General features: G+C 36.8%; 242 protein-coding genes, 2 other RNA genes, 2 pseudogenes, 1 riboswitch and 3 other annotated features (2 of these 250 running past the window's edge). Of the genes and pseudogenes, 211 read left to right on the forward strand and 35 right to left on the reverse strand.

Annotated features, from left to right (window positions below; genetic code table 11):
• The 26 genes from LCM23_RS04270 to pheA form a co-directional block, all read left to right on the forward strand.
• Nucleotides 1-1,680, forward strand: the 3' portion of a protein-coding gene (locus LCM23_RS04270) for a GspE/PulE family protein (protein WP_224935840.1). It extends 9 nt beyond the left edge of the window; only the last 1,680 of its 1,689 coding nucleotides appear in the window; its start codon lies beyond the left edge, outside the window; it ends in the stop codon at nucleotides 1,678-1,680.
• Nucleotides 1,646-2,686, forward strand: coding sequence for a type IV pilus twitching motility protein PilT (locus tag LCM23_RS04275; protein WP_224935841.1), 1,041 nt, complete (start codon nucleotides 1,646-1,648; stop codon nucleotides 2,684-2,686). Before LCM23_RS04270 ends, LCM23_RS04275 begins: the two co-directional genes overlap by 35 nt.
• Complete coding sequence (locus tag LCM23_RS04280) at nucleotides 2,679-3,881, forward strand: type II secretion system F family protein (RefSeq protein ID WP_224935842.1); 1,203 nt, start codon at nucleotides 2,679-2,681, stop codon at nucleotides 3,879-3,881. Before LCM23_RS04275 ends, LCM23_RS04280 begins: the two co-directional genes overlap by 8 nt.
• Nucleotides 3,882-3,992: 111 nt before the next feature.
• Complete coding sequence (locus LCM23_RS04285; protein ID WP_404826576.1) at nucleotides 3,993-4,469, forward strand: type II secretion system protein; 477 nt, start codon at nucleotides 3,993-3,995, stop codon at nucleotides 4,467-4,469.
• 12 nt (nucleotides 4,470-4,481) lie between these two features.
• Nucleotides 4,482-5,225 carry a prepilin peptidase gene (locus LCM23_RS04290; RefSeq protein WP_281202394.1) on the forward strand — a complete coding sequence of 248 codons (744 nt, stop codon included), beginning with the start codon at nucleotides 4,482-4,484 and terminating at the stop codon, nucleotides 5,223-5,225.
• Between the two features lie 22 nt (nucleotides 5,226-5,247).
• The gene (pilM, locus tag LCM23_RS04295; RefSeq protein ID WP_224935844.1) at nucleotides 5,248-6,177 is read left to right on the forward strand and encodes a type IV pilus biogenesis protein PilM; all 930 of its coding nucleotides are present in this window, start codon (nucleotides 5,248-5,250) and stop codon (nucleotides 6,175-6,177) included.
• Nucleotides 6,178-6,741, forward strand: coding sequence for a hypothetical protein (locus LCM23_RS04300; protein WP_224935845.1), 564 nt, complete (start codon nucleotides 6,178-6,180; stop codon nucleotides 6,739-6,741).
• Entirely contained in the window at nucleotides 6,738-7,421 is a 684-nt protein-coding gene (locus LCM23_RS04305; protein WP_224935846.1) for a hypothetical protein, read from the forward strand. Before LCM23_RS04300 ends, LCM23_RS04305 begins: the two co-directional genes overlap by 4 nt.
• Before the next feature lie 149 nt (nucleotides 7,422-7,570).
• Nucleotides 7,571-8,509, forward strand: coding sequence for an SPOR domain-containing protein (locus LCM23_RS04310; protein WP_224935847.1), 939 nt, complete (start codon nucleotides 7,571-7,573; stop codon nucleotides 8,507-8,509).
• Between the two features lie 248 nt (nucleotides 8,510-8,757).
• Complete coding sequence (locus LCM23_RS04315; protein WP_224935848.1) at nucleotides 8,758-9,348, forward strand: Maf family protein; 591 nt, start codon at nucleotides 8,758-8,760, stop codon at nucleotides 9,346-9,348.
• An 18-nt stretch (nucleotides 9,349-9,366) separates the two neighbouring features.
• Complete coding sequence (radC, locus tag LCM23_RS04320) at nucleotides 9,367-10,056, forward strand: RadC family protein (protein ID WP_224935849.1); 690 nt, start codon at nucleotides 9,367-9,369, stop codon at nucleotides 10,054-10,056.
• Nucleotides 10,057-10,219: 163 nt separating this feature from the next.
• Nucleotides 10,220-11,242, forward strand: coding sequence for a rod shape-determining protein (locus LCM23_RS04325; protein WP_095372401.1), 1,023 nt, complete (start codon nucleotides 10,220-10,222; stop codon nucleotides 11,240-11,242).
• A 101-nt stretch (nucleotides 11,243-11,343) separates the two neighbouring features.
• Nucleotides 11,344-12,240 (forward strand): rod shape-determining protein MreC, encoded by an 897-nt coding sequence (gene mreC / locus LCM23_RS04330; protein WP_224935850.1) that lies wholly within the window; start codon nucleotides 11,344-11,346, stop codon nucleotides 12,238-12,240.
• Nucleotides 12,237-12,755, forward strand: a complete 519-nt coding sequence (mreD, locus tag LCM23_RS04335) for a rod shape-determining protein MreD (RefSeq protein ID WP_224935851.1) — start codon at nucleotides 12,237-12,239, stop codon at nucleotides 12,753-12,755. The genes mreC and mreD overlap by 4 nt, the downstream gene beginning before the upstream one ends.
• A gap of 262 nt (nucleotides 12,756-13,017) precedes the next feature.
• Nucleotides 13,018-13,695, forward strand: coding sequence for a septum site-determining protein MinC (minC, locus tag LCM23_RS04340; RefSeq protein ID WP_224935852.1), 678 nt, complete (start codon nucleotides 13,018-13,020; stop codon nucleotides 13,693-13,695).
• A 1-nt stretch (nucleotide 13,696) separates the two neighbouring features.
• Nucleotides 13,697-14,500 (forward strand): septum site-determining protein MinD, encoded by an 804-nt coding sequence (gene minD, locus LCM23_RS04345; RefSeq protein ID WP_224935853.1) that lies wholly within the window; start codon nucleotides 13,697-13,699, stop codon nucleotides 14,498-14,500.
• 443 nt (nucleotides 14,501-14,943) lie between these two features.
• Nucleotides 14,944-15,723, forward strand: coding sequence for a M23 family metallopeptidase (locus LCM23_RS04350; protein WP_224935854.1), 780 nt, complete (start codon nucleotides 14,944-14,946; stop codon nucleotides 15,721-15,723).
• On the forward strand, nucleotides 15,716-16,582 hold the full coding sequence (locus tag LCM23_RS04355; protein ID WP_224935855.1) for a M50 family metallopeptidase: 867 nt from the start codon (nucleotides 15,716-15,718) through the stop codon (nucleotides 16,580-16,582). The genes LCM23_RS04350 and LCM23_RS04355 overlap by 8 nt, the downstream gene beginning before the upstream one ends.
• Nucleotides 16,583-16,599: 17 nt before the next feature.
• Nucleotides 16,600-18,042, forward strand: a complete 1,443-nt coding sequence (locus LCM23_RS04360; protein WP_224935856.1) for an Rne/Rng family ribonuclease — start codon at nucleotides 16,600-16,602, stop codon at nucleotides 18,040-18,042.
• A gap of 55 nt (nucleotides 18,043-18,097) precedes the next feature.
• Nucleotides 18,098-18,177: a sequence feature (ribosomal protein L21 leader region), on the forward strand.
• Nucleotides 18,178-18,190: 13 nt separating this feature from the next.
• The gene (rplU, locus tag LCM23_RS04365) at nucleotides 18,191-18,499 is read left to right on the forward strand and encodes a 50S ribosomal protein L21 (RefSeq protein WP_095372409.1); all 309 of its coding nucleotides are present in this window, start codon (nucleotides 18,191-18,193) and stop codon (nucleotides 18,497-18,499) included.
• A gap of 12 nt (nucleotides 18,500-18,511) precedes the next feature.
• Complete coding sequence (locus tag LCM23_RS04370; protein WP_224935857.1) at nucleotides 18,512-18,841, forward strand: ribosomal-processing cysteine protease Prp; 330 nt, start codon at nucleotides 18,512-18,514, stop codon at nucleotides 18,839-18,841.
• 12 nt (nucleotides 18,842-18,853) lie between these two features.
• A complete protein-coding gene (gene rpmA, locus LCM23_RS04375; protein ID WP_009333115.1) occupies nucleotides 18,854-19,147 on the forward strand; it encodes a 50S ribosomal protein L27 in 294 nt (97 codons plus the stop codon).
• 267 nt (nucleotides 19,148-19,414) lie between these two features.
• Nucleotides 19,415-19,957 (forward strand): sporulation initiation phosphotransferase B, encoded by a 543-nt coding sequence (locus tag LCM23_RS04380; RefSeq protein WP_095372411.1) that lies wholly within the window; start codon nucleotides 19,415-19,417, stop codon nucleotides 19,955-19,957.
• 110 nt (nucleotides 19,958-20,067) lie between these two features.
• Entirely contained in the window at nucleotides 20,068-21,357 is a 1,290-nt protein-coding gene (gene obgE, locus LCM23_RS04385; RefSeq protein WP_224935858.1) for a GTPase ObgE, read from the forward strand.
• A 25-nt stretch (nucleotides 21,358-21,382) separates the two neighbouring features.
• The gene (locus LCM23_RS04390; protein ID WP_095372413.1) at nucleotides 21,383-21,838 is read left to right on the forward strand and encodes an ACT domain-containing protein; all 456 of its coding nucleotides are present in this window, start codon (nucleotides 21,383-21,385) and stop codon (nucleotides 21,836-21,838) included.
• 341 nt (nucleotides 21,839-22,179) lie between these two features.
• Complete coding sequence (pheA, locus tag LCM23_RS04395; RefSeq protein WP_224935859.1) at nucleotides 22,180-23,049, forward strand: prephenate dehydratase; 870 nt, start codon at nucleotides 22,180-22,182, stop codon at nucleotides 23,047-23,049.
• A gap of 63 nt (nucleotides 23,050-23,112) precedes the next feature.
• Here the strand turns inward: pheA and LCM23_RS04400 are convergent, their stop codons facing one another.
• Both LCM23_RS04400 and LCM23_RS04405 read right to left on the reverse strand, forming a co-directional pair.
• Nucleotides 23,113-23,658, reverse strand: coding sequence for a transcription repressor NadR (locus LCM23_RS04400; protein ID WP_224935860.1), 546 nt, complete (start codon nucleotides 23,656-23,658; stop codon nucleotides 23,113-23,115).
• 64 nt (nucleotides 23,659-23,722) lie between these two features.
• A complete protein-coding gene (locus tag LCM23_RS04405; RefSeq protein ID WP_224935861.1) occupies nucleotides 23,723-24,847 on the reverse strand; it encodes an IscS subfamily cysteine desulfurase in 1,125 nt (374 codons plus the stop codon).
• 142 nt (nucleotides 24,848-24,989) lie between these two features.
• On the opposite strand from LCM23_RS04405, the gene nadB reads away from it, so the two are divergent.
• From nadB to LCM23_RS04445, 8 genes are all read left to right on the forward strand, one after another.
• Nucleotides 24,990-26,561: an L-aspartate oxidase gene (gene nadB / locus LCM23_RS04410; RefSeq protein WP_224935862.1), complete on the forward strand. Its 1,572-nt coding sequence runs from the start codon at nucleotides 24,990-24,992 to the stop codon at nucleotides 26,559-26,561.
• Nucleotides 26,515-27,378 (forward strand): carboxylating nicotinate-nucleotide diphosphorylase, encoded by an 864-nt coding sequence (gene nadC, locus LCM23_RS04415; protein WP_224935863.1) that lies wholly within the window; start codon nucleotides 26,515-26,517, stop codon nucleotides 27,376-27,378. The genes nadB and nadC overlap by 47 nt, the downstream gene beginning before the upstream one ends.
• Nucleotides 27,365-28,468 (forward strand): quinolinate synthase NadA, encoded by a 1,104-nt coding sequence (gene nadA / locus LCM23_RS04420; RefSeq protein ID WP_224935864.1) that lies wholly within the window; start codon nucleotides 27,365-27,367, stop codon nucleotides 28,466-28,468. The genes nadC and nadA overlap by 14 nt, the downstream gene beginning before the upstream one ends.
• Before the next feature lie 359 nt (nucleotides 28,469-28,827).
• Nucleotides 28,828-30,525 carry a SafA/ExsA family spore coat assembly protein gene (safA, locus tag LCM23_RS04425; RefSeq protein WP_224935865.1) on the forward strand — a complete coding sequence of 566 codons (1,698 nt, stop codon included), beginning with the start codon at nucleotides 28,828-28,830 and terminating at the stop codon, nucleotides 30,523-30,525.
• Nucleotides 30,500-31,486, forward strand: coding sequence for a phosphotransferase (locus tag LCM23_RS04430; protein ID WP_224935866.1), 987 nt, complete (start codon nucleotides 30,500-30,502; stop codon nucleotides 31,484-31,486). Before safA ends, LCM23_RS04430 begins: the two co-directional genes overlap by 26 nt.
• Nucleotides 31,487-31,572: 86 nt before the next feature.
• Nucleotides 31,573-32,208 carry a YhcN/YlaJ family sporulation lipoprotein gene (locus LCM23_RS04435; protein WP_224935867.1) on the forward strand — a complete coding sequence of 212 codons (636 nt, stop codon included), beginning with the start codon at nucleotides 31,573-31,575 and terminating at the stop codon, nucleotides 32,206-32,208.
• A gap of 202 nt (nucleotides 32,209-32,410) precedes the next feature.
• Nucleotides 32,411-32,929 (forward strand): intercompartmental signaling factor BofC, encoded by a 519-nt coding sequence (locus LCM23_RS04440; RefSeq protein ID WP_224935868.1) that lies wholly within the window; start codon nucleotides 32,411-32,413, stop codon nucleotides 32,927-32,929.
• 199 nt (nucleotides 32,930-33,128) lie between these two features.
• The gene (locus tag LCM23_RS04445; protein WP_095372424.1) at nucleotides 33,129-33,692 is read left to right on the forward strand and encodes a tyrosine-type recombinase/integrase; all 564 of its coding nucleotides are present in this window, start codon (nucleotides 33,129-33,131) and stop codon (nucleotides 33,690-33,692) included.
• Between the two features lie 46 nt (nucleotides 33,693-33,738).
• Here LCM23_RS04445 and LCM23_RS04450 read toward each other — a convergent pair whose 3' ends face one another.
• The gene (locus tag LCM23_RS04450) at nucleotides 33,739-34,428 is read right to left on the reverse strand and encodes a universal stress protein (protein ID WP_095372425.1); all 690 of its coding nucleotides are present in this window, start codon (nucleotides 34,426-34,428) and stop codon (nucleotides 33,739-33,741) included.
• Between the two features lie 296 nt (nucleotides 34,429-34,724).
• Between LCM23_RS04450 and LCM23_RS04455 the strand changes: the two genes are divergently transcribed.
• From LCM23_RS04455 to yajC, 13 genes are all read left to right on the forward strand, one after another.
• Nucleotides 34,725-37,139, forward strand: a complete 2,415-nt coding sequence (locus LCM23_RS04455) for a Na+/H+ antiporter subunit A (RefSeq protein ID WP_224935869.1) — start codon at nucleotides 34,725-34,727, stop codon at nucleotides 37,137-37,139.
• The gene (locus LCM23_RS04460) at nucleotides 37,139-37,564 is read left to right on the forward strand and encodes a Na(+)/H(+) antiporter subunit B (RefSeq protein WP_224935870.1); all 426 of its coding nucleotides are present in this window, start codon (nucleotides 37,139-37,141) and stop codon (nucleotides 37,562-37,564) included. The genes LCM23_RS04455 and LCM23_RS04460 overlap by 1 nt, the downstream gene beginning before the upstream one ends.
• Nucleotide 37,565: 1 nt before the next feature.
• On the forward strand, nucleotides 37,566-37,904 hold the full coding sequence (locus tag LCM23_RS04465; RefSeq protein WP_095372427.1) for a Na(+)/H(+) antiporter subunit C: 339 nt from the start codon (nucleotides 37,566-37,568) through the stop codon (nucleotides 37,902-37,904).
• Entirely contained in the window at nucleotides 37,897-39,384 is a 1,488-nt protein-coding gene (locus tag LCM23_RS04470; protein ID WP_224935871.1) for a Na+/H+ antiporter subunit D, read from the forward strand. Before LCM23_RS04465 ends, LCM23_RS04470 begins: the two co-directional genes overlap by 8 nt.
• 33 nt (nucleotides 39,385-39,417) lie before the next feature.
• Nucleotides 39,418-39,897 (forward strand): Na+/H+ antiporter subunit E, encoded by a 480-nt coding sequence (locus LCM23_RS04475; protein ID WP_224935872.1) that lies wholly within the window; start codon nucleotides 39,418-39,420, stop codon nucleotides 39,895-39,897.
• On the forward strand, nucleotides 39,894-40,178 hold the full coding sequence (locus tag LCM23_RS04480) for a Na(+)/H(+) antiporter subunit F1 (RefSeq protein ID WP_095372430.1): 285 nt from the start codon (nucleotides 39,894-39,896) through the stop codon (nucleotides 40,176-40,178). Before LCM23_RS04475 ends, LCM23_RS04480 begins: the two co-directional genes overlap by 4 nt.
• A complete protein-coding gene (gene mnhG / locus LCM23_RS04485) occupies nucleotides 40,156-40,530 on the forward strand; it encodes a monovalent cation/H(+) antiporter subunit G (RefSeq protein WP_095372431.1) in 375 nt (124 codons plus the stop codon). Before LCM23_RS04480 ends, mnhG begins: the two co-directional genes overlap by 23 nt.
• A gap of 200 nt (nucleotides 40,531-40,730) precedes the next feature.
• A complete protein-coding gene (ruvA, locus tag LCM23_RS04490) occupies nucleotides 40,731-41,330 on the forward strand; it encodes a Holliday junction branch migration protein RuvA (protein ID WP_224935873.1) in 600 nt (199 codons plus the stop codon).
• Between the two features lie 34 nt (nucleotides 41,331-41,364).
• Nucleotides 41,365-42,381, forward strand: a complete 1,017-nt coding sequence (gene ruvB / locus LCM23_RS04495; protein ID WP_224935874.1) for a Holliday junction branch migration DNA helicase RuvB — start codon at nucleotides 41,365-41,367, stop codon at nucleotides 42,379-42,381.
• Nucleotides 42,378-42,560: a DUF2905 domain-containing protein gene (locus LCM23_RS04500; protein ID WP_095373638.1), complete on the forward strand. Its 183-nt coding sequence runs from the start codon at nucleotides 42,378-42,380 to the stop codon at nucleotides 42,558-42,560. Before ruvB ends, LCM23_RS04500 begins: the two co-directional genes overlap by 4 nt.
• Nucleotides 42,561-42,588: 28 nt before the next feature.
• The gene (gene queA, locus LCM23_RS04505; protein ID WP_224935875.1) at nucleotides 42,589-43,617 is read left to right on the forward strand and encodes a tRNA preQ1(34) S-adenosylmethionine ribosyltransferase-isomerase QueA; all 1,029 of its coding nucleotides are present in this window, start codon (nucleotides 42,589-42,591) and stop codon (nucleotides 43,615-43,617) included.
• A gap of 30 nt (nucleotides 43,618-43,647) precedes the next feature.
• Nucleotides 43,648-44,787 carry a tRNA guanosine(34) transglycosylase Tgt gene (tgt, locus tag LCM23_RS04510; protein WP_224935876.1) on the forward strand — a complete coding sequence of 380 codons (1,140 nt, stop codon included), beginning with the start codon at nucleotides 43,648-43,650 and terminating at the stop codon, nucleotides 44,785-44,787.
• Nucleotides 44,788-44,813: 26 nt separating this feature from the next.
• Nucleotides 44,814-45,089 carry a preprotein translocase subunit YajC gene (gene yajC, locus LCM23_RS04515; RefSeq protein WP_095372435.1) on the forward strand — a complete coding sequence of 92 codons (276 nt, stop codon included), beginning with the start codon at nucleotides 44,814-44,816 and terminating at the stop codon, nucleotides 45,087-45,089.
• A 65-nt stretch (nucleotides 45,090-45,154) separates the two neighbouring features.
• Here yajC and LCM23_RS04520 read toward each other — a convergent pair whose 3' ends face one another.
• Nucleotides 45,155-45,604, reverse strand: a complete 450-nt coding sequence (locus tag LCM23_RS04520) for a TIGR04086 family membrane protein (protein WP_263624128.1) — start codon at nucleotides 45,602-45,604, stop codon at nucleotides 45,155-45,157.
• An 89-nt stretch (nucleotides 45,605-45,693) separates the two neighbouring features.
• On the opposite strand from LCM23_RS04520, the gene LCM23_RS04525 reads away from it, so the two are divergent.
• A complete protein-coding gene (locus tag LCM23_RS04525; protein ID WP_224935877.1) occupies nucleotides 45,694-46,356 on the forward strand; it encodes a DUF421 domain-containing protein in 663 nt (220 codons plus the stop codon).
• A 66-nt stretch (nucleotides 46,357-46,422) separates the two neighbouring features.
• Here LCM23_RS04525 and spoVB read toward each other — a convergent pair whose 3' ends face one another.
• The gene (spoVB, locus tag LCM23_RS04530; RefSeq protein ID WP_224935878.1) at nucleotides 46,423-47,979 is read right to left on the reverse strand and encodes a stage V sporulation protein B; all 1,557 of its coding nucleotides are present in this window, start codon (nucleotides 47,977-47,979) and stop codon (nucleotides 46,423-46,425) included.
• Nucleotides 47,980-48,110: 131 nt separating this feature from the next.
• Between spoVB and LCM23_RS04535 the strand changes: the two genes are divergently transcribed.
• The 8 genes from LCM23_RS04535 to dtd all read left to right on the forward strand — a co-directional run bounded on the left by LCM23_RS04535 (nucleotide 48,111) and on the right by dtd (nucleotide 58,268).
• The gene (locus LCM23_RS04535) at nucleotides 48,111-48,398 is read left to right on the forward strand and encodes a post-transcriptional regulator (RefSeq protein ID WP_224936197.1); all 288 of its coding nucleotides are present in this window, start codon (nucleotides 48,111-48,113) and stop codon (nucleotides 48,396-48,398) included.
• Nucleotides 48,399-48,629: 231 nt separating this feature from the next.
• The gene (gene secDF, locus LCM23_RS04540; protein WP_224935879.1) at nucleotides 48,630-50,897 is read left to right on the forward strand and encodes a protein translocase subunit SecDF; all 2,268 of its coding nucleotides are present in this window, start codon (nucleotides 48,630-48,632) and stop codon (nucleotides 50,895-50,897) included.
• Between the two features lie 272 nt (nucleotides 50,898-51,169).
• Nucleotides 51,170-52,069: a cation diffusion facilitator family transporter gene (locus LCM23_RS04545; RefSeq protein WP_224935880.1), complete on the forward strand. Its 900-nt coding sequence runs from the start codon at nucleotides 51,170-51,172 to the stop codon at nucleotides 52,067-52,069.
• Nucleotides 52,070-52,080: 11 nt separating this feature from the next.
• On the forward strand, nucleotides 52,081-52,419 hold the full coding sequence (locus LCM23_RS04550) for a LapA family protein (protein WP_224935881.1): 339 nt from the start codon (nucleotides 52,081-52,083) through the stop codon (nucleotides 52,417-52,419).
• A 51-nt stretch (nucleotides 52,420-52,470) separates the two neighbouring features.
• Nucleotides 52,471-54,810, forward strand: coding sequence for a single-stranded-DNA-specific exonuclease RecJ (recJ, locus tag LCM23_RS04555; RefSeq protein ID WP_224935882.1), 2,340 nt, complete (start codon nucleotides 52,471-52,473; stop codon nucleotides 54,808-54,810).
• Between the two features lie 18 nt (nucleotides 54,811-54,828).
• Nucleotides 54,829-55,341, forward strand: coding sequence for an adenine phosphoribosyltransferase (locus tag LCM23_RS04560; RefSeq protein WP_095372443.1), 513 nt, complete (start codon nucleotides 54,829-54,831; stop codon nucleotides 55,339-55,341).
• A 273-nt stretch (nucleotides 55,342-55,614) separates the two neighbouring features.
• On the forward strand, nucleotides 55,615-57,810 hold the full coding sequence (locus LCM23_RS04565; RefSeq protein WP_224935883.1) for a RelA/SpoT family protein: 2,196 nt from the start codon (nucleotides 55,615-55,617) through the stop codon (nucleotides 57,808-57,810).
• 17 nt (nucleotides 57,811-57,827) lie between these two features.
• The gene (gene dtd, locus LCM23_RS04570; RefSeq protein WP_224935884.1) at nucleotides 57,828-58,268 is read left to right on the forward strand and encodes a D-aminoacyl-tRNA deacylase; all 441 of its coding nucleotides are present in this window, start codon (nucleotides 57,828-57,830) and stop codon (nucleotides 58,266-58,268) included.
• A gap of 334 nt (nucleotides 58,269-58,602) precedes the next feature.
• Here dtd and LCM23_RS04575 read toward each other — a convergent pair whose 3' ends face one another.
• Entirely contained in the window at nucleotides 58,603-60,369 is a 1,767-nt protein-coding gene (locus LCM23_RS04575; protein ID WP_224935885.1) for an SH3 domain-containing protein, read from the reverse strand.
• A gap of 282 nt (nucleotides 60,370-60,651) precedes the next feature.
• Here LCM23_RS04575 and LCM23_RS04580 point away from each other — a divergent pair, with 282 nt between their 5' ends.
• From LCM23_RS04580 to LCM23_RS04600, 5 genes are all read left to right on the forward strand, one after another.
• Nucleotides 60,652-60,828 carry a hypothetical protein gene (locus LCM23_RS04580; RefSeq protein WP_224935886.1) on the forward strand — a complete coding sequence of 59 codons (177 nt, stop codon included), beginning with the start codon at nucleotides 60,652-60,654 and terminating at the stop codon, nucleotides 60,826-60,828.
• 98 nt (nucleotides 60,829-60,926) lie between these two features.
• Nucleotides 60,927-61,163 (forward strand) — a binding site (T-box leader).
• 65 nt (nucleotides 61,164-61,228) lie between these two features.
• Entirely contained in the window at nucleotides 61,229-62,503 is a 1,275-nt protein-coding gene (hisS, locus tag LCM23_RS04585) for a histidine--tRNA ligase (protein WP_224935887.1), read from the forward strand.
• A 12-nt stretch (nucleotides 62,504-62,515) separates the two neighbouring features.
• The gene (gene aspS, locus LCM23_RS04590; protein ID WP_224935888.1) at nucleotides 62,516-64,291 is read left to right on the forward strand and encodes an aspartate--tRNA ligase; all 1,776 of its coding nucleotides are present in this window, start codon (nucleotides 62,516-62,518) and stop codon (nucleotides 64,289-64,291) included.
• An 81-nt stretch (nucleotides 64,292-64,372) separates the two neighbouring features.
• A non-coding RNA gene (gene ssrS, locus LCM23_RS04595) (6S RNA) lies at nucleotides 64,373-64,561 on the forward strand.
• A 1,107-nt stretch (nucleotides 64,562-65,668) separates the two neighbouring features.
• Nucleotides 65,669-66,439 (forward strand): tRNA threonylcarbamoyladenosine dehydratase, encoded by a 771-nt coding sequence (locus tag LCM23_RS04600; protein WP_095372451.1) that lies wholly within the window; start codon nucleotides 65,669-65,671, stop codon nucleotides 66,437-66,439.
• 45 nt (nucleotides 66,440-66,484) lie between these two features.
• Here the strand turns inward: LCM23_RS04600 and LCM23_RS04605 are convergent, their stop codons facing one another.
• The gene (locus tag LCM23_RS04605; protein ID WP_224935889.1) at nucleotides 66,485-66,880 is read right to left on the reverse strand and encodes a hypothetical protein; all 396 of its coding nucleotides are present in this window, start codon (nucleotides 66,878-66,880) and stop codon (nucleotides 66,485-66,487) included.
• Between the two features lie 130 nt (nucleotides 66,881-67,010).
• Here LCM23_RS04605 and LCM23_RS04610 point away from each other — a divergent pair, with 130 nt between their 5' ends.
• Genes LCM23_RS04610 through LCM23_RS04630 form a run of 5 tightly spaced genes read left to right on the forward strand, consistent with a single transcriptional unit; the run spans nucleotide 67,011 to nucleotide 70,741 of the window.
• The gene (locus LCM23_RS04610) at nucleotides 67,011-67,790 is read left to right on the forward strand and encodes a hypothetical protein (RefSeq protein ID WP_224935890.1); all 780 of its coding nucleotides are present in this window, start codon (nucleotides 67,011-67,013) and stop codon (nucleotides 67,788-67,790) included.
• Nucleotides 67,791-67,792: 2 nt separating this feature from the next.
• Nucleotides 67,793-68,167, forward strand: coding sequence for a GntR family transcriptional regulator (locus LCM23_RS04615; protein WP_224935891.1), 375 nt, complete (start codon nucleotides 67,793-67,795; stop codon nucleotides 68,165-68,167).
• The gene (locus tag LCM23_RS04620) at nucleotides 68,157-68,852 is read left to right on the forward strand and encodes an ABC transporter ATP-binding protein (protein ID WP_224935892.1); all 696 of its coding nucleotides are present in this window, start codon (nucleotides 68,157-68,159) and stop codon (nucleotides 68,850-68,852) included. Before LCM23_RS04615 ends, LCM23_RS04620 begins: the two co-directional genes overlap by 11 nt.
• A gap of 8 nt (nucleotides 68,853-68,860) precedes the next feature.
• Nucleotides 68,861-69,781: an ABC transporter ATP-binding protein gene (locus LCM23_RS04625; protein WP_224935893.1), complete on the forward strand. Its 921-nt coding sequence runs from the start codon at nucleotides 68,861-68,863 to the stop codon at nucleotides 69,779-69,781.
• 3 nt (nucleotides 69,782-69,784) lie between these two features.
• The gene (locus LCM23_RS04630) at nucleotides 69,785-70,741 is read left to right on the forward strand and encodes an ABC transporter permease (RefSeq protein WP_224935894.1); all 957 of its coding nucleotides are present in this window, start codon (nucleotides 69,785-69,787) and stop codon (nucleotides 70,739-70,741) included.
• Nucleotides 70,742-71,069: 328 nt separating this feature from the next.
• On the opposite strand, the gene LCM23_RS04635 is transcribed toward LCM23_RS04630, so the two are convergent.
• Nucleotides 71,070-72,335 carry a replication-associated recombination protein A gene (locus LCM23_RS04635; protein ID WP_224935895.1) on the reverse strand — a complete coding sequence of 422 codons (1,266 nt, stop codon included), beginning with the start codon at nucleotides 72,333-72,335 and terminating at the stop codon, nucleotides 71,070-71,072.
• A gap of 238 nt (nucleotides 72,336-72,573) precedes the next feature.
• On the opposite strand from LCM23_RS04635, the gene LCM23_RS04640 reads away from it, so the two are divergent.
• The 20 genes from LCM23_RS04640 (at nucleotide 72,574) to LCM23_RS04735 (ending at nucleotide 92,113) form a co-directional block, all read left to right on the forward strand.
• Nucleotides 72,574-73,233 (forward strand): YczE/YyaS/YitT family protein, encoded by a 660-nt coding sequence (locus tag LCM23_RS04640; RefSeq protein ID WP_224935896.1) that lies wholly within the window; start codon nucleotides 72,574-72,576, stop codon nucleotides 73,231-73,233.
• Nucleotides 73,234-73,285: 52 nt separating this feature from the next.
• The gene (gene cymR / locus LCM23_RS04645) at nucleotides 73,286-73,705 is read left to right on the forward strand and encodes a cysteine metabolism transcriptional regulator CymR (protein ID WP_224935897.1); all 420 of its coding nucleotides are present in this window, start codon (nucleotides 73,286-73,288) and stop codon (nucleotides 73,703-73,705) included.
• Nucleotides 73,706-73,729: 24 nt separating this feature from the next.
• Nucleotides 73,730-74,872, forward strand: coding sequence for a cysteine desulfurase family protein (locus tag LCM23_RS04650; protein WP_224935898.1), 1,143 nt, complete (start codon nucleotides 73,730-73,732; stop codon nucleotides 74,870-74,872).
• A 29-nt stretch (nucleotides 74,873-74,901) separates the two neighbouring features.
• A complete protein-coding gene (gene mnmA / locus LCM23_RS04655; protein ID WP_224935899.1) occupies nucleotides 74,902-76,017 on the forward strand; it encodes a tRNA 2-thiouridine(34) synthase MnmA in 1,116 nt (371 codons plus the stop codon).
• Between the two features lie 320 nt (nucleotides 76,018-76,337).
• A complete protein-coding gene (locus tag LCM23_RS04660; protein WP_095372464.1) occupies nucleotides 76,338-76,991 on the forward strand; it encodes a tetratricopeptide repeat protein in 654 nt (217 codons plus the stop codon).
• Nucleotides 76,992-77,033: 42 nt separating this feature from the next.
• Complete coding sequence (recD2, locus tag LCM23_RS04665) at nucleotides 77,034-79,433, forward strand: SF1B family DNA helicase RecD2 (protein WP_224935900.1); 2,400 nt, start codon at nucleotides 77,034-77,036, stop codon at nucleotides 79,431-79,433.
• A 131-nt stretch (nucleotides 79,434-79,564) separates the two neighbouring features.
• The gene (locus LCM23_RS04670) at nucleotides 79,565-80,035 is read left to right on the forward strand and encodes a PRC-barrel domain-containing protein (RefSeq protein ID WP_224935901.1); all 471 of its coding nucleotides are present in this window, start codon (nucleotides 79,565-79,567) and stop codon (nucleotides 80,033-80,035) included.
• A 19-nt stretch (nucleotides 80,036-80,054) separates the two neighbouring features.
• Complete coding sequence (locus LCM23_RS04675; RefSeq protein ID WP_191811331.1) at nucleotides 80,055-80,246, forward strand: hypothetical protein; 192 nt, start codon at nucleotides 80,055-80,057, stop codon at nucleotides 80,244-80,246.
• Between the two features lie 25 nt (nucleotides 80,247-80,271).
• Nucleotides 80,272-80,403: a DUF3918 family protein gene (locus tag LCM23_RS04680; RefSeq protein ID WP_095372467.1), complete on the forward strand. Its 132-nt coding sequence runs from the start codon at nucleotides 80,272-80,274 to the stop codon at nucleotides 80,401-80,403.
• A 152-nt stretch (nucleotides 80,404-80,555) separates the two neighbouring features.
• Entirely contained in the window at nucleotides 80,556-81,632 is a 1,077-nt protein-coding gene (locus tag LCM23_RS04685; protein ID WP_224935902.1) for an AI-2E family transporter, read from the forward strand.
• 89 nt (nucleotides 81,633-81,721) lie between these two features.
• Nucleotides 81,722-81,928 (forward strand) — a binding site (T-box leader).
• Between the two features lie 54 nt (nucleotides 81,929-81,982).
• Complete coding sequence (gene alaS, locus LCM23_RS04690; RefSeq protein WP_224935903.1) at nucleotides 81,983-84,616, forward strand: alanine--tRNA ligase; 2,634 nt, start codon at nucleotides 81,983-81,985, stop codon at nucleotides 84,614-84,616.
• A gap of 162 nt (nucleotides 84,617-84,778) precedes the next feature.
• Nucleotides 84,779-85,045 (forward strand): IreB family regulatory phosphoprotein, encoded by a 267-nt coding sequence (locus tag LCM23_RS04695; RefSeq protein ID WP_095372470.1) that lies wholly within the window; start codon nucleotides 84,779-84,781, stop codon nucleotides 85,043-85,045.
• A 1-nt stretch (nucleotide 85,046) separates the two neighbouring features.
• The gene (gene ruvX / locus LCM23_RS04700) at nucleotides 85,047-85,463 is read left to right on the forward strand and encodes a Holliday junction resolvase RuvX (protein WP_095372471.1); all 417 of its coding nucleotides are present in this window, start codon (nucleotides 85,047-85,049) and stop codon (nucleotides 85,461-85,463) included.
• Nucleotides 85,464-85,475: 12 nt separating this feature from the next.
• A complete protein-coding gene (locus LCM23_RS04705) occupies nucleotides 85,476-85,757 on the forward strand; it encodes a DUF1292 domain-containing protein (RefSeq protein ID WP_095372472.1) in 282 nt (93 codons plus the stop codon).
• Nucleotides 85,758-86,140: 383 nt separating this feature from the next.
• The gene (gene mltG, locus LCM23_RS04710; protein WP_224935904.1) at nucleotides 86,141-87,265 is read left to right on the forward strand and encodes an endolytic transglycosylase MltG; all 1,125 of its coding nucleotides are present in this window, start codon (nucleotides 86,141-86,143) and stop codon (nucleotides 87,263-87,265) included.
• A gap of 237 nt (nucleotides 87,266-87,502) precedes the next feature.
• The gene (locus LCM23_RS04715; protein ID WP_224935905.1) at nucleotides 87,503-88,144 is read left to right on the forward strand and encodes an O-methyltransferase; all 642 of its coding nucleotides are present in this window, start codon (nucleotides 87,503-87,505) and stop codon (nucleotides 88,142-88,144) included.
• A 120-nt stretch (nucleotides 88,145-88,264) separates the two neighbouring features.
• A complete protein-coding gene (gene udk, locus LCM23_RS04720; RefSeq protein ID WP_224935906.1) occupies nucleotides 88,265-88,900 on the forward strand; it encodes a uridine kinase in 636 nt (211 codons plus the stop codon).
• A gap of 148 nt (nucleotides 88,901-89,048) precedes the next feature.
• Entirely contained in the window at nucleotides 89,049-89,525 is a 477-nt protein-coding gene (gene greA / locus LCM23_RS04725; RefSeq protein WP_224935907.1) for a transcription elongation factor GreA, read from the forward strand.
• Between the two features lie 66 nt (nucleotides 89,526-89,591).
• Entirely contained in the window at nucleotides 89,592-91,352 is a 1,761-nt protein-coding gene (locus LCM23_RS04730; RefSeq protein WP_224935908.1) for a peptidoglycan D,D-transpeptidase FtsI family protein, read from the forward strand.
• 83 nt (nucleotides 91,353-91,435) lie between these two features.
• Nucleotides 91,436-92,113 (forward strand): DUF1510 family protein, encoded by a 678-nt coding sequence (locus LCM23_RS04735; protein WP_224935909.1) that lies wholly within the window; start codon nucleotides 91,436-91,438, stop codon nucleotides 92,111-92,113.
• A gap of 153 nt (nucleotides 92,114-92,266) precedes the next feature.
• On the opposite strand, the gene LCM23_RS04740 is transcribed toward LCM23_RS04735, so the two are convergent.
• The gene (locus tag LCM23_RS04740) at nucleotides 92,267-92,476 is read right to left on the reverse strand and encodes a YrzA family protein (protein ID WP_224935910.1); all 210 of its coding nucleotides are present in this window, start codon (nucleotides 92,474-92,476) and stop codon (nucleotides 92,267-92,269) included.
• A 192-nt stretch (nucleotides 92,477-92,668) separates the two neighbouring features.
• On the opposite strand from LCM23_RS04740, the gene LCM23_RS04745 reads away from it, so the two are divergent.
• The 5 genes from LCM23_RS04745 to LCM23_RS04765 all read left to right on the forward strand — a co-directional run bounded on the left by LCM23_RS04745 (nucleotide 92,669) and on the right by LCM23_RS04765 (nucleotide 96,672).
• Nucleotides 92,669-93,307 carry a class I SAM-dependent methyltransferase gene (locus tag LCM23_RS04745; RefSeq protein WP_224935911.1) on the forward strand — a complete coding sequence of 213 codons (639 nt, stop codon included), beginning with the start codon at nucleotides 92,669-92,671 and terminating at the stop codon, nucleotides 93,305-93,307.
• A 14-nt stretch (nucleotides 93,308-93,321) separates the two neighbouring features.
• Nucleotides 93,322-94,023, forward strand: coding sequence for a 5'-methylthioadenosine/S-adenosylhomocysteine nucleosidase (mtnN, locus tag LCM23_RS04750; RefSeq protein ID WP_224935912.1), 702 nt, complete (start codon nucleotides 93,322-93,324; stop codon nucleotides 94,021-94,023).
• A gap of 20 nt (nucleotides 94,024-94,043) precedes the next feature.
• Nucleotides 94,044-94,967 (forward strand): PLP-dependent cysteine synthase family protein, encoded by a 924-nt coding sequence (locus LCM23_RS04755; protein WP_224935913.1) that lies wholly within the window; start codon nucleotides 94,044-94,046, stop codon nucleotides 94,965-94,967.
• 1 nt (nucleotide 94,968) lies between these two features.
• Complete coding sequence (locus LCM23_RS04760; protein WP_224935914.1) at nucleotides 94,969-96,105, forward strand: bifunctional cystathionine gamma-lyase/homocysteine desulfhydrase; 1,137 nt, start codon at nucleotides 94,969-94,971, stop codon at nucleotides 96,103-96,105.
• A gap of 423 nt (nucleotides 96,106-96,528) precedes the next feature.
• Nucleotides 96,529-96,672 carry a YrzI family small protein gene (locus LCM23_RS04765; protein WP_224935915.1) on the forward strand — a complete coding sequence of 48 codons (144 nt, stop codon included), beginning with the start codon at nucleotides 96,529-96,531 and terminating at the stop codon, nucleotides 96,670-96,672.
• 236 nt (nucleotides 96,673-96,908) lie between these two features.
• Here the strand turns inward: LCM23_RS04765 and LCM23_RS04770 are convergent, their stop codons facing one another.
• Entirely contained in the window at nucleotides 96,909-97,136 is a 228-nt protein-coding gene (locus tag LCM23_RS04770; RefSeq protein ID WP_224935916.1) for a hypothetical protein, read from the reverse strand.
• Nucleotides 97,137-97,255: 119 nt separating this feature from the next.
• Between LCM23_RS04770 and sigK the strand changes: the two genes are divergently transcribed.
• The 4 genes from sigK (at nucleotide 97,256) to LCM23_RS04790 (ending at nucleotide 102,020) form a co-directional block, all read left to right on the forward strand.
• Nucleotides 97,256-97,969: an RNA polymerase sporulation sigma factor SigK gene (gene sigK, locus LCM23_RS04775; protein WP_095372484.1), complete on the forward strand. Its 714-nt coding sequence runs from the start codon at nucleotides 97,256-97,258 to the stop codon at nucleotides 97,967-97,969.
• Nucleotides 97,970-98,468: 499 nt separating this feature from the next.
• On the forward strand, nucleotides 98,469-98,798 hold the full coding sequence (locus LCM23_RS04780; protein WP_224935917.1) for an antibiotic biosynthesis monooxygenase: 330 nt from the start codon (nucleotides 98,469-98,471) through the stop codon (nucleotides 98,796-98,798).
• A gap of 188 nt (nucleotides 98,799-98,986) precedes the next feature.
• Nucleotides 98,987-100,789 carry a M3 family oligoendopeptidase gene (locus tag LCM23_RS04785; RefSeq protein WP_224935918.1) on the forward strand — a complete coding sequence of 601 codons (1,803 nt, stop codon included), beginning with the start codon at nucleotides 98,987-98,989 and terminating at the stop codon, nucleotides 100,787-100,789.
• 451 nt (nucleotides 100,790-101,240) lie between these two features.
• Complete coding sequence (locus LCM23_RS04790; protein WP_224935919.1) at nucleotides 101,241-102,020, forward strand: phosphatidylserine decarboxylase; 780 nt, start codon at nucleotides 101,241-101,243, stop codon at nucleotides 102,018-102,020.
• A 42-nt stretch (nucleotides 102,021-102,062) separates the two neighbouring features.
• On the opposite strand, the gene sda is transcribed toward LCM23_RS04790, so the two are convergent.
• A complete protein-coding gene (gene sda / locus LCM23_RS04795) occupies nucleotides 102,063-102,203 on the reverse strand; it encodes a sporulation histidine kinase inhibitor Sda (protein ID WP_095372487.1) in 141 nt (46 codons plus the stop codon).
• A 388-nt stretch (nucleotides 102,204-102,591) separates the two neighbouring features.
• On the opposite strand from sda, the gene LCM23_RS04800 reads away from it, so the two are divergent.
• Genes LCM23_RS04800 through LCM23_RS04835 form a run of 8 tightly spaced genes read left to right on the forward strand, consistent with a single transcriptional unit; the run spans nucleotide 102,592 to nucleotide 107,633 of the window.
• Nucleotides 102,592-103,107, forward strand: coding sequence for a YqeG family HAD IIIA-type phosphatase (locus LCM23_RS04800; protein ID WP_224935920.1), 516 nt, complete (start codon nucleotides 102,592-102,594; stop codon nucleotides 103,105-103,107).
• A 2-nt stretch (nucleotides 103,108-103,109) separates the two neighbouring features.
• Nucleotides 103,110-104,213, forward strand: coding sequence for a ribosome biogenesis GTPase YqeH (gene yqeH / locus LCM23_RS04805; RefSeq protein ID WP_224935921.1), 1,104 nt, complete (start codon nucleotides 103,110-103,112; stop codon nucleotides 104,211-104,213).
• Nucleotides 104,214-104,240: 27 nt separating this feature from the next.
• Nucleotides 104,241-105,086, forward strand: coding sequence for a shikimate dehydrogenase (gene aroE / locus LCM23_RS04810; RefSeq protein ID WP_224935922.1), 846 nt, complete (start codon nucleotides 104,241-104,243; stop codon nucleotides 105,084-105,086).
• Nucleotides 105,073-105,363 (forward strand): ribosome assembly RNA-binding protein YhbY, encoded by a 291-nt coding sequence (yhbY, locus tag LCM23_RS04815; protein WP_095372491.1) that lies wholly within the window; start codon nucleotides 105,073-105,075, stop codon nucleotides 105,361-105,363. Before aroE ends, yhbY begins: the two co-directional genes overlap by 14 nt.
• A 22-nt stretch (nucleotides 105,364-105,385) precedes the next feature.
• Nucleotides 105,386-105,955: a nicotinate-nucleotide adenylyltransferase gene (locus LCM23_RS04820; RefSeq protein WP_224935923.1), complete on the forward strand. Its 570-nt coding sequence runs from the start codon at nucleotides 105,386-105,388 to the stop codon at nucleotides 105,953-105,955.
• Nucleotides 105,945-106,511, forward strand: coding sequence for a bis(5'-nucleosyl)-tetraphosphatase (symmetrical) YqeK (yqeK, locus tag LCM23_RS04825; RefSeq protein WP_224935924.1), 567 nt, complete (start codon nucleotides 105,945-105,947; stop codon nucleotides 106,509-106,511). The genes LCM23_RS04820 and yqeK overlap by 11 nt, the downstream gene beginning before the upstream one ends.
• A gap of 4 nt (nucleotides 106,512-106,515) precedes the next feature.
• Nucleotides 106,516-106,872 carry a ribosome silencing factor gene (gene rsfS, locus LCM23_RS04830; RefSeq protein WP_224935925.1) on the forward strand — a complete coding sequence of 119 codons (357 nt, stop codon included), beginning with the start codon at nucleotides 106,516-106,518 and terminating at the stop codon, nucleotides 106,870-106,872.
• Nucleotides 106,872-107,633, forward strand: coding sequence for a class I SAM-dependent DNA methyltransferase (locus LCM23_RS04835; RefSeq protein WP_224935926.1), 762 nt, complete (start codon nucleotides 106,872-106,874; stop codon nucleotides 107,631-107,633). Before rsfS ends, LCM23_RS04835 begins: the two co-directional genes overlap by 1 nt.
• Nucleotides 107,634-107,707: 74 nt before the next feature.
• On the opposite strand, the gene comER is transcribed toward LCM23_RS04835, so the two are convergent.
• A complete protein-coding gene (gene comER / locus LCM23_RS04840; protein WP_095372496.1) occupies nucleotides 107,708-108,532 on the reverse strand; it encodes a late competence protein ComER in 825 nt (274 codons plus the stop codon).
• A 91-nt stretch (nucleotides 108,533-108,623) separates the two neighbouring features.
• On the opposite strand from comER, the gene LCM23_RS04845 reads away from it, so the two are divergent.
• The 3 genes from LCM23_RS04845 (at nucleotide 108,624) to LCM23_RS04855 (ending at nucleotide 112,296) form a co-directional block, all read left to right on the forward strand.
• Nucleotides 108,624-109,247: a helix-hairpin-helix domain-containing protein gene (locus LCM23_RS04845; RefSeq protein ID WP_224935927.1), complete on the forward strand. Its 624-nt coding sequence runs from the start codon at nucleotides 108,624-108,626 to the stop codon at nucleotides 109,245-109,247.
• Nucleotides 109,248-109,331: 84 nt separating this feature from the next.
• On the forward strand, nucleotides 109,332-109,892 hold the full coding sequence (locus LCM23_RS04850; RefSeq protein ID WP_095372498.1) for a ComE operon protein 2: 561 nt from the start codon (nucleotides 109,332-109,334) through the stop codon (nucleotides 109,890-109,892).
• 67 nt (nucleotides 109,893-109,959) lie between these two features.
• Entirely contained in the window at nucleotides 109,960-112,296 is a 2,337-nt protein-coding gene (locus LCM23_RS04855; protein WP_224935928.1) for a DNA internalization-related competence protein ComEC/Rec2, read from the forward strand.
• A 144-nt stretch (nucleotides 112,297-112,440) separates the two neighbouring features.
• On the opposite strand, the gene LCM23_RS04860 is transcribed toward LCM23_RS04855, so the two are convergent.
• Nucleotides 112,441-112,575 carry a YqzM family protein gene (locus LCM23_RS04860; RefSeq protein WP_095372500.1) on the reverse strand — a complete coding sequence of 45 codons (135 nt, stop codon included), beginning with the start codon at nucleotides 112,573-112,575 and terminating at the stop codon, nucleotides 112,441-112,443.
• A gap of 339 nt (nucleotides 112,576-112,914) precedes the next feature.
• Here LCM23_RS04860 and holA point away from each other — a divergent pair, with 339 nt between their 5' ends.
• Nucleotides 112,915-113,949 (forward strand): DNA polymerase III subunit delta, encoded by a 1,035-nt coding sequence (gene holA, locus LCM23_RS04865; RefSeq protein ID WP_095372501.1) that lies wholly within the window; start codon nucleotides 112,915-112,917, stop codon nucleotides 113,947-113,949.
• A 67-nt stretch (nucleotides 113,950-114,016) separates the two neighbouring features.
• Here holA and rpsT read toward each other — a convergent pair whose 3' ends face one another.
• A complete protein-coding gene (rpsT, locus tag LCM23_RS04870; protein WP_224935929.1) occupies nucleotides 114,017-114,280 on the reverse strand; it encodes a 30S ribosomal protein S20 in 264 nt (87 codons plus the stop codon).
• Nucleotides 114,281-114,525: 245 nt separating this feature from the next.
• Between rpsT and gpr the strand changes: the two genes are divergently transcribed.
• The 11 genes from gpr to mtaB all read left to right on the forward strand — a co-directional run bounded on the left by gpr (nucleotide 114,526) and on the right by mtaB (nucleotide 128,212).
• Complete coding sequence (gene gpr, locus LCM23_RS04875) at nucleotides 114,526-115,644, forward strand: GPR endopeptidase (RefSeq protein WP_224935930.1); 1,119 nt, start codon at nucleotides 114,526-114,528, stop codon at nucleotides 115,642-115,644.
• A gap of 64 nt (nucleotides 115,645-115,708) precedes the next feature.
• Nucleotides 115,709-116,002: a DUF3679 domain-containing protein gene (locus tag LCM23_RS04880; RefSeq protein WP_224935931.1), complete on the forward strand. Its 294-nt coding sequence runs from the start codon at nucleotides 115,709-115,711 to the stop codon at nucleotides 116,000-116,002.
• 419 nt (nucleotides 116,003-116,421) lie between these two features.
• Nucleotides 116,422-118,257, forward strand: a complete 1,836-nt coding sequence (lepA, locus tag LCM23_RS04885; protein ID WP_224935932.1) for a translation elongation factor 4 — start codon at nucleotides 116,422-116,424, stop codon at nucleotides 118,255-118,257.
• Between the two features lie 186 nt (nucleotides 118,258-118,443).
• Nucleotides 118,444-119,577: a radical SAM family heme chaperone HemW gene (hemW, locus tag LCM23_RS04890; RefSeq protein ID WP_224935933.1), complete on the forward strand. Its 1,134-nt coding sequence runs from the start codon at nucleotides 118,444-118,446 to the stop codon at nucleotides 119,575-119,577.
• Nucleotides 119,578-119,839: 262 nt separating this feature from the next.
• Nucleotides 119,840-120,871, forward strand: a complete 1,032-nt coding sequence (gene hrcA, locus LCM23_RS04895; RefSeq protein WP_095372507.1) for a heat-inducible transcriptional repressor HrcA — start codon at nucleotides 119,840-119,842, stop codon at nucleotides 120,869-120,871.
• An 82-nt stretch (nucleotides 120,872-120,953) separates the two neighbouring features.
• Nucleotides 120,954-121,547, forward strand: a complete 594-nt coding sequence (gene grpE / locus LCM23_RS04900; protein ID WP_224935934.1) for a nucleotide exchange factor GrpE — start codon at nucleotides 120,954-120,956, stop codon at nucleotides 121,545-121,547.
• A 29-nt stretch (nucleotides 121,548-121,576) separates the two neighbouring features.
• Nucleotides 121,577-123,412, forward strand: a complete 1,836-nt coding sequence (gene dnaK / locus LCM23_RS04905; protein ID WP_095372509.1) for a molecular chaperone DnaK — start codon at nucleotides 121,577-121,579, stop codon at nucleotides 123,410-123,412.
• Between the two features lie 562 nt (nucleotides 123,413-123,974).
• Entirely contained in the window at nucleotides 123,975-125,096 is a 1,122-nt protein-coding gene (gene dnaJ / locus LCM23_RS04910) for a molecular chaperone DnaJ (RefSeq protein ID WP_224935935.1), read from the forward strand.
• A gap of 22 nt (nucleotides 125,097-125,118) precedes the next feature.
• Nucleotides 125,119-126,057: a 50S ribosomal protein L11 methyltransferase gene (prmA, locus tag LCM23_RS04915; RefSeq protein WP_224935936.1), complete on the forward strand. Its 939-nt coding sequence runs from the start codon at nucleotides 125,119-125,121 to the stop codon at nucleotides 126,055-126,057.
• Nucleotides 126,058-126,115: 58 nt separating this feature from the next.
• Entirely contained in the window at nucleotides 126,116-126,862 is a 747-nt protein-coding gene (locus LCM23_RS04920) for a 16S rRNA (uracil(1498)-N(3))-methyltransferase (RefSeq protein WP_224935937.1), read from the forward strand.
• Between the two features lie 6 nt (nucleotides 126,863-126,868).
• Nucleotides 126,869-128,212 carry a tRNA (N(6)-L-threonylcarbamoyladenosine(37)-C(2))-methylthiotransferase MtaB gene (gene mtaB / locus LCM23_RS04925; protein WP_095372512.1) on the forward strand — a complete coding sequence of 448 codons (1,344 nt, stop codon included), beginning with the start codon at nucleotides 126,869-126,871 and terminating at the stop codon, nucleotides 128,210-128,212.
• Between the two features lie 135 nt (nucleotides 128,213-128,347).
• On the opposite strand, the gene LCM23_RS04930 is transcribed toward mtaB, so the two are convergent.
• Nucleotides 128,348-128,776, reverse strand: coding sequence for a hypothetical protein (locus LCM23_RS04930; protein WP_224935938.1), 429 nt, complete (start codon nucleotides 128,774-128,776; stop codon nucleotides 128,348-128,350).
• A gap of 6 nt (nucleotides 128,777-128,782) precedes the next feature.
• The gene (locus LCM23_RS04935; protein WP_455738024.1) at nucleotides 128,783-128,983 is read right to left on the reverse strand and encodes a helix-turn-helix transcriptional regulator; all 201 of its coding nucleotides are present in this window, start codon (nucleotides 128,981-128,983) and stop codon (nucleotides 128,783-128,785) included.
• Between the two features lie 298 nt (nucleotides 128,984-129,281).
• On the opposite strand from LCM23_RS04935, the gene deoC reads away from it, so the two are divergent.
• Nucleotides 129,282-129,953 (forward strand): deoxyribose-phosphate aldolase, encoded by a 672-nt coding sequence (gene deoC / locus LCM23_RS04940; RefSeq protein WP_224935939.1) that lies wholly within the window; start codon nucleotides 129,282-129,284, stop codon nucleotides 129,951-129,953.
• Between the two features lie 81 nt (nucleotides 129,954-130,034).
• Here deoC and LCM23_RS04945 read toward each other — a convergent pair whose 3' ends face one another.
• Nucleotides 130,035-130,961 carry a Na/Pi symporter gene (locus LCM23_RS04945; protein WP_095372516.1) on the reverse strand — a complete coding sequence of 309 codons (927 nt, stop codon included), beginning with the start codon at nucleotides 130,959-130,961 and terminating at the stop codon, nucleotides 130,035-130,037.
• 228 nt (nucleotides 130,962-131,189) lie between these two features.
• Between LCM23_RS04945 and rpsU the strand changes: the two genes are divergently transcribed.
• From rpsU to LCM23_RS05075, 26 genes are all read left to right on the forward strand, one after another.
• Nucleotides 131,190-131,363 (forward strand): 30S ribosomal protein S21, encoded by a 174-nt coding sequence (gene rpsU / locus LCM23_RS04950; RefSeq protein ID WP_066201342.1) that lies wholly within the window; start codon nucleotides 131,190-131,192, stop codon nucleotides 131,361-131,363.
• A gap of 16 nt (nucleotides 131,364-131,379) precedes the next feature.
• Entirely contained in the window at nucleotides 131,380-131,823 is a 444-nt protein-coding gene (locus LCM23_RS04955; RefSeq protein WP_095372517.1) for a GatB/YqeY domain-containing protein, read from the forward strand.
• Between the two features lie 221 nt (nucleotides 131,824-132,044).
• Nucleotides 132,045-133,361, forward strand: coding sequence for an NfeD family protein (locus LCM23_RS04960; protein ID WP_224935940.1), 1,317 nt, complete (start codon nucleotides 132,045-132,047; stop codon nucleotides 133,359-133,361).
• 24 nt (nucleotides 133,362-133,385) lie between these two features.
• Nucleotides 133,386-134,381, forward strand: coding sequence for a flotillin-like protein FloA (gene floA, locus LCM23_RS04965; protein ID WP_095372519.1), 996 nt, complete (start codon nucleotides 133,386-133,388; stop codon nucleotides 134,379-134,381).
• Nucleotides 134,382-134,424: 43 nt separating this feature from the next.
• Nucleotides 134,425-134,931, forward strand: coding sequence for a hypothetical protein (locus LCM23_RS04970; RefSeq protein ID WP_224935941.1), 507 nt, complete (start codon nucleotides 134,425-134,427; stop codon nucleotides 134,929-134,931).
• Nucleotides 134,932-135,004: 73 nt separating this feature from the next.
• Nucleotides 135,005-135,289 carry a sporulation protein YqfC gene (gene yqfC, locus LCM23_RS04975; RefSeq protein WP_095372521.1) on the forward strand — a complete coding sequence of 95 codons (285 nt, stop codon included), beginning with the start codon at nucleotides 135,005-135,007 and terminating at the stop codon, nucleotides 135,287-135,289.
• A 74-nt stretch (nucleotides 135,290-135,363) separates the two neighbouring features.
• Nucleotides 135,364-136,557 carry a sporulation protein YqfD gene (gene yqfD, locus LCM23_RS04980; protein WP_224935942.1) on the forward strand — a complete coding sequence of 398 codons (1,194 nt, stop codon included), beginning with the start codon at nucleotides 135,364-135,366 and terminating at the stop codon, nucleotides 136,555-136,557.
• The gene (locus LCM23_RS04985; RefSeq protein WP_224935943.1) at nucleotides 136,554-137,516 is read left to right on the forward strand and encodes a PhoH family protein; all 963 of its coding nucleotides are present in this window, start codon (nucleotides 136,554-136,556) and stop codon (nucleotides 137,514-137,516) included. Before yqfD ends, LCM23_RS04985 begins: the two co-directional genes overlap by 4 nt.
• Nucleotides 137,517-137,928: 412 nt before the next feature.
• Complete coding sequence (locus LCM23_RS04990) at nucleotides 137,929-140,109, forward strand: HD family phosphohydrolase (protein ID WP_224935944.1); 2,181 nt, start codon at nucleotides 137,929-137,931, stop codon at nucleotides 140,107-140,109.
• The gene (gene ybeY / locus LCM23_RS04995) at nucleotides 140,106-140,576 is read left to right on the forward strand and encodes an rRNA maturation RNase YbeY (protein ID WP_224935945.1); all 471 of its coding nucleotides are present in this window, start codon (nucleotides 140,106-140,108) and stop codon (nucleotides 140,574-140,576) included. The genes LCM23_RS04990 and ybeY overlap by 4 nt, the downstream gene beginning before the upstream one ends.
• Nucleotides 140,554-140,937 carry a diacylglycerol kinase family protein gene (locus tag LCM23_RS05000; protein ID WP_224935946.1) on the forward strand — a complete coding sequence of 128 codons (384 nt, stop codon included), beginning with the start codon at nucleotides 140,554-140,556 and terminating at the stop codon, nucleotides 140,935-140,937. The genes ybeY and LCM23_RS05000 overlap by 23 nt, the downstream gene beginning before the upstream one ends.
• A gap of 328 nt (nucleotides 140,938-141,265) precedes the next feature.
• Complete coding sequence (locus tag LCM23_RS05005; protein ID WP_224935947.1) at nucleotides 141,266-141,664, forward strand: cytidine deaminase; 399 nt, start codon at nucleotides 141,266-141,268, stop codon at nucleotides 141,662-141,664.
• Nucleotides 141,657-142,568, forward strand: a complete 912-nt coding sequence (gene era / locus LCM23_RS05010) for a GTPase Era (protein WP_095372528.1) — start codon at nucleotides 141,657-141,659, stop codon at nucleotides 142,566-142,568. The genes LCM23_RS05005 and era overlap by 8 nt, the downstream gene beginning before the upstream one ends.
• Nucleotides 142,569-142,715: 147 nt before the next feature.
• Nucleotides 142,716-142,859: a YqzL family protein gene (locus LCM23_RS05015; protein ID WP_095372529.1), complete on the forward strand. Its 144-nt coding sequence runs from the start codon at nucleotides 142,716-142,718 to the stop codon at nucleotides 142,857-142,859.
• Nucleotides 142,860-142,888: 29 nt separating this feature from the next.
• A complete protein-coding gene (recO, locus tag LCM23_RS05020; RefSeq protein WP_095372530.1) occupies nucleotides 142,889-143,644 on the forward strand; it encodes a DNA repair protein RecO in 756 nt (251 codons plus the stop codon).
• Nucleotides 143,645-144,016: 372 nt separating this feature from the next.
• Complete coding sequence (gene glyQ / locus LCM23_RS05025; RefSeq protein ID WP_224935948.1) at nucleotides 144,017-144,907, forward strand: glycine--tRNA ligase subunit alpha; 891 nt, start codon at nucleotides 144,017-144,019, stop codon at nucleotides 144,905-144,907.
• Nucleotides 144,900-146,972 carry a glycine--tRNA ligase subunit beta gene (gene glyS, locus LCM23_RS05030; RefSeq protein ID WP_224935949.1) on the forward strand — a complete coding sequence of 691 codons (2,073 nt, stop codon included), beginning with the start codon at nucleotides 144,900-144,902 and terminating at the stop codon, nucleotides 146,970-146,972. Before glyQ ends, glyS begins: the two co-directional genes overlap by 8 nt.
• A gap of 216 nt (nucleotides 146,973-147,188) precedes the next feature.
• Nucleotides 147,189-147,809, forward strand: a complete 621-nt coding sequence (locus LCM23_RS05035) for a helix-turn-helix transcriptional regulator (RefSeq protein WP_263624130.1) — start codon at nucleotides 147,189-147,191, stop codon at nucleotides 147,807-147,809.
• A 33-nt stretch (nucleotides 147,810-147,842) separates the two neighbouring features.
• The gene (locus LCM23_RS05040) at nucleotides 147,843-148,661 is read left to right on the forward strand and encodes a pyruvate, water dikinase regulatory protein (protein ID WP_095372534.1); all 819 of its coding nucleotides are present in this window, start codon (nucleotides 147,843-147,845) and stop codon (nucleotides 148,659-148,661) included.
• 314 nt (nucleotides 148,662-148,975) lie between these two features.
• Nucleotides 148,976-149,440: a YaiI/YqxD family protein gene (locus tag LCM23_RS05045; protein ID WP_224936200.1), complete on the forward strand. Its 465-nt coding sequence runs from the start codon at nucleotides 148,976-148,978 to the stop codon at nucleotides 149,438-149,440.
• A gap of 44 nt (nucleotides 149,441-149,484) precedes the next feature.
• Entirely contained in the window at nucleotides 149,485-151,305 is a 1,821-nt protein-coding gene (gene dnaG / locus LCM23_RS05050; RefSeq protein WP_224935950.1) for a DNA primase, read from the forward strand.
• 122 nt (nucleotides 151,306-151,427) lie between these two features.
• Nucleotides 151,428-152,555, forward strand: coding sequence for an RNA polymerase sigma factor RpoD (rpoD, locus tag LCM23_RS05055; protein ID WP_095372537.1), 1,128 nt, complete (start codon nucleotides 151,428-151,430; stop codon nucleotides 152,553-152,555).
• A gap of 419 nt (nucleotides 152,556-152,974) precedes the next feature.
• Nucleotides 152,975-154,114: an acyl-CoA dehydrogenase family protein gene (locus LCM23_RS05060; RefSeq protein ID WP_095372538.1), complete on the forward strand. Its 1,140-nt coding sequence runs from the start codon at nucleotides 152,975-152,977 to the stop codon at nucleotides 154,112-154,114.
• 364 nt (nucleotides 154,115-154,478) lie between these two features.
• Nucleotides 154,479-154,832, forward strand: coding sequence for a cytochrome c550 (gene cccA, locus LCM23_RS05065; RefSeq protein WP_095372539.1), 354 nt, complete (start codon nucleotides 154,479-154,481; stop codon nucleotides 154,830-154,832).
• A gap of 81 nt (nucleotides 154,833-154,913) precedes the next feature.
• Entirely contained in the window at nucleotides 154,914-155,618 is a 705-nt protein-coding gene (locus tag LCM23_RS05070) for a tRNA (adenine(22)-N(1))-methyltransferase (RefSeq protein WP_224935951.1), read from the forward strand.
• Nucleotides 155,615-156,730 (forward strand): Nif3-like dinuclear metal center hexameric protein, encoded by a 1,116-nt coding sequence (locus tag LCM23_RS05075; RefSeq protein ID WP_224935952.1) that lies wholly within the window; start codon nucleotides 155,615-155,617, stop codon nucleotides 156,728-156,730. The genes LCM23_RS05070 and LCM23_RS05075 overlap by 4 nt, the downstream gene beginning before the upstream one ends.
• Nucleotides 156,731-156,774: 44 nt before the next feature.
• On the opposite strand, the gene LCM23_RS05080 is transcribed toward LCM23_RS05075, so the two are convergent.
• Both LCM23_RS05080 and LCM23_RS05085 read right to left on the reverse strand, forming a co-directional pair.
• Nucleotides 156,775-157,731, reverse strand: a complete 957-nt coding sequence (locus tag LCM23_RS05080) for a 4-hydroxy-3-methylbut-2-enyl diphosphate reductase (RefSeq protein WP_224935953.1) — start codon at nucleotides 157,729-157,731, stop codon at nucleotides 156,775-156,777.
• 342 nt (nucleotides 157,732-158,073) lie between these two features.
• Nucleotides 158,074-158,724, reverse strand: a complete 651-nt coding sequence (locus tag LCM23_RS05085; protein ID WP_224935954.1) for a YqfQ family protein — start codon at nucleotides 158,722-158,724, stop codon at nucleotides 158,074-158,076.
• Nucleotides 158,725-158,943: 219 nt separating this feature from the next.
• On the opposite strand from LCM23_RS05085, the gene LCM23_RS05090 reads away from it, so the two are divergent.
• Together LCM23_RS05090 and LCM23_RS05095 are read left to right on the forward strand one after the other, a co-directional pair.
• The gene (locus tag LCM23_RS05090; protein ID WP_224935955.1) at nucleotides 158,944-160,248 is read left to right on the forward strand and encodes a DEAD/DEAH box helicase; all 1,305 of its coding nucleotides are present in this window, start codon (nucleotides 158,944-158,946) and stop codon (nucleotides 160,246-160,248) included.
• A gap of 16 nt (nucleotides 160,249-160,264) precedes the next feature.
• Entirely contained in the window at nucleotides 160,265-161,158 is an 894-nt protein-coding gene (locus LCM23_RS05095; RefSeq protein ID WP_224935956.1) for a deoxyribonuclease IV, read from the forward strand.
• Nucleotides 161,159-161,250: 92 nt separating this feature from the next.
• Here the strand turns inward: LCM23_RS05095 and LCM23_RS05100 are convergent, their stop codons facing one another.
• Nucleotides 161,251-161,508 carry a DUF2624 domain-containing protein gene (locus LCM23_RS05100; RefSeq protein ID WP_095372545.1) on the reverse strand — a complete coding sequence of 86 codons (258 nt, stop codon included), beginning with the start codon at nucleotides 161,506-161,508 and terminating at the stop codon, nucleotides 161,251-161,253.
• 168 nt (nucleotides 161,509-161,676) lie between these two features.
• Between LCM23_RS05100 and LCM23_RS05105 the strand changes: the two genes are divergently transcribed.
• Genes LCM23_RS05105 through LCM23_RS05115 form a run of 3 tightly spaced genes read left to right on the forward strand, consistent with a single transcriptional unit; the run spans nucleotide 161,677 to nucleotide 163,748 of the window.
• Nucleotides 161,677-162,465 carry a metal ABC transporter ATP-binding protein gene (locus LCM23_RS05105; protein WP_224935957.1) on the forward strand — a complete coding sequence of 263 codons (789 nt, stop codon included), beginning with the start codon at nucleotides 161,677-161,679 and terminating at the stop codon, nucleotides 162,463-162,465.
• Nucleotides 162,465-163,313 carry a metal ABC transporter permease gene (locus tag LCM23_RS05110; protein WP_095372547.1) on the forward strand — a complete coding sequence of 283 codons (849 nt, stop codon included), beginning with the start codon at nucleotides 162,465-162,467 and terminating at the stop codon, nucleotides 163,311-163,313. Before LCM23_RS05105 ends, LCM23_RS05110 begins: the two co-directional genes overlap by 1 nt.
• Before the next feature lie 24 nt (nucleotides 163,314-163,337).
• Nucleotides 163,338-163,748 carry a Fur family transcriptional regulator gene (locus LCM23_RS05115; protein WP_095372548.1) on the forward strand — a complete coding sequence of 137 codons (411 nt, stop codon included), beginning with the start codon at nucleotides 163,338-163,340 and terminating at the stop codon, nucleotides 163,746-163,748.
• A gap of 50 nt (nucleotides 163,749-163,798) precedes the next feature.
• On the opposite strand, the gene LCM23_RS05120 is transcribed toward LCM23_RS05115, so the two are convergent.
• The gene (locus LCM23_RS05120; protein WP_224935958.1) at nucleotides 163,799-164,371 is read right to left on the reverse strand and encodes a 5' nucleotidase, NT5C type; all 573 of its coding nucleotides are present in this window, start codon (nucleotides 164,369-164,371) and stop codon (nucleotides 163,799-163,801) included.
• A 208-nt stretch (nucleotides 164,372-164,579) separates the two neighbouring features.
• Between LCM23_RS05120 and LCM23_RS05125 the strand changes: the two genes are divergently transcribed.
• Nucleotides 164,580-164,954 carry a DUF4190 domain-containing protein gene (locus LCM23_RS05125; RefSeq protein ID WP_095372550.1) on the forward strand — a complete coding sequence of 125 codons (375 nt, stop codon included), beginning with the start codon at nucleotides 164,580-164,582 and terminating at the stop codon, nucleotides 164,952-164,954.
• Between the two features lie 46 nt (nucleotides 164,955-165,000).
• Here the strand turns inward: LCM23_RS05125 and ispG are convergent, their stop codons facing one another.
• The 3 genes from ispG to LCM23_RS05140 form a co-directional block, all read right to left on the reverse strand.
• Nucleotides 165,001-166,110, reverse strand: coding sequence for a flavodoxin-dependent (E)-4-hydroxy-3-methylbut-2-enyl-diphosphate synthase (gene ispG, locus LCM23_RS05130; protein WP_224936201.1), 1,110 nt, complete (start codon nucleotides 166,108-166,110; stop codon nucleotides 165,001-165,003).
• Between the two features lie 125 nt (nucleotides 166,111-166,235).
• The gene (locus tag LCM23_RS05135; protein ID WP_224935959.1) at nucleotides 166,236-166,574 is read right to left on the reverse strand and encodes a hypothetical protein; all 339 of its coding nucleotides are present in this window, start codon (nucleotides 166,572-166,574) and stop codon (nucleotides 166,236-166,238) included.
• A 121-nt stretch (nucleotides 166,575-166,695) separates the two neighbouring features.
• Nucleotides 166,696-167,478 carry a DUF1189 domain-containing protein gene (locus LCM23_RS05140; protein ID WP_224935960.1) on the reverse strand — a complete coding sequence of 261 codons (783 nt, stop codon included), beginning with the start codon at nucleotides 167,476-167,478 and terminating at the stop codon, nucleotides 166,696-166,698.
• A gap of 258 nt (nucleotides 167,479-167,736) precedes the next feature.
• Here LCM23_RS05140 and LCM23_RS05145 point away from each other — a divergent pair, with 258 nt between their 5' ends.
• The 10 genes from LCM23_RS05145 (at nucleotide 167,737) to phoU (ending at nucleotide 179,192) form a co-directional block, all read left to right on the forward strand.
• Nucleotides 167,737-169,344, forward strand: a complete 1,608-nt coding sequence (locus LCM23_RS05145; protein ID WP_373370922.1) for a Na/Pi cotransporter family protein — start codon at nucleotides 167,737-167,739, stop codon at nucleotides 169,342-169,344.
• A gap of 131 nt (nucleotides 169,345-169,475) precedes the next feature.
• A complete protein-coding gene (locus LCM23_RS05150) occupies nucleotides 169,476-169,958 on the forward strand; it encodes a DUF456 domain-containing protein (RefSeq protein ID WP_224935962.1) in 483 nt (160 codons plus the stop codon).
• Nucleotides 169,959-170,067: 109 nt separating this feature from the next.
• Nucleotides 170,068-170,676, forward strand: a complete 609-nt coding sequence (locus tag LCM23_RS05155; protein WP_224935963.1) for a superoxide dismutase — start codon at nucleotides 170,068-170,070, stop codon at nucleotides 170,674-170,676.
• A 242-nt stretch (nucleotides 170,677-170,918) separates the two neighbouring features.
• Nucleotides 170,919-172,124, forward strand: a complete 1,206-nt coding sequence (locus tag LCM23_RS05160) for an MFS transporter (protein WP_224935964.1) — start codon at nucleotides 170,919-170,921, stop codon at nucleotides 172,122-172,124.
• Between the two features lie 160 nt (nucleotides 172,125-172,284).
• Nucleotides 172,285-174,384: a peptidoglycan D,D-transpeptidase FtsI family protein gene (locus tag LCM23_RS05165; protein ID WP_224936202.1), complete on the forward strand. Its 2,100-nt coding sequence runs from the start codon at nucleotides 172,285-172,287 to the stop codon at nucleotides 174,382-174,384.
• A gap of 427 nt (nucleotides 174,385-174,811) precedes the next feature.
• Nucleotides 174,812-175,786 (forward strand): PstS family phosphate ABC transporter substrate-binding protein, encoded by a 975-nt coding sequence (locus LCM23_RS05170; RefSeq protein ID WP_224935965.1) that lies wholly within the window; start codon nucleotides 174,812-174,814, stop codon nucleotides 175,784-175,786.
• Between the two features lie 51 nt (nucleotides 175,787-175,837).
• Complete coding sequence (gene pstC, locus LCM23_RS05175; RefSeq protein ID WP_224935966.1) at nucleotides 175,838-176,788, forward strand: phosphate ABC transporter permease subunit PstC; 951 nt, start codon at nucleotides 175,838-175,840, stop codon at nucleotides 176,786-176,788.
• A gap of 1 nt (nucleotide 176,789) precedes the next feature.
• Nucleotides 176,790-177,668 (forward strand): phosphate ABC transporter permease PstA, encoded by an 879-nt coding sequence (gene pstA, locus LCM23_RS05180; protein ID WP_224935967.1) that lies wholly within the window; start codon nucleotides 176,790-176,792, stop codon nucleotides 177,666-177,668.
• 25 nt (nucleotides 177,669-177,693) lie between these two features.
• A complete protein-coding gene (gene pstB, locus LCM23_RS05185) occupies nucleotides 177,694-178,509 on the forward strand; it encodes a phosphate ABC transporter ATP-binding protein PstB (protein WP_370873266.1) in 816 nt (271 codons plus the stop codon).
• A 23-nt stretch (nucleotides 178,510-178,532) separates the two neighbouring features.
• Nucleotides 178,533-179,192 carry a phosphate signaling complex protein PhoU gene (phoU, locus tag LCM23_RS05190; protein ID WP_224935968.1) on the forward strand — a complete coding sequence of 220 codons (660 nt, stop codon included), beginning with the start codon at nucleotides 178,533-178,535 and terminating at the stop codon, nucleotides 179,190-179,192.
• A gap of 87 nt (nucleotides 179,193-179,279) precedes the next feature.
• Here phoU and LCM23_RS05195 read toward each other — a convergent pair whose 3' ends face one another.
• Entirely contained in the window at nucleotides 179,280-180,050 is a 771-nt protein-coding gene (locus LCM23_RS05195) for an SDR family NAD(P)-dependent oxidoreductase (RefSeq protein WP_224935969.1), read from the reverse strand.
• Nucleotides 180,051-180,198: 148 nt separating this feature from the next.
• Between LCM23_RS05195 and LCM23_RS05200 the strand changes: the two genes are divergently transcribed.
• Entirely contained in the window at nucleotides 180,199-180,789 is a 591-nt protein-coding gene (locus LCM23_RS05200; RefSeq protein ID WP_224935970.1) for a TetR/AcrR family transcriptional regulator, read from the forward strand.
• 215 nt (nucleotides 180,790-181,004) lie between these two features.
• Here the strand turns inward: LCM23_RS05200 and LCM23_RS05205 are convergent, their stop codons facing one another.
• The gene (locus tag LCM23_RS05205) at nucleotides 181,005-181,451 is read right to left on the reverse strand and encodes an endolytic transglycosylase MltG (RefSeq protein WP_224935971.1); all 447 of its coding nucleotides are present in this window, start codon (nucleotides 181,449-181,451) and stop codon (nucleotides 181,005-181,007) included.
• Entirely contained in the window at nucleotides 181,448-181,834 is a 387-nt protein-coding gene (locus LCM23_RS05210) for a hypothetical protein (protein ID WP_318247527.1), read from the reverse strand. Before LCM23_RS05210 ends, LCM23_RS05205 begins: the two co-directional genes overlap by 4 nt.
• 267 nt (nucleotides 181,835-182,101) lie before the next feature.
• Between LCM23_RS05210 and LCM23_RS05215 the strand changes: the two genes are divergently transcribed.
• The 14 genes from LCM23_RS05215 (at nucleotide 182,102) to LCM23_RS05280 (ending at nucleotide 193,869) form a co-directional block, all read left to right on the forward strand.
• Nucleotides 182,102-182,536 (forward strand): hypothetical protein, encoded by a 435-nt coding sequence (locus LCM23_RS05215; RefSeq protein ID WP_224935972.1) that lies wholly within the window; start codon nucleotides 182,102-182,104, stop codon nucleotides 182,534-182,536.
• Nucleotides 182,536-183,714, forward strand: coding sequence for a glycosyltransferase family 4 protein (locus tag LCM23_RS05220; protein WP_224935973.1), 1,179 nt, complete (start codon nucleotides 182,536-182,538; stop codon nucleotides 183,712-183,714). Before LCM23_RS05215 ends, LCM23_RS05220 begins: the two co-directional genes overlap by 1 nt.
• Nucleotide 183,715: 1 nt before the next feature.
• A complete protein-coding gene (locus LCM23_RS05225; protein ID WP_224935974.1) occupies nucleotides 183,716-184,360 on the forward strand; it encodes a hypothetical protein in 645 nt (214 codons plus the stop codon).
• A gap of 64 nt (nucleotides 184,361-184,424) precedes the next feature.
• Nucleotides 184,425-184,574: a 50S ribosomal protein L33 gene (rpmG, locus tag LCM23_RS05230; protein WP_057771568.1), complete on the forward strand. Its 150-nt coding sequence runs from the start codon at nucleotides 184,425-184,427 to the stop codon at nucleotides 184,572-184,574.
• Between the two features lie 187 nt (nucleotides 184,575-184,761).
• On the forward strand, nucleotides 184,762-185,310 hold the full coding sequence (locus LCM23_RS05235; RefSeq protein WP_224935975.1) for a 5-formyltetrahydrofolate cyclo-ligase: 549 nt from the start codon (nucleotides 184,762-184,764) through the stop codon (nucleotides 185,308-185,310).
• The gene (locus LCM23_RS05240; RefSeq protein ID WP_404826578.1) at nucleotides 185,307-186,098 is read left to right on the forward strand and encodes a DUF92 domain-containing protein; all 792 of its coding nucleotides are present in this window, start codon (nucleotides 185,307-185,309) and stop codon (nucleotides 186,096-186,098) included. The genes LCM23_RS05235 and LCM23_RS05240 overlap by 4 nt, the downstream gene beginning before the upstream one ends.
• Before the next feature lie 46 nt (nucleotides 186,099-186,144).
• On the forward strand, nucleotides 186,145-186,336 hold the full coding sequence (locus tag LCM23_RS05245; protein ID WP_224935977.1) for a hypothetical protein: 192 nt from the start codon (nucleotides 186,145-186,147) through the stop codon (nucleotides 186,334-186,336).
• 101 nt (nucleotides 186,337-186,437) lie between these two features.
• Nucleotides 186,438-187,976, forward strand: a complete 1,539-nt coding sequence (locus LCM23_RS05250; RefSeq protein WP_224935978.1) for a rhomboid family intramembrane serine protease — start codon at nucleotides 186,438-186,440, stop codon at nucleotides 187,974-187,976.
• 170 nt (nucleotides 187,977-188,146) lie between these two features.
• Nucleotides 188,147-189,607: a spore germination protein gene (locus tag LCM23_RS05255; protein ID WP_224935979.1), complete on the forward strand. Its 1,461-nt coding sequence runs from the start codon at nucleotides 188,147-188,149 to the stop codon at nucleotides 189,605-189,607.
• 117 nt (nucleotides 189,608-189,724) lie between these two features.
• Complete coding sequence (locus LCM23_RS05260; RefSeq protein ID WP_224935980.1) at nucleotides 189,725-189,931, forward strand: YqgQ family protein; 207 nt, start codon at nucleotides 189,725-189,727, stop codon at nucleotides 189,929-189,931.
• 30 nt (nucleotides 189,932-189,961) lie between these two features.
• A complete protein-coding gene (locus LCM23_RS05265; protein ID WP_224935981.1) occupies nucleotides 189,962-190,903 on the forward strand; it encodes an ROK family glucokinase in 942 nt (313 codons plus the stop codon).
• A gap of 77 nt (nucleotides 190,904-190,980) precedes the next feature.
• On the forward strand, nucleotides 190,981-192,165 hold the full coding sequence (locus tag LCM23_RS05270; RefSeq protein ID WP_224935982.1) for a M14 family metallopeptidase: 1,185 nt from the start codon (nucleotides 190,981-190,983) through the stop codon (nucleotides 192,163-192,165).
• Nucleotides 192,166-192,363: 198 nt separating this feature from the next.
• A complete protein-coding gene (locus LCM23_RS05275; RefSeq protein WP_224935983.1) occupies nucleotides 192,364-193,482 on the forward strand; it encodes a YqgU-like beta propeller domain-containing protein in 1,119 nt (372 codons plus the stop codon).
• A 66-nt stretch (nucleotides 193,483-193,548) separates the two neighbouring features.
• Entirely contained in the window at nucleotides 193,549-193,869 is a 321-nt protein-coding gene (locus LCM23_RS05280) for an MTH1187 family thiamine-binding protein (protein WP_095372577.1), read from the forward strand.
• 51 nt (nucleotides 193,870-193,920) lie between these two features.
• On the opposite strand, the gene LCM23_RS05285 is transcribed toward LCM23_RS05280, so the two are convergent.
• A complete protein-coding gene (locus LCM23_RS05285; RefSeq protein WP_095372578.1) occupies nucleotides 193,921-194,094 on the reverse strand; it encodes a DUF2759 domain-containing protein in 174 nt (57 codons plus the stop codon).
• Nucleotides 194,095-194,351: 257 nt separating this feature from the next.
• Between LCM23_RS05285 and LCM23_RS05290 the strand changes: the two genes are divergently transcribed.
• Both LCM23_RS05290 and LCM23_RS05295 read left to right on the forward strand, forming a co-directional pair.
• A complete protein-coding gene (locus tag LCM23_RS05290) occupies nucleotides 194,352-194,990 on the forward strand; it encodes an MBL fold metallo-hydrolase (protein WP_224935984.1) in 639 nt (212 codons plus the stop codon).
• Complete coding sequence (locus LCM23_RS05295) at nucleotides 194,990-196,051, forward strand: SAM-dependent methyltransferase (protein ID WP_224935985.1); 1,062 nt, start codon at nucleotides 194,990-194,992, stop codon at nucleotides 196,049-196,051. The genes LCM23_RS05290 and LCM23_RS05295 overlap by 1 nt, the downstream gene beginning before the upstream one ends.
• 61 nt (nucleotides 196,052-196,112) lie before the next feature.
• On the opposite strand, the gene LCM23_RS05300 is transcribed toward LCM23_RS05295, so the two are convergent.
• Together LCM23_RS05300 and LCM23_RS05305 are read right to left on the reverse strand one after the other, a co-directional pair.
• On the reverse strand, nucleotides 196,113-196,358 hold the full coding sequence (locus LCM23_RS05300; protein WP_095372581.1) for a DUF2626 domain-containing protein: 246 nt from the start codon (nucleotides 196,356-196,358) through the stop codon (nucleotides 196,113-196,115).
• Nucleotides 196,359-196,442: 84 nt separating this feature from the next.
• Nucleotides 196,443-197,132: a helix-turn-helix transcriptional regulator gene (locus LCM23_RS05305; protein ID WP_095372582.1), complete on the reverse strand. Its 690-nt coding sequence runs from the start codon at nucleotides 197,130-197,132 to the stop codon at nucleotides 196,443-196,445.
• Between the two features lie 264 nt (nucleotides 197,133-197,396).
• Here LCM23_RS05305 and comGA point away from each other — a divergent pair, with 264 nt between their 5' ends.
• Genes comGA through LCM23_RS05345 form a run of 8 tightly spaced genes read left to right on the forward strand, consistent with a single transcriptional unit; the run spans nucleotide 197,397 to nucleotide 201,584 of the window.
• On the forward strand, nucleotides 197,397-198,467 hold the full coding sequence (comGA, locus tag LCM23_RS05310) for a competence type IV pilus ATPase ComGA (RefSeq protein WP_224935986.1): 1,071 nt from the start codon (nucleotides 197,397-197,399) through the stop codon (nucleotides 198,465-198,467).
• A complete protein-coding gene (comGB, locus tag LCM23_RS05315; RefSeq protein ID WP_224935987.1) occupies nucleotides 198,454-199,485 on the forward strand; it encodes a competence type IV pilus assembly protein ComGB in 1,032 nt (343 codons plus the stop codon). Before comGA ends, comGB begins: the two co-directional genes overlap by 14 nt.
• Nucleotides 199,485-199,802, forward strand: coding sequence for a competence type IV pilus major pilin ComGC (gene comGC / locus LCM23_RS05320; protein ID WP_224935988.1), 318 nt, complete (start codon nucleotides 199,485-199,487; stop codon nucleotides 199,800-199,802). The genes comGB and comGC overlap by 1 nt, the downstream gene beginning before the upstream one ends.
• The gene (comGD, locus tag LCM23_RS05325) at nucleotides 199,739-200,230 is read left to right on the forward strand and encodes a competence type IV pilus minor pilin ComGD (RefSeq protein WP_224935989.1); all 492 of its coding nucleotides are present in this window, start codon (nucleotides 199,739-199,741) and stop codon (nucleotides 200,228-200,230) included. Before comGC ends, comGD begins: the two co-directional genes overlap by 64 nt.
• Nucleotides 200,214-200,513, forward strand: coding sequence for a hypothetical protein (locus tag LCM23_RS05330; protein ID WP_224935990.1), 300 nt, complete (start codon nucleotides 200,214-200,216; stop codon nucleotides 200,511-200,513). The genes comGD and LCM23_RS05330 overlap by 17 nt, the downstream gene beginning before the upstream one ends.
• Nucleotides 200,500-200,958, forward strand: coding sequence for a competence type IV pilus minor pilin ComGF (comGF, locus tag LCM23_RS05335; RefSeq protein WP_224935991.1), 459 nt, complete (start codon nucleotides 200,500-200,502; stop codon nucleotides 200,956-200,958). The genes LCM23_RS05330 and comGF overlap by 14 nt, the downstream gene beginning before the upstream one ends.
• A complete protein-coding gene (gene comGG / locus LCM23_RS05340) occupies nucleotides 200,939-201,334 on the forward strand; it encodes a competence type IV pilus minor pilin ComGG (protein WP_224935992.1) in 396 nt (131 codons plus the stop codon). Before comGF ends, comGG begins: the two co-directional genes overlap by 20 nt.
• Before the next feature lie 58 nt (nucleotides 201,335-201,392).
• Complete coding sequence (locus LCM23_RS05345) at nucleotides 201,393-201,584, forward strand: YqzE family protein (RefSeq protein ID WP_095372590.1); 192 nt, start codon at nucleotides 201,393-201,395, stop codon at nucleotides 201,582-201,584.
• A gap of 194 nt (nucleotides 201,585-201,778) precedes the next feature.
• On the opposite strand, the gene LCM23_RS05350 is transcribed toward LCM23_RS05345, so the two are convergent.
• Both LCM23_RS05350 and LCM23_RS05355 read right to left on the reverse strand, forming a co-directional pair.
• A complete protein-coding gene (locus LCM23_RS05350; RefSeq protein WP_224935993.1) occupies nucleotides 201,779-202,576 on the reverse strand; it encodes a YqhG family protein in 798 nt (265 codons plus the stop codon).
• Nucleotides 202,563-204,242 (reverse strand): DEAD/DEAH box helicase, encoded by a 1,680-nt coding sequence (locus LCM23_RS05355; protein ID WP_224935994.1) that lies wholly within the window; start codon nucleotides 204,240-204,242, stop codon nucleotides 202,563-202,565. Before LCM23_RS05355 ends, LCM23_RS05350 begins: the two co-directional genes overlap by 14 nt.
• Before the next feature lie 264 nt (nucleotides 204,243-204,506).
• Nucleotides 204,507-204,602: riboswitch (glycine riboswitch) on the forward strand.
• 286 nt (nucleotides 204,603-204,888) lie between these two features.
• On the opposite strand from LCM23_RS05355, the gene gcvT reads away from it, so the two are divergent.
• Genes gcvT through gcvPB form a run of 3 tightly spaced genes read left to right on the forward strand, consistent with a single transcriptional unit; the run spans nucleotide 204,889 to nucleotide 208,816 of the window.
• Entirely contained in the window at nucleotides 204,889-205,995 is a 1,107-nt protein-coding gene (gene gcvT / locus LCM23_RS05360; RefSeq protein ID WP_224935995.1) for a glycine cleavage system aminomethyltransferase GcvT, read from the forward strand.
• Between the two features lie 21 nt (nucleotides 205,996-206,016).
• Nucleotides 206,017-207,363, forward strand: a complete 1,347-nt coding sequence (gene gcvPA, locus LCM23_RS05365) for an aminomethyl-transferring glycine dehydrogenase subunit GcvPA (RefSeq protein ID WP_224935996.1) — start codon at nucleotides 206,017-206,019, stop codon at nucleotides 207,361-207,363.
• Nucleotides 207,356-208,816 carry an aminomethyl-transferring glycine dehydrogenase subunit GcvPB gene (gene gcvPB, locus LCM23_RS05370; RefSeq protein WP_224935997.1) on the forward strand — a complete coding sequence of 487 codons (1,461 nt, stop codon included), beginning with the start codon at nucleotides 207,356-207,358 and terminating at the stop codon, nucleotides 208,814-208,816. Before gcvPA ends, gcvPB begins: the two co-directional genes overlap by 8 nt.
• Before the next feature lie 290 nt (nucleotides 208,817-209,106).
• Here gcvPB and LCM23_RS05375 read toward each other — a convergent pair whose 3' ends face one another.
• Nucleotides 209,107-209,490: a rhodanese-like domain-containing protein gene (locus LCM23_RS05375; RefSeq protein WP_095372596.1), complete on the reverse strand. Its 384-nt coding sequence runs from the start codon at nucleotides 209,488-209,490 to the stop codon at nucleotides 209,107-209,109.
• A gap of 311 nt (nucleotides 209,491-209,801) precedes the next feature.
• On the opposite strand from LCM23_RS05375, the gene LCM23_RS05380 reads away from it, so the two are divergent.
• The 4 genes and pseudogenes from LCM23_RS05380 to LCM23_RS05395 all read left to right on the forward strand — a co-directional run bounded on the left by LCM23_RS05380 (nucleotide 209,802) and on the right by LCM23_RS05395 (nucleotide 215,429).
• A complete protein-coding gene (locus LCM23_RS05380) occupies nucleotides 209,802-210,638 on the forward strand; it encodes a lipoate--protein ligase family protein (RefSeq protein WP_224935998.1) in 837 nt (278 codons plus the stop codon).
• A gap of 355 nt (nucleotides 210,639-210,993) precedes the next feature.
• Nucleotides 210,994-211,812, forward strand: a pseudogene (locus LCM23_RS05385) (ribonucleotide reductase N-terminal alpha domain-containing protein); the annotation flags it as partial.
• Nucleotides 211,813-212,131: 319 nt separating this feature from the next.
• Nucleotides 212,132-213,874: pseudogene (locus LCM23_RS05390) on the forward strand (vitamin B12-dependent ribonucleotide reductase); the annotation flags it as partial.
• 667 nt (nucleotides 213,875-214,541) lie between these two features.
• Complete coding sequence (locus tag LCM23_RS05395) at nucleotides 214,542-215,429, forward strand: patatin-like phospholipase family protein (protein WP_224935999.1); 888 nt, start codon at nucleotides 214,542-214,544, stop codon at nucleotides 215,427-215,429.
• A 56-nt stretch (nucleotides 215,430-215,485) separates the two neighbouring features.
• On the opposite strand, the gene LCM23_RS05400 is transcribed toward LCM23_RS05395, so the two are convergent.
• Nucleotides 215,486-215,875 carry an SA1362 family protein gene (locus LCM23_RS05400; protein ID WP_224936000.1) on the reverse strand — a complete coding sequence of 130 codons (390 nt, stop codon included), beginning with the start codon at nucleotides 215,873-215,875 and terminating at the stop codon, nucleotides 215,486-215,488.
• 310 nt (nucleotides 215,876-216,185) lie between these two features.
• On the opposite strand from LCM23_RS05400, the gene LCM23_RS05405 reads away from it, so the two are divergent.
• The 5 genes from LCM23_RS05405 to ssrS (LCM23_RS05425) all read left to right on the forward strand — a co-directional run bounded on the left by LCM23_RS05405 (nucleotide 216,186) and on the right by ssrS (LCM23_RS05425) (nucleotide 219,133).
• Nucleotides 216,186-216,698 carry a YqhR family membrane protein gene (locus LCM23_RS05405; protein WP_224936001.1) on the forward strand — a complete coding sequence of 171 codons (513 nt, stop codon included), beginning with the start codon at nucleotides 216,186-216,188 and terminating at the stop codon, nucleotides 216,696-216,698.
• A gap of 106 nt (nucleotides 216,699-216,804) precedes the next feature.
• Nucleotides 216,805-217,233 (forward strand): type II 3-dehydroquinate dehydratase, encoded by a 429-nt coding sequence (aroQ, locus tag LCM23_RS05410; protein WP_224936002.1) that lies wholly within the window; start codon nucleotides 216,805-216,807, stop codon nucleotides 217,231-217,233.
• A 17-nt stretch (nucleotides 217,234-217,250) separates the two neighbouring features.
• Nucleotides 217,251-218,312 carry a M24 family metallopeptidase gene (locus LCM23_RS05415; protein WP_224936003.1) on the forward strand — a complete coding sequence of 354 codons (1,062 nt, stop codon included), beginning with the start codon at nucleotides 217,251-217,253 and terminating at the stop codon, nucleotides 218,310-218,312.
• 28 nt (nucleotides 218,313-218,340) lie between these two features.
• A complete protein-coding gene (gene efp, locus LCM23_RS05420; RefSeq protein WP_224936004.1) occupies nucleotides 218,341-218,898 on the forward strand; it encodes an elongation factor P in 558 nt (185 codons plus the stop codon).
• A gap of 53 nt (nucleotides 218,899-218,951) precedes the next feature.
• Nucleotides 218,952-219,133: non-coding RNA, 6S RNA (gene ssrS, locus LCM23_RS05425), on the forward strand.
• Nucleotides 219,134-219,360: 227 nt separating this feature from the next.
• Here the strand turns inward: ssrS (LCM23_RS05425) and LCM23_RS05430 are convergent.
• A complete protein-coding gene (locus LCM23_RS05430; RefSeq protein WP_224936005.1) occupies nucleotides 219,361-220,710 on the reverse strand; it encodes an alkaline phosphatase in 1,350 nt (449 codons plus the stop codon).
• A 158-nt stretch (nucleotides 220,711-220,868) separates the two neighbouring features.
• Between LCM23_RS05430 and spoIIIAA the strand changes: the two genes are divergently transcribed.
• The 13 genes from spoIIIAA to xseA form a co-directional block, all read left to right on the forward strand.
• Nucleotides 220,869-221,792 carry a stage III sporulation protein AA gene (gene spoIIIAA, locus LCM23_RS05435; RefSeq protein ID WP_224936006.1) on the forward strand — a complete coding sequence of 308 codons (924 nt, stop codon included), beginning with the start codon at nucleotides 220,869-220,871 and terminating at the stop codon, nucleotides 221,790-221,792.
• Nucleotides 221,789-222,304: a stage III sporulation protein SpoIIIAB gene (spoIIIAB, locus tag LCM23_RS05440; protein ID WP_224936007.1), complete on the forward strand. Its 516-nt coding sequence runs from the start codon at nucleotides 221,789-221,791 to the stop codon at nucleotides 222,302-222,304. The genes spoIIIAA and spoIIIAB overlap by 4 nt, the downstream gene beginning before the upstream one ends.
• A gap of 38 nt (nucleotides 222,305-222,342) precedes the next feature.
• A complete protein-coding gene (gene spoIIIAC / locus LCM23_RS05445) occupies nucleotides 222,343-222,546 on the forward strand; it encodes a stage III sporulation protein AC (protein WP_095372604.1) in 204 nt (67 codons plus the stop codon).
• Between the two features lie 17 nt (nucleotides 222,547-222,563).
• Nucleotides 222,564-222,953, forward strand: a complete 390-nt coding sequence (gene spoIIIAD / locus LCM23_RS05450) for a stage III sporulation protein AD (RefSeq protein WP_095372605.1) — start codon at nucleotides 222,564-222,566, stop codon at nucleotides 222,951-222,953.
• 101 nt (nucleotides 222,954-223,054) lie between these two features.
• A complete protein-coding gene (gene spoIIIAE / locus LCM23_RS05455) occupies nucleotides 223,055-224,281 on the forward strand; it encodes a stage III sporulation protein AE (protein ID WP_224936008.1) in 1,227 nt (408 codons plus the stop codon).
• Nucleotides 224,282-224,293: 12 nt separating this feature from the next.
• Nucleotides 224,294-224,932, forward strand: coding sequence for a stage III sporulation protein AF (gene spoIIIAF / locus LCM23_RS05460; protein WP_224936009.1), 639 nt, complete (start codon nucleotides 224,294-224,296; stop codon nucleotides 224,930-224,932).
• Complete coding sequence (gene spoIIIAG / locus LCM23_RS05465; RefSeq protein ID WP_224936010.1) at nucleotides 224,925-225,575, forward strand: stage III sporulation protein AG; 651 nt, start codon at nucleotides 224,925-224,927, stop codon at nucleotides 225,573-225,575. Before spoIIIAF ends, spoIIIAG begins: the two co-directional genes overlap by 8 nt.
• 20 nt (nucleotides 225,576-225,595) lie before the next feature.
• Nucleotides 225,596-226,117, forward strand: coding sequence for a SpoIIIAH-like family protein (locus tag LCM23_RS05470; RefSeq protein ID WP_095372609.1), 522 nt, complete (start codon nucleotides 225,596-225,598; stop codon nucleotides 226,115-226,117).
• A gap of 398 nt (nucleotides 226,118-226,515) precedes the next feature.
• Nucleotides 226,516-227,022: an acetyl-CoA carboxylase biotin carboxyl carrier protein gene (gene accB / locus LCM23_RS05475; RefSeq protein WP_224936011.1), complete on the forward strand. Its 507-nt coding sequence runs from the start codon at nucleotides 226,516-226,518 to the stop codon at nucleotides 227,020-227,022.
• Nucleotides 227,023-227,037: 15 nt separating this feature from the next.
• Nucleotides 227,038-228,393, forward strand: coding sequence for an acetyl-CoA carboxylase biotin carboxylase subunit (gene accC, locus LCM23_RS05480; RefSeq protein WP_224936012.1), 1,356 nt, complete (start codon nucleotides 227,038-227,040; stop codon nucleotides 228,391-228,393).
• A gap of 17 nt (nucleotides 228,394-228,410) precedes the next feature.
• Nucleotides 228,411-228,818 (forward strand): Asp23/Gls24 family envelope stress response protein, encoded by a 408-nt coding sequence (locus LCM23_RS05485; protein WP_224936013.1) that lies wholly within the window; start codon nucleotides 228,411-228,413, stop codon nucleotides 228,816-228,818.
• 305 nt (nucleotides 228,819-229,123) lie between these two features.
• Nucleotides 229,124-229,522 carry a transcription antitermination factor NusB gene (gene nusB, locus LCM23_RS05490; protein ID WP_224936014.1) on the forward strand — a complete coding sequence of 133 codons (399 nt, stop codon included), beginning with the start codon at nucleotides 229,124-229,126 and terminating at the stop codon, nucleotides 229,520-229,522.
• Nucleotides 229,523-229,613: 91 nt separating this feature from the next.
• Nucleotides 229,614-230,686 carry the 5' portion of an exodeoxyribonuclease VII large subunit gene (xseA, locus tag LCM23_RS05495; protein ID WP_224936015.1) on the forward strand. The gene runs 283 nt beyond the window's last position, so the window shows 1,073 of its 1,356 coding nt (coding positions 1-1,073); it begins with the start codon at nucleotides 229,614-229,616; its stop codon lies beyond the right edge, outside the window.

Consider the following 230,686-nt stretch of genomic DNA (forward strand, 5'->3'; position numbering starts at 1 on the left):
AAATTAGGCGAATTATTAATAGATGCTGGTGTCATCACCCATGAAGCATTAGAGAAGGTATTACGGGAAAAGAACAAGAGTCAAAAGCTTGGGGATGCCTTACTACAAAGCGAATTAATAACGGAGAAACAACTCATTCAAGCGCTCGAGTGGCAATTGGGCATTCCTCATGTGGACTTAACGGCTTATCCAATCAATCCCTCTATTTTGCAACTTATCTCAATGGAAGTGTCGAAGAGAAATCTTGTCATTCCTTTAAAGCTTGAGGGTGACCATCTCCTCGTGGCGATGGCGGACCCTCTAGATTACTATACAATTGATGATCTTCGTTTAACAACAGGGTATAAGATTCATCCGGCCATTGCTGCTAAAGATGATATTGTTCGTACGATCCATCGCTATTATCGAGATGAACCTAAAGAAGAAGTGGCAGCTGGGAGTGAAAGGAAAGGAAAGCAAAGAAGTAGAAGGAATGCACCGATTATCCAGTTAATAGATCAATTATTAAGTAGTGCCATTGCCATGAAGGCTAGTGATATTCATATAGATGCACAAGAAAACAGTGTTGTTATTCGCTTTCGCGTTGATGGGTTATTACATCGAGAGCGGGAATTACCGAAATCTATCCAAAATGAACTATTTTCAAGAATTAAAATTATGGCAGAGTTGGATACAACCGAGCAAAGGATAGCACAAGACGGACGTGTCAAAATACCAATTGATTATCGCACGGTCGATATAAGGGTGTCTCTTATTCCGACGGTTCATGGGGAAAAAGCGGTATTAAGAATATTAGATCGGCAGGAGCGGCTTATGCAGTTCGAACATCTTGGCTTTCAAAAAGAACATTTAATGCAAATAAGGCAGATGATTCAGCAACCAGCAGGTATCGTTCTAATTACAGGACCAACTGGTGCTGGAAAAACATCCACCTTATATGCCGCCTTACATGAAATGAATAAAGAAGAAGTCAATATCATTACGATCGAAGACCCTGTTGAACAAATTCTAAAAGGAATCAATCAGCTACAAGTTCATAAGCAAGTGGGGATGACCTTTGCTAGTGGATTGAGATCTATATTAAGGCAAGACCCAAATATCATCATGATCGGTGAAATAAGAGATCAAGAAACAGCCCAAGTCGCTATAAGGGCAGCTTTAACAGGGCATCTCGTTTTAAGTACTCTCCATACAAATGATAGTGTGTCAACGGTGATGAGGTTAATCGATATGGGAATTGAACCTTTTCTTGTGAGCTCAGCATTAAATGGTGTGGTTGCTCAAAGATTGGTACGCAAAGTCTGTCTTGAATGTAAGGAAACCGTTACACCGACTTCGTATGAACAAACGGTATTTGCTAACAAAGGAATTGAACTCGAAAACTTACAAAGAGGGAGAGGTTGCAGTCATTGCCAGATGACAGGGTATAAAGGGAGAATCGCTTTACATGAAGTTTTTACATTAAACGACGCTTTGCGAAAAATCATTACTACTGATCATGATACTACTACATTAAAAATCGCAGCGAAGAAAGCTGGGATGAGAAGCTTATTAGAAGACGGATTGCATAAAATCTCTCAAGGGCTGACCACTTTAGAGGAAGTGTTAAAGGTAACGATGTTAGAGGAAGGGGGGAGTTTAGGGAATGAAAATGATAGATTTGTTAACGAGCGCGTATAACAAACAGGCATCTGACTTACATATTAGTGTAGGGACTCAACCGATTATTCGTAACAATGGTGTGCTAGAAAGAATCACAGAGGAAGTATTAACACCACAGGCGACAGAGGAGATGGCTAAAGAAATCATTCCTGTTCATCTATGGAAAAAATTTAAAGAAAAAGGGGAATTAGATTTCTCATATGGCATTCCTGGTTTATCACGTTTTAGAGTGAATGCTTATCATCAAAGGTCATGTATAAGCCTCGCAATTCGTGTTGTTCCAGTCAGCATTCCAACATTGAATCAGCTTTCTTTACCGCCGGTGTTAGCTAAAATAGTTGAGCAACCACAAGGGCTTTTCTTGGTGACTGGACCAACAGGTAGCGGCAAATCAACAACATTAGCGGCTATTATTCAACAAATGAATGATACTTTATGTAAGCATATTATCACTTTAGAAGATCCGATTGAGTATTTACATAAACATCATCGGTCAATTATTAATCAGAGAGAAGTCGGTTTTGATACACAAAACTTTGCCAACGGGCTGCGGGCTGCATTAAGACAAGACCCTGACGTCATATTGGTGGGTGAAATGCGTGACCTTGAAACGATTCAAACAGCGATTACAGCTGCTGAAACGGGTCATCTCGTTCTAGGCACATTGCATACATCTAGTGCTCCTTCAACCATTAATCGCATGATTGATGTTTTTCCGGCTGACCAACAAACGCAAATTCGCTTTCAACTTGCATCTGTCTTAGTAGGGGTTTTTTCGCAGCGACTCTTGCCCTTAAAAACGGGTACAGGTCGAACGGTAGCTACTGAATTATTAGTGAATACAGCAGCAGTAGCTAACCTTATTCGTAACGAGAAAATCCATCAGCTCATCAATGTGATGCAAACATCAAGAGAGATTGGCATGCATACAATAGAGACTAGCGTAACGAAATTATTACAAAAACAGCTCATCTCTCCGGAGGTGGCTTCTCCCTTTATAAAAGAAAGGAGACGTCATGGCTAGATTCTCATATGTCGCTAAAAGCTTAAAAGGAAAGCGAACAGGAATCATCCATGGCTGGACAAAAAAAGAGGCGGTTACTAAATTAGAGCAAAAAGGATTTCGGGTTATCGAATTAAATGAAGTGAGAGAAACATTCTGGACGAAAGATATTGCTATAAAAAAGGGATTAAAGACAAGTGTGCTTGTAGTGTATTTGAGGCAATTCGCTGCCCTTTTACAAGCTGGAATTACAGTAATTGAGGCAACAGATATGTTAGCAGAGCAGACGGAAAATAAACGATTAAAGCAAGCATTATTAAGTATGAGAGACACTTTGGATGAAGGAAAGCCTCTATCGGAAGCAGTAAAAGAACACCCTGATTTGTTTCAGCCTTATATGATTCATATGATACATGCCGGAGAAGCCGGGGGGATGCTAGATGATGTCGTACGCCGTCTGGCTGATTATTATGAAAAACAGAATCAGCTAAAAAACAAGGTTTTATCTGCCCTAGCCTATCCTATTGTTGTTAGCATCATTGCTATTTTTGTTGTTCTATTTTTAATGTTACAAGTGGTACCGACATTTGTTCAAATGTTCGCAGGTTTCAATGCAGAACTTCCAGCCATTACGATATTTGTCCTTCGTATTAGTGACTACCTTACGATGAACTGGTATATGATTCTCTTTTTCTTATTCGTGCTTGTGCTCACGATTTTACTATTTCGTGATCATAAACTCCTTAAAGGTTGTAGAGACTGGTTATTGTTACGCACCCCTTTTATCGGAAGAATGCTTATTATTAAAGAGGTCGCTTTATTTACGAGAACATTATCGAGCTTGTTAATCAGTTCAGTATCGATTGTAGAAGCACTTAAAATAGTGGAAAGAATGGCTTCCTTAACGGTAATAAAAACGATTCTACAAGATGCAAACCTCAGTATTGAGACAGGAAAATCATTAGCGAAACCAATGAAGAATCGCCTACTACCTCCATTGCTTTCACATATGATTGCCGTTGGTGAAAGAAGTGGTTCCTTAGATGAGATGCTTGAAAAAGTAGCTGATTTATATGATAGTGAAATCGATCAGACAACCGAACGGATGAAAGCGCTGCTTGAACCGCTTATGATTATCATCTTAGCACTTATCGTCGGTACAATCGTTATGAGTATCGTTGTGCCGATGTTTGATATTTTCAATCATGTCGAATAAAATCTACCATTTAGAGGAAAAAATATCTATTTATTTCACAGAAAAATAGTATAATATACTTAGGTAATTATACCTATTTTAAATAAAATGATAGAAAGGTAGATGAACATGTTGAAAAAATGGAAAAAACAGTGTAAAAATGAGCGAGGGCTAACGCTTGTTGAATTATTAGCAGTTGTTGTCATCCTCGGCATACTAGCAGCCATTGCTGTGCCTAGTATCGGAGGATTGATTGATAATAGTAAAAAGGATGCTCACGTCGCCAATGCAAGGCAGATGATTAGTTCGGCTAAATTAATGGTAGCTTCAGAGGATGTTATTCCAGGAAGCACTGAAAATGAAAAGTTCTATTTAGTTGATTTAGAAGAATCTGGGTATTTGGAGAAGATGGATGATCCAGATAAAGTTAAAAATGGATATAAAAGAACTAAAAATAAGAATGGTTCTTATGTTGAGGTGGAAAAAAGAGAAAACAATATTACATACAAAGTTTTCTTAACAAACGGAGAAAGATCAGTTTCTGACGGTAATAATGAAGCCGTTCAAGAATCTGACTTATCTAGAGAAAGTGTTAAGGAACAAAGTTAGGAGGTCAATCACATTCTACTAATCTACTTATTTATCACAGGCCTCATCCTCGGCTCCTTTTACAATGTTGTCGGTTTGAGGGTACCTATGAAAAAATCGATTGTAAAACCGCGGTCAGCTTGTCCTGACTGCGGCCATAACTTACAAGCATTTGAATTGGTGCCAGTGTTATCTTATTTATTTCAGGGCGGGAAATGTCGTCACTGTGGTGTGAGGATCTCGCCATTATATCCTATCGTTGAACTGTTAACAGGGCTGTTATTCGTACTCGCGCTTGTCACGTTAGGTTGGACGCCAGAGCTTTTGTTTGCTCTAACGTTGATTTCTTTATTTATGATTATTTTTGTGTCGGATATTCAATATATGTTAATACCGGATCGTATTTTGCTAAGTTTTGCAGTCATTTTTATAATAGAACGATTGATTTGGCCACTTTCACCTTGGTGGGATAGTTTAGTAGGTTGCGCTATTGGCTTCTTTTTGCTTCTTGCCATTGCAGTTGTGAGTAATGGTGGGATGGGCGGCGGTGATATTAAACTGTTTGCGTTATTAGGGTTTGCACTTGGTGCAAAGCTTGTCTTGTTAACCTTTTTCCTTGCGACGATTTACGGCGCTGTATTCGGTTTACTAGCTATGCTACTAGGCAAAGTTAAACGAGGCAACCCCATCCCCTTTGGCCCTTTTATTGCAGCAGGGGCGCTATCTGCTTACTTTTTCGGTAAAGAAATATGGCTGTATTATTTACAAATCTTCTAGTTTAGACAAAGGAGTTTAAATGATGGCTTTATCTTTCTTAAGAAAAAGCTTTTGTAATTTAGTTATAGAGGATGATTGCATTCGCTATTGCCAAGTGAACAAGCGGCAGTTTCCTTATGGTACAAAGCTAGCAGTGAAACCTATTGCAAAAGGAATCATTGAAGAAGGAAAAATAATAGATGAAACGGGGTTATCCTTAATCCTCCAAAGCTGTGTGGAAGAATGGCAGCTTCATCGAAAAAAAGTTAGATTTATAGTCCCGGATGGACAAAGTGTTGTAAGGTCAGTAGTTATTCCTGATGAAGTGCCTGAAAAGCATATTCATGGATATTTGGATATGGAAATAGGGGCGAGCATTCATTTACCTTTTCAACAACCAGTATTTGATTATCACCTCATGCCTAGTAAAGAGGTGAATGAAGAGAAACGTGTGTTGTTAGTTGCTGCGGAGGAGACGCTCGTTCATCAGTTTGAACAAGTAATCGCTCAAGCTAATGTTTACCCAGTAGAAGCAGAGATCACAGCATTATCTATATGGAGGTTGAGCGCCTATTTAGGATTAGCTGAGGTTAATGAGAGTGTTGTTATCATTCATTTTGAAAAACAAGGTGTTCATATCTCTATCATTCATCATGGTATTCCTATGCTTGTTCATTATTTACCCTATGATGACAATATAGAATTAACCAATGATGATTATTTATTTACCGAAGTGTATCGTGAAGTGGATCGATTACAAGATTTTCATTTTTTCACCCTTCAACAAACCAATCATGCAACTACAACTGTTTTATTAAGTGGTGAAAATATTATACATAGTTTTCAGTTGTTTTTAAGTAGTAGAATGACAAGCCGTATAGCCATTGTTGACGCTAGGAAAATAATGGATGATAAAACGATTGTACCTTCAATGAATAAGGTGCTGGGGTTAGCGTTAAAGGATGTGCTTTAAATGACAGTCAATATAAATTTGTTGCAAAAGCAAAAGCCTTTAGTTAACCCAACTTTTATAGTTATCTTGTTGGTCATCCTGCTACTACTCTTAGCTTCGATTTTCGTAGGAGCCTACAAAATAAAAAGAAGTATCCAGTCAATTGAGGAAGAATTAGCGTATATACAAGTTGAAATATTAGAGCAAACAGAAATGTCGAATGAGAGAGAGCAATCACAATCGCTAGAAGAGTTAATAAATGCGACAACTTGGCTAGAACAAGAACGCGTGAATATCACCGGTTTTTTATCTGAATTAACAGCTCTTTTGCCAACAAGAGGCTATATTCTTTCGCTGCAGCTATCGAACAAAAATCAGGTTGAGATGATTGTTCAATTTGATACACAAAGAGAAGCCGCTTATTTGTTGCACAGTATTAAACAAGCTGATTGGTCTAAAGATGCTTCTTTAGCAACGATTAATGAGCAACAGGCATTTGAAATGGAACGGTCTCGTTTTGAAGCTAGTTACTCCTTCACGTTTGATCCCTCTTATTTTTCAATCGTAGAGGAGGAAAAACGTTGACTGTGTTCAAAGGAAGTAAATATTGGTTGTTGGTTATTGTTTTATCCATGCTTATTACAGTTGTATTAACCTACGTTCTTTACTTATACCCACTCAAGCTTGAGGAATCGGCCATACAAAAAAGGGTCATCACAGAAGAAGCACGGTTAAATGGCTTAAAGGAACAAGGCTCTTCCACAACGGTATCACACACAGAACAATGGGAAGATGCTCAACTGCATCTACCTGTCGAGCCATTAGAAGAACAATTTTTATTATTATTAGATGAAGCGGCAACGGTCAATAGAATTCAGCTTACACAAATGGCCATTAATGTTGAAAGCGTTCATTCGGATGAGGCGGCAAATAGTGAAACAATCAATGATATTTCGACAACATCAGAAGAAGATATGGTTGAAGTAAAGTTGCCCAATGGATTAGAAAAGACCGTGATTAGCATGCACTTGCAATCTCAAAGCTATGAGGATTGGCTTTCATTCACAGAGGAATTACAGCATCTAGAGCGGTATACAACCATTGAGTCAATCGAAATCACCCAGGTGAAAGATGGTATAAGAGATTACATTATGGTTGTATCAGTTTATCATTTTCCTACCGCTATGGATTTAAAGGAAAATGATCCTAAAATCGTCAATGGTCAAGCTGCTGGCAAGTCCTATCCTTTTGAAGATAGAGACTGACGCCTTTCTTTGACAAAGTTTTTATCCATGATGGAATTTGACGAAATCATTCTGTAACAAGACGACAAAAGTCTTGTTATTTTTTTTTTCTCCTATGATAAAGTGATGAAAATAATAGTAAAAGGCAAGAGGGAGGGAAGTGGACAAAGATGGACAAGCATAATGGAAAGGCGAGAACAATCACAATAAAATTAAATCAGGACGGTCAACCGAAGCATAAAGAAGAAGGTGTAAAGGAGCAAGCGGCCACAAAGGAAAATGAAGCGGAGGATCAATTTGATTGGATTTTACCAAGTGGAGAAGAAGAAGTAGATTGGGAGAAAGAACTTGCAGATAGAGAAAAAGTGACGAAAAAGAAAAACAAATACAGTAAAAGCACAACTAAGAAAAGTAGTTTTAAACAAATGAAATATCAATTAAACCCGTCGATGTTTTTTACCATTCTGTTTGCTGTTGTTATCGGAACGGGATTTGGGTTGGTAATGTTAAATGTTCTCGATAAAGGGGAAACGGCAGAGGGAGGCGCCGCAAATTCCCTAGTAGGTGCATCAGGAGCAGTAACTGCGGGTAGTGAGACGGCAGAATTACCTGCTTTAGATACGTTTATCGTCCAAGGAGGTGTTTTTACTACCAAGGATAGTGCAGAGGGTATCGCTGCTTCGTATAAGGAAAAAGGTATTCCGACATTTATCCACCAGAATCAAGAACAATATACACTTATCATCGGAGTAGCAGCTACAAGTGAAGCGGCTAAGACTATGAGTACCCAATTAGAAGGTCAAGGTGCAGAAGTGTTTGCTAAAGAGTATACGATTGATGGTGCTAAGGTAGAAGGTTTAACGGCAGAAGAAAAGAAAATCTTAGAGCTCTCACCCCAAGTGTATCAATTATTGACAGGTGAAGCGTCCCCTGAACAAATTAATGCATATTCAAGTACGTTAAATGAGATTAATCAAGGGCTGAACCATGAAGACTTAATAGCATTAAAGGAAAAAATGCTTACTGCTCTAAAAGCTAATAACGGTAAGGACGCTCAACAGGCAGTCTTAAATTTCCTACAATCATATACGGTCATCGTTCAAACTTAAAAGTTTCTTAGTATATTATTTTCTGGGGAATAATTTAATTTTATTTCTAATTGAATCTATGAAACACTGATTTCACTGTCTATATTTATTTTTAGCAGATTACCTCTGTTTAGCTCGATTTTCTTCGGGCTATTTTTTGTGTGTAAAATCATATTATTAGATGATTTAAAATTGTTAATAGATGGATTGTTTGATACGATAGAGAGGTATCTCCCAATTTGAAATACGATGAAAGTAAGGTGAACCACATGCAAACACAAACCCTCATACTCGCTTCCACTTCTCCTCGTAGAAAACAGCTACTTGAACAAATAAATTTATCTTTCAAAGTAAAAGGCAGTCATGTTGATGAGCAGTTTGAAGCCAATTTAAAGCCGGATGAAATTGTGCAACAATTGGCGGAACGAAAAGCGAGAGCAGTCTACAATAACGAAAGTGATACTTTTGTAATTGGCTCAGATACGGTTGTTGTCCAAAAAGGCGAGGTTTTAGGCAAACCGATTGATGAAGATGAAGCGTATCTTATGCTTAAGAACCTATCGAACGGTACACATGAAGTGTACACAGGTGTAGCGATACTAACAGCTAATAAAATAACTCGTTTTTCCGTTGTTACAAAAGTTGAATTTTGGCCGCTATCAGAAGAAGAAATCTATGCCTATATCCAAACGGGTGAGCCTTTTGACAAAGCGGGGGGCTATGGGATCCAAGGAATTGGTGCTACACTTGTTAAACAAATACACGGAGACTATTTTGCTGTGATGGGATTGCCTATTTCACAAACGATTAGAGAGTTGCGCAAAATGGGCTATTCACTTCCTCACCATTTGTTTGGATAATGAAAAAGGAGGAAAGGGATGCATACGGAAAGCTTAATGATTAAAGACTTCCCTCAAGATGAAAGGCCGAGGGAAAGGTTAATGCAAAGTGGACCAGAGAGCTTATCCAATCATGAACTAATAGCTATTTTATTGCGGACAGGGACAAAAAATGAATCCGTTTTGCAGCTGTCCAATCGCTTGCTAACAAAGTTTGATGGATTGCGTTTATTAAATGATGCTTCCCTTAGCGAAATTACCGAAGTGAAAGGTATTGGCCAGGCAAAAGCCATTCAAATCATGGCAGCTGTAGAAATCGGCAGAAGAATGGCTAATTTAACCTTCGATGAAAGATACAGCATTCGTTCACCAGAAGATGCTGCTAATTATGTGATGAACGAAATGCGTTTTCTATCTCAGGAACATTTTGTTTGTCTTTATTTAAACACTAAGAACCAAGTTTTAAGCAAACAAACCATTTTTATTGGTAGCTTAAATGCCTCTATTGTTCACCCACGAGAAGTGTATAAAGAAGCTTTCAGACAGTCTGCCGCCTCGATTATTTGTCTGCATAATCACCCCTCTGGCGATCCGACTCCAAGTAGAGAAGATATTGATGTGACGAAAAGGCTAACTGAATGTGGTAAAATAATTGGGATAGATATTCTCGATCATATTATCATTGGTGAAAAGAAATTTGTCAGTTTAAAGGAAAAAGGTTATATCTAGCACTATGTTTTTATTTGACGATACGATATAATATTGTTTATGATTTTTTAGGGGAAGTATAGTATTTTACCTATCATTTTTTTAAGAATGAGGGACTGTCAGATGCCCTATTAAATAAACCTTATTTTAAAAATCGTATAGTATCAGAAAGGGAGATACAGGAATGTTTGGATTTGGTACAAAAGACCTTGGGATAGATTTAGGAACAGCAAATACACTTGTGTATGTAAAAGGTAAAGGAATCGTTGTTAGAGAGCCATCGGTCGTGGCACTTCAAACTGATACGAAACATATTGTTGCCGTTGGGAATGACGCTAAAAATATGATTGGTCGTACACCGGGAAATATCGTGGCATTAAGACCAATGAAAGATGGCGTAATCGCTGATTATGATACGACAGCAACAATGATGAAATATTATATGAAACAAGCGAATAAAAATAAGGGCATTTTTTCAGGTAAACCGAATGTTATGGTCTGTGTACCTTCTGGCATTACTGCAGTAGAAGAAAGAGCTGTAGTAGATGCAACTAGACAAGCTGGTGCAAAGGATGCATTTACCATTGAAGAACCATTTGCAGCAGCAATTGGTGCGAATTTACCTGTATGGGAGCCGACAGGAAGTATGGTTGTGGATATTGGTGGCGGTACAACTGAAGTGGCTATTATTTCTTTAGGGGGAATTGTTACAAGCCAATCAATCCGCATTGCTGGGGATGAAATGGATGATGCAGTCATTAATTATATCCGTAAAACTTATAATTTAATGATTGGTGATCGAACTGCTGAAATGATTAAATTAGAGATTGGTTCTGCTAGTGAAGCGGAGGGTGTAGAAAACCTTGAAATCCGTGGGCGTGATCTTTTAACTGGATTACCAAAAACAATTGAGATTACAGGTGATGAAATTTCAAAAGCATTAAAAGATACGGTATACTCTATTGTTGATGCTGTAAAAGTAACATTAGAAAAAACACCACCGGAGTTAGCAGCTGATATTATGGATCGTGGCATTGTTTTAACAGGTGGAGGAGCGTTGTTACGCAATTTGGACAAAGTGATTAGTGAAGAAACAAAAATGCCTGTTCTTATTGCAGAAAACCCACTGGATTGTGTGGCGATTGGCACTGGCAAAGCATTAGATCATATTCATTTGTTTAAAAATAAATCTAAAGACTCTCGCTAAGAATAGTGACCTACAGAAAAATTAGGCATTAGTGGCCGTCATTAATGCCCTGTTTTTCAAGTTTTTTTATTGCATAAAATATAACAATCGAGGTGTTTAGCATGCCACAGTTCTTTCTGAATAAACGCCTGATTATTTTGCTTGTAAGTATCATTATTCTCGTATCGTTGATAGGCTTTTCTTTAAGAGAGAGAGATAGTGTTACATGGCCAGAACAGTTTTTAAAAGATATGACGGGATGGGTGCAGAACATTGTTGCCGGTCCAACACAGTACATTGCTGGTTTCTTTGAAAATGTTCAAGACTTGCAAAATACATATGAAGAAAATAAAGAACTGAAATCTAGATTAGATAAACTAGCATTTTTAGAGGCAGAGGTACAATTGTTAGAAAAGGATAATGCTGAGCTTCGTGAAATACTAGAAAAAGAAGATAGTTTAACCGACTATGAACCTATACAGGCTACAGTAATCGGTAGAAATCCTTTAAGGTGGGAAGAAAAGCTTACCATAAATAAAGGAACCAGAGACGGTATTGAGGCAAATATGGCGGTTATTACAGCTAATGGACTCATTGGTAAGGTGAAAAGTGCACAAACCTTCACGTCCACGATTCAGCTGGTGAGTTCTAAAGATCCAACGAACCGTATTTCAGCTGTTGTTCAAGATGGTGAGAAAAAAGAAGAAACTTTTGGATTAATTGAAGGCTACGATGAAAAAACAAAACGTTTGCTTATGACGAAGATACCTTATGATGCAAAAGTAGAAAAAGGGCAAATGGTAGTGACATCTGGTTATGGTGGAGTATTCCCTAAAGGCTTGCCAATTGGAAAAGTTGTTGAGGTTACACCTGCGGAATATGGCCTTACACAAACTGCATATATTGAGCCGAATGCGGACCTATATGACATTCAACATGTAATGGTAACGAAACTTAACAGCATTAATCCAGAGATTCAAGAAGAGCTTGAAGAATTAAATGAGGAGGAAGAAAGTTGAGAAAATACCTTCTCCCTCTCTTATTTATTTTCTTATTCGTCATTGAAAGTACATTTGCCCTTATGGTCGCTCCAACAGAGATGTTTGCAAATGAGAGATGGCTTATCCCTCATTTTTTACTTGGAGCGATTATGCTTTTAGTTATTTTTGGCTCGAGGAAGCTAGGTTTACTTTACGCTTTTATTTTTGGATTGCTGTTTGACATTGTTTATACTGAAATTATCGGTATTAACCTATTTTTATTTCCAGTTGTCACTTATATTGTGTATCAACTAATGAAGATCTTACAGAATAATCTTATTGTGACGACAATCATTACACTTTTTGGTGTAGCATTAATGGAGCTAGGATCTTATGGGGTCAACTATATTATTAGTATTACAACAATGGGATTCTCGGATTTTATCTTTATGAGATTCATTCCAACACTTATATTGAACCTCATTTTTATCGTCATAGTCATTTTTCCATTGAAGAAATATTTTGAAAGATATGTTGAACGACTATCGTTATAATGTTAAGTCTGTTCTAGTCAATAATGAAGAAAAACGAAGAAATAAAGTTGAATGACTGTTTCAGGCAACTTTAGAAACCGGTTATCCGGTTTCTTTTGCCATATAATTATTCTTTTCAACCAGAGTGAAGATTGAGTTTGCAAGAAAAAAGGATTTTGCAAACTGATGTCGAATTTATTCCTACAATATGTATTGAGAATCAGAATGAGGCGAGATAACAGAATGGATCTGTTCTTGTCTTTCTTGAGGTGAACATCTTGAAATGAATAAAAGACAAAATGTAACGATGAAGGGCACAAAGGATGGGATTACACTCCATCTTGATGATGCCTGTTCTTATGAGGAACTTAAAAAAGAATTAAATCATAAATTAATAGAGAGTAGTAAAAGTCAAGAAGATAAATTGATATCTGTCCTTGTACATACAGGTAATCGCTATTTAACCTCCTCTCAAGAGGAAGAGATAAAAGAGTTAATCAGGCAAAAGAAAAATCTTGTTGTGGAGTCTGTGCTTTCTAATGTACTGACAAAGGATGAGGCTGAAAAGCAAAAGCAAGCAAATGAAATCGTCTCTATAACAAAAATTGTTCGGTCAGGTCAAGTGATTGAAGTCCCGGGGGATTTATTGCTCATTGGAGATGTAAACCCCGGAGGAACAGTAAGAGCTGGTGGCAATATTTTTATTATGGGCGAGCTAAAAGGAATTGCACATGCGGGTTACTATGGTAACCAGGAGGCTGTGATATCAGCTTCTATTATGAAACCGACACAGCTTCGAATTTGTGATAGTATCACTCGTGCGCCTGATGAAAAACAAGATGAAAACAGTCGCGAAATGGAATGTGCTTATATGAATGAAGAGCAGCAAATCATTATCGACAGACTACAAGTATTGGTACATGTAAGACCAAATATATCGAATTTGCAAGGGGGATTCTAGAGTGGGAGAAGCGATAGTCATTACATCCGGAAAAGGCGGCGTTGGTAAAACAACAACATCTGCAAATATTGGTACAGCATTAGCCCTGCAAGGAAAAAGAGTGTGCCTTGTGGATACAGATATTGGACTAAGAAATCTTGATGTTGTTATGGGCCTTGAAAACCGTATTATTTATGATTTAGTGGATGTAGTTAAGGGGCGTTGTAAGATGCAGCAAGCCCTTGTGAAGGATAAACGCTTTGATGATCTTCTTTATCTCCTGCCTGCGGCACAAACAAGTGATAAGAATGCGGTTGACCCGGAAGAAATGAAAATATTAATAGACGATTTAAAGCAGGATTTTGATTATATTATTATTGATTGTCCTGCGGGGATTGAACAAGGCTATCGTAATGCCGTTTCAGGAGCAACAAAAGCGATTGTTGTAACTACACCAGAGGCAACAGCGGTACGCGATGCCGATCGCATTATCGGGTTGTTAGAGCAAGAAGATCATATCGAACGTCCAAGGTTAGTTATTAATCGTATCCGACCACAACTTATGAAAAACCGTGATACGATGGATATTGATGATATTACGAGACACCTCGATTTAGAATTATTAGGCATTGTAGCGGATGATGATCAAGTGATTCGGGCGACAAATCAAGGAGAACCCATCGCAATGGATCCAAATAATATCGCCTCTATTGCTTATCGAAATATTGCCCGCAGAATTCTTGGCGAGTCTGTACCACTTCAACAACTTCAAGAAGAGAATACCGGTGTTTTTACAAAGATAAAGAACTTCTTCAAAGTAAAATAACAAATGAAATCCTTAGTGATCTGTTGTCACTAAGGATTTCTTAATATTTGTCATGGGAAAAGGTATAGGACTATGGAATATTCTGCTAAGAATAATAAGAAGTACAGCAAACGGTCCAAATGCACCATCCATGAAGAAGCCATTCAATTGCAGAAATGTAAGCTTTTTATCAAAAAAGCGACGTATAGTCAATTACCCCTGTTAGTACCCCTATCTTCTTCTATAGAAAGCACTCTAAGAGTTAGATCGTTCATAATAAAAGGATTCACTATCAACAGTCTAAGAATAAACACAGATATAGTGATCATTTATAAGAGGGTAGCTTTCCAACTACAACTAGGTGTTTGACAACACAAAAAAACTTCTCCCTTATCTATCTGTCATACTTAAAAACCTCTCATCATAGACTTGTACAAATGCTGATGAATAGGTGGGAAGTTATAATGAGCTCAAGAGCTGATGATATAAGAAAACGGATGGCTAAAAGAAAAAAAGAGATGGAGAAGAATAAGCCTGTTCAAAAAAAATCGAAAAAAATGAATTGGTTGCAAGATGAGGAGAGGCATGGATTTGACCAACTTCCCTCATATGATAGTCCACCTCCTAAAGATTCAAATACGAATCACCCATTATTTAAAAAGGAAGTTTTTCTATTTAAAGTGCTCGTATCAGCCTGCTTATTCCTCATAGTGGCCATTATGTTTAAAAATGATGGAGCAATTTTTGAAAAGCCGAAAGCCTTTGTTGTAGAGGCAATGGATAAGAATTTTCAGTTTGCTACTGTTATTAATTGGTATGAAGAGCAATTCGGACAAACCTTTGCCCTTTTGCCAAAGCAGAAACAGACAGAAGAATCTGTTGAGGAAGCGCAACCAAGCTTACCAGCAACAGGCAAGGTATTACAAGCCTTTGAGCAAGATGGTCAAAAAATTTCGATTGAAACAAACATGGGTGAGAAAGTAGAGGCTGCAAATGGAGGAGTCGTTGAATTTATTGGCGAAAAACCTGGGTTTGGACAAACCGTTATCATTCAACATGCCGATCAAACTCAATCTTGGTATGGGAATTTAGCTGAAATTGAAGTAAAAGCATATGACTATGTTGAAAAAAGTGCAGAAGTAGGAGAAGCGGCTACTAAAGAGGATGGGAAAGGCCTGTTTTATTTTGCCATTAAAAAAGGGGATGACTTTGTTGATCCTTCACAGGTGATTCCTTTTGAATAAATGGATCTTACTTTTTAAGCAGATACGTATCCATCCTTTACTCTGGTTGGTAGTCGGATTAGCTATTATCACTTCTCATTTCAACGAGCTTTTTCTTTTACTATTGATTATTTTTGTTCATGAAATAGGACATGCTGTGGCCGCACAGTTTTTTTCTTGGAGAATAAAAAGCATTGTGTTACTTCCATTTGGCGGTGTGGCAGAGATGGACGAACATGGCAATCGTCCATTAAAAGAAGAGTTAATGGTAATTTTAGCAGGGCCTATACAGCATGTTTGGATGATTGCTGTTGCCTTCCTATGTTTTGAATGGCAGCTAGTCACACCTGAGTTCTTTTCTTTGTTTGTCCAGTATAACTTGATGATCTTACTTTTTAATTTGCTTCCGATTTGGCCATTGGATGGTGGAAAACTAGTCTTTTTGTATTTGTCTTATTTTTATGCATTTGGTGATGCACATAGGAAGGCGTTACAGCTGTCTATTTTTATGCTCATATTGTTTTTAATTGCTTCTCTTTGGATTCTCCCTTTTAATATTAATATTTGCATCATCCTTGCATTCTTACTTTTTTCCTTATACTATGAATGGAAACAGCGCAGATATATATTTATGCGGTTCTTATTGGAACGATACTATGGAAAGCATAGTGAACTACGTAAATTAAAACCGTTAGTCGTTCAAGAATCTGAACCAATCATGAAAGTGCTCGAGAAATTTCAACGTGGTTGTAAACACTCGATTATTGTTGAGACGGGGAATAAAGAAAAGAGTGTGCTAGATGAAAATGAGTTATTACATGCGTACTTTGCGGAAAAGAATGTGTCAGCTCAAATAAGTGACTTAGTGTATGTTTATTAGAAGCGAGGAAAGTAGATTTGAAAAGATTAGTGATCAATACAATAAATAGAGAAAAAAGGTATGCCCTGCTCGATCAAAATGAAGTTGAAGAATTGTATATTGAACCTTTACAACTCGAGACAAAAGTAGGGAATATCTATCTAGGCATAGTTGAAAAGGTAATGCCGGGGTTAAATGCACTCTTTGTCAATATTGGTGAAGAAAAGAGTGGCTTTTTGCATAAGGATAAATTACAAAGTTATGCACTTGAAGATGATGATAAGAAGGAAAAACGTAACCTTTCTTCTTTTGTCCATCAAGGGGAAAGGTTACTTGTACAAGTAGAAAAGGATCAAACGGGAACGAAAGGACCAAGGTTAACTGGGATCGTTGAATTGCAAGGCAATTATATGGTCTATTTGCCGTTTGGGAATTATCTTGCTGTATCCAAGAAAATTACTAATCAGAGTGTCAGAGAACAATTAAAGCAAAACTGTGCGAGGTTGCTCGAAGCAAAGGAAGGTCTAGTGATTAGGACTGCTGCGAAAGATGTTGATATGGCTGTACTGGAAAAAGAATTAACACAATTGCGTGTGAAATATCAGCAACTCCATGCCGCCTCTCTCTTAATAAAAAGACCCGGTGTAGTTCAAACAGAAAATCAATTTTTACATAAATTACGTCAAGTCATACAAAAAATGAAAAGTGGGGAAGTAATTGTGGATGATGCTACTGTCAAAAAGCAGTTACAACCTAAAGACAATGTCACATTTCAACTTCATACGAATCAAGAAGCTATCTTTACAGCCTATGGTCTCGAACGTGAAATTGAAAAAGCATTAAAAAGAATTGTGTGGTTAGATAATGGTGCTTATCTGATTTTTGATGAAACAGAAGCGTTAGCTATTATTGATGTGAACACAGGTAAATTTTCTGGAAAACACCAATTGCAAGATACGGTCTTAAAAACAAATGAATTAGCGGCAAGGGAGGTGGCGAGACAAATACGTATCAGGGACTTAGCAGGAATGATACTGATAGATTTTATTAGTATGGAAAAAGAGCAGGATAGAATACATATTTTATCTGTTATAAAAGAGGCCCTAGCTACCGATGAAAGACAAATAAAAGTAATTGGATTTACACCTCTTGGTATTTTACAATTGACGAGAAAGAAAACGAAGGTGTCTCTTTCTGAAGCTTTACAAGAGAATTGTACAGTTTGTCATGGGAAGGGTAAGGTATTGCGCGCAGAAACGGTTGCCTTTCGTTTAGAGAGAGAATTGTGGTCGTATCGGACCCGTGATGAGGAAGCGGTTCTTATAGAGGTGACAAGGGATGTCGTTGCTGTATACACTAAAGAGGAGTTACAGCAATTAGAAGAAAGCTGTGCGAAACACATTGTTTTCGATTTCATTGATCGCCCAAAACCAAGCTATCATATAAAAAGATTTGGTCCTTTGAAAGAAATGCAAGTGTAATCGTGTTGACAGTACAGTATGTGTATGATAACATTTTGATGTTATGTTTGTAGCGCCCATGCTACAACCGCGCAGAAAAGGTCATTAAGCTTCTGCTTTGGCAGGACACCTGGGATGGCGAGTCTTAGTCTTAAGAGGAGGTGCAGTTATGTACGCAATTATTGAAACTGGTGGTAAGCAAATCCGTGTAGAAGAAGGTCAAACAATCTACATCGAAAAGCTTAACGCAGAAGCAGGCGAAACAGTTACTTTTGAAAAGGTTCTTTTCGTAGGTGGAGACAGTGTGAAAGTTGGAAGCCCAGTTGTTGATGGTGCTTCAGTTACGGCTAAAGTTGAAAAACAAGGTCGTGCGAAGAAAATCACTGTATTCAAATACAAAGCAAAGAAAAACTATCATAAGAAACAAGGTCACCGTCAACCGTACACTAAAGTTGTGATTGATAAAATCAACGCATAAGGTTGATGATTGATGATTGATGTAAGCATTCATCGTAATCGTTCTGGACTCATACAATCATTTGAAATAAGTGGTCATGCCCTGTTTGCTAATAATGGTGAGGACATTGTCTGTGCAGGTGTATCAGCTGTTTCAGTTGGGTGCGTTAATAGCATCCATCAGTTAGCGGGAGTTACCCCGCATATTCAAATGGAATCTGGACTATTATCCTGTATTCTTCCGAGCGATCTTGCTCAAGATATAGAAGAAAAAGTCCAATTATTGCTTGAGGGAATGGTTGTCTCATTGCAAACGATCGTTGAGAACTATCCGGAAAATATAAAAATAACCTTCAAACAGTAGGAGGTGGATTTCATGCTATTAAAATTAGATCTTCAGTTGTTCGCATCTAAAAAAGGAGTAGGTTCTACAAAGAACGGACGTGACTCAATCTCTAAGCGCTTAGGTGCTAAGCGTGCAGATGGTCAATTCGTTACTGGTGGTTCTATTCTTTACCGTCAACGCGGTACGAAAATTTACCCAGGTGTAAACGTGGGTAAAGGTGGAGACGATACTCTTTTCGCGAAAGTGGACGGAGTTGTAAAATTTGAGCGTCTTGGACGTGACCGTAAGCAAGTTAGCGTATACCCTGCAGCTCAAGAAGCATAAGATTGAGTGGAGAACTCTAACCATTAATGGTTAGAGTTCTCTTCATGTCATTCATCCCACATATATTCTCCTCAAACTGTCCTCTTTTGATAAAAGTCCGCTACTTTTTATGCAATTCTATTGATGGAACCTTAAATATAGGGGCAGATTTAAAAATTCTTACCTTTCTTTTTGCTAAGGTACATACGGCTATGGGTTTTTTTTGTTATACTAACACCATATCAATGTAATGGCTGAGGACCATAAAAGAAGATGTAGGAGTCAATTATGGAAAAAGATTGGGATATTGTTGAAGTGCTACGTCATGCAAGGCATGATTGGTTAAATAAAATACAACTAATTAAAGGCAATTTAAGCTTAAATAAGGTGGAACGGGCAAAAGAAATTATTGATGAAATTGTTGTGGAAGCGCAACAAGAGGCAAAGTTATCAAACCTACAAATGCCTCAATTTGCTTCACTTTTATTTACGTACAATTGGCGAAATCCAAAATTTCAATTAGAGTATGACGTTTATGAAGTATTCAAATGTGATCAACTGGATGATAAAAGTTTAACTGATTGGACAAGATCTTTTTTCTCTTGCTTAAATGATGCTGTACAGCCATTTGCTGATAATCATTTATCTATATCAATTAATCCAGAAAAGCAGGGTGTCCGTTTCTTTTTTGATTTTAGTGGAACAATTACTTATATGCAGCAGATTCGCTTATTTTTACTAGAGCAATCAACAAGTATGGGGCTTACAGTGAGGCGCTTAACAGAAGATGAAATATCATTTGATTTCTTTGTTCTTTTTGAAGAGAAGTAAAGTGGATTTATTTAATAGTAAAAAGCTAGTCAGTAAAAGATATTATAAACAGCAAGAGTCATGGGTGTTCATATTCATGTGCATCTTTTGAATAGGAGGAAATAGATCTTATGTTTGTCGATCAGGTCAAGGTGTATGTAAAAGGTGGCGACGGTGGGAACGGAATGGTAGCCTTTCGTCGTGAAAAATATGTTCCTAAAGGCGGTCCAGCTGGTGGGGACGGTGGTAAGGGCGCGAATGTTGTCTTTATTGTTGAAGAAGGTTTAAGAACGCTAATGGATTTTAGATATAAACGACATTTCAAAGCGGAACGTGGTGAGCACGGAATGTCTAAAAATCAGCATGGCAGAAACTCGAAGGACATGATTATAAAAGTACCGCCGGGAACTGTGGTTACGGATGCTGAGACTGGTGAAGTAATTGCAGATTTAACTGAGCATGGCCAACAGGCAATCATAGCAAAAGGTGGCCGTGGAGGTCGTGGAAATTCAAGGTTCGCTACACCTGCCAATCCTGCACCGGAATTATCAGAACATGGAGAGCCAGGTCAAGATAGAGAAGTTATGCTTGAGTTGAAATTGCTTGCAGATGTTGGGCTAGTTGGATTCCCAAGTGTTGGTAAGTCGACTTTACTTTCTGTCGTTTCTGCTGCTAGGCCAAAAATTGGCGCGTATCATTTTACGACAATCGTTCCTAATTTGGGTATGGTAGAAACAGAAGATAATCGTAGTTTTGTCATGGCTGATTTACCTGGGTTAATTGAAGGTGCTCATTCTGGAGTTGGCCTTGGACATCAATTTTTAAGACATATTGAACGTACACGAGTAATTGTTCATGTGATTGATATGTCAGGAATGGAAGGCAGAGATCCTTACGAAGATTATGTGACAATCAATAATGAATTACAGGAATATAATTTACGTTTAACAGAACGTCCACAAATTATTGTAGCTAACAAGATGGACATGCCTGATGCAGAAGAACACTTAGCGGCATTTAAGGAGCAACTTGAAGAGGAGTATCCAATTTTCCCGATCTCTGCTGTTACAAGATCTGGTCTACGTGAGCTATTATTTGCGATTGCAGATAAGGTAGAAGAAACACCAGAATTCCCACTTGAACATGAAGAAGAGGATACAGGTGTTCACCGTGTACTTTATAAACATGAAGCAGATCAAGTAGAATTTACGATTACAAGAGATTCAGCTGGTGACTTTATTGTGTCAGGTGATGCAGTTGAGAAATTATTTAAGATGACTGATTTTAGCAGAGATGAATCGGTTAGACGTTTCGCCCGTCAATTAAGAGGGATGGGTGTAGATGAAGCATTACGCGAAAAAGGTGCAAAAGACGGGGATATCGTCAAGTTATTAGATTATGAATTTGAATTTATTGACTAACCTTAAAATTTCAATGAGGTGAAAGATGAAACAGGATAAATTAGATAAAAAATTCTTCCTTGTCCGAGAAGATGTATTGCCTGAGGCTATGAAAAAGACTTTGGATGCAAAAGAAATGATTGAAAGGGGAAAAGCAGAGTCTGTCTGGGACGCTGTCCATAAGGTAGATTTGAGTCGCAGCGCATTTTATAAATATCGCGATACTGTTTTTCCTTTCCATACAATCGTGAAGGAAAGAATTATTACATTGTTTTTTCATTTGGAGGATCGGTCGGGCACATTGTCACAATTATTAAGTATTGTGGCTGGATCAGGTTGTAATGTATTAACCATCCATCAAACCATTCCGATTTTAGGTCGTGCCAATGTCACCTTATCACTAAATGTTGCTGATATGGCGGTAGGAATCGATCATTTATTATCCGATTTAAGGAAACTAGAATTTGTAGATAAAGTAGAAGTATTAAGTTCAGGCGCATGAGTTAAAAACTCTTGCGTCTTATTCATTTTAATAAGGGGATTATTATACCTAAAATGAATTACTCGAACAGCTTAGTAAAATAAACTGGTGAAGTTTCAAACGTACATGTAGAAACGAGTCAGAGGCAATGAAATAATAGGCAAGTCAAAACGTATAGGTTTACGCATTGACAGTTCATATAAACGATCTCGATTTTAAAAAGAAAGATATCTTATAAAAAAGATAAAAAACCTCTTTTACATCCATAAACTAAAGTGTTAAAGTATAGTATAATGAGTTTTTTCATAATTCAAATTTGTTGTGGCTACATAGAATGAAGCTACTGATGAAAGGTGTTCACAATGAAAAAAATAGGCTTCTTAGGACCAGTTGCTACTTTTACAGATATAGCCGTTCGCGGGTTATTTCCAGAAGATAGAGCAATTCCACAAGCGACCATTCCTGCTTGTTTAGATTCTTTAGCAAATGATGAAATTGATTTAGCTGTTGTACCAATTGAAAATGCTTTAGAAGGATCAGTTAATATTACTTTAGATTATTTAGTTCATGAGGCACTTTACCCAATTGTGGGTGAAATGACCATCCCTATTAGACAACATTTACTTATTCACCCTAGCCAAAAACTAGAAGATATTCAAACGGTATATAGTCATTCTCATGCGATTGCACAATGCCATCGGTTCCTACATTCGACTTTAAAAGATGTTGAACTTGTTAATATGACATCAACGGCTGCAGCTGCAAAATATGTAAGTGAACATCCTGACGAAAAGGTTGCTGCAATAGCCAATGCTTTAGCAGCAGAAGAATATCAATTAACCATAGCTCACAAAGATATTCATGATTATTCACATAATCATACACGGTTTATTGTAGTGGCAAAGCAAGATTGTCACCTCAAGACAGCGCAGAAGTCAAAAGGATATAAGACAACTGTAATGGTCTCGTTACCTGATGATCGTGCTGGGGCCCTTCACCAAGTGCTATCTGCCTTTTCATGGAGAAATTTAAATTTATCAAAAATCGAGTCAAGACCAATGAAAACAGGATTAGGGAATTATTTCTTTATTATTGATATCGACCAGAAAATAGATGATGTGCTTATTCCAGGCGTGAAAGCGGAATTAGAGGCTTTAGGTTGCAAAGTGCAAATTTTAGGTAGTTATCCTTCATATCAACTCGGGAAGATAGAAGAATTGACTCATAAATAACAAAAAAGAAAGTAGAGTGCATGCTCTACTTTCTTTTTATCAAGTACTATTTCCTAGCAAGTATTATGTATCTATTTCGATAAGAAATCCTGATTTTTTCAATGCCTCTTCTGCTTCATCAAGCTTTGCTTCACTGCTGCTCGTAATCGTGTGTAAATGAATCCCACCTGTTAATTCTGATAAATAACTAGATTGAGTAGAATGAATTTTCTTCATAAACTGTTTTACTTCTTTGCGGTCAGAAACCATAATAGATGCTGTCAAATCACCATATACTGGATGCTCGATGGTGACATCTTTTACGGTGACGCCATGATCAACAAGTAAGTTTAACTCTTCTTCTGTTTGTTCAGGTGAATGGTTACTAGCTATTGTTCTTGTAGCTACCGGATGTGGTGAAGTATGATTTAACCTTAAGTATCCTTGACTTGTGGCAATAATTGGTTCATTTCTTGCTTTTAACAGTGTAATATCACCAACGATTACTTGTCTGCTAACATGGTATTTTGCTGCTAGTTCACTACCTGTAATAGGCTCTTCACTTTCCTTCAATAATTGGAGTAGTTTCATCCGTCTGTCTTCTCCAAGCACCTTTTTTTGTTCGCTCATTCTTAATCCCCTCTACTATAACCATAATCAATAATTTTACCATAGGAATCCAGTATAAATAAAGTTATCCCATGCTTTCCTTTAATGTTGCTAGAAATTCGGCAAGTGCGATTAATTGTTCTTTCGAGGTTTCTGTTCCAGTAGATATTCTGAAAAATTCTTTCGCTGCTTTTCCATTAACCCCGATGGCAGACATAGCTGTGGATGGCATTTGCGCATTGGTCGCACAAGCACTACCAGTAGCAATGCAAAAGCCTTTGCGGTTCGCTTCTAACATCACATACTGTCCTTCAATTCCAGGTATTCGCATTCCTATAGTAGATAGGATTTGTCTTTCTCTTGGTGCCTCATAAATAATAGAGTCAAAATGGGCACAATGAGTGATGAAAGCTTGGCGAAGGATTTGTGCGTGCGTTCTTGTTTGTTTCCATGTTTTCATGCTTTCATCTGCAGCTATTGTCATAGCGACTATAGCTGGTAGATTGACTGTACCTGGCCTCAATCCCTTTTCATGTGAAGTATTAGGTAGTAAGCCACGAATGGGATGTGCAGGATGTATATAGGCTAAACCTGCTCCTTTTGGTCCGTAAAATTTATGGGCAGATATAGCAAGACTATCAACGGCTTGGCTCACATGAGTGATATCTACTTTCGTAAAGGAATGGACACAGTCACAATGAAGGAAGATTTGATGAATTTTACATAATGCGCTTACTTCCTCGATTGGTTGGATTGAACCAAGTTCACTATTGGCATGTTGAATAATAGCAAGAATGGTATCTGGCCTAATAGCGGCCGCGAATTGCTTACAATCAATTTGACCATTATGATCAAATGGTAGATAAGTCACCTCATAACCATTATCTTCAAGTATAGATAAAAAGTTAGAAATAGAAGAATGCTCAGCTAAAGTGGTAATAATATGTCCTTTTGTATCCGTTAAGGTTAAAAGAGATCGGATACAAATAAGGTTACTTTCCGTCCCTCCACTTGTAAAATAAATTCCACTACTCGGTACATGTAGAAAAGAAGCTAGTGTCAAACGGCATTGTTCTAGTAAATCATGTGCCCGACTGCCTATATCATGAAAACTTTCTGTGTTTCCATAGCATTCAGTAGCAGTTCTTACATATGCATCTGCCGCTTCTTTTGATAAGGGGCAGGTGGCGGCATAGTCTAAGTAAATCATAAATGGCTTCATTCCTTTGTTTTTGATAGAAGGAGAAATAAATATTGTTAAAAACTCTTGTCATCAGTTTAAATCTGTGTAAATATAGGTGTCAAGACATATGTTAATTTTACCTGAATAGTTTACTGTCAGGAGGATCACAATGAAAAGTTTAGATGTGGTTATTATTGGGAGTGGTTTAGCTGCTCTTCAATTAGCACAAAAAATACGTAATGATTTGCATGTGATAATTATCACAAAGTCAGATATCAGAAGTAGTAATTCTTATTTAGCACAAGGAGGGGTTGCTGCTTCGCTCAGTAAAGAAGATGATTGGGCATTCCATCTACAAGATACTTTGAATGCTGGACGCTATCACAATGAGGAACAGGTTGTGGAAGCTTTAACAAAGGAGGCGCCTGATTTAATTCATGAGTTAAGTGCACAAGGCTTTCCATTTGATGAGAATACAAACGGGGAATTATCACTTGGGTTAGAAGGAGCGCATTGTAAAAAAAGAATTGTGCATAGTGGCGGCGATGCGACGGGGAAGCATCTTGTTGATTTTATGATCAGTCAATTACCTAGACATATTGAAGTAATAACAAATGCATTTGTTTATGAGCTCCTCGTTAAACAAAAAATTTGCTATGGCGTAAAAGTAAAAAAAGAAGACGAAACCCATATCATTTTCGCCAAACATGTGGTTTTAGCAACTGGTGGGTGTGGTCAGTTGTTTCAATATACATCTAATAGCCCTGTTGTTACCGGTGATGGTTTAGCTCTTGCATATCGGGCAGGGGCTATATTAACGGATCTTGAATTTATTCAATTCCATCCGACTTTATTATACGTGGATGGTGAAACGAAAGGTCTTATTTCTGAAGCTGTTCGTGGGGAAGGTGGCGTTTTAGTTGATGAACAAGGAATTCCGATAATGAAGGGTATTCACCCACTTGAGGATTTGGCTCCGAGGCATATTGTCGCTCAAGAAATTTATCAAGCTATGAAGCAAGGTAGAAAAGTTTATTTAAATATCCAGCAGGTGGCACGATTCACTACTCGATTTCCGACTATTAGTAAATTATGTGAAGCCAATGGCGTTATTGTTGAAAATCAATTAATACCAGTATCGCCTGGTGCCCACTTTCTTATGGGTGGGGTCAAGACGAATGGTAGTGGCGAAACAAGTATTGCTCATCTTTATGCAATTGGGGAAGTGGCAAGGACGGGCGTGCATGGAGCCAATCGTTTAGCTAGTAACTCTCTTTTAGAAGGATTGTATTTTGGTAAAAAAGTGGCTCAGCAAATAAATAAGAGTAAGGATTATGACGTAGGTAAAAGAAGCGATTATCGTTTTGAAATTAAGAAAGAGAATATCCAAGGAAGATTACCTGCAAAAGAAGATATTCAAAACCGAATGATGGAATATGTTGGCATAGTAAGGAATAAGGCCAACTTACAAGATCAGTTACGTTATCTCAATCATTTTCATCTCCCGCAATCATTAGATTATTTATCACAAGAGGAAATTGAAATCGTTTTTATGATGGAAATATCAAGATGCATTACGAAATCAGCCCTTAAACGGAAGGAAAGTAGAGGGGGACATTTTCGTGAGGACTTTCCTATTGAAATGGAAGAATGGTTGAAACAAGAAATTAAGCATGAAAAGAAAGGTGATCATGATGAATACATTGAAACTTCGCAAACAATTAGAGCATTACTTCATTGAAGATATTGGTGAAAGAGATTTAACGACAGAATTGATCTTTGGAGAACACGAAAGAGGTGCAATTACTTTTCTAGCGAAGGATAGAGGTGTGTTTTGCGGTAGAGAGGTCATAACAGTAGGCTTCCCCATGTTATCTAATGAATGCCATTTTGAATTCTTCAAACAGGAAGGTGAGTGGTTTAATCAAGGAGAAGTCTTGCTTAAAGTGTATGGACCAATCTCAGCACTTTTAAAGGGAGAACGTGTAATTTTAAATTTGGTGCAACGAATGTGTGCAGTCGCAACGAAAACAAAGAAAGCGGTTGATTTATTAAATAGCACACATACACGCATTGTCGATACAAGAAAAACAACACCTGGATTAAGGATGCTTGAGAAATATGCAGTTCGAACAGGTGGTGGTTATAATCACCGCTACGGGTTATATGATGCGGTTATGATTAAAGATAATCATATAAGCTTTGCAGGCTCGATAAGTAAAGCTGTAGAAAGTGTGAAGTCAAAGATTGGTCATATGGTTAAGATAGAGGTCGAAATTGAGAGTATAGCGCAATTGAATGAAGCGATTGCTGCTGGCGTAGATGTCATTATGTTTGATAATTGTACACCTAGAGAAATAGAAGATTGGATAACTTATGTGCCGAAAGGTGTTATAACCGAGGCTTCAGGAGGTATCGTTTTAGAGGAACTTCATAAGTATGGGCAAACAGGTGTTGACTATATTTCAATTGGTGCTTTAACACATTCTGTTGCCGCACTTGATATTAGTGTGAGAATGTCTGTGATCGAGAAGGAGAAACGAAATGAATCTATTTGACACGATTGAAAAACAAACGATTTTACCAGAAAAATACCGTTCTTTATCTAATGTGCAGTTAGAAAATATTGTGCGTCGCGTGAAGGATACATTTGGAGACAAGCTGTATATTCCAGGGCACCATTATCAAAAAGATGAAGTGATACAATTTGCTGATAGTACAGGTGATTCATTAAAATTAGCACAATTTTGTGTGCAGAATACCCGAGCTGAGTTTATCGTGTTTTGCGGTGTACATTTTATGGCAGAAACAGCCGATATCCTAACAACTAAAAATCAAAAAGTCTATTTACCGGATATGAGAGCGGGCTGTTCCATGGCTGATATGGCTAATATCCATCAAACAGAAAGAGGATGGCATCTATTAACTGAACGATTTGGGGAGACCATTTTACCGCTTACTTATGTAAATTCAACAGCTGCCATCAAATCATTTGTAGGTGAACATGGTGGGGCAACCGTTACTTCTTCTAATGCAGAAGAAGTGGTAAAATGGGCGCTCCAACAAAAGGAAAGGATTTTGTTCTTGCCGGATCAACATCTTGGCAGAAATACAGCCTATAAGTTAGGTATTTCTTTAGATGAAATGGCAGTCTGGGATCCGATTCAACATAGATTAGAATTTGAGGGAGGAAATGAGCAGGTCAAAGTGATTTTATGGAAAGGTCATTGCTCAGTTCACGAGAATTTTACAGTAAGGAACATCGAAGATATACGAAAAAACAAACCAGAAATGAAAATCATTGTTCATCCTGAGTGTAGAAGAGAAGTTGTTGAGCGGTCTGATATGGATGGTTCTACGAATGATATTATTCAGGCAATAGAAAAGAGTGAGCCAGGTTCTCAGTGGGCAATTGGCACTGAAATGAACTTAGTAAATCGTCTCATTCAATCACATCCAGATAAACAAATTGTTTCATTAAATCCACATATGTGTCCATGTATGACAATGAATCGCATTGATTTAATGCATTTGGCATGGAATTTAGAAATGTTGGAGAAAGGCGAACCCATAAATCAAATCAAGGTTGATGATCAAATCGCTGTAGGAGTAAAACAAGCTTTAGCACGCATGTTGGTGATAAAATAAATTGAAATAAGGCTACCTTTCATTAGGTAGTTTTTTTATGGGTAAATTAATTAATAAATGTTTCTGTGGACAAAAAATCATTTTCATAAGTGTATTCAGAATTTTTATTAAAAAAATCCTTTTTTTGTGCTTTCCTATAATGTTTATCATAATTTTCATGATTTCTGCATAAGTTTTTTTGAAGATTATTAGCAATTTGCCCATTCCTTCATAGAATATATGGACTCGTCGAGAAGTAGGTATGAGCCCGCACCTATTTATAGGTGTTAGGCAGCTACTTTTTATCCCGATTCGTTATAATCATTGATGGTATAAAGCTCTCATCAATGAAAGTTTGTTTTGTATAGGAGGGAACCAGCGTGAAAATCCATATCGTTCAAAAGGGTGATACCCTATGGAAGATTGCGAAGAAGTACGGCGTGAATTTCGAAGAGCTTAAAAAGATGAATACTCAGTTAAGTAACCCTGATATGATTATGCCGGGTATGAAAATTAAAGTACCAGGCGCAAGTGGGATGATTAAGAAGGAAGCACCCCTATCAGGAACAAAGATTAACGTAGGCTCTAAAAAAGAAATGCCAAAAGAGATGCCAAAAGAGATGCCAAAAGAGATGCCAAAAGAACAGGTAAAGAAGGAAGAAGTAAAGAAAGAAGCAGTAAAAAAAGAAGTGAAAAAACCGTATAAACCTAAAATGCCTAAACAAATCCTGCCGGATATCGATATAAACAACTACTATATGATGAATTTCGAAAAACAAAAACCTTTAAAACCTGTTCAAGAACAAAAGCCATTAAAACCTGTTCAAGAGCAAAAGCCATTAAAGCCTGTTCAAGAGCAAAAGCCGTTAAAGCCTGTTCAAGAACAAAAGCCATTAAAACCTGTTCAAGAGCAAAAGCCGTTAAAGCCTGTTCAAGAACAAAAGCCATTAAAACCTGTTCAAGAACAAAAGCCATTAAAACCTGTTCAAGAACAAAAGCCATTAAAACCTGTTCAAGAACAGAAACCGTTGAAACCTATGCCGCAACTACCACCAAAACCAACCAATATCTTACCTAAGTCGACTGAGTCATCACAATCTCCTTCTATTAAAGGGAAGGAGCAAATTCAAGGAGGTTATGATCAACTTATGTATCCTTACAACCCTAATATGTTCCAACCTGGCATGCAACAGCCTTATTATCCACAAAATCAAGGTGCTTATAACCCTTATCAGCAACAAGGTATGGTAGCGGGTGTAGAGAGTCCGAATTACCATGAAGAAAGTTCTTCATATATGTCACCATATCAAAATCAACAACAGGCACAACTGTCGCCACAAGTAGGAGGGATGTACGATCAGCAAGCACAACTCCCGCCGCAAGTAGGAGGTATGTACGATCAGCAAGCACAACTCCCACCGCAAGTAGGAGGTATGTACGATCAGCAAGCACAGCTCCCGCCACAAGTGGGCGGTGCCTACGATCAACAAGCACAGCTCCCACCGCAAGTGGGCGGTGCCTATGATCAACAAGCACAGCTCCCGCCGCAAGTAGGAGGTATGTACGATCAGCAAGCACAACTCCCGCCGCAAGTGAGTGGTGCCTATGATCAACAAGCACAGCTTCCACCACAAGTAGGAGGAGCGTATGATCAGCAATTACCGCTACAACCGACTTATATGATGCCGGCGATGCAGCAGCCTTGCTATCCATGCCCGCCACCATGTCCACCGCCATGCCCGCCACATCATATGATGCATCATCATGGTGTAATGCCGTTCTATCCACAGGTGCAAGGTATGAGTGAGTCAGGAGAACAATTACCGTTAAGTCCAAGTCAAAGCCAGATGCCGTTAAGTCCTAGCCAAAGTCAAATGCCAATGCCTCCAACTGTAGCAGGAACACAAGATTGTGGGTGTGGTGGTCCTCAATATCAAGCACCGATGAATCAAGGTTTTGGCTATCCTTATAGTCCGATGCCGCACCATGGTTCCCCTTATGGGTATGCCCCAATGGGTGGCGCACAACCGTTTGGAATGCCAAGAGGCTATGATGAAAGCAGTGACTTCGAAGGATAATGTTAAAGGAGACGATCATCATAGTCGTCTCCTCTCCTATTTACAAAAACAAATACCATGGACCATATTGGAAATCAATCAAATCAGGCAAAATGTATTTAAAGTAGAAACAAACCACACACCATTTATATTAAAAGGGTTTCATTCGTATCATAAGTTTAAGCTTCAAGAAACATTTACCTCTTCATTAATAAAGGAGGGATTTGTTCATACTTATTCCTTTCTTCCTTTAGCAAAGGATCCACCGTTATTTTTCGATGGAATTTATTTTGGATGTTTATTTTATATCCTCCCTTCTGAACAGCCTTTTACTTACCAAAACGAAACCAACCGTAAAGAAGGGTTAAATCTCATTGACAAATTTCATCATGTCTCAAAAAAATTGAAGGATCGTTATGTTACATTATTGCCTCCCCACCACCAGCAAGATAAATGGAGAATTCGGACTGTGCAATTCAAAAAAAATGAAAGTATTTTAAAGTATTTTATACCAAAAGAGATAATGGCTGAATATTTAGCATGGGCAGATTGGTCTTTATCTGGTATGGGGGAAAAAGAGCATACAAAAGAGGCGAATGAAGTGATACTTCACGGTGATGTGGCTCATCATAATTTTATTCGCGATGATAGTAACCAATTATTTTTAATTGATTTTGACTTAATATCCATTGGCCAAAAGGAATATGATTATTTACAGTATGCAAACAGAATTTTGCCAACGCTTGATTGGGAGATAAATGAAATGGAAAAGTTCCCTCAATTAAAGGAACTCACTACTAGTAACCAATCTTTGTACGCTCTTTCTTATCCAACTGATGTCTTTCGGGAATGGAACAGGTGTATTCGGGAGCGAACCTATATTTATCCAAAGAAAATGCGACCATTATTATCCTTAACCATTGATCAATTTCAGAAAAGGAAATTATTTGTGGAAGAGCTGAAAAAAAGAATAGATGGATAAATCTAATTTGTATGACTGCCCCTTGTTTTTTGCAAAATAGTAAAGAGATGAAAAATCTCTAATATTACCAGTGGGGGGTATGTTAAATGCGAAAGAAGATTCTATTTGTCCCTTTTGCTGTTGTGATGTCGATGAGCTTAGCTGCCTGTGGTACGAATAACGATGCGGGTGAGACGACAGATGAGAACCGGAACGGGACGGTACCTATGGGTTATTATACGAATGAACAGCATAATCAAAAATCAAAATTTAAGCTATTAAATGATGATGATGGTGCAGTAACAGAGTGGATGGATCATTCTCTAGGAGATGAAACGGATACAACAAGAGATGGGAAATTCAGCAAAACAGATGTCAATTATAATGGCCATATTGAGTATAATCATGTACCGAGGTCTAACTATTATCAATCTTATGAAGGAGAATTAATTGAAAAAGTTATCCATGGTGCAGAAGAAGTAGAGCAAGTAAAAGAAGCGAGAGCGGCAGAGCATGACGGGAAGGTAGTAATTGCTTTAAGATTAAATAAAGATGCCGATGAAAAGCAAGTTGAACAAGAGGTTTTTTCAAAGGTAAAATCCTTTGTTGGAGAGAGAAAAGTGAGAATTATTACGAACGAAAGTCAATTCTTTCGCCTAAATACAATTAATAATGATGTAAAAGCAGGTCTCCCAATGGAAAAAATAAATGAGAATATTGATGAAATCTTTTATTCAAAGTAATCAATATCAATGAAGCACGAACAAGTTTGGAGTATAAATTTGTTCGTGCATTTTTTTTTGAGTTAGATGATTTACATAATGTTTGTTATTTGATTTTAGACCTAGGAATATGCTCAATGGGGAGTATGCGTATAAGGAAGAAAAAAGTGGAGAAAATAAATAGTATTAAGAGGTGGATATACTTGGTGAAGGAGGGGCAATAATGAAGAAATTAAGTGCGATAACCTTAATTATCTTACTCATCACTTTTCCCTTTAGTATTCATAATAGCGTCCAAGCTGTAAGTCGTGGGAATGAAAACCAAACAAATAAAGAAATTAAACCAGAACAAATAGATATTATTTTAGAAAGAGAATATATTGATGGAGAAATTAGTCAGGAACGAGTGCGCGAAACGATATGGTCATTTGAAGATTTATGGGCAAAATATGATGAGTGGCAATTAATGGATATGAAAAAAGGAGAAATGGTTTTTCGTCAACAAGTAAATGATATTTCGCCATTATTAAAAGCAAATGGATATTTTGGCATTACTGAAGATGGTGTACTCACCATTTTTAATGGGAAACCTAGAAAGGCACAAATTATTCAATCATTTTTTTCTATTGATTTAGGAAAGCTTGAAAGTAAAAAATGCGAGCAGTTGAAACAAGGGATTCCAATTAAGTCAAAGAATGATTACATGGAAGTTTTAAAATCTTTTAGCGGCTATTCTTTATAAATGAACTGTAGCGACCTTTAAAGGTCGCTATTTTGAATGAGTAAAAGTTTATTTTGTCTTGGAGTGAGGAAAATCAAGAATGGTAGCAATTTTAAAAATATAAATAAATGGGCTAAACGGTATACTTACAAGTTGTAATGTAACTTAATTTTTGATAACATACAATTAAGTTACATTAAAATTTCTAGGAGGAAATCCTGTGGAGTTTGTGGATCCGATTAAGGATATAGAAGACATTAACAAAATTAAATCAGAATTAAGATTGCATTCACAAAGGGATGTACTCCTGTTTGTCTTAGGGATTAATACAGGGATAAGAGTGAGTGATTTATTATTTTTAAAGGTTAAAGATTTATGGGAGGAAGAGGGCTTAAAAGAATTTTTATATATTAAGGATGAAAAGAATGGTGACTCTCGTGCATTTTATTTAAATAACAGCATTTTGAAAGAACTAGCTTCTTATATGAAGTTATTTAAATTAAATGACAACGATTATTTATTTAAATCTAAAAAGAACAAACAACCTATTACGAGGCAACAAGCTTATCGTATCATTAACCAAGCGGCAAAAAAGGTTGGTGTACAAGGGAAAATCGGTACGCATACTTTAAGAAAAACTTTTGGTTATCATGCCTATCGGAAAGGGATTGCCATTTCCATTTTAATGAATATATACAATCACAATACGCCAGCTGAAACGTTAAGGTATATTGGGATTGATAAATTCGATAAAAAGCTAATAAAAGTAGATGTCAATTTATAAAAAAAACACCTCCATATAATGGGAGGCGTTAAGAGGAAAGAAAGTTTTATTTTTCATCTTCCTCGTCAAATTCAGGAGCCATATCAACGTTTTTGAAATCTTTTATGACATCATCTGTACATTCAACCTGCAGTGTTTTTTTATCTTTCATGAACTTAAACACACCATTATTAAAATCGGTACCGAGATCTTTGAAGAATATACCTTCATATTCTACATCATTAGAATATTTGAAAGTAAGTCGATAATGGTCCCCGTCCTTAATGAGATAAGCGCGAACACCTTTTTCAAAATGACCTTCTTCATCTTTTAATGATCGTGATACTGAGATAATATGCAGGTCGACAAAAGGTACTTCTCTTAGTAGAGAGTTAATAATAGACCCTTTTGCAATTTGCTCCCAGCGGCTTTGAGCCGTTTGCCCAAGAATGATTTGTGTTATATTTTTTTCGCGAGCGACATCAGCAATAACTTTGGAAACAGGTCTTCTTTCATTATCTTTTAAAATGAAAGCATCAGCACTGTGCATTTCAGCTAATTGCTGCCATTTCGTAATATAATGAGACTTCTCTGCATCCATATCATCAAAAGGCTTAGGGTCAATCGTTAAAATATATAAAGGGCAATCCATCATGTTTGCAATCTTGCATCCACGCTGAATAAGTCTTTCACCATTTGGTCCATAATAGACGCATACTAAAATGCTTTCGTCCATACGTCCTTTAATTTTTTTCATGTTTTGTCACCTCGAAATAGATGTGAAATTCATAAAAATTTACATTTAATATCAATAAACTATGTATGACTATATCCTATGCGAATGAAACAGTCAATTAAAAAATGAAATTTAATGAATTCTGCCATTTTTGAAATGTGGCAAGATAGTTAGAAACATTATTTTCCCCTAATTAAAACATTAATGTAATGGATAAATTAACATAAGACAGAATAAGTATGTCACCCCCATTTTTAAAAAGCTTTTTTTCATTAATATTCACCTATTCACAGTCATTTCAGGAGGAGGGACTACGGTTGACGATGTTGCACATCATGATTTTAATTCCATTTGTTTTTGCGATTTTTGTCCCGCTGTTATATAAATACTTCAATAAAAGATTGCATTCAGGTTGGTTTGTTATTCTCATTCCTATTATTATATTCGTTTATTTGCTTCAATTAATTCCTAAAATATCCTCAGGAGCAACAATATACGAAACGATACCATGGATCCCCTCGTTTGGTATTAATTTAGATATGTATGTAGATGGATTAAGTTTGATTTTTGGATTACTGATCACGGGTATTGGTGCTCTCGTTATCTTATATTCGATCTATTATTTATCAAAAGAAAAAGAAGCACTTCACAATTTTTATGTGTATCTCCTTCTTTTTATGGGAGCGATGCTAGGACTTGTATTCTCAGATAATATACTTGTTCTATATGTTTTCTGGGAATTAACGAGTATCTCCTCCTTTTTATTAATTGCCTATTGGTATGAGAGAGAAAAATCCAGATATGGTGCTCAAAAATCAATGTTAATTACGATTTTTGGTGGCTTAGCGATGTTATCTGGTTTTATTATGCTATCGATGATAACGGACACGTATAGCATTAGAGAAATGTTTGCTATGAGTGAGACAATCATTGCTCATGATTTATTCTTACCAGCTATGATATTAATTTTACTTGGTGCTTTTACAAAATCAGCACAGTTTCCTTTTAGTATTTGGTTACCTGATGCAATGGAGGCGCCTACACCAATTAGTGCTTATTTGCATTCAGCAACAATGGTAAAAGCAGGAATTTATTTAGTTGCAAGATTAACTCCCATATTTGGTGGCACAGCAGAATGGTTTTGGATTATATCAATTGTTGGATTAATTACGCTATTGTATGGTTCATTCAACGCTGTGAAACAAATTGATTTAAAAGGATTACTGGCATATTCCACGATCAGTCAATTGGGAATGATTATGAGCTTGCTTGGGATTGGATCAGCTGCCCTTTATTTCGGTTACGGAAATGAAGCTGCTGTTTATGCAGCGGCGATTACAGCAGCTATTTTTCATATGATTAATCACTCTACATTTAAAGGTGCCTTATTTATGGTAGTGGGTATCGTTGACCATGAAACTGGTACGCGTGATATTAGACGTCTAGGTGGTTTAATGACTGTTATGCCTATCACATTTACAGTTGCCTTAATTGGTTCATTTGCAATGGCAGGTCTACCACCGTTTAATGGGTTTTTAAGTAAGGAAATGTTTTTTGCATCTGTTGTTAAAGTAACGGAAATGGATGTATTTAATATGGAAACATTAGGTGTACTGTTTCCAATTATCGCTTGGGTTGCGAGTGTTTTTACCTTTATATACAGTATGATTCTTGTCTTTAAGACATTTAGAGGGAAATATAAACCAGATCGTTTAGAGAAGAAGGCGCATGAAGCACCAATAGGCATGCTTATTTCACCTATTATTCTTGCTTCATTGGTTATTGTTATTTTCTTCTTTCCTAATGTAATTGCTGATTTATTATTAGTTCCTGCCGTATCAGCGATTCTTCCTTCTTTAATAGAAGAAGGTGTACTGAATATTCATATTTCAGCTTGGCATGGATTTTCAGCCGAGTTATATATGACAATCGGCGTCGTTGTCGTAGGAACAATCATGTATCTATTGTTGAAAAAGTGGACCAAAGTTTATCGTCTTTATCCACAAAATTTAACCATTAATGCACTATACAATAATAGCTTGGAAACATCGCAAAGAATTGCAGCAAGTATGACAAATAAATATATGACAGGATACACGCGTGATTATCTTGCTTATATATTTACATTCTTCGTTTTATTAATTGGTGGTACCTTAATCATTACTAATTCTATTACGATTGATTTGACCAATGATGCCCCTGTGAACATTTTTGAGTTAGCCATTATGTTCTCCATGCTAGTAGCTGCATTTACAATTTTATTAGCGAAATCAAGGTTGACTGCTATTATTTCGCTAGGTGTTTTAGGTTATTTAGTATCCTTGTTTTTCGTCATTTTTAGAGCACCAGATTTAGCTTTAACTCAACTAGTAGTAGAAACGGTCACTACAGCCTTATTCTTGCTTTGCTTTTTTCATTTACCAAAATTCAAAGAGCAAACGCAAAAGCATAAAAAGGGTGTACCATTTAAGCCATTGAATTTAATTATCTCGATTGCGGTTGGTGCAGTGGTAACAGTATTCGCGTTTTCGGCAAATGGTACACAAATATTTGAACCGATAGCAAGTTATTATGAGGATTCATATGAATTAGCAGGAGCGAAGAATATCGTAAATGCAATATTAGTTGATTTCAGGGGTATTGATACGATGTTAGAAATCTTTGTGTTATGTATTACAGCGTTAAGTGTATATACACTGATTAAATTACGGTTTTCAAGGAGGGAGAAATAATGAAAAAGCCTAATGATATTATTTTAAGGGCAGTAACGAATGTTGCGGTGGTCATTATTCTTACCTTTGCGATTTATTTGTTTTTAGCTGGTCACCACAATCCAGGTGGCGGATTTATTGGAGGACTTGCCTTTGCTGCAGCCCTTACGCTTTTGTTTCTGACATATGATATCGATTCAATCCGAGCTAACTTTCCATTTGATTTTAAAGTATTGACGGCTGTTGGTGTCCTTATCGCTGTTTTTACTGGTTTGGGTGGAATTTTATTCGATAAACCATTTTTATTCCAAGCTTTCGACTATTTCAATTTGCCGATTTTTGGGAAGACTGAATTGGCTACAGCAGTACTATTTGATGTTGGTGTCGCATTAGCTGTTATTGGAACAGCAATGGTTATTATTATGACAATTAGTGAGGATCGATAATATGGAAACATTAATGTCGATCTTAATTGGTGTCTTATTTACAATTGGTACGTATTTAATATTAACGAAGAGCTTGATAAGAATTATTTTAGGAACTTCAATTATCAGTCATGGTGTTCATTTGCTTATTCTTACCATGGGGGGCTTAAAAAGTGGTGGTCCGCCTTTATTGGGGATAGATACAACTACATTTACGGATGCGCTTCCTCAAGCTCTTATTTTAACTGCTATAGTTATCAATTTCGCAACGACAGCCTTGTTTCTCGTGTTAAGTTACCGAGCTTATCAAGAGCTGGGAACGGATAACACTGCAGAAATGAGAGGTGACGAGAATGAATAACTTAGTCATTATGCCGATCATTGTACCTCTTATTATTGGTTTAGTGATGGTCATATTTAGACAGAAAATACTTTTCCATAAGATTTTAAGTGTGTTTACGCTAATAGCTACGGGAGTTATTTCAGGATTTTTGATTTACCAGGTGAAATATAATGGTATTCAAACATTACAATTAGGTGGTTGGGAAGCGCCTTTTGGTGTCAGTATGGTAGCGGATATGTTCTCGGGACTACTATTATTGACAACAAGTATTGTTGGTCTACTTTGTCTCGTCTTTGCTTTTGGTTCCATTGGTGAGGATCGAGAAAGGCATTACTTTTATCCACTGTTCCTATTCTTAATTACAGGAGTAAATGGATCTTTTCTTACAGGTGATGTTTTTAACTTATTCGTGTGTTTTGAAGTAATGTTAATCTCCTCCTATGCATTAATCACGTTAGGTGGAGAGAAGAAGCAATTAAGAGAGTCTATCAAATATGTGTTAATCAACCTTCTAGCATCTTTCCTATTTTTAGCAGCTGTTGCATATTTATATTCAGTAACAGGGACGATTAATATGGCTCATTTAGCAGAACGTGTAGGAGAAGTAGGGCAGAGTGGGATTATTACTGCAGTGGCAATGATGTTTTTATTTGTCTTTAGTTTAAAGGCGGGTTTATTCTTATTCTTCTGGTTACCGGGATCTTATAGTGCACCCCCGACAGCTGTAGCGGCAATCTTTGCAGCGCTACTTACGAAAGTAGGAATATACGCGATCTTTAGATTCTTTACTTTGATTTTTTATCATCAACCAGAGGTTACACATTTAATTATTGGTATTATGGCAGCTATTACTATGCTGCTCGGTGCAATTGGTGCCATTGCCTTTAATGATATTAAAAAGATTTTAACATATAATGTCATAGTTGGTGTTGGATTTATTTTAGCAGGCTTAGCTACGTATACACATGAAGGATTAACTGGTTCAATCTATTATTTAATTCACGATATGGTGATTAAAGCAGTTATTTTCCTTATCGGCGGTGTGATTATTGCTCTTGTAGGTACAAGTAAACTGAATGATATTAGTGGTCTAATTAAGACACACCCTTATCTAGGATGGATGTTCTTTATTGTTGCTCTTTCAATAGCGGGTATTCCTCCATTAAGCGGTTTTATCGGCAAAGTATATATAACAGAAGGAACCTTTGCGGTTGGCTATTACTGGCTAGGGGCAATTGGATTAATAACGAGTTTGATGGTGCTCTTTTCTGTCATGAAGATATTTATGAACAGCTTTTGGGGAGAAACGATTCTATCAGAAGATATGGAAAAGAGCAGTACGAAAGGTGTCATGTTTCCTATAGTAACACTCGTTTTGTTAACAATTGGACTTGGATTAGGCGCAGAGGGATTATATGATTACGTGAATATAGCTGTTGAATCTTTAATGAATCCTTCTTCTTATATTGAAGCCGTTTTACTAGGGTATAGCGATTAATGTCATTCTAATAGAAAAGGGCGGTGAGCGAGCATGGCTATGCAAGTACTAGTCAATTTATTCATTGCTGCGTTGTGGATGTTTCTGCAGGATGAATGGAGTTTTTTATCTTTTTTTAGTGGTTATATTGTAGGGATATTTATTCTATTTTTAATAAGAAGATTTTTTGATGATAATTTTTATATCGTTACTTTTATGAACATCCTTAGTCTTTTGTTAGTGTTTATTCATGAGCTATTTACATCTAGTATGGAGGTTGTGAAACAAGTAATTAAACCAAAACTAGATATTAGACCAGGCATTTTTACATTGGAGACAGAATTAGAAGGTGATATCGAATTAGCATTGCTTTCTTTTCTGCTTTGTATAACACCAGGTTCGGTAGTGGTTGAGGTAGGAAATGATAACAAAACGTTTTATGTTCATGGACTTGATATCCCAACTTCGAGTGAATCGCTATTAAAGTCCAAGGTTCGATTCGAAAAGTCTATTAAGAGGGTGACAGGAAGATGATTGAGAGTTTATTAGTAGTTGCATTATGTTTTCTTGTCCTATCTATTTTAGCAGCAGTATATCGTCTTATTAAGGGTCCGTCTATTCCGGATCGCGTGCAGGCGCTTGATAATATAGGAGTAAATATTATTGCGGCGATAGCGATTATTTCTATTTTCATGCGGACGAGTGCGTTCTTTTCAGTCATGTTATTACTGGGGATTTTATCGTTTATTGGTACGATAGCCTTTGCGCGTTTCCTAGAGAGGGGGAAAGTCATTGAATCTGACCGTAACAAGTGAGTTAGGAGCAGGAATTCTCATTATTATAGGGACATTGTTTAGTTTTCTTAGTGCAATCGGTATTTTGCGTTTACCAGATGTATATACAAGGTCTCATGCAGCTTCAAAGAGTTCGACGATTGGTGTGTTATTTACGCTTGTAGGTACTTTAATCTTTTTTCTTGTTCATGAAGGTGTCTTTAGTATTCGATTAATATTAGTCATTTTCTTTGTTTTTTTAACAGCACCTGTATCAGCGCATCTCATCTCACGCTCCGCTTATCGCTCAAAAGTTCCAATGGCTGATGTCACTGTTCAAGATGAGTTAAAGAAAGTATTGGTAGGGAAAGATCGGGAAGGAGACCAGTCTTAATGGCTGGTTTTTTCTTTTATACCCTAAGCGGCGATTTTCTTGCAAGCCTGTGCAGTTAATTTGCAATGGTTATTCCACTATTCTCAGTGGTCAACAGGTAAAAGTAATGATAGTCGTAGCGTAAATAGATATCCTTTTTTCTTCAAGACGATTTTGTAGTATAATGGTGGGAGGTATGCAAAAGAGGGAGAGAATAAATTTTGTTTGAATATATTATTGGTCGTGTTGACTTCATCGGGCCAGAATACATTGTAGTTGAAAATAATGGGATTGGGTACCAAGTGATTACACCAAACCCATTTAGATATACGACCGATCAAGAAGTGAAAATTTATACATATCATCATGTCAGAGAAGATATTGAATCACTATATGGTTTTACATCACGACAAGAAAAAGCTTTATTCATGAAATTGCTCAATGTAACTGGTATTGGTCCAAAAGGTGCACTGGCCGTTCTTGCTACAGGTCAGCCAGAAGCGGTTGTTCATGCAATCGAGCATGAAGATGAGGCCTTTCTTGTGAAGTTCCCAGGTGTAGGTAAAAAAACGGCTAGGCAGATGATTCTTGATTTGAAAGGGAAACTAGTTGATATTGTACCAGACTTGTTACCGAACTTGTTTACAGAAGAGAAACAATTAAAAAGTGATCGAAACCATGAATTAGATGAAGCTCTTCTGGCATTAAAGGCACTCGGTTATTCTGATAAAGAATTAAAGAAAATAACGAAAGATTTAAGTGCTGAAACATTAACTACCGATCAGTATATTAAATTGGCTTTGCAAAAGCTGCTTAAGTAAGAAAGAAGGCAAGGCATGGAAGGATGGTTAACAAATGGATGAGCGTATTATATCAGGAGAAGCGGATCATCAAGATACTTCATTTGAATATAGCTTACGTCCACAAACCTTAGCACAGTATATTGGCCAAGATCAGGTAAAGGAGAATTTGCGTATTTTCATCGAAGCAGCGAAAATGCGTAATGAAACATTGGATCATGTTCTTCTTTACGGACCACCAGGCCTAGGGAAAACGACTTTAGCAACGATTATTAGTAATGAGATGGGCGTTAATATACGGACAACAGCAGGGCCTGCCATTGAACGGCCTGGTGATTTAGCGGCTGTCTTGACTTCACTTGAGCCTGGTGATGTATTATTTATAGATGAGATTCATCGTTTGCCAAGGGCGATAGAAGAAGTATTATACCCGGCAATGGAGGATTTTTGTCTTGATATCGTGATTGGAAAAGGCCCAAGTGCTCGTTCCGTCAGACTGGATCTTCCCCCTTTTACTTTAGTTGGTGCTACAACGAGAGCAGGCTCTTTATCTGCACCTTTAAGGGATAGGTTCGGGGTTATGAGTAGACTGGAATATTATAATGAGGGACAACTAAAGGAAATCGTTGTACGAACAGCGGCGATTCTCGATACAGAAATAGACAGAGAAGCAGCAGATGAGATTGCTCGACGCTCAAGAGGAACCCCTCGTATTGCAAACCGATTGCTTCGTAGAGTAAGGGATTATGCTCAAGTGCGAGGGGATGGTGCAGTAAACCAACAGTTTGCAAATGAGGCATTAGAGATGTTACAGGTCGATAGGTTAGGATTAGATCATATTGATCATAAGTTACTAAGGGGCATGATTGAACGCTTTCGCGGTGGTCCAGTAGGGTTAGAGACGATTGCTGCAACCATTGGAGAAGAAGCACATACGATAGAAGATGTGTACGAACCCTATTTATTACAAATTGGTTTCTTACAAAGGACACCAAGGGGCAGAATTGCGACACAGCTTGTTTATCAACATTTTCAAATGGAGGTGCCATCCAATTGCCAAAATGGTTCATGATTATTGGTGGTCTTCTATTTGTTATTGGCTTTCTTATGCATTTTTTCAATTTAGGAAAGCTCCCTGGAGATATTGTATTTAGAAAAGGGAATACAACTGTTTATTTCCCAATTGTAACGTCAATTATTATTAGTGTGATACTTTCCTTAATTGTCTATTTTATTGGGAAGTCACGTTAAATTTTTCAAAAGTTGGAGACGAGACAAAATGAAAGTAGATTTATTTGATTTTAATTTACCAGAAGAGTTAATTGCGCAAACACCGCTTAAAGACAGAACAAGTAGCCGATTAATGGTATTAGATAAGGAGACGGGAGCGGTCCGTCATGACGTGTTTAAACATATTGTAGAATATTTACAGCCAGGTGATGCACTAGTATTGAATGATACAAGAGTATTGCCAGCACGACTTTTTGGAATGAAAGAAGAAACAGGAGCAAAATTAGAAGTGTTACTGTTGAAACAGCTTGAAAATGATCAATGGGAAACACTAGTAAAGCCAGCAAAACGGGTGAAAGTAGGGACAGAAATTATCTTTGGTAATGGTCAGCTGAAAGCGGTATGCCTTGAAGAGAGTGACCATGGCGGACGTGTTCTCAAGTTCAAATATGAAGGGATTTTCTACGAGGTATTAGAGCAATTAGGTGAAATGCCATTGCCACCCTATATTAAAGAACAACTAGAGGATCGAGATCGTTATCAAACGGTCTATGCAAAGGAGAATGGCTCTGCTGCAGCACCTACAGCTGGTTTACATTTTACTGAAGAACTATTAGAAGAAATTAAAGCTCGTGGAATTGAGGTTCTTTTCATTACCCTTCATGTGGGTTTAGGTACGTTCAGACCAGTAAATGTAGATGACATTGATCATCATGAAATGCACGCAGAGTTCTATCAAATGACAAAAGAAACAGCTCAAACGTTGAACCAAATACGGGAAAGTGGTCATAAAATCATCAGTGTTGGTACTACTTCAACAAGAACACTTGAAACAATTGCTACTGCTTTTAACGGACGTTTTGAAGAGTCAAGTGGTTGGACTGATATCTTCATCTTCCCTGGGTATGAATTTAAGGCGATTGATGGTATGATCACGAATTTTCACCTACCAAAATCAACGTTAATTATGCTTATTAGTGCATTGGCTGGTCGTGAGAATGTGCTTGAAGCATATAAGCAAGCAGTAGAAGAAAGGTATCGTTTCTTTAGTTTTGGAGATGCAATGTTTATTAAATAAAAGAGTTTGATATGGAAAAGGAGTTACGTCATGACAGCTATACGTTATGAATTGATAAAAACATGTAAACAAACAGGCGCGAGACTTGGACGTGTTCACACACCTCACGGCTCATTTGAAACACCTGTTTTTATGCCAGTAGGTACGCTAGCGACGGTGAAAACAATGTCTCCGGAAGATCTAGTGAATATGGGGGCAGGAATAATTTTAAGTAATACTTATCATCTATGGTTACGACCTGGACATGAGTTGATAAAGGAAGCGGGAGGCTTACATCAATTCATGAATTGGGATCGTGCTATTTTAACTGATTCCGGTGGATTCCAAGTATTTAGTCTCAGTGATTTTAGAAAGATTGAAGAAGAGGGTGTCCATTTTCGTAATCATTTGAATGGGGATAAACTATTTCTTTCACCTGAAAAGGCAATGCAAATACAAAACGCATTGGGCTCAGATATTATGATGGCATTTGATGAATGTCCACCTTTCCCAGCAACACATGAATATATGAAAAAATCTGTTGAGCGAACATCTAGGTGGGCCGAGAGATGTTTAGAAGCACATGAACGACCAAACGACCAAGGTTTATTTGGTATTGTTCAAGGTGGCGAATATAATGATTTACGTGCTCAAAGTGCGAAAGACCTTGTCTCACTTGATTTTCCTGGCTATGCAATAGGGGGGTTATCAGTTGGGGAACCAAAGGATATAATGAATAGAGTGTTGGAAGAAACAACACCACTTCTGCCCAATCATAAGCCCCGTTACTTAATGGGTGTCGGTTCACCGGATTCCTTAATTGATGGTGCGATTCGTGGGGTAGATATGTTTGATTGTGTATTACCAACAAGGATTGCAAGAAATGGCACATTAATGACTAGCGAAGGAAGATTAGTTGTTAAAAATGCGAAGTATGCACGTGACTTTGGTCCTCTAGATGAGAATTGCGATTGCTATACTTGTCGAAATTATAGTCGTGCCTATATAAGACACTTAATAAAATGTGACGAAACTTTCGGAATAAGGCTTACAACTTATCATAACCTTTATTTTCTGTTAAAATTAATGGAAAAGGTCAGAGAGGCAATCAGAGAGGATCGTCTAGGTGACTTTAGAGAAGAATTTTTCGAGAAATATGGTTTTAATAAGCCGAACGCGAAAAACTTCTAATACTTGAAAGGAGGGGAAAAGAGAATATGGATATTTTAGCTACTATTGGGCCGTTAGTCATTATGTTTGTGCTGTTTTATTTCCTTTTAATCAGACCACAACAAAAACGTCAAAAAGCGGTTAATCAAATGCAGAATAGTCTGAAAAAAGGCGATAAAGTAGTTACAATCGGTGGTTTACATGGTTTTGTAGATGCAATCGATGAGGACAAAGTCGTTATCAAGTGTGGCGATGGAAGCCGTCTTACATACGACCGTCAAGCGATTCGTGAAGTAACTGAATCAGCTCCCGGTACCGTTTAAGAATGAAAAAGCTGTTTGAAGTAGTTTTACTACTTCAAACAGCTTTTTTCATTTTTACATAATTTCTATTTTGTTGATTTTGAACTCATGTTTACACCTAAAATACCACCCATCATTGCAATGAGAATATAGCAAATAAAGTATACGATTTGTTGAGGATTAAATAGTTTATCAAAACCGAGATATTGGAATAAAAAAATAATGATTGTATAAATCGCACCAGTTATCCCGCCGAGCATCCATCCCCTTTGTTTTCCTTTCCCACCTGAAATGAAACCTCCAGTAAAGAGGGCAATAAAAGAAATGGCTGTCATTACATATTGAACAGAAGACTCTTGTAAGGAAGTAAACCTCAATATAAGAGCGAAAATAAAACTACTAACAATTGCCAATGTGAAAATGGCTATAAGGCCATGTAAAACGGAAGTCCCTAATGCCTTCGATTCTTCGATTGGAAACCTCCCCTTTCTCTTTTGATAAAATTCCTTTGTACAAGCATATTCTGCGGATGGCAAAATAGAAGCAAAATCATAAAATATTTCTTACTCTATTTGATTAAATTGAGAAGTCCTGTACAAGCTAATCTTATAAAGAGGTGGCAATGTTGGAAGAATATTTTATTGTTATATTTCGAACGATTTTACTATATGTTTTAATGACTATCATCTATCGCATCATGGGGAAAAGGGAAATTGGTGAGCTTAGTATACTTGATTTAGTCATTTCGATAATGATTGCTGAGTTGGCAGTTGTTGCGATTGAGAAGAGTGACGAGAAATTATTTAGGAATATTCTTCCTATGCTTATTCTGATGGTTGTACAGATTGTTTCCGCCTATTGGTCCCTAAAAAGTAAGAAAATAAGGGATCTTGTTGATGGAAAACCAGTCATTTTAATTAATAAAGGGAAGATTGATGAGAAAGCGATGAAAAAGCTACGTTACAATTTAGATGATCTCCTTATGCAACTACGTGAAAAGGATATTTCACTAATATCTGATGTTGAATATGCAATACTAGAGGTATCCGGGAGCTTGTCTGTGATTGAAAAGAGCAATCAGTCATCACAAGCGGACCTTACCCCATCATTTACGCTTCCTCTTGTCCTGGATGGGAGAATAAATAGTGAAAACTTAACACTAATCAATAAGGATGAAGAATGGTTGAAGAAAGAATTAAAGGAAAAAGGGGTTCATGATATTTCAAGGGTGTCGTTATGTAGTTTTGAAAATTCTACATTTTATATTGATTTAATTGATGAGAAATAGACAATATGTTCAGGGGTAGAAAAAACTGAGTGAGTAAATCTTGTCACTCAGTTCATTATATGAGGGCTATCTAAACATAAATTTCGCTAAAAACTGACCGACTCCTGGAAGGCCTTGTACATCACCTTTTCTAATGAGCTTTGTGAAAATCATGATGATTAGATAGATTAAACTCATAACCATTGCCCCACATAGGATAGTAGGTACGATGGTGAAGTTTAGGAACTTAATTGTAATATATCCGATATAACCTGTGAGGAGCATAGCACTCGATGTGATTAAGTATTCCCGCATATGAATGGTATAAGAAATGGCTTTTAACAAAGTGGCGAAATGCAGTAGAGTGACTAATACAAAGCCAACAATTAAGCCGAGCGCTACTCCTGTAATACCAAAGGCAGGCTGGCTTCCAAGAATAAAGATAACCGCAATTTTAGCAACCGCACCAATCAGGCTATTGATCATGGCAGCACGTGCTAAATCTAGAGCTTGTAGCGCAGACTGCAGTGGCTGTTGGAAATAGTAGAATAGGAAAAGAGGCGCCATTAATTTTAGGAAGTCGGTACCTGTTGTCGAACCATACATCACAGTCATTAATGGTTCAGCCAGGATATAAATAACCACAACTGAAAGACCACCTGTTGTTAAAGAAATCCTTAATGCTTGCTGCAGACGATATTCAATTAAATGGAAGTTATTAACTGCTTTCGCTTCACTAATGGCAGGTACGAGTGAGGTGGAGAGCGCCATATTAATGAATGATGGTAGCATTAACAAAGGAAGTGCAAATCCGGTTAAGGCACCATACCCTTCTGTAGCAGCAATTGTAGAAACACCGGCTATAGTAAGACTATAAGTCACAACAATTGGCTCTAAAAACCAAGCGACAGAACCAATCATTCTACTTCCGGTCGTAGGTAATGCCACTTCCATAAGTTGTTTAAACGTATCCTTGCCCTTGCGGATATGTTGGAAAAATTGTTTTCGTACCTTAAACTTCTTTTTCAATTTAAATGATGTTAGTAAATAAATGAGTGAGGCTAATTCGCCAATTACGGATGCAAGCATAGCTCCCGCTGCAGCATATTCAATACCGTATGGCAAAAATGCTTTAGTTAATGCAGCAATTAATGTAATTCTTACAACTTGTTCAATAAGTTGTGAATAAGCGGCCGGCTTCATATTTTGCTTACCTTGGAAGTATCCGCGTATGACAGAAGAGACGGCAATAATCGGCACAACAGGTGCGATAGCTAATAATGGATATAGCGTCCTGTTATCTGTTAATAAATGCTCTGATAGATAGGGAGTTAATAAAATTAAAGCTGGTGTAAATAAGAGCGATAATGATAATGTACTAGCTAATGAAACAATGAGGATTTTTTTTGTTTTTTCCGTATCTCCTCTTGCTTCCGATTCCGCCACATTTTTTGAAATTGCTACGGGTAAACCAAGCTGTGTAATTGTTACGACTAGAATAAATGTAGGAAAAGCCATCATATAAAGACCGACACCTTCAGCTCCAATGAACCTTGCGATGACAATCCGATTAATAAAACCGAGTACTCTAGTTACAAGTCCAGCAAATAAGAGAATAATCGTTCCTTGAATAAATTTCGACATTGTACACCCTGCCTTCTCAAATGAAAGGTATTCATATACAATTAATCTATATGCAAGAAGATGGACAAAGCATGACAAGCTTTCGTAATTAAAGTGAGTTATATTTAAAAAAGGGAGAGTTGAAGTTGAAAATGCATGCCTATGATATTTTTTTCGAAGAGGTAGAACCTGCACTTGATGTAAAAATCGATGAGTTTCGCTTTCTTGGATATGAACATGTGACAAGAGCGCAATTATGGGAATACTTAAAGAAGAAAAAGTGGAAAACGCCTAAATCAACGATACGATTATTTGAAATTGTGGAAGATGTTTTAGGGATAAAAGTTGGAGAATTTATTAACTATACAACTGTTGAAGCTTATATGGACACAGAATTTTCTCTTGAAAATGCTGAGGAAATGAAGGAATTACTAAAATAGAACGAGTAAGTTATCAATCACTTAGTACTCTAGTCATAAACGTTTATTTCTACATGTACGTTGATAAAATTGACAGTCCCTTCCTCTTGTTTCATAATAATAATATTGCGCTTGAGAAAGGTTTTCATTAAACGGTTATAATCATATTTACTTCGTTTATCCTGTTAGAAAAGTCACGTTAAAAAGCTCAACATTTGGGCTTGTTTGGAAAGTGAGGAGGAAATATACATAATGGTGAAGCGTAGCAGAATTCTATCATTTTTTCTAATCATTATTTTATTTGCAAGTTTGATGGGATTCACTTCGAAAGATATTTTAGGAGATGTAAAGCTTGGTCTTGATTTGCAAGGTGGGTTTGAAGTGCTTTATGAGGTGTCGCCTGCAAAAGAAGGCCAAGAAATTGACCAAGCTGCAATGTCGGCAACAGCACAGTCCCTAGATCGCCGAATTAATGTCCTTGGTGTAAGTGAACCCAATATTCAAATTGAAGGGGACAACCGCATTAGGGTGCAACTGGCTGGAGTAACAGACCAAGAGCAAGCTAGGGAAATGCTTTCAACGGAGGCCAATCTAACGTTTAGAGACGTGGATGATAATGTGTTGATGGATGGGAGTGACCTTGTTGAAGGAGGAGCATCACAAACATTCGATGAAAATGGTCGTCCGAGCGTGTCTATTAAGTTAAAGAGTGCGGATAAGTTTAGAGAAGTGACTCAAGAAATTGTAAACAAACCAGCAGGAGAGAATCTACTGGTCATTTGGTTAGATTTTGAAGAAGGAGATTCATTCGCCGAAGAAGCGACAAAAGAAGATCCTAAATACTTATCAGCCCCACAAGTGAGCCAAGTATTTAATCAAGATTCGGTTTCAATTGTAGGTAACTTTACTTTAGAAGAAGCAAAAACTTTATCTGATTTATTATCGGCAGGCTCATTACCAGTTAAGTTAGATGAAGTCTATTCTACTTCTGTTGGTGCACAATTTGGTGAGTCAGCATTAGATAAAACCATTATTGGCGGAATAATAGGTATTGCTGCGATTTTCATCTTTATGATTGCTTATTACCGACTTCCTGGAGTCATTGCAGTCATCACTTTATCTGTTTACTTATATTTGACATTAGTCGTATTTAATATGATGAATGCGGTACTAACATTACCTGGTGTGGCGGCATTAATTCTTGGAGTGGGTATGGCAGTAGATGCTAATATTATTACCTATGAAAGAATAAAAGATGAAATAAGAGTGGGCCGTTCGATTAAAGCTGCATTTAAGGCAGGTAGTAAAAACTCTTTATCAACTATTTTTGATGCCAATTTAACGACATTGTTAGCAGCTGGCGTATTGTTTATTTATGGGACAAGTTCTGTAAAAGGTTTTGCTACGACTTTAATTTTAAGTATTTTAATGAGTTTCATTACGGCAGTATACGGAGCAAGGTTACTCCTCTGGTTATGTGTAAATAGTAATCTGTTTAAAAACATGCCAGGCATGTTCGGAGTTCATAAGAAAGATATACACCAATTAAATGAAAACCTAGATACAGTAGATTTAACAACCAAATTTGACCGTTTTGACTTCGTTAAACATCGGAAAAAATACTATAGTTTTTCTGGCTTGATGATCGTCCTAGGAATTATTGTGCTCTTTATCTTCGGCTTAAACTTGAGCATTGACTTTTCACAAGGAACAAGAATTGAGCAAATGTCTAATGAGCCGTTAACGGAAGACGGTTATCAAGCATCTTTAGCAGAAATAGGTATAGAAACGGACGATATCGTTATTTCCGGTAATAATAATGAAATTGGTGTCGCTCGTATAAAAGACGAGGTATTCAATAAAGAACAAATTGCTGAATATCAATCACAACTAGAAGATGAATATGGAAGTATTCCTAACATTAGTACTGTTACCCCAACAGTAGGAAAAGAAATAGCGATGAATGCAATAAAAGCATTAGCCATAGCGGCCATAGGAATTATTCTGTATGTCACCATCCGTTTCGAATGGAGAATGGCTTTAGCCGCAGTACTAGCTTTATTGCATGACGCCTTCTTTATTGTTGTTATATTTAGTGTGACAAGGTTAGAAGCGGATCTTACATTTATAGCGGCTGTCTTAACCATTGTTGGTTATTCAATCAATGATACAATCGTTACATTTGACCGCATACGTGAAAATATGGTTAGGAAGAAGAAAATTAAAACCTTTGAGGAGCTTGCGCAAATAGCTAATCAAAGTTTACGGCAAACGCTGGGTCGATCAATTAATACCATTATTACAGTTGTACTAGCTGTACTCGGACTGTTGATATTTGGTAGTGAAGCGATACGTAACTTTAATATTGCTTTATTAATAGGGTTAATTGCTGGTACTTATTCATCTATCTTCCTTGCGACGCAAATGTGGCTATCATGGAAAGGTATGCAACTGAAAAAGCATGGCGTATTAATCACTTATAAAGAAAAGAAACAGAAAACAGACGAACCACAAGTTTAAAAGAAGATATCAAGCATCTGCATAAAATGGCAGATGCTTTTTTTTGCTTTCATAACATAGATGTCACTATATTCTTTACTAAATCGCAAGTATGGGTTTAGCGAGTTATCAAAGATGATATCGCTAGGTCTCTATTATTTGGACCCTTTTTTATCCCCACTCTATTTAGAATCAGTAATTAGTTAAAGTAGGAAGCCCGCTCTAGTTATGGTTATGATTTTGATCGTTATGGAAATAATAGGTAGATGAATGATCAAGAGGGGGATTTATAAATGCTTGTTGAGAAAGAAGTGAGGTTTAAACGGGCCGAGAATGCAGCAATTTTAGGAATGGGGGCAAATATTGCCCTAGCTATTTTCAAATGGGTAATTGGTGTTCATTCTGGTAGTAAAGCTTTAATAGCGGATGCCATCCATTCAGCTTCTGATGTAGCAGGTTCACTCGCTGTTTATATCGGCTTAATCGCAGCTAAAAGACCTCCAGATGAGGACCATCCATATGGACACGGTAAAGCTGAATTAATCGCTGCAATTATTGTTGCTGTATTTCTATTCTTTGTTGGTATTGAGATTTTCATATCATCATTTCAATCATTATTTCAACCTGTTGAAGCTCCGAAGGTATACGCGATTATTGCTGTGATTGTTTCCATTATAGTAAAAGAGGGAATGTTTAGATATAAGTTTAAACTGGGAAAAGAGTTAAATAGTGATGCACTTATTGTAAATGCCTATGAACACCGCTCAGATGTCTATTCCTCATTAGCTGCATTAATTGGTATAGGTAGTGCGGTAATTGGAGGAAAATTAGGGCTCAATTGGCTAGAATATGCGGATCCTGTCATTGGTTTAGTAGTAGCATTTATGATTCTCCATATGGCTTTTCAACTAGGGAAGGAAGCCATTCATAATACAATGGACCATGTGTTAAGCCCTGAGGCATCAAGTTATCTATTTTCTGCTGTAGATAAAGTAGAAGGAATTAAACGAATAGAAGAGTTGCATGCAAGAGAGCATGGGCATTACTTAATTATTGATTTAAAGATAGCCGTAGACCCATCTCTCACTGTTGAAGACGGTCATCTCATTGTAAAAAATGCAAAAGAAAAACTAATGGCTTTTCATCAAGTGCAAAACGTTTTTATTCAAATGATTCCTTATGATCATACATAGGAGGGGAATAAATGAAAAATCAATGGATTATATTACTCAGTATTGTTTTTACATTAATTGTCGCTATTTTTGCTGTTATTAACGTCGATCCAGTTACGGTTAATTATCTATTTGGCGAAAGTAGTTGGCCGCTGATTCTCGTTATTTTAAGTTCTGTATTAATGGGAGGGCTAATTGTTAGTTCAGTCGGTTTAATAAAAATTTTTAATTTACAAAGAGAAGTCAAATCGTTGAAAAAACAGTTAGTAGCGCTTAAAGGAAATGAGGGACAAAAAGAAGCAGATAAAACGCATCAAGTGAAAAGTGAATATCATGATGCTAAACAATTAAAGGTAAGCAACAAAGAATAATTGAAACGAATACGACGCTCTAGTATAATGTAAAAGTTGAGGGGTGAACGTATGTTACATTCTAAAACGCGTTGGAATGTTCGTCAATCAGATGAAGCCTCTGTAGAGGAACTCATAAACGGATTAAATATTTCATCTGCGTTGGCTACATTACTTGTTAATCGCGGCTTTAATACCGTCGAATCAGCACGGTATTTTTTATTTGATGAAAAAAAAGAATTTCACGATCCTTTCTTATTAAAAGATATGGATTTGGCTGTTTCGCGTATACAACGAGCGATTAAAAATAACGAATCGATTATGATTTTTGGTGACTATGATGCCGATGGTGTTACGAGTACGACTGTCATGATGAGAACATTAACATCACTAGGAGCAGATGTGCAATTTTACATACCTAACCGGTTTACGGAAGGTTATGGGCCAAATGTTCCGGCATTTCAATATGCTAGTGATATCGGTGTTTCGTTAATTATTACTGTTGATACAGGAATTGCTGCTATCGAACCTGCGCAAGCGGCTAAAGAAATGGGAATCGATTTAATTATTACGGATCATCATGAACCAGGCCCTATCTTACCAGAGTGTCTGGCAATCATTCATCCGAAACTTCCTGACAGTCGTTATCCTTTCAAAGAACTTGCTGGAGTTGGTGTAGCATTTAAGCTTGCTCATGCTCTATTAGGTAATGTGCCAAATGATTTATTAGAGTTTGTTGCAATTGGTACAGTGGCAGACCTTGTTTCATTGACGGATGAAAATCGCTTAATTGTGAAGAAAGGTCTTAAAAAGCTGCAATCAACACAAAATCTTGGTATCCGATCATTAATATCGTTAGCTAATGTCAAATTAGCAGAGATGACAGAAGAGACAATCGGCTTTACGATTGCACCAAGATTAAATGCTGTAGGTAGATTAGATTCTGCGGACCCTGCAGTAGAATTGTTATTAACTGAAGATGCGCTTGAGGCTGAAGCGTTAGCTGAAGAAATCGACCAAATGAATAAAGAGCGACAATCAATCGTTCATACGATGGCTGAAGAAGCGATTCAACAAGTTGAGGCGGAATATCCAATTGAGGACAATCAGGTCATCGTAGTAGGTAAAGAAGGTTGGAACCCTGGGGTTGTTGGAATTGTGGCTTCAAGGCTAGTAGAGAAATACTATCGTCCTGTTATATGTCTAAGTTTCGATTCACAACAAGGAATAGCTAAAGGATCTGCGAGGAGTATAACTGGCTTTGATCTGTTTCATAATCTTTCGCAATCTCGAGATATCCTTCCTCATTTTGGTGGTCACCCAATGGCTGCAGGAATGACCTTGAAACTTGATGATGTTGATATACTTCGTCAAAGGCTTATCCAGCTTGCAAAGGAACAGTTAAACGAAGATGACTTTATACCGATTACTGATTTAGATGCTGAATTAAGGGTAGCTGATGTTAATTTAGAAATGATCGCTGAAATACAACAATTGGCACCATTTGGTATTGATAATCCTAAGCCGAAAGTAATGTTAAAAGAGGCGAATGTCAGTCTGTTAAAGAGAATTGGGACAAATAAAACACATCTGAAGATCACATTAGAAGATAATGATGTGACATTGGATGGAATTGGATTTGGATTTGGAGAATACGCAGAACAAATTTCTATGGATGCTAGTCTTGCTATTGTAGGGGAACTTTCTATTAACGAATGGAATAATATAAAGAAGCCACAAGTCTTTATCCAAGATATACGTATACAAGAATGGCAATTATTTGATATTAGAGGCGCCAAACGTTTAGACACAATTGTCACACATGTCCATCATCAAACCTCTGAATGGATCGTATTTAATAAGGAAAATTATGATAAATTTTTACCTTATAATCCCAATGTATCATTGATTCTGTCTGATGAAGAGGCAGAAAATATTATATTAGATGGTAAGCATGTGGTTTTTTGTGATTTACCACCACAAAAGGAAAGAATAGAGGCTATTTTGCGTGGGAAAAGTCCAGAAAGAATTTATTGTCATTTCTATCAAACAAATGATATATTCTCTATGGCGACTCCAAACCGTGACCATTTTAAATGGTATTATGCGCTCATTGCTAAGAGAGGGCCTTTTAACCTTGAAGAAAGAAAAGCAGAGGTAGCTAAATTTAAAGGCTGGCAAGTTTCTTATATTGATTTTATGACTGAAGTGTTTTTTGAACTAGAATTTGTTAAAATAGATAATGGGATGATTTCTCTTAGTGATGCAAAACAAAAGAGAGATTTATCGGAATCACAGGCTTTTTGCATAAAGCAACAACAAGTAAAGTTAGAAAATGAATTGCTTTATTCAAAAGCAGGTCAATTAAAGGATTGGTTTGATGGGCTGCTTCAGAATGCCTATGTGAATTGAGGAGGCAAAGGAAAGAAGATGGATTTAAAACAATATATTACTATAGTAGAGGATTGGCCAAAACCAGGTATCACATTTAAAGATATTACTACATTAATGGATAATGGTGATGCTTATAGATATGCAACAGACCAAATTGTTACTTATGCGAAAGAAAAACAGATTGATCTTGTGGTTGGACCAGAAGCGCGTGGATTTATTATTGGATGTCCAGTAGCTTATTCTTTAGGAGTAGGATTTGCACCTGTTCGTAAAGAAGGTAAACTACCTAGAGAAACGGTAAAAGTAGATTATGGTCTGGAATATGGTAAAGATGTCTTAACTATCCATAAAGATGCGATTAAGCCTGGTCAACGCGTATTAATCACGGACGATCTTCTAGCTACAGGTGGAACCATTGAGGCAACAATAAAATTAGTAGAAGAACTAGGTGGAGTTGTTGCAGGTATTGCTTTCTTAATCGAGTTAAGCTATTTAGATGGAAAAGAGAAATTAAAGGATTATGATGTTTTAACTTTAATGACTTATTAATAGTTCTAGAGAGCACTATATGTGTTCTCTTTTTTTATTAATAGTTCTTTTTAGGATAATTAAGGATTAATTGGAATTAATTATTAGTAATTTCGACAAATTCTACGTTTTTTTGTAAAAATAAAACGCTAGCTCTTTACATCTATGTTATTTTTTTCGATAATAGTAACAATCGTTTCTTTTTTCTTAATGATATCTATTTATTTTTTATAAGGAAAAGAAGATATTACATGGTTAGGGTTATTAAAAATAATTTGGGATAAAGGTGATTCCATGGCGAACGATCAGGTGTTGACCGCCGAACAAGTCATCGATAGGACAAGAGAATATTTAAATGAAGAGCATGCCCAGTTCGTCAAAAGAGCTTACGAATTCGCTAAGTCTGCTCATAGTGAACAATACCGTAAATCAGGTGAACCGTACATTATTCACCCTATTCAGGTAGCGGGAATATTAGCGGATCTGGAAATGGACCCAGCTACAGTAGCAGCTGGTTTTCTTCATGATGTTGTTGAGGATACTGAATCCACTTTAGATGATATCGCAGAACATTTTAGTGAAGAAGTAGCTATGCTTGTAGATGGTGTAACAAAGCTGGGAAAGATTAAATATAAATCAAAAGAAGAACAGCAAGCTGAAAATCATCGTAAAATGTTTGTTGCCATGGCACAAGATATTAGAGTGATTTTAATTAAGCTTGCAGATAGACTTCATAATATGCGGACGTTAAAACACTTACCTGCTGAGAAGCAAAGAAGAATCTCGAATGAAACTTTAGAGATTTTTGCTCCGCTTGCTCATAGACTAGGAATTTCTAAAATTAAGTGGGAATTAGAAGATACAGCTTTAAGATACTTGAATCCGCAGCAATATTATCGAATTGTTAACTTGATGAAGAAGAAGAGAGCAGAGAGAGAACAATATTTAGTAGATGTTATTGCGATGATGAGGGATCGTCTGGACGACGTAACGATTGAACCTGAGATTTCTGGTAGAGCTAAACATATTTATAGCATCTATCGAAAAATGGCTCTACAAAACAAACAATTCAATGAAATTTATGATCTACTAGCCGTAAGGATTGTGGTAAATAGCATAAAGGATTGTTATGCTGTTCTCGGTATTATCCACACGCATTGGAAACCAATGCCAGGCAGATTTAAAGATTATATTGCGATGCCTAAGCAAAATATGTATCAATCATTGCATACAACAGTTATTGGTCCTAAAGGAGATCCATTAGAGGTGCAAATACGTACCTTTGATATGCATAGGATATCTGAATTTGGTATCGCTGCTCATTGGGCTTATAAAGAAGGAACAAAGGTCGATGAAAATTCTTCATTTGAAGATAAATTAAAATGGTTTAGAGAGATATTGGATTTCCAAGATGATTCGGTTGGTGCCGAGGAGTTTATGGAATCGCTTAAGATGGACCTGTTTTCTGATATGGTCTATGTTTTTACGCCTAAAGGAGATGTCATTGAACTACCATCAGGCTCTGTACCAATAGATTTTGCTTATAGAATTCATTCAGAAATAGGTAATAAAACGATTGGTGCGAAAGTAAACGGTAAAATGGTAACACTTGATTATAAGTTGCAAACAGGGGATATTGTTGAGATATTAACTTCTAAGCATTCTTATGGTCCAAGTCAAGACTGGCTTAAATTAGCTCAATCCTCACAAGCAAAAAATAAGATTAGACAATTCTTCAAAAAGCAAAGAAAAGAAGAAAATGTTGAAAAAGGGCGCGAATTAATCGAAAAAGAGATTCGTAATATGGATTTTGAAGTAAAAGAGATTATGACCGCAGAAAATCTAAATCGTGTATCGGAAAAATATAATTTCCCATCTGAAGAAGATTTGTACGCTTCTGTTGGATACAATGGCATTACGGCATTACAGGTAGCCAATCGCCTAACTGAAAAGTTAAGAAAGCAAAGAGACCTCGAAGGTAAAAAAGATATTTCCAATGCTGTGAGCGAATTGAAGCAGCTTCCTCAAGCGAAAAAACGTGAATCAGGTGTACGCGTATCAGGAATTGATAACTTACTTATTCGTTTATCGCGTTGTTGTAATCCGGTACCAGGTGATGAAATTGTCGGATTTATTACGAAGGGTAGAGGTGTCTCTGTCCATCGTGCCGACTGTACGAATATTAATACAGATGATGCGAAAGCAAGACTTATACCTGTTGAGTGGGAGACCGCTTTAAATGATCAGAAAGAGTATAATGTAGAAATAGAAATTACTGGCTATGATCGACGTGGATTATTGAATGAAGTGCTTCAGGCAGTAAATGAAGCGAAAACAAATATATCTGCAGTAACGGGTCGTTCGGACAAGAATAAAGCCGCTTCAATCAATATGTCGATTTCTATTCATAATGTAAACCATCTGCAAAAAGTGGTAGAGCGTATTAAGCAGATACCCGATGTATATGCGGTTCGTCGAATTATGAATTAAAAGGAGTGGCTAGAGTTTTGAAAATTGTTGTTCAGAGAAGTAAAGCAGCCAAAGTGACTGTTGGTGAAAAAATAACCGGTAGCATTACGCATGGCTTTGTTTTGCTTGTTGGAATTACGCATGAGGATGCGTTTGAAGATGCTGCTTATTTAGCTGATAAAATCGTTCATCTTCGTGTGTTCGATGATGAAGAAGGTAAAATGAATAGGTCATTACTTGATATACAAGGTGAAATTCTTTCTGTATCTCAATTCACCCTATATGGGGACTGCCGTAAAGGGAGACGCCCTAACTTCATGAATGCTGCGCGCCCTGAGAAAGCGTTAGATATCTATCTTCGCTTTAATGAAATGCTTAAGGAAAAAGGTGTCCACGTAGAAAAAGGTGAATTTGGTGCGATGATGAATGTATCCCTCACCAATGATGGTCCCGTTACACTCATTTTAGAAAGTAAATAAAAAATAAGATCCAACCTGAACAAATCTTGATTGAAGGCGATTTGTTCAGGTTGTTTTTTGTTCTAATAATTGGGCGTTGTTTATGAGAGTAGAATGTGTGTGCTCTTACATATCGCAAAAGATAGCATAGGAAAAAGGTTAAGCTCGTGCATCTAGAGTGGAATCGTCAAAGATAGCGTAGGAAAATGAATTAGCTCGTACATTTAGAGTGACAACATCAAACATAGACGAGCAAAACTACATTTTTTTATTAGGCTAAGTAACCCTTAATTTATACTAGTTCAAAAAATATAAATAACACCTGCCTAAAAGTAAAAAGGCAGGTGTGAGATTATTATTGGAAATGTGTACGTAATCCTTGGAAGATACCTGTCGAAACAGCTTCTTGGTATTGTTCAGATGTTACTTTTATTTCCTCTGTTGCGTTACTTAAATAACCTAGTTCAAGTAATATTGCTTTGCTGTTATTTTCACGTATAACATAATAATCACCATGTCTATATCCTCTATCATTTAAGTCGATCTTGGACATAATCCCTTGATGGACATCAGCAGCAAATTGCTGTTGATAATCGTGATAGTAATAAGTAGTCATGCCTCTTACACTTCGATCGTTTATGCTATCATAATGAATACTGATGAATGCATCAGCTTTATTCATATGAGACACACTTACCCGTGATTGGAGAGGAACATATGTATCTTGTTGTCTTGTGAATATTACAGTAGCTCCTGCTGCTTTTAATTTTGCAGCCAATTTTTCAGCAGTGCGAATCGTTACTGTTTTTTCAAGTGTACCTGATGCGCCAGTTGTACCATTATCTCTTCCTCCATGGCCAGGATCTAAGACAATCACTTTGTTTTTTAATCCTGGAGTAGAAGAAGATTGGTCGGTTGGTTGAGATTGTTTGCCATTAGAAACAATCCAGCCAGCAATAAAACCTGTTTGTCCATCACCTAATTTAATTTCATACCAATCTTTTTCTGTCCCCACAACTTCAAATGTATCTCCTTGATTGGCTCTTGCTACAATGGTGGCATTAGTCGTTGCGCTTTGACGAATATTAGAGCCATTGTGCAGAATCGTTACATTTTTGACAGATGAAGACGATTTTGATTCCGTTGAGGAACTTTGATCTTTGTTCACATACCAGCTAGCAACCCATCCGTTTGTCCCATTTGGAAGCTCAATATTTGTCCAGTTATTTTCTTCTTTTAAAATACGAAAATTGTCACCTTGAGCAACTGAACCGATAATGTTCCCGTTTAATGATGGTTTTTCCCTTACATTTAACGAACTAGCGGTGATGGTGCCATTATTATTAGTTTCTTGTTTTTTTTCTTGCTTATTGCCTGCTTGGATATATTGACTACTTATCCATGCATTTGTCCCATGAAATGAGATTTCAGTCCAATTATTTTCTTGTGATAAAATATCTACGGACGTACCTGAATTTAACTTACCAATTACTTTACTGTTTGTATCTGGACTAGTACGAACGTTGAGGGAATTACCAGTAATGACCCCTTGTTTAATCACCGTTTTCTTTTCTTCATTAGATGAAGAGCTTGCTTCTTGGGTTTGGCCATTCACTTGAACAAAGTCTTTGTGTACCCATACATTTCCGTACTCTGTCGTAATATTGAACCAATCTTGGTCGGTGGAGACGATTTTGTATTCTTTTCCTTTTGAGACAACGCCAACAACGCGATAATCAGTTGAAGGACCACCTCTAACTCTTAAACCATCAGCATTGATGGAAACGGTTTTTTCACTACCGCTATTTACTTGTTTTTCTTTTTCTTGCTTATTTTCTGTTTCCATTACAACAAGCCAATTGGCGACCCACCCTTTTTGGCCGGATTCAAAATCAATCTGATACCAATCACCTTCTTGATCAAGGATTGTGTAAGTCTCGTCTCTTGCCGCCATGCCTAGACTTGCATAACTTAATCCTGGACCTGTGCGAACATTAAGACTATCTGTTGCAATTCGAAGCTTTTGTCCTGCTGATTCAGCTTCTGCCTCTTTCATGGGTATTAGAAGAGCTATCACTAGAATCATACAAATGGTTATCCAAAGATGTTTTTTGCCTTGCAACCACGTTCCTCCTTCCTGTTTGCCATTTATCAAGATAAGCAAATATTTCCTCTCTCGTCAAGATAAATGAGGTTATATATACTTTCTTTTTTGTGTGGCCGTTTCCCTTCTAATATCGGTTTATCAACCTGTTTTGTAAACAAGTTGTAACGTAATTACCACTTCAAACCATTCGGGAGAATTGCATGGTTTTTGTCTATTTCTTTATTATTTTTATAAATATCATTCGATTTGCCCATACTAACATGAGTAAAAGACTATATGGTAAAAGGATGATTGTCTGTGAGATATGGTGAAAAAGGGATGAATGTGCAAAGTGGTGAGAACCAATTATTTGGTGTTGATTTTCATGATTTTATTCAGGCTGAGGGGGATGCCACGATGGTTGAACTTGCGAGTGAATTCGGAATTTCCTTACAAGATGTGAGAAAACTGAAAAAGAAAATTTCTAGAACGTAAATCGCCATCAATTCTATATGGAGACTTGACATCTTGTACAATGGTTATTATGATAAGAAGGATAAAATGATATTTTAATACAGTAAATGATAAAATAAATTGAACCAATGATGAAGAAGAGTAATCATTCTCCACATAAAAAGAGAGGAAATGCCATAGGCTGAAAGCATTTCTATATGATGATTTGATGAAAGAACACTTCTTAGGTTTCTCCCTGAAAAATATAAATTTATTAGGGGAAGAACGTATGCAGGCGTTATCTGTATAAAGAGACAGTATAATTATTATGCTGTAACTAGGGTGGCACCACGGGATATTCAACTCTCGTCCCTTGTATTGAAAAATACAAGGGACGAGAGTTTTTTTATTTAAGCTTTAGAAAGAGGAGGATTTGGTATATATGTCAATCCGTTTACCAAGGGGTACCCAGGATATTCTTCCTGGTCAAGTAGAGAAATGGCAATTAATAGAACAAAAAGCGAGAGAACTTTGTCATAAATTTCAATATCAGGAGATTCGCACACCGATATTTGAACATACAGATTTGTTTTTACGAAGTGTGGGAGATACAACCGATATCGTCCAGAAGGAAATGTACACATTTGAAGATCGTGGTGGAAGAAGCTTAACATTGAGACCAGAAGGAACAGCTTCCACAGTACGTTCATTTGTTGAACATAAAATGTTTGGCCAAGCAAATCAGCCTGTTAAATTATATTATATGGGGCCAATGTTTCGTTATGAAAGACCACAAGCTGGTCGTTTCCGTCAGTTTGTCCAATTTGGTGTAGAAGCGATAGGTAGCGATGATCCGGCCATTGACGCAGAAGTTATTGCTTTAGCGATGACGCTTTATAAAGAAATGGGGTTGAAAAAGTTAAAACTAGTCATCAACAGTTTAGGTGATAAGGAGAGCCGGGCAAAACATCGTGAGGCCCTCATTGCTCATTTCAGCCCGAGTATTAATGAATTTTGTTCAGATTGTCAAAGCAGATTAGAGAAAAACCCTATGCGCATTCTCGATTGTAAAAAAGATCGTGAGCATCCATTGATGAAAACTGCCCCATCAATTATTGATCACTTAAATGACGAATCCAAACAATACTTCAAAAAAGTGCAACAGTACTTAACAGACTTAGAAATTGAATTTGAAGTCGATGCGAATCTTGTCCGTGGTTTAGACTATTATACGCATACTGCCTTTGAGATTATGAGTGATGCGGAAGGGTTTGGCGCAATAACCACTCTTTGTGGTGGAGGCAGGTATAACGGTTTAACAGAAGAAGTCGGTGGACCGGAAGCACCTGGCATTGGTTTTGCTCTAAGTATTGAGAGATTTCTTGCTGCATTAGAAGCTGAGAATGTTGAACTCCCAATTGACCAATCCATTGATTGTTATATCGTCGCATTAGGTGAAGAGGCGAGAGATTATTCTGTCGGTTTGCTCCACAAATTACGCCATGCAGGATATTCTGCTGAAAGAGATTATTCTGATCGTAAAATTAAGGCACAATTTAAAGCAGCCGATCGAATGAACGCAAAATATGTAGCTGTTATCGGTGAAGATGAATTAAAAAACAATAAAATTAACTTAAAAATAATGGATAGTGGGGAACAAAAGGAAATGGAGCTTGCTTCATTTATCCAAGACTTTACTGCGCTATATAGAAACTAGGAGGAATCATAGATGTTTGGAAGAACGTACTACTGCGGAGAGATTACTGAAAAAGCGATAGGTGAGAAAGTAACATTAAAGGGTTGGGTGCAAAAACGTCGTGATTTAGGAGGTCTTATCTTTATTGACCTACGTGACAGAACAGGCATAGTCCAAGTTGTCTTTAATCCGGAAGTTTCACAAGAAGCTTTAGCATTAGCAGAAAAAATTCGTAACGAATATGTGTTAGATATTGAAGGCGTCGTTATTGAAAGGGAACAAGGGACGGTTAATGAGAGCTTAACAACTGGTAAAATTGAAATTCGAGTGGAAAAAGTAACGATTCTTAATGAGGCGAAAACACCTCCATTTACGATTGACGAAAAATCTGAAGTATCTGAGGATGTTCGCTTAAAATATCGTTATCTAGATTTAAGAAGACCAGTGATGGCCAATACATTAAAGCTACGCCATCAAGTAACAAAAGCTATTAGAGGATTCCTTGATGATGCTGATTTTATCGATGTAGAGACACCAATCTTAACGAAGAGTACACCAGAAGGAGCGCGCGATTATTTAGTGCCAAGTCGTGTGCATCCAGGAGAGTTTTACGCGCTGCCACAATCGCCACAAATATTTAAACAATTATTAATGGTCAGTGGAGTAGACCGCTATTATCAAATTGCTCGTTGCTTCCGAGATGAAGATTTACGCGCAGACCGTCAACCGGAATTTACGCAAATTGATATTGAAATGAGCTTTATGAGCCAAGAAGATATTATTGAGTTGATGGAAAGTATGATGGCTAAAATCATGAAGGATGTCAAAGGACAAGAAGTCCATATCCCATTCCCTCGTTTAACCTATCATGAAGCTATGTCAAGATACGGTTCTGATAAGCCAGATACACGTTTTGAAATGGAGCTAACGGATCTATCTGAAATCGTAAAGGATTCGAGCTTTAAAGTATTTGCTGGTGCTGTTTCATCAGGTGGACAAGTGAAAGCAATTAATGTAAAAGGTGCTGCTTCCACCTATTCCCGTAAAGATATTGATGCCTTGACGGAATTTGTTTCAGTATACGGGGCTAAAGGTCTTGCTTGGTTAAAAGCAGAAGATGAAGGTTTAAAAGGACCAATTGCTAAATTTGTATCTGAAGAAGATCAAGCAGCAATTCAGTCAGCGCTTGGTGTGGAAGCTGGCGACTTATTACTATTCGTTGCGGATAAGAAATCAGTAGTTGCCGATGCATTAGGTGCGCTTCGTCTAAAATTAGGTAAGCAATTAAAATTAATTGATGAAAGCAAATTTAACTTCTTATGGGTAACGGATTGGCCGCTACTTGAGTATGACGAAGAAGATGGTCGCTATTATGCAGCACATCATCCTTTTACAATGCCACAAAGACAAGACTTGGAAAAATTAGCTGATCAACCAGAAGAAGTAAAAGCTCAAGCGTATGACCTAGTTCTTAATGGCTATGAACTTGGCGGTGGTTCCCTACGTATATTCGAAAGAGATATTCAGGAGCGAATGTTTGAAATTCTTGGTTTTTCTAAAGAGGAAGCTGTCGAGCAATTTGGTTTCCTACTTGAAGCATTTGACTATGGTACTCCGCCACATGGAGGGATTGCACTAGGACTTGATCGTCTAGTAATGTTACTTGCTGGTAGAACGAACCTAAGAGATACAATTGCTTTCCCTAAAACAGCTAGTGCAAGTTGCGTTTTAACAGATGCACCTGGGGAAGTAAGTGAAGCACAATTAAATGATCTTCATCTCGCTTTGAATATAAAGAATCAAGATTAATTGGTAAAAAAAGTGATTTTTGAACTATATGTCACTTCTTGAATTCATATCTTAGCTATGATAAGATTACTTCAATCATAAAGAGTCCTGATGTGTACGTCGTCTACCCTAATTTTGACCGAACATATTACCTTCGGGAGTCCGGAGTTTTCTACGTAAGCGTAAATGCCTCATTTCTAGAGGACTTACAGATGCGAGGAGCAGGACACCCACCTGCTAAGTGCGGGTTCAAAATGAAGGACCAATAACGACGGCATAATTGGGACTCTTTCACTTTATAATTGTACGTAAAAACCTGATCATAGATATCAGGTTTTTTTATTTGTGGTCGAATAATAGTGCACTTATTAAGAGGTTTGCAAGTTAGAAACAAACCCGGTGTATGAGTGCTTGAGTGCTTCGAAAAATGGATTAGCAGGTCACTTAGAAGGAAGCTGGCGTCTGAGCGCTTCGAAAAATGGATTAGCAGGTCCCTCGTAAGGAACCCCGAGCGTGAGTGCTTCGCAAAATGGATTAGCAGGTCCCTCAGAAGGAACTCTGGGAGTGAGCGCTTCGCAAAATGGATTAGTAGGTCCCTCAGAATGAATCTGGCGTATGAGCGCTTCGCAAAATGGATTAGCAAGTCCCTCAGAAGGAACTCCCGTGTATGAGCGCTTCGCAAAGTGGATGAGCAAGTCCCTCAGAATGAATCTGGCGTATGAGCGCTTCGCAAAGTGGATTAGCAGGTCCCTCAGAAGGACCTCTGGGAGTGAGCGCTTCGCAAAGTGGATGAGCAGGTCCCTCAGAAGGACCTCTGGGAGTTGAGCGCTTCGCAAAGTGGATGAGCAGGTCCCTCAGAAGGACCCCCGGGCGTGAGTGCTTCGCAAAGTGGATGAGCAGGTCCCTCAGAAGGACCTCTGGGAGTGAGCGCTTCGCAAAGTGGATGAGCAGGTCCCTCAGAAGGACCCCCGGGCGTGAGCGCTTCGCAAAGTGGATGAGCAGGTCCCTCAGAAGGACCCCCGGGCGTGAGCGCTTCGCAAAGTGGATGAGCAGGTCCCTCAGAAGGACCCCCGGGCGTGAGCGCTTCGCAAAATGAATTAGCAAGTCCCTCAGAAAGAACCTAGCGTATGAGTGCTTTACAAACGCCTGTTCTAACCGGCAACGCCTGAAAGAAAAGCTCCCTCATTCTTCATTATTTTTTGGGTTTAAAAAACCCAACAAATATGTACCAAAACAGGAAGGTCAAAAGATATCATTTGACCATAAAAATCTGTTCACCTTTTTCAAAAGAAGGAACGAGAAATCCCAGTGATTTACTTGTATTTAACGGAAAGTATGATATATTTTTTTACGGGTATGATTATTTGTAGGATAGATATGGAATGGAGTTGAAATAGCATGTTACATCAGTTTTCGCGAAATGAGCTTGCCATTGGTAAAGATGGTTTAGAGACAATGAAAAATAGTACAGTGGCTGTATTAGGTATCGGGGGAGTGGGTACATTTGCAGCTGAGGCCCTTGCTCGTTCAGGCGTGGGCAGACTTGTGCTTGTTGATAAAGATGATGTGGATATTACCAATGTCAATAGACAAATTATTGCGTTGCTTTCTACTGTCGGTAGGCAAAAAGTAGAAGTAATGAAAGAGAGAATTATGGATATTAATCCAGAATGTGAAGTCATTGCTTTGAAAATGTTTTATACAGAAGAAACATATGAAGATTTCTTTAGTTATAACCCTGACTTTGTCATTGATGCTTCAGACACGATTTCTTATAAGATTCACTTAATGAAAGAGTGCTTGAAAAGAGATATACCGATTATTTCTAGTATGGGTGCAGCTAATAAGATGGATCCGACAAGATTCCAAATCGCTGATATTTCTAAAACGCATACCGATCCAATTGCTAAGGTAATTCGTACTCGTTTACGAAAGGAAGGCATTCGTAAAGGTATACCCGTCGTTTTCTCTGATGAAAGCCCGATCGTTATTCGTGAAGATGTGAGAAAAACCGTTGGGAAAGATGATGCAAAAATACGTAAGGCGAAAATGCCGCCGTCTTCTAATGCATTTGTGCCTTCTGTATCAGGACTTATTATGGCAAGTTATGTTGTCAAGGAATTATTAGCCGACATCCCTATTAGTCGTGTAAATGACGAAAGTAAATAAACGAAGAAAAGCTTGTAGTTATTGTTACTACAAGCTTTTCTTCATTTATTTGCGATATTCTTTCATAACAGACATTAGTCCTTCGTAAAGTGAAAGCTCGTTTTCTAATTGATGGCTAGTTTCTTCCCATTTTTGATTAAGTTCTTTATTTCTTTCCTCTAATTGCTCATTTTCCAATAAAAGTGCCTTGTTCTCAGATAATAATAAAAGGTCAGGGGTTGTTTTTAAGTATTCAATCACTTTCTGTATAGATAAACTCGCAGAGTCTTCTCTAGTCTTCTTCATATTGTGATACCTCGTTTGACAGGCTGATTCTGTTCTACCTAATTTTTTTGCTGCCATGCGAAAGGCATCTGCTTTAGAATCACCATTTTGGCTATACTCGTTAACCAATTCTTCTAATAGTCGATCGTCGGATTCTTGCCAAGATGCATGTGTCATCGAAAGCCTCCTTATCAAAACATTTATTATTATCCTCTACCTTAAAAAAAGAATCATACATTAGGCTTGACGGAAACAAAGTACCGGTGTACTATTTAACTAATACACTAGATGTAAAAAGGAGGAAAAAATGAATCCTTTTCGTGGCTTGCTCGTAAAAGAATTAAAGATAATGAAATCTCACTTTTATGGCGTAATTTTAACCTTGTTTTTTACCGTTTTAATAGGCTTCGCATTGACTCATTATTTTAAGGAAGGCAATATTTTACCTGCTTTTCTGTTTGCCTTATTTTTTGCGCATATTCTGTTTTATCCTATTTTTATTTTATATTCCTTAAATTTTGAGACTAAGACGCAAGGGTGGCTGCATAACCCAAATCGGGGTTCTTATTTATTGAGTAGTAAGCTAGTGGCCATTAGTATTTATTTTGTAATGTCGATAGTCATTACCATTTTCTTAGCAATAGGGAGCTATTATTATAATCCTGGTGTCTCATTCTATGACAATATACCAGTTGTTCTTCCACTTTACTTATTATTATTTATTACTTGTTTGTCTTTCTATTTTGGTTTATGGTTCTGTTTTTATTGGTTCGTTTACTATAGCTTAAAAAATGTACCGATCTTAGGAAGGGTGCGCTCAGTATCTTTATCTATCATAGTAGTTGTGCAAATGTTCATTTCTGGTTTAATAGGTGAAAGCGATTGGTACAAACAATTAGTTCATATGAGTGAGCTTGATTTAAATGTAGATTGGCTGCATTTTAACTTTTTTGTGCAATCAGACGGGTTCACATTCAATATGGCTGATAGTACAATCTCCATTGTAGAAATCCTTTTATACATCGTTACAGCTAGTCTGTTATTCATTACCTCGACTTGGTTGCTCGAAAAGAAGGTTGAGGTGTAAAAATGGCGGAAGAGTTTCATTCATCACAGCCGATATATCTCCAAATCATGGAACGGGTTTGTCAACAGATTGTGAGAAAAGAGTTAGCTCCAGGGGCAAAATTACCCTCTGTTCGTGAGATGGCACTTACATTTGGGGTGAATCCAAATACAATTCAAAGAACGTATCAAGAGCTAGAAAGGATGGAAGTCGCCTTGGCGAAGCGTGGGCAAGGAACATTTGTAACAGAGGATACTGCCAAGTTAATGAACTTAAAAAGAGATATGCAAAAACAGATCATCCAATCCTATGTAAATAATTTGCGAGAGTTAGGTTTTTCTAATGAGGAAATGAAACAAGGGCTATCTCAATTCCTGAAGGAGGATCATGATGATTGAGTTTCATAAGGTGAATAAGAAATATGGCTTTAATCACGTTTTGAAAGATATCAGCTTTACCATACGCCCTGGGAAAATCATTGGCCTAGTGGGACCGAATGGAAGTGGAAAATCGACCATCCTGAAACTCATCTCTGGTCTAACCTATCCTTCAAGTGGTGAAGTCAGTGTATTAGGGGAGCCTGCTAATAGAAGAATTGCGTCCAAAGTCATCTATTTAACAGAGGCAGACAGTTTTTATCCTTCTTTTACGGTTAAAGATATGCTGAATTTTTATGAGAGCCAATTTGCTGATTTTGAACAAGTTAAAGCAATGGAACTACTTCAATTCATGAACTTAAATGATTCAGTAAAAATTAGGTCATTATCGAAAGGAAACCGTGGACGGTTAAAGTTAGTATTGGCTCTTGCTAGAAGAGCACCTATTTTACTTTTAGATGAACCATTTTCTGGATTAGATCCAATGGTTCGGGATACGTTGGTTCAGGGATTATTAAGCTTTATTGATTTTGAGAAACAAACAGTGCTAATGGCTACACATGAAATAGAAGAAGTTGAAACAGTCCTTGATGAATTAATTATGATAGAAGATGGAAGATTTCTTGGTCAGTATCATGTAGAAACAATAAGAGAAGAAAAAGGGCTGTCTATCAAAGAATGGATGAAAGAAACATATAAGGGGTGAGGAAAGAGATGAAGGCAGTAGTTAAAATTGAAAATGTAACAAAGATCATTAAAAAGAGAAAAATTATTGATTCCTTAAGTTTTGAAGTAATGGAAGGAGAGGTTTTCGGGTTTCTAGGTCCTAATGGTGCGGGTAAAACAACCACTATTCGGATGATTGTTGGCTTAATTGGCATTAGTGAAGGTGATATTAAAATTCTTGGTAATAGTGTGCAAACAAACTTTGAGAAGGCAATTCAACATGTAGGAGCGATTGTTGAAAATCCAGAAATGTATAAATTTATGAGTGGTTATCAAAATCTCCTACATTACGCAAAAATGTCAGAAGGAATTACGAAAGAAAAAATTATGGAGACAGTAGAGTTTGTTGGTTTGACTGAGAGAATACATGATAAGGTGAAGACTTATTCTTTAGGTATGCGGCAACGACTAGGGTTAGCCCAATGTTTGTTACATGATCCTAAAGTGTTAATTCTGGATGAACCAACAAATGGATTAGACCCCGCTGGTATTCGTGAAATCCGTGACCATGTAAGGAAGTTAGCAAGAGAAAGAGGAATGGCAGTCATTGTGTCTAGTCATCTACTATCAGAAATGGAAATGATGTGTGATCGAGTCGGTATCATTCAAAAAGGTAAATTAATTACGATTCAGTCTGTTCATGAGCAAGTAGAAGGAGGGGCAAAGGAATATGAAATCGACGTCGATCATCCAACAGAAGCAATGTTTGCTGTCAATAGATTAATTCCACAACAGCAAGCAGAAGTGAAGGGAAATACGCTTATGCTGCGAGCACAAAAAGAGGATATCCCTTTATTGGTGAAAGAGTGGGTTCATGATGGAATTAATATATATCGTATTCAAGAAACGACGAAAACGTTGGAAGACCGCTTTCTTGAAGTGACAACACTACAGAAGGAGGCGGAATAAGGTATGTTCTCATTAATTAGAAACGAATGGGTGAAAATCTTTAAACGAAGTGGCACTTATGTCATGATTGGCATTCTCTTATTTATCGTCGCTGTAGCAGGTGCTTTTATGAAATACCAAGATGTACAAGGGTCAGTCCCTCCAAATGAGCAATGGCAAAAAGGGTTACAAATGGAGATTGACTCCTATCAGAAGGAGCTGGAGAATTCCGGAGATATGCTGCCAGAGGATGTAAAAGAAAGCTATGAAAAGATCATTGCCATTAATGAGTATCGCATCGAAAACAATATATCACCAAATGGAGATTACGAAGCACTTAGTTTTATTTCTGATATGTCTTCGCTAATAGATTTTGCCGGTTTATTTATGATTATTATTGCTGGAGGGATTGTGGCAAGTGAATTTAATTGGGGAACGATTAAGCTGCTGCTCATTCGGCCAATTACTAGAAGTAAAATTCTTCTCTCCAAATACATAACTGTGCTGTTATTTGGTTTCAGTTTGCTCTTTTTACTTTTCATATTCTCTGGGATATTAGGCCTCGTTCTATTTGGTTTAGGTGGTAGTGAACCGTATCTCTTATATCAAGATGGAGTGGTAAAAGAACAGTCAATGATTTTGCATTTAATCAATGTGTATAGCTTATCATCCATCCAAAACATTATGCTAGCGACGATGGCCTTTATGATTTCATCAGCATTCAGAAGTAGTTCATTAGCAATTGGATTATCTATTTTCCTTATGTTCGCTGGTGGGCAAATTACTCACCTCATTGCGATGAAGTATGATTGGGCGAAATATAGTTTATTTGCTAATACCGATTTGTTTCAGTACTTTGAAGGAACGCCGATGTTACCAGGAATGACGTTAACTTTTTCCGTAATCATGTTGATTGTTTATTTTCTGATATTCCAAATCATTGCATTCATCATATTTAAGAAAAGAGATATAGCTGGATAAAACCTAGAAGCTGCTGGAAATTTCCAGCAGCTTATTTTTATGGTTGAAATCTTGAAAACAATGAAAAGTAATGAATTTATATAGGTAACTGTGTCCGAGCTTAATTTACTTTCACAAGAGATTCCAACAACTATCTTCGAATAACTGGTTTACCATTTTTTGAGTGGACATAAGTGTAACAAAAAAGTAAGCGCTGCGATTTAAACGTACTAATCAAAGTGACAGAGATAGATGTAGGCCAGTGCCAAGTATTTGTTGTTAACAAATGAGGAAAATCCACTCAAACATTTAAGTCTGGGTGGATTTACTATCTCTTTTAGCAAGCATCTTACTGTTGTAGCCGTTTGTAAACAGTGGAAAGAGCTTGTTCAAATTTACCGTTCGTTTTTGGTTCATAATAAGTTTTCTGCTTAATGTTATTAGGCAAGTATTGTTGCTTTACCCATCCATTTTCATAATCATGCGGGTATTGATAGTCAATGCCTCTACCTAATTCTTTCGCCCCTTTATAATGAGCGTCTTTTAGGTGATCTGGAACCTCACCGCTAATGCCTGCACGTATATCTGATAATGCCTGGTCAATCGCCATAATAGCTGAATTAGATTTCGGTGAAAGGCATAGCTCGATCACTGCGTTAGCTAACGGAATTCTTGCTTCAGGGAAACCTAACCGCTCTGCTGATTCGATGGCTGATAATGTTCTTTGTCCAGCTTGGGGGGAGGCAAGTCCGATATCTTCATAAGCGATAACCAATAGTCTTCTTGTAATACTAACCAGATCTCCTGCCTCAATTAATCTGCCCAAATAATGAAGGGAGGCATTCACGTCACTTCCACGAATGGATTTTTGGAATCCAGATAAAACATCGTAATGTGCATCACCATCTTTGTCATGTGCCATACTCTTTTTTTGCATGCATTCTTCGGCAGCTGAAAGTGTGATGAGGATAGTGCCTGAGTCATCTGGTTCAGTTGAAAGCACTGCCAATTCAAGCGCATTTAGCGAACTACGAACATCGCCTCCAGATGCTGCTGCAAAATGAGTTAATGCCTCATCTTCTATGTCTACTGTCTTATTACCTAGCCCCCTATCTTCATCAGCAATAGCTACTTTTAATGCCGTCTTAATCTCTTCCACTTCTAATGGCTTTAGTTCGAAAATTTGACATCGACTTCTGATGGCGGGGTTAATTGCATGATAAGGATTGCTGGTAGTAGCACCTATTAAGGTAATCATGCCATTTTCTAAATAAGGTAAAAGAAAATCCTGTTTTGCTTTATCTAGGCGATGAACCTCATCTAATAATAAAATAACCTTACCTGACATCTTTGCTTCGGCTGCTACGACTTCCATATCCTTTTTATTATTTGTCACTGCATTTAAAGTGCGAAAAGCGAATTTAGTACTACCAGCTATTGCGCTAGCAATAGAGGTTTTTCCAATTCCTGGTGGTCCGTATAATATCATCGATGATAGTTGTTTCGCTTTTACCATTCTATGAATAATTTTACCTTCTCCCACGAGGTGTTGTTGACCAATAATTTCATTGATTGTTCTTGGTCTCATTCGAAAAGCTAACGGTTTGATACTCAACTATATCACTCCTAATTAGATAAGAGGCTTATTCTGTTCCTTTTGATAACATATCATAAAATTAAAATAGCTAAAATGATTAACGCTTGCAAATGTGCTATAATAGCAAGGTCTATTTATATGTTGTGAAGAAAAATGTTTTTAACCTATCCAACTACTTATTAAAGAGTATTCTACCATTTAATGGAGGGCGTAAGAAAAAAGATTAAAAATAATCTATCCTGTGAGGGCTTGTCAAATGATCAATAATAATAAAATAGGGCAAACAGGACCGAGGTTTATTATCTATTTACTCGGTTTATTAGTAATGAGTTTAGGAATTGTACTCCTTATTGTTGCAGATTTAGGCGCAACACCTTGGGACGTATTGCATGTAGGTTTGTATTATCAATTAGGGTTATCAATTGGCACTTGGTCTATTATTGTGGGTATTCTTGTACTTGCCATTGCGGCAATCATTGGTAAAGAGATGCCAAAAGCAGGTGCTTATCTTAATATGATTCTTATTGGAATCTTTATTGATTTGTATTTATTATTACCGTTTATGACCACTCCTGAAACGATTTGGGGAAAGTTCATTATGTTTGCTTGTGGTCTTTTCATTAATTGTTATGGTATGGGCTTGTATATATCAGCTCGTTTAGGTACTGGGCCACGGGATAGTTTAATGATGGCATTAATGAATCGAACAGGTTGGAAAGTTGCCTATATAAGGTCAAGTATGGAAATCATTGTGTTAGTTATCGGTTGGCAGCTTGGCGGTCCTGTTTTTTGGGGGACAATCGTTTTAAGCTTGGCTACTGGTCCAATAGTCGGTGCAGCATTACCACAATGTCAACGATTTACGAATAAGTTACTTGCACGAATGAAGGAAAGAAAAGTATCGATTGCCTCATAACAGGTAACGATGGAATTTATAGAGAGAATAAAGATGAATAGAGGTGTCGGGAATGAAAATATCGACAAAAGGTCGTTACGGATTAACGATTATGATAGAACTCGCTAAGAAATATGGGGAAGGTCCCGTTTCATTAAAAACAATTGCACAAGCAAATGATTTATCAGAACACTACTTAGAACAATTAATTGCTCCTTTAAGAAATGCTGGTTTTGTTAAAAGTATAAGAGGAGCTTATGGCGGATATATACTGGGAGATGAACCATCAAAGATCACTTCAGGCGATATTATTCGCGTATTAGAAGGTCCGATTAGTCCAGTTGAAGGGATAGAAAATGAAGAACCAGCCAAAAGAGAATTATGGATGCGTATACGTGACGCAGTGAAAGAGGTACTGGATAATACAACGATTGAGGATTTAGCAAACCATAAAGATACTGGTGAATCCGATGCTTATATGTTTTATATTTAACAGATTGGCAAGAAGGTGAAAAGAGTGGAAAGAATTTATTTGGATCATGCGGCAACAAGTCCGATGCATCCTCAAGTAATTGATGTAATGATGCGAATGATGCAAGAGGATTACGGAAATCCATCAAGCATTCATTCTTTTGGTAGGGAAGCAAGACAAGTACTTGATCGGGCAAGAGAAGTAATGGCATCAAGTATTGGAGCTCTTGCAAACGAGATTATTTTCACAAGTGGTGGAACCGAATCCGATAATCATGCTATTTTTGGAGTAGCTAGAGCGAATCAAAATAAAGGTAAGCATATCATCACTTCAGAAATTGAACATCATGCAGTACTACATGCGTGCGAAGAGCTTGAAAGAGAAGGATTTGAAGTAACATATTTACCAGTCAACAATGAAGGGGTCATTGAAGTAGACACTGTTAAGAAAGCGTTACGAGATGATACGATTTTAGTTACCATCATGTATGCGAATAATGAAGTTGGTACCATTCAGCCCATCGCTGAGATAGGCAAACTGCTCGTTAATCATCAAGCGGTCTTTCATACAGATGCGGTACAAGCTTATGGCTTATTGCCTATAGATGTAAATGAAACAAATATTGACTTACTTTCTGTTTCAGCTCATAAAATAAATGGTCCTAAAGGGATTGGATTTCTATATTGCCGGAAAGACATTTCCCTTCCTTCAAGATTGTTTGGCGGCGAGCAAGAAAGAAAGCGTAGAGCTGGAACGGAAAATGTACCTGCCATTGCTGGTTTTTTAGAAGCTGTGAAAATAAGTCAACAGAATAGAGTGGCTAAAAGTACGCACTTTCAACAATTAAGAGATATGTTCTTGCAAACATTGATAGAAAATGGAATAAAGTTCAAGCAAAACAGTTCGCTTGCTGAAACACTTCCTCATGTATTAAACTTAAGCTTTCCAGGAACAAATGTCGAAGCTATGCTTGTTAATTTAGATTTAGTAGGGATTGCCGCATCTAGTGGTTCTGCATGTACAGCAGGATCTATAGACCCATCGCATGTACTGGTCGCGATGTTTGGTAAAGGACATGAGCGGTTAGCTAACTCTATAAGGTTCAGCTTTGGCTATGGTAATACATTAGAACAAGCAAGTGTAGCTGGGAAAGAAGTAAGTAAAATCGTGCAACGATTTCAAGCATAAATAAAGTATAGCAAAGAGAGGTGAAGACAATGACAAAAGCGCCAAAAGATACGCGAGTCGTTGTTGGGATGTCCGGTGGCGTTGATTCATCGGTAGCTGCACTCCTTCTCAAAGAACAAGGCTATGATGTCATCGGCATTTTTATGAAAAACTGGGATGACACCGATGAAAACGGTGTATGTACAGCGACGGAAGACTATGAAGATGTAATCCGCGTATGTAATCAAATCGGTATTCCATACTATGCTGTCAACTTTGAGAAGCAATATTGGGATAAAGTGTTCACCTACTTTCTTGAAGAATATAAAGCAGGTAGAACACCGAACCCTGATGTTATGTGCAATAAGGAAATAAAATTTAAAGCGTTTCTAGAACATGCGATGCAGTTAGGTGCTGATTATTTAGCAACTGGCCATTATGCGCGTGTAGAAGAAAGAGATGGCGAAGTAAAAATGCTTCGTGGCCTTGATGAAAACAAAGATCAAACGTATTTCCTTAATCAGCTTTCGCAAGATCAATTAAAAAAAGTAATGTTCCCAATCGGCAATATTAAAAAGTCAGAGGTAAGGGAAATTGCGGCAAAAGCGAATTTAGCAACAGCTACTAAGAAGGACAGTACAGGTATTTGTTTTATTGGTGAAAGAAACTTTAAAGAATTCCTAGGTAACTACTTACCAGCTCAACCAGGTAATATGGAGACATTTGATGGTAAAATAGTCGGTAAGCATGATGGTTTAATGTATTACACAATTGGTCAAAGACATGGTCTAGGGATCGGTGGAGCAGGTGAACCTTGGTTTGCGATTGGTAAAGACTTGAAAAGGAATGTTCTTTATGTAGGACAAGGCTTTCACCATGAAAAATTATATTCCGATTCCCTTGTAGCTGTGAATGTAAGCTGGGTATCTGAAAAAGAAATGCCACAAACATTTGAATGTACAGCTAAATTTAGATATCGTCAGACAGACAATAGTGTAACGGTGGAACGCTTAGCAGACAATAAAGTTCGAGTAAAGTTTCATGAGCTAAGTAGAGCGATTACCCCTGGCCAATCAGTTGTCTTTTATAACGGTGACGAATGCTTAGGTGGAGCAACAATTGATGAAGTGTATATTAATAGTAATCAACTCACATATGTAGGATAAAAAATCAGGCAGATTGATTGCCTGGTTTTTTATTTTTTCCACGTTTTTTTGATAAATCTTCAACAGGTTACTGAGTCTAAAGTGATACGCACAAATGCCGGAAATCATCGAAGTTAACTTTTCTCCTCTCATTCTTTGGAGAAGCTGGGAAATCGCTGAGCTAACAGCATTAAATCAAGCTGTGTACTAATCATATTATGTCCAATTCTAAAAACCTCAACAAATTATGCCTGCACGGTTTAGCCTGTGAATGAAGTCTTATCGAAAAATATGCTATACTATTTCGAAGAGTAAAGAGATAGAAATGGAGTCGATAAATAATGGATAAAAACCAACAAGGTATTCAATATATGCAAGAAGGTAAATGGGAAGAAGCAGCTAAGATTTTTATGGAAGCCATTGATGAAAACCCTGAGGATGCGGTTTCTTATATCAATTTTGGTAATGTTTTATCAGCCGTTGGCGACGGAGAACGAGCACTGAAGTTCTTTCTAAAAGCAATCGAACTTGATGAAAACGCGGGTGTTGCATATTATAGTGTCGGAAATTTACTTTTTGAAAAAGAACAATTTGACGAAGCTAAAAATATGTTTGAACAAGCGATGCAAAAAGGAATCGACCATGGAGACAATTATTTTATGTTAGGTATTTCTCTTATGCAATTAGAGCAAGGGAAATTAGCATTACCATACTTGCAACGTGCAACTGAATTGAATCCACAGGATGCAGAAGCGGCTTTTCAATATGGTCTTTGCTTAGCACAATTAGAATTAATAGATGAAGCCATTAAGCAACTACAACAATGTATTGAATTAGATGAGGAACATGCAGATGCTCATTATAATCTCGGTGTAGCTTATGGTTTTAAAGAAGACGTGCAAAAGGCACTCGCTCATTTTAATCGTGCATTGGATATTCAACCGGATCATATGCTTGCCGGCTACGGTAAAAAAATGATTGAAAAACAAGCCTAATATAAAAAACAAGATGCGCTTAAAGAGGAAGGAGCATATGGGATGGATGAGCAGAATTCTTTAGATTTATTTGCTGAACAAAAAACGTATGTAAAAGGCAAGCATCTTGTGACTATTTTCCATAATGAGAGTAATCTTTATACGGTTTTACGTATTCGGGTGCTAGAGACAAATGCACAATATGAAGAGAAAGAAGCGGTCATTACTGGCTACATACCGAAAATCCATGAAGAGGAGACCTATACATTTATAGGGGAATGGAAGGAACATCCAAAGTTTGGGTTGCAATTTCATGTAGAGCAGTACAAGAAAGAAATGCCTCAAACAAAAGAAGGTGTCGTTAATTATTTATCAGGTGACCTCTTTAAAGGAATTGGTAAGAAAACGGCACAAAGTATTGTGGACGAGCTTGGGGAAAATGCGATCAATAGCATTTTAAATAATCCTTCATTATTAGATGGGATACCAAAATTAGCAAGTGAAAAAGCGAAAGTTTTATACGACACACTTGTGGAGAATCAAGGAATTGAACAAGTCATGATTCACCTCAATCAACTTGGTTTTGGTCCACAACTATCTATGAAGATTTTTCAAACATATAAAGATCAAGCAATAGATATTTTGCAAAAAAAACCCTATCAACTCGTAGAGGATATTGAAGGGATTGGCTTTCATCGGGCAGATGAGATTGGACAACAAGTGGGAATGTCCGGTAGTCATCCTGACCGTATTAAAGCAGCTTGTTTGTATGTGCTTGATAGTGAAAGTGCACAGGCAGGTCACGTATATGCTGAAGCAGAAGAATTACTCCCTGCTGTCAAAAAACTATTAGAGGAAAAAGCGACTGAGGTAATCCCTTACGAGGCGATTAGTGAAGCAATCATAAAGCTTGGAGAAGAGAGAAAAGTGATTGCAGAAGGACAGCAGTTATATTTACCTTCTCTTTTCTTTTCTGAAAAAGGAATCGTTACAAATATTAAACGTATACTCAATCAAACGGAATTTAATGAACAGTTTCCCGAATCGGAATTTCTCCTTGCTTTGGGACAATTAGAAGAGCGACTTTCTGTACAATATGCGCCATCTCAAAAAGATGCTATTCAAAAAGCGTTAATGTCACCAATGATGATATTAACAGGTGGTCCAGGTACGGGAAAAACAACGGTTATCCAAGGCATTGTTGAATTGTATGGTGAATTACATGGTTGTAGTTTAAATCCGAAAGACTATAAAAAAGAAGAGCCTTTTCCCTTTTTATTAGCTGCCCCTACTGGAAGAGCGGCGAAAAGAATGGCAGAATCTACAGGATTACCAGCTGTGACGATTCACAGATTGCTTGGTTGGAATGGAAGTGAGGGTTTTGACCATCATGAAGAAAATCCGCTTGAAGGGAAAATACTTATTGTTGATGAAACTTCCATGGTTGATATTTGGCTAGCCAATCAACTTTTTAAAGCGATACCTGAAGAAATGCAAGTCATTCTTGTTGGTGATGAAGATCAATTACCATCTGTGGGTCCAGGTCAAGTATTAAGAGACTTATTACTTTCTGAACGTATCCCTTCGGTTATGTTGACAGATATTTATAGGCAATCGGAAGGTTCCTCAATTATTGAGTTAGCACATGAAATGAAAAAGGGAAGATTACCACAAAATATTACTCAGCAACAAAAAGACCGTTCCTTTTTTCAATGCCAACCAGGTCAAATTGGAACGGTTATCGGCCAAGTAGTGCGAAATGCAAAGAAAAAGGGTTATTTAGCAAAGGATATTCAAGTACTTGCACCGATGTATCGTGGTCCGGCAGGTATTGATCGCCTTAATAAAATGATCCAAGAAATTTTCAACCCTAATGAAGATGGTAGTAGAAAGGAAATTGCTTTTGGTGATGTTGTCTATCGCATTGGGGACAAGGTGTTGCAATTAGTCAATCAACCTGAAAACCACGTTTATAACGGTGATATGGGTGAAATTATCTCCATATTTTATGCGAAAGAGAACACAGAGAAACAAGATATGGTTATTGTTTCTTTTGACGGAGTGGAAGCTACGTATACAAAACAGGATTTAAATCAAATCACTCATGCCTATTGTTGTTCCGTTCATAAGTCACAAGGCAGTGAGTTTCCCATTGTTATTCTTCCGGTCGTTAAAAGTTATTACCGGATGTTACGGAGGAATTTATTATATACTGCCATTACACGAAGCAAGCAGTTCCTTATATTATGCGGTGATGAAGAAGCGTTAAAAATGGGTATACAACGATTGGATGATCAATCGAGGCGATCTAATTTACGATTGAAGTTACAGGATGAAATCTTCGAAGGAGAGACCATTGAAGCTATAGATGAATCATTAACATATGAAGATTATTTGATGAAAGTCGACCCGTTGATAGGAATGGAAAATATCACACCTTATGATTTTTTAGAGGCTGATTAGACTAAGATGAGAGATTTTTCTCATCTTATTTTTTTACCTATATACATAAAACAAATTGCCAACCTGGAAAAAGAATGACCCGCACCATCTTTGAACAAAATAACAATGTTCAAAGAAGGTGGGAGTAACTTTTGCGAACATTTTCCTTATTAAGAGGCTTGTCGGTAATCGTGTTGAATAACGGTAGGGCAATAGGTGAAGTGAATGATCTCTTCATCTCACCCGAAGGATTAGTAAAGGGACTATGGGTGAAGAACCACTCATTTATTCGCAAATCCTTTTTTCTAGATATTAAAGATGTGTACTCATTTGGTTGGGATGGTGTGATGATTGAAAGTTGTGCTGTATTAACAGCTATACCAAAGCATAGTAATTTTACAATTGCTAATGAAAATCGTCTGGCTGGCCGAATGATGATGACAAGAGAGGGCGATCGCTTAGGACTTCTTCAAGATGTATATTTCAATGAAGAAATGGGCACAATCGTAGGGTATGAACTATCAGATGGCTTCTTTTCTGATGTACTTGAAGGAAAGAAAGTAGTTAAAGCTAGTTGCGCACCAGCGATTGGAAAGGATGCCATTATTGTAAATGTAGAATAAGGTAGGTGTCCTTTCCATGATGCTTCAATGTCCTAATTGTCAAAGCAAAGATGTCGGTAAGATTGGCATAAATCAATATTACTGTTGGAATTGCTTTATCGAACTCTCATTGTCTAAAGGAATGATCCACACTCACCAAGTGGAAGAAGATGGGTCTTTAAGTTCTTTAGATGACTTATTTGATGAAGAAGAGCGTCGTTTTTCTTCATAAAAATTCTTATGAGAGGTGTCATATGATGAATAAAATGTTAACCTCAGCAGCTGTCATAGGCGCAGGTGTAGCCGCATATAGCTATATGCAGAAAAATAACATCGTCTCAAAAAGGGATATGAAAAAGATACAAAGAAAAGTAATGAAAATGTTTTAAATGTATATGGCGTCCTCAATCAAACGATTGGGGACGTTTTTCGTACAGATAATTGAGCTATGTCAATAAATGTATCCACTCCGCCCCATGTTTTAACTTGTATGTATAATTCATATGCTCTCTTCTCAAGATAGTAAAGGGAGGCGTAGTGTATGGACGTTCGTATGAAATGGTTGTACCGTTTAGGCTTTGTTTTGCTTGTTCTCATTTTACTTTTTATCTTTTTCCAATTAAAAGAATTATGGCTCCCTCTTTTAAAATTACTGCTTGTTGTGCTGATCCCGTTTTTACTTGGGGCATTTTTTACTTATCTCTTACACCCTATTGTTGAAAAGTTACATCAAACGGGTATGCACAGAGGATTAGCAGCTTTAGGAATATATTTATTATTTTTTGGTGGTGTTGGCTACGGATTGTATAAAGGGATTCCTGCTTTTATTCATCAATTAAATGATTTAGTTGATCATGCGCCAGAGTTTGCCGAGCAATATCGCTCTTTTATTGCTTTGATTCAAGAACGCACATCTGAATGGCCGGAAACCTTACAATTACGTGTTGAGGATGGGATTAACGATATTGAAGCAGCATTAGATAAATTATTAACAAAGGCAATCAATATATTGCTCGAGATTCTTAATTATGCTTTGATCATCGCCATTATCCCATTTATCTCCTTTTACCTTTTAAAAGATTATACGGATGTAAAAAAAGCAGTCTGGTACTTAACACCAAGAAGATGGCGAAAAGAGGCTGTTTTGTTTATAAGAGATGTTGATAAGTCGCTCGGAGGTTATATTCGTGGGCAGCTCCTTGTATGTTTAGTAATCGGGGTGATTTCAGCTACTTTATTTTGGGTGTTCGGTATGAAGTATCCATTATTACTTGGTTTTATCATTGCAATAACCAATATTATTCCGTATTTTGGTCCAATTATTGGTGCAGTCCCAGCGGTGATTATTGCAGCGACCCTATCAGTCAAAATGGTGATTATCACATTAATTATTATTGTCGTATTACAATTTGTGGAAGGGAATATATTATCTCCTTTAATTGTAGGGAAAAGTCTACATATGCACCCCCTTATTATTATGCTTTCATTACTAGCTGGTGGAGAAGCTGGCGGTATCATTGGTTTAATTATGGCTGTTCCGATTTTGGCGATCCTAAAAATTAGTCTTATACATGCACGTAAACTGTTAATGAACCGACAGAGGACAGATAAGGTATAGTTTCAGCTGAATTTGTTGATACTGTTAGACATTGATATTGACAAAGGAGCAAAAAACTAGCTATAATTCGACTATATCTATTTATATAATGTAAGATGTTGATGGAAGAAGTATGTTATAGCCCATTCGAAAGAGAGGAAATTCCATGGCTGAGAGAATTTCTCGATGAAGGATAACAGAAAGCTAATCCGGAGTGCAGTTAACTACTGCCGTTCACCGCGTTAAGGTGCTTTGAGAGGTGAGAGTTTTCTTTCACAATCAGGGTGGTACCGCGAGCTTAAGTTCTCGTCCCTGTATTGGGGATGAGGGCTTTTTTTTATGGTTACATAAATTTTTTAGGAGGTTTTTTTATGAAACATTTAACTGGTGCAGAAATTAGACAAATGTTTTTAGATTTTTTTAAAGAAAAAGGTCACGCAGTGGAACCAAGTGCTTCTTTAGTACCGCATGAAGATCCATCACTATTATGGATTAATAGTGGTGTAGCTACATTGAAGAAATATTTTGATGGTCGAGTGATTCCCGAAAATCCAAGGATCGTTAATGCACAAAAATCAATACGTACAAATGATATCGAAAATGTTGGGAAGACAGCACGTCACCATACATTCTTTGAAATGCTTGGGAATTTTTCTATCGGTGACTATTTTAAAGAAGAAGCGATTCTATATGCTTGGGAATTCTTGACGAGTCCAAAATGGATTGGTTTTGAAGAAGACAAATTATCTGTGACAATCCACCCTGAGGACGATGAAGCGTACCAATTATGGAGAGAAAAAGTAGGTGTACCAGAAGAACGAATTATTCGTTTGGAAGGGAATTTCTGGGATATTGGTGAAGGGCCAAGTGGGCCGAACACAGAAATTTTCTATGATAGAGGAGAAGAGTATGGTAACGATTTAAATGATCCTGAGCTCTATCCTGGGGGAGAGAACGAACGTTATTTGGAAGTATGGAACCTTGTATTTTCTGAGTTTAACCATAATCCAGATGGAACATATACTCCACTACCAAAGAAAAATATTGATACGGGCATGGGCTTAGAGCGTATGGCTTCAGTTGTGCAAAATGTAAAGACGAACTTTGACACAGATCTATTTATGCCAATCATTAAAGGAACAGAAGATATTTCTGCTGAGAAATATGGGAAAACTGCGGAACAAGATGTCGCATTTAAAGTGATTGCTGACCATATTCGTACAGTAGCATTTGCGATTGGTGATGGCGCTCTTCCATCAAATGAAGGTAGAGGATATGTCCTTAGACGATTATTACGTCGCGCGGTTCGTTATGCGAAACAAATCAATATTCATCGTCCGTTCATGTTTGAGTTAGTACCTGTGGTTGCAGAAATAATGGTTGATTATTATCCACAAGTAAAAGAAAAAACAGCTTTTATTCAAAAAGTCATAAAAAACGAAGAAGAACGCTTCCATGAAACGTTACACGAGGGTTTAGCTATTCTTTCAGAAGTAATGAAAAAAGAAAAAGCTAATGGACATACTGTAATCGATGGAAAAGATGTTTTCCGTCTTTATGATACGTATGGTTTCCCTGTTGAATTAACAGAGGAGTACGCAGAAGAAGAAGGGATGAGCATCGACCATGATGGCTTTGAAAAAGAGATGGAAAACCAGCGTGATCGCGCTCGAGCTGCTCGTCAAGATATAGATAGTATGCAAGTCCAGGATAGTGTCCTAGGTGAAATTACGGTAGAAAGTCAGTTTGTTGGGTATGAACAGTTGACGATCGATACTGAAGTAGCTTCAATTGTAAGTGGTGGAGAGCTAGTAGACCAAGCTGGTCAAGGCGAAGAGGTTCAATTAATATTGACAGCTACTCCTTTCTATGCTGAAAGTGGTGGACAAATCGCTGATAAGGGAACGCTAACAGCGAGTGGCGTGAGGGTTGAAATAAAAGATGTTCAAAAAGCTCCAAATGGACAAAACCTCCATCGTGCAGTTATCACTGAAGGAGAATTAAAAGCTCATTCATCGGTTAAAGCAACTGTGGATTATTTTAATCGTAATAAAATCGTAAAAAATCATACTGCGACACATCTTCTTCACCAAGCATTGAAAGATGTATTAGGTACGCATGTAAATCAAGCTGGTTCTCTCGTTGAACCAGATCGACTAAGATTCGACTTTTCTCACTTTGGACAAGTAACAGGAGATGAGTTAGAGAAAATCGAAACCATTGTTAACGAGAAGATTTGGAATAGCTTAAATGTGCAAATTGACCTGAAAGATATTGAAGAAGCAAAAGCAATGGGAGCAATGGCTTTATTTGGTGAAAAGTATGGGAAAATTGTACGAGTTGTTCAAATCGGCGATTATTCATTAGAACTTTGTGGTGGTTGTCATGTGGCGAATACTGCAGTCATTGGTTTGTTCAAAATCCAATCTGAAAGCGGGATTGGTGCAGGCACGAGAAGAATTGAAGCGGTCACAGGTGAAGGTGCTTATAAGTTGATGACAGAGCAAATCTCTGTACTAAAAGAGGCTGGAGCTAAATTAAAATCAAATATAAAAGATGTACCAGTAAAAATTGACAGCTTACATGCAGAAATCAAGCAATTACAAAGAGAAAATGAATCATTAGCAACTAAATTGGGTAATATTGAAGCTGGAAGCTTGATTGACCAAGTGAAAGAAGTGAACGGTGTAAAAGTATTAGCTGCAAAAGTTCAGGCGACAGACATGAACCACTTGCGTAATATGGCAGATGAATTAAAACAAAAGCTTGCTTCAGCAGTGGTTGTACTTGGTAGTGCGAATGAAGGAAAAGTGAATTTAATTGCCGGTGTGACAGATGATTTGATTAAAAGTGGCTATCATGCGGGTAAATTAATTAAGGAAGTGGCTACTCGCTGTGGAGGCGGTGGCGGTGGACGTCCAGATATGGCACAAGCTGGTGGAAAAGACCCAGCAAAATTAGAGGGAGCGTTACAATTTGTAGAGGAATGGGTAAAATCCGTTTGATTCCCGAATAGTTTAGTGTAGAATGTAGGTAAACAAAAGCGAATCATAAAAAGAAGAGGTTACATAACACCTCTTCTTAATGAAACTTGGTGTAGCTATCCATCCTTCTCTTTTTGAATAGGTAGCTTAATCGCTTAAGAACAGAATAGTGAGGTGTAGCAATTGAGCTCATTTGACAAAACGATGAGATTTAATTTTCCTGAGGAACCATTTGAACAAGATGTCAATAAAGTATTGTTCCATGTTCACGATGCTCTGCAGGAAAAAGGGTATAATCCTATTAATCAAATTGTAGGTTACCTGCTTTCTGGAGACCCTGCCTACATACCCCGTCACAAAGATGCAAGGAATGTGATTCGCAAGTTAGAACGGGATGAAATTATTGAAGAACTTGTGAAGTCGTATTTAAAACAGCAACGAGAGGGATAATATGCGTACAATGGGATTAGATGTCGGCTCAAAAACTGTCGGCGTGGCTGTTAGTGATGGTCTTGGTTGGACAGCCCAAGGCATCGAAACAGTGAAAATAAATGAGGAACAGAATCAGTACGGATTTAAACGTATTGGTGAGCTGCTCAAAGAATATGAAGTAACAAAAGTTGTTGTTGGCATTCCTAAGAACATGAATGGTACAATAGGGCCTAGAGGTGAAGCGAGTCAGTTCTATGGCAATGAACTTAACAAACGTTTCGGTGTTGAGGTTATTTATTGGGACGAGCGTCTCACTACAATCGCTGCAGAGAGAGTCCTACTTGATGCAGATGTCAGTCGCAAAAAAAGGAAAAAAGTGATTGATAAAATGGCGGCAGTCATGATTTTACAAGGTTATTTAGATAGCCAGAATTAAGAGGTGAAAGAAATGGATCACGGAGAAAACAATATCACAGTAGTAGATGAGGAAGGTAACGAGCAGCTTTGCGAAGTGCTTTTTACTTTTGACTCTGAAGAATTTGGCAAATCTTATGTTCTTTATTATCCAATTGGTGCAGATGAGGATGAAGAAGAGGTTGAAATTCATGCATCTGCATTCGTTCCAAGTGAAGATAATACTGATGGTGAATTAATGCCAATTGAAACGGACGAAGAATGGGACCTTATCGAAGAGATGTTAAATACATTTTTAGAAAATGAAGAAGAGTAAGTTTGAAAAGACCCGCGTACTTAGTGGGTCTTTTTTTATGTTCTATATTCTTCGCAGGTGAACTTGCGACTAAGGAGAGGACTTAGCAAAATATAACTATCTCAAACAAAAAACCTCCACTTTCAGCATGGTCCTCATTTCTATTTCATTCTCTATAAACTTAACTTCTTTTTAAGGGAGAGGTATTATTGATTGATGCTTTCAGTATAACTGATTCGTTCTATAGTAGAAGAATTTTGTCTAAATATGCTATCCTATGACAGAAAGTATAGTATAATAATCCGAGATGTATGAGAGCTATTTTCCAGCTATTAATACAGTAGCAACATGAGGCGTAATGGAAGTATGAATAGTAAGGGGAAATAGTTGCAAGGAGGTTTACCATGACAGATGATAAAAAAGGTAAGATGAAAAAACAGTTGATAGAGAGGCAAACAGAGGCGAAAGTTGTGCGTAAAATCGTGTTAATTACAGCCATAATATTATTTGTAATCATAGGTGTTGGAGGGCTAGGTGGGTTCCTTTATGTGAATTCTGCTTTAAAACCTGTTAATCCAGATAACGACAAAGTCAAGAATGTCGAAATCCCCATTGGCTCATCCGTTTCAGGAATCGGACAAGTACTAGAGGAGAATGGGATAATAAAGGATGCTAGAGTATTCAAATACTATGTGAAGCTAAAGAATGAATCAGGATTTATGGCAGGAACTTATGAATTGGCACCGGCGATGACATTAGGTCAAGTAATATCAGAGCTAAAAACTGGAAATGTAGATCAAGAAGTCGTGTTTAAAGTCACACTTCCTGAAGGCAAGCAGTTGGAGCAAATTGCGGCAATTATAGCAGAAAAAGCAGACATGGATGCAGACGAAGTCTTTGCAGAATTAAATGATAAAGCATTTGTACAGAAAATGCAGGAGAAATTTCCAAGTGTCATTACTGATGATGTTTTTGCGGAGAATATTAAATACCCTTTAGAGGGTTATCTATTCCCTGCCACATATGATTACTACAAAGAAGATGCAACGATAGAAGAAATTATCACACCAATGATTAAGAAGACAAGTGAAGTGCTTACTCAGTACACAGAAGCAATGGAGAAAAAAGAGATGTCTGTCCATGAATTACTCACAATGGCTTCATTAATCGAAGAAGAGGCCACTGCACAAGTGGACCGCGATAAGATAGCCAGCGTTTTTTATAATCGTATGGATGAAGACATGCCTTTACAAACAGATCCCACCGTTTTATATGCACATGGTGAGCATAAGGAAAGGACATTGTATAAGCATTTAGAAATAGATGACCCATATAACACATATAAATACAATGGCCTAACACCTGGACCGATTGCTAATGCAGGTTCAACTTCTATTGAAGCTGCATTGAATCCTGAAGAAACTGATTATTTGTATTTCCTAGCTACACCAGAAGGAGAAGTTTTATTCTCTAAAACATTAGATGAACATAATGTGAAGAAAAATGAGCACATAACTAGTAATAATTAAAAAACAGAGGAAGCTAAAGGGGTGTGAATGATGTTAGATCATCATTTATGATAAAATCTCATAGCTTTCCTCTTTTTTTTGTGGTAAAATAGCACAAGTATTTTATATATTTTTTTTTAGGTGGCGTATCATGCAAAAAGCGTAGATGGTCCAAGCTCTTTGACAATCTACTAATGTGAGCGCTTTTTTTCTTGCATATGCAAAGGATGGAAGTTAAATTAATAGAGGTGAAAGTAATTGCTAAATGATGAGCTAATTACATATATGCAAAAATTAATACCGGATCGTACAAACCTCTTCATGGAAATGGAAGAATACGCTAGGGAAAATCGTGTGCCAATTATGGAACTAGAAGGTATTGAAGCCATGTTACAGATTGTACGAATTCAACAACCAACAAAAATATTAGAGATTGGGACAGCAATCGGATATTCCGCATTACGAATGGCTGAAGCTTGTCCATCTGCTCATATTATAACATTGGAAAGAGATCAGGAGCGCTATGAAAAGGCAGAGAACTACTTTGCAAGAAGCGGCATGGCGAATCAAATCACCTTACTTAAAGGCGACGCATTAGAGCAAGAAGATGAGGTTCGATTATTAGGTGACTATGATATGATATTTATTGATGCAGCAAAAGGACAGTATAAGAAGTTTTTCGAGATGTATAGTCAATATTTAAATAATTCTGGTGTAATTATTACTGATAACGTGTTATTTAAAGGCCTCGTTTATGAAAAGGCAGAGATAGAAAAAAAACGCATCCGCAACCTAGTGCAAAAAATTGACCAATTTAATGAATGGCTTATGAAAAATGATCGTTACCATACCGTGATTTTGCCTATCGGTGATGGTGTTGCGATTAGTAGAAAGAAATAAGTTTTGTTGTGATAAAGAATTATTACTAGTATAAGTACCATATGTTTGGCAATCATAGCAAAAAGGTGTATATTGTTAAACAGTAGCAAAAACGCTACGATGTTAGGGAGATTGATAAAGATGAAGAGAAAACCGATTGTCATCGGTGTAGCTGGTGGATCAGGCTCTGGAAAGACAAGTGTAACGAAGGCGATTTATAATCGATTTCAAGGTCATTCTATTCTTATGTTAGAACAAGACTATTACTATAAAGATCAAGCACATCTACCTTTTGAAGAACGTTTGAAAACTAATTATGATCATCCACTTGCGTTTGACACAGACTTATTAATTGAGCATATCATCTCTTTAACGAATCACGAGGTCATCGAAAAGCCTGTTTATGACTATTCTATTCATACGAGGTCAGATGATGTCATCGTTGTTGAACCAAAAGATGTGATTATCTTAGAGGGGATTCTTGTACTTGAAGATGAACGTTTACGTGATTTAATGGATATGAAGCTATTTGTCGATACTGATGCAGATCTTAGAATTATTAGAAGGCTTATGCGTGATATTAAGGAACGAGGGCGTTCCATTGACTCAGTAATTGAGCAATATGTTAGCGTCGTTCGTCCAATGCATAATCAATTTATCGAACCGACTAAGAGATATGCCGATATCATCATTCCTGAAGGTGGACAAAATAAAGTGGCAATTGATTTAATGGTCACAAAAATTCAAACAATTCTTGAAGAAAAGTCTTTTTTATGACACAATAGCATAGAAAAATAATAAGGCTACAAACGTTTGCATAGATAGGCGCGTTCGATAAGGACGCGCTGTAAATGCATTGTTTATAAAATTTATACATACTTTTGACCAATAATAATTGGTTATATATGGTAAAGGAGTGAGTGTTTTGAGTACAGAAAAAGTATTTCCAATGACACAAGAAGGTAAAACGAAATTAGAACAAGAACTAGAAAACCTAAAAACCGTTAAGCGAAAAGAAGTGGTTGAACGTATAAAAATAGCTCGTAGTTTTGGTGACTTATCTGAGAACTCAGAATATGATTCTGCTAAAGAAGAACAAGCTTTTGTAGAAGGTCGTATTACGACTCTTGAAAATATGATTCGTAATGCTAAAATCATTACTGAGGATGAGATGAAAGGCGACGCAGTTAGCTTAGGTTCAACGGTTACTTTCATAGAATTACCTGATGGTGAAGAAGAAACTTATTCTATCGTAGGTAGTGCAGAGGCAGATCCTTTTGAGGGCAAAATTTCCAATGATTCACCCATTGCTAAAAGTCTTATTGGCAAAAAAGTAGGCGAAGAAGTGTCTGTGCAAACACCAGGTGGAGAAATGAGTGTTAAGATAACAAGTATTAACTAATAAAATTATCGTGTTTTAGCGTTTGAAATAGAAACACCTCGTCAACACTTTTGACGAGGTGTTTTTATGCAAAGAAAACGAGTCATTCTGTTTGTTTCTGTCATGATGATTATTTTATCAATACTTATTGTTAGACTGGCTCAAATACAGTTGTTTGAAACAAAGCATTTTACAAATCGAGACATAAACTTGATCAGTCAAAGTGTCGCACAACGTTCTAAGGAAATAGCCATAGATGCCGAGAGAGGGAATTTTCTTGATAGGGATGGTAAACAATTAACTGTTGCCTATAAAACGGTTTTAATCCTTTTTCCGTTCCTAAAAGATATAGAATGGGATGTCTCGAGTGTAGCTGAAATTCTTAAAGTTGATAAAAATCAACTCCGTCAAAAAGTTCAAGCAATAAAGAATCCTATTGTGTTTGGTGACCGAGAGCCTTTCATTTTGTCTAATGAACAAATGGAGGAGATTAATCAGTTGGAAATACCAGGTGTGTTTGCAGTGAGAAAATCATACCCGATTTATGAGAGACCAGCAGAACAATTATTAGGGATTGCCAATAGAGATTTTTTACTAACCCAAAGATATCCTAATAAACACCTATCTAACATAACAAGACTAGGTGCAACTGGGATGGAAAAAAGCTTTGATGAACTTTTGTCTGGAGAAGGTGAAACAAAGCTCATTTATCATGTTGATGGAAAAGGAAGACCATTATTTGGCTCGAATGTAAAGTATGTTCACCCTGCGAATCCTTTTTATCCATTGAATATTAGAACGACGCTTGATTTTGAATGGCAGCAACGAATGGAAATGCTTGTCGATAAAAACGAGGTTACCAAAGGGGGGATGGTGTTAATAGATATTGAGGATAATTCAGTTGTCGCGATGGTTTCTCGTCCGAAAGTGAACCCAGTCAACCCTTTCGCTCATGGCGAAGAAGGTACGAATAATTTTATGGTGCAAAATCAAGTACTAGGGTCTATTTTTAAAACAGTTATCGCTGCAGCAGCGATAGATTATGGGCTAGATGCAAAAAGTCGTATGTTTGATTGTAATCAGTCAATCAATGGAGAAATAGATAAAAATTATCAATACGGCATGCTTAACTTTAAAGATAGTTTTGCGAGAAGTTGTAATTATACATTTGCAACGGTTGGCAAAGAACTGATGTCTATAGAACCATTGGTGATGGATAGCTATGCCAATAAATTAGGCCTTTCGATAAAAGTAGGATGGCAAGGAGATTTCTATCATTTAAAGGGCTTTCAGCAAATGGCAGATGAAGAACAAGGCCAGGTCTTTAGTGATCCGCAGAATAGAAAAGATACAAATCTAATTGCTCTAACATCCATTGGTCAATTAGATGTCCGCAGTACACCGTTAGCTGTGGCAAATATGATGGCAACAATCGCGAGAGGGGGAGAAAAGCAGATGGTACGTGTCGCCTCGCAACTAGAATATAAAAATGGTACGAAAGTAAAGAGCTTTCAGCCTAAAAGAGTAGTTGGTAAAAATATAAAGCCATATACAGCCATATCATTACAAAAGCTTCTTCTTGAAGTTGTCAATCATGATTTGGGGACAGGTAGGCAACTACAAAATGTACCGTATCAAGTAGCAGGCAAATCGGGAACAGGGGAAACAGGAAAAAAACTGAATGGGCAGGAACTAGAAAATAAATGGTTTGCTGGCTATTTCCCATACGATAACCCGAGATATGCACTAGTAACTGTCCGGTTAGATGCCAAAAGTACCGACCCATCACCACTTTCTTTATTTGCTGATATTGTGAAAGAAATACATAGATTAGATCATTCCACGTAATGGTTATCCCTTCAAGTTTTTTAAAAGACATGTTAAAATGTTTTCAGCTATGATATTTCTTTTTTAAATTAGGAGGTATTCCTTTGAATAATACTGATAATGGTTCATCCCGTTATGATAAAAGATCGAAAAGGAAAAAAACAAACATAATCTTAAATGGCTTAATTGGCGTCGTTATCCTGCTCATCATCGTTGTAGGTACGATTATTTTCTCCGGTGGAAAAGACGAGAATCAACCAGCGGATTCTGCTGCGAATGAAGAAGTAAATAAAGAAGAAACTTCTAAAGAAAATAACAGTGATGAAAAAGATGATGCAACAGATGAGGGAAGTCAAGAAGGTAACAGTGAAGAAAATAAAGATAATGAAGAGAATAAAGATGAAGAAACTAATGAAGAAGAAAACAATGAAGAAGAAGTAAAAGAGGAAGAGATTGTCACTGAAGGCGGCAGTAGTGCTGATGTAAAAAGAACAGTAGAAAATCCGGCTTGGCAACCTGTAGGTACAGTACAAGACGACCATCCTACAGCTGTGTATGATCAGAGTCATGTGGATTGGGATGAAATGCTTCGCGCAATCACTTATGCAACTGGATTAGATCGTTCAGCTATGACTGTTTATTTCCTTGGTAATGACGGTGTAAATCGTTCTGTTGGTACAGTAGCTTCACCAAATAAAGACGAAATGTATCGTGTATATATTGAATGGGTAGACGGAAAAGGATGGAAACCGACGAAGGTAGAAGAATTAAATAGTATATAAGAAAAACTGGTTTTCCTAGCCAGAATGAAACGCGAACATTCATTTGTTCGCGTTTTTTTTGCATAGTCAACATATGGTTGGATTTTAGAAAGTGGTGACTTCTAAGTGTCCTCCTGCAACAAAGGATAACCTGCATCGCATGGAATTTTCCCTCTACTTTTTCTTCAGTTTAAAATGAACAACAGCTGAATAAAACCTTTTGCCGTTTTCATCTAGATGCATTTGGTGAGCAACATGATGAACTTCTAGCATAATGGCTTTATTTGTTTCAATTTGCTCATTTATTTTCTTTTCTAAATCGTCTAGCTTTGTTGCTTCGAAAAATTCTACTTTATCCTCAATAAAATCTAATTGAAAGTTCAAGTTAATCATCCTTTCATACGCTATCACTCCTCATTTTAAGTAAATTTCATTTTCCGTGCAATGAGAAAAGTGGATATTGATTTTTCTTGAAACTTAAGAAGGGGTGTGGTAGATTGGGAACATGTTACAAATTAATTCATAGTATACTCATAGGAATTATTGCTATTGTAATTACGTGCAGGAGGTTGCGAAATGGGGAAAGAGTTTATTGAATTATTTGAAGAGTGGGCTAAAACATATGATGATACAGTAACAGGCCATGATGAAGAATATAAGGATGTTTTCTTATACTATGATCAATTGCTACAAGAGGTGGCGGATAGAGCTACAGGTAATGTATTAGAATTTGGCCCAGGTACAGGCAATTTAACCGTAAAATTATTAAAACGTGATTTAACTGTTATCGGAATTGAACCGTCGAAATCAATGAGAGAGATTGCTATCAACAAGTTACAAGACAAAGCAAAAGTGCTCGATGGTGATTTCTTAAACTTTCAAATAGATGAAAACGTAGATACCATAGTAAGTTCGTATGCCTTTCACCATTTAACAGATGAAGAAAAGTCTTTGGCGATTGAACAGTATGGAAAGATGTTACCTTCTGGTGGTAAAATAGTGTTTGCGGATACAATGTATGAATCTGTTGATGCTTATCAAAAGGCTATTACTGATGCCACTGAAAAGGGTTACCATAATCTAGCTGAAGATTTAAAGCGAGAATACTATACGACAATTCCCGTATTAAGAGAGATTATGCGGGTGAATGGTTTTTCAGTTTCATTTAATCGCTGCAATGATTTTGTTTGGATTATGGAAGGTGTCAAAGCTTAGAAAGAGGGAAAGTAATGAAAATAGCTATTATCGGAGCAATGGAAGAAGAAGTAACAATTTTAAGGGACCATATGGATGAGAAGAAACAGCAAGTGATTGCTGGCTGTGAATATACAGAAGGTAAAATGAACGGAGCAGACGTTGTTCTTCTTCGTTCTGGCATTGGTAAAGTGAGTGCAGCAATGTCCACTACCATTCTTTTGGAGAAGTTCAAGCCGGATTATGTCATCAATACAGGTTCTGCAGGAGGATTCAACCCTGAATTAAATGTAGGTGATGTCGTTATTTCATCTGAAGTTAGACATCATGATGTCGACGCAACTGTATTTGGTTATGAATATGGTCAAGTACCACAACAACCTCCTGCCTTTATTGCACATGAGGCGTTATTGGAAATTGCTGAAGAGAGTGGTAAAGAGTTAGAAGGTATAACAGTTATAAGAGGACTGATTGCGACTGGAGATTCATTTATCAGCAACCCAGCGCAAACCGCACTAATACAAGATAAATTCACGGCATTGCAAGCAGTAGAAATGGAAGCAGCAGCGATTGCGCAGGTTGCTCATGCCTTTGATACACCTTTTGTGATTATTCGCTCTTTATCTGATATTGCTGGTAAAGAATCTAATATTTCTTTTGATCAATTCCTAGAGAAAGCAGCATTACACTCTGCCAATCTTGTTATGAAAATAGTCGAAGGAATCAAAAGTAAATAATCAACAAAGGACGGGAAGTTATGAAGGTTTACCGAAGCATTCATGAATTAATTGGACAAACGCCAATGGTAGAAATTTCGCAGTTTGACTTACCAGAAGGTGTGCGTTTATTTGCTAAGTTAGAATACATGAACCCCGGTGGCAGTGTAAAAGACCGCCTAGGACAAGAATTATTAAGAAATGCTTTTGAAAGTGGTAAGTTAAAAAAAGGTGGAACAGTTATTGAGCCAACAGCAGGCAATACAGGTATAGGTCTAGCGCTAGCAGCATTAAAAGAAGATGTGAATGTGATTGTTTGTGTACCTGAGAAGTTTAGTATTGAAAAGCAAGATCTGATGAGAGCTTTAGGAGCTACAGTCGTTCAAACACCTACAGAAGAAGGAATGAAAGGTGCCATTGCCAAAGCAGAAGTGCTTTTAAAGGAAACCCCGAATGCATTTTGTCCACAGCAATTTGCAAATCCGGCTAACCCGGATACTTATTACCGAACTTTAGGCCCTGAAATATGGGATGATCTTGATGGGAATGTGGATATATTTGTAGCCGGTGCAGGTACAGGTGGCACATTTATGGGCACTGCTCGTTATTTAAAAGAAAAAAGAGAACAAATAAAAACCGTCATTGTTGAGCCAGAAGGTTCCATCTTAAATGGTGGCGAATCTGGTCCGCATAAAACAGAGGGAATCGGTATGGAATTTTTACCAGATTATATGGATACCACTTATTTTAATAGCATTCATACAATAAGTGATGAGAACGCTTTTAATAGAGTAAAGCAATTAGCCGAAAAAGAAGGAATGCTTGTCGGTAGTTCATCTGGTTCAGCTTTGCATGCAGCACTATTAGAAGCAGAACAAGCTCCAGCAGGTACGAATATTGTGGTGATTTTTCCAGATGGCAGTGAGCGTTATTTAAGTAAAAAGATTTATGAAGGAGGTATTTGATATGAAAAGAAAAACAAAATTAATTCATGGCGGAATTGCTGGTGATCCAACAACAGGTGCAGTATCTGTACCTATCTATCAAGTAAGTACTTATAAACAAGACGGCGTAGGTAACCATAAAGGCTTTGAATATTCACGTACAGGTAACCCAACAAGACATGCATTAGAAGAGCTTATTAAAGATTTAGAAGCTGGGCATGCAGGCTTTGCTTATGGCTCAGGGATGGCAGCAATCACTGCTACTGTGATGCTTTTTAATAGTGGGGATCATATCATTCTCACTGATGATGTATACGGGGGAACTTATCGTGTGATTACGAAAGTGCTTAATCGATTCGGTATTGAAGCGACATTTGTTGATACAAGTAACTTAAACAATATCACAGCTGCCATAAAGCCAAATACAAAGGCTGTATATATTGAAACACCAACAAACCCACTTCTGAAAATCACGGATATTGAAGCAGCAGCAAAATTAGCAAAAGAAAATAATCTATTAACAATTGTTGATAATACATTTTCAACACCCTATTGGCAAACGCCAATTGAGTTAGGTGCAGATATCGTGCTTCACAGCGCGACGAAGTACTTAGGTGGACATAGCGATGTTGTTGCAGGGTTAGTGGTTGTAAATAATGAGAAGCTCGCAGAAGAACTACATTTTGTTCAAAATTCAACCGGTGGAGTGTTAGGGCCTCAAGATTCATGGTTGCTAATGAGAGGAATTAAAACATTAGGAATCAGAATGGAAGAAACGGAAAGTAACACAAAGGCGATTGTCGAGTTTCTTATACAGCATCCTGCAGTATCAAAAGTGTATTATCCTGGGATTGAGTCTCATCCAAATCACGACATCGCCAAGAAACAGGCAGATGGTTTTGGAGGAATGGTTTCTTTTGATGTTGGCAGTGAAGCGAACGCTGATAAGCTACTTGAAAATGTGAGATACTTTACTCTTGCAGAAAGCCTCGGTGCTGTTGAAAGCTTAATCTCCGTTCCAGCAAGAATGACACATGCATCTATACCAAAAGAACGTCGTGATGAACTTGGTATCACAGACGGACTTGTAAGAATTTCTGTAGGTTTAGAGGATGTTGAGGATTTAATTGAAGATTTAAAGCTCGCTTTAGAAAAGTAAGTTTGAGGCTCACCTAAGGGGTGGGCTTTTTTCTGTTTTCAATGAAAGGTAGGGCGTTCTAAGGAGAAAAATAATTATTTTCGCCCTTTTTAAAATTTTTTGCAAAAAGCCGTTTACAAATGGTTGTTTCTTGGATATACTTACCAATGTAAGCGGAAATATTCTAAAGAAAAGGGAGGTCGGAAACAATGAAAAACTTATGCAATTTAACTACAGCAGTAAATGAAACTCAAATACAAATCAATTTCGACCTATTTGGAATGGATCGCTTCATTTAATTTTTGTCTATCCATGCCGCAGGGAGGAATTGTCATCTCCTGCGGCATTTTTATGTTTATTTCTTAATGCCGTACGGGGGTGAGTGCTCCTTTGCGGCATTTTTGTGTTCATTTTTGGATAGATAAAGAGAGGAGGTGCTGCAGGATGACATTAAATCTAATTTTTCTAACGGTGACAATTAAAGCTAGAAAACGCTCGACTGAAGAACGAATGCATGATGAATATGTGAACCGTCTTCTTGAAGACCATAAAGCACGACAAGAAGAAATCTATCGCAATTTTTACTAAGGATAAAGGAAAAAAAGAAAGGTGGAGGAGATCATGATGTTTTTATTACAAGGAAGAAAGGTTTATTTCTGGGTTGAGAAGGACTCAACCTAACGATGTTTTGTAGGGGGAGAGTATGTGGCGATAAAAATGACTCTATTCACGATTTATTTTACAAAAAGATATAGAAATCAAAAGAGAAAAATATAGAGACAGAATTGATGGGACCTCTAGCTTTTAGATGTCCCATCATGATTTTATTTATCAGGTCGTTTCCATAAAAACATAATTAAAAATAAACCAATGACAAAAATGACAACTGGTTTCCATGAAAAGCCTTCAAATATAATTTCAGCAATACTAACCATGGCGATGATAAGAAAAACAATCCCTAATACTAAACGATTCACTCCCAAACTAGCGTTCCCACTTTCTATCCATTTCTTATACCTCCATATTAACTGATTGGCATACACCGCGTCCAATTCCACTAAACCATAAACACTGTAATTGAAAATTAATACGCTAGGACAGACAATAAGAGCTTTTCCACTACATAGAAATGGTTAATAGGCGAAAAGTTCAAACTAGCGGGGGTGGCTCTATGTCTGGAATTATGACAGCACTTGGATTTTTAGTTAAAGAAATTGTCTTTCTTGTCTCATATGTGAAGAATAATGCTTTTCCTCAGCCTTTATCTTCAAGTGACGAAAAAAAATACTTAAGGCAAATGGCAGAAGGGGATTCACACGCACGCAATATGCTGATTGAGCATAATCTTCGACTTGTCGCACATATTGTAAAAAAATTCGAGAACACAGGAGAAGATGCTGAGGATCTCATCTCTATCGGTACAATAGGGTTAATTAAAGCGATTGAAAGCTATTCTGAAGGCAAAGGAACAAAGCTTGCTACTTATGCCGCAAGATGTATAGAAAACGAAATTCTTATGCATTTGAGAGCTCTAAAGAAGACAAAGAAGGATGTCTCTCTTCATGATCCAATCGGGCAGGATAAAGAAGGCAATGAAATTTCGTTGATTGATGTGTTAAAGTCTGAATCAGAAGATGTGATTAATACGATTCAGCTGAATATGGAACTTGAGAAGGTGCGAGAATACATTGATGTATTGGACGAAAGAGAGAAAGAAGTGATTGTGGGACGGTTTGGGTTGGATTTAAAGAAGGAAAAGACACAAAGAGAGATAGCGAAAGAATTAGGTATTTCACGGAGCTACGTTTCTCGTATTGAAAAACGAGCCTTAATGAAAATGTTTCATGAGTTTTATCGAGCGGAAAAAGAGAAGAAGAAGAATTAAGAATACCGTATGTATTTACCACAGTTTCCATGCTGTGGTTTCTTTGTAGTATAGAAAAATGACTGCAATGAAGTGAGGTAAGAGCTATGGCAGATATAGTAGTGAAATGAACGAGCTTTGTGAAGAAAAGGGTCGTTTAATCATTGACACAATAAATTTAAACTAAGTACTTTTTATTACATGAATTTGAGATGTGTGAATATATTCGATTGCATACAGAAAAGCGGATTTCTTATGATTGATCTCCACATATAACTCGCCTAATGCAAGTGGGTATCGTAAAATGGAGAACCACTGTAACCTGTGTGATTTTCAAAGGAAACGCGCATCGATTTGATTATTTTATGAATGTACAAAATCAACATAAGACTTTGTTTAATGTTGACTGCGCTTATTTCCTTTCGTAAACGGCAAAAGCAGACAGATCATACGGTTGACGATGATAATCATTATCGATTACAATGGAGTTATATCATGAAATGTAGAGGTGGATTTAAATATGTTCGTTCAAATGAAAAAATTTACTGTAACTGAAGGTAATGCCCATCATCTTGTGGAGAAATTCAGCCAAAAAGGCATTATTGATGAACAGCCAGGGATAATTGACATCTCAGTTATGGTAAAAAAAGTACGACGAGGAAATGAAGAAGTTATATTGCAAATCCGTTGGGAATCGGAACAGGATTGGAAGAACTGGGAGAAAAGCGAAGCACATATTGCTGGACATAAAGCAAGTAGAGGAAAGCCAAAGCCTGAATTTATTCTAGAAACTGAAGGCAGTCTATATCATATTGAAACAATTAAAACACCTGCAATCGAAGCAAAATAACCTCCTACATTTTGCATAATCTAGTAAAATTAAACGCAAAAAACACGATGATACGCTCCCTTATAGGTAGACAAGTAATAAGCTTGGTACTTATAAGGGAGTATTTTTATGCCATATAAATCGTTCTAAAAAGTATTAATAATCTGAAACCTCTGATAGTATTTAAATATTAGAAGGGAGAGATTAGAATGACTCATACAACTTATACGGAGGTTTGGGATTTAGAAAGTTTTTTTGAAGGAGGTAGTCAATCACAAACGTTTCAAAATTATCTAGAGCAAATAGGGATCTTGATGCAAGAATTTACTTCACTGGCTAACGATATGCAAATAACAGAAAATGAAGAACATACTATAAATAGTATAGGACAAGTTTTAAGGTCATCTGAAGAAGTATTTAAAAAGCTCATGCAGGCAAGCGCCTTCGTCAGTTGTTTAAAAGCTGAGAATACGGTAGATCCTTTGGTTGAACGGTTACAAATGCAAGTGATGCAACAATCATCCACTTTTTCTACAGCGCTATTAACCTTTCAAAATAAGTTGACACTTATAGGTAATGATGAATGGAAGCAATATGTAAGTAGTGAAACGCTTACTCCGGTAGCTTTTGTCTTAGATGAATGGCGCCAGATGGCTCAGGAAAAATTATCAATCCAAGAAGAAGATTTAATTCAATCATTAAGTATGGATGGATTTCACAGTTGGGGAGAGTTATATCATACCACTGTTAGTATGATTACCATTCCATATGAAGATGAGAATGGCCAAACAACATTATCTGTAGGACAAGCAAATAATATAATGGGACAGTCAAATGCAGCCTTAAGAGAAAAGGTCTTTAATCAAATGGAACAGGCATGGGAGGAGAAATCTCCTATCTTTGCAAAAGCATTAAATCACATAGCAGGATATCGGTTAATGGCCAATAAGAAAAGAGGTTGGAATAGCCCTCTAAAAGAGCCGCTTCTTAATAACCGAATGAAAGAAGAAACCTTACATAGTATGTGGGCAGCGGTAGAGAAATATAAAGAACCAGTCACTCGTTATTTAGAAAGAAAGGCAAAATTACTTGGGGTAAATAAATTAAGCTGGTTTGATTTAGATGCACCAATCGGTGAAGTCGATACAAAGAAAGATTTCACAGCGGGCGCGAAGTTTATCATTGAACAATTTGGTACATTTAGCCCTTTAATGAAAACATTTGCAGAACAAGCTTTTGAAGGCCGTTGGATTGAGGCTGAGAATCGTCCGAATAAGCGTCCAGGAGGATTTCACACATATTTTGCCGACAGTGGGCAGTCACGGATTTTTATGACGTATTCTGGGACACCTAGTAATGTTTCTACACTTGCGCATGAGCTTGGACATGGATTTCACAGTTTTGTAATGAAAGACATCCCTTTCTTTAATCGAAAATATGCCATGAATGTAGCAGAAACAGCATCGACTTTTGCTGAGCTAATTGTCGCTGATGCTTCAGTAAGGCAGGCGGAAACAAAAATGGAAAAAGTGGTTCTTCTGGATGATAAGATTAGTCGGACTGTTACGATGTTTATGAATATACATGCACGTTATTTGTTTGAAACCGCTTTTTATGAAGAAAGAAAAAAAGGTACAGTCACACGAGAGCGATTAAATGAATTAATGACAAGTGCGCAAAAACAAGCATATGGTCATTCGTTAGAACATTATCATCCGTATTTTTGGGCTTCCAAATTGCATTTTTACAATACCCATACACCTTTTTATCAATTCCCTTACACATTTGGCTATCTTTTCTCATTAGGAATCTATAAACAAGCACAAGAAGTAGGTCCAAGTTATGAAAAGAAATACGTAAATTTATTAAAAGATACTGGTTCTATGACCGTTGAATCTCTTGCGATGAAGCATCTAAATGAGGATTTAACAAAACCTGACTTTTGGGAAAACGCTGCCAGCCTTTGTATAAAGGATATTGAGGAGTTTATGCAGTTGACTACTTCATTATAAAAGAAAGAATAGAGGCTAGGATAGTATGACCAAATTAATATACGATTTTTGCTTAGCCTCTATCATAAGATGAATCTTCACTATCTTCGAAAATCTCTAGAATGATGCCTTCTATCTATGTAAATCATCTCAAGTTTACAACATATTCATTCTTTCCTCTTTACAATCATCATTCCTTACGATAATTTTAATAGGCTGGACTGTTAACTAGTGATATAATAGCAGACGGTGAGGGTGGGTTATTAAATATGAAAGACACCTCTCGCTTTAATGCATGAAGAAAAAACATAAACATAATTGACTTTATTTATGATAATTATTCAGTGATGATAGATGAACTTTAAGAAATGAAGAACGAGTAGTAGGAATTAGAAAAACCTAAATTGAAGAGAGACACCTTTACGAAATAGGTGCTTGTTCCTTGGAAAAAAAGTATAGAAAGGTGTTAAAGATGAAGCAAGCGATATATCGAACATTGATTGAATTAACGAATGGTCGAATGACCTCATCGATATTATATAAATTTGCAAGATCTAAAATGAGTAGATTTTTAATTAAACCGTTTTCTAAGACGTATCGTATCAACGAAGATGAAATTAAAGGCGGTTTGGATCAATTCCATACATTACATGAATTCTTTATACGTCTATTGAAGGAAGATGCTCGGCCTATTCATCAAGGGGAGGATACAATTGTCAGCCCTGTAGATGCAATGATTGAGGATATAGGTATGGTGGATAGTAAACATGTGATTACTGTGAAGGAGAAAGATTACTCTATTGCAGAAATGCTGGGTGGGGTGGAAGAAGCGGAGAAATATAAAGGTGGGACGTATATGATTTTCTACTTAAGTCCTAGTCATTATCACCGCATTCATAGTCCCGTAGATGGTCAAGTAAAGAGGCAATGGACTTTAGGAAAGAAATCTTACCCAGTGAATAAATGGGGTCTAACTCTTGGTAAAGATACTTTATCTAAAAATTATCGCAAAATATCAGAAATTCAATATGACGGTGGCGAATTAGCAATGGTCAAAGTAGGGGCCATGTTTGTCAATTCAATTGAGCGGACGTATCAAAATGACTCATTGAAAAAAGGTGAAGAGGTTGCTTATTTTTCATTTGGTTCGACAGTGATTTTGTTATTTCAAAAAGATGCCTTTCAATTGGTACCGACAATACAGTTTCCAGCCCCGATAAAAGTTGGAGAAGTAATCGGTCATATTGTGTAGACAAAAAGAATAGCCCTACAATTGTGGAGGGCGATGATTCTGCTAGGAAGAAGCTTTTATTCTATTTGATAAGGATCTTCTGTGAATTTCAGTTTCGATAAGGCGGATGAAATCCAATGATAATTGAAGTTGAATAGCTTTGTGATAAGATTCTATTAATAGCTCATCAGATAACTTTCGCATGTAGGATCACACCTCCATTACGGCTCATTCGTTCTCGTTTATCTAAAGAACAGGGCTATTTTAAAAGAAGTTCTTGTTGTTACTTCTACCATAGCAGAATGAATAGAATAGAACAATCGTTCGTTTATCCACAGTGGAAAGTGGATAAAGTGTGATTAAACTGTTCATATCTCTGTGCGAGTAAATAATCTCACAGTGTATAATGTGTATAAAGTTATCCACAAAAATGGTAATGTTGGAATTTGTCGAAAAGTTTTAGTTCTATTTATTCGATTATTCATTTTCGAATATAGAATAATGCTAATTGACCATTTGATTGTGATATGTCATATTAGGTCAGAATAAGATGATAGCTTGAAATAATGAAGAATGAGGTGTTTAAACGGTCGTGCTAAAGAATTTTCTACCGGATCAACATGTAAAGAATATTTTTGAAATTACTCCAGATATCTTGAAAGAACAAGGGATTAAAGGGATTATTACTGACTTAGACAATACGTTAGTTGAATGGGATAGACCTAATGCTACTCCAAAATTGATTAATTGGTTCGAACAAATGCGCTTAAGTGATATTAAAGTAACGATTGTATCTAATAATAATGAGAGCAGAGTAAAGAATTTCTCTGATCCTTTAAAAACACCTTTTATTTATCAAGCAAGAAAACCGATGGGAAGAGCTTTTAAACGCGCATTACTAGAAATGCAACTAGAAAAGCATGAAGTTGTTGTCGTTGGTGATCAGTTATTAACAGATGTATTAGGTGGAAATAGAAGTGGGTTTAACACGATTTTAGTAGTACCCGTCGCAAAAACAGATGGGTTTTTTACGAAAATCAATCGTACGATAGAAAGAAGAATACTCAACTGGTTTAAGAAAAAAGGTATGATTAATTGGGAGGATTAACTTTGAAAGAAGAATACGTTTGTATAGGATGCGGTGTGCATATTCAAACTGAGCATCCGAATGAAATAGGTTATGCGCCAAATTCTGCATTAAAAAAAGAAGAAATTATTTGTCAGCGTTGCTTTCGCTTGAAACACTATAACGAAGTACAGGATGTCAGTTTAACAGATGACGACTTTTTAAAAATTCTAAATGGCTTAGGAAATAAAGATGCTTTAATTGTAAAGATTGTTGATATCTTTGATTTTAATGGTAGTTGGTTGCCTGGATTGCACAGGTTTGTAGGTAATAATAAAGTATTATTAGTTGGTAATAAAGTAGATTTACTACCAAAATCAGTGAATCATAATAAATTAATTCACTGGATGAAGCAGCAGGCGAAGGAACTTGGTTTGAAACCTGAAGATGTCTTTTTAGTTAGTGCTGCAAAAGGGCAACAAATGAAAGAAATAGCAGCAGAGATTGATCGTTATAGAAAAGGTAAAGACGTATATATTGTCGGTTGCACGAATGTTGGAAAGTCAACATTTGTTAACAGGATAATAAAAGAGGTAACTGGAGAAGGGGATATCATTACTACTTCTCATTTTCCAGGAACAACATTAGATATGATTGAAATTCCTTTAGAGGATGGAAAAGCCCTCATCGATACACCAGGGATTATTAATCATCATCAAATGGCACATTATATTGACAAGCGTGATTTGAAAATCATTACACCGAAAAAAGAAATAAAGCCGAAAGTATACCAATTAAATGATGGTCAAACCCTTTATTTTGGTGGATTAAGTCGATTTGATTTTATTCATGGTGACCGGACATCATTTATTTGTCATTTTTCTAATGAAATCCAAATTCATCGGACAAAATTAAAAAAAGCAGATGAATTATACGAAAAGCATGCTGGAGAAATGCTGACACCACCTCGTAAGGATGAATTAGACGAGTTTCCTGAACTCATCCGTCATGAATTTACCATAAAAGAAGATAAGACAGATGTCGTTTATTCAGGTTTAGGTTGGATAACAGTACCTACAGCAGGGTGCAAAATCGCAGCATATGTACCTAAGGGTGTTAATGTTTCACTTAGAAAATCACTGATATAATCCTTATCGTCAAAGGGGAGAAGAAGAGTGGAGAAGTTTTATGCAGTAATTGGGGATCCTATTGCACATTCGATGTCACCTGTGATGCATAATGATTTATTTCAGTACTACGAAATGGATGCGCATTATTTACCATTGCATATTCAATCGGAAAATTTATCGGATGCAATAAAGGGCTTAAGGGCATGTGGTATAGCAGGATTTAATGTGACTGTGCCACATAAAGAGACAATTATGGCGTATTTAGATGAACTAGATCCTTTAGCAGAAGCAATAGGGGCGGTAAATACTGTCATTCACAGGGATGGAAAGTTAATTGGCTATAATACGGATGGAACGGGTTTTCTCCGAGGTCTGAAAAACCATCAACCACAGTTTAGTGAAAGTAAAATATTGGTAGTGGGTGCAGGAGGGGCTGCTAAAGCTATTGTCTATGCTTTAGCACAAGCGAGTGTTTCCCATATCACAATTGCCAATCGCACCGTTAATCGTGCGGCGCAATTGATTGCTGATTGTCCGTACGATGTAGATATGCGAGCATTGACATTGGGTGATGCAGCACATAAACTGAACGAATATGATTGTATCATTCAAACGACTTCGATCGGAATGTCACCGAGAATGAATGAAAAACCACTTAATCTTAATCTTATGCGTGAAGACGTCTTTGTTAGCGATATTATATATAATCCATTTGAAACAGCCTTTTTAGCAGAAGCAAAAGCAAAGGGAGCACGTGTACAAAATGGGCTAGAGATGTTTGTTTATCAAGGAGCGTTAGCGTTTGAGTTATGGACTTCTCAAATGCCAGACACGGAACGAATGAGAAGAAATGTGGAGCAACAATTAGGAGGAAATTATGTTAACAGGTAAGCAAAAGAGATATTTAAGATCAGAAGCACATCATTTAAACCCGATTTTCCAAGTGGGAAAAGGCGGCGTAAATGATAATATGGTGAAGCAAATTGCGGAAGCATTAGAAGCAAGAGAACTATTAAAAGTAAGCATTTTACAAAACTGTGATGAAGATAAGGATACTGTAGCCGAATTGTTAGTTAAAGGAACTAAAGCGGAACTTGTACAGGTGATTGGCAATATGATTGTGCTTTATAAACAATCAAAAGAAAATAAACAAATTAAATTACCTTAAACGATCCTGTGGGGGGAAAAGGATGAAAAGAATAGGAATCCTAGGAGGTACATTTGATCCTCCTCACTTAGGTCACTTAATTATCGCTAATGAAGTATTGCATGCAAAAGACTTAGACGAGATTTGGTTTATGCCTAACCAAGAGCCACCTCATAAAAAGAAGAGTTACTATTTAAGTAATGAAGATAGAGTAGCATTATTAAGAAGAGCGGTTAGTGATCATCCACAATTTCAAATAGAATTAGTAGAATTAGAAAGAAAAGGTCCTTCTTACACTGTTGATACGATCAAGATCTTACATGAAAGAGAGAAAGATACAAAATTTTTCTTTATTATTGGCGCGGACATGGTAGAGTATCTGCATAAATGGCGTGATATAGATTATTTACTCGATCTAGTTACTTTTGTAGGTGTAAAGAGACCAGATTATCAATTAACGACCAAATATCCCGTTGATTATGTTGAGATTCCTGAGATTGGCATTTCATCTACTTTGATTAGAGAACGCATGCAAAATGGAAAGACAATTAAGTATTTAGTGCCAGAAAATGTCCGCACATACATGGAGGAGAATCACCTATATGAACCGTGAACAGGCATTAGAGATTGTCAAAGAACAATTAACAGACCATCGATATCAACATACTATTGGTGTGATGAACAGTGCCATTGAATTGGCAGAAAGATTCGGAGCAGATGTGAAGAAAGCTGAGATGTCCGCCATTTTTCATGATTATGCTAAATTTCATCCTAAGGAAGAAATGAAAGCATGTATCATAGCAGAAGACATGCCTTCAGACTTACTAGAATATAATAGTGAGTTATGGCATGCACCAGTGGGCGCATATTTAGTTGAAACGAAAGTTGGTATTACTGATCGTGAAATATTAGAGGCAATACGCTATCATACTTCAGGGCGAGCTAATATGTCATTATTAGAGAAAGTTGTGTATTTAGCGGACTATATTGAGCCGGGTAGGCATTTTCCTGGTGTTGAAGAAGTGAGAGAACTTGCACAGCGTGATTTGGATGAAGCATTAATTCAAGCTGTGAAAAACTCTATTCTTTTTCTAATGAAAAAAAATCAATCAGTCTATCCGCTCACATTAACGATGTACAATGATTTAGTGATGAATAGAAAGGGTTGATGATATGTCAGAAAAACAATTACTTACAACAGTTGTTAAAGCAGTAGACAGTAAGAGAGCAGAAGATATTGTGGCACTAAATATGAAAGGAATCTCGTTAATAGCGGATTATTTCGTTATTTGTCACGGGAATTCAGATAAGCAAGTGCAAGCTATTGCTAAAGAGGTAAAAGACCAAGCTGAAGAAAGCGGCTATGAAGTCAAAAGAATGGAAGGATTTGATGAAGCACGCTGGGTTTTAGTTGACTTAGGCGATATCGTTGCACATGTGTTCCATCGTGATGAAAGAAGTTATTATAACTTAGAACGTCTTTGGGGCGATGCGAAAACGGAAGATATTAAAAGTGAGCTGCAACCGTAATGAGTTATCAGCAATTTGCTTATCTCTATGATGGATTAATGGTAGATGCACCTTATGAAAAGTGGGTATCCATTGTTGCATCACAGTGTAATCTTCATCAATTAAAAGGTAAGCGCCTCCTAGATCTTGCTTGTGGAACAGGTGAGCTGTCTTTGCGATTGGCTAAAAAAGGATATGAAGTGACTGGGGCTGATTTATCAGACAATATGCTTGCGGTTGCACAAAGGAAAGCAGCGAACGAAGCCCTATCAATTCAATTTTTAGAGCAGGATATGTCCGAATTAGATGAAATTGGTTGCTATGATATCATTACTATTTTTTGTGATTCATTGAACTATCTCCGATCAGAAGATGAAGTAAAATCTACCTTCTCAGGTGTATATGAACATTTAGCTGATGACGGTTTGTTTATGTTTGACGTGCATACCGTTCATAAAATTGATGATTTGTTTGTTAATCAAACGTTTGCCCTAAATGAAGAAGACGTAAGTTATATTTGGCAAAGTTTTGAAGGGGAATTTCCTCATAGTGTAGAACATGATTTGTCATTCTTCGTCCTTGATGAAAAAATAGGAACATACAAACGATATGATGAATGCCATTTTCAGAGAACGTATGAATTCGACGTATATAGACAATGGTTGAAAGAGGCAGGTTTTGAAATAACTACTTTTTTCGTTGATTTTAATGAAAAAAATACAGAAATGAACCATGCTGAAAGATTATTTTTTATTTGTAAAAAGCTGAAAAACATAAAATAAACAAAGAAAAGTCCCGGAAAAAATTCCGAGACTCTTTTTTTGTTAGAAGGATTATGGCATTTTTTATAGAACTATTATATAGTTGTATATTGCGTTTTAACCAGGTTTATATCCTCAGTAAACTTTGAGTGAGTCGCTTGAAACAAGTGTTCAAACATATCTCCTAACTCTTTTTCAAGTATCTTTATGCCTTCGCCAGTAACTCCGCCCTTTACACACACCTTTTCTTGTAAAGTAGGTAATGTATAATGTCCTTGGCGCAACAATTCCCCTAAACCTATCAGCATTTCACTAGCTAATTTTGTGGCTGTATCATTATCTATCTTTGTTTCCTTAACAGCGGCATCGATAAATCGTTGGGTTAAGTAACTAAAAAATGCAGGACCACAGCTAACGATATCTGAAGCCACTCTTGTGATATTTTCCTCAATAATGGTAGGGACAGAAATTTGTTCAAACAACCATTGAATACTTTCTCGCCATTCTTTTGAGCAATGATCTCCATATGTGACTAGAGAGACACCAGCTAATGCTCGGTTCGTAATACTCGGAATGACTCTTGCACTTGAACAGTACAAAACTGACTCTAATTGATTTACCGCAATAGGACTTGTTATAGAGATGACGCATTTGTCTCTATTTAGACTCGGTTGAATGGTTTGAATGACTTCGTAAACATCATGCGGTTTGACACACACGAAAATAAGTGAAGACATCTTTGCAGTTGTCAGTGCATCTCGTGCCACGTTGATATCTGGATACGCTTTTTTTATCTCTAATGATTTTGCAATGGTACGGTTTGTAATGGTAATGGAAGAAGGGGAAACAGCTTTGCTATCAAGCAAGGCTTCTGTCAAAATTCTCCCCATATTGCCTGTGCCAATTATACCGATATTCAAAATACATCCCTCCTTCGCCAACAAAAAATGACTCCTATTAAAAATATGAAGCACCAGTTGAAATTATGTCTATTGAAAGGAATTGATGAAAATGGAATGGGTGAAGCAATACGCCCTGTATATTTTAATAGTGGCTGGATTCATTGTTGGTGCTGTATGTATGTGGTTGCTCTCCCCACTTCTAAATCAAAACAATACGGTTGAAGTGGAAAATGAATGGTTGCTTGATGATAAAGGTTTTGAAGAAGGGGGAGAAACATCTCAAGAAGAAGAAGAGAATTATTCAGATGATGATGTTATGGTTGACATTAAAGGAGAAGTCAAAGATCCTGGCGTCTATGCATTAAAAAGCACCCAGCGTATTGTAGATGCTATTCAAGTTGCAGGAGGGTTTCTAAGTGAAGCGGATCAAAAACAAGTCAATCTTGCTCAGAAACTGACAGACGAAATGGTTATCTATATTCCAAAAGTGGGGGAAGAGGGCGTGTCGTCATTACCGCCGTTAAACGATGGTAATGATAGGAAAATCAATTTGAATCAAGCAACGGTTGAACAGCTTGAAACACTGCCAGGAATTGGCCCTTCAAAAGCAGAAGATATTCTTTCGTATAGAGAGGAAGTCGGCTCTTTTAAAGCTATTGAAGATTTAAAAGAAGTATCAGGAATTGGAGAAAAAACGTTTGAAAAACTAAAAGATCTGATAAGTGTTGATTGATTAGATGAAAATGGATTTGACCATACATGTATGGTGTGATTAAACTAAAATATGAGGATGTTTGAAAAAAGGGAGAGACGTACAATGGACAGAATTTCTTGGGATCAATATTTTATGGCACAAAGCCATTTACTAGCATTAAGAAGTACATGTACACGATTAACTGTAGGGGCAACAATTGTTCGCGATAAACGAATGATCGCTGGCGGATATAATGGGTCAATCACAGGTGGCGATCATTGTATTGATGAAGGGTGCTACGTCATTGACAATCATTGTGTTAGAACAATACATGCGGAGATGAATGCGATTTTACAGTGCGCGAAATTTGGTGTACCAACAGAGAATGCAGAAATTTATGTAACTCATTTTCCATGCTTACAATGCTGTAAAGCGATTATTCAAGCAGGCATTAAAAAGGTATACTATGCAGAGGACTATAAAAATCATCCATATGGGATCGAGCTATTTCAACAAGCTGGAGTCTCGTTAAAGAAGGTACCTTTCGATCAACAACAGTTAGATGCAAAAGCAACAGAAAAGAACGACTTAATTAAGAAGTTATTGGTTGAAATTAGAGACTTAAAAGGTGAGAACGCTCTAGATGCTCAATTAAAAGAAGAAGTAGAAACAATTTTAAAATAATTGATGGATGAAACGGTTTGTTAGGTAGCGAGCCGTTTCATCCTCTTGGTGTACAATACTATTCTAAATGGGTGGTGAGATTTCTTTGCCAGGGAAATGGTTTTTTTGCTCCCTTGTCGCGATTTTTTCACTCTTATCTTCTTTCTCCTCTTATTTTTATTTCATTCCCCTTTTCCTATTTTTTCTCTTTAGTTTTTTTACAAGATATCTTTCTCGAAGACTGACATTAATATTTATTTTATGTAGTGTGTTATTTTTCATTAGAGGTTATGTTGCTTCTTATGATAATGGGACTGATTTAAGAAGTGAAAGGACTGATTTCACGCTGACCTTTACTCATGGATGGGTCATTGATGGAGATCGTCTCTCTGCACAAGCGATCGATCAACTTTCAAATGAAAAGCTCGTTTTTACATACTATATTCCATCTAAGGAAGAGAAAGACTCACTGGAGAAGGTAACGAGTACAGGTCTGATATGTAATGTGATGGGCAAACTAGAAACTCCGCAAAAAGCAACAAATTTTCATAGCTTTGATTACCAAGAATATTTACAACGCAAAGGTATTCATTGGCAAATTCAAACTGAGCAATTTGATTTACGAAGCTGCCAAATGGGCAATACGAATATCGTTACACAAATTTGGCAATTGCGGGAAAAAGGGATCCAATACGTGAGTAGGTATTTTCCAAGTGAGACCGCACCACTCGTGAATGCACTAGTTTATGGAGACCGATCGCAATTAGATGAAACCGTTGAAACAGCTTATCAAAGATTAGGCATTATTCATTTATTAGCTATTTCAGGTATGCATGTAAGTTTATTAGCTGGAATGCTCTTATTTGTTGGCTTACGGCTAGGTGTGACAAGGCAGCATATGTTGATGATTTTAGTGGGTTTGTTACCGATCTATGGCATCCTTGCCGGAGGCACACCTTCAGTTATTCGAGCTGTAGCAATGCTTATGTTCGCAGCGCTTTTTAAGATATTTTTGTCAGCTATGAGAACGCAAGATGTGTTATGTATTGTATTTGTTTGTTATTTATTAATGAACCCATTTATTCTTTATGACGTTGGTTTTCAGCTTTCTTTCACAGTTACTTATGTTTTACTTTTGTCTTCTTATTCTCTCCTCAAAAGACGCACCTCTCCTATAAGATCTCTCTTTGTAATATCCTTTATTTGTCAGTTGGCAGCAACGCCAATATTACTATATTCCTTCTATGAAATTTCAATCTTCTCTCTCGTCGCCAATATACTCTTTGTACCCATATTTTCTTTTGTTATTCTGCCGTTATTTCTGTTCTTATTGGCTTATCATATGATTGTTGGAACTTGGGCATGGTTTCCGATTCAATGGATAAATACATTACTAGAGCGAATGAATGATTTGAGTTTAACAATAGCGGATTATCCTCAGGCTGTATTAACATTGGGAAGGCCCTCTTTGTGGCTTATTCTTCTCTATTTAATTGCAATCAATCTTTTCTTCTTACAATGGGAGAAAAGGGAGGGAAGAAAGAATTTTCTATTAGCAAGCATTGCACCTTTTTTCGTCTTTTTCATTCACTATCTCACTCCTTATTTTTATTTTACAGGTGAAGTATCTTTTATTGATGTAGGGCAAGGTGACAGTATTTTCATTCGTTTACCTCATAACAGGGGGAATTATTTAATTGATACTGGGGGAGTACTTCCGTTTGATAAAGAGGAATGGCAGGAAAGAACCGGCGCATTTGATCCTGGGGAGGATATCGTTGTGCCTTTTTTGAAAAGTAAAGGCATTAGGAAAATTGATAAACTTATTCTTACACATGGTGATAGTGATCATATGGGTGGTGCACCAGCTGTTTTGTCTATGATTGAAGTAAGTGAGATATTACTCCCGATAACGAATGAAAGAAGTGCGTTAGAAACAGAGATAATAAAGATAGCTCACACAAAACAGGTTAATGTACGGCAGGTAAGCGCTGGAGTTCGTTGGCGTATGAAGGCTGAGGAATTTCAAATTCTTATGCCGTTTGATAAAACAGCAAATAATAAAAATGATGGGTCTATCGTGCTTTATGCTGTCATAGGAGGATTAACATGGTTATTTACTGGTGATTTAGAAGAATCTGGGGAAGCGAAGCTAGTCAATAAATATGAAAGGTTATCTGTTGATGTATTAAAAGTGGGACATCACGGAAGTAAAACTTCGACGACTGAGAAGTTTCTTGATGGTGTAAAACCTAAACTGGCAGTTATTTCAGTTGGTAGAAACAATCGTTTCGGTCATCCAACGGAAGAAGTGTTACAGAGGTTAAAAAATCATCAAATTCCAATAGTAAGAACTGATCGTCATGGTGGAATTTCTTATGTTTTTTTTAGAGGTAACGGAACCTTTTCAACTGTCCTACCATAGGATATGTTATGCCTAGACAATAGAAAATAATTTAACTTTCTTTTCAAAAAATAAAAAAGACTGCAAGCGAAATGCAGTCTCTTCCGAAAGCTCGATGTCAATGCAATTTGCAGAAGTATGTATCTGCCAATGAGCCTTCAAGGGTTATGCGCCGATTGCTTTAATTGCGACCGCAATGACAAATAGAATGGTAAAGAATCCGAAAGAAGCAACGAATCCCATTGCGGAGTCACCAATATCGTGACGTTTCGATTGGACATTTTTTTCAAATTCGTTCACAGTCAACCCTCCTATTTCCTTAATTAGTATAAGTGATTTCCATGAAAAAATCTACACTTCTAGAAATGCTTTTCCTTTACTTACATGAGTTGACAGCGATAATTCAGCGACTGTCATGACATATTATAAGTATAAGGGTGCACCGCTTCAGCAAGAGAATCCTAGGCCTCTTGCTTGCAAGCGTTTCTATATAGATTGTTTGAAAAGCGCTTAAAAAGCGCTTTTCTTTATATTTATTGGTATTATAAGCAGCGTACATTCTTTTCATTCCACTTGTCAAAATCGATTTGCTTCTATAGGATAGATAGTACTTATAAAAAATGATCGGAGCGAGAAAAAGTGGTTTTTGATATATGGAAGCAAATTAAAGCAAAAAGCTTCTCATCTGTATATTTATTATACGGAACCGAGCCTTACCTTATAAATGAAACGAAACAATTATTAATAAATCATGCGTTACTGCCAGAAGAACTTGACTTCAATTTGTCTACCTATGATTTAGAAGAAACGCCTATTGAAGTTGCGCTTGAAGACGCTGAAACGTTTCCTTTTATGGGGGAGCGCCGTCTTATTATTTTACATAATCCCTATTTTCTAACAGCAGATAAAGGGAAAGCGAAGGTAGAGCATCAATTAAATGCACTTGAGAATTATTTGAAAGATCCTGCTCCTTACACGATTCTCGTATTTTCAGGCGCATATGAAAAGCTAGACGAGCGCAAAAAGTTAACGAAGCAAATCAAAAAAAGCGCTGCAGTGTTAGAAGCGAAACAATTGAATGAGAAAGAGCTACATGTTTGGATGCGTGATCGTGCATCCAAAAATGGCGTACAAATTGATGAAGAAGCAATCAATCTTCTACTTACACTTTCAGGTATGAATTTATTTATGTTAACGAGCGAAATGGATAAGCTTGCTTTATATGGAAGTGATGAAAGACGCATTACGGTTGAAATGGTGGATCAATTAGTGTCGCGGTCTTTAGAACAAAATATCTTTACACTTGTAGAAAAAGTCGTCCATAGAGATATAGAAGCAGCATTAAGAATTTTTTATGATTTATTGAAGCTAAATGAGGAACCTATCAAAATTTTGGCAGTCATTACAAATCAGTTTCGTCTCATTTACCAAGTGAAAGAATTGTCCAGAAGAGGTTACGGACAAAATCAGATAGCTGGATATATTAAAACGCACCCTTTTAGAGTGAAACTTGCCGCCGGTCAAGCGAGACTTTTTAGTGAAGAAGAGTTATCGCAAATCATGGATATTCTCGCAGATGCGGATTATCAAATGAAAACCGGTGGAATGAACAAGCAATTATTAATTGAGTTATTCTTATTTAAATTAAATAAACGGGATATGGAAGTTCTATAAATAATCTTTTATATGTAATGAAAAAAAGCTATCCATCATGCGGATAGCTTTTTATGATTTCTACAAATTAAGCATTTGCAGTATTCATTCTTTTCATTAAACGAGATTTCTTACGAGCAGCAGCATTTTTATGGATAAGTCCTTTTGCAGCAGCTTTATCTAGTTTGCTTGCAGCTTGTGCAAAGCTTTCAGCAGCATTCGCATCGTTGTTAGCAATCGCAGCTTCAGATTTTTTCACTGCAGAACGCATGTTAGACTTAGCTTGAATGTTACGTGCATAGCGTGCTTCGTTTGTTTTAACACGTTTGATAGCAGATTTAATATTTGGCATTCCATTCACCTCCTACAAAAAGGCATCGAATTTTTATGAACTCGATATTTGTATTCATCATTAATATAAATTCAGAACAAGTGATATTCTATCAAAACTGAGACAATAAATCAATACAAAACGAGGAAATCCATCTTCTCCTTCACTGTAGAAACATATTGTTCACATATAAAACATGCATGATTTGAACAAGTGGTGGTCATCCTAAAACTACTATAATACGCAAAAAAGGTGGTCGTTTGGCTTTGAATGAGAAGTTGGATTTAAGCAAATATGGTATAAGAACGGACTTAGCAATAGAAGCTCGCGAGGTCGTATTAGAAAACCAGGGAATACAAGGTGAAGATAATCAGTCCCAAATCGAAGGCGTTATTATTAAAGAACAAGAAAAAGAGGGCATGAAAATCTCTTATGTTGAAGTGACAGAACAAGGAAGTGAAATGCTAGGGAAAAAACCAGGTAAATATTTAACAATAGAGGTACAGGGGATTAGACAACAAGATACGGAAACGCAACTGCAAGTAGAAAAGCTATTTGCTAAAGAGATGGCCTACTTTATGAAAGACCTTGGTATTGGCCCTAATGATTCGTGTTTAATTGTTGGTTTAGGGAACTGGAATGTTACACCCGATGCAATTGGACCCGAAGTATGTGAAAACTTACTAATTACTCGGCACTTATTTGAGTTACAGCCAGAGAGTGTAGAAGATGGCTACCGTCCTGTCAGTGCGCTTTCGCCTGGTGTAATGGGTTTAACGGGTATTGAAACGAGTGACATTTTGTTTGGCATTGTTGAGAAAACGAAGCCTGATTTTGTCATTGCCTTGGACGCTCTAGCAGCAAGGTCAATTGAAAGGGTCAATTCTACTATCCAAATTTCAGATACAGGGATCCATCCCGGTTCAGGTGTTGGCAATAAACGAAAGGAAATTAGTAAAGAAACTTTAGGTGTACCAGTTATTGCAATTGGCGTACCAACTGTTGTTGATGCCGTTTCGATCACAAGTGACACAATAGATTTCATCCTCAAGCATTTTGGAAAGGAACTGAAAGAAGGGGACAAGCCTTCTCGTTCACTAATCCCGGCTGGAATGACATTTGGAGAAAAGCGCAAGCTATCTGAAGAAGATTTACCCGAGGAGAAAGAGCGACAAACATTTATGGGTATTGTGGGTACATTACCTGAGGAAGAAAAACGCAAATTAATCGGAGAAGTATTATCTCCCTTGGGCCATAACTTGATGGTGACCCCAAAAGAAGTAGACGTGTTTATAGAAGATATGGCTAATTTACTAGCTAATGGATTAAATGCAGCTCTCCATTCTAAGGTAAATCAAGAGAATACAGGCTTTTATACGCGATAAAGAGGTTCTATCTTTTCTATTCTTTTCATACAATCTATTACTAGAATGAGGGAAGGTGATTCGAATGAAAAGATTCATGGTCGCAACTATATTAATTATATCTCTTATGTTCATTTCTGTTTTGTTTGGTATGAAGCAAGCGAATCACGCAATGGTAGAGATGAGTACGCTAACAGTCGGGGATGATAGGGGCGCATCCACACACGACTTACAAGGTAAGCAAAAACAATTAGAGGAAATGAAGTCCTTTAATCTCTTTTCATCTATAGGTAAGTCCATATCAGAAGGAACGCAAGCCATCACTAGAACAGGTATTGATATGGTAGTTGATAAGGTACAAGAAAAAGATGAGGAGTAATTGAGCATTCCCTAGGTGGATTCAAGGATCCGCCTAGGTCTAATAAAAAAGTTCAATAATCTCAGATGAAACAATTCCCCCAACTAGCTTTTCCATTCTTACACAAGAAATGAAACTCCGATTGAATATGTAAACCCATTCATGAATTTCGTTGAATCTTCCATTTTGTACTGCTATAATCAACAATATGTATGTCTTTTCGATTAGAAAGAGAAGCGAGTAAATAAATGAAGTACATATCATCCACTTTTTAAGTGCTAAGAAACTTGGCTAACAATCATAATCGTAATCGTGAGAGAAGGGTCGTATCGTATAGCGATTTGTGCAGCCAGACAATTAGTGTACTTACTAGTGAAAACTGTTGTGAACCATACACATATGTGTGATTTGCGCTTTTATATAGGAGTGAAGAAAGTTACATGAACAGAGAAGAGAGACTGAATAGGCAATCTAGGATCCGTAATTTTTCCATTATTGCTCATATTGACCATGGGAAATCTACGTTGGCTGACCGTATTTTGGAAAAAACAAATGCACTTACTGCGCGGGAAATGAAAGACCAGCTCCTAGATTCTATGGATTTAGAGAGAGAACGTGGCATTACGATTAAATTAAATTCTGTACAACTCAAATATAAAGCTAAGGATGGAGAAATATATACCTTCCATCTAATTGATACGCCAGGGCACGTCGATTTTACATATGAAGTGTCCAGAAGTTTAGCTGCATGTGAGGGTGCAGTATTAGTCGTTGATGCTGCTCAAGGAATAGAGGCGCAAACGTTAGCTAATGTATACTTAGCATTAGATAATGATTTAGAAATATTACCTGTTATTAATAAAATAGATTTACCTAGTGCCGATCCAGAGCGTGTGAGAAATGAAGTGGAAGAAGTCATTGGACTCGATGCTTCTGAAGCTGTTTTAGCATCTGCCAAAGCGGGAATTGGGATTGAAGATATTCTAGAGCAAGTGGTAGAAAAGGTTCCGGCACCTACTGGAGATCCCGATGCGCCTCTTAAAGCGTTAATATTCGATTCGTTATATGATGCTTATCGTGGGGTTGTTGCTTATATCCGCGTCGTGGATGGAACGGTTAAAGTAGGCGACAAAGTTAAAATGATGGCTACTGGCAAAGAGTTCGAAGTGACCGAGGTAGGCGTATTTACACCTAAATCGACACCGATGGACGAGCTTTCCGTTGGAGATGTTGGTTTCTTAACAGCAGCAATTAAAAATGTAGGCGATACACGTGTTGGTGACACGATTACAAGTGCAAAGAATGGTGCAACAGATCCGTTACCTGGTTATCGTAAACTGAATCCGATGGTCTATTGTGGACTTTATCCGATTGATAGTGCGAAGTTCAATGATTTACGTGAAGCACTTGAAAAACTTGAACTGAATGATTCTGCTCTTCAGTACGAGCCTGAGACTTCCCAGGCGCTTGGATTTGGATTCCGTTGTGGATTTTTAGGTTTATTGCATATGGAGATTATTCAAGAAAGAATTGAGCGCGAATTTAAGATTGATTTGATTACAACTGCACCAAGTGTAATCTATGATGTTATGCTAACAGATGGGACAGAGTTGAAAGTTGATAACCCATCAGATATGCCGGATGCACAAAAAATTGACAGAGTAGAAGAACCGTATGTAAAAGCAACGATGATGGCACCAAATGAATATGTTGGGGCGATTATGGAACTGTGTCAATTGAAACGAGGCAATTTCATTGATATGCAATATATGGATGAATCTCGCGTGAATATTATATATGAGATCCCTTTATCAGAAATTGTTTATGACTTTTTTGATCAATTAAAATCAAATACAAAAGGATATGCGTCTTTTGATTATGAATTAATCGGTTATCGCCCATCCAAGCTAGTGAAAATGGATATTTTATTAAATGCAGAGAAGGTTGATGCATTGAGCTTTATTGTTCATAGTGACTTTGCTTATGAACGAGGAAAAGTGATAGTTGAAAAATTAAAAGAACTTATTCCGCGTCAACAGTTTGAAGTCCCTATTCAAGCAGCAGTTGGACAAAAGATAATTGCTCGTTCAACAATAAAAGCGATGCGCAAAAATGTCCTTGCAAAATGTTATGGTGGAGATATTTCCCGTAAAAGAAAATTGCTTGAAAAGCAAAAAGAAGGGAAAAAACGCATGAAGCAAGTGGGGTCGGTTGAAGTACCGCAAGAAGCATTTATGGCTGTATTAAAAATGGATGATAATAATACAAAGAAATAAAATAAATTGCTTTATTAGGATAGGTTAGGTATGCTTTCCCATAGGCGTATCCTAGCCTATTTTTTTCCGTTTTATATTTTAAAATAGAGGCAAAAACAAAGAGACTATAATTGGAAAGTCTCAAGGATTGTTTTTGCTAGACTCATCACTAGATGAGAAACCTAAAAAAGTAAGGTTGTGAAAGTAATGATTCAAGCGGCATACCTTCATATACCGTTTTGTGAGCATATCTGTCACTATTGTGATTTTAATAAAGTGTTCTTAAAGGGACAACCAGTAGATGAGTATCTACAATATTTAGATAAAGAAATGGAAATTACGATGAACAGCAGCGACTACGCTCCTTTTAAGACTATATTTGTCGGAGGAGGTACACCGACTGCTTTGAATGAAAAGCAACTGGCAACTTTTCTAGAGTCAATTCGCAAAAGATTACCTCTTGCTGGACAGTATGAGTTTACGTTTGAAGCTAATCCAGGTGACTTGTCATACGAAAAACTTAAGCTTTTGTATGATTATGGGGTCAATCGATTAAGCTTAGGTGTACAAACATTTAATGATCAATTGTTAGAGAAAATTGGTAGAGTACATCGGGCGAAAGATGTATACCAGTCAGTGGAATCAGCAAAAAAAGCTGGCTTTAAAAATATGAGTATAGATCTTATTTATAGCTTGCCTACTCAAACGATGGCAGACTTTCAAGAAACTTTAACCACTTCCTTTCAATTAGATGTTCAGCATTATTCTGCTTATTCTCTCATCATAGAGCCAAAAACAGTATTTTATAACCTTATGCGCAAAGGTAAACTTCATACTCCTGGGGAGGATGTTGAGGCAGCCATGTATGAGTTATTGATGGAAAAAATGAAAGAGAATGGCTTTGAGCAGTATGAAATTAGTAATTTTTCTAAACCTGGCTTTGAAAGTAAACATAATTTGACCTATTGGAATAATGAAGCTTATTTTGGGTTTGGTGCTGGTGCCCATAGCTATGTGGAAGGTTATCGTCGCTCGAATTACGGTCCTTTAAAAAAATATATGGAGCCATTAGATCAAAATGAGTTGCCTATTATGGATAAACATGAAGTGACGAAGAAGGAGAAAATGGAAGAAGAAATGTTTCTTGGACTTCGTAAAACACAAGGTGTTTCGATGAAAGCTTTTAAGGATAAATACGATATAGAAATCATGGAAATATTTCGTGAAGAATTACTGGCACATGAACAGAAGTCATTACTAGAAATAAAAGGTGATTCGATTCAATTAACAAAGCAAGGCCGACTGTTAGGCAATGAAGTTTTTCAATCATTTATTAAATGATTAAAACGGTAAAAGCTACCGCTCTATTTCGTTAATCAGGTGATACGTAGAAAGAAGCAAAATATGTTGAAATCATTGTATTCTAAACAATGATTAAACGAGTGGTACATTCAACATTCTTTCTTGAATGATGGTTTGTTGTCTTTCTTTTAATAATTATGATGGAGATAAGGCGCAAATGATTGACACTCGCTCCTAGATTTGATAATTTATTATTAGATTTAGCACTCATTAAATGAGAGTGCTAACAGAGGTGATTACTGTGTTAACAGATCGTCAATTGTTGATATTCCAAGTGATTGTTGATGATTTTATTCAGACGGCACAGCCGGTTGGCTCAAGAACATTATCTAAGAAAGATGAAATTTCTTTTAGCTCGGCGACAATTAGGAATGAAATGGCTGATTTAGAGGAGCTTGGTTTTTTAGAAAAAACACATACCTCATCAGGACGAATACCTTCTGAGAAGGGGTATAGATACTATGTCGACCATCTTTTATCCCCACAGCGACTAAATAAACGTGAAGTAGTACAAATGAAAAGTATTTTCAGTGATAAAATGTACGAATTAGAAAAAATTGTGCAAAAATCAGCTAAAATCCTTTCAGAAATGACGAATTACACTTCGATCGTTTTAGGTCCGGCAGTGAAGGAGAATAGGTTAAAAAGAATTCAAATCGTTCCATTGAATGATCACACAGCCATTGCAATTATTGTGACAGATACTGGGCATGTGGAAAATAGAATGTTTCATTTTCCTGAATCTATGAACCCAGCAGATATTGAAATGATGGTAAATATTTTAAATGATCGTTTAGTGGGTGTACCAATTGAACATCTGAATCAAACGATTTATAAAGAAGTTGCCATCGTTTTACGCCAGCATATCCAACATTATGACTTTCTTTACCACTCAATTATTGATACGATTCAAATGCCTGCAAATGAGAAATTGTTCTTTGGTGGGAAAACGAATATATTAAGTCAACCCGAGTTTCATGATATAGACAAGGTAAAAGACTTACTTTATATGATTGAGCAGGAAGAAGGAATATATGATTTAATACGTAATCATTCCTCAGGTATACGAGTGAAAATCGGTACCGAAAATAAAAATTCTGCGATGGATAATTGTAGTTTAATTACCGCAAGCTATTCTATTGGTGCAGAACAATTGGGGACGATTGCTATATTAGGACCAACCAGAATGGAATATTCCAGAGTCATTAGTTTGCTACAATTTTTAAGTAAAGGCTTATCTTATGAGTTGACAAGGCTGTATCAAAACGAATAACCCTGGAAATATTGAATAAGGGTGGAATTCGCTTCCACCCCTTTAACTATGAATCCAATAGCATTTAAGGGAGGTGAAAAAGTTGGCAGAAGAAAAAGAGACTCTACAAGAAGAGGTAAACAAATCCGAGCAAGAAAACATTCAACCAGAAGAAGTTTTTGGTGAAGCTGCTGACACTCAATCTGAAGGTGAATCATCTGAGGTAAATAGTGAGGTTTCTGCGCTGGAAGCTAAGGTGGCAGAGCTTGAGAAAAAGGTGGAAGAGGCCGATAATCGTTATTTAAGATTACAAGCTGATTTTGATAATAGCAGACGTCGTGCGAAATTAGATCGTGAAGCGTCTGAAAAATATAGAGCGCAAAGCTTAGTATCAGATTTATTACCAGCCCTTGATAACTTTGAAAGAGCACTACAATCTAATTCAGACGATAGTAGCGTGCAATCATTGCTACAAGGAATGGAAATGGTTTATCGCAGTTTAATCGAGGCGTTGAAAAAAGAAGGCGTTGAACAGATTGAAGCTGTAGGCCAAGTATTTGACCCTCAATTCCATCAAGCTGTAATGCAGGTGGAAGAAGAAGGCTACGATTCTAATGTAGTCGTTGAAGAATTTCAAAAAGGTTATTTACTGAAAGACCGTGTCATTCGACCGGCAATGGTTAAAGTAAATCAATAACTACATATTATGTAATGGAGGTATAGATCATGGGCAAAATTATTGGTATTGACTTAGGAACAACAAATTCATGTGTTGCCGTGCTTGAGGGCGGTGAAGCAAAGGTAGTTCCAAATCCTGAAGGAAATAGAACAACTCCATCAGTTGTTTCTTTCAAAAATGGTGAACGTCAAGTAGGGGAAGTAGCTAAACGACAAGCAATTACGAACCCGAATACAATTATTTCAATTAAACGCCATATGGGAACAGATTATAAAGTAGAAGCAGAAGGTAAAGAGCTTTCTCCACAAGAAGTTTCTGCAGCTATCCTTCAATACTTAAAAGGCTATGCTGAGGATTATCTTGGAGAAACAGTTGATAAAGCTGTTATCACTGTTCCTGCTTATTTTAATGATGCTGAGCGTCAAGCAACAAAAGATGCAGGTAAAATTGCGGGGTTAGAAGTTGAACGTATCATTAACGAACCAACTGCTGCCGCACTTGCTTACGGTATGGATAAAACGGACGAAGATCAAACGATTTTAGTATATGACCTTGGTGGTGGTACTTTCGACGTCTCTATCCTTGAATTAGGAGATGGCGTATTTGAAGTAAAAGCAACTGCAGGTGATAATCGACTAGGTGGAGATGACTTTGACCAAGTGATCATTGACTACTTAGTGGAACAATTCAAAAAAGAAAATGGTATTGATTTAGCTAAAGATAAAATGGCTCTTCAACGTTTGAAAGATGCAGCTGAAAAAGCGAAAAAAGATCTTTCAGGTGTTACTTCTACGCAAGTTTCTTTACCATTTATCACAGCAGGTGAAGCTGGACCACTTCACTTAGAAGTTACTTTATCAAGAGCAAAATTTGATGAGCTTTCTGCAGATTTAGTTGAACGCACAATGGGGCCAACTCGCCAAGCGTTAAAAGATGCTGACCTTTCTCCATCAGAAATTGATAAAGTCATTCTTGTTGGTGGTTCTACACGTATTCCAGCTGTACAAGAAGCGATTAAGAAAGAAACAGGTAAAGACCCACATAGAGGGGTAAACCCTGATGAAGTCGTAGCGATGGGAGCTGCCATTCAAGGTGGTGTCATCACTGGTGATGTGAAAGACGTTGTTTTACTTGACGTAACTCCACTTTCACTAGGTATTGAAACAATGGGTGCGGTTTTCACGAAGCTGATTGAACGTAATACAACAATCCCAACATCTAAATCACAAGTATTCTCTACAGCTGCTGATAACCAATCTGCTGTTGATATCCATGTACTTCAAGGTGAACGTCCAATGGCACAAGATAATAAAACATTAGGTCGTTTCCAATTAGGAGATATTCCACCAGCACCACGTGGTGTACCACAAATTGAAGTATCATTTGATATCGATAAAAACGGTATTGTTAATGTTCGTGCGAAGGATCTTGGCACAAATAAAGAACAAGCTATTACAATCAAATCTTCAACAGGTCTTTCAGATGAAGAAATCGATCGTATGGTGAAAGAAGCTGAAGATAATGCAGAAGCGGATAAACAACGTAAAGAAGAAGTTGAACTTCGCAATGAAGCAGATCAATTAGTTTTCACTACTGAAAAAACATTAAAAGATCTTGAAGGTAAAGTAGAAGAAGCAGAAGTGACAAAAGCAAATGAAGCGAAGGATGAATTGAAAGCTGCCATTGAAAAAGGTGACTTAGAAGACATTCGCACGAAAAAAGATGCACTTCAAGAAATCGTTCAAGCTTTGACTATGAAGTTATATGAAGAAGCACAACAACAAGCACAAGCAGCTCAAGGTGCAGAAGGCGATGCATCTAAAAAAGCAGACGATAATGTGGTAGATGCAGAGTACGAAGAAGTAGAAGACGATAAAAAATAATTTTAAAGTCCTAACAAAAGTCAAAGTCAGGTATTACTTGGCTTTGGCTTTATTTTTGCATTAAAAGTTCATTATTTAGGTGACATTCGTTTTAGAAATAAGAAGTAAGGAAGCAATCGTCAGCTTACTTCTTATTTCTAAACTATAAACCACACTTTGTTAATGAAAAGAACATAAAATAGTCATAAAAATCATGTATCCTCACCCGTAGAGGTGAAATAAAGTGGACGAACTGCTTTCGCTTTTTTATTGTCTAGCTGCAGGTGCCATCGGCTCGATGTCATAAGCCAATCCGCCAAAAAGGTTAAAGAACAACCTTCTGTCGGCTCGTCTTATGCTTGTCGCCGATAAGCGGGCACTCCGCTTTTCTTATTGTCTAGCTGTAGCGGCATGGAGCTCGGGGTCATAAGTCAAAGCTGTCTATGAGGTAAGAACAACCTCATAGCCAACTTCGCCTAATGCTTGTCGCTCCAGAGCAAGCCGCTTCGCTTTTCTTATTGCCTTTTGGGTTGGTGGGATGATACAATTATTTTTATGTGAAATGGATCGGGGAGTGGTAATCATGGATAAAAGAGATTACTATGAAGTCCTTGGCGTAAGTAAAGGTGCGTCTAAGGATGAAATAAAGAAAGCATACAGAAAATTATCGAAGAAGTATCATCCGGATATTAATAAAGAACCGGGTGCGGATGAAAAGTTTAAAGAAGTGAAAGAAGCTTATGAAGTATTGAGTGATGATCAGAAAAAAGCTCATTACGATCAATTTGGACATACAGATCCAAACCAAGGTTTTGGTGGTGGAGGTGGCTTCGAAGGCTTTGGTGGCTTTGAAGATATCTTCAGTTCTTTCTTTGGTGGAGGATCAAGAAGAAGAGATCCGAATGCACCGCGCCAAGGTGCTGATTTGCAATATAATATGACGGTATCTTTCGAAGATGCTGCTTTTGGTAAAGATACTGAAATTGAAATTCCACGTGAAGAAACATGTGAAACATGTGATGGTTCAGGCGCGAAACCAGGGACGAAACCTGAAACGTGTAAACATTGTCATGGTTCCGGTCAATTAAATGTAGAGCAAAATACACCGTTTGGTAAGATTGTCAACCGTCGTGTATGTAATTATTGTAATGGTACAGGCAAAGAGATTAAACATAAATGTTCGACATGTGGTGGCGACGGTAAAGTGAAAAAACGTCGCAAAATCAGTGTGAAAATTCCAGCAGGTATTGATGATGGTCAGCAACTTCGTGTATCTTCTCAAGGGGAACCTGGTGTAAACGGTGGACCAGCAGGTGATTTATATGTTGTTTTCCACGTCCGTGCACATGAGTTCTTCGAGAGGGATGGCGACGATATTTATTGTGAAATGCCAGTTACATTTGTGCAGGCTGCACTTGGGGATGAAGTGGAAGTTCCAACACTTCACGGCAAGGTTAAGCTCAAAGTACCAGCAGGAACACAGACAGGTACAAAATTCCGTCTTAAAGGAAAAGGTGTAGCTAATGTGAGAGGTTATGGCACTGGTGATCAACATATTATTGTTAGAGTGGTAACACCAACGAAGTTATCAGATAAACAAAGACAGCTATTAAATGAATTTGCAGAAGTGAGTGGCAAAGTACCTCAAGGTGAACAAGAAGATGGGTTTTTCTCAAAAGTAAAGCGTGCCTTTAAGGGTGAATAAGTGAAATGGAGTTGGTAGTAAGATGAAATGGTCAGAGATTAGTGTTCACACGGCGAACGAAGCAGTTGAGCCGATTTCAAATATTCTTCATGAAGCAGGTGCAAGTGGTGTAGTGATTGAAGATCCATTTGAATTGACGAAAGAACGAAGAGATCAATACGGCGAAATCTACCAGCTCGATCCACATGATTATCCAGAGGAAGGCGTAATCGTTAAAGCATATTTACCGATTAATAGCTTTTTAGGGGAAACAGTAGAAGAAATAAAGAATGCCATTAGTAACCTTTTATCGTTTAATATTGATATTGGTAAAAATGAGGTCAGTATTAGTGAAGTGAACGAAGAAGAGTGGGCGACTGCTTGGAAGAAGTACTATCACCCTGTAAAAATCTCTAAACGATTCACGATTGTCCCAACTTGGGAAGAATATACACCAGTAAGTAGTGATGAACTCATTATTGAATTGGACCCAGGAATGGCATTTGGAACAGGAACGCATCCAACAACAGTGATGTGTATTCAAGCACTAGAGCATATTGTTACATCTGGTGATCATATTATCGATGTGGGAACGGGATCAGGTGTACTCAGTATTGCTGGAGCGATGCTCGGTGCAGAGAATATTACTGCACTCGATTTGGATGAAGTCGCTGTACGTTCAGCAAAAATCAATATCAAGTTAAATAAAGTGCAGGATATTGTTGAGGTCTCTCAAGGTAATCTGTTAGATAATATTACTGTACAAGCTGAAGTAGTAGTTGCCAATATTTTAGCAGAAGTAATTGTAAGTTTTACAGATGATGTCGCGCAAGTGGTGAAACCAGGAGGTCATTTTATTGCTTCGGGCATTATTCAGCAGAAAAAACAAGCTGTCAAAGAGGCGATGATCTCAAGTGGTTTTGATATTGTTGAGACGATTCAAATGGAAGATTGGGTTGCCATTATAGGTAAAAAGCATTAATGTACTAGGGGGAGTCATGAATTCCCCCTATTTATTCGTTTAGTAAGGGGTTATATATATGCAACGATATTTTGTGAATCATAGAGAAAATAATCATTTTTTTATTACAGGTGATGATTATCACCACATTACCCGCGTAATGAGGATGAATGTAGGTGACGAAATTATTTGTGTAGACCCTGACGGAAAAGCAGCTCAATGTAAACTGGTTAACATTACCTCTGAAGTGGTAGAGTTAGAAGTTGTACAATGGATAGAGAAAAATGTCGAATTACCTATTGATGTTACCATTGTGAGCGGATTGCCTAAAGGGGATAAGCTCGAATGGATAATACAAAAAGGCACCGAACTTGGCGCCCATCGGTTTATCCCTTTTATGTCAGCTCGTTCCATTGTAAAGTTAGACGAAAAAAAGGCGAATAAAAAGAAAGATCGTTGGCAAAAGATCGCTAAAGAAGCGGCCGAGCAGTCTCATCGTATCATAGTACCACATGTGTATGGACCACAGTCCTTACAGCAGTTACTAGAAATAAGTAAAAATTATGATTATAAATGTGTCGCTTATGAAGAAAGCAGTAAACAAGGTGAATCATCAGCTTTTCACCAAGTACTCAAGGGGATGTCCCGGGGAGACTCTTTATTATTTATATTTGGGCCAGAAGGTGGCCTGACGGAGAAAGAAATAACACTTTTAGAGGATGAAGGGTTTATTTCTTGTGGATTAGGACCAAGAATATTAAGAACTGAAACAGCACCTTCCTATGTACTTTCAGCTGTTTCTTATCATTTTGAATTAATGGAGTGAAGATATATGCCATCAGTAGCTTTTCATACACTTGGTTGTAAAGTAAACCATTATGAAACAGAAGCCATCTGGCAATTGTTTAAAGAAGAAGGATACGATCGTGTCGGTTTTGAATCTACCTCTGATGTGTATGTGATTAACACATGTACGGTTACGAATACTGGTGATAAAAAAAGCAGACAAGTCATTCGTAGAGCTATCCGGAAAAATCCGGACGCTGTCATTTGCGTAACAGGATGCTATGCCCAAACATCACCGGCAGAAATCATGGCCATTCCAGGTGTGGATGTTGTCGTTGGAACACAAGACAGGAAGAAAATGTTAGGGTATATTGAGCAATATAAAAGTGAACGTCAACCGATTAATGGTGTCGGTAATATTATGAAAAATCGGGTTTATGAGGAACTAGATGTTCCGGCCTTTACAGATAGGACACGTGCTTCATTAAAAATACAAGAAGGTTGTAATAACTTCTGCACTTTTTGTATCATTCCTTGGGCTCGTGGCTTAATGAGATCTAGAGATCCCAAAGAAGTGATTCATCAAGCACAACAATTAGTAGAAGCTGGTTACAAAGAAATTGTCTTAACCGGGATACATACTGGCGGTTATGGCGAGGATCTTAAGGATTATAATCTAGCTATGCTACTAAAGGATTTAGAAGAACAGGTTAAAGGCATTAAACGGATTCGTATATCCTCTATTGAGGCGAGTCAAATTACGGACGAAGTGATTGAAGTAATTAGAAACTCTAAAGTCGTTGTCCGTCATCTGCATATTCCGATTCAATCAGGGTCGGACACAGTATTAAAAAGAATGCGTCGAAAGTATACGATGGCGTTTTTCGCTGAACGTATTGAACGCTTAAAAGAAGCTTTACCTGGTTTAGCAGTTACGTCAGATGTCATTGTCGGTTTTCCTGGTGAGACAGAAGAAGAATTTATGGAGACGTATGATTTTATTAAAAAACATAAATTCTCAGAGCTGCATGTTTTTCCTTATTCAAGTAGAACAGGCACACCAGCAGCACGAATGACTGATCAAATTGATGAAGAAGTTAAGAATGAAAGAGTTCATCGCTTAATTCATTTATCTGATCAACTAGCGAAAGAGTACGCAAGTCGCTTTGAAGATGAAGTACTCGAGATCATCCCTGAAGAAAAATACAAAGATGCGCCAGACGGGAATTTGTATGTAGGCTATACGGATAATTACTTAAAAGTGATTGTCCCTGCAACAGAAGAGATGGTAGGTAAATTAGTCAAAGTAAAAATAACAAAAGCAGGTTATCCATATAACGAAGGGCAATTTATTCGTGTCATGGATGAGATGAAAGAAAAAGCAGTATAAATGATTAAAGCTGACCGTTCATTGACCGGTCAGCTTTTTTAACTGCTTTTTTATTCCGTAAGAAAAATAGTTGGGGTAAGGTAAATGGTGAATCTAGGAAAACGAATGGAACTCTAAGCAATCCTTGTTATTTTTTTATTCGGAGTCTTTATCTTGTCGTTTTTTTCTTAAGTAATAGATATAAATGATGGGAATTAGGCCACAAATAAATAGAATAACACCCACAATTACTCCATTGATGAGAGAAAATCCTTGTGTGAGAGATACAAAAAAACCAACAATGGTTGTAATGAGAATAAGAATTATTAATGAAATAATTAGATTTTTCAGGGGGTTCATTTTATTATCTTCATGGTCTGCACTAATACTCATTGATAAATAGGCTGAAACAACTGCGGTAATTATAAATACTGTCCATAGTGGGTTTTTTCTCATTTCGTCTAACCCACTTGTAACTAAGTCATAACCTAAAATTCCAAGAATTCCAATGGTCTGGATGATAAATGCAATACGTATATTTTTTAAATTTTGTAGAACTAAGCGTTCATCTGTGATTTTTTTCATCTATTATCAGCCTCCTTTTTCTATCCAAAATACTTCATCTAATGTTTTATTAACTGCGTTACATATATCCAGACATAACTTGAGAGAAGGATTATACTTACCCTTCTCAATTAAACTGATAGTTTGGCGAGTAACACCTATCTTTTCTGCAAGTTGCTGTTGTGTTAAATTTACTTGTATACGAGAAATCTTAACCTTATTATCCAAATATTGTATCACTCCTTTTATAAATTGTAACATATATTTTACATTATTCAATATATATATTACATGTATAATAGCTTCTCAATCTAAGGATAATAAAAGTCCTGGGTATAAATAATGATCTTAACGTCTTGTAAAAGAGTCTTATTATTTTTTTGAACCTACACTAAAACAGTTTTTCTCATTTTACTAAAGAGAATCTCGATATTTCATTCATTAAATGATATGATAACAGAGGTACGGACAACTAGCAGAAGAAATTAAGTATAAAAGCATTTTATAAAAAAAGGAGATTTCATTGATGACAAATAATATAGCAAAAATGATTGATCATACATTATTGAAGGCTGATGCAACGGTTGAGCAAATTAATACTTTATGTAACGAGGCAAAAGAAAACGGTTTTGCTTCTGTATGTGTAAATCCAACATGGGTTTCACAAGCGGCTGAACTTCTACAGGGATCAGATGTGGCTGTTTGTACAGTCATTGGCTTCCCTTTAGGTGCATCGGATAAAGAAGTGAAATCTTTTGAAACAACACAAGCCATCAAACAAGGGGCTACAGAAGTTGATATGGTTATTAATATTGGCGCACTTAAAAGTGAGAAATTAGAAGTTGTGGAGGAGGATATCCGTGCAGTTGTGGAAGCGGCAGATGGCAAGGCTTTAACAAAAGTGATTATCGAAACTAGTTTGTTAACAGATGCTGAAAAAGTAATTGCATGTCAATTGGCTGTTAAAGCAGGAGCGGATTACGTTAAAACATCAACTGGTTTCTCAACTGGTGGCGCGACTGTTGCTGATGTGAAATTAATGAGAGAAACGGTAGGTCCCGATATTGGGGTCAAAGCTTCTGGTGGGGTTAGAAGTGCAGAAGATGCACAAGCAGTTATTGATGCTGGGGCGACAAGAATCGGCGCAAGCTCAGGCATTGCTATCGTAAATGGATTAACAGGTACAACAGATTATTAATCTAGTTGTTGAAAGAGAGGCGGACATTCTTCATGTTCGTCTCTCTTTTTAACTTTGGTGTGTATTAGCATAACACTATTCCTACTTTTTACGGTCATGTAGGCGAATAATCAAGTCACTGAAAGGTTTGGCAAAAGGTAGAACGAGAAGTGAAGTAATGACATTAAAAAGGACACCAACATGAGCAAGTTGCCTATCAATCTGGTCTGCTGAACCAATACCGAAATTTGTTAGCAGCTCAATAAATGGATAGAAGAGAAGAACACCTATGATATTCAACCAAATGTGAGCATAGGCAGTTAACTTTGCTTCTCTACGTCCACCGATACTGGCGAGATATGCGTCAGCGCACGTGCCGATGTTGGAACCAAGCATAATAGCAATCGCTGTACTAAGGTCCATCCCACCCGCTGTTAAAAATCCCATAAGAATACCTGTAGTGGCAGTACTTGACTGGATAATCGCAGTAAGAACAATACCGGTTATTACGGCTAATAATAGACTTTGATCTAATGTAATAAGAAAATCTTTTACCCATGGGGTTTCTTTAATGGTAAAAGCTAAATGTTCAAACCCCCTCATAGCAGCAAATACGCAAGCAATACCCATTAATCCAATGCCAATACTCTGAAAGGATCGCCTCCTGATGAATGCACATAACATGCCAATAATTGCAATCGGTAAAATAAAAGATTCTATATCGAAAGTAATTAACTCCGTTGTGATAGTTGTGCCAATGTTTGTCCCTAAAATAATACCAATCGTTTGGCGGAAAGTAAGTAAGTGAACGGCAACTAAACCAATGGTAATAATCATAACTGCGGAGCTACTCTGCATAATAGCAGTTAAGATAATGCCAACCATCATTCCTTTAAGAGGTGTATTTGTAAACTTAGTTAACCAGCGTTTAGTTGAATCTGCTGATAAATAGAATAGCCCTTTCCGCAATAAAGTCATGCCAAAAATAAAAACAGCAATCATTATTATAAAAATGAGTAATGAAGTCATGCTTTGTCCCTCCTACGAAAGCATATGGTGAAAAATGGAGGGACATGCATAGGAAGAATCAAAAAATTAAATAATAGAATAAATAAGACAAACGTACATTTATCTTTAAACAGCGAAAGACTAGGTGAAATACAGTTGACCTCACACCGCTGTTATATTATAATTGCAAAGTACATGGTATTCCATGTTGACATGTAAGTGTGTTGTGCTCGGAGGGAGGGAAAGAGAATGTCTAAAACCGTCGTTCGTAAAAACGAATCGCTTGAAGATGCTCTTCGTCGCTTCAAACGTTCAGTATCAAAAACTGGTACTTTGCAAGAAGCAAGAAAGCGCGAATTCTACGAAAAACCAAGTATCAAACGTAAGAAAAAGTCTGAAGCTGCAAGAAAGCGCAAGTTTTAAGAGAGGGTGTATGTAAGTGAGTCTTCTCGAGCGTTTAAATGAAGATATGAAACAAGCGATGAGGAACAAAGAAAAAGATAAGTTAACTGTGATTCGGATGATCAAAGCTTCATTGCAAAATGAGGCGATCAAGGAAGGAAAAGATCTTACCGAGGATCAGGAACTTACTGTCCTTTCTCGCGAAGTAAAGCAACGCAAGGATTCCCTCCATGAATTTGACAAGGCAGGTCGTGAAGATCTAGTTGAAAAAATTCGTACTGAATTACAGTACGTAGAGTTATATATGCCTGAGCAGCTCTCTGATGAAGAGGTATCTGCTATCGTCAAACAAACCATTGCCGATACAGGCGCTACATCGAAAGCTGAAATGGGTAAAGTGATGTCAGCCATTATGCCTAAGCTAAAAGGTAAGGCAGACGGTGCACTTATTAATAAACTTGTACAACAACACCTTTCATAAAAAGATGTACGGAAAGACCGGAGCTTTCGAGCTTACGGTCTTTTTATTTTTTCTAAAAGATGCCATACTAGGAGTAAGGTTTCTTTTATATATATTACATAGTCACACTTTTTACTTTATGTAATCATAATCAAAGTAAGTAAAGAAAAATGAAACCTTTTCACGCGTCAGCCGTATAACTATCATAGGTATTTCTGTAAAAGGGGGGAGGGGAGAAGAGAATGAGAAAAGCGACAATCATCCTTTCGTTTTTATGGGCAATTTTCGTCATGATGACACCGATCAGCAAGGCTGATAACGAGGTTGTGTATGTCGTACCAATAGAAGAGACTGTTGAAAAAGGATTGCATGCTTTTATCAATAGAGCGGTGACTACAGCTGAAGAAAATCAAGCAAGTGCGATTATTTTCGAAGTAAACACGCCTGGCGGTGAAGTAGAAGCGGCTAAGGAAATTGGCAGAGTATTAACATCTACAAATATTAAAACGATTTCATTTGTAAATAAACAAGCATTGTCTGCTGGTGCGTTTATTTCATTAAACATGGATGAGATTTATATGACGCCCGGGGCTACAATGGGATCGGCGGCGATTATCGATCAAGAAGGTAACACAGCTGATAAAAAAGCAGTTTCAGCATGGTTATCTGCAATGACTGCAGCTGCTGAACAAAGTGGGAGAAATCCAGAGATTGCTCAAGCAATGGCAGATGATTCAATCGATCTACCTGAATTAGGTGCACCAAAAGGAAAGTTATTGACATTAACTGCTAGTCAAGCAGACGAGGTGGAATATTCAGAAGGAACATTTGCTACGCAAGCAGAGCTTTTAGAACATTTAGGTTATGAAGATGCAGAAGTAAGGTCTATCGAGGAAAGTTTTTCTGAGAAATTGGCTAGATTTATTACACATCCAATCATCGTGCCTATTCTTCTTTCTATTGGAAGCATTGGATTACTGCTAGAGCTCTATTCTCCTGGTTTTGGTATTCCAGGTATAATGGGACTCACAGCTCTTGGTTTATTTTTCTATGGTCATATGGTTGCTGGATTTGCTGGGTATGAATCACTCATTGTATTTATTATTGGAATTGGGTTAATTATCGCAGAGTTTTTCCTCCCAGGTGGTATCGCCGGTGTGTTGGGGATTGCTGCAGTAATTGGGAGTTTATTCATGGCAGGTGCTGATGTGCAACAAATGGCAACCTCCATTATGATTGCGGCTATATTATCTATTGCGGTTTCTATTCTAATGGTAAAGGTGTTTGGTAAAAAAATGAAATTTTTCAAAAAACTAATCTTAAGCGATTCTACAAATACTGAAAGAGGATACATCTCAAATAAATCCCGTTCAGAGCTAATTGGAAAACAAGGGTATGCTTTAACAGGATTACGTCCATCAGGAACGATTGTCATTGAAAATGAAAGAATTGATGTCGTTAGTGAAGGTGGATTTATTAAAAAAGATGCAAAAGTGGAAGTCATAAAAGCAGAGGGCTCGAGAGTAGTCGTCCGTGAATTAACAAATTTAGATAAATAACCAAGTATTTTAGGAGGTAATTGAATGGAACCTATTTCTATTATGACGATCGTAATTGTGGTATTAGCAATTATTGCTCTTGCCATACTCTTCACATTCGTACCAGTTATGCTGTGGATCTCAGCATTAGCAGCAGGTGTTAAGGTAAGTATTTTCACCCTTATTGGAATGAGATTAAGACGAGTAATTCCAAGCCGCGTAATTAATCCATTAATTAAAGCACATAAAGCAGGATTAGAAGTTCATACCAATCAACTTGAAAGTCATTATTTGGCAGGTGGTAATGTAGATAGAGTAGTGAATGCTTTAATAGCAGCGCATCGTGCCAATATGGAATTAAGTTTTGAAAGAAGTGCGGCGATTGACCTAGCTGGTCGTGATGTACTTGAAGCAGTTCAAATGAGTGTTAATCCAAAAGTAATTGAAACACCGTTTATTTCTGGTGTAGCGATAAATGGTATCGAAGTGAAAGCAAAAGCAAAAATTACTGTAAGAGCCAATATTGACCGACTAGTCGGGGGTGCGGGAGAAGAAACAATCATTGCCCGTGTTGGTGAGGGGATTGTCTCTACAATTGGTTCTTCTACAAGGCATACAGAAGTATTGGAAAACCCAGACATGATCTCACAAACGGTCCTTGCTAAAGGGTTGGATGCCGGTACAGCATTTGAAATTTTATCCATTGATATAGCTGATGTGGACATCGGTAAAAACATTGGTGCAGAATTGCAAACAGAGCAAGCGGAAGCTGATAAAAATATTGCCCAAGCCAAAGCGGAAGAACGTCGTGCAATGGCTGTTGCCAAAGAGCAAGAGATGAAAGCGAAAGTAGAAGAGATGAGAGCGAAAGTTGTGGAAGCAGAATCTCAAGTTCCTTTAGCAATGGCAGATGCATTAAAAAGTGGCAATATTGGTGTGATGGATTATATGAATATCCAAAATATTGAAGCTGATACAGAAATGAGAGACTCGATTAGTAAAGTATCAGATGACTCAAAACAAGGGCCGAAGAAAGATTGAATGTCCTAATCGGACTCACCTCTAGAGGGGAGTGTTGTATCTCATGATTGATTTTTTGTTGGAAAATCCTTTATTATTGGTTTTTCTTATCGGGATCATTACTTCCTTATTTGGTAAGAAAGTAAATGACCAGCAGTCAGAAAAACAGAAGCAGCCACGTGGAAAGTCTGTCGAAGAGCAAGAAGAAGCTAGGCGTCAGATGATGCAGGATGCTGAGAAACAAGAAGAAGGGCCACCTGTTTATGATCGCAATGAAGAGAAGTTAAAACGCTACGCGAAGGCTACTATGCAAGAAGCTAGTGTAGAAGTCTCGGATCGTAAAAAAGAAGCAGAAGAGCGACTGGCCGATTTAAGAAAACAAAAAGAAGAAGCGCAAAAACGAGCAAGTGCCTTCCTTTCAGCAACAAAAAATAAAGATGTGGCCAATAACCATGTAGATCAACCTAGTATGAGAGTCTCTAATAAACAATTAGTTGACGCGGTTGTTTGGTCAGAAATCCTCGGACAACCGAGATCAAGGAACCCACATCGAACGATGAAAAGAAAATAAAATTTGCTGTTGAATTCAGTGCTAGAACCATCCTTTCTCTCATACATATGAGATGAAAGGGGGTTCTTTTTTTATGGCAAAAAAATGGGGAGAACGACTAAGAAGCTGGATGACTAAAAATATGGAACTTCCTCAAGATGTCATGATGGATTTGCCCCGCATTACTATGATTGGACAAATTCATATTTATATTGAGAACCACCGCGGCTTACTTGGTTTTTCAGATAAAGAAGTAAGGTTGTTATTAGAGCATGGTCAACTGCTCATTAAAGGGAATAACTTTGTCATTAAAACAATTATGCCTGAAGAAATATTATTGCAAGGAACAATTGATCAAGTTCTTTTTGTAGCTGAGTAAATTTGATGTGGGAAGGGTCGCTATTCTATTACAAGGTTAGCGATTTCCACCTGCTCAAATATGAGGAGGATAAGATGAAAAATCAATGGCTCTTTTTTTTAAAAGGAATCGTCACAGTTAGGACAAGCGGTAGAGGAAGTGAGAGGTTTTTAAATACTTTAACGAGAGCTGGTGTATCCATTTGGAATGTTAAAGCTCATGGAAGCCAAGTGCTTACATTTCAAATGAAATTAGAGGATTTACCGACTTTAAGACAATATGCAAGAAGTGCCGACTGCAAATTTGAGTTTGTCGGCCGCAAAGGATTGCCCTTCATGAAAAAGCGTATGCTACGGAATAGTGGATTCTTATTAGGGGCAATAGCTTTCTTAGTTGTAGTTATTTTGTTGTCAAATATGGTGTGGGGGATCGAAATTAAAGGAGCAAATCCAGCAACAGAATATAAGATGGAAAAAGAGTTAGAGAAAATTGGCGTAAAAAAAGGGAAGCTACAATTCTTTCTAGATACACCTGAAGGTATACAACGGTATTTAACTGAAAATGTGAATGAAATTACTTGGGTCGGTGTGGAGCTGAAAGGGACAACCTATCATCTTCAAGTGGTAGAAAAAAATGAACCAAAGAAGACAGAATTATTAAGTCCGCAGCATTTAGTGGCAAAGAAAAAAGGAACCATTGTTGGTATGTTTATTGAAGAGGGAGAAGCAAAGGCGAAAATTAATGACTTTGTAAAACCAGGTCAATTATTAGTTTCAGGCCTAATTGGAAATGATGAAAGAAAGAAGATAGTGCCTGCCAAAGGGGAAGTGTTAGCGGAAACGTGGTATAAAGCGAATGTAGCTTATCCATTAGAGAAAAAGTCCAAAGTATACACTGGTGATCAAAAAGTGAAACATATATTGGAGCTTGGTTCATTAAAAATTCCTATTTGGGGCTTTGGAAATATAGGTTTTGACCACTATGTAAAGGAAGAGGACAAGCGACAAGTTAAATTTCTAAAATGGGAGTTACCGATTGCAGTTACAAAAAACATCTACAGAGAAGCAGAAGAGATGACACAAGTTTATACAGAAAAAGAGGCGATTGTAGAAGCGAAGAAATTAGCTAGAAGTAAAATTAAAAAGCAGCTAGATGAAGATGCTACTATTAAAGGGGAAAATGTTTTGCACCAAACGATAGAGAATGGTAAAGTTAAATTATCAATACATTTCCAAATTATTGAGAATATTGCTGAGGAACAACCAATAATCCAAGGAGATAAAGAATGACAGAAGATTTAAAGACATTAAATGTACATTTCGAAAACCCAAATGAAGCCATTGCCCTATTAGGTAATGGTGACACAAATATTAAACTAATTGAACAACAGTTATCGGTATCAATTGTTACAAGAGGCGAATCTGTTTATGTCTCAGGTGAGAAAGAAACTGTGGCCATTGCAGGTGACGTAATTGAGCAACTTCTTTATGTTATTAGAAAAGGTATTCAAATTAGTGGTAGGGATATTATTTACGCATTAGAGATGGCAAGAAAGGGTACATTAGAATATTTCAAAGAACTTTATGAAGAAGAAATAATGAAAAATGCAAAAGGTAAATCGATCCGAGTTAAAACTTTAGGTCAGCGCCAATATATTATGGCTATGAGACAGAAAGATTTAGTTTTTGGTATTGGTCCTGCAGGAACGGGAAAAACCTACTTAGCTGTTGTAATGGCAGTGAATGCCCTTAAGAATGGACAAGTGAAAAAAATTATTCTTACTCGTCCAGCTGTAGAAGCAGGAGAGAGTTTAGGGTTTTTACCAGGAGACTTAAAGGAAAAGGTCGATCCGTATTTACGTCCTTTGTATGATGCGCTTCACGATATACTTGGAGCAGAGCATACAGAAAGGTTAATTGAAAGAGGAACAATTGAAATTGCCCCACTTGCTTATATGAGGGGACGTACGTTAGATGATGCTTATGTTATTTTAGATGAAGCGCAAAACGCAACACAAGCGCAAATGAAAATGTTCTTAACACGTTTAGGCTTTGGATCAAAAATGGTTATTACAGGTGACAAAAGCCAAATCGACCTACCTCGTGGGGCTAGATCGGGTCTCGTGGTAAGTGAACAAATATTAAATGGTGTTTCTGGAATTAGTTTTATTCATTTAGAACAAAGTGACGTTGTCAGACACCCACTTGTTGCAAAAATCATTCAAGCATACGAAGAAAATGCTGAATAAATGGCTGTTTTAGCAACACAATCAAGAACAAATTCTGCTTTTTGAATCAGAGTTTGTTCTTTTTTATCGTGAACGATGATTGGACTTTATGAGTGCCTTTAATCATACATGCTTATTAAAATAATCATACATGGGAAGAACTTGTAAGGTGAAATACTTAGGCAAAAAAGAGTGTATGTGACGATACCCAAAGGAATAATACTCGCTCTTTGTTGGATTTCATACGACAATCTCTTCAAGCTAGGATTGATTGTTATTTGGAGTATATGGATGAATAGGGTAAGATAAGGATGATTACCTATTGTCATCAATTAAAAATATTAGTGTAATTTTGAAAAAAAACTGTTATGATTTTACATAATTAAGGAAGAAAAGAATTCCTCAGAGATACTTAGGATTGGAGGTCTCGTTAATGGATAAACTCCAGCACTACATACATAAAATTAGAAATTTATTAAAAATGACATTTGTGAGGGTTTTGCTCTTTGTTCTACTTGGAATCATTATGTACGCAACAATGTTTTCAAATGTACGCCCAGAGAAATTGGAATTAAGTCTTTTTTCTGTAGCAGAGCAAACGATTCGTTCACCGGTTACGATTGAAGATAAAGAAAGTACCGAAAAGAAAAAGAAAGAAGCTGAAAACCAGGTTGAGGACGTTTATGTCGTAAAAAAAGAAATTGCACAAAACCGAGTGGATCTCATAACATCAATTTTTGATACCGTTTCTGAAGTAAATGAAGAAGCGGCGGAGGAAAACGAGCAAGCTTCAGAAAAGGCGAAAGAAAGCGAAAAGGATGAAAAACCAAAGCTTGTTAGTCTTGATGAGAAACTTGAGCGCACAAAATCACAATTAACAGAAGAAGTAACGAAGGAAATCTCAGATAGCGTATTGAGGACGCTATTAGAAGCCAGCCCGAATCACTTATCAATTGCAAAAGATGTCACAATTACTGAGATTAATCACGTTATGCAACAAAGGATCCCTGCTGATGGGGTAGAGAACGCTAAAAAACGTGTGCAAGATCAAATTAGCTTAACATCGCTCAACAATACTTTAAAAACTGCGATGGTGGAGCTTGGTAGGTATGCTATTTACCAGAATGAGTTTTACGCTCCGGAGGAAACGCAAGAGAAACGACAAACAGCTGTTGAATCCGTTGAACCAGTCAAAATATTACAAGGGCAAATACTGGTTGAGCAAAATCAACTCATAAGTAGGGAAGTCTATCGTCAACTTGAACTAGTAGGCATGTTAGATAATGAGAATTCCATCCAACCATTTATTGGACTAGCGCTAGTTGTTCTCATCATTCTAGCAGCCACATATTATTATTTTTATGAGCTCGATAAGCCACAAGAAGTGAAGCAAAATTTCTTATTAGTCTATAGCATTGTTTTCATTATTTCCTTACTACTAATGAAGGGGATTAGCTATATACAGGCATTTGAGTATTCTGATATACTCTATATATTTCCTGCTGCAATGGGTTCGATGTTGATTAAAATACTTATTAGCGAAAAACTTGCCCTTTATTATTCAGTAATTATTGCTATTTGTGGCTCCCTTATCTTTAATGGGTCTATTACTGGAAGTTTTCATGTGACTGCTGCCATTTATATCACTTGCAGTGGCATAGCGGGCGTATTATTTTTAAGTAAACAAAACCAGCGATCAAAAATTTTACAAGCTGGCCTACTGGTTTCCGTCGTTAATATTTTAGTGATTTTAGCACTGCTATTGCTAAGAAATGGTCAAATGGATCTTGTAGAGTACAGTTTTTATATGGTTTCTGGATTTATATCAGCCATTTCCGCAGCTGTTTTAACAATTGGGTTCTTGCCATTTTTTGAGGCAGGTTTCGGTATTCTTTCTGCCATGAAGCTAATAGAGCTATCGAGCCCTAATCATCCGCTCTTAAGAAAGATTTTAACAGAGGCGCCTGGAACATATCACCATAGTGTAATGGTTGCAAATCTGTCAGACTCTGCCTGTGAAGCTATTGGTGCCAATGGACTTCTAGCGAGAGTTGGTTGCTATTATCACGACATAGGGAAGACAAAAAGGCCACAATTCTTTATCGAAAACCAAATAAACATAGACAACCCACATGATAAGCTGCCACCATTGACGAGTAAAAATATTATTATTGCACATGCGCAAGATGGTGCTGATTTGTTAAGAAAGCATAAAATGCCAAAAGAAATTATTGACATTGCTGAACAACATCATGGCACGACTTTACTTAAATTCTTTTACTACAAAGCAAAAGAAAGTGGAGTTGAAGTGAAAGAGGAGGATTTCCGCTATCCTGGACCAAAGGCACAAACGAAGGAATCGGCTGTGATCGGTATAGCTGATAGCGTTGAGGCAGCTGTGCGCTCTATGTCTCATCCTACTCCAGAACAAATTGATGGTCTTATTCGTAAAATCATTGCTGACCGACTACAAGATGGGCAGTTAAACGAATGTGATTTAACATTAAAAGAGTTAGAGGTTGTAGCAAAATCATTTAATGAAACATTGAATGGTATTTTCCATTCACGAATTGAATATCCAGAAATGACGAATCAGAAGGTGACACAAGCATGACATTACACATTGACTTTATTGATGAAACAGAAGGTCTTACAGAGACGCAAACAAAAGAGATTGAAAACCTTCTACAATTTGCAGCTGTAAAAGAAGTGGTTGAAGAAGATACGGAGATTTCTATTACGTTTGTTGAAAATGAACGCATACAAGAAATCAATCGTGAATATAGAAATAAAGACAAGGCCACAGATGTGATTTCATTTGCGATGGAAGAAATGGGGGAAGGGGAAATCCCTCTTATCGGAGAAGGTTTGCCTCGCGTGTTAGGCGATATTATCATCTCTATTCCTAAAGCAGTGGAACAAGCAGAAGAGTATGGACATAGTTTTATGAGAGAATTAGGATTTTTATCTGTACATGGTTTCCTACATTTACTTGGATATGACCATGAAACAACCGAGGAGGAGAAAATAATGTTTACTCGGCAAAAGGAAATTTTAGATGAATTCGGATTACAGAGATAAAAATTCACGTAAAAAACAATCATTAATCTCATCATTTTATTTTGCATTTATCGGGGTCATTACCGCTTTAAAAGCGGAACGAAACTTGAAAATCCACTTTGTGATGACAGTACTAGTCATATTTTTCGGTATTATTTTTGAATTGACTAAAACAGAATGGCTGTTGATAAGTTTTGCAATAGCTGGAATGATTGCCCTTGAGTTAATGAATACAGCAATAGAGCGTGTCGTTGATCTTGTGACTACAGAGCAGCACCCTCTAGCGAAGCAAGCAAAAGATATTGCAGCTGGGGCAGTTCTTATTTATGCTGTTTTAACCGTGATCATTGGTCTTTCTATTTTTTTACCAAAGATCCTTTAAGTGTATAGCCGCAATATGCGGTTATATGCTTTTTTTACGTTTTAAAACCATTTGCTTAATTTTTTTAAAATAAGTACAAGATAGTATAAAAAAAGTTGGATTCATGGGAAAATAAATTTTCATTTCTTGATTTGTGAAATGAAGATAAAACCGTTTGTATAGTACGCATGATTAAGCTAAAATGACAGAGCAGAAGAAATTTATTAAATGGGCTTATTTACTGAAAATTCAATTATTTTATTACAAAATGACAACAACCCATGATTTTACAAAAAAAATAGTGTAAAATAAAAGAAGGCAATCGGCCATTTCAGAAAGGAAGAAACAATTGAACATTGATAAACTAATCGAAGAAGCGAAAATAGCAAGGGACCGGGCATATGTACCGTATTCAAAATTTAAAGTTGGTGCTGCACTTTTGGCAGTAGATGGTACAGTTTTCCACGGATGTAATATAGAGAATGCCGCATATAGTATGTGTAATTGTGCCGAAAGAACGGCGCTTTTTAAAGCATATTCTGATGGCGTAACAGAATTTAAAATGTTAGCAGTTGTTGCAGATACTGACAGACCAGTATCACCATGTGGGGCGTGCAGGCAGGTAATCTCTGAATTATGTTCAAAAGAGATGCCGGTGGTTCTAACAAACTTAAACGGAGATACACAACAATTAACAGTAGAGCAACTATTACCAGGAGCTTTTTCATCGGAGGATTTACATGAATAATCAACAAGGACATCAATCAGGGTTTATTTCCATTATCGGCAGACCAAATGTAGGAAAGTCTACACTACTTAACCGTGTCATTGGACAAAAAATTGCGATTATGAGTGATAAACCACAAACAACAAGAAACAAAGTACAAGGTGTGCTCACAACAAATGATGCACAGTATATTTTTATCGATACACCAGGAATTCATAAGCCTAAGCATAAATTAGGTGACTTTATGATGAAAGTTGCACAAAATACGCTAAAAGAAGTCGATGCCATTATATTTATGGTGAATGCTGAAGAAGGGTTTGGCAGAGGGGAAGAATTCATTATAGAAAAGTTCCAATCAGTCAAAACACCTGTTTTTCTTGTCATCAATAAAATTGACAAAATTCACCCAGATGCATTATTGTCTGTCATTGAATCTTATAAGGAGAAATATAACTTCTGTGAAATTGTGCCGATATCCGCTTTAGAAGGGAATAATGTTGATCGCCTTCTAGAGCAGCTTAAGGAATATTTACCAGAGGGGCCACAATACTATCCTGCTGATCAAGTAACAGATCATCCGGAGAGGTTTATTATTTCCGAATTGATACGAGAAAAGGCTTTACATTTAACCCGAGAAGAGATTCCTCACTCATTAGCGGTTGTGATTGATAAGATTGAGCGGCAAGATAAGAAGGATATCATTCATGTCATGGCTACGATTATTGTTGAAAGAGATTCTCAAAAGGGTATTGTTATTGGTAAACAAGGGAAAATGCTCAAAGAGGTCGGACAACGAGCAAGAGTAGATATAGAAAATCTCATGGGAAGTAAGGTTTTCCTCGAATTATGGGTGAAAGTTCAAAAAGATTGGCGTAACAAAATGACCCAGTTAAGAGACTTTGGATTTAGGGAAGATGAATATTAAACCTGTCAACATAGGTTATTGGTGAAATCAAAGAATTATGCATCCATTTAATTAACAATTTTTTCGTCTTATGATTTTCAGAAGACAGGCTATGATAAGAGTATAGATTTAATTGCTAGTAAAAACACAATAAAGGTGGGGTTATCTATGAAAGATTTTACCTGGAAAGTGTTTTCCCAAACAGGTAATATTGACACATATCTTCTTTTTAAAGAAATTGAAAAAGATTACCATGATATACCCGTAGAACAAGATGAAGAACTAGCAGAATTTGATTTTCCGATTTCATAGGTTGTCATCGTATAAGGATGGTGACATCGATGCTTGAAAAATGTGAAGGCATTGTCATTAGAACAGTCAATTATGGCGAAACAAATAAAATTGTCACACTCTTTACAAGAGAGTGGGGAAAGGTTGGTGTGATGGCACGCGGCGCAAAAAAGCCAAATAGTCGGCTTGCTGCTGTCACCCAGCCTTTTACTTATGGCACTTATTTAATACAAAGAAGCAGAGGGCTGGGGACCCTTCAACAAGGTGAAATTTCACTTTCAATGCGAAGTATAAAAGAAGATATTTTCCTTACAGCATATGTAAGTTACATAGTAGACTTACTGGATAAAGGAACGGAAGAGAAGAAGCCTAACCCTTATCTTTTCGAACTTGTATTTAGATGCATACAAGCAATTGATGAAGGATATGATGCTGAAATTCTTACACATATTTTCGAAATGAAAATGCTCGGCTTATTTGGCTTATATCCTGAGCTTAATCATTGTGCCGTCTGTCAACGGACGGAAGGAACATTTGCTTTTTCTATTAGCCAAAATGGCTTCATTTGTCATCATTGTTTGGATAAAGATCCCTATCATCTAAAGCTTTCTCCTGCTACGGTTAGATTACTTCGCATTTTTTATTACATGGACTTGTCAAGGCTTGGGAATATATCTGTAAAAGAACAAACCAAACTTGAATTGAAAAAAGTAATAGAAACATACTATGATGAGTATGCAGGTTTGCAATTAAAAACAAAAAGGTTTTTAAATCAAATGAACAATATGAAGGGTTTCATGCAATAATAAGTAAAAGTAAGCTATTGACTTTCGAAAGAAATTCAGCTATTATTTCATTAAATTATAGCTATGTTTAGCAATGAAGGAGAAAAGTACTTCACTCCCTCTATAAAAGCGACTCTAGGAGAGTGTGAGCTAGAGAATAGAAAGTGAACGAAGGGCGCTCTGGAGCAACAGGTGAAGTAAAAGAGGCTACGTAAAAGTAAGTAGCAAATAGGGTGGAACCGCGGGTTAACTCTCGTCCCTATGTCTTTATTAAAGGCATAGAGACGAGAGTTTTTTATGCTTTTAAAAGAATAAATACTTGTCGAAAAGCAAGTATTTATCTAATGTAGATACCGGTCTTTGGTGACTGAAAAGGAAAGAAAGAGGTGGCTTATGAATATTCAAAATATGATTTTAACGTTGCAAAAGCATTGGTCAGATCAAGGATGTATCTTGATGCAAGCTTATGATACTGAAAAAGGTGCAGGTACAATGAGCCCGTATACATTTTTAAGAGCGATTGGGCCTGAACCGTGGAATGTTGCTTATGTAGAGCCTTCTAGAAGACCAGCAGACGGCAGATATGGTGAAAATCCAAACCGTCTCTATCAGCATCATCAGTTCCAAGTAATAATGAAGCCTTCACCAGATAATATCCAAGAGCTTTATTTAGCTTCTTTAGAAGCATTAGGTATTGATCCGTTAAAGCATGATATCCGCTTTGTTGAAGATAATTGGGAAAACCCGTCTTTAGGCTGTGCTGGACTCGGTTGGGAAGTATGGCTTGATGGTATGGAAATTACGCAATTTACTTATTTTCAACAAGTCGGAGGATTAGAGTGTAAGCCTGTTTCTGTTGAGATTACATATGGTATTGAAAGGCTCGCCTCTTATATTCAAGATAAGGAAAATGTATTTGAATTAGAATGGACAGAAGGTTTTACTGTCAGAGATATTTTTGGACAACCCGAATATGAGCATTCAAAGTATACATTCGAAACTTCAGATGTTGATATGTTATTTAATCTCTTTAATATTTATGAAAAAGAAGCTCATCGCCAAATGGAGGTGGGACTCGTTCATCCTGCATATGATTATGTACTTAAGTGTTCGCACACATTCAACTTATTAGATGCAAGAGGAGCGATTTCTGTCACTGAGAGAACGGGATATATTGGTCGATGTCGTACACTTGCTCGAAAAATTGCTAAAACCTTTTATGAAGAACGTGAGAAATTAGGATTTCCGATGATACAAGAAAAGGAGGGGAAAGAAAATGAGTAAACAAGATCTCCTATTAGAAATTGGATTAGAAGAAATGCCAGCGCGTTTTGTAACAGATAGCATGAACCAATTATCGGATAAAGTAAAGGCTTGGTTAGTAGAAAAAGGTATTCAATTTTCAGGGATGAAATCATACTCTACGCCTAGAAGATTAGCTGTACTTGTAGAAGATGTTGAAGAAGCACAGGAAGATGTCCATGAAGAAGCAAAAGGCCCGGCGAAAAAAATTGCACTGAATGACCAAGGTGAGTGGACAAAAGCAGCGATTGGCTTTAGTAGAGGTCAAGGAGCGACACCTGATGATATTTTCTTTAAAGAAATCAAAGGTGTAGAATATGCACATGTTAAAACCTTTACTAAAGGACAAGAAACGCTGAAATTACTTCCTGAATTAAAAGAGCTCATTCTTTCTATGCATTTCCCAAAGAATATGAAATGGGCAGACAAAGAAATGCGCTTCATTAGACCAATTAAATGGCTAGTGGCAATGTACGGTGAAAAGGTGGTTCCTTTTGAAATAACAGATGTACAAACAGGTAATACATCTAGAGGGCATCGTTTCTTAGGAAAAGATGTTATTATTACGAATCCTAAATCATACGAAAAAGCTTTGCTTGCAGAATATGTGATTGTTGATGCTGTGGAAAGAAAAGAAGCCATTCATAAGCAAATCAATAAACTAGAAGAAGAACAAAATTGGCTCGTCCCAATTGATGAAGATTTACTTGAGGAAGTAAATAACTTAGTAGAGTATCCTACTGCTTTATTCGGCAGTTTTGAAGAGGAGTATTTATCATTACCAGAGGAAGTGCTTGTGACTTCGATGAAAGAACATCAGCGCTATTTTCCTGTTAAATCGAAAAGTGGAGACTTATTGCCTCAATTTATAACAGTGAGGAATGGTGGCCACGAGCATTTGGATAATGTCGCTCGAGGAAATGAAAAAGTGCTACGAGCAAGATTATCAGATGCAGCATTTTTCTATAATGAAGACCAAAAAACATCCATTGCAGCTTCTTTGAAAAAATTAGAAAAAATCGTTTATCATGAAGAAATTGGAACGATGTCTGAGAAAGTAGGTCGTGTACGAGCATTAACGAATCATCTCGCTCAATTATTAGCACTTTCATCAGAGGATAAAAAAGTAGCAGATAGGGCTGCAGAAATTTGTAAGTTTGACCTTGTGACACAAATGGTTTATGAATTTCCAGAACTTCAAGGTTTCATGGGTGAGAAATATGCCTTGCAAAAAGGAGAAGATACTGTAGTAGCTCAGGCTATTAATGAACATTATATGCCAAGAAACGCACATGATTCTACTGCAAAATCCGTCCCTGGGGCGATTTTATCTATTGCAGAAAAGTTAGATACGATTGTTTCTTGTTTTGCAATCGGGATTATTCCAAGTGGTTCACAAGACCCGTATGCGCTAAGAAGACAAGCGACTGGAATCGTCCAAACATTGTTGAATATGAATTGGGAGGTTTCGTTTGAGGAGTTAATTAATCAAGCTATCCACCTTACCGAAAATGCTGGCATTAATAAGCAAGAGAATGAGAAAATAAAAGAAGAGTTAATAGCCTTTTTCCGCTTAAGAATAAAGTATATATTACAAGAAAAAGCCATTCGCTATGATTTAATTGATGCTGTGTTAGGCAGCGCATTAACATCGGTCCCAGCGATTATTGAAAGGGCGCAAGTTCTTCATTCAAACAAAGATAATGACCGTTTCAAGGGTGAAATAGAAGCATTAAGTAGGGTCTTGAATATCGCTCAAAAAGCAGAAAGTATGGAAGCTGTTCAAATAGAGCTATTTGAGAATGAAGATGAGCATAAGCTATATAATAAATACATTGAAGTAAGAAATAACCTTGATGAAACAACAAATGCAGAGGATTACTTCAACTATCTTGTATCTTTAAAACCAGAAATTGATATGTATTTTGAACATACAATGGTAATGGCTGAAGATCCAAAAGTGAAAGCAAATCGTTTAAGCTTTATGGCCCATTTAGCAACGATGATACAATCGTTTGCACAAATGAATCATATACTTGTGAAATGATTTAAATGGAAAGAACCTTTAAATGCTGCCATATGGTTCTTTCCACCCTTTCTCATTTACTTCAACAAGCAAATTCTTTTCATTTCTGAGAAATAGTATATAATAATTATATAAAAGTATAACCTTATTGCTCGTTCATAATTTGCTTATTTGGGGAAACGTCTACATATGCATAGGTTTACTTAGAAGACGCTCCAACTCAAGGTGGTGAGATCAATGGAACTCAATAAACGGCAGGAAAAAATATTAGAAATAGTGAAAGAAAATGGTCCAATTACAGGAGAACATATCGCTGATCAATTACATTTAACAAGAGCTACGCTTCGTCCGGATTTAGCTATTTTAACGATGGCTGGCTATTTAGACGCAAGACCAAGAGTAGGATATTTCTATACAGGAAAAACAGGTGCTCAACTTTTAACTGAGAATATGAAAAAGTTATTTGTGAAGGATTATCAATCAATTCCAGTTGTTATTAGTGAAAATACTTCAGTTTATGATGCCATTGTCACAATGTTTTTAGAGGATGTTGGCACATTATTTGTTGTTGACAAGGACTCTTTACTAGTAGGTGTATTATCTAGAAAAGATTTGTTAAGAGCCAGTATCGGAAAGCAAGAGCTCGGTGCACTACCAGTAAATATCATTATGACGAGGATGCCAAATATCACAATGTGTAAGAAAGAAGACTTACTTATTGATGTAGCGCAACAACTCATTGATAAGCAAATTGATGGTATGCCCGTTGTGAAGGAAGCTGATAAAGGCTTTGAGGTTATTGGAAGAATAACAAAAACTAATTTAACAAAAGCATTTGTTGCACTAGCGGGTGAATAAGTAAAGCTCAAATAAGGAGTTGATTATGCTAGTATGGGTAATATGCCAATTATTTATGTAGTTTCTGATTCTGTTGGTGAAACGGCTGAGCTTGTCATAAAGGCGGCTGCAAGTCAGTTCAATAATGGGGATGTAAGAATTAAACGTTTTCCTTACGTCGAGGAACAAGCTCATATCGATGAAGTGGTCGCTTTAGCTAAACTCGACAAAGGATTCATTGCATATACGTTAGTGAAGCCACATATACGTAATTATATGCTTGAAACAGCTAAAAAAGAAAATATCTTCGCCTACGATATTATCGGACCGATCATGGATCAAATTCAAAATAATTATGGAAATGAACCATTGTATGAACCGGGTGTAGTGAGGAAATTAGATGATGATTACTTCAAGAAGATTGAAGCAATCGAATTTGCCGTTAAATATGATGATGGTAGAGACCCTAGGGGAATTTTAAAGGCTGATATCGTTTTAATAGGGGTCTCTCGGACATCGAAAACACCATTATCACAATATTTAGCTCATAAAAGGTTAAAAGTGGCCAACGTGCCGCTTGTACCAGAAGTCGACCCTCCTGAAGAGTTATTCCTCGTACCAAAAGAGAAGTGTTTTGGTTTGAAGATTAGCCCAGAAAAATTAAATCATATTAGAAGAGAAAGGCTTATTTCTTTAGGACTTAGTGATAGCGCAAGTTATGCAAATATAGAAAGAATTAAAGATGAGATTTCATATTTCGATCGCATTGTAAATCAGATAGGTTGTTCAGTGATTGATGTAACAAACAAAGCGGTTGAAGAAACAGCAAATCTTGTACTAGATCATTATCGTAAAAATCTTTTAAAGGATTAGCACATAATGTAATTGATTATGTGCCTTTTCTTTGTACATTCCAGATTAAATTGTATGCAATTGCCATTTTGCTGCATAAATAAGCTAGCGCTAGTAGAAGCATTCTATATAAAACTTATGTCTGGAAATTATCTGTTTTATATATTATAATAAAAAATCGTGATAAAAAATGATAAAATAGGTTTAGACTTGACTTTTAACGAATAAACTATTTATTGGGAGAAGTCAAGGGAATTATATAAAAAAAATTCGACAATCCTTCCATTATAAAGAAACTTCTTTATAAGGAGGAAATACTGGAGTGATGTAGAATTATAAGAACATCAGACGAACCAACCATCTTAGTTGATGCGGATGCCTGTCCGGTTAAGCAGGAAATTGTCGAATTGGCCAATATTCATTCGGTTGCTTACAAGTTCATTGCATCCTATGCACATATGAAAGCAGAGTATCGCTCAGATGAGTGGACATTCGTGGATTCCAGTAAAGAAGCTGTCGATTTATATATCCAAAATTACTCCAAACGAGGAGATGTGGTAATTACCCAGGATATAGGTCTTGCTTCTACACTTTTGTTAAATGGTGTTCATGTTTTATCGCCAAGGGGTAATGTTTATGAGGAAGGTCATATCCATACAGCATTAGATATGCGATACCTATCTGCAAAAGCACGGCGCCAAGGTGTTTATGGAAAAGGTCCTAAACCGTTTAAGGAAGAAGACCGACAGCGATTCAAGAAAGAACTGACAAAAATATTGTCGAAAATTGAAGGATTTTAGCTTTTTTTCTAGAATACTTCTTTATGTAGTGGGGAGTTGTCGTTATGGCAGAACGTATTCCTGAAGAAAAGATTGATCAAATTCGAAATTCAGTTGATATTGTTGATGTTATTGGAGATTATGTGAATTTAACAAAGCAAGGCCGAAATTATTTTGGACTTTGCCCTTTTCATGGAGAGAATACACCATCATTTTCCGTATCTCCTGATAAGCAAATTTACCATTGCTTTGGTTGTCATGCAGGAGGAAACGCTTTTTCATTTCTAATGGATTTAGAAGGTTTTTCCTTTCAAGAAGCTGTTGTTAACTTAGCAGAGAAAGCAAATATTCCTATTGATATTGACGTTTCTTCACATGACAAAAACGTGAAACAGTCACCTGAATTGCAACAAATGTATGATGCGCATGAATTATTATGTAAATTCTACCATCATTTACTAGTAAACACAAAGGATGGTCAAGAAGCGTTAGAATACCTATTAAAACGTGGATTTACAATGGAGTCAATTGAGAAGTATAAAATTGGCTACTCACTAAATTCATGGGACTTTGTCTGTAAATTTTTGCAGAAAAGAAAATTTCCCTTGGATCTCATGGAAAGAGCAGGTTTATTAATCAAAAGAGAGAGAGATGGTAACTTTTTTGATCGATTTCGCCATCGTATCATGTTTCCTATCCATAATGAAAAAGGGAATATTATTGCTTTTTCAGGAAGATCATTGGGGGAAGAAGACCCAAAATATTTAAATAGTCCTGAAACGGCCATTTTCAATAAGAGCAAAACGGTCTTTAATTTTAATCGAGCAAAGAAGCACATTAAAAAAGAGCAAAGAGCTGTTCTCTTTGAGGGATTTGCCGATGTCATTGCTGCTGATGCGGCTGGCGTCATTAATGGAATTGCTACGATGGGTACTTCGCTTACAGATGAACATGTACAATTAATTCGAAAAAGTACTGACCATGTGACGATCTGCTATGATGGGGATACAGCAGGAATTCAAGCAGCCAATCGAGCCTTAGATATGCTTCAATCAGTCGGTTGTAATGTGCGAATTGCTTGGCTTCCGGAAGAGCTTGACCCTGATGATTATATAAAGGAATATGGCGCAGAAAAGTTTAAAAATGAGGTCATTGAGGCTAGTCTTACTTATATGTCCTTTAAAATGAGATATTTAAGACTAGGAAAAAGGTTGAATGATGAAGGAGAACGGCTTCGTTATATAGAAGAAGTACTAACAGAAATCAGTCGTCTAACGAAAGCAGTAGAAAGAGATCATTATTTAAGACAAATTGCTAGCGAATTTTCGCTTTCATTAGATGCCTTACAACAGCAACAAAAACAAATATTTTATTCAATGCAAAAAAATACAAAAAATCAGCCACAGTCATTACCGCAAGAACCGTTTTTATTACAACAAAAGTCAAATAATGTATTACGGCCAGCTTTTCAAAATGCTGAGCGTATGTTGTTGGCTCATATGATGAATAATCACGATATTACATTGAAAGTTCAGGAAATGTTAAGTGGCAATGAATTTAATGTAGATGAGCACCAAGCGATTTATACTTATCTTCTTGCATATTATGAAAGTGGTCATGTGCCCAATACAAGTAACTTTATGCAATTTATAAAAGACAAAGAGTTGCGGCATATTGTAGCAGATATTGTGATGATGCCTGTCAATGAAGATTTTACTGAAAAGGAATTATCTGATTATATTAAGCATGTGTTAAATCATCAAAAGATGATTAAAATAAAAGAAAAAATTCATGATGAAAAAGAAGCAGAACGTCAAAAGGACTATGCCAAAGCGGCATTAATTGCGATGGAGATTCTACAATTAAGAAAATCATTAGAAAAGTGATTATCTCTCATCGTGTTAATTATATTATAGACTGCATAAGCAAAAGCAAATGATTACCATAATAACCATTTAAGTGTTATGCTGTCCCAGAGGTTTGTGATTTTTTGGAAGGAGGGGGACAAATGGCTGAAAAATCGGCCCGTTCGAAAGAGGTTGAAACAGAATTGACCCTAGAACAAGCAAAAGAGCAGATTTTAGAAACAGGAAAGAAGACAGGTGTTCTCGCCTATGATGATATAGCAGAAAGATTGTCTCATTATGAGTTGGATTCTCATCAAATGGATGAGTTCTATGAATTCCTTGGTGATCAAGGTGTGGAACTAGTTGGTGATAATGATGACGATGCAGATCCCAATGCGCAAGAATTAGCAAAAAATGAAGAGGAATTTGATTTAAATGATTTAAGCGTACCTCCTGGAGTAAAAATTAACGACCCTGTAAGAATGTATTTAAAGGAAATTGGTCGTGTCGACCTATTAACAGCAGAAGAAGAGATTTCACTTGCAAATAAAATTGAGCAAGGCGACGAAGAAGCGAAGCGTCGTTTAGCGGAGGCTAACCTACGTCTCGTTGTAAGTATTGCCAAGCGATATGTCGGTCGTGGCATGCTGTTTTTAGATTTGATCCAGGAAGGGAATATGGGTCTTATAAAAGCAGTAGAGAAATTTGACTATCGTAAAGGTTTTAAATTTAGTACTTATGCTACATGGTGGATACGTCAAGCAATTACAAGAGCAATAGCTGACCAAGCAAGAACCATTCGAATTCCGGTTCACATGGTTGAAACAATTAATAAGTTAATTCGTGTTCAACGCCAATTGCTACAAGATTTGGGCCGTGAACCTTCTCCAGAAGAAATTGCTGAAGACATGGATTTAACACCAGATAAAGTACGAGAAATTTTAAAAATTGCTCAAGAGCCAGTCTCATTAGAAACACCGATTGGTGAAGAGGATGATTCTCATCTTGGAGATTTCATAGAAGACCAAGACGCTACTTCTCCATCTGAGCATGCTGCCTACGAGCTGTTAAAAGAGCAGTTAGAAGATGTACTCGACACTTTAACAGACCGTGAAGAAAATGTACTTCGTCTTCGCTTTGGGCTAGATGATGGAAGAACAAGGACGCTAGAAGAGGTTGGAAAGGTCTTTGGCGTCACGAGAGAAAGGATTCGTCAAATTGAAGCGAAAGCCCTTCGAAAATTAAGACATCCTAGCAGAAGTAAAAGGCTGAAAGACTTTTTAGAATAGAATTCAACTCAAGATAGTTTACTCTTAATGAGTAAGCTATCTTTTTTTAGTGCAATATTCACTTCTAGTTGTGTGGATAATTCCTTTATTTGTATATGATACCATATATTAATAAATAAACAAATGTACGGTAATATCCATACTTATATTTACAATTTATTTTACTGAATAGTTAATTATATTGCAAATTACTTTTTGTAAAAAATTCTTAAATTATTTATTTTTTAGATAATTATTACTATATTGAAAAACAAAACAAAAGGTTTATAAAGCGGTTTTATTTAGTTCTAATGTTTTAAATTATTATTGAAACATAACTATGCACAATTTTAAATTTTTTAAATCTTGAGAATATTATAGAGGTGATTATATAATAGGAATTGAAAGCGTATTCAAAAGTCATAAGAAGGAGGATTTATATGAATTTTGACCTTACATCTGAACAAAAGATGATTTTTAAAACGATTAAAGAGTTCGCAATGGAAGAAGTGGAACCTGGTGCATTGGAAAGGGACCGAACGAAAGAATTTCCATTGGAAGTGTTCAAGAAATTATCAGACCTGGGTATGATGGGCTTGCCCTTTTCGGAAGAATATGGCGGTGGTGGAGCCGATACAATTAGTTTTGCAATTGTAACTGAAGAATTAAGTAAAGCATGCGCCTCAACAGGTATAACGTATTCTGCTCACATATCATTGGGCGGTGCACCTCTGTCATTATTTGGTACTGAAGAACAAAAACATAAGTATTTAACACCTATTTGTACCGGTGAGAGTCTTGGTGCATTTGGTTTAACTGAACCGAATGCTGGCTCCGATGCTGGTGGGACAAGAACAACAGCAGTAGAAGAGAACGGGGAATATATCATCAATGGGAATAAGTGCTATATCACGAATGCGAGTTATGCAAAACATTTAGCCTTAACAGCTATCACGAGTATGAATGGTACGGATAAAGAAATTAGTGCGATTATTGTTCCTACCGATGCGAACGGGTTCACTGTATTGGATAATTATGAGAAGATGGGACTCAATGCATCCAATACAACTGAATTGATATTAGAAGACGTGCGCGTGCCGACTGAGCACTTGCTCGGTAAAAAGGGTGATGGATTTAAGCAATTTTTAATCACTCTTGACGGAGGAAGAATTGGCATTGGTGCCATGGCAGTGGGCATTGCCCAAGCAGCATATGAGAAGGCACTAAAGTATGCTAAAGAACGTGAACAATTTAGTAGAAAGTTATCTCATTTTCAAGCTATACAATTCAAACTTGCCGATATGGCGATGAAAATTGAATTGGCGAGAAATATGGTTTATAAAGCAGCTTGGTTAAAAGATCAAGGAAAACCGTTTTCCAAAGAAGCGGCAATGTGTAAGTTATATGCATCTGAGATTTGTATGGAAATCGCTGATCAGGCCGTTCAAATTCATGGTGGTTATGGCTATATGAAAGAATATCATGTAGAAAGATATATGCGTGATGGTAAGTTAACAGAAATTGGAGAAGGAACTTCAGAAATACAACGTATGGTGATTGCCAGACAGATTGGTTGTTAATAGGAGTATATTTTTTGCATTAAAGGAAAATGCTATCTAAGAATGGTTAGAGAGGGTGGATTTTTAGAGACTTTAAGTGTATAAAATTACCCTCATTTATAATCAAAACTATTTTTTAGATAGTTTTTCTTTTTAAAAAATTCATGTTATACATAAAATATTTTTAAGGAATGAAAAGGGGTAAAATGGTAAAAAAATAAATGATAGGAAGTAAACTTTTTTGCCAGTTTATTAAAATAATTTTGAATTGCTGATAACAAATTCGTTTTAGGGCTTTTCCAATAGCGTTTTTTACAGTAAAATAGAGATTGTTTGTATATACTTACTTATATTGTGAAGTTCTTACATAAGGGAGGTTTAAACATTGAATCGTAATCCGTTAATACCGTTCGCTCTTATTGCTATCCTTGGGATTGGCGCAATGTTCCTTGTTTCATTTAAAGGATTAGGTGATCACAAAGAACTGACAAGTGAAGGGGACGAGGAAGCAACAGAAGAGGTAGCAGCGTCACCGGAGGAAATTTATCAACAATCTTGTATTGGCTGTCATGGTGACCAATATCAAGGTGGTGTAGGACCCGCACTAACGGGTGTTGGCGAGAGACTTTCAGAAGAAGAAATCGTTGATGTATTAACAAATGGTAAAGGTGCAATGCCAGGGGGACTTGTCTCTGGTAAAGAGCAAGAAATGGCTGAATGGTTAATGACATTGGAATAAACGAATAAGTCCTTTGCATATGCAAGGGACTTTTTTTATACTATAATCAGAACTTAATACATAGAAGTGGTGGAATAACGAATGAACACAAATCAATTATCTAATCGATTAAGAACAGTTGCTCAATATATACCAAAAGGTTCGAAAATAGCCGATATTGGCTCAGATCATGCTTACCTACCTTGTTATGCTGTTAAACAAGGGATTGCCGAAGAAGCGATTGCTGGTGAGGTTGTCGAAGGACCGTTTCAATCAGCGTTAGCACAAGTAAAAGCAGATAAATTAGAAGATAAAATCTCCGTGAGAAAAGGAAGCGGACTTTCTGTTTTAACGGACGATGAAGTAGATGTAATAACAATTGCAGGTATGGGCGGAACACTGATTGCGTCCATTTTGGAAGAAGGTTCTGATCGCTTAGGTGGGGTAAAACGATTAATTCTCCAGCCTAATATTAGTAGCATCTCTATCAGACTTTGGCTGCGTGAAAACGGATGGGCATTAATAAATGAAGAAATAATCGAAGAAGATGAAAAAATTTATGAGATCTTAATCGCTGAGAAAGGCGATATCAATCGAGGATACGGCGATTTAGAAGAAGGACTCTTGTTAGGGCCGTATTTATTACTTGAAAAATCGGCAGTTTTTATTAAAAAATGGAAACATGAACGAAAGAATTGGGAGAGAATAATTAGTCAAATCCAAGCAGCAAAATCATCAAATGAAAATAATGAAAAAATAGTTGCTTTACAGAAGAAAATAGCTATTGTTGGAGGGGTATTATCTTGAAGAAAGCAAATGGACATGAAATCATTCAGTTATTTGAACAGTTTTCACCAAAAGCCTACGCAATGGAAGGAGATCCTATTGGGTTACAAATCGGCAGCTTGAACCAAAAAGTAAGCAAAGTTATGGTTGCACTTGATGTGTTAGAGGAAGTGGTTGATGAAGCAATTGACCAAGGTGTTAACTTAATTATTGCACACCATCCACCGATTTTCCGTCCTTTAAAGAAATTAGACAGTGATACACCTGCAGGAAGAATCTATACAAAATTAATTAAGCATGATATAGCCGTTTATGCAGCTCATACGAATTTGGATGTTGCTAAGGGTGGCGTAAATGATCTATTAGCAACTGCGCTTCAGATAAAAAATACAGAAGTCCTTGTACCAACATATGAAATACCTTTAATGAAACTTGCTGTTTATGTACCTGTAGAGAACGAGGAAGCAGTCAAGCAAGCTTTAGGTAATGCTGGTGCAGGTGCATTAGGCGATTATAGTCATTGTAGTTTTTCAAGTGAAGGGAATGGACAATTTTTACCAAGTAAGGAAGCAAATCCGCATATTGGACAACCGGGTACACTTGAAAAGGTGAAAGAAAATAAAATTGAAGTAATATTCCCATCTAATATAGAGAAGAAAGTTATCAAAGCAATGCTTGCGGCTCATCCATATGAAGAGGTGGCCTATGACCTTTACCCTTTAGCTAATCAAGGAGAAGTTCTTGGACTCGGTAGAATAGGTGATATAAAGGAAATGACCTTAGCACAGTTTGCAGAGCATGTGAAGGCGGTGTTGGATGTGCCTAGCGTGCGTGTAGTGGGAGATTTACAATCAATTGTAAAAAAAGTAGCCGTTCTTGGTGGAGATGGCAATAAATATTATGCAAAAGCGAAGATGAAAGGTGCAGACGTTTACGTTACGGGAGATATGTATTATCATGTTGCACATGATGCGATGCAAGCTGGTTTAAATATTATTGACCCTGGTCATAATGTCGAAAAAGTGATGAAATCAGGTGTTGCAGAATATATGAAGAAAAAATGCGCTGAAAAAGGGTTAGAGGTGGAGTTTATTGCTTCTAAAGTACATACAGATCCTTTTACATTTGTATAATTGAAAATAGAAAAAGCCATCTCCATATGGAGATGGCTTTTTGCTTACTTTTGTACAGCTTTTGGCTTTTTTATTTTCGGAAGGATTTTAGATAATGGTACTTTCTTTTCTGTAAGCCAAGTTGATTCTTCTTTTGGATCATACTGTTCAATAAAAGAAATCACTTCTTTTGTAATTGGTGTTGGTGTAGAGGCACCGGCCGTTACTGCAACCGTTTGAGCATCCTTAATCCAATCTAAATTAAGCTCGGAAATATCGCCAATACGGTAGGCCTTCGTGCCAGCAATTTCTTCGGAAACTTGAGCAAGCCTGTTCGAGTTATTACTTTTCGGATCTCCAACAACGATAAGGACATCTGCAGCCCCTGCTTGCTCTGCAACCGCTTCTTGGCGTACTTGAGTAGCAAGACAAATTTCTTTATGAAATTCAGCTTGAGGATATTTCTCTTTGATTTCTTCCATGATATCGCCGACATCCCATTGGCTCATGGTTGTTTGATTTGTAACGAGAATTTTTTCATTTGTTAATGTTAACGCTTGAACATCGTCAATCGTTTCAACTAAGTGAACGATCTCAGGTGCAACCCCAACCGCTCCTTCAGGTTCAGGATGTCCCTTTTTACCAATATATATAATTTGATAATTTTCGTCTTTCTTCTGACGAATTAAATCATGCGTGCTACTCACATCCGGGCAGGTGGCATCTAAGGTAACTAACCCTTTTTCTTTAGCTCTTTCTCGAATTTTAGGTGATACACCATGTGCGGTAAAGATAACCGTACCGCTTTGGACTTGGTCTAAAATATCATCACGGTTTTTCCCATCTAAAGTAATAATGCCTTCTTCTTCAAATGCATCAGTCACGTGTTTGTTATGGACAATCATGCCAAGGATATAAATTGGCCTCGGTAAGGTTTTATCGAGTGATGCGTTTTTAGCAATCACCATTGCGTCTACTACACCATAGCAGTAGCCCCTTGGTGATATTTTGATGACGTTCATTGAATATCCTCCCTATATCTGAAACATATATTTTGAATTATATAATTGTAAATAAAACATTGGATGAATGAAATTACTCATCTCTTCTAATCTATTATATAAGACATAAAGCAATAACACAAAAAGGAGAATTGATAAAAGAAATCCATGGTGAGTTAAGCTCTATTCTATTGTTCCGTAAGGACGAATGAAAATAAGACAATGAAGGTGATAGATAGGTCCACTTTGCATGTTGGTACTTAAGAGATGACTCTAACAATGTTTTTAATTCATTTAATGAAGGAAATGAGCAATTTACAATAAAATAAAAACTCGCCAAAATGGCGAGCGCTAAGCACATGACTAAACATACAGTTTCGGTACAGACTGACCACCCGCTTTTTTAGGGGGTTGTTGAGTTGGCTGGTCTTCTAAAGACTCCAAAGTGACTGATTTTTCTTTATTAGTTTTCATTGCTGACATAGAAGGATGACTATCCTTTATCGGAGATGGTGAGCTAGATTCATTTTCTTCCTCTTTTTCTTCCGTTGTTGAACTCATATTCTTAAGACCGCGATAAAGCTTCCACATTGAAGGGATATTTTTAACCATCGGACCGTACTGTTGAACCATTGGACCGATTTGCCCTGCAGTATTTAAGAATTTTTGTGTATTTGTTAAAAAACCACTTATATTTGTTGGATTTGTTATCGTTTGGAGAATGCCTGCTCCACCAGCGGCTCTAGATTCTGTGGCAGCATTAGTAGCAGTGTTTACAGCTGCCTGCGCACCAGAACCACCTCTACCACCAAGGATTTTGGATAATAGACCTCCACTTCTTGAAGATCCGTTATTTCTCATTCCACCATTATTTCTTGGTTGTGTTGATCCGTATGGAGTCATTCTGGGTGGAAATGGTGGCCTACCTGATAAGTTTTGCATCATTTGTGGTGTTTGGTGTGGTGGAGGGAAGCCTGGTCTCTGCCCTCGATTTGGTCCCATTCCTGGATACATCACATCTCCTCCTCTCAAAAGGGGATTTTACTTTCATTGTATGCAAAAAGGAGAAATGGGTTTATCTTTATAAAAGGATAAGAAGGAATAACAAGTATAACTGGTTATTTACCTGGAATTTTATTATAATAATATGATGGAGTAAATGTTTGCGATTTTAAGTGATCATGTGTGCAAGTACTTATGATCATTTCATAACGATAATGAGGAGTTAAAAAAATGAATGAAACAAGATTTGAGAGGTATGAGTTTAAACCTTTTATTATAGAAGCAGTAAAGAAGTTAGGGTTTTTTGAACCAACAGATATACAGGAAAGATTAATACCGACTGTCTTAAAAGGGGAAAGTGCCATTGGTCAATCCCAGACAGGTACAGGTAAAACACACGCTTATATTCTGCCAATGGTTGAAAAAATTCAAACAAACAAAAAAGGTGTACAAGCAATTATCACTGCACCAACTAGAGAGCTAGCCAACCAAATTTATCAAGAAGTTTTAAAAATCACGAGCCATAGTGAAGAAGCTATCGCAGTTAAGCTTTTTATCGGAGGTACAGATAAACAAAGAACAATTGAAAAGCTTAAAACGCAACCGCAAATAGTTGTTGGTACACCGGGAAGAATTAATGATTTAGTGAAAGAGCAGGCATTGCTTATCCATACAGCTTCATTGTTAGTTGTGGATGAGGCGGACTTAATGTTGGATATGGGCTTCTTGGAAGATGTTGACCAAATTGCGTCACACATGCAAGAGAAATTGCAAATGCTTGTGTTTTCAGCTACCATCCCAGAGAAGCTTAAACCATTTTTGAAAAAATATATGGAAAACCCAAAATTTGTTCATGTAGAGCCGAAGCAACCAACCGCAGCTAAAATCGAACATCAACTCTTACCTTCAAGACACCGCAACAAAGTAAATCTTGTGTTTGATGCTTTACAGTCTTTTAACCCGTATTTAGCCATCGTGTTTACGAATACGAAGAAAAAGGCAGATGAAGTCGCAGATGGTTTAATGGCTAAAGGCTTGAAAGTCGGAAGAATTCACGGAGATTTGAATCCACGAGAACGAAAGAAAATGATGAAGCAAATCGTTGATCTCGAATTCCAATATATCGTAGCAACTGATTTAGCTGCTAGGGGTATTGATATTAAAGGAATTAGTCACGTAATTAACTACGAATTACCTACAGACTTAGATTTTTATATTCATCGTGTAGGTAGAACAGCAAGAGCAGGCACTTCAGGTATCGCCTTAACGATTTATGATCCAACAGATGAAGACGCATTAAATAAATTAGAGAAAATGGGCGTTACTTTTACTCATATTGATTTTGTTAAAGGAAATTGGGTAACACTTGACGATCGTAATAAAAGAAAAAACAGACAACGTCAAACAGATGAGATTGATAAAAAAGCGAGTTCACTTATACAAAAACCGAAAAAAGTAAAACCAGGATACAAAAGAAAGCGCAAATGGGAAATGGAAAAGATAAAGAAGAGAGAAAGAAGGATTAAAAGAAAATAAGAGAGAGGGATATTGTATGTTGAAAATCGGATCCCATGTTTCGATGAGCGGAAAAAAAATGTTATTAGCAGCCAGTGAAGAAGCAGCTTCTTACGGTTCGAATACATTTATGATTTACACAGGTGCTCCCCAAAACACGAGAAGAAAGAAAATAGAAGATTTAAATATAGAAGCTGGCCTAGCTCATATGAAGGAAAATGGCATAAGTGATATTGTTGTTCATGCCCCTTATATTATAAATATAGGGAATACAACGAACCCAGCTACATTCGAATTAGGAGTGAATTTTCTACGTTCTGAAATCGATCGTACAGAAGCACTTGGGGCAAAGCAAATTGTCTTGCATCCTGGTGCACATGTCGGAGCAGGTGCAGAAAACGGTATCGCCAGGATCATTGAAGGTTTAAATGAAGTACTAAATGGCGATGAAAATGTGCAAATTGCGCTTGAAACAATGGCTGGAAAAGGGTCAGAATGTGGAAGAGATTTTGAAGAACTAGCGAAAATTATTGATGGTGTAACTCATAATGAACATTTATCTGTTTGTTTTGATACTTGTCATACTCATGATGCTGGATATGATATTGTTAATGACTTTGATGGTGTATTAAATGAATTTGATAAAATCATTGGTATCGATCGATTAAAGGTTCTTCATATTAATGATAGTAAAAACATTCAGGGAGCTAGGAAAGACCGCCATGAAAATATTGGATTTGGTCATATCGGTTTTAAGGCACTAAACAACATTGTTCATCATCCACAACTTACGACAATACCGAAAATCTTGGAAACCCCTTATGTTGGCGAGGACAAGAAAAATAAGAAACCGCCATATCAATTCGAAATCAATATGTTACGTAAAGAAGCGTTTAATAAAAATCTATTAGAAGATATTTTAGCACAATAAAAAAGCATGGAGGAGAGGGATCCTCTATGCTTCTTCTTTGCCCTTCTAATGGTCTGTTTAAATCGTAGATGTCAATGGCACTGGTAATAGACTTAAGAATTAGTAAACATAAGAAATATTTGGTTGACTGACTTTGCCGTGTCTACACCTGCAATATTGGCAATTTCTTTGACAAGTTTCTTTCGTTCATTTTCATTAAAGATATTCACCTTTTTACCGCGAAGATATTGGGCGATTTGCTCCGCTTCTGAGCGGCTAACTGAGATATTAAATTGTTTTCCATACTTTAATAATTCATCTGCGGTAATGTGATTGACTTTGTGATTAATGATGTTCTCAAAGATTTTCATGTGCATCACTCCTCATTAAACTGTATGCACCTGTACAGTAAAATTTGCCTTTTTTTCTACAAAAATTGATGAAACAAGCCTCATTTCACTCCTTTACAAGGTTAGGAACTTCATGTATACTACTCCTTGTACTAAATCGTAATGATTCTTAAAACGAAGGTGAATAAGATGGAAACACGGCAAGAGCCAGTGATTAAAATAGAGGATGTTTCCTTTAGATATGAAAAAAATAATGTATTAGAGCGGGTAAATTTAACTGTAAATGAAGGAGACTTCTTAGCCATTGTAGGTCCAAATGGTTCTGGAAAATCAACACTTCTCAAGTTAATATTGAACTTATTAAAATTACAAAATGGGAAAATCACTCTTTTCGGGGAAGAAATGAATCAATTTAAGGACAGGCAAAAAATTGGCTTTGTCTCGCAAAAGGCAAATTCATTTAATACAGGTTTTCCGGCAACGGTATTTGAAGTTGTTGCTAGTGGGTTAACAAAAAAACTTGGACTATTTAAATGGATGAAAAAGGAAGATAGGCGTCATGTTATAGACGCTATAGATTCTGTTGGATTACGCGAGTATGAAACGAGTAATGTGGGAGAGTTATCTGGAGGTCAGCAACAACGGGTGTTTATTGCAAGAGCGTTAGTAAGTGAACCTAAATTACTTATATTAGATGAACCGACTGTTGGTGTAGATGCACAACATGTGCAATCTTTTTATCATATGCTTGAAGATCTGAATAAAAACCGTGGCATTACGCTTTTACTCGTTACACATGATATAGGGACAATTTCTGAGCGGGTATCACATGTTGCATGTATGAATAAAACTCTGCATTTCCACGGGAAAACAGAGGAATTTGAGCGTCTTGATAAAGCCGAAGTGTCGACGTTTTATGGACATGACGTTCATATCTTATCCCATGATCATCACCACCATCATGAAGGGGTGAGATAATGATTGCTGCTATATTTGAATATGAGTTTTTACAAAATGCTTTTTTAACTGGTATGATTATTGGTATTATTGCCCCTTTACTTGGTGTGTATATTGTAGTAAGGCGGTTATCATTGATAGCAGATGCGCTTAGTCATGTAACGTTAGCTGGGATTGCAGCAAGCTTATTACTTGAAAAGAAACTAACCGGTTTTAGCGGAGTCAATCCTGTTTATATGGGGATGGCTTTTTCCGTTACAGGATCTGTGTTTATTGAAAAATTAAGGTCTGTATACAAGCATTATCAGGAGCTTGCCATTCCTATTATTCTTTCTGGGGGAACCGGTCTTAGTGTAATATTTATTTCACTAGCTGATGGCTTCAATTCAGATCTGTTTGGTTACCTATTTGGTAGCGTTAGTGCAGTAAGTAGAGAAGATCTATGGCTTATTATCATCATTTCGGTGATTATTATAGCCATTATTGTTTCTTTATATAAAGAACTATTCCTATTATCTTTTGATGAGGAGCATGCGCAAGCATCTGGTATTCCAGTGAAAATTGTTCATTTTATTTTTATTGTTATGGTGGCACTTGTTATCGCTTCATCAATGCGTATCGTTGGAATTCTCCTCGTATCCGCACTTATGACTTTACCAGTTGCTGCGAGTATGCGGATTGCAAAGGGCTTTAAACAAACGATTTTATTGTCAGTTATTTTTGGAGAAGTGTCAGTACTTGGCGGTTTATTTTTAGCATATTACTTAGATCTTGCTCCTGGAGGAACCATTGTAATCATTGCTGTGTTAATATTATTAGTAACGATACTTTTAAAGAAAGTAAAGACATCTAGACCAGCTAAAGTATAATTGCAAAAAAAGGGTGAATCAGTCATGAATGTGAGTGGCGCATTAGAACTGTTGAAAAATCGAGGCTATAAGCATACAGGCAAGAGAGAAGAAATGCTTGCACTATTTGCAGATAGTAATAAGTACTTAACGGCAAGAGAAGTCTTAGAGGAAATGAAACCAGATTATCCGGGCTTGAGCTTTGATACCATTTATCGTAATTTATCTTTGTTTGTGGACTTAGATATTCTTGAGATGACCGAGTTATCTGGTGAAAAACATTTTCGGTTTACTTGTTCTCATGAACATCATCATCATCATTTTATCTGTCTGGATTGTGGAAAAACGAAAGAAATAGAAACTTGTCCGATGAATACTTTGGCAGAAAATTTAAAAGGTTATGATGTTTCTGGGCATAAATTTGAAATTTACGGCAAATGCCCAGAATGTTGTTAATTGGAAAAACCCCTCTTATAAGAGGGGTTTTTTATATGAAGATAGTAAGATTACACAGATACTTTTAACCAATTCTCTACCCATGTGGCTGCTTCCTTCCAGCTTGTCACCCTTTTTACGCCGTCTGGAGTCGGTAAGCGGTTATAGGGTGTATCGAACAATATGACGGGAATTTGACACGCCTCATGGATCATAACAGCATTATCATGTTTATCTTCGAAGAATATGTCAATATCATATTGTTTAGCTGCTGAGACTTTATCATGAGAGCCAATAAGATCAATATGATCAAAAGTAATGCCATTCTGTGTGAACCAATTTTCAGTTACACTCATCAAATGAGTTGAGCGTGCACTAATAAAAAATAGTTCATGCTCTTCTTTCCATTTTGTTAATATTGATTTTGCGTTAGGTACAATGGTTGACTGGCGATAAATTTCCGGTTCATTTTCTTTAAACCATTGATCGAATGCTTGAGGTTCTATATCTACAAGCGGATACAAGTCATATTGTTTTATGTCTTCTAAAGTAAGTTGTAGCCCAAATGCTTTGTTCATAAAAGGAATCATTGCCGCTGGACTCGTGACAGTTCCATCGATATCAATTCCGAATCGTTTTTTCATTTCATTGCTCTCCTTTAAAACTTGAACATATAACCGTTCACTTCATTTTTTCTTTACTTCCTAATTTTAGCTGAAACTTTTCATTATATAAACCATAAAAGCCTTTTTGTTGCTAGAAAATCTTAACACAAGTAAAAGTGTAACGCTTGTTAATAATAATAAATGCTCCACCACAGAAAAGTGGATACCATTAAAGCGAGGGATCATGATGGCAGATCAGATGCGTAAATATGATGAAGATCAGCTTCGTCGTGACAGAGTTGACGAGAACCAGTATGAAGTCTCAAGCGATTATTCAGAAGAAACTGCAGCCGAAATTGCTGCTCCTGTAACTTATGATGAGGACAGGGGAAGGGATATTGACGATAGAAAAGGGACGCGTAGTGGTGGCCGAGGAGTAGGTATTACTGCTTTAGTATTATCAATCCTTTCACTATTCATTATGCCGATATTTCTTGGAGCTGCAGGGATCGTACTTGGTATTGTTGCAAATAGCAAAGGAGCTAGAGGATTTGGCACTTGGGCGATTGGTATCGGTATAGTATCGCTTTTAGTAGGGATTTTTATTATGCCATTCTTTTAAATATAAACAACAAGCGCCTAGGAGTATCCCTAGGCGCTTTGTTTATTTAAACTGTTTCTTTGGCTTTTTCTTCTTCTTCTTTTTGTTTTGCAAAATACTCTTCAGCTATTTTATCAATTTCAATCTTTAATTCATCGACCATTGTATCTTCTGGTACTTTGCGAACAATTTTCCCTTTGCGGAATAATAAACCTTCACCTCGTGCTCCAGCGATGCCAATGTCAGCTTCTCTTGCTTCACCAGGGCCGTTAACGGCACAGCCCAACACAGCGACTTTAATTGGTGCTTTAATTGTTGAGATATATTCTTCAACTTCATTCGCGATACTAATTAAGTCGATTTCGATACGACCACAAGTCGGACAAGAAATGAGTGTCGCAGCATTCGATGATAAACCATATACTTTTAACAGCTCTCTAGCCACTTTTACTTCTTCAACTGGATCAGCACTTAATGAAATTCTTAACGTATTTCCGATACCTTTATGAAGAATTGCGCCTAATCCAGCAGCACTTTTTACTGTACCGGCAAATAATGTTCCGGATTCAGTAATCCCTAAGTGTAGTGGATAATCAAAAGCTTGAGCTGCTTTTTCATAAGCTTCAATCGCTAAATTGACATCTGACGCTTTCATAGAGACGATAATATCATGGAAGTCTAGGTCTTCCAGAATTTTAATATGGTGAAGTGCACTTTCAACCATTCCGTCTGCCGTAGGATAGCCGTATTTTTCTAAAATACGTTTTTCTAATGAACCTGCATTTACACCAATACGAATAGGAATACCTTTCGCTTTAGCAGCTTTTACAACAGCTTCCACTTTTTCGCGTTTTCCAATATTACCTGGGTTAATTCTAATCTTGTCAGCTCCACCTTCTATGGCTTTTAAAGCTAACTTATAATCAAAATGGATATCAACGACAAGTGGAATATCGATTTGTTTTTTTATATCAGCAATCGCATTAGCTGCCCTTTCATCTGGACATGCTACGCGAACAACTTGGCATCCTGCTTCTTCTAAACGTTTAATTTGCGCAACGGTTGCTTCTACATCATGAGTTTTCGTTGTAGTCATACTTTGAATAAATAATTCATTACTTCCGCCAATGGTTAGCGGTCCCACTTTTACCGGACGAGTTTTCGTACGATGTATCATTTCACTCAATGGAGATTCGCTCCTTTATATATATAAAATATATTTGAACTTCTCAATGTAAGCTCTTATCATCAACTATTGTATCAATGAAGTGATTGAATTGACAAGAAATAGATGCTAAGCATTTAGTTTTCATTATTATATGAAGGAAATTTATAGGTATTACCGTATTGAATTTCTTCAGGCTTTATTCCATTATTTAATGTGCTGAAATCTTCAGCGATAACATTAATTGGAAGATTTTCGATGTTCATATTTTGCTGTTCAATAATGGATAAAACGGTATCTCCCCGATTCACTTCTTTTTCAAAATAAGGAAGGCCTACCTCTTGTTCGTCTTTTTCTAAATTTGTGACCTCTGCAGCAACGGGTGCAATATGTTTAGGGAGAGTTCCTTTGGAAAGATCGACGTATACAGCAAATGAAATGATAATAATTAAGATGAAGGCTGAAATTCTTCTCATATTTACAAGCTCCCGTCATTTTAGAATAACCATTATCATACTTATGCATGTCCACATCTAATTAGAACAGATTATGTATAAAAAAACTGTAGACGGTATATGCGTCTACAGTATGATTCCACTATTGTTCAGGTATTTCCTTTTTCTGATGAGGTATTTCTTTGATGGCTAACATAAGAATGATGATGGATATTAACCAGTTAATAAGTGCTCCATTTGGAACAACGGTTTGTAGTGTGTCCATGATAATAAAAAATACGGTTGATAATGTGATACTATAAGCGGCTATTCGCCACATGTAGCGATAAGGAAGGGTCTTCTGAACAATTCTCACAATCATTATACCGAGTAAGGCAATAATGGAAATTTCTATTAAGCGCATGGCTATAGAAAATAAATACAGTACAATAGCGACGATACTAATTAATATGATTAACCAAGAATCTGCCGCTTGTATTAATTCAATAACAGTTGATTTATCAATATTGATATCACCGAGCATACTATAGCTATAGGATTGTTGATTGTTTCCGCTAATAAACACCAATTCGTCTTGTAGAATGGCAATGGTATCATTTGTTTGCAATATTTCATCTTTCTTTACAATATTATTTGAGTCAAAAATAATGGTCACACCATCATTCTCAACAGTAATAGGTGCTGTTTCATTTGCTTGTAATGTCCCATTAGCAATCTCAAATTCAGGCAAATCATCCGTTATTGTTGATTCCATTGATTGTACACCATTAAAGACGGATGTACTGAGAAAAAAAATAGTGGGGATAATGGATAGGAAAGTGAGAAAAAAAACATAACCTATTGTCTTTCCTATACCTTGCTGACGAAAGGTTGCAATGTCTTTTGGAGAATAAATGCTTCTTATAAATTGTTTAATGATATTCAAAAATTTTCCACGTCCTTACTTGTCATTATTCTATTTATTTTAACGACAATACTTTCGTCATACAAGAATAATAAGTTTTTTGAATAATTAACCTTTTGTCATCTAATTGTAACATAAGAGAAAAATATTAAAGGTTTGTAAATTTAACCGTTACACTATTTACATTAATAGAGAAAGCTTTAATAATAGTGTGGGGTTTACATTTAGTGTTGAAAAACTTTCTAGGGGTTGAATAGCTTGGAATTAGATATTCAAAAGATGATATTTGAGTTTGTCGGTGGATTAGGTATTTTCCTTCTCGGGATAAAAACGATGGGAGATGGTCTACAAAAGTCAGCTGGAGATCGTCTTAGAGATATTTTGGATAAATTCACCACAAACCCATTAATGGGTGTTTTAGCAGGAATGTTAGTAACGATGCTTATTCAAAGTAGTTCAGCAACGACGGTGTTAACAGTAGGATTAGTTAGCGCTGGGTTTATGAATCTACGTCAAGCAATAGGCGTAATTATGGGTGCGAATATTGGGACAACCTTTACAGCGTTTATAATTGGTCTAGATATTGGTGAATATGCGTTACCAATCCTAGCGATTGGGGTATTATGCTTAGTATTCTTTAAAAATAACCGTATGCAAAACATTGGGTCTATTATATTTGGTTTTGGAGCATTGTTTTATGGATTAGAGTTAATGGGCGGTGGTATGAAACCGTTAAGTAACTTACAAAGCTTTCATGACCTGACAGTTAGTATGAGTGAGATTCCAGTATTAGGTGTTCTTGTGGGAACTGTGCTTACAGTTATTGTACAAAGCTCAAGTGCGACAATTGGAATATTGCAAGGTTTATTTTCTGAAGGGTTAATTAGCTTAGATGCAGCTCTTCCAGTTTTATTTGGAGATAATATTGGTACAACGATAACTGCTATTTTAGCTTCACTTGGGGCTACTGTGGCAGCTAAACGAGCAGCGCTAGTCCACGTGACGTTTAATTTAATTGGAGCTACGATCTTTTTAATATTACTGCATCCTTTTACTTTATTGGTTGAAATGTTCCAAGCGAATCTTGGACTGAATCCAGAGCTGACAATTGCGTTCGCTCATGGAACATTTAATATTACTAACACGTTGATTCAACTGCCATTTGTGGCTGTTCTGGCGTATATTGTAACGAAGCTTATACCGGGTGAAGATACAGTGATTGAGCAAAAAGCCAAACATTTAGACGCTGTTTTTATTCAACAATCGCCATCCATTGCTCTTGGACAAGCGAAAGAAGAGGTACTTCGAATGGGTCAATTTGCTGTTGAAGGATTAAATGAAACACGATCATTTTTAATAGATGGTTCGCCTAAACATGGTGAAAAAGCTTATCAAATCGAAAGTGCGATAAACAATCTGGACAGACAAATTACAGATTATCTTATTCAGCTTTCTAGAAGTTCTTTATCTAATAACGAATCGTCTGAACATACGGTTCTAATGGATACGATTCGAGATATTGAAAGAATGGGTGACCATTTCGAAAATATCGTTGAATTAATGGATTATAAGAAAGCAAATAAGGTAAGTATTACGGAATCCGCTATGAAAGATTTAGATGATATGTTCCAATTAACGATCTCTACGGTTTCTGAAGCATTAGAAGCGCTAGACCATAATGATAAAGAAGCAGCACAACATGTTGTACAAAAAGAAGATCAAATAGATAAAATGGAACGTAAATTACGTAAACAGCATATCATTCGCTTAAGTGAAGGAGTATGTTCTGGACAAGCAGGGATTGTATATGTGGATATCTTAAGTAATCTCGAACGAATCGGTGATCATGCAGTTAATATTGCAGAGGCTGTATTAGGCGAAGATTGAGTATTATAAAGAGGTAAGGATGGGTTCCTTACCTCTTTTTTTAAAATCTTTCGATGGAAAAGATAACATTTTAATGTTTTAATTATGGCGAGACTATGAGAAGTTTTTGTTATGAATAGGAGGGAACGGTTATGGATATTTTAGCTTGGGCAATCATTATCATCTTATTTGTTATAGCTTTTATCGGATTGATATATCCAATTATCCCGAGTGTACTTTTTATTGCTGCTGGCTTTATTGTTTATGGATTATTCTATTCCTTTGAACCTTTTGGTGTACTGTTTTGGTCCATCCAAATTTTATTTGTAATATTACTATTTGGTGCCGACTATATCTCCAATATGGTTGGTGTGAAAAAATATGGTGGGACAAAAGCTGGAATATGGGGAAGCACTATTGGAATACTAGTAGGGCCTTTTGTTATCCCGGTGGCAGGTATATTACTTGGACCGATAGTCGGGGCAATTATCGCAGAATTAATTGTACATCGTCGCCCATTTAAGGAAGCAGTTTTAGTTGGATTTGGGTCACTTGTAGGATTCATAAGTAGCATCATTACTAAAGGAATTGTTCAAGTAGTGATGATTATCTATTTCTTATTTGTTGTTCTATAAAAAAATTAATTTTTATGTTTGATTCTATGGCAAAGTGGTATAGAAAATATAAGAAGACATTTTAATGATGTCTGCATATGATTATATTTTTAGTAGGAGGAATGTTTACATGGCTTATGAACTACCGAAATTACCGTATGCTTATGATGCTTTAGAACCTCATATCGACAAGGAAACAATGAATATCCATCATACGAAACACCATAATACTTATGTAACTAACTTGAATAATGCAATTGAAGGAAAAAGTGCATACGCATCGAAAAGTGTAGAAGAATTAATTACCCATATAAATGATATTCCTGAAGATATCCGTACAGCTGTCAGAAATAATGGCGGTGGACATGCCAACCATTCTTTATTCTGGCAAGTTCTTTCACCAAATGGTGGGGGTACACCAACAGGCGATTTAGGAGATGCGATAGCTAGTAAATTTGGTAGCTTTGACGACTTCAAGGATGAATTTGCTAAAGCAGCTACTGGTCGCTTCGGATCGGGTTGGGCATGGTTAGTTGTTGATAATGGGGAATTAGCCATAACGAGCACACCTAATCAAGACTCACCATTAATGGAAGGCAAAACACCCCTTCTTGGGCTAGATGTTTGGGAACATGCTTATTATTTAAACTATCAAAACAAACGTCCTGAGTATATTAAAGCATTTTGGAATGTTGTTAATTGGGACGAAGTAGGCAGAAGATATCAAGAAGCGAAGTAAAAGCTAAATGAAAATATATAATAGTAAAAAAAGCGCTATTCATTGGAATAGTGCTTTTTTACATTTCTGTTCGATAAATGTCACTCCTTCCTAATGTATGGGATTCAATTGTTAGACATAATTGTTTCTTTATAAAAAGACCAAGCGACATGAAATATTTTTCCAATGGGGATCTTCCTTTTCTTGCATAACTCCATCGTTTTTGAAGGAGACTATTTGTAGAATCGAAGGGGAGTTTTTTTATGAGTAAATTGCAGAGAGTGATTGGAAATATTGAGCCGACCAGAGACCTTGTTTTGTTGCTGCTAATTGGAGGATTATATTCCTTAAGTGTTGCGTTATCCAATACTTTTGTGAATATTTTTTTGTGGAAGCAATCTGGTGAATACGTGGATTTAGGCTTATATAACCTCGCTGCTGTTGTTCTGCAACCTATTGCATTTATTATTGCGGGCAAATGGGCGAAAAAAGTAGATCGTGTTATTGTTCTAAGGTTAGGGGTTATATTTCTTGCCTTCTTTTATATTTCTGTGCTTCTTGTAGGGGATAAAGCGTCGTCATATCTCCTTTTATTAGGTTCTTTATTAGGTATAGGTTCTGGTTTTTATTGGCTTGCTTTTAATGTATTAACATTTGAAATAACGGATCCAGAAAATCGAGACTTTTTTAATGGTTTTCTCGGGTTACTTTCATCATTTGGTGGTATGATTGGACCTATTTCTGCCGGTTTAATTATTTCAAAAATGAAGGCGTATACTGGTTATTCAGTCATTTTTGGAATTTCATTAGCTTTGTTCGCGATTGCCGTATTTTTAAGTTTTTCTATTAAAAGACGTCCAGCAAATGGAAAGTATTTTTTTAAGCGGATTATTAAGGAACGAAAGTATAATAAAAATTGGAAGAGGATTACAAATGCCCATTTTTTCCAAGGGTTTCGTGAAGGTACATATGCGTTTGTCGTTTCTGTCTTTGTGTTTATAGCTACGGGGAGCGAATTAGCACTTGGTACATTCGGATTAATAAATTCAGGTATTGCATTAGTTTGTTATTATATTGCTTCAAGGTGGATTAAGAAAGAGCATAGGAAAAGAGCAGTATTAGTTGGAGGTGTGTTATTATTTCTGTCAATTTTCCTGTTAGTATTTCATATAACCTACGTTAACCTTTTGCTTTATGCTGCATTAATTGCCATCGCATATCCTTTATTACTCGTTCCTTATTCTTCAATGACTTATGATGTAATAGGCACAGCGTGGAAAGCAGCAGAAATGAGAATTGAATATATTGTTGTCAGGGAATTATTCTTGAACATCGGTAGAGTATTATCTTTGTTGTTCTTTATAGTGGGTGTAATCTATTTTGATGATCATGTGATCTTGCCGATATTGCTAGTAATATTAGGTGTTGGGCATAGTATGATCTATTTCTTTATTAAGAATATCGAATGATGTGAAAAAAAATATTCAAAATAACTATCATTTCCTTATAGTTATGAATAGAATTATTTTTGGTTTTCTTTTAAAATAAGTATATGTAATTAAGAGGGAAGTGTGGTTTTAGCAATTGAATAAGAAGAAAAAGAAGAATCGTGTGTCCTTTCGGTTGAACATGCTTTTCTTAATTGTCTTTGTGTTGTTCTCTGTACTTATTTTTAGATTAGGGTTTGTTCAGATTGTCTACGGTGATGACTATAAACGAGAAATAGAACGAACAGAAGAAATCACTGTAAATAACCCTGTACCTAGGGGAAAGATGTTTGATAGTACAGGAAAGATTATTGTCGATAATATCCCGCAGAATGCCATTACATATACGAATAATGGAGCTAGTCAAGAGGAAATGCTTGATACTGCTGAGAAATTAGCGGAACTAATTGAAAAAGAGACAGAAAAAGTCACGGAACGAGATGAAAAAGATTATTGGATTATGATTAATCCTGATCGCGCGGATGAAAAGGTAACAGAGAAAGAAAAGCAAAATATTCGCGAGGACGAAGAAGCTGATTACGATAAAGATGTCTATCAATTAACATTAGATCGTATTACGGAAGAAGAATTGGATGAACTGACAGAAGACGACTTGGAAGTGCTTGCTATCTATCGAGAGTTCTCTAGTGGGTATGCCTTTACACCACAAGTTGTTAAAAATGATGGAGTAACTGCAAAGGAATTCGCCCTAGTAAGCGAAAATTTAGATTATCTTCCAGGGGTTGACACAACAACTGATTGGGACCGTTACTATGCTTTTGATAATACATTGAAATCTGTCCTTGGATCTGTTTCGTCTTCTGAAGAAGGTATTCCGAAAGAAATGCTTGATTACTATTTAGCAAGAGATTATTCAAGAAATGACCGTGTAGGTAAAAGTTATCTTGAATATCAATACGAAGAAGTCCTCCATGGTCAAAAAGCCAAAGTAAAAAATGTCACTGATAAAGGTGGTACGATTCTAGAAACGGTGACAATTTCAGAAGGGCAGCGGGGGAAAGATTTAGTATTAAGTGTCGATATGGATTTACAATTAGCAACAGAAAAAATCATTGAAGAAGAGTTGCGTGCGGCTAAACAAACTGGAGGAACCAGTCTTTTAGATAGAGCCTATGTCGTGTTAATGGATCCGTATAGCGGCGAAATCTTAACAATGGCTGGTAGAAGGCTTGTGAAAGATGAGGAAACAGGCCAAACAAGAATGACAGATGATGCATTAGGAAATATTACGACCACTTATAATGCCGGTTCCGTAGTCAAAGGGGCTACGATTCTTACGGGCTATAAGGAAGGCGTGATTCAGCCTGGTACAGTAATTAATGACCAGCCACTAAAAATTGCTGGTACACCTGTAAAAAAATCATGGAAAACGTTCGGACCAATTAGTGATTTGTATGCATTAAGGGTTTCATCCAATGTGTATATGTTTGAAACAGCCATTCGAATTGGAGGCGGCACATATCGCTATAATAAATCATTGCCGTTAGATCCTAAAGGGTTTGATACAATCAGAGAATCGTTTGCTCAGTTTGGTTTAGGCGTTAGAACAGGGATTGATCTACCAAATGAACAAACAGGATTTAAAGGAATGAGTCAACTCCCTGGATTTATGTTGGACTTAGTGATTGGACAGTATGATACGTACTCTAATATGCAGCTCGTGCAATATGTGTCCACGATTGCTAACGGCGGGAATAGAATGGAGCCTCATGTAGTAAAAGAAATTAGGGAACCTTTATTAGAAAATGAAGAATTAGGCCCTATTGTAGAAGAAATATCGCCGAAAGTTCTTAATAAACTTGATATGGATGCTTCTTGGATTGAACGTGTAAAAGAGGGCTTCCGTCAAGTTGCACAAGAACAACAAGGTACGGCACTATCCTTCTTTGGTGATAAAGAGTATGACCCTGCAGGTAAAACAGGTACAGCAGAGGCTTTCTATGATGGACCACTACGTAGCAATTATGATGAGCCACCTGAAGTAATGAATATCAGCTATGTTGGTTATGCACCTTCTGATAAACCAGAAGTGGCAATTGCGGTCATGGTCCCTTGGGCCTATGAAGGTGGAAGTGGCCATAAAGCAAATATGATTATTGCCGAACGCGTCATGGATGAATATTTTGAACTAAAAGAAGAACGTGCGAAAGAAGAAAGTAAGAAACCAGAAGATTTAACGAAGCAAGAAGTAATTGATGTTAACAAAGAAGAGGAAGAATAAGCTTGTGTGTTTTGAAAAACACAGGCATAACAGATATAAACTAACAATCAAACTCGGATTCACCCTTTTTTGAAGGATGAATCCGAGTTATTTTTATGCTTTTTGTTTTTAACATCAGTAATGAAAGAGGCAAAGAAGGCTGACAATCCTACACAACTACCTCTATATTTTCGTTCTTTTTACTAAGGAGTGCCTCGACTATTCCTATGTTTATTACCTCTGTGATTTACAGCATTGTTTGTTTGTAAGGTAATGTCACTCGATTCCTTAAAAATAAAAATGATATATGATTATCCCTGAATTTCACTTTACATTTCTTCACATTGGTTTACAGAATATTTACACGACATTTATTTCCTATTAACGTTTAGGTCTTATGATGGGTTTGTAGGACAAAACAACTGATTTTCTAGGGGGAATATTTCTAATGAAGAAACGATTCAAGTATGTGGCATCAACATTAATGATTGGTTCTGTTCTTGCTTTTACAACGGCATGTGGAGCAAATGGCGGTGCGAACAGTTCAAGTAATGGAGAGCAAACAACTAGTGAAGAAAATCAACAGTTACAAGGAGAAATCAAAATTGATGGCTCCTCTACAGTTTATCCTATTATGGAAGCTGTTGTTGAAGAATTCAGTATGGATCAGCCAGGCGTACAAGTATCAGTCGCTTCTTCTGGAACAGGTGGAGGATTTAAACAGTTTATAGCAGGAACAACGGATATCAGTAACGCATCAAGAGAAATTAAAGATGAAGAGAAAGCCCAGATTGAAGAAGCAGGAATTGAGTATTCAGAATTAAAGCTAGCCAACGATGGATTATCAATCGTTGTAAATAAAGAGAATGATTGGGTCGATTCACTTACTATCGAAGAATTGAAAGAATTATGGATCAATACGGGAGAAACAAAAAAATGGTCAGATATTAGACCAGAATGGCCAGATGAGGAAGTCAAATTTTATTCTCCAGGAACAGACTCCGGAACGTATGATTACTTTAATGAAATCATTCTGGAGGATGAGCCAATTGTCGAACAAGCGACACTATCAGAAGATGACAACATCCTTGTTCAAGGTGTAGCAGGGGACGAAAATGCCATTGGATTCTTTGGATTTGCTTATTATGTTGAGAATCAAGATAAGTTAAAAGTTGTTCCAATCGATGGTGGGAATGGTCCGGTAGAGCCGACTCATGACACGGTTGAATCAGGGGAGTATGCACCATTATCACGTCCTTTATATATCTACGTGAAAAATGATTCCCTAAAGAATGAAGAAACATATGAATTCGTTAAGTTCACATTAGAAAATGCGGGGGCACTTTCAGAAGATGTCGGTTATGTGAAATTAAAAGATGAAGAATATGAAACAGGGTTATCAACAATTGAAGATTTAAAATAAGTGTTTGAATGATGAAGAGAGATCATCATCGTAATGAAGGGGGGATCAACTATGAATATACAACAAGAAGAAAAAGCGTTTTCTGTGCAAGAACTTATACAACAAAAAAAATCTAAAAGTAAAAATAAACTGAAGTCAGAAAAGATTGTTCCAGTTATCTTATTATTAACTGCGATTGTGTCAGTATTAACGACGATTGGGATCGTTGTAACATTATTTGTGGAAACGACGACTTTTTTCAGTCACGTAAGTATCAAAGAATTTTTTACCGCACAAAAGTGGTATCCATTTTCTGAAACACAAGGCTCATATGGAATCCTACCACTTATTTCAGGAACGTTAAAAGTTGCTCTTATAGCTGCAGTTGTGGCAGTCCCGATTGGTCTCGCTGTAGCTATTTTCTTGAGTGAGTATGCGAGTGATCGAACAAGGAGAGTTATTAAACCTATTTTAGAAGTATTAGCAGGCGTACCTACTATCGTTTATGGGTTTTTTGCTCTCACTTTTGTGACACCAGTGCTTAGAGAAATGATCCCATCTCTGCAAATATTCAATGCGCTTAGCCCAGGGATTGTTATCGGGATTATGATTACACCGATGATTGCCTCATTATCAGAAGATGCCATGTCGTCTGTACCTAAAGTGATGAAAGAAGGGGCTTATGCATTAGGGGCAACAAAACTTGAAGTGGCCATTAAAATTGTTATACCTGCCGCTATTTCAGGTATTGTTGCTTCTATTGTATTAGCAATTTCAAGAGCAATAGGTGAAACAATGATTGTCGCTGTTGCAGGAGGCTCCACGCCTAACTTGAGCTTTGACGTGACAAGTAGTATTCAAACAATGACGGCTTATATTGTCCAAGTCAGTCAGGGAGATGCTGGATATGGCACGACCATCTATTATAGTATCTACGCAGTTGGATTTACATTGTTTATTTTCACCTTGTTCATGAATATGCTCGCCCAATTCATCTCCAAGCGCTTTAGGGAGGAATACTAGTATGAAATTAATTAATCATGATCAAGTACTAAAGAAAATGTCACCACGAAAATGGAAAAATTCCGTTTTTAAAGGTTTGTTCATGTTGGCGACTGCGTTTGCATTAGTGGTTCTTGCGATATTATTGTATCGCATTATCACTCAAGGAATTGGTTATTTAGACTGGCAGTTCTTGCAATCTTTACCTTCACGTGATCCAGAACAAGCGGGTATTAAAACAGCTTTAATAGGGACCATTTGGTTAATGGGTGTTGTTGCCCCTGTGACGCTTATACTTGGTGTAGGAACAGCCATTTACTTAGAGGAGTATGCGAGTAAAAATAAGTTTACCTCACTGATTCAGATTAATATATCTAACTTAGCAGGTGTCCCGTCGATTGTTTTTGGATTATTAGGATTAACGGTTTTTGTGAGAGCATTAACTTTAGGAACAAGTGTATTGGCCGCAGGCTTAACGATGAGTTTACTCGTATTACCAATCATAATCGTCGCGTCTCAAGAGGCGATTCGAAGTGTACCGATGGAATTAAGAGAAGCGTCATTTGGAATGGGAGCTAATAAATGGCAAACAATTGTAAGGGTGGTTATGCCGGCTGCATTACCTGGCATATTAACAGGAGCAATTTTAGCTCTCTCTAGAGCAATCGGGGAAACGGCACCATTAGTAGTGCTTGGTTTACCACTTTTCTTAGCGTTTTTACCTCAATCTGTTTTCGATATGTTTACTGTCTTACCAATGCAAATCTATAACTGGACGAGTAGACCGCAAGAAGAGTTTCATGCCGTTGCAGCGGGGGGCATTATTGTATTACTAGTAATGTTAATTGTGATGAATTCTATTGCTGTGTTGATCAGAAATAAATTCCAAAAAAGGTATTAAACGAGGAGTGGAGAATATGAGTACATTGGTTGCACCCAAAAAAGAAGCCGCCGATTCACTTGACAACTATAAAAATCTTAATGACAACAATAAAGTTTATCAAACAAAAGAATTAAATTTATGGTATGGAAGTAATCATGCATTAAAACAAATCAATTTAGATATTTATGAAAATGAAGTAACTGCGATTATCGGTCCATCAGGATGTGGTAAATCGACTTATATTAAAGCGTTGAACCGAATGATTGAAATGGTACCATCAGTAAAAACATCAGGAGAAATTCAATATCGTGGACGTAATATTTTTGATAAACGTTATGGTGTTGAAGAATTAAGAACAAAAGTGGGTATGGTGTTCCAAAAGCCGAATCCTTTTCCTAAATCTATCTATGAAAATGTTGTTTATGGTCCGAGAATTCATGGTATAAGAGATAAGAAAGTCCTGAATCAAATTGTTGAAAAAAGTTTAAAAGGGGCAGCGCTTTGGGATGAGGTAAAAGATAGATTGCAGGATAACGCTTATGGTTTATCAGGTGGTCAACAGCAGAGACTATGTATTGCAAGATGTTTGGCGATAGAGCCGGATGTTATTCTCATGGATGAACCTACCTCAGCGTTAGACCCGATTTCAACATTAAAGGTAGAAGAGCTTGTACAGGTATTAAAAAAAGAATATAGTATCATCATAGTGACTCATAATATGCAACAAGCAGCTAGGATATCTGACCGGACGGCCTTTTTCTTAAACGGTGAAGTTGTAGAGTTTGCAGAAACAGATAAAATCTTTTCTAATCCAACTGATAAGAGAACGGAAGATTATATTACCGGTAGATTCGGCTAATTAAGTAAAGGAGACTGATTATTTTGCCAGTACGAGAGAAGTTTGATGAAGAATTAGCAGTATTAAGAGGAAAATTATTAGACTTAGGTCATTTTGCTGAAGATGCCCTTTCTTTATCGATTCAGGCACTTGAGAATCATGATATTGAATTAGCTCTAGAGATCATGGAAAATGACAAAAAGGCAAACATATTGTACGAAGAAATTAATGACTATGCCATTTTATTAATTGCGAAACAACAACCAGTAGCTATTGACTTGCGAAGAATTATTGTCGCAATAAAGATAGCAACGGATATTGAGAGAATTGCTGATTTTGCTGTTAATATAGCTAAATCTGCTATTAGAATTGGGAAAGAAGACCATGTGAAACCAATTGTTCATATTAAACAAATGCATGCGATTTGTTTAACGATGTTAAACGATTCATTAACTGCTTTCAATGAAGAAGATCTAAAAAAAGCAAAAGCCGTTGCTGACATGGATGATGAAGTGGATGATTTATATGGGCAAACGATTGTTGATTTACTAAGAATAAGTGGGGAACAATCTGAGCGAATTCCGCAAATTACTCAATTATCTTTTGTTTGTAGATATTTAGAACGTGCAGCAGATCATGTCACAAACATTTCTGAGCATATCTTCTATTTAGTGAAAGGTAAGCAATTTGATTTGAATGATTGATAAAGTAACGAACCTCTTTCATCATAGAGGTTCGTTATTTTTATATAATAAGAACATGAATGTGAATCTTATTTATATAATTTAAAATTAGTTACTGATCCAACCACCGTCAACGACCAATTCTATTCCATTAACAAATTTAGATTCATCTGAAGCAAGGTATAAGTATGCATTTGCAATATCCATTGACTCTCCAGCATAAGGAGGTAATGGAGCTAAACCTTTATAGTTCTCTCCCATTTCTTCTTGTGTTTTAATTCCAGCTTTCTCAACCATACCTGTAAAGATTGCACCAGGATGTACGGAATTCACTCGGATGTTATCTTTTCCAAACCACTGAGCACCATGTTTAGTAAGTGCTCTAACTGCGCCTTTTGATGCACTGTACGCTGCGCCTTGTGCATCAGCGACTCCGCCCACAATTGCTGCAATGGAAGATGTATTAATAATTGACCCTTTGCCATTCTGTTGCATATAAGGTATAACGGATTTCATTCCAAGCCATACACCGGTTGTATTGATGGCCATCACTTTATTCCAATCATCTAATTCTGCTTCTAAAATTCCTTTTGCCATATGAATTCCTGCATTATTGACTAAAATATCAATTTTACCGTATTTTTCTATTGTCGTTTGAACGACATTTAACCATGATTCTTGGCTTGAAACATCTAATTTTAAGGCAATGGCTTCTCCACCATTATCAATAATCTCCGCAACCTTCACTTTTAAAGCATCTTCAACTATATCAGTTGCTACAACCTGAGCGCCTTCTTTTGCGAAAATTTGTGCACCTGCCAAACCCATTCCGCTAGCAGCACCAGTGATAATAGCCACTTTTCCAGTTAATCTACCCATATAAAAGTCCCCTTTAAATAATTATAGAATATAGCTTTTAAACATTGTTGTAATCGATTACAATACCACTATAATTATTTTTGTTTTCTTTAACAACCAACAAAAAAGTATATATTTGTTGGGGTTACACGGAGAGGTGGCTAAGTTAATGAGTAAAAATATAATGACTGAACAAAGGATTAAAGATGCTCTGGTTACATTATTACTACTAAAACCATTTCATAAAATTACAATAACTGACTTAACAACTACTGCAAATATTAATCGAAGCACCTATTATTACCATTACTATAGGAAAGAAGAAGTTCTAAAAGAAGTGATGGACGAAGCAATTGGGGACTTAATCGACAAGATGGAAAATAGTACTTTAAATCAACGAGATTATGAAATTGACCAAAGTGTTTTACCTTCTACAAAAGAATTATTTAACCATATATTTAAATATAGACATTATTATAAGTCACTATTACAAAGTGATGTTTCTTATACATTTGAAAATAAGTTTATAAAAGCACTTAAGCAATATGTTCATAATATTCAAATAGACTTTGGAGGAAATGATAAGTTTGTGATAGATCATCAATTATATACAAATTACCAGGCGTATACAGTTTTGGGGCTTATTAAGCATTGGATTGATACAGAGTTTGAAGAATCGCCCATTTATTTATCTGAACAACTAACATCTTTATTGCATGTAAAGGTAAATTCCGTATCATTTACTAGCAAAGGGAAATAAAGAAGTAGGAACTTTTTGTGACAAGCATACTCTTTTATTTAATAGATCAAGCGGGGGAATTGAGTGTCAATTTCTAAAAGAACTGATGTATTGAACGAAGTTCAGTAATCGTAACTATATTCTTCGGTAATTTAATAATAAAAAGGCTGTAATTAACTCTATTTTAAGAGTGTAATTGCAGCCAAGTCAGAAATATGGAGATAGAGGTTCGTTTTTTATGATTTGCTAAATAAATCAGCAAGCTCTTTATAAGACTGTTGATTATTCACTTGATATGTACCAACACGTAGCTTCTGACTATAATTGAATTCTTTTAAAAAGCTAGTAAAGTCCTCACTATATTCGATAATGCCTGCCTCTTCAAGTTGCTGCGCAATCTCTTGCGGAAGCATACCGCTCTCGATTTTAATTTCTGTTGTAATGGTAGTCTCTTCTTTAGGTACTTCTTCCTGTTGTTTATCAAGTTCTAATTTTTCTTCAATGAGTTTATCAATCTCATCATCCGTCAAAACATGAAAACCTTGTTCTTTTACATAAGCCTGAGCCGCTGTCTTATCAATCATTTGCTTGTTCTCTTCATTCATAAGCATATAACCAATAAGAAGAATGAATGCGGTACAAAAAACACCAGCTGAAAAGCCTCTTAAAACATATTTTTTCATACCTTTTCACCTTTAAGTTGACTAGCTGTGATAATGGCCAATACTTCATCTTCTAATAAAGAAGATTGCTTAGCGATTTGCTCTGTGGAAAGTCCCTGCTTATGAAGTAAAAGTACCTGATTTTTTATAATTTCATGAACTTCCTTCTTCTTAGGTCTAGATAACCCAGTGTCATTCGGAAGTTTGATTTCGTCTATCAGTAATTCTTCTTCTAACAGCTTTAATTTTTTCTTTATTTGATACGTTTCTTTTACATGTTGGATAGATAGTTGGTCAATCTCATCCTTTAAGGAACGGTAAGGATCTTTAAGAAAAAAGGATAAAATAAATAGCAGTAAAGCGATAACTAATAAAACAGCAAATATATATATAATGATTCTCACCTCAAAGCTTTAATATCAAAGTTATTCTACCATAAATATCGACAAGTCGTGCTAACTTTGAAGAATCTCCTATAGAATTTGTCGAGTAAGTGATCATAGTTTCTGTCGAATGAATGAAGAAATAAGTCGGTGAAGAAAAAATGCTTATCATAATAACAAGTGTAGCGATAGATAGCATAAACCGACAAAATCTGTTTATTGTGGGCTTGGCCATTCAGTGCTAACATTAATGTATAGAATAATCTGACAAGGAGAATGGTTCGAAAAATGGAAAGTAAACAGAATCACATGATACATTCGTCAGGATTATTACCTTTAAAAACTGAAATTATCAACAAAGATATTTATATTAGTTGGAAGGTTAGGCAAGAAAAGTATGACATCCTCTCGCTCTACTACAACAAAGATATAAGAAGCTGCTTACAGGTAATTCAGCTTCAATCATACAGTAAAAATCATTCCGATCTATATGAGTTTTTTATTCCACCATACCAATCGATGAGGATCATTAGAAACGCCATTAAAACAGAATATCACTCTTACCGCATCACCCTTTGTTTGAAACTAATGGATGACAATTACCTCCCTTTACTTACTACTGAGATAGGTAGTGGAGCGGGAACTGTCAAGTTATCATCAGAAATAAATGCTGACTGGATCCATCAAGTGTGTGGGTATAGTTATTATGAAGTGAAGCAATGATGGGGAGTATTCTACTGTTAACTTGGGAATACCCACCGTATATTGTTGGTGGCCTTGGTCGCCATGTAAGTGAATTAGCCAGATCACTCGCACAAGAAAAGGTGTCCGTTCATGTGCTAACAGTGAAAAGGGATGAAGTTGATGAAGAATTTGAAGTGCAAAATAATGTAGTCATTCATCGTGTAGCACCGCTTATGCAAACGGGATCATTTCTTCATTGGGTTGCTTCGGTGAATTTAGCAATGGAAGAGAAAGCAAGAGCTTTGATTGAGCAAAATGATATAGATATGATTCATGCCCATGATTGGATAGTTGCAGCGAGCAGCATCATTTTAAAAAGGCGAATGGATATACCGCTTATCGCTACTATTCATTCGACTGAGGCAGGTAGACATAATGGAATTCATACAGAGAGTCAAAGCTTTATCGATAGACAAGAAAAATTATTAATGGCATATGCCGATCACCTTGTAGTTTGTAGTCATTTTATGAGAAATGAGTTACTACATAAATACCAACAGCCATCTTCGACCATTTCCATCATTCCAAATGGCGTAAGTAAGCCGATGAAAAAAGATAGGAACCTACAATTTCATTTTGCCCAACATAGACCATACCTCTTTTCGCTGGGGAGGATGGTAGAAGAGAAGGGGTTCGATATTCTTATCGCACTTGCTGAAAAGTTAAAGAGAAAAAATACAAACTTAAAAATCATTGTCGCTGGGGAAGGCCCGTTATTATCGTATTACAGACAAAAAGTTCCTGCTAAACAAATCGATGAATGGATTCAATTTATTGGTTTTGTTGACGAATATGAGCGTGACAACTGGATGGCATATGCTAGCTTAGCTATTTTCCCTAGTTTGTACGAACCATTTGGAATAGTTGCTTTAGAAGCGATGGCAGCTGGACTACCAGTAGTTTTAGCTAAAACTGGCGGGTTCATTGAAATGATTGTTGAAAATGAGTCGGGGGTTTTTTTCGATCCTCTAGATGTAGTAAATCTTGAAAGAAAAATAGATTCTCTACTTTCAGAACCTAACTTTAGAAGCCAAATCGTCAGTGCAGCTCAAAAAAGAATCAAGACAGAATTTAGCTGGCAATCGGTAGCGAAACAAACGTTAAAGGTGTATAGAAATCACGGACGAGTCAATAAATTCCAAAGAAAAGGTGATTAAAGTGAAAATAATTGAGCAAACGCCTTACACAACTGAATATTGGAATCAGTCGAATCAGGAAAACTTATTGCATCAAACGTTAGGTATCGCCGTTGGTAAAAGTGTTTATTGGATTGAAATGAATGATATGGCGGAAGGAAGAGAATATCAAGTAGAAGGTTTATCGATACGTACAGAAAAGCTGAGAATCGGTCATCATATTTCTATGTTAAATTTCAACATTTACAATGAACTATCTACGAGTAAAGAGATAAAAGTACTTATGGCGCATAGTAATCCAAGAGAGTGTGACTACCAGATTTCTTTTATATCTCCGATTGAACACTTGATATATCATATGATCGATCGCCAATTATTCTTAGTGAATGGTCATTTGAACGGGGTGAAAATGAAGGAAAACACAGTGATGCAACAAGCACAAGTGGAAAATAACAAAATATGGTCATATGGCAAAGGCGGAAAACAAACATTATCATACAATCCAATAGGAAAAGGAAAGGTAGTTAGTTTATGTGGGGATACAGTTAAAATAACAGGAAAATCTGCTATTGACGGACAAGCTTGGTCAATTACAGATGATTGTCAAAAACAGCTTTTACAAGTAAATCAAACACTTTTAAAAAAACATACTAGCATTTCAAACTAAAAAGTGATATTATATAAAAGTCGTATGAAACGAACTAGTGCTTAGTAGTTTGGAGGGAAATGACATGCGTGTAAATATTACGTTAGCTTGCACAGAATGCGGAGATCGTAACTATATTTCTAAAAAAAATAAAAGAAACAATCCAGATCGTCTTGAGCTAAAAAAATACTGCCCAAGAGAAAAGCGTTCTACAACACACCGTGAGACAAAATAAGCAGTAGGTAGATTCCTGCTGCTTTTTTTGTCTCTTTTTTTATGGTTTCATCACAGGGGTGATGCCGGGAAAGGTGCGAGAGGTCAAATTACGAGCAATGGTTGTTACTTCATATGTTTAGATTGGAACTAATATTTTTATAAGACAAGTGTGTTTTTTATAAATAGACGTATAGGAGAGTTAAAAGGTGGATAAAAAACAACTGAGAAAGATGATTATGCAACAATTAACAGAAATGCCTAGTGAACAATATACATCACAATCAGAAAAATTAGCATCGCAATTATTCCTCACATCTCATTGGCAACAATCCAAAGTAGTTGCCCTTACAATATCACGCTTTCCAGAAGTCGATACTTTTCCAATTATTAATAAGGCTTGGTCAGAAGGAAAACAAGTGGCTATTCCAAAATGCTTACCAAAAACGAGGGAAATGGATTTCAGGATTTTTTCAAGTTATGACAACTTAGAAGTCGTTTATTCTGGATTACAAGAACCAGTAGTAGACAAAACAAAGAGGGTTCGGCCTTGTGAAATTGATTTATTAATAGTTCCAGGCGTTGGTTATACATTAAAGGGTGATCGTATTGGTTTTGGAGGCGGGTATTATGATCGTTATTTAGTGGATTATAGCGGCTTTACACTTTCATTAGCTTTCCAAGAGCAAGTGGTTAATAATATACCAATAGATCATCATGATTTACCTGTTCAAAAGATTATTACAATAATGGAGTGAAAGAATTGATATTTATTTTTCTTGTACTCATTGCCGCCTTTTTAGGCTATCTCCTTCAACTTCTTACAATGTCAGGCACCATAGCAGCAATTGTTGTAGGTGTATTGATTAACTTAGGTTTTGGATGGAAGGGACTGCTGCTTCTTGGCTTCTTTTTCACTAGTTCAAGCTTATTGTCTAAATACAAGAAAAAGCAGAAGCAACAAATCGAAGCACGCCATGAAAAAGGGTCTACTAGAGATTGGCAGCAAGTGGTTGCTAATGGTGGGTTACCTGCATTATTTAGTGTGCTTTTTATTATTTTTCCTTCTCCCATTTTTTTTATTGCTTTTACGATAACCATTGCGAGTGCGAATTCAGACACTTGGGCCTCAGAGATAGGTTCTTTAAGTAAAAGAAGACCTTTGTCAATTAAGCATTTTAAGCAGGTAGAACCTGGTACTTCAGGAGCAATGAGTTTTCTCGGAACCTTTGCTGCAATAATGGGTTCCTTCTCTATTGCTATTATTGCTATGTTGTCCTATTCATTATCTTTTTCCACCCTGTTTATTATATTTGTCTTTGGTTTCCTCGGAAATATCTTGGATACCTTATTAGGTGCCTTCATACAGGTAACCTATCGTTGTCCGTCTTGTGAGATGGTGGTCGAATCGAAATGGCATTGTAATCGTAAAACGGTATATATGAGCGGTAACACAATAGTTAATAATGACCTTGTTAACCTTTCATCGTGTGCTCTTGCGAGTATATTAGGTGTTTTGTTCTTTGTGACTGTAGCAGGTGGATAATTGCAGAGAATGATTCGCATAATAGTGATAGACAGGAGGGAATGAAATGGGAAAAATAATGACTTTGATACTGTTTGTATTGTCAGGTGTTTTCATTTATCAGTATCGTTATCGCCTAGTTGGTCTTTTAGCGAGACAAAATTTTATCATTGCTACCGTATTAAATTGCCCTTTTTTAAGAGAGAGAGCAATGAAGCTAGTTTTTCCTCAACCACAATATAATGATGAACGTTTATAACAATGTTACTTTTTGGCCCTGTTTATATAAGGGCTTTTTATTTTGTTAAAAAGAAACATTGACTATAATAAGATATATAACTGTAAGGATGTGAGAAAACAGTGCATAGTAAGGAAGCTTATTTATTTTGGTCATTGGCCAATCATCTGCTACATCAAGAAGAATATCGCTTCATTCAGCTTTCTGAAAAACAAGATGAACTCTGGATTGAGAAGTTAGAGAATAAACAGACAAAAATCATTCGTTTGCTAAGGAAGGATTTAGATTGGAGTAACTGGTTACAAAGAGATATAGAATCAGTTGCCTTTAATGGTGAGCGTATTCGAAAACAAGTAAGGCATAGAGAAATGACTGTGCTCAATATATATATTTCACCATTTGTACCTGTTGACGACTATGAGGATAAGCTTAATAAGCCCTTTCAGCATTCTAAACTGGAGAAGACAACGGTTGAATCTGTCATTATGACTATGGATAGTCTAGAAGAGGTAGCTAAACAGCTGCAGCAACACTTTATGAAACCTCTTCTCTTCTTAGAAGAACCATCTGATGAAATTGATGAACAAGTAATCGAAAACTTAAAAAAACAGACATTATGGCTAGCAGCAAATAAAGCGAAAGAAGAAAAAGAGGTTTTTAATCAAGGTAAGCCCATATTTACATATCTATTTATTGTGCTACAAGTCCTAGCTTTTCTTTGGTTGGAGTGGAAAGGTGGAAGTACAAATACCTCGGTGCTGATTGAAAGTGGAGCAAAATATAATCCACTTATTTTGGCAGGTGAGTGGTGGCGTTTTTTTACACCGATCATTTTACATATTGGTTTCCTGCATTTATTGATGAATACTCTTGCTCTTTTTTATTTAGGCTCTGCTGTTGAACGAATAATGGGCAATACAAGGTTTATAGTTATTTACTTGTTATCTGGTTTTATGGGTTCATTGCTTAGTTTTATTACTAGTCCCAACGTATCAGCTGGAGCGAGCGGAGCGATATTTGGCTGTTTTGGAGCGTTGCTTTTCTTTGGAATATTGAAACCCAAATTATTTTTCCGCACAATGGGTATGAACATTATCATTGTTCTTGTGTTTAACCTTGCATTAGGCTTTATGATACCAGGAATTGATAACGCTGGTCATATTGGTGGTTTAATTGGCGGGTTCTTAGCAACGGGAATCGTTCTTTTGCCTAAGAAGAGAAACAGGATTGCTCAACTATTGATAGCTTGTTTCACGGCTCTTCTCATAAGTGGAGGACTCTATTATGGCTTTCACTTCCCTAATGATCAAACACAAGAAGAGATGGCTTTGATTGAAGCACAAACTTATTTAGAAAAAGAAAATTACTCAATGATGATTAAAGAGCTTACTCCGTTTGATAAAGAAGGTGCAACCGCACAAACTTATTTTTTATTGTCCTATGCGGAAATTCAAATAGGGGAAACAGAGAAAGCGAAGCGTCATTTGCATCTTGCTATTGAAGTAAACGAACAATTCCATGAAGCTTACTATAATCTTTCCTTATTATATTTAAGGGAAGGCCATACGGATGAAGCGAAAAAGTATCTTGATCAAGCTGTAGAATTACACGACTCAGAAGACTATCGGCAGCTACAAGACAATTTAAATGAAAACAAATAAGATATTTCGACAGGAAGGGAATATTTCCTAGGAAATTCTACATCTTTTCTTAGAAACTTAAAAAACTTGTTGTTTAACATAAAGTAAAAGGAATCAACCTCTTAGGAGGGTATGATTCCTTTTTAGTATGTCTATGATGTTTGTTAGGAATATATTTGAGAGGTGAACTCATGGAAACAAACAAACATCATAAAGTATCTAAGGAATTGATTAACAATACATCATATTTAAAAGAAGCATTAGCAGTCGGAAAAAACTTTGATGTGTTACAAATAGATGTGGAATATACTGGGATTGACATGGCAATCTATTTGGTTGATGGCTTTGCTAAAGATGATATTATGAATCGGTTAATGGAATTTCTTGCTCAGCTTGGAAGAGAACAATTAGAAGAGGATACTGTTCCGAAGCTAATGAAGAGATATATCCCTTATATCGAAATTGCTACAGAAAGTGATCTGGATGCAATTGTTGATGCTGTATTAGCTGGTCAAACGGCATTGGTCATTGATGGAGCAGATGAAGCGATATTAATTGATACAAGGACTTACCCGGCCCGCGGCCCAGAAGAGCCTGATATTGAAAGGGTTGTAAGAGGCGCAAGGGATGGCTATGTTGAAACATTAGTTTTTAATACAGCACTAACGAGGAGGCGCGTAAGAGATCGGACGTTAAGAATGGAGTATTTACAAATCGGTAGACGTTCAAAAACTGATATTGTCATTACATATATTGAAGATATTGCAGACCCTGAGTTGGTCAATAAAATAAAAGATAGTGTATCTAAAATTGATACAGATGGCTTACCGATGGCCGAGAAGACAATTGAAGAATATATTTCTGGTCAGCATTGGAATCCTTATCCGATGGTTAGGTATACAGAGAGACCGGACACAGCAGCTTCGCATTTATTTGAGGGTCATGTATGTATCATTGTGGATGGTTCACCGAGTGTAATTATAACCCCGACTACGTTCTGGCATCATTTGCAGCATGCAGAGGAATATCGAAACAAACCGATTATTGGTGCTTATTTAAAATTCGTTCGCTTTATTTCTGTATGGGCTTCGTTGTTCCTTTTACCTATTTGGTTCTTATTTGCTGCAAATCCAAGTTTATTACCAGATTCCCTATCATTTATAGGACCAGAGGAGGCAGGGAAAATCCCTTTGATTTTGCAAATCTTAATTATTGAGGTAGGTATTGATATGCTGAGGATGGCCTCCATTCATACCCCCTCGAGTCTTGCTACTGCTCTCGGCTTAGTAGCGGCACTCATGATTGGTGATTTGGCTGTTTCAGTTGGCTTATTTACAAGTGAGGTCGTTCTTTATTTTGCCATTGTAGCAATTGGTACGTTTGCAACACCAAGTTACGAATTAGGATTAGCTAATCGAATTGTCCGTATTGTATTATTATTACTGACAAGTGTATTTCATATGTATGGTTTTATCATCGGTATTACACTATTTGTCATTTGGTTATCTAAAATGAAGTCTTTCGGCGTCCCTTATTTATGGCCGTTTATTCCCTTTAACCTAAGAGCCTTTAGAGATGTCCTTTTACGTTCACCAATGCCTTTGAAAAATAGACGTCCGAGAATGTTGCATCCGAAAGATCCAGATAGATAAATGATCACTTTTCTTTTGATCGTTAGAATTACTCTTTCTCTCATGTTTTAATGATTGAGGAAGAGTTTTTTTTCGTTTATACTTTGCTTTATGAAAGAAAGAATCGAGGGAATGAATGTGAAAAGTTTTTATGATGTACAACAGTTGTTAAAAGCATATGGTGCCATTATTTATATGGGTGAACGTTTATTGGATATTGAAATGATGGAGCTTGAAGTGAGTGAATTATATAAAGCAAAAATAATTGAAGTAGATACCTATCGAGATGCTTTATTAGTCTTAAGGGCTGAGAGAGAAAAAGAGAGAAAGAAAACAAGAGAATAGTTGCTCATTACTTCTCTAGGGGGTGTTGTTTTGTTTGTTGGTGTGGATATAGGGGGTACAACAATTAAATTTGCTTTTGTTAACGAGAATGGCGACATTCACTTAAAATGGCAAGAAAAGACAAAGCAGAATTATACAGACAACAGTTTAGCAGAGCAAATAACCACTTCAATTGAACATCATAGAAAGAGGGCGCAAATAAAAAAAGAGCAGATTTTATCTGTTGGAGTCGGTGCCCCAGGACCGGTAGATAGCAAAAATGGAATTTTACTTTCAGCAACAAATATAAATTTGTCACCTCATTACCGCTTACAAAAAGAACTATCAGATTACATGGCGCTTCCAGTGATATTAGAAAATGATGCCAACTGTGCAGTGTTAGGCGAACGCTGGGTTGGTAGCGGAATTGGCTACAAAGACATTGTACTTTTAACAATTGGTACTGGTATCGGTGGTGGCATTATTAGTAATGGTCAGTTAACGCGTGGGAATGGGGGTTCTGCTGGTGAAATAGGCCATATCAAGGCCGTTTCTTCTTATGGCGTGCGATGTAATTGTGGAAAATGGGGTTGTCTTGAAACGGTTGCCTCAGCTACTGGAATAGTACGTGTGGCTAAAGAAATCATTGATTCTAACAAGAACACATTATTAGTTGACCATTTATCAGTTCAGAATATCTTTCACTTTGCAGGTAAGAATGACATAGTTGCTAAGGAAGTGGTTCAAAGAACAATGAAGCCATTAGGCATTGCCTTAGCGAATGTAGCAGCAATACTAAACCCTGAGGTGATTATAATCGGTGGCGGGGTTTCTCAAGCCGGGAAATTATTGCTAGAGCCATTACAATCCTATTATGACGAAAACTTATTTCCTGAGATGCGAGGGTCTACTTTATTGAAACTAGCTACTTTAGGGAATGATGCAGGAGTAGTAGGTGCCGCCTGGAGTGCAAAGCAATTAATAATAGGATAAGATTTCTGTAATAGTGAGTAAGTCATCTTTTCTTCTCATTCATCATATGTATGAACTGATGGAGAGGAGGATAAAAGGTGAAGATTAAAGTTAGGTCAGGTGATTCTTTATGGTACTACAGTCAGCTGTTTATGGTTCCGATTAATTTAGTCATTGATAGCAATCCACAAGTGGACCCTTCCTCATTGCAGATTGGCCAAAGCATTCAAATTCCTGGCTTTCATACATCTACTATTCAACTTCAAAAAGGTGATTCACTATGGCAAATAGCATCAAAGAATAATCTCCCTGTCGATGCATTGCTTTTATTGAATCAGCAGTTACAGCCTCAAAATCTACAAGTAAATCAAACAGTCCTAGTGCCAACAAGAGTGATTATGCCTTTAATGGATAGGAAAAAAAGTTATAGTTTTAAAACTTTGCAAGACGACCTCAAACAATTAAAAGAAGTTTATCCATTTATAAAAATAAATGAGATTGGTTATTCGGTGACAGGCAAGCCTTTATATGAGATAAGAATCGGTACGGGTGAAAAGCAGGTCCATTATAATGCGTCATTTCATGCCAATGAATGGATTACGACGCCTGTCCTTATGTCTTTAATAAATGCCTACTTGTTATCTATGACTAATGCGAAACCTTTAAGGGGAATTGAGACTTTACCTTATTATAGTCGTTTTGAGTTATCGGTTGTTCCAATGGTCAATCCTGATGGAGTTGACTTGGTTTTAGGGGGACCGCCAGAAGGCTACAAAGAAGAAATATTAGCAATTAATGAACAAAAAGATGATTTTTCCCTATGGAAGGCGAATATTAGAGGAGTAGATTTGAATAAACAATATCCCGCAAATTGGGAATATGAAAAAGAAAGAAAGCCAGATGTTCCGTCATCTCGAGACTTTCCTGGATATGAACCGTTATCCGAGCCTGAAGCGATAGCGATGGCCAATCTTGTTAAGAATAATAACTTCAGCTTATTATTAGCTTTCCACACACAAGGTGAAGAATTTTACTGGGGATACGAAGGACTTGAACCGCCTGATTCAAAAGTCATTGCAGATGAATTTGAACGAGTAAGCGGTTATCGTTCCGTTCAGTATGTGGATAGTTTCGCTGGGTTTAGAGATTGGTTTATTAAAGAGTATCGAAGGCCAGGCTTTACGATGGAACTGGGAAAAGGAGTAAACCCACTGCCATTATCACAGTATGAAGACATGTATGAAGAAATGCTTGGTGTCTTTTTAGCTTCACTTTATCTTTAATAAAAAATAGTTGTTGCTTGTATTTCCTCCATAATCAGTATAAAATTTACTATTGATTACAATGTTTTTGGGAATTAATTAGGAAGAATTTCGTAGAGAGCGAAGAAAAGCCGGAAACGGCTTTTTCTCGCGTCTATTCAGATAAAAGTGCGCTAGAATGAAGCTAGATTGGAATTCGATGGGGGGCAAGCCAAGTTTATGAAGCACAAAGCGGAACACCAAGATTATATGCTCATATTGCTTTTATTTTTTTCCACAATGATTATAGCTGGCTGTCAAGTGAATGAAACAGGTGATAAGCCACCTGTTAAAGAAACGAATATGACAGAGAAGCAAACTTCAAAACAATCAATTATACCTCTTGCTGTTTCAGAATCTGATCAAATTTTCTTCTTTGGCTGGTTAGATGCCAAGCACTTATTATTCCTCAATCACAAAGATGAAACATTGAACAAAATCTTTAAATATAATATTTATACCGGAGAACAAGAGTTGTTTTTTGAAGGTGAGGCACCAATTAATAATGTCTATATTAGCCCAGATCAACAATATATATTTGTCCAGACTGAACCAAGTAATCAAAAATGGCGTATTGCTATAGTGGATCATAAAGGTGATTACATATTGCAGGAGTTAATAGATGGCACCGAACTAGCTGTTTCTTGGAATCAATATGATCCGACAAAGTTATTGGTTTCGAGTTTTGCCGAGGACTGGTCTTACACTTCTTATTTGATATCAGCTGAAACAAAAAATATGGAACATATATCTATAGCGGAGCCGTTTGTCCATTGGTTAAGTCCTGATTCATTTGTGTATTTGGACTGGAGTACGGTTGGACCTTCAATTGTGACGGAGTTAAAAGAACAAAAGAAGACAGGAACGGCGGAAGTGAAGAAAGAAAATGTGTATTTTGTTGATACATTCAATGATTTAATGATGACCATTGGTGTAAACGAAAATCATGATGAAGAGGCACGATACACATTTATGAATAATGACTTTGAATCGGTGTTATCTTTTTCAGTTCCTCATTTAACAAGCTTTTCCGGTTGGATGGTTCCACAATATGCCATGCTGGATAAAGAGTTTTTCTACTTTAAGCCGGAGTACAGTACAGATGCAGATACGTATCGGGGTAGCTTTGATTTCATGGCTACAGATTTGGAAACGGGAGAACAGACCGTATTATTAGAAGATATGGACAACGAACCTCTTTCCTGTTCTAATAAAGCCAATGCCTGTTTATATGGTCATTATTTAGATAAAGTCATTTTATTAGATGAGAAAGAAGTCATTTCACTTATAAAATCTTGAGCAGATAAATTTTCTTCGCTCTTTATTTTGTGCATACTAATATTGATATTTAAAGGAGATGACATGATGGCAATAGTAGACGTAACAATTATTCCAATAGGAACGGAGAGTCCAAGTGTATCAGCTTATGTAGCAGATATTCAAAAGGTTTTAAAGGAATATAAAGATGCTGGGAAAATTGATTACCAATTGACACCGATGAATACACTCATTGAAGGAGAATTACCAGTGTTATTCGAGGTTATCCAAGCAATGCATGAAGTTCCATTTGAAAAAGGACTTGCGCGAGTGGCAACAAATATTCGCATTGATGACCGTAGAGATGTAAAACGTCAGATGGCGGATAAAGTTAAACGAGTAGAATCATTGTTACAAGAGGATGAATGATAAATAAAAAGTCTGCCCTTAATGAGGCAGACTTTTTATTTACATCCCCTTTTAATGGACAGCTGGGAATCCGCTATGAATTAATGTCATTACAGCAAACCATCCGAAAACGGCAGCTGTCCCGAAAGCGAATACAATCCCTAGGAGATTTTTGTTTCGTAGTGCACTGATTAGACCGAAAATTGCTAAAATAGCTGTTAAACCAGTAATAATTACTAGTCCCATGTTTATAGCCCCCTTTTCATTCAATCAACAAATGAGTCTATGCTCATTCCTTGCAAAGGTTTGGAACCGTATGTAATACTTATTTTTACATTCACATCATATTTTATACTTTTTTTCAAATTTTGTCGAGGTATATTCTACGAACTTTTCAGATAATAACATTTTAAGGAAGATACATCAAGTCCATTAACCATGTTTGCTTCTCGTAGACTATAGAGTTGTGTACAATAAAAGAAAATAACCAAGGAGGAATTCATTTGAAATACGCACAGTTACCATTAGGACCATTACAAACGAATTGCTATCTTCTTATAAAAGAAAACAAGGACTGTTTAATTATTGATCCAGGGGGAGAAGCAACAAAACTAATCAAAATAATGGATGATGAAAAATTGAATCCGAAGGCGATCCTTTTAACGCATGCACATTTTGATCATATTGGTGCAGTAGATGACGTAAAAGAAAAGTACCAAATTCCTGTTTACATACATGAAAATGAAAAGGACTGGCTAATAGATCCAGCCTTAAATGGTTCAGCAAGATTTCAAATGGGCACAGCGATACGTTTACAACCTGCCGATGAGTTATTTGTAAAAGAGCAAGAGATAGATATCTCAGGGTTTTCCTTCAAAGTATTAGAGACACCGGGTCATTCTCCTGGTAGTGTCTCCTTTTATTTCGCAGACATTGCCTTGCTGTTTGGTGGGGATGCCCTTTTTCAAGGCAGTATTGGGCGAACAGATCTACCTGGTGGCCATCATGAGACGCTTCTGCAAAGCATACATGATAAATTACTCATTTTACCTGAAGACACACTCGTCTTGCCAGGACATGGGCCAGTGACTACTATTGCCAATGAAATGGACACTAACCCTTTCTTGAACGGTTTTTCATAATGAATCCGATCATCCGCTATATCGAAGAAAATAGGATGGAACGGCTTACTTACGCCGATTTTATTCAGTTAGCCCTCTATCATCCTGATTTTGGATATTATATGAAGGATGATAAAAAGATTGGTGTAGATGGGGACTTTTATACATCAGCAACAATGTCTCCTATGTATGCAACAATAATCGCTAAATGGTTTATAGAGCAGGTGAGAGTGAATCAACTGCCTGCAGCCGTGTTAGAAATGGGTGCAGGCGACGGTTCATTTGCTCAAGTCTTTATTAATCAATGGGAAGAGATGACAGATGAGACGCTAGTTTATATATTAGTTGATGAAAGCCCTCATCATAGAAGATTACAAAAAGATAAATTAAGTAAACATCACAGTGTAAAACTTCATTTTCTTCAATCATTAGATGAATGTCCTACGTTTTCAGGGCTTGTTTTTTCTAATGAACTACTTGATGCGCTACCTGTTCATTTAGTAGAAAAAAAAGATGATTGTTTATATGAAATAATGATTACTTCCAACCAAAATGTGCTAAACGAAGTCTATATTCCTATCGAAAATCAGAAAATCATTTCATACATCGAACAAATGTCGATTTCTTTATACAATGGCCAAAGAATGGAGATTCCATTATTTATGGATGGCATAAGTGCATCGATTAGCGATGTGTTAGAAAAAGGACTTGTATTGACAGCTGATTATGGTTACACGGACGATGATTGGTTAATGCCGACGAGAAAAGATGGCAGCCTGAGGGGATACAGGAAACATCAGCTTATCCCCAATATCCTTACACACGCTGGTGAGATGGATATTACTCATGATGTGCACTGGGATTCGTGGATCCGTTTTGGTGAGAAGTATGGGTTGACTTTTATGCAGAAATGGCGGCAAGATGAGTTTTTAATTGCATCTGGTATTCTAGATGAATTATCCAATCATAGTGGCGATCTATTTTCAAATGAGGCTAAGAAAAATCGTGAGATTCGAACATTATTAATGGATAGTGGAATCAGCCAATCGTTTCAGCTTGTTCTTCAGATAAAGAACCTTTAAAAACACAATAAAAAGAGGATGACGTTGCATCCTCTTTTTATTGTGTTTGTTATGTGTGCTTTTAGTGTGACCCCATCCCTGGTACCATCATAAAGACAGTCCAATATGTGAATCCGATAAAGGCAACAGTCAAGTATGCGCCAAAAATATAAATGTACATACGCTCTGTAAGCTTTAAGTAGCCTAGTAGCACAAAGAAACCAGTTTGGCCAAGGAATAGTAGTGCTGGTGTATACATATCACCTACATAAAACATAATTGCAAAAATAGCAGTCCAGAATCCCATAACTCTATACATGCGATCCATATGTATCCCTCCTTTAACACACACATATGTCCATTACTCAATAATTATAAGGTAATACTTGGTTAAAAGTAAACAGTATGTTTTTTATTTTGCGACAGCTTCATAAGAACATGAAATACACCCATTTAACATATTACCCAATTCCCTTAATTCTATATCTAAAAAAACCGTCTCAAACATGCCTCGTAAAAATTCAAAGTGCATATGACATATTTCACCTTGATTTTTCTTTGCGGTTTCTTTAAAGGGACAATTAAACATTTCAAACATGATCTTTTTTCCATCAAAATTAAATTCTGGCTGAAGACCAGCCACTTCTGCTGCTTCAATGACGAGAGCTAATTTTCTTTCAAATGAGTCCTCTAATGTAACCATTTGCCTGTGTAATGCTGTCTCCATCAATTTCTCGCCATATTTTTTCCCAGTTATATATAATGCTTTTTTTCCTTCTGGCCCAAGTGTAATCATTGTTTCGAGAAGAATATCTGATAACATTTGATAATTACGATAAGGAAAATGTAGTCCAATCTCGCTATCAGTTAGGTGATAGCGCTTGCTCGGTCGGCCACCTTGACCGGTTTTTTCTATTTTAGCTTCAAGCATGTGGATTTCTGCGAGTTTTGATAAATGCAATCTAGCAACATTCGGGTGAATTGAAAACTCTTTAGCAATTTCTTTAACAGTGACAGGGAAATGTTTTTTAAGAACATACTGATAAATATAGTATCTCGTTGGATCGGATAATGTATTCGTAATTTTTAATGTTTCATTCATTATTCTCACCTCTCATATGGTTGTCATTATTCTTTTTTTCGTGATATGAATAGGATTTTAAAGAAGCGATTGCACTGTCAGTCATTTGTGGATGTTTTATATTTGTTAATACCATTATATAGTAAAGCGTGTTGAAAGAGGAGAGGGTAGAGGGAATCTCTTAAATGTTCAAAAAAAAGTTAAAGAAAAGGACTAAAATCATGCAGGAAACGATCTTTTTTTGGCGAATAATAAAATATCTTAAAAAAGGTGGTGACTAATTACTTGGTCTCAATGCAACGCATGGCTACCTTAATTTTAAGGGAAGCTGTGAAAACAGAAGTAACAGATATTCATTTTGTCCCCAGAAAGAATCACACAATCATTTATTTCCGCTATGGCAAGCGCCTTGTCCCTAAACATTACATCCCTCATTATGAATCTGACCGCTTAATTTCTCATTTCAAGTTTATTGCATCCATGGATATTGGTGAAAAACGAAAGCCACAAAATGGCGCCTATTCTACAGATATTGAAGGATATGAGATAGGCTTACGTTTCTCCACATTGCCCTCTCAATACAATGAAAGTCTTGTCATCCGTATCCTGCCACAATCGTCTCATATTTCTTCTCACAATGTTTCGCTATTTCCAACGATGTCCCGAAAAATCCTTGCTATGCTTAAACATGCGCACGGGATGATCATACTAACTGGTCCGACCGGTAGTGGAAAAACCTCAACCTTATATAGTCTGCTAAATGACAATTCCAACCTATTCAATCGAAGTATTATCACTTTAGAAGATCCGATTGAGAAAAAGACTGACTCCTTACTGCAAGTCGAAGTAAATGAAAAGGCAGGCGTAACATATGCTACTGGTTTGAAAGCTATCCTTAGGCACGACCCGGACATAATTATGGTTGGGGAAATACGCGACGCCCAAACAGCTAAAATAGCTGTGAGAGCAGCATTAACTGGGCATTTAGTATTAACGACGATGCATACGAGAAATGCTGTTGGAGCCATACATCGTTTAGTGGAGTTTGGGGTAGCGTGGAAGCAAATAGAACAAACGTTAGTAGCCATAACAGCACAGAGGCTTGTAGAATTAACCTGCCCATTTTGTGAAGGAGAATGTACCGATTTCTGTTATAGCTGTGGCAGGTTAAAAAGAGCTGGTGTGTTTGAATTATTGAGTGGAAGGGAATTGAATCAAGCTTTGAAAGCGGCGAAAAGTAGTCAGAATAATTACGAACCATATTTTTCGCTCAGGTCAGCTTTGAAAAAAGGGGTAGCCTTAGGGTATGTAAAAGAAAGTGAGTTTAATCGGTGGATTTTAGATGAAAAAAGTTAAATGGACATTAAAGGAGCAATGCGACTTCCTAAAGAAAGTAGGAGAATTATTATCCAGGGGTTATTCGCTCTCAGAAGCGATGGCGTCGGCGAGTTTGCAATTGACCTTAGAGAAAAAGCTCCAATTACAAGAGGTTATTTATCAGTTAAAAGAAGGTTTCCATCTGCACTCGGCCCTAGGATCGATGAACTTTAATTCACATCTAGTTGGTTATGTCTTTTTTGCTGAGCAACATGGGGGATTACAACAAGCTTTTATTGATGGCAGTGAAATGATGCAAAAGAGGGGAGAGGATATGCGAAAGTTAAAAAAGGCATTAATGTATCCATGTTTCTTATTCCTTATCACCATACTACTGTTTTTTCTCGTTGAAAAAATCATTCTTCCTCGATTTACCTCACTTTTTCAGTCGATGAATGTCAACGAAAATACCTTTATGGTACTCCTTCAATGGATTGGTTCTGTTGCTCCTCTATTTTTAATTGTAATGTTCATCCTGTTACTATTTAGTTCTTTGTATTACTACTTTATTTTTCGACGGTTATCAATGATCAGACAAGTATCTCTTGTTGTTCGCATACCGATTGTTGGCAAACTAGTCTCCCTTTTTTATACACATTACTTTGCTATCCAATTGCATTATTTACTTGCAGGTGGGATGTCTATCACAACTTCCTTGAACTTATTTGCTAAAGATGAAAAACAACCATTAATGAAGGAAGTTGGTCAATATTTGCGTCGTAAGCTAGAAAATGGTGAACAATTAGATGAATTGATTCAGGTTTTTGGCTTTTTAGAATTAGATTTAAGGACAGTTATTCGTCATGGGCAGCAAAATGGAAAGCTAGAAGAAGAACTACAATTCTTTAGCCGCTATTGTCTGCAGCTGTTAGAAGAAAAAATAGATCAATTAATGAAAGTAATACAACCCACTATTTATCTTATTGTTGGTTGTTTAATCATTTCATTGTATTTGGCAGTAATGTTACCAATGTTTCAACTAATGGAGGGCGTATGATGAAAAACATAAATAATGAAAAAGGGTTTACCATGATTGAAATGATGATTGTCTTGTTAGTCATATCTGTACTTTTAATTATTACAATTCCAAACATCACAAAAAACCAATCGGCAATAAACGAAAAAGGCTGTAGTGCTTATACAAAAATGGTTCAGAGTCAAGTCCAATCGTATGAATTAGCTAATAATAAGCTTCCTGAGTCATTGGATGTGCTTGTGACGGAGGAGTATTTAAATGAAGGTGAAACAACATGTCCGACCGGAGAAACACTTGTTTTAATAGATGGCATTGTGACGGCGGTGAGAGACGAATAAATTTACAGTCAGGGTTTACTTTGATTGAATCATTAATTGTTTGGTCTGTTTTTAGTGTTATTCTTTTTATTACTGCTATAAGCATGCAGCACCAATTTGAAGAGTATGATAATCAAGCTTTCTTTGCCAAATTTGAAGGTGACCTTCTATATGCTCAGCAGTATGCGATTGTAAATCAAACAACGGTTAGTGTTTATCTTTTACCTGATGAGCATGAATATATCTTTTCTAATGGTCGAAATATTTTCCTTCGTCAGAAATATAGTGAGGATTATTTCATTACTAGCGGTACAATGCCATTACATTTCAAATTTTTAAATACTGGGAAAATTAACCGTTTCGGTTACTTGCAAATCAAAAGCTCGCTTAAGCAGTACAAATTTGTTTTTCAAATAGGCAGAGGGAGATTTTATGTGGAAGCATACTAGTGGTTTTATGCTCATTGATTTACTCTTCACGTTATCGGCGATGCTTTTAATCGCGACTCTTTTTATTCCTGTCATGATTCGTCTCTATACGTACACACATATAGAAAATTTGAGATATGAAGCCACTCAAATTCTATATGAGGAAATGATGGACAATGATAGGGTGCTACCTAGGACGGTGAGAAAAGACGAAATATCATTTCACCTTTTTAACAGTGAGGATAATAATATTTGTATCTCTTATCTCTATCAACGAGAAGTGATGATCTGTGAAAAGTATTAAAAGAAACGGCTTTACGTTAATAGAAGCACTTATTGCTTTAGCTTGCTTTTTAATCATTGTGAGCTTTATGCCACTTGTGTTTAAGGTTATTTCCGTTAACGAAAATATTGATGAAAGAAAGCAAAAGATTGAATGGCTCGTATTTATTCAGCAATTAAAAAAAGAAGTACGCGTTGCTGAGAAGATATCATTAGATAATCGAGGAGTGCTCATTTTATTAATAGACAATCAATCTATTAGCTATGAAAAATATGGTGATAAGTTAAGAAGGCGTGTGAATGGGGCAGGGCATGAAGTTGTGTTACAAAAGCTTCAATCCGTTCAATTTGAGGTGAAGGAAGATAACATGGTGCTTATTTATAAAAATATTTTCCAAAAAGAGTATCGGTCTTCTTTTTATCAAATGAAAATAAGGCGTACAAACGGTGACGAAGAAAATGAATGAAAAGGGACTCTTTTATCCTTTTGTATTAATCCTCATTGTTTTGCTTTCTTTTGTGATTACCATTCAAGCAGATTTTTTAATAAGAGAAAAAAGAATCTTGAAATTAAGTAGTATCCTTTTACAACAGGAGTACTATTTTAAACAATCTATTATTTATTTAGATGAACAATTTCATTTGAATGGTGAGCTACCAATAGAAGGGGAGTATTCATTCAATCATGGAACGGTTTATTATGATTTAGAAGATCAAGAAGGAAACCTCATCAAAATCATTCTGGAAGTACAAATAAACGGTGTTGCGAACGTAGAAGCGATTGCGTATTATTCATTGATTGAAAGAGAAGTGGTCAAATGGATAGAAATCGAGAGAAAATAATAGGAATAAATGGTTTATGAATGGGAAAGACTAGTAGCTAAAAAAGCAGGGATGCCAGATGAATTCTAATGATTATGTCAAGTTTATTACTCAGACATTCGTTCAATATATGGAACAACCAAAGTCTGAGAGAAAGAAACAAAGAATAGAAAGAAAGCAAGAAAAAGCGCCTGTTTTATTTAGGTGGTTTGGAATTGTACCTTATCTTTTGTTTTACGGAATGAAAGGAACGAAAAAAAGAAATCATTAATCAAACGACAATCAACAAAAAATATGAACAACCCCCATTGTTGGGTTTGTTCATATTTTTTTAGTATCGATAAGAATATTGGTGCCACCGTAGTAAAAAGAAAAATGAGGAATACGCTAGCAGTATGGTTAAGCATAGGTACTTGAAAAATGTTCCCTTAAGCAATCTCATGAGTCGTCCACGTTAGTTAATGCTTAACTAATCGCTTCATCTGTTAAATAAAATAATCCACCATTAACAATAGAAATATGAACTTGGGGTTCATATTGCTCTTGTAATGCAGTCATTTCGTTTTCGAAGCTTTCTCCTTTTTCATCCGCATCTTCATAGAATCTTTCTAATAATTGCAGGTCCTTTTGCCATCTTAGTCGTGCTTCATCTGCCCATGTGTGATCTTCCTTTTCAATTTCCGACTGTAAAAAATTCGCCACACGCATCACACCACTTTGAGGCTTGATAAATGGTGACAATGTAAAGCTAAAGTCTGGTATTTTAGGAGTAAGTGATAAATGAAGGAGCTTATCATGGAATTGTTCAACCATCTGCCCGTTAATTAAGTGCAAGCCGATTGACTTGAACAAATCTTTTTTACGATCACATTGATATGATATCCGTAGATTTAGCCCTAGCCAAGGACGTAAGGCAGTTTGCGTTCCTGGTGGGGCCTCGTAATTTTCATACAGACGGATATAACCAGCCAAGTTTTTCGTCGATTGAAAAATTTGATGCAAGCGAGGTGATCCAAAGTGAATAATCTCTCCCTTTATATCATCTGGTGCTAAGGACGGGTTGGTTATAAGTGTAAGTTCCATAGGGTTTGCAACACCGCCTGTTTTCTCTAAATAATGCCAATAAAAGGGACGGTTCATTAATTCCTTGTCTAATTCTACTGTCAACTGAATGACTAAATAGCCTGGTTTATTTTCAAGGATTTCACAATGATTGGCATGAAAGTATCTTAATAGAAAATGGTGGATTTCATGTTGCTGCATGTTGATTTTCCTCCTTTACGGACTCAGCAAATTCAATCATAGATGTTAAATTATCCATTTTTATGCGCATTTCTCCTTCTGAAGCCGATTGCCCGAAAATATCAATTAGGTGATCATTAATACTGCCAAATTGTAGTTTAGTTAAAATATCATCCAATTCGCCAATCACTTTTTCGAAGAGATGGATTTTTTCATACAATAGTTTGAGTACATGTTCTTCTACCGTATCTTTTGTGGCGAAGTTATAAATATGGACATCGTTTTTTTGTCCAAGACGGTGAATTCTACCTATTCGTTGTTCAAGTCTCATCGGATTCCAAGGAAGATCGAAGTTAATGATATAACTACAGAATTGTAGGTTGATTCCCTCACCGCCTGCTTCTGTGGCAATTAACACCTGGGCATGGTTTTGGAATAATTCGCGCATCCAATCTTTCTTCCCGCGTTTGAAACCACCGCGAAAAGGAACAGACGTAATGTTATGCTGTTTTAAAAACCATTGTAGAAATAGCTGTGTGGCACGATATTCTGTAAAAATAATGACTTTATCATTGATTTGTTGAATGATCTCTAATGCTTTTTGTGCTTTTGCATTTTGTTGGATATTTTCTACTAACCCAATTAACTCTTCTATTTTTTGCTGAAAGGCAACTGAGGGTTGTTCCTGTTTCTTTAACATATTTCTTAAAGTGTAAAATACCGCTTCGCGACTGCTACATGCTTCACGTTGTAAAGTCATAAGTGAAAATTGGCTATCAGTCATCCAATTACCTTCTCTGTGCATGGAAGAAATCGCATCATATAAGGCTCTTTCTTCTTTTGAGAAATGGATGGGAACGGTTTCGACATGTCTTTTTGTCCATTCAATACCCGTATCTTGTCTACGATTACGAATCATTACTTTATTGACTAGTTCCTTTAAACCTTCATCATCATCGAGAGAGCGTGCATTTTTTTTGTATTTTTCATAAAAAGATGTTTCTGTTCCTAAGTGACCTGGTTTTAACAAAGAAACAAGATTAAAGATCTCACTAATTCGATTTTGTATAGGTGTTGCTGTAAGGAGTAAGCAAAATTTCTTTTTTAAAGACTGTACAAATTCATAGTTTTTCGTTTTATTATTCTTTAATTTATGAGCTTCATCAATAATAATCAAATCATAGTTTTGTTCAAAGACTAAACTCCTATGTGGTTCTCTTTTTGCTGTGTCGATTGATGATACGACGACATCACATTGCTCCCACACATAGCTCTTTTTTTGAGCGACAGCTGGGATGAAGAACTTACTGTTTAATTCAATTGCCCACTGAGACACTAAGGAAGCGGGTACAAGGATGAGTGCTTTCTTTACAAGCCCTCTGATCATGTATTCTTTTAATATTAACCCTGCTTCTATCGTCTTCCCTAATCCGACTTCATCAGCTAGAATTGCTTTACCATTCATGTTTTCCACTACTTGTTCGGCAACCTCTAGTTGATGTGGTAGTGGGGTGAGGTTTGATAAATGTTTGTCTACTTGCAGTCCATCAAACGCAGGGATGACCGTTTGATTCTCAACCTCAATGGTAAGCTTGAATAAATCCCAGTTTCCCCATGGTCCATCATTATCAATACGATTTTGAAATTCATCTTGCCAAGTTGCATCAAAATTTATTTGTAAAGTCATTTGCTCTCTCCTTTTCATACGAACGTTATTTTAAATTTATACATATAATGTTCGTATTAAGCTTAAGTCATGTTGAAAAAACATGAGATTTTTAAATAAAAATATTGCTCAAATAATGATAGGATGGTAGGATGTAAGTAGCTTTGAAAGTTGTGAATTTTCAACGCTAAATCTGCAAATACGTACAATACGTCTTTGTAAGCTTCGACTCTCTAAAGCAGTTAATTATAGTATGTGCAAAAATGGAAAAAATTATAAACGCGAATGATAGCAAGGGGAGAGACTGCAGTGCTGCAGCGCCGAAGGAGCAAACAATCATCGTATTGTGAATCTCTCAGGCAAAAGAACACTTGCTTGACGCAACTCTGGAGAGAGCTCAAGGTAATAAGCGAGCCACCAAAGGGGAAAGGCTGCAATATCGCCGTAAACTCTCAGGTGAAAGGACAGAGAATCTGCTCAAATGATCGGTTTTGAGGAGATTCTCTGTCCTTTTTTGTGTGCTTTAGAAAACTTAGCTTCTTTAATGGGTTAAAGTGGAAAGCGTTTAGCTTTCGTCGTAGCATTTGGCGAGAAGCCAAGTACTTCTATGGCTAGTATGCAAATATTCATCTTAGAAAAAAACAGAAATATAAAGGAGGATGAGTGAATGTCACAGTTGAAGAAAACACCACTACATGACATTTATCAAGAGTATGGTGGAAAAACGATTGATTTTGGTGGATGGGCTCTACCTGTTCAATTTTCTAGTATTAAAGAAGAACATGAAGCGGTACGTACAAAAGCGGGTCTGTTTGATGTATCCCATATGGGAGAAATTGAGGTTAAAGGTCAAGATAGTTTACGTTATCTTCAGAAAATGATGACAAATGACGTCGCGAAACTAAAAACGTTTGGCGCACAATATACAGCAATGTGTTATGAAAATGGTGGAACTGTGGATGATTTGCTTATTTATAAAATGACTGAAGATGAATACCTTTTAGTCGTAAACGCAGCTAATATCGAAAAAGATTATCAATGGTTACAAAATCATTTAGAAGGAAAGGTTGAACTTAAAAACCTTTCAGAGGATATGTCACAATTGGCCTTGCAAGGTCCTATGGCTGAGGTTGTTTTACAGAAGATTACAGATGTTGATTTAAGTGAAATTGGATTTTTTAAATTTAACCAAACAGTAAATATAAATGGCAAAAATGCATTTGTATCGAGAACTGGCTATACCGGTGAAGATGGTTTTGAAATTTATTGTCAAAATGAGGATGCAGTCTTTTTATGGCAGTCGATTTTAGAAGCAGGAAAAGAAGATGGAGTTCTTCCTTGTGGTCTAGGTGCCCGAGATACCCTTCGCTTCGAAGCCAATTTAGCCTTATATGGTCAAGAGTTGTCTTCTGAAATTTCTCCGCTTGAAGCAGGTATTGGCTTTGCCGTAAAAGTGAACAAAGAAGAAGATTTTATTGGAAAAGCGGCATTAAAATCACAAAAAGAAAATGGGTTAAGTAGAAAAATTGTTGGGATTGAAATGATTGAACGTGGGATTCCTCGTCATGGTTATGCAGTTTATGCTGACGACCAACGGATTGGTGAAGTTACTACGGGTACACAATCTCCTACTTTAAAGAAAAATATCGGCTTAGCACTTCTGGACAGTCCATACACAGCGCTAGATTCTGAAGTGGAAGTTGAAATTCGTAATAAGCGTGTCCGTGCCAAAGTAATTGCCACACCGTTTTATAAAAAAGAGAAAAAGAACTAACTAATCAGGGGGAGAGAAGCGATGAAACACCGTTATTTACCGATGACTGATTCTGATCAAAAAGAAATGCTTGAAGCAATCGGAGTCAAAACAATTGATGATTTATTTAGTGATATTCCTGAAAGCGTTCGTTTTAAAAGGGAATATAATATTAAACCAGCTAAAACGGAATCTGCTTTAATGAAAGAATTGATGCTTCTATCACAAAAAAATGCAGATTTAAAAACAAATACTTCATTTTTAGGTGCAGGTGTTTACGATCACTATATGCCAGTTATTGTTGATCACGTGTTATCTCGTTCAGAGTTCTATACTGCTTATACACCCTACCAACCGGAAATTTCCCAAGGTGAGTTGCAAGCGATTTTTGAATTTCAGACAATGATATCTGAACTAACAGGAATGGATGTAGCAAACTCATCTATGTATGATGGTGGAACGGCACTTGCGGAAGCTGCTATGTTAGCAACTGGACATACGAAGCGTAAAAAAGTATTGATTTCAAGTACAGTACATCCTGAATCAAAAGCTGTAATTGAGACTTATGCAAAAGGCCAATACATCGATGTAGTTGAAATCCCACACAAAGATGGATTAACAGATATGAGCGCACTAAAAGAAATGATTGGTGATGACATTGCCGCAGTAGTCGTGCAATATCCTAACTTTTTTGGAAGAGTGGAGCCACTTGCAGAATTAGAAGAAATTATCCATGCTCATAAATCCTTATTTGTTGTATCAAGTAACCCACTATCCTTAGGAGCGTTAACACCTCCAGGAAAATTTGGTGCAGATATCGTTGCTGGCGATGCGCAAGTTTTTGGTATTCCAACAGCTTTTGGTGGTCCTCACTGTGGTTACTTTGCCGTGACAAAGAAACTCATGAGGAAAGTACCTGGACGTTTAGTGGGGCAAACGGTTGATGAGAACGGACAACGTGGATTCGTGCTCACACTTCAAGCAAGAGAGCAACATATTCGTAGGGATAAAGCTACATCTAACATATGTTCAAACCAAGCTTTAAATGCACTAGCCGCATCTGTTGCAATGACAGCCTTGGGTAGAAACGGTGTCAAACAAATGGCGATAGATAATATTCAAAAGGCGCATTATGCGAAAGAACAATTTAGAAGTGCAGGCTTTGAAATTACTTTTGATGGCGGTTCATTCAACGAGTTTATTATTAAGTGTAATCGTCCAGTTCGTGAGGTAAATCAAGCATTACTGAAAAAGAATATTATTGGTGGTTATGATTTAGGCAGAGATTATAGTGAATTAGCTCATCATATGCTTATTGCTGTAACAGAACTAAGAACAAAAGGCGAAATTGATACATTTGTGGCAGAAATGGGGGATTACCGTGCATAACGAAAACCAGGCGCTCATTTTTGAGCTAAGTAAACCAGGGAGAATCGGCTATAGCCTTCCCGAGATGGATATTCCAGAAGTAGAATTATCTGATTTGCTCCCAGCTGAATATATCCGTCAAGAGGACGCGGATTTACCTGAAGTATCTGAACTTGATATTATGCGTCATTATACAGCTTTATCTAAGCGTAATCACGGAGTAGATTCTGGTTTTTACCCGCTTGGGTCTTGTACGATGAAATATAATCCTAAAGTAAATGAGAATGTAGCACGCTATAACGGCTTTGCTCATTTACACCCATTACAGGACGAAAGCTCTGTTCAAGGTGCAATGGAGTTGTTATATGATTTACAAGAGCATTTAATTGAGATCACAGGAATGGACGAAGTCACTCTACAACCGGCAGCAGGTGCCCATGGCGAATGGACTGGGTTGATGATGATTCGTGCCTATCATGAAGCAAATGGTGATTTTAACCGTACAAAAGTTATTGTTCCAGATTCAGCTCATGGTACAAACCCTGCCTCGGCAACTGTGGCGGGCTTCGAAACCTTCACAGTTAAGTCTAATGATCAAGGCTTAGTAGATTTAGAAGATTTGAGGAGAGTGGTAGGAGATGATACAGCTGCTCTTATGCTAACAAACCCTAATACGTTAGGCTTGTTTGAAGAAAATATTCTAGAAATGGCAGAAATAGTCCATGGAGCAGGCGGGAAACTGTATTATGATGGAGCCAACTTAAATGCCGTTTTATCTAAAGCAAGACCGGGAGATATGGGATTTGACGTTGTTCATTTAAATTTGCATAAAACATTTACTGGTCCCCATGGTGGAGGAGGACCTGGATCAGGTCCTGTTGGGGTAAAAGAAGACTTAATTCCTTATTTGCCTAAACCAATCTTAGTGAAAACAGAAGAAGGTTATACATTTAATTATGACCGTCCACAGTCAATTGGAAGAGTCAAGCCTTATTACGGTAACTTCGGTATCAATGTCCGTGCCTATACGTATATTCGTTCTATGGGTCCAGATGGTTTGAAAGCTGTTACTGAAAATGCAGTACTTAATGCCAATTATATGATGCGTAAGCTAGCACCAGCATTCGATTTACCATATGATAAACATTGTAAACATGAGTTTGTATTAAGTGGAAAACGCCAGAAAAAATTAGGTGTACGCACGCTTGATATCGCGAAGCGTTTGCTTGATTTCGGTTATCATCCACCGACTATTTACTTCCCGTTAAATGTTGAAGAGTGTATGATGATCGAACCAACAGAGACTGAATCTAAAGAAACACTCGACAGCTTTATTGATGCGATGCTTCAGATTGCCAAGGAAGCTGAGGAAAACCCTGAGGTCGTCCAAGAAGCGCCACACACGACAGTAATTGGCCGTTTAGACGAGACGCTAGCAGCAAGAAAGCCAGTATTACGTTATCAAAAGGACTAATATAAAACGCCCTCTTACAAATATGTACGAGGTCTAAATAAAACGTGAACAAATTCATTTATGTGTATTTGTTCGCGTTTTTTTTTGCGAAAATCACCCCTAACAGGAGTTTATAATTGTAGATTAAGAACGGATCTTATTCTTCTAAATAAAAAAGATAAGTATATTGGGACTCTTTACGTATGATATAAATGGTCTAACGTGGTTAGTAATATGTAGTTTAGAGGGAATAGAGGCATCATGACGAATGAGAATAAACCACCCGTTTTAAGTCGGGTGGTATGAGAGATTTATTTTTTAGATTTAATTTTTCCGCCCCATTTTTTGAAGCCGCCTTGTAAATGAGAAAGATTTTTGTATCCCTTCCGATACAATAGTTGAGCCGCTCTACCGCTTCTCATTCCGCTCTGGCAGTATAAATAAACAGGCTTATCTTGACGAAGTTCAACAAGTCTTGTTTTTAACTGAGATAAGGGAATATTTCTGGCACCTAAAATATGGCCACCTTCATATTCATTTGGTTCTCGGACATCAATCAATTGCGCTTTACGATATCCTTCTCTGAATTCTTGTTCTGATAATGTTTTTACAATTCTCTTTTGATACAACCTTGTGATTACTGTGTAAACAATAATAGCACCGATTATAATTAATAAAAAATATAGAGTAGACAATTAATATTTGCTCCTTTCAAACATTGCTTACGCCAAGATATATTATATAAGTTTTTCATAGGTTTAGTAAAGGACAAGAACGAGAAAATTGTAATGAAAACTTAATGAAGCCCGCTTTTTTTGCACATTTAGAAAGGTAAAAAATCTTTCCATTAAGCGCTCATCTTTTTAATGCTTCATCAGTTGTAAGGACAAATCATTTTTCTAGACTAGATGGAAAGAAGAATGTATGGCTTTTTTTTCTGGTCGAATTTTGATAGACTAAAATACGCTTAAACGTTTACTAAAAATAGATGTAAAAGAGGGTTATTATGGGGAAGGAAGTATGGCGATTTATCCATTCAGGTATGGGTTCTCCATCATTTAATATGGCTTTAGATGAAGCTTTATTAGATTGGAATAGCGAAGGGAAAATGCCACCAGTGATTCGTTTCTATGGTTGGAACCCAGCCACACTATCTATCGGGTATTTTCAAAAAGTTGATAAGGAAATTAAGCTTGAAGCTGTAAAGGAAAATGGATTAGGTTTTGTTCGTAGGCCTACAGGTGGACGTGGGGTTCTGCATGAACATGAGCTGACTTATAGTGTAATTGTTCCTGAAGAACATCCACAAATGCCGAAAACAGTTACTGAGGCTTATCGTGTGATTTCAGAAGGGGTATTACGAGGTTTTCAACAACTAGGCTTAGAAGCATACTTTGCTGTACCTCGTTCAAAGGAAGAAAAAGAAATGTTAAAGAATCCTCGTTCATCCGTTTGTTTTGATGCACCAAGCTGGTATGAATTAGTTGTTGAAGGTCGTAAAGTAGCAGGTAGCGCCCAAACACGGCAAAAAGGTGTGATTCTACAACATGGATCCATCTTACTTGATTTAGATGAGGATAAATTATTTAGTCTGTTTAAATATTCAAACGATCGCGTGAAAGAAAGAATGCAAAGAGCATTTAGTAGTAAAGCGGTAGCGATAAATGAACTGACGGATCGCACAATTACATATGAAGAAGCAGTAGTGGCTTTTAAAAAGGGGTTTGAAGAAGGACTTGACATCATTCTAGAACCTTACGAACTTAGTGCAGAAGAAATAACTTATGTTGAAAAGCTGGCAAAAGAAAGATATGAAAATGATGAATGGACATTTAAACGATAATAAATTTTTTTCGACTCGCTCTTTTATTTTTAAAAGAGTAGAGTCGAATTGTTTTGTCTACTAGATTTGCGAGAAACGATTTAAAGTGCAAGTCGTAAAATTGGTGAAAATCATTTATTTTATTAACTTAAATAAATAATTGCTCTTGTTTTCGAGTGTTTATCCTCTTTCTTGCATTTGACAAAATAAATATAACACAATATATAGTGTTATATTTTATAAAGTAGGTACTATATATTGATTATCGAGGTTTATTTATGATAACGTAAGGGTATTCTCTAAAAACAATATAAAAGCATATTTCGATGTAAACATAAAGAGAAGTAAATTTTTAATGATTGAAGGAGTTGTCGTAATGTCTGTTGCTGTAGGACAAGAATTAAAGTTAAATGTTGAGAGGTTAAATGAGGACATCCGCTTATTTCCACAAGTGCATCCTATTACTCCAGAGATGAAATTAACCCATAAAGGTGTTTCCCGCCTAGTTATGCTTGATAGATATACATTTAAAGATACAGAAAAAGTAACGTTATCTGAAGGTGACTTTGTTGTTCTAACGATTAAGGAGGATCCGAAGTTTCCTGCGCGAGGTTTAGGGTACATTGTAGAGATTGATTGGGAAAATAAAAAAGCAGTTGTACAAGTTGAACAAGATTATCGCGGTGTACTCGATACACAAGAAGAGATAGAAACGGGAATCATTGTACGTTCTTTAGACGTTATAGAGAAGCCATTAGAAGTGTTTTACGAGCAAATTGCTAAGCGCAATGCCACAGGATTAGCTTCGGTTGAGAAGACTGAAGAAAAACAGAAAGAATGGTTTGAAAAGTTTTATCAGGAATTAGCTGATTTGAACTTTATTCCAGCTGGTCGTGTCTTGTATGGTGCCGGTGCTGATACTGAGGTTACATACTTTAATTGCTATGTAATGCCGTTTGTACAAGATTCTCGTGAAGGTATCTCAGAGCATCGTAAACAAGTCATGGAAATCATGTCTAGAGGTGGCGGTGTTGGAACGAATGGTTCGACATTAAGACCGCGTAATACACTAGCGAAAGGAGTGAATGGGAAATCTTCCGGATCTGTTTCTTGGTTAGATGATATTGCGAAGTTAACACATCTCGTTGAACAAGGTGGTTCAAGAAGAGGTGCGCAGATGATAATGTTAGCGGATTAATTGATGCTGTAGTCCGCGTCATTCAAACCAATGAATGACTAGAAAATCGGGTGAATTGCGGGGATATCCTGTTAAAGGCAAAACTGCTACAACGTGACTGGCAACGGTGAGCGTGAACGCTATAAAAAATGTTTTGCATGGGACAATCCGCAGCCAAGCGCCACTGGGCATAGGTAGTGGTGAAGGTTCAACGACTAGAGAGTGAGCCCCAACAATAAACTCTCAAATAGCGCCCGGCCCCTATAAAGGGTGATGATATAGTCTAGTCCGACTGCTAAGAGCAGTGTAAATATCCTGAAAGGGACGGTAGTTAACGTGGCATCCTGATATTATTGAATTTATTATTTCTAAAATGCAAAATCCAAGAATTCTTCGTTTCTTACTTGAAAATACGGAAGATGAGACAATTAAACGTTACGCTAAGGAAAAACTAAAATTCACTCCATTTACAGAGCAAGAGATTGCCATGTATCAAGGAATAATTAATTATAAAACCATTCCAGGTTTAGGTGGATTTAATGAGAAAATCATTAAAGATGCAGAAGAAAAACTATTAATAGGTGGAACATATGCTGTTCATAATTCTGAATTCCTTACTGGGGCGAATATTTCAGTTTGTTTAACGAAGGAGTTTATGGAAGCAGTTGAAAATGATGGTGAATATGAACTTCGTTTCCCAGATGTAGAGAGTTACGATCGTGAGCAGATGGATAACTACAACAAGCAATGGCATGAAGTTGGCGATGTGCGTGAATGGGAAAAGTTAGGTCACGGTGTTCGTGTATATCGTAAAATTAAAGCAAAAGAGCTTTGGAACTTGATCAATATTTGCGCAACTTATTCAGCTGAACCAGGTATCTTCTTCATTGATAACGCCAATGATATGACCAATGCGAAAAGCTATGGCCAAAAGGTAGTAGCAACAAACCCTTGTGGCGAACAGCCATTAGCTCCTTACAGTGTTTGTAACCTAGCAGCAGTGAACTTAGCTGAAATGGCTGACAAGGAAAATAAGACAGTTGATTTCGCAAAGTTGGCAAGAACTGTTGAGATTGGCGTACGTATGCAAGATAATGTCATCGATGCTACACCTTATTTCCTTGAAGACAATAAAAAACAAGCTTTGGGTGAACGTCGAGTTGGCTTAGGTGTCATGGGTCTGCATGATTTATTAATTTATTGTGAAACAGAGTATGGCTCAGAAGAAGGTAATGTATTAATTGACCAAGTGTTTGAAACGATTGCAACAACGGCTTATCGTGCGTCAGTAGAAATCGCTAAAGAAAAAGGTAGCTTCCCATTCTTAAACGGAGAAACAACGGAGGAAACGAACCGCTTAAGAAAAGCCTTTATCGAAACAGGCTATATGGAAAAGATGCCGGCTGATATCAAACAGGCAATTCTAGAAACGGGGATTCGTAATTCTCATTTATTAACAGTTGCTCCTACAGGTTCAACAGGGACAATGGTTGGTGTTTCTACTGGATTAGAACCATATTTCTCATTCTCTTATTTTAGAAGTGGTCGACTTGGTAAATTCATTGAAGTAAAAGCAGACATTGTTCAAGAATATCTAGATCGTCACCCAGAGGCGGATCCTGAAAATTTACCAAACTGGTTTATTGCTGCAATGGATTTAGCTCCTGAAGCGCATGCTGACGTGCAATGTGTGATTCAACGTTGGATTGATAGTTCCATAAGTAAAACAGTAAATGCGCCTAAAGGTTATAGTGTAGAACAAGTGCAAAAGGTGTATGAGCGTTTATACAAAGGTGGAGCAAAAGGTGGCACTGTATACGTGGATGGCTCAAGAGACTCTCAAGTATTAACTTTAAAAGCTGAAGAAAATTCTTTTGAAGAAGAAGCCTTAGAGAAGAAATCATCCACTAAACAGCATGTTGTCCTTGTTGATACCATCAATGACTTACGTTCAACTGATGTCACTATTGGATCTGAAGTTGGTAACACTTGCCCTGTCTGCCGTCAAGGGAAAGTGGAAGAAATCGGTGGCTGTAATACATGCACCAATTGTAATGCACAATTAAAATGTGGATTATAAGTAGCAAGACTGAAAGGAAAGCGAGCCGAGCTCACTAAATAAAAATATAAGCATGAGCAAATTATCTAGCGAATTTGTTCATGCTTTTTTTTTCTGTCTGTATAATCAGGAAGTCGCTAGACGGTTCTAGTTGGAGTTCACGTACAATTGACATAAGATCGTTTGCTTGAACATATTTAGTTAAAAATGGAAAGATAGTCTATGGCAAAAGGGAGTGTGCGTATAACTAGGTCAAAGATAACGAAGCAAAAGAGAATGGTTCGTACATCAAAAAGTGTAATCGCCATAGATAGCAGAACAAAAGAGTTTCATCGGCCTTCATGAATATAAAAATTCCTGCCTACGCTGATCATAAAACGTGGGATAAAAAAGAATGCCAGCACCACCAGAAATTCTAATCATCCACATGAAAACTCCCCTCAACACTTCTTCTTCCTAGGGACTTAACAATTAATTTCACTGTCATCTTCATTAGCTTCAACATATTGTCCTGAAAAGAGTAGTCCGTTTAATAGGGGATTTACCGAGTTCTTTTATGAACAACTGTCAGTTTTTTGATTTTCGCAAAAATCGGACTATTTCCAAGCTCAAGTGATTACAAATGTATTATAATGCTTTTTCTTTTTGCAAAAGGGTGTATGCAAATTAGAATGGGGTGATTGTATACATGGAAATCGATGGTGTTTTTTCAGGAGGGGGCATTAAAGGGTTCGCTCTAATTGGTGCTCTTGCGGAAATTGAAAAACAAGGTTTCCAATTCAAACGTGTGGCTGGAACGAGTGCCGGGTCAATTATATCTGCATTAATTATCGCAGGCTATTCAAGTGATGAGATAGAAAGAATGATGGATGATTTGGATTTAAAAGTGTTTTTAGATAGTAGAAAATCACTTATTCCTATTGCTGTAGCAAAATGGATATTTTTATTTTGGAGTTTGGGATTATATAAGGGAAATGAATTAGAAAAGTGGATAGAAGCTCGATTAGCAGCAAGGGGGATTCGTACATTTGCAGACGTTCCCCCGCTTTCTCTACGCATTATTGCATCAGATTTAACGAATGGGAGATTACTCGTGCTTCCAGATGACTTACCGAAATACCAAATTGACCCGAATCGTTTTTCCGTAGCCAAGGCAGTGAGGATGAGTTGTAGTATGCCTTATTTTTTTGAACCTGTGAAAATCGGTGGTCGTGGCAAGCGTAATAATTTAATGGTGGACGGTGGTGTCTTAAGTAACTTCCCTATGTGGTTGTTTGATAAAGATAATGTAAAGAAAACAAGACCGGTTCTCGGGGTTAAATTGAGTATTAATAATAATGAACAACCACCAAGAAGAATCAAGAATGCAATTCAAATGTTTGAAGCATTATTTGAAACTATGAAGGATGCTCATGATTCCCGTTATATTTCGAGAAGTCATGAACAGAATGTTATTTTTGTTCCTACAGAAGGAGTATTAGCAACAGAGTTTGAGTTAACTGAAGAAGGTAAGAGAGATTTATTGAAACTAGGGAGGGAAAGAGCGAAGGAATTTCTTGCCACATGGACTTATTGAAAATAAGCCTAAAATGTCTCAAATAACGCAATCTGACATTAAAAAAATCGGACCTCTTATAAAGAAGCCCGATTTTTCTTTTTGCCTTTTTTTCCTTCAATGACTGTTAGATGTACAGAGGTATTTCTTTTTGATTTTTTTATAGAAGTTAAAGTGACTGGCTTACTTCTTCGGTTTGAAGAAGTTTGATTCTCTTTATTTTTAAAACGTTTTTTTGACTTTTTAGCGGCTTGCGCAAATGCTTTTCGCTCACTCTTATTGGGACTTGATGACCCGCTAAGTTTCTGGACGACAAAATAGATGACGACCCCAACAAGCGCCATAATGGCTATACCTCGAAATAATCCGGCTGGGTCTTTAATTAATTGAGAACCAAGCCCAATCATTGCAAGTAAAATAAGTGCGCCAAAAATATATAAGGATTTCCGATTCTTCAAGAAAGCCACCTCCCTATGAGCATGATGAGCATATTTGTAAGCTTTTAAACTTCGAAAGAGCAAAAAACCAATTTATCGTACCCTTTTAAAGTTATCTTACCCAATATTTGAGATTTCAAGCAGTACTTATATAAGAAAAATATTATCTTAGACTATCTTGTACAATCAATAAGATTTTATATATAAATTTCTCTATTTTCACTGTGAAACCCTCTACAAATAGATAAAAAACAAGAAAAAAATACGGGTTTTAACAATTTTATGAAAGATGCAATGGTTTCTACCTGCTTTGGACATAATAAGCACGGAGGTGAATCATATGAGTGATAAACATGAATTAGAACAAAACGAACGGGAACAACCATTATCAATGACATCTTTAACTTTTATCACTGGATTTGTCGGAGGTGTTTTTTGGAGTACGATTGGTTACATCGCTTATGTCCTTAATTTAACAGAAGTAGGACCAAGAGTCATTTTAGAACCATGGACAATAGGTGATTGGAAGGATGGTTGGCTTGGAACAGTGATTTCGATTATTTTAATTGGAGCTGTTTCAGTTGTAGCCGCTTATATTTATTATTGGACAATGAGAAGGTTCAAGAAAATGTGGTTTGGTGCCCTTTATGGACTTGTTTTATTTGCCCTTGTTTTTTTTGTCCTAAATCCGATGTTTCCTAATATTGCCCCTGTAGGAGATTTGAAAATAAATACAATTATTACATCTGTTTGCTTATATTTATTGTATGGTGTATTTGTTGGTTATTCCATTTCATATGAAAATGAAGAACAACAAAAGATGAAAGAAGCACAAGAAACAGAAGAAGCTTAAATTGTTAGAAGATTGATTGCTTTTATTTGCTTTATTATAGTGAGTGTTCTCTATTTTGTGATAAAATAGCCATATTGAATATTTCAGTATTCGTAGGAGTGGCGCCATGAAAAAAATATTGCTCATCAATGGACCGAATTTGAATCTTCTAGGCCAACGTGAACCAGGGATATACGGTTCGGTTACATTAGAGTCGCTTGAACATAATTTAAAACAAATAGCTGAACAAAGAAATGTTGCGCTTACTTGTGTGCAATCCAATCACGAAGGCGTAATCATTGATCAAATCCAACTGGCGAATAGGAAATATGAAGGTATTATATTTAATCCAGGAGCATTTACTCACTATAGTATTGCTATTCGTGATGCCATTGCAGCCATTGATGTCCCTGTTATTGAAGTACATATATCAAATGTGCATAAAAGAGAATCATTCAGACATCATTCCGTCATGGCAGCAGTAACACAGGGGCAAATTGTTGGTTTAGGAATGAAAGGCTATGAGCTTGCTTTATTTGCATTAACAGATGAATAAGAGGGAGAGTAGAAGTTATGACAAAGATAGATAAAATAAGAAATAGTTTTGATCAGGTAGGTATTGATGCTATTTTGATTACGAGTGCTTATAACAGACGGTATGTTTCTGATTTTACAGGGTCTGCTGGTGCTGTTTTAATTAGCCAAAACGATGCATTGTTCATTACTGATTTTCGTTATACTGAGCAAGCTAGCAAGCAATGTACTGGATATACGGTTGTGCAACATAAAGGAACCATACCTGAAGAAGTGGCAACAATCGTAAAGCAATTAGGTATTAAGAAATTAGGATTTGAAAAAGATTATGTTACATATGCTTCTTACCAAACTTTTAATGAAACAATTGATGCTGAATTAATTCCTGTATCAGGCGAAATTGAAAAGTTACGCTTGATAAAGGATGAATCAGAGATTAAGATATTAAAGGGAGCCGCGAAAATAGCGGATAGCGCTTTTTCTCACATTCTTAACTTTATTCAACCTGGTAAGACAGAAATAGAAGTCGCAAATGAATTAGAATTTTTTATGAGAAAAGAAGGAGCAACTTCATCTTCGTTTGATATGATTGTTGCTTCAGGTGTCCGTGGTGCATTACCTCATGGTGTAGCGAGTGAGAAAGTTATCGAAAAAGGCGAGCTTGTTACAATTGACTTTGGTGCATTATATAATGGATACGTTTCTGATATAACAAGAACCGTTGCTGTCGGTCAACCAAGTGATAAGATGAAAGAAGTATACGATATTGTTTTAGAAGCACAGTTACGTGGTATGAAAGGGATTAAAGCTGGAATTACTGGAAAGCAAGCTGACGCTTTAACGAGAGACTATATTTCAGAAAAAGGCTATGGTGAATATTTTGGTCATTCTACCGGTCACGGTATTGGCTTAGAAGTCCATGAAGGACCAGGGCTCTCTTTTAAATCTGACATCGTATTAGAACCAGGAATGGTTGTTACTTGTGAACCGGGTATATATTTACCAGGCATCGGTGGTGTTAGAATTGAAGATGATACGATTGTAACTAAAGAGGGTAATGAAAACCTTAATACATCAACAAAAGAATTAGTTATTCTTTAATGAGTGAATAGTAGGAGGAACTTTTTGCATGATTTCAGTAAATGATTTTAAAACAGGTTTAACCATTGAAGTAGATAATGGGATTTGGCGAGTAATAGATTTCCAACACGTGAAACCAGGTAAAGGTGCGGCGTTTGTTCGTTCAAAATTACGTAATCTACGTACAGGAGCTATTCAAGAAAAAACATTCCGTGCGGGTGAAAAAGTAGCTAAAGCACAAATTGATAATCGTAAAATGCAATATTTATATGCTAATGGTGATCAACACGTCTTTATGGATACAGAATCTTATGATCAAATTGAATTAAGTGCTTCAGCAATTGAATATGAATTGAAGTTCTTAAAAGAAAATATGGAAGTTTCCATTATTTTATATCAAAGTGAAACATTAGGTGTTGAATTGCCAAATACGGTAGTACTCGAAGTAACTGAAACAGAACCTGGCATCAAAGGTGATACGGCCTCTGGTGGTACAAAACCAGCCATTTTAGAAACAGGCTTAAGTGTGCAAGTACCATTCTTTGTGAACCAAGGTGATAAGCTTATTATTAACACAACAGATGCTTCTTACGTATCTCGTGCTTAATTTTTGAGTTTGATGACTTGTTATTTTCGTGATCTTATAGTAATATAATAATCAACTTGCTGCGTTGTTCGTTTGTATATGAAGTTTCAACCTTTACGTTAATTGAGGGAGCTTAAGATCATAATTGAAATAACATGCCTACATTGTTTAGGACGTTAGGAAGATTATTGCAAGCACCCACCTGGTGGAGCAGGTATGAAACTCCATATAAATCGGCGGCAACAGCGGCTACTTGATTTACTAATAAAGACATTTGAGATGATTCTCAGATGTCTTTTTTACGTTTCAACCTTAAAAATGACTTCCAAAGAGAGGCTATAGTAAGTCGAAGTTTACAATAAAAAGAAAATAACGAGTAAGTCTTATAAACCTAATTGGTTTACTGTATAAAAAAGTGAGTAAAATTTTTATTCAACCATCTTAAAGATAAAGGTGGGAATTCCCCACCTATACTTTCCATCATTATTCCCATTGATAACCCAATAATTCCGCCATTTTTTTAGGGATATCTGTATTATCCAACATGCCATGAAAATGTTCTGCACCTGCACCGTAGGCAAATAACGGAACTGGATTGGCTGTATGGCCACCCGCACTACTTATGCCACGGATTTGGTGATTAACGATACCAGTATTATATCTTTCTGAGATAAAGCTACCGAGTTCCCATGCAGCTTTATTTTTTTTGTATACTTTCCCCCGAGCGTTCATTAATCTTGCATTGAGCTGTATGCCTTCTTCCTCAGTTAAAAAAATCCCAGTAAATTTAAATAAATTGTCTACTAATTGAGAGGTAATGAATTTACCGTCCTCTCCCATTTTCGTTTGTGCAAGCACATATTCTGGTGAAGCTTGAATTTTTTTAATCATTTTTCGCTTTAGTGGTTCGGTCGCAGAAATACCCATTGTTTCATGATCAGCAACAACTACAATCAAAGTATCTGAACGGTTATGAGCCCATTCGACAGCCGTTTTCACAGCCTCATCAAATTCTACTGTTTCTCTCCAAACACTTGCTATATCTGCTGAATGGGCTGCGTGGTCAATCCTTGCGCCTTCCACCATTAAAAAGAAACCATTTGCATTATTAAGCTTTTGTAGTGCTGTTTTTGTCATTTCGCTTAAGCTGGGTTCTGTGCCATCTGTATATTTGCGGTCTATTTTAAATGACAGATGATACGGAGCAAAAAGGCCAAGCAGTTTATCCCCTGTCTGATTGCTTAATAAATCATGTCTATTTCTGACAATGGTATAACCTAACTTCTTTGCTTTTTCTAACAGGGCAGGACCATAAAAAACTTCTCCCCCACCTAACATGACATCAGGAGCGAGTGTGAGTTGTTGCTTCGCAATATCCGCCTGGTTTGCCCAACGATTAAGAACGCTTGCTGTGAAAGCGGCAGGTGTGGCATCCGTGATGGCATTGGTTGAGATGATACCAGTCTTTTTCTTTTGCTCTTTAAATAAATCGAGGATGCTTTTTACCTCCTTGCCATCTGGCGTGACTCCGATCATTTCATTATTGGTTTTGCTTCCTGTTGCGAGGGCAGTACCGGCAGCAGCAGAATCAGTTACGACTCGATTAGCCGAATAGGTTTGAACAAGGGCACTAAACGGGAGGGAAGTTAGAAACAATTGCCCCTCTTTGCCTCTTTCCAATTCCCGCGCTATCTCTAGTTGGCCCACCCCCATACCGTCTCCAATCATATAGATAATGTTTGTAGGCTTGTTTCCTTCTGCCGTAACAGACGTAGTATTTATTAGTAGGAATAAAGAAAAACATAGAATAGACAAGTACTTTAATTTCCTCACTCAATTCACATCCTCTTTAATAGATTGTCATGTGAATTATTGTCTCTCTTTTAATAATAATTATTTGCTATATGGTCATACGTTAGATTCATCTTGCATACATTGAGAGTAGAAAAGAGCAAGTCCTATGGAGACAAAGGAAAGGGAGGACTTTCGAGGTGGAAACAATTCTAGCATTTTTACCACGTTCAATCTCACAACAGTTACGGCAATTACCAACTCGTCAGTTAGCAGAAATAGAGGAAATAAGGATTAGGACTCATCGCCCGATTGAAGTTGTTACACATGGTAACTATGTTTTGTTACCTTATCAAGCAACGGAAGAGGATGCGATTCAGTTATTAGATAAGATGAGTCACTTCTCTATCTATACTTTGGAAGAAGAGTTACGTAGAGGTTATATCACGATAGAGGGCGGTCACCGTGTCGGACTAGCAGGTAAAGTTATTTTAGAAGGCGGACAAGTAAAAGTGATTAGAGATGTCGCTTCTTTTAACATTCGTATTGCCAAGGAAAAAATCGGGATTGCAGAAACTGTTGCTCACCATATTTATCAGAATGGTTGGATGCATACAGTTATTATCGGTCCTCCACAAACTGGAAAGACAACTTTGCTTAGAGATTTAGCGAGAATGGTCTCTAGTGAAAATAAATACACAACTGCTAAAAAAGTAGGCATCGTCGATGAAAGATCTGAAATAGCTGGAAGTATTCATGGTATACCACAAATGAGGTTTGGTCCGCGTGTTGATGTGTTAGATGCGTGCCCAAAAGCTGAAGGTATGATGATGATGATTCGCTCGATGAGCCCAGATGTCCTTGTGGTCGATGAATTGGGTAGCAAAGCAGATGTAGAAGCCGTATTAGAAGCAGTTAATGCTGGTATAAAGTTAATTACTACTACCCACGGCTTCTCGTATGAAGATATAAAAAAACGTCCGTTAATGGCACCTTTACTTGAATTAGATATATTTGAACGTTTTGTTGAACTTAATAGGCGTGCAGGACCGGGGAATATACAAGCTGTCAAAGATGGTAATGGTATGCGGTTACATGGAAGGCAAGAGGTATTAGGACCATGATTAAAATAGTGGGAGCAATACTAATCATCGTAGCTACTACTCTCGTAGGATTTGAGATATCAAAACGATTAAGTGAAAGGCCCCGTCAACTAAGGCAGCTAAAGAGTGCCTTGCAATCATTGGAAGCGGAAATCATGTATGGCCACACTCCATTACATGAGGCATCACGACGGCTCGCTTCTCAGTTAAGTCACCCAGTTTCGTTATTCTTTGCTGATTTTGCTTCTCGGCTAACAGAAACTGAAACGACAGTGATGAGGGCTTGGGAGAATAGCTTGAATCACATTTGGAAGAAAACGGCTCTGAAAAACAGTGAATTTGAAATCATGAAACAATTCGGAGAGACATTAGGGCGACATGATCGCATCTCCCAACAAAAGCAAATTTTGCTGACATTAGCCCATCTTGAACGTGAAGAAGTAGATGCGCATGAGAAACAGGCAAAATACGAAAGAATGGCGAAAAGCCTCGGGTTTTTATCAGGACTTCTGCTAATTATTTTATTAATGTAGAGAAAATTTCTCATGTTTGAGTGTAGGAGGAGAAAATAATGGGATTAGATGTCGAGATTATTTTTAAAATTGCCGGTGTTGGGATAGTCGTCGCTTTTTTACACACGATTCTTGACCAAGTGGGAAAGAAAGAATATGCCCAATGGGTCACTCTGTTTGGATTTATCTATATTTTATTCCTGGTTGCATCAGTGGTAGATAACCTCTTTCAAAAAATCAAATCAGTATTCTTATTTCAATAAGAAGGGAGAGGTATGCCATTGATATTCTTAAAATAGTAGGAATTGCTTTAATAGCTACATTCTTGGCACTAATTATTAAAGAACAAAAACCTAACTTTGCTTTTCTTTTAGTTGTTTTTGTTGGTTGTACGATTTTTTTATATCTTGTCGATCAGATATATATGATTATTCATATGATAGAGCGCATTGCTGTTAATGCCAATATTAATATGGTGTATTTGGAGACCATACTGAAAATAGTGGGTATTGCCTATATTGCAGAATTTGCCTCGCAAATTACGAAAGATGCTGGTCAAGGTGCGATTGCAGCAAAGATTGAGATGGCAGGGAAGATTTTTATCTTAGCAATGGCTATCCCAATATTAACGGTTTTGATTGAAACAATTATTCAAATGATCCCAAGTTAATCAGTGTAAAGAGAAAATGAAGGAGCCACCCATGCGGTGTGAATAGAAAATGACAACATCATAAGAGAGTAGCACCTTCCCTATATAAAGAGGTGTAAAAGATGAAGCCCTATTTATTGAAAACATTGCTGTTTAGTATGTTGTTTATTTTCATGACAGGCCACATTGTACATGCCTCAGATGAAGAGGCAGATAAGCCAGATGAATACCAAACTGAAGAAGCTCAAGAAGTTTTTAATCCGGAAGATATTGTAGAGTCGCAAATAGATACACTCCATTTGGATGAATTAAAGGGATTCTGGGAAGATATCACCAATGAATATGGGGGTTTTTTACCGGAAAGCCAAAAGGGTAGCATATACGATTTTATAAAAGGTGAAAAAGAGTTTTCATTTGATCAATGGGCATTAGGCATACTTAAATTCGTTTTTCATGAATTTGTTGTAAATGGGAAACTTTTAGGAACCTTAATCTTACTAGCTGTATTTAGCATGTTTCTGCAATCATTGCAAAATGCTTTCGAATCCGGAACAGTAAGTAAAGTCGCTTATGCGATAGTTTTGATGGTATTGGTTATTTTAGCACTGAATAGCTTCCATATCGCGATGGAGTATGCAAGTGATACTGTCCATAAGATGACTTCATTCATTCTAGCGCTCATTCCTTTGCTGCTAGCATTAATTGCCTCGTCAGGTGGACTCATCTCAGCAGCCTTTTTTCATCCAGTTATTCTCTTTTTAATGAATACGAGTGGTGTGTTAATTCAATATGTTGTGTTTCCATTGCTTTTTTTATCCACGCTACTGCATATCGTCAGTACTTTGTCAGATCAATATAAGGTTACACAATTGGGTAATCTCTTGAGGAATTGGAGTGTGGGCTTACTCGGAATTTTCCTTACTGTGTTTTTGGCTGTGATATCAATCCAAGGAGTTTCGACAGCCATTACAGATGGTGTCACACTAAAAACAGCGAAGTATGTAACAAGTAATTTTATCCCTGTAATCGGCCGAATGTTCACAGACGCAACTGATACGGTAGTGACAGCATCTGTATTATTGAAAAACACTGTCGGAATTGCTGGAGTCGCCATTTTGATGATTATAGTAGCTTTTCCTGCAATCAAAATATTAATGATTGCGTTTATATATAAATTTGCAGCAGCTGTTCTTCAACCTTTAGGCGGAGGGCCGATTATTAAATGTTTAGATATTATCAGTAAAAGTGTCATGTACGTATTTGCAGCATTAGCCATTGTGTCTCTTATGTTTTTTCTTAGTATTACTGTCGTGATCGTAGCTGGAAATCTCACGATGATGGTGAGATAGGGAGGGTCGCTCATGGAATTTTTAAAAGAATGGATTACAACAATTATCATATTTATTTTACTAGCAACGGTTATTGATATGATTCTTCCAAGTTCAAAGCTACAGAAATACACAAAAATGGTTACGGGCTTATTATTAATAGCGATTATCTTAACTCCTATATTTAAATTTGTTTCTAGTGATTTTGAACAAACGATTATGTCGTTACCAACAATTGAGTCTACTTCTTCAAAAGAAGAAATAGAAAATTCAATAGAAATGCAAAAAAAAGAAATACAAGCCTCCTCTCGTGCATATGCTTTAGAAAACGTAGAAAAAGCCATGAAAGCATCGGCGAATGAGGAGTTGGTAGAAAAGTACGGTGTAGAAATTACAAAGATAGAAATGATTGAAGACGATAGGTCCGAGCTTGAGTTCCCTCAAAACCTTCAAAAGGTCTATGTGCAAGTACAACCAGTAGAAGGAGGGGAACAAGAAGCAGTTGAAGTTGTCCAAAATGTAGAAGTAGACACAGGAAAGCCGATTGAATCAGAAGCAACAACTACTGTCCCAGGTGATATTACTTCTCTTCTGTCTACTAATTGGGAAATCGATGAAAAAGTGATGGAAGTATTTTTAGAAGAAGGGGGGATGGCGAAAGACGATGGGTAAAAAAGGACCAATTACATTACTGAAAGAATGGTTATCAAAAGAAAAAGATGGAGAAAAAAAACCCGGTAAAGTGCAATACTTGATGATCGTTCTCTTATTTGGTGCCGCGATTATGCTAATTAGTAATATATTTTTTAATAATGACCAGTCTGATGAAGTCTCTGTCCTTAACTCCGAGAGTGAGCAAGCAGAAAAAGAGCAAGAAGTCTTTGGACAATCTAAACCACAATCAGCCAATTCAATTGCTGATTATGAAAAGGCATATGAAGCACAGATTAAAGAAGCGCTTGACACAATAGTTGGAGTGGATGATGTCTCTGTTGTCGTAAATGTGGATTCCACAGAGAAAAAAGTATTAGAAAAAAATACTACGAATCAAGGTCAAATTACAGATGAGACGGATAGGGAAGGTGGCAAAAGGGTGGTGGAAGATCAATCGAAAGAAGAACAGGTTGTCATCATCCGTGAAGGAGAGAAAGAAGTTCCAATTGTAATAGAAACAAAAAAGCCTGATATAAGAGGCGTTCTCATAGTAGCAAAGGGTGCTGATAATATCCAAGTGAAAACATGGATTGTGGAAGCTGTCTCACGTGTACTAGATGTACCTGCACATAAAGTTTCTGTTTTACCGAAGAAAAAATAATGTTTAAGGGGGATTTAATGATGTTATTAAAAAAGCAAACGGTATGGTTATTAACTATGTTGAGTTTAGTCGTTGTTCTGTCAATTTATTACTTAACTTCTCCAGATGGACAAATGAATCTTGCGGGAAATGACCAAGAAGAAAATGAAAATGCAGAAACCGGTGGTGCGGTAATTTCAGATGTAGCATCTGATGAAGAATTTGCCCAAGAGAGACTTGATCAAATGAACGAAAGAAGTATGGAAAAAGAAAGATTAACAGAAGTCGCAGCTTCGACAGAATTACCTGCAGAGGAAAGAAGTGAAGCGAAGGACCAACTTGATTCACTTAATGAGTTAGCTGCTAAGGAAGAAATGTTAGAGAACTTGATAAAATCAATGAACTACGAAGATGTTCTTGTGAAAGCTGATGGAGCCAATGTTAAAGTGGTTGTAAAGGCGGAAGAACAATCAAAAGCTGAAGCAAACAAGATTATTAGAGAAGTAATGAATGAGTTAGGTACACAAGCTTTGGTAGCAGTAGAATTTCAAGTAAGTAAGTAGTATGAAAGCTGAGCGATGAATACAATCGCTCAGTTTTTTGCATTTTTTTATAGGGGAATGATAAAATAATTATAATAGTTAGATAATAGTTTTTGATCAGTGCATAATTTTTGTACGTGTTTGACTGATGAATATTTTACATAGTTAAATAATCCGAACCTAGCAAGAATGAAGAACTTCAACTTTCACTCGTTCTCTTAATAAATCAGAAGGAAAGAAAGGGATATAAGTGGTGTTTTAGAGGGATACTTATTATTTGGATAATATTTACTATTAAAGTTAGTGTTGAACTTTCATTAGGTCTTAGCGTATGATTATAGTAGCTAGTCATAATTATTTACATAACTAGTATTTCATCTATTAAAGTTGAAGCGTAAATGAAGAACAGGGGTGTAAGAATGCTAAAAGTCCAAGAAATTCGTGAATTGATTAAATTAGTTGATCAATCTAATATTGATGAATTTGTTTATGAACATGAAGGTACAAAAGTAGAAATGAAGAAAAATGTCACTGCTATTCAAACTGCAGCAGTACCAGTTGTTCAACCACAGGCACAGGCTGTAGTAGCGCCTCCTGAACAACCTCAGAAAACAGCAGCAGTTCAAACGGAAGTACAAAAAGTAGAACAAGTAAATGAAAAGAATGAAGATAAAGATACTTCAAATCTGCATCAAGTAGTTTCTCCTATGGTTGGAACTTTTTATGAGTCATCCTCACCAGATGCAGATGCATATGTAAAAGTTGGTTCTAAAATCACCAAAGACTCTATTCTGTGTATTGTTGAAGCAATGAAATTATTCAATGAAATCGAAGCAGAAGTAGATGGAGAAATTGTGGAGATTTTAGTTAAAGATGGTCAATTAGTTGAATACGGGCAACCATTATTTTTAGTGAAGCCTGAGTAAGGAGGGCTTTTGTCGATGATAAAAAAAGTATTAATCGCAAATAGAGGAGAAATCGCTGTACGTATTATTCGTGCATGTCGTGAAATGGGTATTGAAAGTGTAGCTGTCTATTCAGAAGGTGATAAAGAAGCTTTACATGTTCAGCTTGCTGATGAAGCTTATTGTATTGGTCCAGTTTCTTCAAAGGATAGTTACTTAAATTTCACTAGTATCATTAGTGTGGCGAAGTTAACAGATTGCGATGCGATCCATCCAGGTTACGGTTTTCTAGCTGAGAACAGTGACTTTGCAGAATTATGTCGCGAGTGTCATATTACATTCATTGGGCCAACTCCAGAAGCGATTGCCAAGATGGGTACAAAAGATATTGCTCGTGAAACGATGAAGGAAGCAGGTGTACCAATCGTACCTGGTTCAAATGGAATTATTGAAGACATTAGTGAAGCGCTTGAATTGGTGCAAAAAATAGACTATCCTGTTATTATAAAGGCAACTGCTGGCGGTGGCGGTAAAGGAATTCGCGTCGCACGTAATGAAGAAGAGTTAACAAAAGGAATTAACATTACACAGCAGGAAGCATTAACTGCTTTTGGTAATGCAGGTGTATATATTGAAAAATACATTGAAGACTTTAGACATGTAGAAATTCAAGTACTAGCAGATACTTATGGAAATACGATTCACCTTGGAGAGAGAGATTGTTCCATTCAGAGAAGATTACAAAAACTACTAGAAGAAACGCCTTCTCCAGCCCTAGACGGTGAAACACGTGAAGAAATGGGGAAAGCTGCAGTAAAAGCAGCAGAAGCTGTAAATTATACCGGTGCAGGTACAATCGAGTTTATTTATGATTATCATAACCGCAAGTTTTATTTCATGGAAATGAATACACGTATTCAAGTGGAACATCCAGTGACAGAAATGGTGACAGGCGTTGACTTGATTAAAGAGCAAATTAAAGTTGCTTCTGGTGAACGTTTAGGTATGACCCAACAGGATGTTACTTATAGTGGATGGGCGATGGAATGTCGAATTAATGCAGAGAACCCGGCGAAAAACTTTATGCCATCCGCAGGGAAAATTACGATGTACCTTCCACCAGGTGGTTTAGGTGTTCGTGTTGATTCTGCTGCATATCCTGGATATACGATTCCTCCGTATTATGATTCAATGATTGCAAAAGTGATTACTTATGGTGATACGAGGGAGGAAACAATTGCTAGAATGAAACGAGCACTAAGTGAATTTGTTATTGAAGGTGTTCATACTACAATCCCGTTCCACTTAAGACTTCTTGAGAATGAGAATTTTGTTGCAGGGGAGTTTAACACGAAATTCCTGGAATTGAATGACGTTATGAAATCTGAATAAGAATTGGAGGTTTCAAAATGAGCGATCAAAATATTCTAGAAATGAACCAAGAGGAAACAGGGTTAGGTAAGGTGGAAATTGCACCTGAAGTAATTGAAGTAATTGCAGGAATTGCGGCATCTGAAGTGGAAGGTGTTGCACAAATGCGCGGCAACTTCGCATCAGGTGTAGTTGAAAAATTAGGCAAGAAAAACCATGGAAAAGGTGTAAAAGTCGAATTAGCTGAAGATGGCATTAAAGTGGATGTCTACTGTTTAATGAAATTTGGCGTATCTATTCCAACTGTTGCACAAAGTATTCAAGATAATATTCGTCAAGCTCTATTAAATATGACAGCGCTTGAAACGAAAGAAATTAATATTCATGTAGTTGGTATTCTTTTTGAAAACCAAAAACAAGAAGATGAATACGAACAAGAAATATAAAAAGACAAAAAAAGCGGCTAGAGACATCGGTGTCTTTAGTCGTCTTTTTTTTGCATTGATATATCCGCTCCATGACTTAAAGGTTTGTTTCAACAAATTTTAGAGAAGTCTATTCATATCAATGGCTATGGCTGCATTATTTAAAGTTCATCAGACTGTAAGTAAAAATAGAGGAAAATTATTGACTACACTGTGCGAATCATAGTCAGTTATGCTATTATCTTCTTATGTGTTTTTTTATGTGTCGTTAAAGAAATCCACGAGGACATTTATATAATAGATTGAATGACAAAGGAGAAATAAGAATGAAAAGAAGAACAGCAAGAGAAAAAGCATTGCAAGCGCTATTTCAAATCGATTTAAGTGGAACGGAAATGAATGAGGCCATTCATCATGTGTTAGATGAACAGCCAGAGGATGCTTATTTAAACCATCTTGTCAGTGGTGTTCTTCATCATAAAGCCCAGATTGATGAGTTAATATCTAACAATCTGGAGAACTGGAAATTGGATCGTTTGGCAACCGTTGATCGCAATTTACTACGTCTTAGCACTTTTGAATTTGCTTTTAGCGAGGATGATATACCGGTTAATGTTGTTATTAATGAAGCCATTGAGATTGCAAAGATGTATGGAGACGACCAATCGCCAAAGTTTATAAATAGCGTATTATCAAAAATAAAAGATAATTATAGTGAGAATTAAGAGCATCTATTTTATGCGATTACATCATTTGAATCCGCTGCTTAAACTTTCCTATTACAATTAATTCGTTGTAATAAAGAAGGAGATAAGAATGGAAGAAAAGAGATATTTAACAGTTTACGCATTAACAAAATATATAAAGCGGAAATTTGATAGAGATCCACATTTACAACAAGTAATGGTCAAAGGTGAAATCTCAAATTTCAAGCGCCATTCGAGTGGTCATATGTATTTTACATTAAAAGATGAGAAATCAAGAATTCTTGCAGTGATGTTTTCAAGATACAATCAAACGATGAAATTTGTCCCTGAGAATGGGATGAATGTTCTTATTACCGGTGATTTGTCCTTATATGAAGCAAGTGGACAATATCAAATATATGTGAAAGAAATGACCCCTGATGGTATTGGTGACCTTTATCTAGCCTATGAACAGTTAAAACAGAAACTCGAAAAGGAAGGGTTGTTTTCAGAGAAATATAAGCAACCGATTCCTAAGTATCCGAAAGCGATTGGGCTGATTACTTCACCAACTGGTGCAGCAATCAGAGATATAATTACAACATTGAAACGCCGATATCCTTCTGTTCCTATTTATATTTACCCAGCACTTGTACAAGGAAAAGGGGCCGCACCTTCCATCACTCAACAAATCAATCGAGCGAATGAAAGGAAAGAGGTTGATGTGTTAATTGTTGGTAGAGGTGGAGGTTCAATTGAAGAGTTATGGGCATTTAATGAAGAAGAAGTAATTAGAGGGATCTTTGCCTCATCTATCCCAATTATATCAGCGGTTGGTCACGAGACGGATTTTACGATTGCAGACTTTGTCGCAGACTTACGGGCACCAACCCCGACCGGTGCTGCTGAGCTTTCAGTGCCTCATATAGATGACCTAAGTGAACGCATCCATAACCAACAAGCACGGATGATCCGAGCAACGAGGGAGAGGTTAACAAGGCAGTTTGAACGTCTTCATAGAGTGGAGAAATCTTATGCTTTTCGTTACCCTCAAAAACTTTATGAGCAAAAATTAGAACAAGTTGATCGTACGAAAGAACAATTAATTAAAAGTACAATCCGCTTATTAAAATATAAGCAGGAACAAGTCGATCAGCAACGAAAACGCTTGCTAAGAACACCACCACACTCATTAGCCATAGA

It is taken from the genome of Cytobacillus kochii, assembly GCF_020171845.1.
Taxonomy (GTDB): Bacteria; Bacillota; Bacilli; order Bacillales; family Cytobacillaceae; genus Cytobacillus; species Cytobacillus kochii.

Bases quoted from the DNA above. Each gene is read 5' to 3' on its own strand.
- LCM23_RS04275 (WP_224935841.1), top strand. From the start codon at position 1,646: ATGAAAATGATAGATTTGTTAACGAGCGCGTATAACAAACAGGCATCT.
- LCM23_RS04280 (WP_224935842.1), top strand. From the start codon at position 2,679: ATGGCTAGATTCTCATATGTCGCTAAAAGCTTAAAAGGAAAGCGAACA.
- pilM (WP_224935844.1), top strand. From the start codon at position 5,248: ATGGCTTTATCTTTCTTAAGAAAAAGCTTTTGTAATTTAGTTATAGAG.
- LCM23_RS04300 (WP_224935845.1), top strand. From the start codon at position 6,178: ATGACAGTCAATATAAATTTGTTGCAAAAGCAAAAGCCTTTAGTTAAC.
- LCM23_RS04310 (WP_224935847.1), top strand. From the start codon at position 7,571: ATGGACAAGCATAATGGAAAGGCGAGAACAATCACAATAAAATTAAAT.
- LCM23_RS04315 (WP_224935848.1), top strand. From the start codon at position 8,758: ATGCAAACACAAACCCTCATACTCGCTTCCACTTCTCCTCGTAGAAAA.
- radC (WP_224935849.1), top strand. From the start codon at position 9,367: ATGCATACGGAAAGCTTAATGATTAAAGACTTCCCTCAAGATGAAAGG.
- LCM23_RS04325 (WP_095372401.1), top strand. From the start codon at position 10,220: ATGTTTGGATTTGGTACAAAAGACCTTGGGATAGATTTAGGAACAGCA.
- mreC (WP_224935850.1), top strand. From the start codon at position 11,344: ATGCCACAGTTCTTTCTGAATAAACGCCTGATTATTTTGCTTGTAAGT.
- minC (WP_224935852.1), top strand. From the start codon at position 13,018: ATGAATAAAAGACAAAATGTAACGATGAAGGGCACAAAGGATGGGATT.
- LCM23_RS04350 (WP_224935854.1), top strand. From the start codon at position 14,944: ATGAGCTCAAGAGCTGATGATATAAGAAAACGGATGGCTAAAAGAAAA.
- rplU (WP_095372409.1), top strand. From the start codon at position 18,191: ATGTACGCAATTATTGAAACTGGTGGTAAGCAAATCCGTGTAGAAGAA.
- LCM23_RS04370 (WP_224935857.1), top strand. From the start codon at position 18,512: ATGATTGATGTAAGCATTCATCGTAATCGTTCTGGACTCATACAATCA.
- rpmA (WP_009333115.1), top strand. From the start codon at position 18,854: ATGCTATTAAAATTAGATCTTCAGTTGTTCGCATCTAAAAAAGGAGTA.
- LCM23_RS04380 (WP_095372411.1), top strand. From the start codon at position 19,415: ATGGAAAAAGATTGGGATATTGTTGAAGTGCTACGTCATGCAAGGCAT.
- obgE (WP_224935858.1), top strand. From the start codon at position 20,068: ATGTTTGTCGATCAGGTCAAGGTGTATGTAAAAGGTGGCGACGGTGGG.
- LCM23_RS04390 (WP_095372413.1), top strand. From the start codon at position 21,383: ATGAAACAGGATAAATTAGATAAAAAATTCTTCCTTGTCCGAGAAGAT.
- pheA (WP_224935859.1), top strand. From the start codon at position 22,180: ATGAAAAAAATAGGCTTCTTAGGACCAGTTGCTACTTTTACAGATATA.
- LCM23_RS04400 (WP_224935860.1), bottom strand. From the start codon at position 23,658: ATGAGCGAACAAAAAAAGGTGCTTGGAGAAGACAGACGGATGAAACTA.
- LCM23_RS04405 (WP_224935861.1), bottom strand. From the start codon at position 24,847: ATGATTTACTTAGACTATGCCGCCACCTGCCCCTTATCAAAAGAAGCG.
- nadB (WP_224935862.1), top strand. From the start codon at position 24,990: ATGAAAAGTTTAGATGTGGTTATTATTGGGAGTGGTTTAGCTGCTCTT.
- nadC (WP_224935863.1), top strand. From the start codon at position 26,515: ATGAATACATTGAAACTTCGCAAACAATTAGAGCATTACTTCATTGAA.
- nadA (WP_224935864.1), top strand. From the start codon at position 27,365: ATGAATCTATTTGACACGATTGAAAAACAAACGATTTTACCAGAAAAA.
- LCM23_RS04430 (WP_224935866.1), top strand. From the start codon at position 30,500: ATGAAAGCAGTGACTTCGAAGGATAATGTTAAAGGAGACGATCATCAT.
- LCM23_RS04435 (WP_224935867.1), top strand. From the start codon at position 31,573: ATGCGAAAGAAGATTCTATTTGTCCCTTTTGCTGTTGTGATGTCGATG.
- LCM23_RS04440 (WP_224935868.1), top strand. From the start codon at position 32,411: ATGAAGAAATTAAGTGCGATAACCTTAATTATCTTACTCATCACTTTT.
- LCM23_RS04450 (WP_095372425.1), bottom strand. From the start codon at position 34,428: ATGAAAAAAATTAAAGGACGTATGGACGAAAGCATTTTAGTATGCGTC.
- LCM23_RS04460 (WP_224935870.1), top strand. From the start codon at position 37,139: ATGAAAAAGCCTAATGATATTATTTTAAGGGCAGTAACGAATGTTGCG.
- LCM23_RS04465 (WP_095372427.1), top strand. From the start codon at position 37,566: ATGGAAACATTAATGTCGATCTTAATTGGTGTCTTATTTACAATTGGT.
- LCM23_RS04470 (WP_224935871.1), top strand. From the start codon at position 37,897: ATGAATAACTTAGTCATTATGCCGATCATTGTACCTCTTATTATTGGT.
- LCM23_RS04475 (WP_224935872.1), top strand. From the start codon at position 39,418: ATGGCTATGCAAGTACTAGTCAATTTATTCATTGCTGCGTTGTGGATG.
- LCM23_RS04480 (WP_095372430.1), top strand. From the start codon at position 39,894: ATGATTGAGAGTTTATTAGTAGTTGCATTATGTTTTCTTGTCCTATCT.
- ruvB (WP_224935874.1), top strand. From the start codon at position 41,365: ATGGATGAGCGTATTATATCAGGAGAAGCGGATCATCAAGATACTTCA.
- LCM23_RS04500 (WP_095373638.1), top strand. From the start codon at position 42,378: ATGATTATTGGTGGTCTTCTATTTGTTATTGGCTTTCTTATGCATTTT.
- queA (WP_224935875.1), top strand. From the start codon at position 42,589: ATGAAAGTAGATTTATTTGATTTTAATTTACCAGAAGAGTTAATTGCG.
- tgt (WP_224935876.1), top strand. From the start codon at position 43,648: ATGACAGCTATACGTTATGAATTGATAAAAACATGTAAACAAACAGGC.
- yajC (WP_095372435.1), top strand. From the start codon at position 44,814: ATGGATATTTTAGCTACTATTGGGCCGTTAGTCATTATGTTTGTGCTG.
- spoVB (WP_224935878.1), bottom strand. From the start codon at position 47,979: ATGTCGAAATTTATTCAAGGAACGATTATTCTCTTATTTGCTGGACTT.
- LCM23_RS04535 (WP_224936197.1), top strand. From the start codon at position 48,111: ATGCATGCCTATGATATTTTTTTCGAAGAGGTAGAACCTGCACTTGAT.
- secDF (WP_224935879.1), top strand. From the start codon at position 48,630: ATGGTGAAGCGTAGCAGAATTCTATCATTTTTTCTAATCATTATTTTA.
- LCM23_RS04545 (WP_224935880.1), top strand. From the start codon at position 51,170: ATGCTTGTTGAGAAAGAAGTGAGGTTTAAACGGGCCGAGAATGCAGCA.
- LCM23_RS04550 (WP_224935881.1), top strand. From the start codon at position 52,081: ATGAAAAATCAATGGATTATATTACTCAGTATTGTTTTTACATTAATT.
- recJ (WP_224935882.1), top strand. From the start codon at position 52,471: ATGTTACATTCTAAAACGCGTTGGAATGTTCGTCAATCAGATGAAGCC.
- LCM23_RS04560 (WP_095372443.1), top strand. From the start codon at position 54,829: ATGGATTTAAAACAATATATTACTATAGTAGAGGATTGGCCAAAACCA.
- LCM23_RS04565 (WP_224935883.1), top strand. From the start codon at position 55,615: ATGGCGAACGATCAGGTGTTGACCGCCGAACAAGTCATCGATAGGACA.
- hisS (WP_224935887.1), top strand. From the start codon at position 61,229: ATGTCAATCCGTTTACCAAGGGGTACCCAGGATATTCTTCCTGGTCAA.
- aspS (WP_224935888.1), top strand. From the start codon at position 62,516: ATGTTTGGAAGAACGTACTACTGCGGAGAGATTACTGAAAAAGCGATA.
- LCM23_RS04600 (WP_095372451.1), top strand. From the start codon at position 65,669: ATGTTACATCAGTTTTCGCGAAATGAGCTTGCCATTGGTAAAGATGGT.
- LCM23_RS04605 (WP_224935889.1), bottom strand. From the start codon at position 66,880: ATGACACATGCATCTTGGCAAGAATCCGACGATCGACTATTAGAAGAA.
- LCM23_RS04610 (WP_224935890.1), top strand. From the start codon at position 67,011: ATGAATCCTTTTCGTGGCTTGCTCGTAAAAGAATTAAAGATAATGAAA.
- LCM23_RS04615 (WP_224935891.1), top strand. From the start codon at position 67,793: ATGGCGGAAGAGTTTCATTCATCACAGCCGATATATCTCCAAATCATG.
- LCM23_RS04620 (WP_224935892.1), top strand. From the start codon at position 68,157: ATGATGATTGAGTTTCATAAGGTGAATAAGAAATATGGCTTTAATCAC.
- LCM23_RS04625 (WP_224935893.1), top strand. From the start codon at position 68,861: ATGAAGGCAGTAGTTAAAATTGAAAATGTAACAAAGATCATTAAAAAG.
- LCM23_RS04630 (WP_224935894.1), top strand. From the start codon at position 69,785: ATGTTCTCATTAATTAGAAACGAATGGGTGAAAATCTTTAAACGAAGT.
- LCM23_RS04640 (WP_224935896.1), top strand. From the start codon at position 72,574: ATGATCAATAATAATAAAATAGGGCAAACAGGACCGAGGTTTATTATC.
- cymR (WP_224935897.1), top strand. From the start codon at position 73,286: ATGAAAATATCGACAAAAGGTCGTTACGGATTAACGATTATGATAGAA.
- mnmA (WP_224935899.1), top strand. From the start codon at position 74,902: ATGACAAAAGCGCCAAAAGATACGCGAGTCGTTGTTGGGATGTCCGGT.
- LCM23_RS04660 (WP_095372464.1), top strand. From the start codon at position 76,338: ATGGATAAAAACCAACAAGGTATTCAATATATGCAAGAAGGTAAATGG.
- recD2 (WP_224935900.1), top strand. From the start codon at position 77,034: ATGGATGAGCAGAATTCTTTAGATTTATTTGCTGAACAAAAAACGTAT.
- LCM23_RS04675 (WP_191811331.1), top strand. From the start codon at position 80,055: ATGCTTCAATGTCCTAATTGTCAAAGCAAAGATGTCGGTAAGATTGGC.
- LCM23_RS04680 (WP_095372467.1), top strand. From the start codon at position 80,272: ATGAATAAAATGTTAACCTCAGCAGCTGTCATAGGCGCAGGTGTAGCC.
- LCM23_RS04685 (WP_224935902.1), top strand. From the start codon at position 80,556: ATGGACGTTCGTATGAAATGGTTGTACCGTTTAGGCTTTGTTTTGCTT.
- alaS (WP_224935903.1), top strand. From the start codon at position 81,983: ATGAAACATTTAACTGGTGCAGAAATTAGACAAATGTTTTTAGATTTT.
- ruvX (WP_095372471.1), top strand. From the start codon at position 85,047: ATGCGTACAATGGGATTAGATGTCGGCTCAAAAACTGTCGGCGTGGCT.
- LCM23_RS04705 (WP_095372472.1), top strand. From the start codon at position 85,476: ATGGATCACGGAGAAAACAATATCACAGTAGTAGATGAGGAAGGTAAC.
- mltG (WP_224935904.1), top strand. From the start codon at position 86,141: ATGACAGATGATAAAAAAGGTAAGATGAAAAAACAGTTGATAGAGAGG.
- udk (WP_224935906.1), top strand. From the start codon at position 88,265: ATGAAGAGAAAACCGATTGTCATCGGTGTAGCTGGTGGATCAGGCTCT.
- LCM23_RS04730 (WP_224935908.1), top strand. From the start codon at position 89,592: ATGCAAAGAAAACGAGTCATTCTGTTTGTTTCTGTCATGATGATTATT.
- LCM23_RS04745 (WP_224935911.1), top strand. From the start codon at position 92,669: ATGGGGAAAGAGTTTATTGAATTATTTGAAGAGTGGGCTAAAACATAT.
- mtnN (WP_224935912.1), top strand. From the start codon at position 93,322: ATGAAAATAGCTATTATCGGAGCAATGGAAGAAGAAGTAACAATTTTA.
- LCM23_RS04755 (WP_224935913.1), top strand. From the start codon at position 94,044: ATGAAGGTTTACCGAAGCATTCATGAATTAATTGGACAAACGCCAATG.
- LCM23_RS04760 (WP_224935914.1), top strand. From the start codon at position 94,969: ATGAAAAGAAAAACAAAATTAATTCATGGCGGAATTGCTGGTGATCCA.
- LCM23_RS04765 (WP_224935915.1), top strand. From the start codon at position 96,529: ATGACATTAAATCTAATTTTTCTAACGGTGACAATTAAAGCTAGAAAA.
- sigK (WP_095372484.1), top strand. From the start codon at position 97,256: ATGTCTGGAATTATGACAGCACTTGGATTTTTAGTTAAAGAAATTGTC.
- LCM23_RS04780 (WP_224935917.1), top strand. From the start codon at position 98,469: ATGTTCGTTCAAATGAAAAAATTTACTGTAACTGAAGGTAATGCCCAT.
- LCM23_RS04785 (WP_224935918.1), top strand. From the start codon at position 98,987: ATGACTCATACAACTTATACGGAGGTTTGGGATTTAGAAAGTTTTTTT.
- LCM23_RS04790 (WP_224935919.1), top strand. From the start codon at position 101,241: ATGAAGCAAGCGATATATCGAACATTGATTGAATTAACGAATGGTCGA.
- sda (WP_095372487.1), bottom strand. From the start codon at position 102,203: ATGCGAAAGTTATCTGATGAGCTATTAATAGAATCTTATCACAAAGCT.
- yhbY (WP_095372491.1), top strand. From the start codon at position 105,073: ATGTTAACAGGTAAGCAAAAGAGATATTTAAGATCAGAAGCACATCAT.
- LCM23_RS04820 (WP_224935923.1), top strand. From the start codon at position 105,386: ATGAAAAGAATAGGAATCCTAGGAGGTACATTTGATCCTCCTCACTTA.
- yqeK (WP_224935924.1), top strand. From the start codon at position 105,945: ATGAACCGTGAACAGGCATTAGAGATTGTCAAAGAACAATTAACAGAC.
- rsfS (WP_224935925.1), top strand. From the start codon at position 106,516: ATGTCAGAAAAACAATTACTTACAACAGTTGTTAAAGCAGTAGACAGT.
- LCM23_RS04835 (WP_224935926.1), top strand. From the start codon at position 106,872: ATGAGTTATCAGCAATTTGCTTATCTCTATGATGGATTAATGGTAGAT.
- LCM23_RS04845 (WP_224935927.1), top strand. From the start codon at position 108,624: ATGGAATGGGTGAAGCAATACGCCCTGTATATTTTAATAGTGGCTGGA.
- LCM23_RS04850 (WP_095372498.1), top strand. From the start codon at position 109,332: ATGGACAGAATTTCTTGGGATCAATATTTTATGGCACAAAGCCATTTA.
- LCM23_RS04855 (WP_224935928.1), top strand. From the start codon at position 109,960: ATGGGTGGTGAGATTTCTTTGCCAGGGAAATGGTTTTTTTGCTCCCTT.
- rpsT (WP_224935929.1), bottom strand. From the start codon at position 114,280: ATGCCAAATATTAAATCTGCTATCAAACGTGTTAAAACAAACGAAGCA.
- LCM23_RS04880 (WP_224935931.1), top strand. From the start codon at position 115,709: ATGAAAAGATTCATGGTCGCAACTATATTAATTATATCTCTTATGTTC.
- lepA (WP_224935932.1), top strand. From the start codon at position 116,422: ATGAACAGAGAAGAGAGACTGAATAGGCAATCTAGGATCCGTAATTTT.
- hemW (WP_224935933.1), top strand. From the start codon at position 118,444: ATGATTCAAGCGGCATACCTTCATATACCGTTTTGTGAGCATATCTGT.
- dnaK (WP_095372509.1), top strand. From the start codon at position 121,577: ATGGGCAAAATTATTGGTATTGACTTAGGAACAACAAATTCATGTGTT.
- dnaJ (WP_224935935.1), top strand. From the start codon at position 123,975: ATGGATAAAAGAGATTACTATGAAGTCCTTGGCGTAAGTAAAGGTGCG.
- prmA (WP_224935936.1), top strand. From the start codon at position 125,119: ATGAAATGGTCAGAGATTAGTGTTCACACGGCGAACGAAGCAGTTGAG.
- LCM23_RS04920 (WP_224935937.1), top strand. From the start codon at position 126,116: ATGCAACGATATTTTGTGAATCATAGAGAAAATAATCATTTTTTTATT.
- mtaB (WP_095372512.1), top strand. From the start codon at position 126,869: ATGCCATCAGTAGCTTTTCATACACTTGGTTGTAAAGTAAACCATTAT.
- LCM23_RS04930 (WP_224935938.1), bottom strand. From the start codon at position 128,776: ATGAAAAAAATCACAGATGAACGCTTAGTTCTACAAAATTTAAAAAAT.
- deoC (WP_224935939.1), top strand. From the start codon at position 129,282: ATGACAAATAATATAGCAAAAATGATTGATCATACATTATTGAAGGCT.
- LCM23_RS04945 (WP_095372516.1), bottom strand. From the start codon at position 130,961: ATGACTTCATTACTCATTTTTATAATAATGATTGCTGTTTTTATTTTT.
- rpsU (WP_066201342.1), top strand. From the start codon at position 131,190: ATGTCTAAAACCGTCGTTCGTAAAAACGAATCGCTTGAAGATGCTCTT.
- LCM23_RS04960 (WP_224935940.1), top strand. From the start codon at position 132,045: ATGAGAAAAGCGACAATCATCCTTTCGTTTTTATGGGCAATTTTCGTC.
- floA (WP_095372519.1), top strand. From the start codon at position 133,386: ATGGAACCTATTTCTATTATGACGATCGTAATTGTGGTATTAGCAATT.
- LCM23_RS04970 (WP_224935941.1), top strand. From the start codon at position 134,425: ATGATTGATTTTTTGTTGGAAAATCCTTTATTATTGGTTTTTCTTATC.
- yqfC (WP_095372521.1), top strand. From the start codon at position 135,005: ATGGCAAAAAAATGGGGAGAACGACTAAGAAGCTGGATGACTAAAAAT.
- yqfD (WP_224935942.1), top strand. From the start codon at position 135,364: ATGAAAAATCAATGGCTCTTTTTTTTAAAAGGAATCGTCACAGTTAGG.
- LCM23_RS04985 (WP_224935943.1), top strand. From the start codon at position 136,554: ATGACAGAAGATTTAAAGACATTAAATGTACATTTCGAAAACCCAAAT.
- LCM23_RS04990 (WP_224935944.1), top strand. From the start codon at position 137,929: ATGGATAAACTCCAGCACTACATACATAAAATTAGAAATTTATTAAAA.
- ybeY (WP_224935945.1), top strand. From the start codon at position 140,106: ATGACATTACACATTGACTTTATTGATGAAACAGAAGGTCTTACAGAG.
- LCM23_RS05000 (WP_224935946.1), top strand. From the start codon at position 140,554: ATGAATTCGGATTACAGAGATAAAAATTCACGTAAAAAACAATCATTA.
- era (WP_095372528.1), top strand. From the start codon at position 141,657: ATGAATAATCAACAAGGACATCAATCAGGGTTTATTTCCATTATCGGC.
- LCM23_RS05015 (WP_095372529.1), top strand. From the start codon at position 142,716: ATGAAAGATTTTACCTGGAAAGTGTTTTCCCAAACAGGTAATATTGAC.
- recO (WP_095372530.1), top strand. From the start codon at position 142,889: ATGCTTGAAAAATGTGAAGGCATTGTCATTAGAACAGTCAATTATGGC.
- glyQ (WP_224935948.1), top strand. From the start codon at position 144,017: ATGAATATTCAAAATATGATTTTAACGTTGCAAAAGCATTGGTCAGAT.
- glyS (WP_224935949.1), top strand. From the start codon at position 144,900: ATGAGTAAACAAGATCTCCTATTAGAAATTGGATTAGAAGAAATGCCA.
- LCM23_RS05035 (WP_263624130.1), top strand. From the start codon at position 147,189: ATGGAACTCAATAAACGGCAGGAAAAAATATTAGAAATAGTGAAAGAA.
- LCM23_RS05040 (WP_095372534.1), top strand. From the start codon at position 147,843: ATGGGTAATATGCCAATTATTTATGTAGTTTCTGATTCTGTTGGTGAA.
- dnaG (WP_224935950.1), top strand. From the start codon at position 149,485: ATGGCAGAACGTATTCCTGAAGAAAAGATTGATCAAATTCGAAATTCA.
- rpoD (WP_095372537.1), top strand. From the start codon at position 151,428: ATGGCTGAAAAATCGGCCCGTTCGAAAGAGGTTGAAACAGAATTGACC.
- LCM23_RS05060 (WP_095372538.1), top strand. From the start codon at position 152,975: ATGAATTTTGACCTTACATCTGAACAAAAGATGATTTTTAAAACGATT.
- LCM23_RS05070 (WP_224935951.1), top strand. From the start codon at position 154,914: ATGAACACAAATCAATTATCTAATCGATTAAGAACAGTTGCTCAATAT.
- LCM23_RS05080 (WP_224935953.1), bottom strand. From the start codon at position 157,731: ATGAACGTCATCAAAATATCACCAAGGGGCTACTGCTATGGTGTAGTA.
- LCM23_RS05085 (WP_224935954.1), bottom strand. From the start codon at position 158,724: ATGTATCCAGGAATGGGACCAAATCGAGGGCAGAGACCAGGCTTCCCT.
- LCM23_RS05090 (WP_224935955.1), top strand. From the start codon at position 158,944: ATGAATGAAACAAGATTTGAGAGGTATGAGTTTAAACCTTTTATTATA.
- LCM23_RS05095 (WP_224935956.1), top strand. From the start codon at position 160,265: ATGTTGAAAATCGGATCCCATGTTTCGATGAGCGGAAAAAAAATGTTA.
- LCM23_RS05100 (WP_095372545.1), bottom strand. From the start codon at position 161,508: ATGAAAATCTTTGAGAACATCATTAATCACAAAGTCAATCACATTACC.
- LCM23_RS05105 (WP_224935957.1), top strand. From the start codon at position 161,677: ATGGAAACACGGCAAGAGCCAGTGATTAAAATAGAGGATGTTTCCTTT.
- LCM23_RS05110 (WP_095372547.1), top strand. From the start codon at position 162,465: ATGATTGCTGCTATATTTGAATATGAGTTTTTACAAAATGCTTTTTTA.
- LCM23_RS05115 (WP_095372548.1), top strand. From the start codon at position 163,338: ATGAATGTGAGTGGCGCATTAGAACTGTTGAAAAATCGAGGCTATAAG.
- LCM23_RS05120 (WP_224935958.1), bottom strand. From the start codon at position 164,371: ATGAAAAAACGATTCGGAATTGATATCGATGGAACTGTCACGAGTCCA.
- LCM23_RS05125 (WP_095372550.1), top strand. From the start codon at position 164,580: ATGGCAGATCAGATGCGTAAATATGATGAAGATCAGCTTCGTCGTGAC.
- ispG (WP_224936201.1), bottom strand. From the start codon at position 166,110: ATGATACATCGTACGAAAACTCGTCCGGTAAAAGTGGGACCGCTAACC.
- LCM23_RS05135 (WP_224935959.1), bottom strand. From the start codon at position 166,574: ATGAGAAGAATTTCAGCCTTCATCTTAATTATTATCATTTCATTTGCT.
- LCM23_RS05145 (WP_373370922.1), top strand. From the start codon at position 167,737: ATGATATTTGAGTTTGTCGGTGGATTAGGTATTTTCCTTCTCGGGATA.
- LCM23_RS05150 (WP_224935962.1), top strand. From the start codon at position 169,476: ATGGATATTTTAGCTTGGGCAATCATTATCATCTTATTTGTTATAGCT.
- LCM23_RS05155 (WP_224935963.1), top strand. From the start codon at position 170,068: ATGGCTTATGAACTACCGAAATTACCGTATGCTTATGATGCTTTAGAA.
- LCM23_RS05160 (WP_224935964.1), top strand. From the start codon at position 170,919: ATGAGTAAATTGCAGAGAGTGATTGGAAATATTGAGCCGACCAGAGAC.
- LCM23_RS05165 (WP_224936202.1), top strand. From the start codon at position 172,285: ATGCTTTTCTTAATTGTCTTTGTGTTGTTCTCTGTACTTATTTTTAGA.
- LCM23_RS05170 (WP_224935965.1), top strand. From the start codon at position 174,812: ATGAAGAAACGATTCAAGTATGTGGCATCAACATTAATGATTGGTTCT.
- pstC (WP_224935966.1), top strand. From the start codon at position 175,838: ATGAATATACAACAAGAAGAAAAAGCGTTTTCTGTGCAAGAACTTATA.
- pstA (WP_224935967.1), top strand. From the start codon at position 176,790: ATGAAATTAATTAATCATGATCAAGTACTAAAGAAAATGTCACCACGA.
- LCM23_RS05195 (WP_224935969.1), bottom strand. From the start codon at position 180,050: ATGGGTAGATTAACTGGAAAAGTGGCTATTATCACTGGTGCTGCTAGC.
- LCM23_RS05200 (WP_224935970.1), top strand. From the start codon at position 180,199: ATGAGTAAAAATATAATGACTGAACAAAGGATTAAAGATGCTCTGGTT.
- LCM23_RS05205 (WP_224935971.1), bottom strand. From the start codon at position 181,451: ATGAAAAAATATGTTTTAAGAGGCTTTTCAGCTGGTGTTTTTTGTACC.
- LCM23_RS05215 (WP_224935972.1), top strand. From the start codon at position 182,102: ATGGAAAGTAAACAGAATCACATGATACATTCGTCAGGATTATTACCT.
- LCM23_RS05220 (WP_224935973.1), top strand. From the start codon at position 182,536: ATGGGGAGTATTCTACTGTTAACTTGGGAATACCCACCGTATATTGTT.
- rpmG (WP_057771568.1), top strand. From the start codon at position 184,425: ATGCGTGTAAATATTACGTTAGCTTGCACAGAATGCGGAGATCGTAAC.
- LCM23_RS05245 (WP_224935977.1), top strand. From the start codon at position 186,145: ATGGGAAAAATAATGACTTTGATACTGTTTGTATTGTCAGGTGTTTTC.
- LCM23_RS05255 (WP_224935979.1), top strand. From the start codon at position 188,147: ATGGAAACAAACAAACATCATAAAGTATCTAAGGAATTGATTAACAAT.
- LCM23_RS05275 (WP_224935983.1), top strand. From the start codon at position 192,364: ATGAAGCACAAAGCGGAACACCAAGATTATATGCTCATATTGCTTTTA.
- LCM23_RS05280 (WP_095372577.1), top strand. From the start codon at position 193,549: ATGGCAATAGTAGACGTAACAATTATTCCAATAGGAACGGAGAGTCCA.
- LCM23_RS05285 (WP_095372578.1), bottom strand. From the start codon at position 194,094: ATGGGACTAGTAATTATTACTGGTTTAACAGCTATTTTAGCAATTTTC.
- LCM23_RS05295 (WP_224935985.1), top strand. From the start codon at position 194,990: ATGAATCCGATCATCCGCTATATCGAAGAAAATAGGATGGAACGGCTT.
- LCM23_RS05300 (WP_095372581.1), bottom strand. From the start codon at position 196,358: ATGGATCGCATGTATAGAGTTATGGGATTCTGGACTGCTATTTTTGCA.
- LCM23_RS05305 (WP_095372582.1), bottom strand. From the start codon at position 197,132: ATGAATGAAACATTAAAAATTACGAATACATTATCCGATCCAACGAGA.
- comGB (WP_224935987.1), top strand. From the start codon at position 198,454: ATGAAAAAAGTTAAATGGACATTAAAGGAGCAATGCGACTTCCTAAAG.
- comGC (WP_224935988.1), top strand. From the start codon at position 199,485: ATGAAAAACATAAATAATGAAAAAGGGTTTACCATGATTGAAATGATG.
- comGD (WP_224935989.1), top strand. From the start codon at position 199,739: ATGTCCGACCGGAGAAACACTTGTTTTAATAGATGGCATTGTGACGGC.
- LCM23_RS05330 (WP_224935990.1), top strand. From the start codon at position 200,214: ATGTGGAAGCATACTAGTGGTTTTATGCTCATTGATTTACTCTTCACG.
- LCM23_RS05345 (WP_095372590.1), top strand. From the start codon at position 201,393: ATGAATTCTAATGATTATGTCAAGTTTATTACTCAGACATTCGTTCAA.
- LCM23_RS05350 (WP_224935993.1), bottom strand. From the start codon at position 202,576: ATGCAGCAACATGAAATCCACCATTTTCTATTAAGATACTTTCATGCC.
- LCM23_RS05355 (WP_224935994.1), bottom strand. From the start codon at position 204,242: ATGACTTTACAAATAAATTTTGATGCAACTTGGCAAGATGAATTTCAA.
- gcvT (WP_224935995.1), top strand. From the start codon at position 204,889: ATGTCACAGTTGAAGAAAACACCACTACATGACATTTATCAAGAGTAT.
- gcvPA (WP_224935996.1), top strand. From the start codon at position 206,017: ATGAAACACCGTTATTTACCGATGACTGATTCTGATCAAAAAGAAATG.
- LCM23_RS05380 (WP_224935998.1), top strand. From the start codon at position 209,802: ATGGGGAAGGAAGTATGGCGATTTATCCATTCAGGTATGGGTTCTCCA.
- LCM23_RS05395 (WP_224935999.1), top strand. From the start codon at position 214,542: ATGGAAATCGATGGTGTTTTTTCAGGAGGGGGCATTAAAGGGTTCGCT.
- LCM23_RS05405 (WP_224936001.1), top strand. From the start codon at position 216,186: ATGAGTGATAAACATGAATTAGAACAAAACGAACGGGAACAACCATTA.
- aroQ (WP_224936002.1), top strand. From the start codon at position 216,805: ATGAAAAAAATATTGCTCATCAATGGACCGAATTTGAATCTTCTAGGC.
- LCM23_RS05415 (WP_224936003.1), top strand. From the start codon at position 217,251: ATGACAAAGATAGATAAAATAAGAAATAGTTTTGATCAGGTAGGTATT.
- efp (WP_224936004.1), top strand. From the start codon at position 218,341: ATGATTTCAGTAAATGATTTTAAAACAGGTTTAACCATTGAAGTAGAT.
- spoIIIAB (WP_224936007.1), top strand. From the start codon at position 221,789: ATGATTAAAATAGTGGGAGCAATACTAATCATCGTAGCTACTACTCTC.
- spoIIIAC (WP_095372604.1), top strand. From the start codon at position 222,343: ATGGGATTAGATGTCGAGATTATTTTTAAAATTGCCGGTGTTGGGATA.
- spoIIIAE (WP_224936008.1), top strand. From the start codon at position 223,055: ATGAAGCCCTATTTATTGAAAACATTGCTGTTTAGTATGTTGTTTATT.
- spoIIIAF (WP_224936009.1), top strand. From the start codon at position 224,294: ATGGAATTTTTAAAAGAATGGATTACAACAATTATCATATTTATTTTA.
- spoIIIAG (WP_224936010.1), top strand. From the start codon at position 224,925: ATGGGTAAAAAAGGACCAATTACATTACTGAAAGAATGGTTATCAAAA.
- LCM23_RS05470 (WP_095372609.1), top strand. From the start codon at position 225,596: ATGTTATTAAAAAAGCAAACGGTATGGTTATTAACTATGTTGAGTTTA.
- accB (WP_224936011.1), top strand. From the start codon at position 226,516: ATGCTAAAAGTCCAAGAAATTCGTGAATTGATTAAATTAGTTGATCAA.
- accC (WP_224936012.1), top strand. From the start codon at position 227,038: ATGATAAAAAAAGTATTAATCGCAAATAGAGGAGAAATCGCTGTACGT.
- LCM23_RS05485 (WP_224936013.1), top strand. From the start codon at position 228,411: ATGAGCGATCAAAATATTCTAGAAATGAACCAAGAGGAAACAGGGTTA.
- nusB (WP_224936014.1), top strand. From the start codon at position 229,124: ATGAAAAGAAGAACAGCAAGAGAAAAAGCATTGCAAGCGCTATTTCAA.